This window comes from Williamsia sp. R60 (genome assembly GCF_054063855.1).
The window spans coordinates 509,372-736,438 of record NZ_JBSSGR010000002.1; the positions used below are offsets into that span (position 1 = coordinate 509,372).

General features: G+C 64.9%; 217 protein-coding genes, 4 tRNA genes, 1 pseudogene and 1 riboswitch (2 of these 223 only partly in view). Of the genes and pseudogenes, 129 read left to right on the top strand and 93 right to left on the bottom strand.

Going from position 1 to position 227,067, the window contains the following annotated elements; all coding sequences use genetic code 11:
• On the top strand, window positions 1-789 hold the 3' end of the coding sequence (locus ACVWY6_RS09265; RefSeq protein WP_457537562.1) for an AMP-binding protein. Its footprint begins 834 nt before the window's first position; only the last 789 of its 1,623 coding nucleotides appear in the window; the start codon falls outside the window, past its left edge; its stop codon occupies window positions 787-789.
• Window positions 790-828: 39 nt separating this feature from the next.
• Here ACVWY6_RS09265 and ACVWY6_RS09270 read toward each other — a convergent pair whose 3' ends face one another.
• Complete coding sequence (locus ACVWY6_RS09270; RefSeq protein WP_457537564.1) at window positions 829-2,523, bottom strand: MFS transporter; 1,695 nt, start codon at window positions 2,521-2,523, stop codon at window positions 829-831.
• A gap of 196 nt (window positions 2,524-2,719) precedes the next feature.
• Here ACVWY6_RS09270 and ACVWY6_RS09275 point away from each other — a divergent pair, with 196 nt between their 5' ends.
• Window positions 2,720-2,845: a hypothetical protein gene (locus tag ACVWY6_RS09275; protein ID WP_255283862.1), complete on the top strand. Its 126-nt coding sequence runs from the start codon at window positions 2,720-2,722 to the stop codon at window positions 2,843-2,845.
• A gap of 107 nt (window positions 2,846-2,952) precedes the next feature.
• On the opposite strand, the gene ACVWY6_RS09280 is transcribed toward ACVWY6_RS09275, so the two are convergent.
• Both ACVWY6_RS09280 and kstD read right to left on the bottom strand, forming a co-directional pair.
• Complete coding sequence (locus tag ACVWY6_RS09280) at window positions 2,953-3,813, bottom strand: MaoC/PaaZ C-terminal domain-containing protein (RefSeq protein ID WP_457537566.1); 861 nt, start codon at window positions 3,811-3,813, stop codon at window positions 2,953-2,955.
• Window positions 3,813-5,552, bottom strand: coding sequence for a 3-oxosteroid 1-dehydrogenase (gene kstD, locus ACVWY6_RS09285; protein ID WP_457537568.1), 1,740 nt, complete (start codon window positions 5,550-5,552; stop codon window positions 3,813-3,815). Before kstD ends, ACVWY6_RS09280 begins: the two co-directional genes overlap by 1 nt.
• Window positions 5,553-5,699: 147 nt before the next feature.
• On the opposite strand from kstD, the gene ACVWY6_RS09290 reads away from it, so the two are divergent.
• The 4 genes from ACVWY6_RS09290 to ACVWY6_RS09305 all read left to right on the top strand — a co-directional run bounded on the left by ACVWY6_RS09290 (window position 5,700) and on the right by ACVWY6_RS09305 (window position 9,612).
• On the top strand, window positions 5,700-6,488 hold the full coding sequence (locus ACVWY6_RS09290; protein WP_457537569.1) for a 2-keto-4-pentenoate hydratase: 789 nt from the start codon (window positions 5,700-5,702) through the stop codon (window positions 6,486-6,488).
• A gap of 54 nt (window positions 6,489-6,542) precedes the next feature.
• Entirely contained in the window at window positions 6,543-7,463 is a 921-nt protein-coding gene (locus ACVWY6_RS09295) for an acetaldehyde dehydrogenase (acetylating) (protein ID WP_457537571.1), read from the top strand.
• A 1-nt stretch (window position 7,464) separates the two neighbouring features.
• Complete coding sequence (gene dmpG / locus ACVWY6_RS09300; RefSeq protein ID WP_457537573.1) at window positions 7,465-8,541, top strand: 4-hydroxy-2-oxovalerate aldolase; 1,077 nt, start codon at window positions 7,465-7,467, stop codon at window positions 8,539-8,541.
• A 120-nt stretch (window positions 8,542-8,661) separates the two neighbouring features.
• Complete coding sequence (locus tag ACVWY6_RS09305) at window positions 8,662-9,612, top strand: hypothetical protein (RefSeq protein WP_457537574.1); 951 nt, start codon at window positions 8,662-8,664, stop codon at window positions 9,610-9,612.
• 70 nt (window positions 9,613-9,682) lie between these two features.
• Here the strand turns inward: ACVWY6_RS09305 and ACVWY6_RS09310 are convergent, their stop codons facing one another.
• Both ACVWY6_RS09310 and ACVWY6_RS09315 read right to left on the bottom strand, forming a co-directional pair.
• Window positions 9,683-10,042, bottom strand: coding sequence for a hypothetical protein (locus ACVWY6_RS09310; protein ID WP_023957360.1), 360 nt, complete (start codon window positions 10,040-10,042; stop codon window positions 9,683-9,685).
• A 13-nt stretch (window positions 10,043-10,055) separates the two neighbouring features.
• Complete coding sequence (locus ACVWY6_RS09315; RefSeq protein ID WP_457537575.1) at window positions 10,056-11,276, bottom strand: Rieske 2Fe-2S domain-containing protein; 1,221 nt, start codon at window positions 11,274-11,276, stop codon at window positions 10,056-10,058.
• Window positions 11,277-11,502: 226 nt separating this feature from the next.
• On the opposite strand from ACVWY6_RS09315, the gene hsaA reads away from it, so the two are divergent.
• The 8 genes from hsaA to ACVWY6_RS09355 all read left to right on the top strand — a co-directional run bounded on the left by hsaA (window position 11,503) and on the right by ACVWY6_RS09355 (window position 19,736).
• A complete protein-coding gene (hsaA, locus tag ACVWY6_RS09320) occupies window positions 11,503-12,684 on the top strand; it encodes a 3-hydroxy-9,10-secoandrosta-1,3,5(10)-triene-9,17-dione monooxygenase oxygenase subunit (RefSeq protein WP_023957358.1) in 1,182 nt (393 codons plus the stop codon).
• A gap of 134 nt (window positions 12,685-12,818) precedes the next feature.
• Window positions 12,819-13,739: an iron-dependent extradiol dioxygenase HsaC gene (gene hsaC, locus ACVWY6_RS09325; protein WP_023957356.1), complete on the top strand. Its 921-nt coding sequence runs from the start codon at window positions 12,819-12,821 to the stop codon at window positions 13,737-13,739.
• A gap of 1 nt (window position 13,740) precedes the next feature.
• Entirely contained in the window at window positions 13,741-14,313 is a 573-nt protein-coding gene (hsaB, locus tag ACVWY6_RS09330) for a 3-hydroxy-9,10-secoandrosta-1,3,5(10)-triene-9,17-dione monooxygenase reductase subunit (protein WP_023957354.1), read from the top strand.
• 24 nt (window positions 14,314-14,337) lie between these two features.
• Window positions 14,338-15,525 (top strand): hypothetical protein, encoded by a 1,188-nt coding sequence (locus ACVWY6_RS09335; protein ID WP_457537578.1) that lies wholly within the window; start codon window positions 14,338-14,340, stop codon window positions 15,523-15,525.
• Window positions 15,522-16,319: an SDR family oxidoreductase gene (locus ACVWY6_RS09340; RefSeq protein WP_457537579.1), complete on the top strand. Its 798-nt coding sequence runs from the start codon at window positions 15,522-15,524 to the stop codon at window positions 16,317-16,319. Before ACVWY6_RS09335 ends, ACVWY6_RS09340 begins: the two co-directional genes overlap by 4 nt.
• A gap of 8 nt (window positions 16,320-16,327) precedes the next feature.
• Window positions 16,328-17,464, top strand: coding sequence for a sulfotransferase family protein (locus tag ACVWY6_RS09345; protein ID WP_457537581.1), 1,137 nt, complete (start codon window positions 16,328-16,330; stop codon window positions 17,462-17,464).
• Between the two features lie 131 nt (window positions 17,465-17,595).
• A complete protein-coding gene (locus ACVWY6_RS09350; RefSeq protein ID WP_457537582.1) occupies window positions 17,596-19,068 on the top strand; it encodes an MFS transporter in 1,473 nt (490 codons plus the stop codon).
• Between the two features lie 8 nt (window positions 19,069-19,076).
• Window positions 19,077-19,736, top strand: a complete 660-nt coding sequence (locus ACVWY6_RS09355) for a TetR/AcrR family transcriptional regulator (RefSeq protein ID WP_120802829.1) — start codon at window positions 19,077-19,079, stop codon at window positions 19,734-19,736.
• Between the two features lie 25 nt (window positions 19,737-19,761).
• Here the strand turns inward: ACVWY6_RS09355 and ACVWY6_RS09360 are convergent, their stop codons facing one another.
• Window positions 19,762-20,640 carry an IclR family transcriptional regulator gene (locus ACVWY6_RS09360; protein ID WP_457537584.1) on the bottom strand — a complete coding sequence of 293 codons (879 nt, stop codon included), beginning with the start codon at window positions 20,638-20,640 and terminating at the stop codon, window positions 19,762-19,764.
• 74 nt (window positions 20,641-20,714) lie between these two features.
• On the opposite strand from ACVWY6_RS09360, the gene cysD reads away from it, so the two are divergent.
• From cysD to ACVWY6_RS09375, 3 genes are read left to right on the top strand one after another with little or no spacing between them, the layout of a single operon-like run.
• A complete protein-coding gene (gene cysD / locus ACVWY6_RS09365) occupies window positions 20,715-21,629 on the top strand; it encodes a sulfate adenylyltransferase subunit CysD (protein WP_457537586.1) in 915 nt (304 codons plus the stop codon).
• Entirely contained in the window at window positions 21,629-23,512 is a 1,884-nt protein-coding gene (cysC, locus tag ACVWY6_RS09370) for an adenylyl-sulfate kinase (protein ID WP_457537588.1), read from the top strand. Before cysD ends, cysC begins: the two co-directional genes overlap by 1 nt.
• Complete coding sequence (locus tag ACVWY6_RS09375; protein WP_084247992.1) at window positions 23,509-24,279, top strand: 3'(2'),5'-bisphosphate nucleotidase CysQ; 771 nt, start codon at window positions 23,509-23,511, stop codon at window positions 24,277-24,279. Before cysC ends, ACVWY6_RS09375 begins: the two co-directional genes overlap by 4 nt.
• A gap of 17 nt (window positions 24,280-24,296) precedes the next feature.
• On the opposite strand, the gene eccA is transcribed toward ACVWY6_RS09375, so the two are convergent.
• On the bottom strand, window positions 24,297-26,129 hold the full coding sequence (eccA, locus tag ACVWY6_RS09380) for a type VII secretion AAA-ATPase EccA (RefSeq protein ID WP_457537590.1): 1,833 nt from the start codon (window positions 26,127-26,129) through the stop codon (window positions 24,297-24,299).
• Window positions 26,130-26,280: 151 nt separating this feature from the next.
• On the opposite strand from eccA, the gene purL reads away from it, so the two are divergent.
• The 4 genes from purL to ACVWY6_RS09400 all read left to right on the top strand — a co-directional run bounded on the left by purL (window position 26,281) and on the right by ACVWY6_RS09400 (window position 31,653).
• Entirely contained in the window at window positions 26,281-28,560 is a 2,280-nt protein-coding gene (gene purL, locus ACVWY6_RS09385) for a phosphoribosylformylglycinamidine synthase subunit PurL (protein WP_457537591.1), read from the top strand.
• 121 nt (window positions 28,561-28,681) lie between these two features.
• Window positions 28,682-29,146, top strand: a complete 465-nt coding sequence (locus ACVWY6_RS09390) for a MarR family winged helix-turn-helix transcriptional regulator (RefSeq protein WP_245969115.1) — start codon at window positions 28,682-28,684, stop codon at window positions 29,144-29,146.
• A gap of 15 nt (window positions 29,147-29,161) precedes the next feature.
• Window positions 29,162-30,439: an MFS transporter gene (locus ACVWY6_RS09395; protein WP_457537593.1), complete on the top strand. Its 1,278-nt coding sequence runs from the start codon at window positions 29,162-29,164 to the stop codon at window positions 30,437-30,439.
• 134 nt (window positions 30,440-30,573) lie between these two features.
• The gene (locus ACVWY6_RS09400) at window positions 30,574-31,653 is read left to right on the top strand and encodes an NAD(P)H-dependent amine dehydrogenase family protein (RefSeq protein ID WP_457537595.1); all 1,080 of its coding nucleotides are present in this window, start codon (window positions 30,574-30,576) and stop codon (window positions 31,651-31,653) included.
• Window positions 31,654-31,671: 18 nt separating this feature from the next.
• On the opposite strand, the gene ACVWY6_RS09405 is transcribed toward ACVWY6_RS09400, so the two are convergent.
• Window positions 31,672-32,703, bottom strand: a complete 1,032-nt coding sequence (locus ACVWY6_RS09405; RefSeq protein ID WP_457537596.1) for an NAD-dependent epimerase/dehydratase family protein — start codon at window positions 32,701-32,703, stop codon at window positions 31,672-31,674.
• A 212-nt stretch (window positions 32,704-32,915) separates the two neighbouring features.
• On the opposite strand from ACVWY6_RS09405, the gene ACVWY6_RS09410 reads away from it, so the two are divergent.
• Complete coding sequence (locus tag ACVWY6_RS09410) at window positions 32,916-33,764, top strand: phytanoyl-CoA dioxygenase family protein (protein WP_457537597.1); 849 nt, start codon at window positions 32,916-32,918, stop codon at window positions 33,762-33,764.
• Window positions 33,765-33,789: 25 nt separating this feature from the next.
• Here the strand turns inward: ACVWY6_RS09410 and ACVWY6_RS09415 are convergent, their stop codons facing one another.
• From ACVWY6_RS09415 to helR, 3 genes are all read right to left on the bottom strand, one after another.
• Entirely contained in the window at window positions 33,790-35,298 is a 1,509-nt protein-coding gene (locus tag ACVWY6_RS09415; protein WP_023957324.1) for a glutamate-cysteine ligase family protein, read from the bottom strand.
• A 63-nt stretch (window positions 35,299-35,361) separates the two neighbouring features.
• Window positions 35,362-36,999 carry an ABC-F family ATP-binding cassette domain-containing protein gene (locus tag ACVWY6_RS09420; protein ID WP_400726918.1) on the bottom strand — a complete coding sequence of 546 codons (1,638 nt, stop codon included), beginning with the start codon at window positions 36,997-36,999 and terminating at the stop codon, window positions 35,362-35,364.
• A gap of 82 nt (window positions 37,000-37,081) precedes the next feature.
• A complete protein-coding gene (gene helR, locus ACVWY6_RS09425) occupies window positions 37,082-39,292 on the bottom strand; it encodes an RNA polymerase recycling motor ATPase HelR (protein WP_457537599.1) in 2,211 nt (736 codons plus the stop codon).
• A gap of 335 nt (window positions 39,293-39,627) precedes the next feature.
• Between helR and ACVWY6_RS09430 the strand changes: the two genes are divergently transcribed.
• The 3 genes from ACVWY6_RS09430 to purM all read left to right on the top strand — a co-directional run bounded on the left by ACVWY6_RS09430 (window position 39,628) and on the right by purM (window position 42,991).
• Window positions 39,628-40,008 carry a sterol carrier family protein gene (locus tag ACVWY6_RS09430; protein WP_031332026.1) on the top strand — a complete coding sequence of 127 codons (381 nt, stop codon included), beginning with the start codon at window positions 39,628-39,630 and terminating at the stop codon, window positions 40,006-40,008.
• Between the two features lie 118 nt (window positions 40,009-40,126).
• Window positions 40,127-41,680: an amidophosphoribosyltransferase gene (gene purF, locus ACVWY6_RS09435; protein ID WP_030173945.1), complete on the top strand. Its 1,554-nt coding sequence runs from the start codon at window positions 40,127-40,129 to the stop codon at window positions 41,678-41,680.
• 216 nt (window positions 41,681-41,896) lie between these two features.
• Entirely contained in the window at window positions 41,897-42,991 is a 1,095-nt protein-coding gene (purM, locus tag ACVWY6_RS09440) for a phosphoribosylformylglycinamidine cyclo-ligase (RefSeq protein ID WP_023957310.1), read from the top strand.
• 157 nt (window positions 42,992-43,148) lie between these two features.
• On the opposite strand, the gene ACVWY6_RS09445 is transcribed toward purM, so the two are convergent.
• The 3 genes from ACVWY6_RS09445 to ygfZ form a co-directional block, all read right to left on the bottom strand.
• Complete coding sequence (locus tag ACVWY6_RS09445; RefSeq protein WP_081729715.1) at window positions 43,149-43,328, bottom strand: DUF3073 domain-containing protein; 180 nt, start codon at window positions 43,326-43,328, stop codon at window positions 43,149-43,151.
• 136 nt (window positions 43,329-43,464) lie between these two features.
• Window positions 43,465-44,103 (bottom strand): MOSC domain-containing protein, encoded by a 639-nt coding sequence (locus tag ACVWY6_RS09450; RefSeq protein ID WP_457538563.1) that lies wholly within the window; start codon window positions 44,101-44,103, stop codon window positions 43,465-43,467.
• Window positions 44,104-44,105: 2 nt separating this feature from the next.
• A complete protein-coding gene (ygfZ, locus tag ACVWY6_RS09455) occupies window positions 44,106-45,230 on the bottom strand; it encodes a CAF17-like 4Fe-4S cluster assembly/insertion protein YgfZ (protein WP_457537601.1) in 1,125 nt (374 codons plus the stop codon).
• 38 nt (window positions 45,231-45,268) lie between these two features.
• Here ygfZ and ACVWY6_RS09460 point away from each other — a divergent pair, with 38 nt between their 5' ends.
• The 5 genes from ACVWY6_RS09460 (at window position 45,269) to cydC (ending at window position 52,283) form a co-directional block, all read left to right on the top strand.
• Window positions 45,269-46,180 (top strand): aminodeoxychorismate lyase, encoded by a 912-nt coding sequence (locus ACVWY6_RS09460; RefSeq protein ID WP_400724846.1) that lies wholly within the window; start codon window positions 45,269-45,271, stop codon window positions 46,178-46,180.
• 128 nt (window positions 46,181-46,308) lie between these two features.
• On the top strand, window positions 46,309-47,826 hold the full coding sequence (locus ACVWY6_RS09465; protein ID WP_457537603.1) for a cytochrome ubiquinol oxidase subunit I: 1,518 nt from the start codon (window positions 46,309-46,311) through the stop codon (window positions 47,824-47,826).
• A gap of 17 nt (window positions 47,827-47,843) precedes the next feature.
• Window positions 47,844-48,905 carry a cytochrome d ubiquinol oxidase subunit II gene (gene cydB / locus ACVWY6_RS09470; RefSeq protein ID WP_457537605.1) on the top strand — a complete coding sequence of 354 codons (1,062 nt, stop codon included), beginning with the start codon at window positions 47,844-47,846 and terminating at the stop codon, window positions 48,903-48,905.
• Window positions 48,902-50,593: a thiol reductant ABC exporter subunit CydD gene (gene cydD, locus ACVWY6_RS09475; RefSeq protein WP_457537606.1), complete on the top strand. Its 1,692-nt coding sequence runs from the start codon at window positions 48,902-48,904 to the stop codon at window positions 50,591-50,593. The genes cydB and cydD overlap by 4 nt, the downstream gene beginning before the upstream one ends.
• The gene (gene cydC / locus ACVWY6_RS09480) at window positions 50,580-52,283 is read left to right on the top strand and encodes a thiol reductant ABC exporter subunit CydC (RefSeq protein ID WP_457537607.1); all 1,704 of its coding nucleotides are present in this window, start codon (window positions 50,580-50,582) and stop codon (window positions 52,281-52,283) included. Before cydD ends, cydC begins: the two co-directional genes overlap by 14 nt.
• Before the next feature lie 252 nt (window positions 52,284-52,535).
• Here cydC and ACVWY6_RS09485 read toward each other — a convergent pair whose 3' ends face one another.
• Entirely contained in the window at window positions 52,536-52,853 is a 318-nt protein-coding gene (locus tag ACVWY6_RS09485; RefSeq protein WP_235189498.1) for a winged helix-turn-helix transcriptional regulator, read from the bottom strand.
• A 172-nt stretch (window positions 52,854-53,025) separates the two neighbouring features.
• Between ACVWY6_RS09485 and ACVWY6_RS09490 the strand changes: the two genes are divergently transcribed.
• Window positions 53,026-53,901 carry an NAD-dependent epimerase/dehydratase family protein gene (locus ACVWY6_RS09490; RefSeq protein ID WP_457537609.1) on the top strand — a complete coding sequence of 292 codons (876 nt, stop codon included), beginning with the start codon at window positions 53,026-53,028 and terminating at the stop codon, window positions 53,899-53,901.
• Here ACVWY6_RS09490 and ACVWY6_RS09495 read toward each other — a convergent pair.
• The 4 genes from ACVWY6_RS09495 to ACVWY6_RS09510 form a co-directional block, all read right to left on the bottom strand.
• A complete protein-coding gene (locus tag ACVWY6_RS09495; RefSeq protein ID WP_116917283.1) occupies window positions 53,898-54,512 on the bottom strand; it encodes an FABP family protein in 615 nt (204 codons plus the stop codon). The two genes, ACVWY6_RS09490 and ACVWY6_RS09495, sit on opposite strands and share 4 nt — an antisense overlap.
• Before the next feature lie 295 nt (window positions 54,513-54,807).
• On the bottom strand, window positions 54,808-55,113 hold the full coding sequence (locus ACVWY6_RS09500; protein WP_023957291.1) for a DUF1416 domain-containing protein: 306 nt from the start codon (window positions 55,111-55,113) through the stop codon (window positions 54,808-54,810).
• Window positions 55,114-55,115: 2 nt separating this feature from the next.
• Window positions 55,116-55,955 (bottom strand): sulfurtransferase, encoded by an 840-nt coding sequence (locus ACVWY6_RS09505; RefSeq protein ID WP_023957290.1) that lies wholly within the window; start codon window positions 55,953-55,955, stop codon window positions 55,116-55,118.
• A 280-nt stretch (window positions 55,956-56,235) separates the two neighbouring features.
• The gene (locus ACVWY6_RS09510) at window positions 56,236-57,072 is read right to left on the bottom strand and encodes an LmeA family phospholipid-binding protein (protein ID WP_457537612.1); all 837 of its coding nucleotides are present in this window, start codon (window positions 57,070-57,072) and stop codon (window positions 56,236-56,238) included.
• Window positions 57,073-57,249: 177 nt separating this feature from the next.
• Between ACVWY6_RS09510 and ACVWY6_RS09515 the strand changes: the two genes are divergently transcribed.
• The 8 genes from ACVWY6_RS09515 to ACVWY6_RS09550 all read left to right on the top strand — a co-directional run bounded on the left by ACVWY6_RS09515 (window position 57,250) and on the right by ACVWY6_RS09550 (window position 65,324).
• On the top strand, window positions 57,250-58,035 hold the full coding sequence (locus ACVWY6_RS09515) for a winged helix-turn-helix transcriptional regulator (protein WP_023957288.1): 786 nt from the start codon (window positions 57,250-57,252) through the stop codon (window positions 58,033-58,035).
• Entirely contained in the window at window positions 58,025-58,891 is an 867-nt protein-coding gene (gene mshD / locus ACVWY6_RS09520; RefSeq protein WP_457537614.1) for a mycothiol synthase, read from the top strand. Before ACVWY6_RS09515 ends, mshD begins: the two co-directional genes overlap by 11 nt.
• Window positions 58,892-59,103: 212 nt before the next feature.
• Complete coding sequence (gene pstS, locus ACVWY6_RS09525) at window positions 59,104-60,210, top strand: phosphate ABC transporter substrate-binding protein PstS (protein WP_457537615.1); 1,107 nt, start codon at window positions 59,104-59,106, stop codon at window positions 60,208-60,210.
• A gap of 33 nt (window positions 60,211-60,243) precedes the next feature.
• Window positions 60,244-61,275: a phosphate ABC transporter permease subunit PstC gene (gene pstC / locus ACVWY6_RS09530; protein WP_023957283.1), complete on the top strand. Its 1,032-nt coding sequence runs from the start codon at window positions 60,244-60,246 to the stop codon at window positions 61,273-61,275.
• Window positions 61,272-62,186 (top strand): phosphate ABC transporter permease PstA, encoded by a 915-nt coding sequence (gene pstA, locus ACVWY6_RS09535; protein WP_023957281.1) that lies wholly within the window; start codon window positions 61,272-61,274, stop codon window positions 62,184-62,186. Before pstC ends, pstA begins: the two co-directional genes overlap by 4 nt.
• Window positions 62,187-62,195: 9 nt before the next feature.
• On the top strand, window positions 62,196-62,972 hold the full coding sequence (gene pstB, locus ACVWY6_RS09540; RefSeq protein ID WP_023957280.1) for a phosphate ABC transporter ATP-binding protein PstB: 777 nt from the start codon (window positions 62,196-62,198) through the stop codon (window positions 62,970-62,972).
• A 71-nt stretch (window positions 62,973-63,043) separates the two neighbouring features.
• A complete protein-coding gene (locus tag ACVWY6_RS09545; RefSeq protein ID WP_457537617.1) occupies window positions 63,044-64,462 on the top strand; it encodes an FHA domain-containing protein in 1,419 nt (472 codons plus the stop codon).
• Entirely contained in the window at window positions 64,452-65,324 is an 873-nt protein-coding gene (locus tag ACVWY6_RS09550; protein WP_457537619.1) for a serine/threonine-protein kinase, read from the top strand. The genes ACVWY6_RS09545 and ACVWY6_RS09550 overlap by 11 nt, the downstream gene beginning before the upstream one ends.
• Window positions 65,325-65,330: 6 nt before the next feature.
• Here the strand turns inward: ACVWY6_RS09550 and phoU are convergent, their stop codons facing one another.
• The 6 genes from phoU to ACVWY6_RS09580 all read right to left on the bottom strand — a co-directional run bounded on the left by phoU (window position 65,331) and on the right by ACVWY6_RS09580 (window position 71,934).
• Window positions 65,331-65,990, bottom strand: coding sequence for a phosphate signaling complex protein PhoU (phoU, locus tag ACVWY6_RS09555; RefSeq protein ID WP_030173901.1), 660 nt, complete (start codon window positions 65,988-65,990; stop codon window positions 65,331-65,333).
• A 99-nt stretch (window positions 65,991-66,089) separates the two neighbouring features.
• Complete coding sequence (locus tag ACVWY6_RS09560; protein ID WP_457537621.1) at window positions 66,090-68,312, bottom strand: LCP family glycopolymer transferase; 2,223 nt, start codon at window positions 68,310-68,312, stop codon at window positions 66,090-66,092.
• A 200-nt stretch (window positions 68,313-68,512) separates the two neighbouring features.
• A complete protein-coding gene (gene dusB / locus ACVWY6_RS09565) occupies window positions 68,513-69,673 on the bottom strand; it encodes a tRNA dihydrouridine synthase DusB (RefSeq protein ID WP_255283870.1) in 1,161 nt (386 codons plus the stop codon).
• 38 nt (window positions 69,674-69,711) lie between these two features.
• On the bottom strand, window positions 69,712-70,704 hold the full coding sequence (locus tag ACVWY6_RS09570; RefSeq protein WP_023957269.1) for an acyl-ACP desaturase: 993 nt from the start codon (window positions 70,702-70,704) through the stop codon (window positions 69,712-69,714).
• 259 nt (window positions 70,705-70,963) lie between these two features.
• Window positions 70,964-71,464, bottom strand: coding sequence for a nuclear transport factor 2 family protein (locus tag ACVWY6_RS09575; RefSeq protein WP_400724887.1), 501 nt, complete (start codon window positions 71,462-71,464; stop codon window positions 70,964-70,966).
• Window positions 71,464-71,934: a hypothetical protein gene (locus tag ACVWY6_RS09580; protein WP_457537623.1), complete on the bottom strand. Its 471-nt coding sequence runs from the start codon at window positions 71,932-71,934 to the stop codon at window positions 71,464-71,466. The genes ACVWY6_RS09575 and ACVWY6_RS09580 overlap by 1 nt, the downstream gene beginning before the upstream one ends.
• Before the next feature lie 156 nt (window positions 71,935-72,090).
• On the opposite strand from ACVWY6_RS09580, the gene ACVWY6_RS09585 reads away from it, so the two are divergent.
• The 4 genes from ACVWY6_RS09585 to ACVWY6_RS09600 all read left to right on the top strand — a co-directional run bounded on the left by ACVWY6_RS09585 (window position 72,091) and on the right by ACVWY6_RS09600 (window position 77,194).
• Window positions 72,091-74,094: a protein kinase domain-containing protein gene (locus ACVWY6_RS09585; protein WP_457537624.1), complete on the top strand. Its 2,004-nt coding sequence runs from the start codon at window positions 72,091-72,093 to the stop codon at window positions 74,092-74,094.
• Window positions 74,091-74,906, top strand: coding sequence for a hypothetical protein (locus ACVWY6_RS09590; RefSeq protein WP_457537626.1), 816 nt, complete (start codon window positions 74,091-74,093; stop codon window positions 74,904-74,906). The genes ACVWY6_RS09585 and ACVWY6_RS09590 overlap by 4 nt, the downstream gene beginning before the upstream one ends.
• A 162-nt stretch (window positions 74,907-75,068) precedes the next feature.
• On the top strand, window positions 75,069-76,556 hold the full coding sequence (locus tag ACVWY6_RS09595; RefSeq protein ID WP_457538565.1) for an LVIVD repeat-containing protein: 1,488 nt from the start codon (window positions 75,069-75,071) through the stop codon (window positions 76,554-76,556).
• Window positions 76,553-77,194 carry a DUF305 domain-containing protein gene (locus ACVWY6_RS09600; RefSeq protein ID WP_457537627.1) on the top strand — a complete coding sequence of 214 codons (642 nt, stop codon included), beginning with the start codon at window positions 76,553-76,555 and terminating at the stop codon, window positions 77,192-77,194. Before ACVWY6_RS09595 ends, ACVWY6_RS09600 begins: the two co-directional genes overlap by 4 nt.
• A 17-nt stretch (window positions 77,195-77,211) precedes the next feature.
• On the opposite strand, the gene ACVWY6_RS09605 is transcribed toward ACVWY6_RS09600, so the two are convergent.
• The 5 genes from ACVWY6_RS09605 to ACVWY6_RS09625 form a co-directional block, all read right to left on the bottom strand.
• Entirely contained in the window at window positions 77,212-77,403 is a 192-nt protein-coding gene (locus ACVWY6_RS09605) for a hypothetical protein (RefSeq protein WP_023957255.1), read from the bottom strand.
• Between the two features lie 59 nt (window positions 77,404-77,462).
• A complete protein-coding gene (locus ACVWY6_RS09610) occupies window positions 77,463-78,383 on the bottom strand; it encodes an alpha/beta fold hydrolase (protein WP_030173866.1) in 921 nt (306 codons plus the stop codon).
• Between the two features lie 59 nt (window positions 78,384-78,442).
• Entirely contained in the window at window positions 78,443-79,681 is a 1,239-nt protein-coding gene (locus ACVWY6_RS09615) for an MFS transporter (RefSeq protein WP_051406473.1), read from the bottom strand.
• A 66-nt stretch (window positions 79,682-79,747) separates the two neighbouring features.
• The gene (locus ACVWY6_RS09620) at window positions 79,748-81,223 is read right to left on the bottom strand and encodes an NCS2 family permease (RefSeq protein WP_457537630.1); all 1,476 of its coding nucleotides are present in this window, start codon (window positions 81,221-81,223) and stop codon (window positions 79,748-79,750) included.
• A gap of 44 nt (window positions 81,224-81,267) precedes the next feature.
• Window positions 81,268-81,951 (bottom strand): phosphodiesterase, encoded by a 684-nt coding sequence (locus tag ACVWY6_RS09625; RefSeq protein ID WP_457537631.1) that lies wholly within the window; start codon window positions 81,949-81,951, stop codon window positions 81,268-81,270.
• A 280-nt stretch (window positions 81,952-82,231) separates the two neighbouring features.
• On the opposite strand from ACVWY6_RS09625, the gene ACVWY6_RS09630 reads away from it, so the two are divergent.
• Both ACVWY6_RS09630 and ACVWY6_RS09635 read left to right on the top strand, forming a co-directional pair.
• Complete coding sequence (locus ACVWY6_RS09630; protein WP_152538037.1) at window positions 82,232-82,948, top strand: HemK2/MTQ2 family protein methyltransferase; 717 nt, start codon at window positions 82,232-82,234, stop codon at window positions 82,946-82,948.
• Entirely contained in the window at window positions 82,945-83,196 is a 252-nt protein-coding gene (locus ACVWY6_RS09635; protein ID WP_457537632.1) for a CDGSH iron-sulfur domain-containing protein, read from the top strand. The genes ACVWY6_RS09630 and ACVWY6_RS09635 overlap by 4 nt, the downstream gene beginning before the upstream one ends.
• Here ACVWY6_RS09635 and ACVWY6_RS09640 read toward each other — a convergent pair whose 3' ends face one another.
• Together ACVWY6_RS09640 and ACVWY6_RS09645 are read right to left on the bottom strand one after the other, a co-directional pair.
• On the bottom strand, window positions 83,197-84,225 hold the full coding sequence (locus ACVWY6_RS09640) for an iron-containing redox enzyme family protein (RefSeq protein WP_400724918.1): 1,029 nt from the start codon (window positions 84,223-84,225) through the stop codon (window positions 83,197-83,199).
• A 76-nt stretch (window positions 84,226-84,301) separates the two neighbouring features.
• Window positions 84,302-84,949 carry an NUDIX hydrolase gene (locus tag ACVWY6_RS09645; protein WP_116917302.1) on the bottom strand — a complete coding sequence of 216 codons (648 nt, stop codon included), beginning with the start codon at window positions 84,947-84,949 and terminating at the stop codon, window positions 84,302-84,304.
• Window positions 84,950-85,039: 90 nt separating this feature from the next.
• On the opposite strand from ACVWY6_RS09645, the gene ACVWY6_RS09650 reads away from it, so the two are divergent.
• Window positions 85,040-85,921, top strand: coding sequence for an SDR family NAD(P)-dependent oxidoreductase (locus ACVWY6_RS09650; protein WP_457537633.1), 882 nt, complete (start codon window positions 85,040-85,042; stop codon window positions 85,919-85,921).
• A gap of 49 nt (window positions 85,922-85,970) precedes the next feature.
• Complete coding sequence (locus tag ACVWY6_RS09655) at window positions 85,971-86,438, top strand: SRPBCC family protein (RefSeq protein ID WP_457537635.1); 468 nt, start codon at window positions 85,971-85,973, stop codon at window positions 86,436-86,438.
• An 18-nt stretch (window positions 86,439-86,456) separates the two neighbouring features.
• Here the strand turns inward: ACVWY6_RS09655 and ACVWY6_RS09660 are convergent, their stop codons facing one another.
• Window positions 86,457-86,627, bottom strand: a complete 171-nt coding sequence (locus ACVWY6_RS09660; protein ID WP_457537637.1) for a hypothetical protein — start codon at window positions 86,625-86,627, stop codon at window positions 86,457-86,459.
• An 86-nt stretch (window positions 86,628-86,713) separates the two neighbouring features.
• Here ACVWY6_RS09660 and ACVWY6_RS09665 point away from each other — a divergent pair, with 86 nt between their 5' ends.
• The 7 genes from ACVWY6_RS09665 to ACVWY6_RS09695 all read left to right on the top strand — a co-directional run bounded on the left by ACVWY6_RS09665 (window position 86,714) and on the right by ACVWY6_RS09695 (window position 93,899).
• On the top strand, window positions 86,714-87,424 hold the full coding sequence (locus tag ACVWY6_RS09665) for a guanylate cyclase (RefSeq protein WP_457538567.1): 711 nt from the start codon (window positions 86,714-86,716) through the stop codon (window positions 87,422-87,424).
• Window positions 87,425-87,595: 171 nt separating this feature from the next.
• Window positions 87,596-88,585, top strand: a complete 990-nt coding sequence (locus tag ACVWY6_RS09670) for a glycoside hydrolase family 26 protein (protein WP_457537638.1) — start codon at window positions 87,596-87,598, stop codon at window positions 88,583-88,585.
• Window positions 88,582-89,826: a PP2C family protein-serine/threonine phosphatase gene (locus tag ACVWY6_RS09675; protein WP_457537640.1), complete on the top strand. Its 1,245-nt coding sequence runs from the start codon at window positions 88,582-88,584 to the stop codon at window positions 89,824-89,826. Before ACVWY6_RS09670 ends, ACVWY6_RS09675 begins: the two co-directional genes overlap by 4 nt.
• The gene (locus ACVWY6_RS09680) at window positions 89,823-91,802 is read left to right on the top strand and encodes a glycosyltransferase (protein ID WP_457537641.1); all 1,980 of its coding nucleotides are present in this window, start codon (window positions 89,823-89,825) and stop codon (window positions 91,800-91,802) included. The genes ACVWY6_RS09675 and ACVWY6_RS09680 overlap by 4 nt, the downstream gene beginning before the upstream one ends.
• A complete protein-coding gene (locus ACVWY6_RS09685; protein ID WP_023957227.1) occupies window positions 91,802-92,140 on the top strand; it encodes an STAS domain-containing protein in 339 nt (112 codons plus the stop codon). Before ACVWY6_RS09680 ends, ACVWY6_RS09685 begins: the two co-directional genes overlap by 1 nt.
• Window positions 92,130-92,555 carry an ATP-binding protein gene (locus tag ACVWY6_RS09690; protein ID WP_457537642.1) on the top strand — a complete coding sequence of 142 codons (426 nt, stop codon included), beginning with the start codon at window positions 92,130-92,132 and terminating at the stop codon, window positions 92,553-92,555. Before ACVWY6_RS09685 ends, ACVWY6_RS09690 begins: the two co-directional genes overlap by 11 nt.
• A 102-nt stretch (window positions 92,556-92,657) precedes the next feature.
• Window positions 92,658-93,899 carry an alpha/beta hydrolase family protein gene (locus ACVWY6_RS09695; protein ID WP_457537644.1) on the top strand — a complete coding sequence of 414 codons (1,242 nt, stop codon included), beginning with the start codon at window positions 92,658-92,660 and terminating at the stop codon, window positions 93,897-93,899.
• Between the two features lie 12 nt (window positions 93,900-93,911).
• On the opposite strand, the gene ACVWY6_RS09700 is transcribed toward ACVWY6_RS09695, so the two are convergent.
• The 3 genes from ACVWY6_RS09700 to ACVWY6_RS09710 all read right to left on the bottom strand — a co-directional run bounded on the left by ACVWY6_RS09700 (window position 93,912) and on the right by ACVWY6_RS09710 (window position 97,959).
• Window positions 93,912-94,967: a PHP domain-containing protein gene (locus ACVWY6_RS09700; protein ID WP_457537646.1), complete on the bottom strand. Its 1,056-nt coding sequence runs from the start codon at window positions 94,965-94,967 to the stop codon at window positions 93,912-93,914.
• On the bottom strand, window positions 94,964-97,219 hold the full coding sequence (locus ACVWY6_RS09705; protein WP_457537648.1) for an MMPL family transporter: 2,256 nt from the start codon (window positions 97,217-97,219) through the stop codon (window positions 94,964-94,966). The genes ACVWY6_RS09700 and ACVWY6_RS09705 overlap by 4 nt, the downstream gene beginning before the upstream one ends.
• 125 nt (window positions 97,220-97,344) lie before the next feature.
• Window positions 97,345-97,959 (bottom strand): TetR/AcrR family transcriptional regulator, encoded by a 615-nt coding sequence (locus ACVWY6_RS09710; RefSeq protein ID WP_457537650.1) that lies wholly within the window; start codon window positions 97,957-97,959, stop codon window positions 97,345-97,347.
• 109 nt (window positions 97,960-98,068) lie between these two features.
• On the opposite strand from ACVWY6_RS09710, the gene ACVWY6_RS09715 reads away from it, so the two are divergent.
• The gene (locus ACVWY6_RS09715; RefSeq protein WP_457537652.1) at window positions 98,069-99,067 is read left to right on the top strand and encodes an oxygenase MpaB family protein; all 999 of its coding nucleotides are present in this window, start codon (window positions 98,069-98,071) and stop codon (window positions 99,065-99,067) included.
• A gap of 92 nt (window positions 99,068-99,159) precedes the next feature.
• Here ACVWY6_RS09715 and ACVWY6_RS09720 read toward each other — a convergent pair whose 3' ends face one another.
• Both ACVWY6_RS09720 and ACVWY6_RS09725 read right to left on the bottom strand, forming a co-directional pair.
• Window positions 99,160-99,288 carry a hypothetical protein gene (locus ACVWY6_RS09720; protein ID WP_023957214.1) on the bottom strand — a complete coding sequence of 43 codons (129 nt, stop codon included), beginning with the start codon at window positions 99,286-99,288 and terminating at the stop codon, window positions 99,160-99,162.
• Window positions 99,289-99,384: 96 nt separating this feature from the next.
• A tRNA-Lys gene (locus tag ACVWY6_RS09725) sits at window positions 99,385-99,460 on the bottom strand.
• Between the two features lie 253 nt (window positions 99,461-99,713).
• On the opposite strand from ACVWY6_RS09725, the gene ACVWY6_RS09730 reads away from it, so the two are divergent.
• From ACVWY6_RS09730 to ACVWY6_RS09740, 3 genes are all read left to right on the top strand, one after another.
• A tRNA-Glu gene (locus ACVWY6_RS09730) sits at window positions 99,714-99,786 on the top strand.
• A 31-nt stretch (window positions 99,787-99,817) separates the two neighbouring features.
• Window positions 99,818-99,891: transfer RNA gene (locus ACVWY6_RS09735), tRNA-Asp, on the top strand.
• Between the two features lie 68 nt (window positions 99,892-99,959).
• Window positions 99,960-100,033 (top strand) — tRNA-Phe (locus ACVWY6_RS09740).
• Between the two features lie 95 nt (window positions 100,034-100,128).
• On the opposite strand, the gene ACVWY6_RS09745 is transcribed toward ACVWY6_RS09740, so the two are convergent.
• Both ACVWY6_RS09745 and ACVWY6_RS09750 read right to left on the bottom strand, forming a co-directional pair.
• The gene (locus ACVWY6_RS09745; RefSeq protein WP_457537654.1) at window positions 100,129-101,421 is read right to left on the bottom strand and encodes a sensor domain-containing phosphodiesterase; all 1,293 of its coding nucleotides are present in this window, start codon (window positions 101,419-101,421) and stop codon (window positions 100,129-100,131) included.
• A gap of 145 nt (window positions 101,422-101,566) precedes the next feature.
• Window positions 101,567-101,779, bottom strand: a complete 213-nt coding sequence (locus tag ACVWY6_RS09750; protein ID WP_457537656.1) for an ANTAR domain-containing protein — start codon at window positions 101,777-101,779, stop codon at window positions 101,567-101,569.
• 176 nt (window positions 101,780-101,955) lie between these two features.
• Here ACVWY6_RS09750 and ACVWY6_RS09755 point away from each other — a divergent pair, with 176 nt between their 5' ends.
• Both ACVWY6_RS09755 and ACVWY6_RS09760 read left to right on the top strand, forming a co-directional pair.
• On the top strand, window positions 101,956-102,123 hold the full coding sequence (locus tag ACVWY6_RS09755; RefSeq protein WP_023957208.1) for a hypothetical protein: 168 nt from the start codon (window positions 101,956-101,958) through the stop codon (window positions 102,121-102,123).
• A 93-nt stretch (window positions 102,124-102,216) separates the two neighbouring features.
• Window positions 102,217-103,110, top strand: a complete 894-nt coding sequence (locus tag ACVWY6_RS09760) for an ATP-grasp fold amidoligase family protein (RefSeq protein WP_457537658.1) — start codon at window positions 102,217-102,219, stop codon at window positions 103,108-103,110.
• A 27-nt stretch (window positions 103,111-103,137) separates the two neighbouring features.
• Here the strand turns inward: ACVWY6_RS09760 and ACVWY6_RS09765 are convergent, their stop codons facing one another.
• Window positions 103,138-104,412: a sensor domain-containing phosphodiesterase gene (locus tag ACVWY6_RS09765; protein ID WP_457537660.1), complete on the bottom strand. Its 1,275-nt coding sequence runs from the start codon at window positions 104,410-104,412 to the stop codon at window positions 103,138-103,140.
• Window positions 104,413-104,535: 123 nt separating this feature from the next.
• Complete coding sequence (gene dacB / locus ACVWY6_RS09770) at window positions 104,536-106,122, bottom strand: D-alanyl-D-alanine carboxypeptidase/D-alanyl-D-alanine endopeptidase (RefSeq protein WP_457537661.1); 1,587 nt, start codon at window positions 106,120-106,122, stop codon at window positions 104,536-104,538.
• 498 nt (window positions 106,123-106,620) lie between these two features.
• On the opposite strand from dacB, the gene ACVWY6_RS09775 reads away from it, so the two are divergent.
• From ACVWY6_RS09775 to ACVWY6_RS09785, 3 genes are all read left to right on the top strand, one after another.
• A complete protein-coding gene (locus tag ACVWY6_RS09775; RefSeq protein WP_457537663.1) occupies window positions 106,621-108,000 on the top strand; it encodes a serine hydrolase in 1,380 nt (459 codons plus the stop codon).
• A gap of 70 nt (window positions 108,001-108,070) precedes the next feature.
• A complete protein-coding gene (locus ACVWY6_RS09780) occupies window positions 108,071-109,408 on the top strand; it encodes a serine hydrolase domain-containing protein (protein WP_457537665.1) in 1,338 nt (445 codons plus the stop codon).
• Between the two features lie 92 nt (window positions 109,409-109,500).
• A complete protein-coding gene (locus ACVWY6_RS09785) occupies window positions 109,501-110,142 on the top strand; it encodes a PadR family transcriptional regulator (RefSeq protein WP_023957196.1) in 642 nt (213 codons plus the stop codon).
• A gap of 13 nt (window positions 110,143-110,155) precedes the next feature.
• Here ACVWY6_RS09785 and ACVWY6_RS09790 read toward each other — a convergent pair whose 3' ends face one another.
• From ACVWY6_RS09790 to ACVWY6_RS09800, 3 genes are all read right to left on the bottom strand, one after another.
• A complete protein-coding gene (locus ACVWY6_RS09790; protein WP_457537667.1) occupies window positions 110,156-111,664 on the bottom strand; it encodes a protein adenylyltransferase SelO in 1,509 nt (502 codons plus the stop codon).
• A gap of 60 nt (window positions 111,665-111,724) precedes the next feature.
• Complete coding sequence (locus ACVWY6_RS09795; RefSeq protein WP_457537669.1) at window positions 111,725-111,976, bottom strand: DUF6480 family protein; 252 nt, start codon at window positions 111,974-111,976, stop codon at window positions 111,725-111,727.
• A 66-nt stretch (window positions 111,977-112,042) separates the two neighbouring features.
• Entirely contained in the window at window positions 112,043-112,426 is a 384-nt protein-coding gene (locus ACVWY6_RS09800; RefSeq protein ID WP_457537671.1) for a DUF5313 domain-containing protein, read from the bottom strand.
• Window positions 112,427-112,718: 292 nt separating this feature from the next.
• On the opposite strand from ACVWY6_RS09800, the gene ACVWY6_RS09805 reads away from it, so the two are divergent.
• The 3 genes from ACVWY6_RS09805 to ACVWY6_RS09815 all read left to right on the top strand — a co-directional run bounded on the left by ACVWY6_RS09805 (window position 112,719) and on the right by ACVWY6_RS09815 (window position 113,815).
• The gene (locus tag ACVWY6_RS09805; protein WP_457537673.1) at window positions 112,719-113,177 is read left to right on the top strand and encodes a MarR family winged helix-turn-helix transcriptional regulator; all 459 of its coding nucleotides are present in this window, start codon (window positions 112,719-112,721) and stop codon (window positions 113,175-113,177) included.
• Window positions 113,178-113,348: 171 nt separating this feature from the next.
• On the top strand, window positions 113,349-113,579 hold the full coding sequence (locus ACVWY6_RS09810) for a hypothetical protein (RefSeq protein WP_023957186.1): 231 nt from the start codon (window positions 113,349-113,351) through the stop codon (window positions 113,577-113,579).
• A 20-nt stretch (window positions 113,580-113,599) separates the two neighbouring features.
• Window positions 113,600-113,815 carry a hypothetical protein gene (locus ACVWY6_RS09815; protein ID WP_023957184.1) on the top strand — a complete coding sequence of 72 codons (216 nt, stop codon included), beginning with the start codon at window positions 113,600-113,602 and terminating at the stop codon, window positions 113,813-113,815.
• On the opposite strand, the gene ACVWY6_RS09820 is transcribed toward ACVWY6_RS09815, so the two are convergent.
• From ACVWY6_RS09820 to ACVWY6_RS09835, 4 genes are all read right to left on the bottom strand, one after another.
• On the bottom strand, window positions 113,812-115,338 hold the full coding sequence (locus ACVWY6_RS09820) for an MFS transporter (protein WP_457537674.1): 1,527 nt from the start codon (window positions 115,336-115,338) through the stop codon (window positions 113,812-113,814). The genes ACVWY6_RS09815 and ACVWY6_RS09820 overlap by 4 nt on opposite strands.
• 121 nt (window positions 115,339-115,459) lie before the next feature.
• Window positions 115,460-116,149, bottom strand: a complete 690-nt coding sequence (locus ACVWY6_RS09825; RefSeq protein ID WP_023957180.1) for an enoyl-CoA hydratase/isomerase family protein — start codon at window positions 116,147-116,149, stop codon at window positions 115,460-115,462.
• A gap of 6 nt (window positions 116,150-116,155) precedes the next feature.
• Window positions 116,156-117,058 carry a cyclopropane mycolic acid synthase family methyltransferase gene (locus ACVWY6_RS09830; RefSeq protein WP_457537676.1) on the bottom strand — a complete coding sequence of 301 codons (903 nt, stop codon included), beginning with the start codon at window positions 117,056-117,058 and terminating at the stop codon, window positions 116,156-116,158.
• 314 nt (window positions 117,059-117,372) lie between these two features.
• Window positions 117,373-119,610: an NADP-dependent isocitrate dehydrogenase gene (locus ACVWY6_RS09835; protein WP_457537678.1), complete on the bottom strand. Its 2,238-nt coding sequence runs from the start codon at window positions 119,608-119,610 to the stop codon at window positions 117,373-117,375.
• Window positions 119,611-119,826: 216 nt separating this feature from the next.
• Between ACVWY6_RS09835 and ACVWY6_RS09840 the strand changes: the two genes are divergently transcribed.
• Window positions 119,827-120,396, top strand: a complete 570-nt coding sequence (locus ACVWY6_RS09840) for a DinB family protein (RefSeq protein ID WP_457537680.1) — start codon at window positions 119,827-119,829, stop codon at window positions 120,394-120,396.
• 66 nt (window positions 120,397-120,462) lie between these two features.
• A complete protein-coding gene (locus ACVWY6_RS09845; protein WP_457537682.1) occupies window positions 120,463-121,548 on the top strand; it encodes a spore photoproduct lyase family protein in 1,086 nt (361 codons plus the stop codon).
• Here ACVWY6_RS09845 and ACVWY6_RS09850 read toward each other — a convergent pair.
• Window positions 121,536-123,062, bottom strand: a complete 1,527-nt coding sequence (locus ACVWY6_RS09850; RefSeq protein ID WP_457537684.1) for a PAS domain S-box protein — start codon at window positions 123,060-123,062, stop codon at window positions 121,536-121,538. The two genes, ACVWY6_RS09845 and ACVWY6_RS09850, sit on opposite strands and share 13 nt — an antisense overlap.
• Window positions 123,063-123,217: 155 nt before the next feature.
• Between ACVWY6_RS09850 and ACVWY6_RS09855 the strand changes: the two genes are divergently transcribed.
• The 3 genes from ACVWY6_RS09855 to ACVWY6_RS09865 all read left to right on the top strand — a co-directional run bounded on the left by ACVWY6_RS09855 (window position 123,218) and on the right by ACVWY6_RS09865 (window position 125,614).
• Window positions 123,218-124,390, top strand: a complete 1,173-nt coding sequence (locus ACVWY6_RS09855) for an acyl-CoA dehydrogenase family protein (protein ID WP_062795409.1) — start codon at window positions 123,218-123,220, stop codon at window positions 124,388-124,390.
• A 62-nt stretch (window positions 124,391-124,452) separates the two neighbouring features.
• A complete protein-coding gene (locus tag ACVWY6_RS09860) occupies window positions 124,453-124,818 on the top strand; it encodes a hypothetical protein (RefSeq protein WP_023957167.1) in 366 nt (121 codons plus the stop codon).
• Window positions 124,819-124,849: 31 nt separating this feature from the next.
• Window positions 124,850-125,614 carry an SDR family NAD(P)-dependent oxidoreductase gene (locus tag ACVWY6_RS09865; protein WP_457537685.1) on the top strand — a complete coding sequence of 255 codons (765 nt, stop codon included), beginning with the start codon at window positions 124,850-124,852 and terminating at the stop codon, window positions 125,612-125,614.
• 32 nt (window positions 125,615-125,646) lie between these two features.
• On the opposite strand, the gene ACVWY6_RS09870 is transcribed toward ACVWY6_RS09865, so the two are convergent.
• Entirely contained in the window at window positions 125,647-126,297 is a 651-nt protein-coding gene (locus ACVWY6_RS09870) for a response regulator transcription factor (protein WP_457537687.1), read from the bottom strand.
• Window positions 126,298-126,366: 69 nt separating this feature from the next.
• Window positions 126,367-127,668 (bottom strand): amidase, encoded by a 1,302-nt coding sequence (locus ACVWY6_RS09875; protein ID WP_457537688.1) that lies wholly within the window; start codon window positions 127,666-127,668, stop codon window positions 126,367-126,369.
• A gap of 148 nt (window positions 127,669-127,816) precedes the next feature.
• On the opposite strand from ACVWY6_RS09875, the gene ACVWY6_RS09880 reads away from it, so the two are divergent.
• Window positions 127,817-128,992: a flavin reductase family protein gene (locus ACVWY6_RS09880; RefSeq protein ID WP_457537689.1), complete on the top strand. Its 1,176-nt coding sequence runs from the start codon at window positions 127,817-127,819 to the stop codon at window positions 128,990-128,992.
• A 13-nt stretch (window positions 128,993-129,005) separates the two neighbouring features.
• Window positions 129,006-129,584 (top strand): nuclear transport factor 2 family protein, encoded by a 579-nt coding sequence (locus ACVWY6_RS09885; RefSeq protein WP_457537691.1) that lies wholly within the window; start codon window positions 129,006-129,008, stop codon window positions 129,582-129,584.
• Window positions 129,585-129,689: 105 nt separating this feature from the next.
• On the opposite strand, the gene ACVWY6_RS09890 is transcribed toward ACVWY6_RS09885, so the two are convergent.
• Complete coding sequence (locus tag ACVWY6_RS09890; protein ID WP_457537692.1) at window positions 129,690-129,986, bottom strand: hypothetical protein; 297 nt, start codon at window positions 129,984-129,986, stop codon at window positions 129,690-129,692.
• A 310-nt stretch (window positions 129,987-130,296) separates the two neighbouring features.
• Here ACVWY6_RS09890 and ACVWY6_RS09895 point away from each other — a divergent pair, with 310 nt between their 5' ends.
• From ACVWY6_RS09895 to ACVWY6_RS09905, 3 genes are read left to right on the top strand one after another with little or no spacing between them, the layout of a single operon-like run.
• Window positions 130,297-131,595 (top strand): aromatic ring-hydroxylating oxygenase subunit alpha, encoded by a 1,299-nt coding sequence (locus ACVWY6_RS09895; RefSeq protein ID WP_457537693.1) that lies wholly within the window; start codon window positions 130,297-130,299, stop codon window positions 131,593-131,595.
• Window positions 131,588-132,184 (top strand): aromatic-ring-hydroxylating dioxygenase subunit beta, encoded by a 597-nt coding sequence (locus ACVWY6_RS09900; RefSeq protein WP_457537695.1) that lies wholly within the window; start codon window positions 131,588-131,590, stop codon window positions 132,182-132,184. Before ACVWY6_RS09895 ends, ACVWY6_RS09900 begins: the two co-directional genes overlap by 8 nt.
• A complete protein-coding gene (locus ACVWY6_RS09905) occupies window positions 132,181-133,134 on the top strand; it encodes a PDR/VanB family oxidoreductase (RefSeq protein WP_457537697.1) in 954 nt (317 codons plus the stop codon). The genes ACVWY6_RS09900 and ACVWY6_RS09905 overlap by 4 nt, the downstream gene beginning before the upstream one ends.
• Window positions 133,135-133,474: 340 nt before the next feature.
• Here ACVWY6_RS09905 and ACVWY6_RS09910 read toward each other — a convergent pair whose 3' ends face one another.
• Together ACVWY6_RS09910 and ACVWY6_RS09915 are read right to left on the bottom strand one after the other, a co-directional pair.
• Window positions 133,475-135,025 (bottom strand): solute symporter family protein, encoded by a 1,551-nt coding sequence (locus ACVWY6_RS09910; protein ID WP_457537698.1) that lies wholly within the window; start codon window positions 135,023-135,025, stop codon window positions 133,475-133,477.
• Window positions 135,022-135,321, bottom strand: coding sequence for a DUF485 domain-containing protein (locus ACVWY6_RS09915; RefSeq protein ID WP_400725034.1), 300 nt, complete (start codon window positions 135,319-135,321; stop codon window positions 135,022-135,024). Before ACVWY6_RS09915 ends, ACVWY6_RS09910 begins: the two co-directional genes overlap by 4 nt.
• Before the next feature lie 444 nt (window positions 135,322-135,765).
• On the opposite strand from ACVWY6_RS09915, the gene catA reads away from it, so the two are divergent.
• Genes catA through catC form a run of 3 tightly spaced genes read left to right on the top strand, consistent with a single transcriptional unit; the run spans window position 135,766 to window position 138,060 of the window.
• Window positions 135,766-136,620, top strand: a complete 855-nt coding sequence (gene catA, locus ACVWY6_RS09920; protein ID WP_457537700.1) for a catechol 1,2-dioxygenase — start codon at window positions 135,766-135,768, stop codon at window positions 136,618-136,620.
• A gap of 7 nt (window positions 136,621-136,627) precedes the next feature.
• Window positions 136,628-137,749 carry a muconate/chloromuconate family cycloisomerase gene (locus ACVWY6_RS09925; protein ID WP_457537702.1) on the top strand — a complete coding sequence of 374 codons (1,122 nt, stop codon included), beginning with the start codon at window positions 136,628-136,630 and terminating at the stop codon, window positions 137,747-137,749.
• 29 nt (window positions 137,750-137,778) lie between these two features.
• Entirely contained in the window at window positions 137,779-138,060 is a 282-nt protein-coding gene (catC, locus tag ACVWY6_RS09930) for a muconolactone Delta-isomerase (protein ID WP_023957138.1), read from the top strand.
• A gap of 114 nt (window positions 138,061-138,174) precedes the next feature.
• On the opposite strand, the gene ACVWY6_RS09935 is transcribed toward catC, so the two are convergent.
• Window positions 138,175-138,816 carry a CoA transferase subunit B gene (locus ACVWY6_RS09935; protein ID WP_457537704.1) on the bottom strand — a complete coding sequence of 214 codons (642 nt, stop codon included), beginning with the start codon at window positions 138,814-138,816 and terminating at the stop codon, window positions 138,175-138,177.
• A complete protein-coding gene (locus ACVWY6_RS09940; RefSeq protein WP_400725044.1) occupies window positions 138,813-139,562 on the bottom strand; it encodes a CoA transferase subunit A in 750 nt (249 codons plus the stop codon). Before ACVWY6_RS09940 ends, ACVWY6_RS09935 begins: the two co-directional genes overlap by 4 nt.
• Before the next feature lie 87 nt (window positions 139,563-139,649).
• Between ACVWY6_RS09940 and pcaD the strand changes: the two genes are divergently transcribed.
• Genes pcaD through ACVWY6_RS09960 form a run of 4 tightly spaced genes read left to right on the top strand, consistent with a single transcriptional unit; the run spans window position 139,650 to window position 143,305 of the window.
• Window positions 139,650-140,423 carry a 3-oxoadipate enol-lactonase gene (pcaD, locus tag ACVWY6_RS09945; RefSeq protein ID WP_457537706.1) on the top strand — a complete coding sequence of 258 codons (774 nt, stop codon included), beginning with the start codon at window positions 139,650-139,652 and terminating at the stop codon, window positions 140,421-140,423.
• On the top strand, window positions 140,420-141,199 hold the full coding sequence (locus tag ACVWY6_RS09950; protein ID WP_400725049.1) for an IclR family transcriptional regulator: 780 nt from the start codon (window positions 140,420-140,422) through the stop codon (window positions 141,197-141,199). Before pcaD ends, ACVWY6_RS09950 begins: the two co-directional genes overlap by 4 nt.
• 47 nt (window positions 141,200-141,246) lie before the next feature.
• On the top strand, window positions 141,247-142,458 hold the full coding sequence (locus ACVWY6_RS09955) for an acetyl-CoA C-acetyltransferase (RefSeq protein ID WP_400725052.1): 1,212 nt from the start codon (window positions 141,247-141,249) through the stop codon (window positions 142,456-142,458).
• A gap of 55 nt (window positions 142,459-142,513) precedes the next feature.
• The gene (locus tag ACVWY6_RS09960; protein WP_023957129.1) at window positions 142,514-143,305 is read left to right on the top strand and encodes an IclR family transcriptional regulator domain-containing protein; all 792 of its coding nucleotides are present in this window, start codon (window positions 142,514-142,516) and stop codon (window positions 143,303-143,305) included.
• Window positions 143,306-143,318: 13 nt separating this feature from the next.
• Here ACVWY6_RS09960 and ACVWY6_RS09965 read toward each other — a convergent pair whose 3' ends face one another.
• The 5 genes from ACVWY6_RS09965 to ACVWY6_RS09985 form a co-directional block, all read right to left on the bottom strand.
• Window positions 143,319-145,049 carry a DUF3556 domain-containing protein gene (locus ACVWY6_RS09965; protein ID WP_457537707.1) on the bottom strand — a complete coding sequence of 577 codons (1,731 nt, stop codon included), beginning with the start codon at window positions 145,047-145,049 and terminating at the stop codon, window positions 143,319-143,321.
• 126 nt (window positions 145,050-145,175) lie between these two features.
• Entirely contained in the window at window positions 145,176-145,871 is a 696-nt protein-coding gene (locus tag ACVWY6_RS09970) for an aspartate/glutamate racemase family protein (protein WP_457537709.1), read from the bottom strand.
• On the bottom strand, window positions 145,868-147,163 hold the full coding sequence (locus ACVWY6_RS09975) for a competence/damage-inducible protein A (protein ID WP_457537711.1): 1,296 nt from the start codon (window positions 147,161-147,163) through the stop codon (window positions 145,868-145,870). Before ACVWY6_RS09975 ends, ACVWY6_RS09970 begins: the two co-directional genes overlap by 4 nt.
• A 37-nt stretch (window positions 147,164-147,200) precedes the next feature.
• Window positions 147,201-147,503 (bottom strand): lipopolysaccharide assembly protein LapA domain-containing protein, encoded by a 303-nt coding sequence (locus tag ACVWY6_RS09980; protein WP_081907044.1) that lies wholly within the window; start codon window positions 147,501-147,503, stop codon window positions 147,201-147,203.
• Window positions 147,504-147,585: 82 nt separating this feature from the next.
• A complete protein-coding gene (locus ACVWY6_RS09985; RefSeq protein ID WP_457537713.1) occupies window positions 147,586-148,641 on the bottom strand; it encodes a serine hydrolase domain-containing protein in 1,056 nt (351 codons plus the stop codon).
• A gap of 377 nt (window positions 148,642-149,018) precedes the next feature.
• Between ACVWY6_RS09985 and ACVWY6_RS09990 the strand changes: the two genes are divergently transcribed.
• Window positions 149,019-150,308: a hypothetical protein gene (locus ACVWY6_RS09990; protein WP_457537715.1), complete on the top strand. Its 1,290-nt coding sequence runs from the start codon at window positions 149,019-149,021 to the stop codon at window positions 150,306-150,308.
• Between the two features lie 128 nt (window positions 150,309-150,436).
• Here the strand turns inward: ACVWY6_RS09990 and ACVWY6_RS09995 are convergent, their stop codons facing one another.
• Both ACVWY6_RS09995 and ACVWY6_RS10000 read right to left on the bottom strand, forming a co-directional pair.
• Complete coding sequence (locus tag ACVWY6_RS09995) at window positions 150,437-152,002, bottom strand: DUF222 domain-containing protein (protein WP_457537717.1); 1,566 nt, start codon at window positions 152,000-152,002, stop codon at window positions 150,437-150,439.
• A 302-nt stretch (window positions 152,003-152,304) separates the two neighbouring features.
• Complete coding sequence (locus tag ACVWY6_RS10000; RefSeq protein ID WP_457537719.1) at window positions 152,305-153,177, bottom strand: LLM class F420-dependent oxidoreductase; 873 nt, start codon at window positions 153,175-153,177, stop codon at window positions 152,305-152,307.
• A 126-nt stretch (window positions 153,178-153,303) separates the two neighbouring features.
• Between ACVWY6_RS10000 and ACVWY6_RS10005 the strand changes: the two genes are divergently transcribed.
• A complete protein-coding gene (locus tag ACVWY6_RS10005) occupies window positions 153,304-154,083 on the top strand; it encodes an SDR family oxidoreductase (protein WP_457537721.1) in 780 nt (259 codons plus the stop codon).
• Between the two features lie 21 nt (window positions 154,084-154,104).
• On the opposite strand, the gene ACVWY6_RS10010 is transcribed toward ACVWY6_RS10005, so the two are convergent.
• The 5 genes and pseudogenes from ACVWY6_RS10010 to ACVWY6_RS10030 form a co-directional block, all read right to left on the bottom strand.
• The gene (locus ACVWY6_RS10010) at window positions 154,105-154,884 is read right to left on the bottom strand and encodes an alpha/beta fold hydrolase (protein WP_457537723.1); all 780 of its coding nucleotides are present in this window, start codon (window positions 154,882-154,884) and stop codon (window positions 154,105-154,107) included.
• A 61-nt stretch (window positions 154,885-154,945) separates the two neighbouring features.
• Window positions 154,946-155,494 carry a molybdenum cofactor biosysynthesis protein gene (locus ACVWY6_RS10015; protein ID WP_457537724.1) on the bottom strand — a complete coding sequence of 183 codons (549 nt, stop codon included), beginning with the start codon at window positions 155,492-155,494 and terminating at the stop codon, window positions 154,946-154,948.
• Between the two features lie 134 nt (window positions 155,495-155,628).
• On the bottom strand, window positions 155,629-156,090 hold the full coding sequence (locus tag ACVWY6_RS10020) for an RrF2 family transcriptional regulator (RefSeq protein ID WP_457537726.1): 462 nt from the start codon (window positions 156,088-156,090) through the stop codon (window positions 155,629-155,631).
• A 76-nt stretch (window positions 156,091-156,166) separates the two neighbouring features.
• Window positions 156,167-156,915, bottom strand: a pseudogene (locus tag ACVWY6_RS10025) (SDR family oxidoreductase).
• Between the two features lie 124 nt (window positions 156,916-157,039).
• Window positions 157,040-157,657 (bottom strand): TetR family transcriptional regulator, encoded by a 618-nt coding sequence (locus ACVWY6_RS10030; protein WP_457537728.1) that lies wholly within the window; start codon window positions 157,655-157,657, stop codon window positions 157,040-157,042.
• A 103-nt stretch (window positions 157,658-157,760) separates the two neighbouring features.
• Here ACVWY6_RS10030 and ACVWY6_RS10035 point away from each other — a divergent pair, with 103 nt between their 5' ends.
• Window positions 157,761-159,263 (top strand): MDR family MFS transporter, encoded by a 1,503-nt coding sequence (locus tag ACVWY6_RS10035; protein WP_457537730.1) that lies wholly within the window; start codon window positions 157,761-157,763, stop codon window positions 159,261-159,263.
• A gap of 122 nt (window positions 159,264-159,385) precedes the next feature.
• On the opposite strand, the gene ACVWY6_RS10040 is transcribed toward ACVWY6_RS10035, so the two are convergent.
• Entirely contained in the window at window positions 159,386-160,579 is a 1,194-nt protein-coding gene (locus ACVWY6_RS10040) for an alpha/beta fold hydrolase (protein WP_457537731.1), read from the bottom strand.
• Between the two features lie 495 nt (window positions 160,580-161,074).
• On the opposite strand from ACVWY6_RS10040, the gene ACVWY6_RS10045 reads away from it, so the two are divergent.
• From ACVWY6_RS10045 to ACVWY6_RS10135, 19 genes are all read left to right on the top strand, one after another.
• On the top strand, window positions 161,075-161,815 hold the full coding sequence (locus ACVWY6_RS10045; RefSeq protein WP_457537733.1) for a class I SAM-dependent methyltransferase: 741 nt from the start codon (window positions 161,075-161,077) through the stop codon (window positions 161,813-161,815).
• Window positions 161,812-162,906, top strand: a complete 1,095-nt coding sequence (locus tag ACVWY6_RS10050) for a phosphotransferase (RefSeq protein WP_081729641.1) — start codon at window positions 161,812-161,814, stop codon at window positions 162,904-162,906. Before ACVWY6_RS10045 ends, ACVWY6_RS10050 begins: the two co-directional genes overlap by 4 nt.
• Complete coding sequence (locus tag ACVWY6_RS10055) at window positions 162,903-163,913, top strand: T3SS effector HopA1 family protein (RefSeq protein WP_457537735.1); 1,011 nt, start codon at window positions 162,903-162,905, stop codon at window positions 163,911-163,913. The genes ACVWY6_RS10050 and ACVWY6_RS10055 overlap by 4 nt, the downstream gene beginning before the upstream one ends.
• 97 nt (window positions 163,914-164,010) lie before the next feature.
• Window positions 164,011-164,214, top strand: a complete 204-nt coding sequence (locus ACVWY6_RS10060; RefSeq protein ID WP_133248684.1) for a hypothetical protein — start codon at window positions 164,011-164,013, stop codon at window positions 164,212-164,214.
• 80 nt (window positions 164,215-164,294) lie between these two features.
• On the top strand, window positions 164,295-164,501 hold the full coding sequence (locus tag ACVWY6_RS10065; RefSeq protein WP_023955406.1) for a hypothetical protein: 207 nt from the start codon (window positions 164,295-164,297) through the stop codon (window positions 164,499-164,501).
• 227 nt (window positions 164,502-164,728) lie between these two features.
• The gene (locus tag ACVWY6_RS10070) at window positions 164,729-165,868 is read left to right on the top strand and encodes an insulinase family protein (protein ID WP_457538569.1); all 1,140 of its coding nucleotides are present in this window, start codon (window positions 164,729-164,731) and stop codon (window positions 165,866-165,868) included.
• A complete protein-coding gene (locus tag ACVWY6_RS10075; RefSeq protein ID WP_457537736.1) occupies window positions 165,865-166,995 on the top strand; it encodes an insulinase family protein in 1,131 nt (376 codons plus the stop codon). The genes ACVWY6_RS10070 and ACVWY6_RS10075 overlap by 4 nt, the downstream gene beginning before the upstream one ends.
• Window positions 166,992-168,017 carry an LLM class flavin-dependent oxidoreductase gene (locus ACVWY6_RS10080; RefSeq protein ID WP_457537738.1) on the top strand — a complete coding sequence of 342 codons (1,026 nt, stop codon included), beginning with the start codon at window positions 166,992-166,994 and terminating at the stop codon, window positions 168,015-168,017. Before ACVWY6_RS10075 ends, ACVWY6_RS10080 begins: the two co-directional genes overlap by 4 nt.
• On the top strand, window positions 168,017-168,628 hold the full coding sequence (locus ACVWY6_RS10085; RefSeq protein ID WP_457537740.1) for a flavoprotein: 612 nt from the start codon (window positions 168,017-168,019) through the stop codon (window positions 168,626-168,628). Before ACVWY6_RS10080 ends, ACVWY6_RS10085 begins: the two co-directional genes overlap by 1 nt.
• A gap of 41 nt (window positions 168,629-168,669) precedes the next feature.
• Window positions 168,670-169,602, top strand: a complete 933-nt coding sequence (locus tag ACVWY6_RS10090; protein ID WP_457537741.1) for a phosphotransferase family protein — start codon at window positions 168,670-168,672, stop codon at window positions 169,600-169,602.
• Window positions 169,599-170,516: an ABC transporter ATP-binding protein gene (locus ACVWY6_RS10095; protein WP_457537743.1), complete on the top strand. Its 918-nt coding sequence runs from the start codon at window positions 169,599-169,601 to the stop codon at window positions 170,514-170,516. The genes ACVWY6_RS10090 and ACVWY6_RS10095 overlap by 4 nt, the downstream gene beginning before the upstream one ends.
• Window positions 170,513-171,367: an ABC transporter permease gene (locus ACVWY6_RS10100; protein ID WP_051721453.1), complete on the top strand. Its 855-nt coding sequence runs from the start codon at window positions 170,513-170,515 to the stop codon at window positions 171,365-171,367. The genes ACVWY6_RS10095 and ACVWY6_RS10100 overlap by 4 nt, the downstream gene beginning before the upstream one ends.
• A 66-nt stretch (window positions 171,368-171,433) precedes the next feature.
• A complete protein-coding gene (locus tag ACVWY6_RS10105) occupies window positions 171,434-171,685 on the top strand; it encodes a hypothetical protein (RefSeq protein ID WP_457537745.1) in 252 nt (83 codons plus the stop codon).
• A gap of 120 nt (window positions 171,686-171,805) precedes the next feature.
• Entirely contained in the window at window positions 171,806-172,168 is a 363-nt protein-coding gene (locus ACVWY6_RS10110; RefSeq protein ID WP_023955389.1) for a TraR/DksA family transcriptional regulator, read from the top strand.
• A 72-nt stretch (window positions 172,169-172,240) separates the two neighbouring features.
• Window positions 172,241-172,591: a nitroreductase/quinone reductase family protein gene (locus tag ACVWY6_RS10115; protein ID WP_400725157.1), complete on the top strand. Its 351-nt coding sequence runs from the start codon at window positions 172,241-172,243 to the stop codon at window positions 172,589-172,591.
• An 87-nt stretch (window positions 172,592-172,678) separates the two neighbouring features.
• Window positions 172,679-173,227 (top strand): DoxX family protein, encoded by a 549-nt coding sequence (locus ACVWY6_RS10120; protein WP_062795445.1) that lies wholly within the window; start codon window positions 172,679-172,681, stop codon window positions 173,225-173,227.
• Window positions 173,228-173,364: 137 nt separating this feature from the next.
• Window positions 173,365-174,180 carry an alpha/beta fold hydrolase gene (locus tag ACVWY6_RS10125; RefSeq protein WP_457538571.1) on the top strand — a complete coding sequence of 272 codons (816 nt, stop codon included), beginning with the start codon at window positions 173,365-173,367 and terminating at the stop codon, window positions 174,178-174,180.
• Window positions 174,180-175,409, top strand: a complete 1,230-nt coding sequence (locus tag ACVWY6_RS10130; RefSeq protein ID WP_457537747.1) for a PP2C family protein-serine/threonine phosphatase — start codon at window positions 174,180-174,182, stop codon at window positions 175,407-175,409. The genes ACVWY6_RS10125 and ACVWY6_RS10130 overlap by 1 nt, the downstream gene beginning before the upstream one ends.
• Before the next feature lie 42 nt (window positions 175,410-175,451).
• Window positions 175,452-176,570, top strand: coding sequence for an XdhC family protein (locus ACVWY6_RS10135; protein WP_457537749.1), 1,119 nt, complete (start codon window positions 175,452-175,454; stop codon window positions 176,568-176,570).
• Between the two features lies 1 nt (window position 176,571).
• Here ACVWY6_RS10135 and ACVWY6_RS10140 read toward each other — a convergent pair whose 3' ends face one another.
• Window positions 176,572-177,303, bottom strand: coding sequence for a pentapeptide repeat-containing protein (locus ACVWY6_RS10140; protein WP_457537751.1), 732 nt, complete (start codon window positions 177,301-177,303; stop codon window positions 176,572-176,574).
• Window positions 177,304-177,353: 50 nt separating this feature from the next.
• Entirely contained in the window at window positions 177,354-178,976 is a 1,623-nt protein-coding gene (locus ACVWY6_RS10145; protein ID WP_457537753.1) for an FAD-dependent monooxygenase, read from the bottom strand.
• A 207-nt stretch (window positions 178,977-179,183) separates the two neighbouring features.
• Between ACVWY6_RS10145 and ACVWY6_RS10150 the strand changes: the two genes are divergently transcribed.
• Window positions 179,184-179,735 carry a YceI family protein gene (locus ACVWY6_RS10150; RefSeq protein ID WP_023955375.1) on the top strand — a complete coding sequence of 184 codons (552 nt, stop codon included), beginning with the start codon at window positions 179,184-179,186 and terminating at the stop codon, window positions 179,733-179,735.
• A gap of 205 nt (window positions 179,736-179,940) precedes the next feature.
• On the opposite strand, the gene ACVWY6_RS10155 is transcribed toward ACVWY6_RS10150, so the two are convergent.
• On the bottom strand, window positions 179,941-180,498 hold the full coding sequence (locus ACVWY6_RS10155; protein ID WP_457537755.1) for a TetR/AcrR family transcriptional regulator: 558 nt from the start codon (window positions 180,496-180,498) through the stop codon (window positions 179,941-179,943).
• Window positions 180,499-180,668: 170 nt separating this feature from the next.
• Here ACVWY6_RS10155 and ACVWY6_RS10160 point away from each other — a divergent pair, with 170 nt between their 5' ends.
• Window positions 180,669-182,438: an adenylate/guanylate cyclase domain-containing protein gene (locus ACVWY6_RS10160; RefSeq protein ID WP_457537757.1), complete on the top strand. Its 1,770-nt coding sequence runs from the start codon at window positions 180,669-180,671 to the stop codon at window positions 182,436-182,438.
• A 49-nt stretch (window positions 182,439-182,487) separates the two neighbouring features.
• Window positions 182,488-183,375, top strand: coding sequence for an oxidoreductase (locus tag ACVWY6_RS10165; RefSeq protein WP_023955369.1), 888 nt, complete (start codon window positions 182,488-182,490; stop codon window positions 183,373-183,375).
• Window positions 183,376-183,381: 6 nt separating this feature from the next.
• Here the strand turns inward: ACVWY6_RS10165 and ACVWY6_RS10170 are convergent, their stop codons facing one another.
• Complete coding sequence (locus ACVWY6_RS10170; RefSeq protein ID WP_023955367.1) at window positions 183,382-184,011, bottom strand: alpha-ketoglutarate-dependent dioxygenase AlkB; 630 nt, start codon at window positions 184,009-184,011, stop codon at window positions 183,382-183,384.
• A gap of 202 nt (window positions 184,012-184,213) precedes the next feature.
• Between ACVWY6_RS10170 and ACVWY6_RS10175 the strand changes: the two genes are divergently transcribed.
• Both ACVWY6_RS10175 and ACVWY6_RS10180 read left to right on the top strand, forming a co-directional pair.
• Window positions 184,214-185,569, top strand: coding sequence for a hemolysin family protein (locus ACVWY6_RS10175; RefSeq protein ID WP_457537760.1), 1,356 nt, complete (start codon window positions 184,214-184,216; stop codon window positions 185,567-185,569).
• A complete protein-coding gene (locus ACVWY6_RS10180; RefSeq protein ID WP_457537762.1) occupies window positions 185,566-186,579 on the top strand; it encodes a hemolysin family protein in 1,014 nt (337 codons plus the stop codon). The genes ACVWY6_RS10175 and ACVWY6_RS10180 overlap by 4 nt, the downstream gene beginning before the upstream one ends.
• Window positions 186,580-186,612: 33 nt before the next feature.
• Here the strand turns inward: ACVWY6_RS10180 and ACVWY6_RS10185 are convergent, their stop codons facing one another.
• From ACVWY6_RS10185 to ACVWY6_RS10200, 4 genes are all read right to left on the bottom strand, one after another.
• Window positions 186,613-187,770: a pyridoxal phosphate-dependent aminotransferase gene (locus ACVWY6_RS10185; protein ID WP_457538573.1), complete on the bottom strand. Its 1,158-nt coding sequence runs from the start codon at window positions 187,768-187,770 to the stop codon at window positions 186,613-186,615.
• A 26-nt stretch (window positions 187,771-187,796) separates the two neighbouring features.
• Window positions 187,797-188,654, bottom strand: a complete 858-nt coding sequence (locus ACVWY6_RS10190; RefSeq protein WP_457537763.1) for an RNA polymerase sigma factor SigJ — start codon at window positions 188,652-188,654, stop codon at window positions 187,797-187,799.
• A gap of 120 nt (window positions 188,655-188,774) precedes the next feature.
• Entirely contained in the window at window positions 188,775-190,427 is a 1,653-nt protein-coding gene (locus ACVWY6_RS10195; RefSeq protein WP_062795455.1) for a DNA repair helicase XPB, read from the bottom strand.
• A gap of 150 nt (window positions 190,428-190,577) precedes the next feature.
• Window positions 190,578-192,908 carry a helicase-associated domain-containing protein gene (locus ACVWY6_RS10200; RefSeq protein ID WP_457537765.1) on the bottom strand — a complete coding sequence of 777 codons (2,331 nt, stop codon included), beginning with the start codon at window positions 192,906-192,908 and terminating at the stop codon, window positions 190,578-190,580.
• Window positions 192,909-192,941: 33 nt separating this feature from the next.
• Here ACVWY6_RS10200 and ACVWY6_RS10205 point away from each other — a divergent pair, with 33 nt between their 5' ends.
• The 4 genes from ACVWY6_RS10205 to ACVWY6_RS10220 are packed head-to-tail and all read left to right on the top strand — an operon-like array spanning window position 192,942 to window position 194,604.
• Complete coding sequence (locus tag ACVWY6_RS10205; RefSeq protein WP_023955355.1) at window positions 192,942-193,130, top strand: hypothetical protein; 189 nt, start codon at window positions 192,942-192,944, stop codon at window positions 193,128-193,130.
• Between the two features lie 3 nt (window positions 193,131-193,133).
• Window positions 193,134-193,673 carry a cyclic pyranopterin monophosphate synthase MoaC gene (gene moaC, locus ACVWY6_RS10210; RefSeq protein ID WP_062795457.1) on the top strand — a complete coding sequence of 180 codons (540 nt, stop codon included), beginning with the start codon at window positions 193,134-193,136 and terminating at the stop codon, window positions 193,671-193,673.
• Complete coding sequence (locus ACVWY6_RS10215; protein ID WP_457537768.1) at window positions 193,673-194,167, top strand: MogA/MoaB family molybdenum cofactor biosynthesis protein; 495 nt, start codon at window positions 193,673-193,675, stop codon at window positions 194,165-194,167. The genes moaC and ACVWY6_RS10215 overlap by 1 nt, the downstream gene beginning before the upstream one ends.
• Window positions 194,167-194,604 (top strand): molybdenum cofactor biosynthesis protein MoaE, encoded by a 438-nt coding sequence (locus tag ACVWY6_RS10220; protein ID WP_457537770.1) that lies wholly within the window; start codon window positions 194,167-194,169, stop codon window positions 194,602-194,604. Before ACVWY6_RS10215 ends, ACVWY6_RS10220 begins: the two co-directional genes overlap by 1 nt.
• 150 nt (window positions 194,605-194,754) lie before the next feature.
• On the opposite strand, the gene ACVWY6_RS10225 is transcribed toward ACVWY6_RS10220, so the two are convergent.
• The 5 genes from ACVWY6_RS10225 to ACVWY6_RS10245 all read right to left on the bottom strand — a co-directional run bounded on the left by ACVWY6_RS10225 (window position 194,755) and on the right by ACVWY6_RS10245 (window position 198,050).
• A complete protein-coding gene (locus ACVWY6_RS10225) occupies window positions 194,755-195,360 on the bottom strand; it encodes a transglycosylase family protein (protein WP_062795460.1) in 606 nt (201 codons plus the stop codon).
• A 7-nt stretch (window positions 195,361-195,367) separates the two neighbouring features.
• Window positions 195,368-195,540: riboswitch (cyclic di-AMP (ydaO/yuaA leader) on the bottom strand.
• A 301-nt stretch (window positions 195,541-195,841) separates the two neighbouring features.
• The gene (locus ACVWY6_RS10230) at window positions 195,842-196,090 is read right to left on the bottom strand and encodes a MoaD/ThiS family protein (protein ID WP_023955345.1); all 249 of its coding nucleotides are present in this window, start codon (window positions 196,088-196,090) and stop codon (window positions 195,842-195,844) included.
• Between the two features lie 2 nt (window positions 196,091-196,092).
• Window positions 196,093-197,184 carry a GTP 3',8-cyclase MoaA gene (moaA, locus tag ACVWY6_RS10235; protein WP_030169594.1) on the bottom strand — a complete coding sequence of 364 codons (1,092 nt, stop codon included), beginning with the start codon at window positions 197,182-197,184 and terminating at the stop codon, window positions 196,093-196,095.
• Window positions 197,185-197,277: 93 nt separating this feature from the next.
• Window positions 197,278-197,790 carry a flavin reductase family protein gene (locus tag ACVWY6_RS10240; RefSeq protein WP_457537773.1) on the bottom strand — a complete coding sequence of 171 codons (513 nt, stop codon included), beginning with the start codon at window positions 197,788-197,790 and terminating at the stop codon, window positions 197,278-197,280.
• Between the two features lie 8 nt (window positions 197,791-197,798).
• A complete protein-coding gene (locus ACVWY6_RS10245; RefSeq protein WP_062795462.1) occupies window positions 197,799-198,050 on the bottom strand; it encodes a hypothetical protein in 252 nt (83 codons plus the stop codon).
• Window positions 198,051-198,203: 153 nt separating this feature from the next.
• Here ACVWY6_RS10245 and ACVWY6_RS10250 point away from each other — a divergent pair, with 153 nt between their 5' ends.
• Complete coding sequence (locus ACVWY6_RS10250) at window positions 198,204-198,617, top strand: cold-shock protein (protein ID WP_023955337.1); 414 nt, start codon at window positions 198,204-198,206, stop codon at window positions 198,615-198,617.
• Window positions 198,618-198,683: 66 nt separating this feature from the next.
• Here ACVWY6_RS10250 and ACVWY6_RS10255 read toward each other — a convergent pair whose 3' ends face one another.
• Together ACVWY6_RS10255 and ACVWY6_RS10260 are read right to left on the bottom strand one after the other, a co-directional pair.
• Window positions 198,684-199,220 (bottom strand): DUF2771 family protein, encoded by a 537-nt coding sequence (locus ACVWY6_RS10255; protein ID WP_051721458.1) that lies wholly within the window; start codon window positions 199,218-199,220, stop codon window positions 198,684-198,686.
• Between the two features lie 10 nt (window positions 199,221-199,230).
• The gene (locus ACVWY6_RS10260; RefSeq protein ID WP_030169605.1) at window positions 199,231-201,003 is read right to left on the bottom strand and encodes an MFS transporter; all 1,773 of its coding nucleotides are present in this window, start codon (window positions 201,001-201,003) and stop codon (window positions 199,231-199,233) included.
• Window positions 201,004-201,313: 310 nt separating this feature from the next.
• Between ACVWY6_RS10260 and ACVWY6_RS10265 the strand changes: the two genes are divergently transcribed.
• The 3 genes from ACVWY6_RS10265 to ACVWY6_RS10275 all read left to right on the top strand — a co-directional run bounded on the left by ACVWY6_RS10265 (window position 201,314) and on the right by ACVWY6_RS10275 (window position 205,520).
• Window positions 201,314-202,138: a DUF3027 domain-containing protein gene (locus ACVWY6_RS10265; protein WP_457537776.1), complete on the top strand. Its 825-nt coding sequence runs from the start codon at window positions 201,314-201,316 to the stop codon at window positions 202,136-202,138.
• Between the two features lie 6 nt (window positions 202,139-202,144).
• Window positions 202,145-204,859, top strand: coding sequence for a sacsin N-terminal ATP-binding-like domain-containing protein (locus ACVWY6_RS10270; RefSeq protein ID WP_457537778.1), 2,715 nt, complete (start codon window positions 202,145-202,147; stop codon window positions 204,857-204,859).
• Between the two features lie 67 nt (window positions 204,860-204,926).
• The gene (locus ACVWY6_RS10275) at window positions 204,927-205,520 is read left to right on the top strand and encodes a phosphatase PAP2 family protein (protein ID WP_457537780.1); all 594 of its coding nucleotides are present in this window, start codon (window positions 204,927-204,929) and stop codon (window positions 205,518-205,520) included.
• On the opposite strand, the gene ACVWY6_RS10280 is transcribed toward ACVWY6_RS10275, so the two are convergent.
• Entirely contained in the window at window positions 205,408-205,650 is a 243-nt protein-coding gene (locus ACVWY6_RS10280; RefSeq protein ID WP_457537782.1) for a DUF2530 domain-containing protein, read from the bottom strand. The two genes, ACVWY6_RS10275 and ACVWY6_RS10280, sit on opposite strands and share 113 nt — an antisense overlap.
• A 226-nt stretch (window positions 205,651-205,876) precedes the next feature.
• On the opposite strand from ACVWY6_RS10280, the gene ACVWY6_RS10285 reads away from it, so the two are divergent.
• Window positions 205,877-206,308, top strand: a complete 432-nt coding sequence (locus ACVWY6_RS10285; RefSeq protein ID WP_030169615.1) for an Rv0880 family HTH-type transcriptional regulator — start codon at window positions 205,877-205,879, stop codon at window positions 206,306-206,308.
• Between the two features lie 21 nt (window positions 206,309-206,329).
• Here the strand turns inward: ACVWY6_RS10285 and ACVWY6_RS10290 are convergent, their stop codons facing one another.
• Complete coding sequence (locus tag ACVWY6_RS10290; RefSeq protein ID WP_030169618.1) at window positions 206,330-207,556, bottom strand: GNAT family N-acetyltransferase; 1,227 nt, start codon at window positions 207,554-207,556, stop codon at window positions 206,330-206,332.
• Window positions 207,557-207,630: 74 nt separating this feature from the next.
• Between ACVWY6_RS10290 and ACVWY6_RS10295 the strand changes: the two genes are divergently transcribed.
• Entirely contained in the window at window positions 207,631-208,467 is an 837-nt protein-coding gene (locus ACVWY6_RS10295; protein WP_457538575.1) for a TrmH family RNA methyltransferase, read from the top strand.
• A gap of 49 nt (window positions 208,468-208,516) precedes the next feature.
• Here ACVWY6_RS10295 and ACVWY6_RS10300 read toward each other — a convergent pair whose 3' ends face one another.
• The 4 genes from ACVWY6_RS10300 to ACVWY6_RS10315 form a co-directional block, all read right to left on the bottom strand.
• The gene (locus ACVWY6_RS10300) at window positions 208,517-209,296 is read right to left on the bottom strand and encodes a DUF6928 family protein (protein WP_457537785.1); all 780 of its coding nucleotides are present in this window, start codon (window positions 209,294-209,296) and stop codon (window positions 208,517-208,519) included.
• A 76-nt stretch (window positions 209,297-209,372) separates the two neighbouring features.
• Window positions 209,373-210,413 (bottom strand): septation protein SepH, encoded by a 1,041-nt coding sequence (gene sepH / locus ACVWY6_RS10305; RefSeq protein WP_457537787.1) that lies wholly within the window; start codon window positions 210,411-210,413, stop codon window positions 209,373-209,375.
• A 147-nt stretch (window positions 210,414-210,560) separates the two neighbouring features.
• Window positions 210,561-211,694 carry a phosphoserine transaminase gene (serC, locus tag ACVWY6_RS10310; protein ID WP_457537789.1) on the bottom strand — a complete coding sequence of 378 codons (1,134 nt, stop codon included), beginning with the start codon at window positions 211,692-211,694 and terminating at the stop codon, window positions 210,561-210,563.
• A gap of 94 nt (window positions 211,695-211,788) precedes the next feature.
• Entirely contained in the window at window positions 211,789-212,913 is a 1,125-nt protein-coding gene (locus ACVWY6_RS10315) for a citrate synthase 2 (RefSeq protein WP_062795471.1), read from the bottom strand.
• Window positions 212,914-213,081: 168 nt separating this feature from the next.
• Between ACVWY6_RS10315 and pdxH the strand changes: the two genes are divergently transcribed.
• On the top strand, window positions 213,082-213,759 hold the full coding sequence (gene pdxH / locus ACVWY6_RS10320) for a pyridoxamine 5'-phosphate oxidase (protein WP_457538577.1): 678 nt from the start codon (window positions 213,082-213,084) through the stop codon (window positions 213,757-213,759).
• Between the two features lie 58 nt (window positions 213,760-213,817).
• Window positions 213,818-215,083: an MFS transporter gene (locus ACVWY6_RS10325; protein ID WP_317713317.1), complete on the top strand. Its 1,266-nt coding sequence runs from the start codon at window positions 213,818-213,820 to the stop codon at window positions 215,081-215,083.
• Between the two features lie 17 nt (window positions 215,084-215,100).
• On the opposite strand, the gene ACVWY6_RS10330 is transcribed toward ACVWY6_RS10325, so the two are convergent.
• Complete coding sequence (locus tag ACVWY6_RS10330) at window positions 215,101-216,444, bottom strand: ABC1 kinase family protein (RefSeq protein ID WP_457537791.1); 1,344 nt, start codon at window positions 216,442-216,444, stop codon at window positions 215,101-215,103.
• Window positions 216,445-216,655: 211 nt separating this feature from the next.
• Window positions 216,656-217,681: an oxygenase MpaB family protein gene (locus ACVWY6_RS10335; RefSeq protein WP_457537793.1), complete on the bottom strand. Its 1,026-nt coding sequence runs from the start codon at window positions 217,679-217,681 to the stop codon at window positions 216,656-216,658.
• A gap of 154 nt (window positions 217,682-217,835) precedes the next feature.
• Here ACVWY6_RS10335 and ACVWY6_RS10340 point away from each other — a divergent pair, with 154 nt between their 5' ends.
• The 7 genes from ACVWY6_RS10340 to ACVWY6_RS10370 form a co-directional block, all read left to right on the top strand.
• Window positions 217,836-218,747, top strand: a complete 912-nt coding sequence (locus ACVWY6_RS10340; RefSeq protein ID WP_457537795.1) for an aldose 1-epimerase family protein — start codon at window positions 217,836-217,838, stop codon at window positions 218,745-218,747.
• 10 nt (window positions 218,748-218,757) lie between these two features.
• Complete coding sequence (locus ACVWY6_RS10345; RefSeq protein WP_457537797.1) at window positions 218,758-219,687, top strand: carbohydrate kinase family protein; 930 nt, start codon at window positions 218,758-218,760, stop codon at window positions 219,685-219,687.
• Between the two features lie 100 nt (window positions 219,688-219,787).
• Window positions 219,788-221,110 carry a citrate synthase gene (locus ACVWY6_RS10350; RefSeq protein WP_023960053.1) on the top strand — a complete coding sequence of 441 codons (1,323 nt, stop codon included), beginning with the start codon at window positions 219,788-219,790 and terminating at the stop codon, window positions 221,108-221,110.
• Between the two features lie 3 nt (window positions 221,111-221,113).
• Window positions 221,114-221,473, top strand: a complete 360-nt coding sequence (locus ACVWY6_RS10355; protein ID WP_023960055.1) for an FKBP-type peptidyl-prolyl cis-trans isomerase — start codon at window positions 221,114-221,116, stop codon at window positions 221,471-221,473.
• Window positions 221,474-221,628: 155 nt separating this feature from the next.
• A complete protein-coding gene (locus ACVWY6_RS10360) occupies window positions 221,629-223,137 on the top strand; it encodes an alpha-amylase family glycosyl hydrolase (protein WP_457537800.1) in 1,509 nt (502 codons plus the stop codon).
• On the top strand, window positions 223,138-225,810 hold the full coding sequence (locus tag ACVWY6_RS10365; protein ID WP_457537802.1) for an MGH1-like glycoside hydrolase domain-containing protein: 2,673 nt from the start codon (window positions 223,138-223,140) through the stop codon (window positions 225,808-225,810).
• A 39-nt stretch (window positions 225,811-225,849) separates the two neighbouring features.
• Window positions 225,850-227,067, top strand: the 5' portion of a protein-coding gene (locus ACVWY6_RS10370) for a cryptochrome/photolyase family protein (RefSeq protein WP_457537804.1). It continues 132 nt past the right edge of the window; the window shows 1,218 of its 1,350 coding nt (coding positions 1-1,218); its start codon is at window positions 225,850-225,852; the stop codon falls past the right edge of the window.

The following is a 227,067-nucleotide window of genomic DNA, read 5'->3' on the forward strand; positions in this document are numbered from 1 at the left end:
GGCGACGGCATGGGTTCCCCCTTGGCCGACGCGATGCAGAAGCTCAAGGACGAGGTCGACATGTCGACGCTGTTCTCCATCACCTCCGGCGGTGCGATCTGGTCGGTGGGTGTTCGGGAGAAAATGCTGGCCGCCAAGCCGGACCTGTTGCTGCGCGACAACTTCGGAGCGTCGGAAACCGGCAACGACGGTGCCTTCGAAGTCCGCGAGGACGGCACGCTGGCGATGCCACCCACCTCGAAGATGACCGTGGTCGACGAGAAGCTCAACGTGATCGAACCCGGTACCGGTGACGTGGGCATGATCGCCCGCATCGGCAGGGTCCCGCTCGGTTACTACCGGGACGAGGAGAAGTCGGCACGTACGTTCCCGACACTGCCCGACGGTACGCGTCTGGCGGTGCTCGGCGACATGGGACAGGTGGAGGCCGACGGGACGATCGTGTTCCTGGGCCGCGGGTCGCAGTGCATCAACACCGGAGGCGAGAAGGTCTTCGCCGAGGAGGTGGAGGCGTGCCTCCACGCACACCCCGCGGTTGCGGACGCGCTCGTTGTTCCCGCACCCGATGAGCGGATGGGTCAGAAGGTGTCTGCGGTCGTCGCGATTCGTCCCGACGCTCCAGAGCCCGATCTCGACGAGATCCAGGCCCACTGCCGAACGATGCTCGCCGGGTACAAGATCCCGCGGCTGCTGGTGGTGGTGGACGAGATCAAGCGCACGCCGGCCGGCAAGGCTGACTACCGATGGGCTAAGCAGGCTGCGCTGGACGCGACGGGCACGCCGGTCTAGTCCTCAGCGGCAACGAGTGGTCCGGTGACCCGGGCCCGGTCAGTCGGTCGACGACTTGGCCGTAGTCGCGGCAGCAGGGTGCCCGGTGGGCAATTCGCCCACCGTGGCGTCCTGCCCGCCCATCGCCTTCGGGGTGAAGATGGCCAACAGCACCGCACCGGCGATCCCGATCGAGCCGAGAACGATGCAGGCGGTGTTCATCGGTCCGACAAAGGCTTCTTTTGCACCCTCGGAGATCTGCGCGGCGAGTTCGGGTTGGCGCGGCGCGATGCCCTGAGCAACCTGCAGTGCTTCGGCGAGTGTGCGCGTGATGTGTTCGCCTATGGAACCGGCCGCGGAGGTGGCCTGTTGCGCCTGTTCGGGCTGGCCGGCCGCCTGCAATTGACTCGCGGCCTGGGTCAGCTGGTTCTGGGCCGAATCTGCGGTCGGCTGAACATCTCTCGTGTAGCCGGCGGCCAGTAGGCTGCCGGCGATGGCGATTCCGACCGCCGAGCCCAGCTCTCGAGCGGTGTCGTTGACCGCCGAACCGACTCCCTGATTGTCGGCAGGGGTGTTCACCATGATCCCGGTGGTGGACGGTGCGGTGGCGATGCCCAGACCCGCCGCCATGACGATCAGCGACACCGCGATCGTCCAGTACTCGGTGTGATCGATGACGCCCAGCATGACGACGCCCACGCCCATGAAAAAGGTGCCGACGGCCAGGATGGCACGCAGATTGATCTTCACCGCAACCCAGTTGCCCAGCAACGAGAAGATCATCACGACCACCACGAGGGGGAACATCGCGACGGCCGACTTCAACGGGGAGTAGCCGAACACCAGCTGCAACCGCTGCAGCAGGACAAAGAACACGCCGAAGGCGACCAAGAATTGGAGCATGATGCTGAAGGCGCCGGCTGAGAACGCCCGGTTGCGGAACAGCGTGACGTCGAGCAGGGGCTGGGCGCGCCTCGTCTGAAGCATCCAGAAGACCCCGATCAGGGCGACACCGCCGATCAGCGCGGCGATGACAAGCGGGTTGACCCAGCCGCGGTGTGGAGCCTCGATGAGACCGAACACGACAAGCGCGATGGCTGCCGCAGAGCTGATCGAGCCGATCAGATCGAAGCGTTTCGAGGTGGAGTCGCGAGATGTCGGGATGGTGCACGAGAGAACAGCGGTGGTTCCTGCTGCGACGGCGAACGCGATGAAGATGGAATGCCAGTCGAAGAACTCGAGCAATATCCCGGTGACGAAGAAGCCGCCGATTGCCCCGATCCCGGCCACGCCGGCCCAGATGCTCACAGCCAGTGGTCGTTTGGACTCCGGCACCCCTGAGGTGATCAGCGACAGGGTCGCCGGCATCGCGAAGGCGGCACCCACACCGGTGAAACAGCGCGAGGCGATGAACAGGTTCGGATCATTGATCCACACCGGCAGGAGGGAGCCGATGGCGAAGATGATGAGACCACCGACCAGAGCCAGGCGGCGGCCGTATCGGTCGCCCAGAGCGCCGGCAGGCAACAGCAGGGCGGCCAGGGTCAGCGTGTATCCGTCGATGAGCCAGGTCAGTTGGTTCGACGTCGCCTCGATGTCCGGAGCGATCTCGGGAATCGCGGTGTTCAACGCAGCCATCGCAGCCACGACCATCGAGACGGCGGTGCACACCACGAAGATGAGCCAGACGGTTCGGAGTCCGAACTTCTCGTCTGTTCCCGAATCGCTCGGCGACGCCCCCACAGATGTCTTCATCCACTCAAAGTAGTCGAGTGGAACGTGTTCTAAACACACCTTCGTGTTGTGTAATCGTTATCACGATCCCACGGTGTGGCACACACGCATCGACTGTCTCTTATGTCACATTAACAACACTGGTAACTCGACAGTGAGCTTGCTGGTACAGACCGACCCAGCCGGGTCCGGCCACACCCACATGAGAGGGAATCCGATGGCCTCAACTCAGGTCAACGACGTCTCGGCGGTCAAGCTGCGCGCATGGCGTGTGCTCACGATGCTGGCGTCACTCGTCGCCGTCATCGTCGGGCTCGTTGCCATCTTCATGAGCGCTGCCTGACAACGCTTTACAACTCTTCTCGCCGGTATCGCCGAGCTGCCGGTGCCGGCCACCGATCGCGATGCGGACCTGTCCGGCAGTCCCGCCCGCGATCAGCAGATGGGCCGTCAGCGCCTCGTCAGCACCACGTTCCCGAGGGCCGGTGCATCGTCGCGGTCGGCCACGGATGCGGAGATGAGAAGGCGAGATCCGTCTTCCCACACCTTGATTCGTAACGTCTCACCCGGAAAGACGATACCGGCGAACTTCGCCGCATATCGCTCGATCTGGTCCACGTCTCCGCCGAGCATCGTGTCCGTGACAGCGCGGCACACTGTTCCGTACGTGCAGAGCCCGTGGAGGATCGGCCGGGGGAAGCCCGCCATCTCGGCGAACTCCGGACTCGAGTGCAACGGGTTGCGGTCGCCGCAGAGACGGTAGAGAAGCGCTTGTTGAGGGAGCGTCTTCTCTTCGATCGTCCGGTCCGGTTCGCGGTCGGGATAGGCCACCTTGTCCGAGCTCCCACGCTCGCCGCCGAATCCGCCTTCGCCCTTGGCGAAGATGGCCGAACGCGCAGTCCACAGCGGCTCACCGGCGTCGTCGATCGTCCTCGACTCCTGAACGATGACCGCAGCCGAGCCCTTGTCCTGGAGTTCGGCGATGGTGGTACGTGTGGTGGCCGAACCCGAAGGCGGGATGGGGCGGTGCACGGTCACCTCCTGCGAACCGTGAACCACTGCGGCAAGGTCGATCTCGATGCCGGGCATCGAGACCTTCGGTGGCTCGGTCTCGTGGAAGCTCGCGGCGACGGTGGCGAATGTGGGCAGCACCTTCGGTTCGACGTCGTGCAGATACCGAAGGCTGTTCGCGTCCAGCGGGTCTGCTCCTGCGCCGACGCCCAGGTGATAGAGCGCGATGTCGGAAGCGTTCCAGCTGAATGTGGTCTGCCCGACCTCGGCACCGAGTGCGACCGACGGATCGATGGGCATCAGCTGGCCCTCTCTCCGGCGGCACGCGACCGCTGAGCGTTGTCGGCGATGTCCAGTGCGGCAAGGTATCCGAAGACCATCGCGGGCCCGATGGTGGCGCCTGGTCCGGCATAGGTGTGGCCCATGACCGGCGAACTCGTGTTGCCCGCGGCGTAGAGCCCCTCGATGATCGACCCGTCGGCGCGCAGAGCGCGGCCTGCCGCGTCGGTGTTGATCCCGCCCTTGGTACCGAGGTCGCCCGGCACCATCTTCACCGCGTAGAACGGCGCCTTCTTCAGGGGGCCCAGGCTGGGGTTGGGCTTGTTGGTGATGTCGCCGTAGTAGTGGTCGTACTGGCTCACCCCGCGCCCGAAGTCCTCGTCTTCGCCCTTCTTCGCGAACTCGTTGAACCGCTCGGTGGTTCGGGACAGACGGTCGGCGGGCACGCCGATCTTCTCCGCGAGTTCGGCCAGAGTCCCGGCCTTGGTGATCACGCCGGACTTGAACCACTTGCCGGGCAACGGCTGACGGCCCGACACCGATGCGAACATGTACCGGTTGCGGTAGGTCTGGTCGAACACCAGCCAGCACGGCAGGTTCTCTCCTGGCCCCTCGCCCTGGCCGAACTCGCCGCCGTACATCCGGTGCACTGCTTCCACGTAGGGCAGTGACTCGTTCATGAAGCGTTCGCCGCGGTCGTTGACCATGAAGCTGCCCGGGAGTGCGCGCTCGGAGAGAGCGAACCACGGCCCGCGGGGGAGCGGGATCGTCGGACCCCACCAGGCGTCTTCCATGAAGCTCACGCCCGCACCGATTTTCAGGCCGGCGTTGATACCGTCGCCGGTGTTGGACTCGGCGCCGGTGGTCCACTGCGATCCGATGGGTTCGCGCTGGTATTTGTGGCGCATCTCCTCGTTGTGCTCGAAGCCGCCACACGCGAGCACCACGCCGTGCCGGGCACGGATGGTTCTCTGCTTGCCGTCGGTCTCCACCACCACGCCGACGACGCGACCGTTCTCGGTGACCAGATCGACGAGTCCGGTGTTCAGGCGCAACGGGATACCGGCCTGACGGACTCCGAGAAGCAGTTCCGCGGTGAGGGCGGCGCCCATCGCGATCAGTCGTTTGCCGGTCAGCTTGGCTACGGCGAACCGCGTGGCGACCTTGATCGCGCGCAGGGGCCCGCGCCAGTGACGCAGTCCTGTGCTCAGCCAGCGGTAGTCCGACTGCATCACCACCACGTTCAAGGGGGATTTGCTGTACGGGGGGTGCAGGGTCTTGATGTCGTCACCCAGTTTGCGGGAGTCGAACGGCTTGGGCTCACAGGAGCGCCCGCCCACTCGGCCGCCAGGTGCCTCCGGGTAGTAGTCGGAGTAGTTCTTGACCCACTCCAGTTCGAGGGGCGCGTGCTCGCTCAGGAAGTCGAGCGCCTCGGGGCCGCGGTCGATGTAGGCATCGATGCGCTCCGGTGCCACACCGTCGCCCACGATGGCGCGGACATAGGTGCGTGCGGCCTCGGGATCGTCCTTGACGCCATCACGCTTGAGCACCTGGTTGTTCGGGATCCAGACACCTCCACCCGACCGGGAGGTGGATCCACCCCAGTACGGCGACTTCTCGATGATCACTGTGTCGAGGCCATGAGCGGCGGCCGTGATGGCCGAACTCATACCGGCGCCACCGGCGCCGACGACGATCACATCGAAGATCTCGTCCCCAGGAATCTCTTCCGAACGGCTCATCATTGCCCCTTCGCGCATTGCCGAGCTCTACCCTCTAGGTAGAACACGTTATAAACTCACGTCCATGGCAGGCTATACCAGCCTGGAAGGCATTGGCGAGTGCCTGACAGCCCCAAAACAGAAACACGTTCCAGTGCCCAGCTCGTACTGCAGGAGGAGCCACCAGTGACCGTTTCCGACCAGGAACGTCAGCGTATCGCCGACGATCTGGCCCGGGCCGAGGCGACCGCGGTCGCCATCGATCCACCGGTGGTGAGCCACCCGGATCTCGACGTCACAGACGCCTACGAGATCCAGCTGATCAACATCCGGAGGCGGCTCGAGGCGGGTGCGTCGGTCGCCGGCCACAAGGTGGGCCTGGCGTCTGAGGCGATGCAGAAGATGATGGGTGTCGACGAGCCGGACTACGGTCACCTGCTCGACGTGATGCAGTATCACGAGCACACCCCGATCGATGCCACCAAGTTCTGCTATCCCCGGGTCGAGGTCGAGGTCGGGTTCATCCTCGGCGCTGATCTGCCCGGTGCTGGCTGCACCAACGACGACGTGATCGCGGCGGTCGAGTGGGTGGTTCCCTCGATCGAACTGATCGACAGCCGGATCCGCGACTGGAAGATCTCTCTGCCCGACACCATTGCCGACAACGCGTCGTCGTGCGGCTGGGTGCTGGGCGAACAGCGCGTCCGCATCTCCGACATCGACACCGGCGACATCGACGCCACCTTGCACCGCAACGACGAGTTGATCGCCGAGGGAAACTCGAGCGCGGTGCTCGGTCATCCGCTCAACGCGGTGTCCTGGCTGGCACGCAAGGTCGAGAGCTTCGGTGTTCGCCTGCGAAAGGGTGACGTCATCCTTCCGGGCACCGCCACCCGGGCGATCGACATCCGGTCGGGCGACCACTTCGTCGCACAGTTCGCCGGACTCGGCAGCGTCACCCTGGATTTCACGTAGCACCGCACACATCACCACAAACTTTGGCAAGACCTGAGGTTAGGAGCACCACCCGTGGCACAGAAGGTCACTGCAGCAATCATCGGTTCGGGCAACATCGGGACCGACCTGATGTACAAGTTGGCGCGTTCGGAGGTGATCGAACCACGCTGGATGGTGGGTATCGACGCAGACTCCGAGGGCATGAAGCGTGCGGCCGACCACGGGCTCATCACGATGGCGGGCGGGGCTGACGAACTCCTGGCGTCAGAAGAGAAGCCCGACATCATCTTCGAGGCCACCTCGGCCTACGTACACCGTGAGTACGCCCCGAAGTACGAGGCGGCAGGCATCACCGCGGTGGACCTCACCCCGGCTGCCATCGGCCCTGCCGTGGTTCCCCCGGCGAACCTGCGGGAGCATCTCGACGCGCCGAACACCAACATGATCACCTGCGGCGGCCAGGCGACCATCCCGATGGTCCACGCCGTCACGTCCGTGGTGCCGGTGGTGTACGCCGAGATCGTGGCGTCTGTGTCGTCCGAGTCCGCCGGACCGGGAACGCGCGCGAACATCGATGAGTTCACGCGTGCCACATCGCGTGGAATCGAGACGATCGGCGGCGCCGACCGGGGTAAGGCGATCATCATCCTCAACCCGGCCGATCCGCCGATGATCATGCGCGACACGATCTTCTGCGCTATTCCCGAGGATGCGGACACCGATGCGATTGCTCAGGCAATTCTGAAGCGGGAGAAAGAGATCCAGGAGTACGTACCCGGGTATCGGTTGTTGCAGGAACCGCAGTTCGACCCGCCGAGTGTGGGCAACGGTGGGATGGCCCGAGTGTCGATCTTCGTGGAGGTCGAAGGCGCCGGTGACTTCCTGCCGCCGTACGCCGGCAACCTCGACATCATGACCGCCGCCGCCACGAAGGTCGGCGAAGAGATAGCGAGAAAGAAGCTTGCCGAGAAGGCAGAAAAGGTGGGTGTCTGACATGTTCGCGAACTCAGCAGATCTGATGGCCGATGCCCGAAAGTACAGCGATTCGTTGGACATCCGCATCACGGATTCGTCGTTGCGCGACGGCAGCCATCACAAGCGTCACCAGTTCACCGAGCAAGAGGTGCGTGACATCGTCGCCGCCCTCGATGGTGCGGGTGTTCCGGTGATCGAGGTGACCCATGGTGATGGTCTGGGTGGGTCGTCGTTCAATTATGGGTTCTCGAAGACTCCTGAGCAGCAGTTGATCCGGGCGGCGGTCGAGACGGCGACGACGGCGAAGATCGCGTTCTTGATGTTGCCTGGTCTGGGGATCAAGGACGATATCCGGGCGGCGCAGGACAATGGTGCGCAGATTTGTCGTATCGCGACGCATTGCACCGAGGCCGATGTGTCGATTCAGCATTTCGGGTTGGCGCGTGAGTTGGGGCTCGAGACCGTGGGGTTCCTGATGATGTCGCACAGTCAGCCTCCGGAGGTGCTCGCGAAGCAGGCGCGGATCATGGCCGATGCGGGTTGTCAGTGTGTGTACGTGGTGGATTCAGCTGGCGCCCTGGTGCTCGAGCAGGTGTCGGATCGCGTGTCGGCATTGCGTGCCGAGTTGGGGGATGACGCTCAGATCGGTTTCCACGGGCACGAGAACCTCGACATCGCGGTCGCCAATTCCATTGCGGCCGTTCGGGCGGGCGCTCAACAGATCGATGGGTCGGTCCGCCGCTTCGGTGCCGGCGCCGGCAACACGCCCGTGGAGGCGTTTGTCGGTGTCTGCGACAAGCTGGGCATCAGCACCGGCATCGACTTCATGAAGATCGCCGACGCCGCGCAGGACGTGGTGCGGCCGGTCATGCCCACCGAATGCCTGGTCGACCGGCCCGCGATGATGATGGGCTACGCCGGGTGTTACAGCTCGTTCCTCAAGCACGCCGAGGGCCACGCCGAGAAGTACGGTGTGTCCGCCGCAGCGATCTTGATCGAGGCGGGCAGTCGAAAGCTGGTCGGCGGCCAGGAAGACCAACTGATCGACATCGCCTTGGAACTCAAGAAGAAGCAGGACGCGAACGCCGGCGTGTGAGAGTTCGCCGCTGACGTTGCCGCCGACTCGCGGACCCCGGTCTCCACCGAACACCGGACGCTACGATCGGGGTCCGAGCGTGCGTCCGCGCGTCGGTGATGCACTGATCAGGGGGAGAACATGACCTACGGTCCGCCATCCGGAAACAGCGGTGGGTTCCCGCCGCCTGGGGGTACCGGTGGCCATCAGCCCGGTGGGTACCAGCCCGGGGGTTATCAACCTGGCCATCAACCGGGACCCGGCTATCCGCCGCAGCAATCCGGTTATCAGTCGGCCTTCGGTGCCGCCGGTCCGAGCCAGCCGTCCGCCAAGGGTCGACTGCTCGCTCCCAGGTCGTCCAGTTCCGCGGTGAGGTTCCCGGGCATCGCTCTCGCAGTCGGCGGCTTGCTGATCGTGCTGTTCAGCTTTTTCACCTGGGCGTCCCAGGACTTCGGTGTGGGAAGCGTGTCGATCAGCGGCCTCGGTTCGGTGACCATCGACGCAGGCGACGACACGGCCGACTCGAGCGAGGTGGCCGACGCCGAGAGCGAGGCAGAGGCCGAAACCAGTGCGCCGGGCATCGCCACCATCATCATCGGGCTCCTGCTGGCCGGTGCTGCTGTTCCGTTGATCATCAACAGGTATCCCGCGATCGCGGCCATCGCGGGGACGGTTCTGGGACTGGTCGCGGTGATCGTGTCCCTTGTGTTCATCGCCGACCCGGGCAGTGTTGTCATCGACGGCGATGCCGGCGACACCTCGGAGGTGGACGCGGGGTGGGCACTGTGGCTTGTGGTCCTCGGCGCGTTCATCACCTTGATCGCTGCCGGCGTCGCCACCTATTTGGCCTTGGCGGCAGGTAAGGGCAGTCGGCCCGGGCCCGGAGTATCCGGTCCGCACCAGCCACAGGGCGGCGGTCAGCCACAGGGCTACGGTCAGCCACCTGCTTACGGTCAGCCGCAAGGTTACGGTCCACCGCCGCAGCAGTTCGGTACTCCCGGCGGACAGGGCGGGGGCTACGGACAAGCGCCCGGGCCGTACTACGGCCCGCCCGGTTCGGGCAATCAGGGGCCCGGTCCGTACGGACAATGAGGGTTACGACAAAAGAACACCACTCGCGATCGATCGCGAGTGGTGTTCTTGTCTCTACGAGTTGCCCGGGTCAGTAGTAGCCGTCCGGGTCGACATCGGGTGATTCCTTGGGGATGATCCCTTCGCTCACACCGTGATCGATGCTGGCCGAGAGCCGGGGGCATGTCGGCAACATTGCGGGGTTTCCCCCTTCCGCCCGGATCCGGGTGAGTTCAGGACATTGCTCTCGTGCCTGTGCTGTCCACTGGACACTCGTGTGGTGGGGGCTGTACTTCTTCACCATCACGTGGGCGTGGCAGGTGCGGCACTCGATCTCCCGCAGCCCACCGCGTAGGTAGTGCTCTTTGTCTCTCGACGTCGCTTCCCGAACCGCTGGGCCGCGCTCCGGATCCTTGCTGAGATCCGGAGCCTTCGACCAACTGATGCTCATGACGGGGCGGCGATCACGTGGCCGAAGCCGTCTCGGGCGTCGAGGCATTCGCGGCTTCGCGCTCGGCCTTGAGTCGAATGTTCTCCTGGACCTCGATGTTCCAGTTCTCGACGGCCTTGGTGGTGTCGATCTCGTATTCGTAGCGCTGTGTCATCTCCTCGGTCACGTCGGCGACGTCGACATAGAACTGTTCGTACCAGCGGCGCAGCTGGTAGACCGGACCGTCCTCTTCCACCAGCAGCGGATTGTCGATGCGGCTCTTGTGCTTCCAGATCTCGACGTCTTGCAAGAACCCCACCTCGATACCGGCGGTGATCTTCGTCGCCATCTTGTCGGCCTGGTCGGCGGTGAGTCCCTCGGGGATCTTCGCGATGACGCCGTACATGAGGACAAACGAATTGTTGTCGATGGGGTAGTGGCAGTTGGTCAGGATCGTCTCGATCGCATAGCCGCCGTAGTACTGCACCATCGGGTTGAGCATGTAGGCAGGACCGTAGTAGGCGGCGATGGACTCGAGTTTGGTGTCGCCGTAGGCCGTCATGATGTCGACGTCCGGACGCCCATGCGAGTTCATGTACTGCGCAGCGGTCTCGCCTTCGAAAACGTTCTTGAAGTAGTCGGGCAACGAGTAGTGCACGTAGAAGAAGTGCGCCATGTCGACGACGTTGTCGATGATCTCGCGACAGTTCGAACCCTCGATGACGATCTTGTTCCACGTCCAGCCGGTCCACTGGTCGCTGCTCAATTCGTCGAGCTCGGGGATGATCACGTCGTCGGGGGGCGGGTTGCCCTCGGGGTCGTTGTAGACGAAGATCTGCGCGTTGCGGATCATGCCCGGCCACGAACGGGTCTTGGCCAGTTTGGGTGCCCGTTTGGCATAGGGGACGCCGGCGCAACGTCCATTGGCCTTCCATCGCCAGTCGTGGAACGGGCAGGCGACGTTGCCGTCCTTGATCGAGCCCTGTGACAGGTCGCCGCCCATGTGTCGGCAGTACGCGTCGAGGATCTTGAGTTCGCCGTCGGCGACCCAGACGACCAGTTTGGTGCCGAACACGGTGACCGGATGGGGCTTGCCGTCATCGAAATCGGCAAGAAGGCCGAGGCAATGCCAACCGCGTGCAAATCGGGTCGGCGGCGTGCCGGTGTCGATCTCGCGTACCGCGCCACCGTCTGCGCTGGTGTCAACCGCTGTAAGGCGGGCCCCCTGCTCCAACTCCGACTCCGTACTCGTCATGTCTGCTCCCTAGTTCATCGATGCCGGCTGTGGGTCGGCATGTGCCGGGCCGCGTGGTTTAAGCGTTCCCGCTTACTAGAACATGTTACAAAACTTGCCAGGCACTCGCCAGGGAAGTGATCAAAACGGCATGAATCGAGGTAAACCTGCAGTACTCGACATAAATGAGAACGTGTTCTAATCTTGCCGGAGAAGACTTTGTGGAACGAGAGTTAGGAATCGCGCGATGAGCGACCGCAGCCAAGAGGGCGCGCAGGTACTGGACAAGATCAGCGCACTGCTGCCCGAGATCGAACAGCGGGCACAGGAAGCAGAGGATCTGCGTCAGATTCCCGACGAGACGATCGCGTCGCTCGAGGACATCGGGTTCTTCAAGCTCATGCAGCCCGAGCAGTGGGGTGGCTACCAGGTCGACCCGGTGACGTTCTACGAGGCAGTGCGTCGGATCGGCTCGGCGTGTGGCTCCACCGGATGGGTCTCGGGCATCATCGGTATCCACAACTGGCACCTGGCTCTCTTCCCGCAGCAGGCGCAGGAGGACGTATGGGGCAAGGACACCTCAGTCCGTATCTCCTCGTCCTACGCCCCGATGGGTATGGGTGAAGTGGTCGAAGGCGGCTACAAGGTCAACGGTTCGTGGGCATGGTCCTCGGGTTCGGGCCACGCGAGCTGGGTTGTCCTCGGCGGACCGGTGATCAAGAACGGAAAGCCCGTCGACTTCGTGAGCTTCCTGATCCCGCGCGAGGACTACGCCATTCGCGACGTGTGGAACGTGGTCGGGCTCAAGGGCACCGGATCCAACACCATCGACGTCAAGGACGTGTTCGTACCGAGCCACCGGATGCTCAGCTTCCGGGCGATGAGCACCGGCGAGGCTCCGGGCCTGGAGAAGAACACCGCGCCGGTCTACAAGATGCCCTGGGGCACAATCCATCCGAGCACCATCTCGGCGCCGATCGTGGGAATGGCCTACGGTGCCTACGCGGCACACGTCGAGCACCAGGGCAAGCGCGTCCGCGCGGCCTACGCCGGCGAGAAGGCGAAGGACGACCCATTTGCCAAGGTTCGCATCGCCGAGGCCGCCAGTGACATCGACGCGGCGTGGACTCAGCTCTCGGGCAACCTGCAGGCCGAATACGACCTGCTGCTCGCGGGACAAGAAGTCCCGATGGAGCTCCGGTTGAAGGCCCGTCGCGATCAGGTCCGCGCAACCGGCCGGGCCATCGCGTCGATCGACCGGCTCTTCGAGAATTCCGGAGCTCATGCCCTCGACAACGACACACCCATTCAGCGGTTCTGGCGCGACGCACATGCCGGCCGCGTCCACGCGGCCAACGATGCCGAACGGGCCTACGTCGCCTACGGCAACGGCGAATTCGGGATCCCCATCGGTGACACCATGGTCTGACCCGCAAGCGGTCAGGCCACCGAAAGCCTGACCCGCAAACGGTCGGGACACCGAAAGCCTGACCCGCAAGCGATCAGACGCGGACACGATGGTCTGAGTTCACCACCGACATCTCGCAAAGGAGCAGATCGACGATGACCGAAACCCTTGGCCCGATCCGTTCACTCGGCTACATGCGTATCGAGGCCACCGACATGCCGGCCTGGCGTGACTACGGTCTCAAGGTGCTGGGTATGCCCGAGGGCAGTGGCCCCACGGAGGGTGCCCTGTACCTGCGCATGGACGACTTTCCCGCACGTCTGGTGATCACGCCAGGAGAGCACGACCGTCTGGTGTCCTCCGGCTGGGAATGTGCCAACGCCGCTGCACTGCAGGAAGTCCGAGATCGATTGTCGGCAGCCGGCGTGGTCTTCCGCGAAGGCAAGGACGAGGAACTGGCCGACCGTCAGGTCGTGGAGATGGTGGTCTTCGAGGACCCGAGCGGCAACGTTCTCGAGGCGTTCCATGGTGTGGCACTGCAACATCGCCGGGTGGTGAGCCCCTATGGCCACAAGTTCGTCACCGGCGAGCAGGGTTTGGGACACGTGGTGCTCACCACCGACGACGACGCAGCCTCGCTGCACTTCTACCGCGATGTGCTCGGTTTCCGTCTGCGCGACTCGATGCGGCTGCCGCCGGAGCTGGTCGGGCGGGAACAGGGCGACGAGCCGCCATGGCTTCGGTTCTTCGGCTGCAACCCACGCCACCACAGCCTGGCGTTCCTGCCGATCCCGAACGACACCGGCATCGTCCACCTGATGATCGAGGTGGAGAACACCGATGACGTGGGCCTGGCCCACGACCGGGCGTTGCGCAAGAAGGTCCCGATGTCGGCCACGCTGGGCCGCCACGTCAACGACCTGATGTACTCGTTCTACATGAAGACGCCCGGCGGATTCGACGTCGAATTCGGCTGCGAGGGCAGGCAAGTCGACGATACCGACTGGGTGGCTCGCGAGAGCACGGCGGTCAGTCTCTGGGGGCACGACTTCTCCATCGGATTCAAGAACGCCTGACATGTCCCCTCATCCACGCGGTTCAGATGATTTCGACCCGCGGCAGTTCCGGACGGCCATGGGTCAGTTCTGCACCGGGGTCACCGTGATCACCACGATGACCACCGATGACGTCCCAGTGGGGTTCGCCTGCCAGTCGTTTGCAGCCCTGTCGCTCGATCCACCACTGGTGCTGTTCTGCCCGATGAAGACCTCCCGCAGCTGGAAGGTCATCGAGCAGAGCGGAAAGTTCTGCGTCAACGTGTTGTCGACCAACCAACAGGACGTCAGTGCCGCATTCGGCGCACCGGGTGATGACAAGTTCGCCGGGATCGACTGGGATCCCTCGCCTCTCGGCCTGCCCGTCATCCGGCACTCGTTGTCATGGGTGGATTGCACGCTGGAGCGCGTCGATGACGGCGGCGACCATTTCATCGCGATAGGCCGGGTGCAGACTTTGGGAGAAGTGCTGCAAGACAAGCCTTTGCTGTTCTACCGTGGTGGTTATCTGTCCACCGAACATCCGCGGGTCACTCCGGCCCAGGCGGAGCTCGAGAACTTCCTCACCTGGACCGGCGGGGACACCTGGCTGTAGTTCCGGCCATCACAAGGGAGTGAGATGACAACAACCGTCACGAACGATGTGACCGCCCCTTTCGCCGCGGCCATCGCCGACGCCGAGAAGCTGATCACCTCAGCTGATTTCATCCGCAACGAGCAGGATCTGGCCGAGGGATACGACTACCTCGGCGGCAGCATCCGCGCGAGCCTGCAGATGGCATGGGCGTATGGCAAGACCCACCCGTTCTTCGTCACGTCCACGGGCCCCTACACGAAGATGGGGTTGGACAATCCCGATACGCTGTACTACCACGCCAACGTGCAGGCCGACGCGGAGTATCTGATCACCGGAAAACGCGGCAACACAGCAGATCTCAGCTTTCAGGTTCTCAAGGGTGACTACACCGCCACAGACGTTCCCGGTGGCGACGACGCCTTCGACGACCGTCGACTGACGATCGAAGCGGACGGGACCTACACGCTCCGCTTCGGACCGCCCAAGGCCGACCCGGGACCCAACTACTTCGTTCTCGGCGAGGGGTCGTCGATGCTCGCGGTGCGCGAGGTGTACAGCGACTGGATGCAGGAAAAGGGACAGATCCGGATCGAGCGGGTCGACACAGTGGGCAGCGCGCCGGTGGAGCCCGACCTCGCGCAGATCACCCGCCGCTATCAGGTGGCCGGCAAGATGTTGCTGTCGCGGATCAACACCTGGTTCAACTTTCCGAAGTGGTTCTACCTGGACCTGCCGGTGAACACCTTGACCGCGCCCCGTCTGACGCCGGGTGGGCTGAGCACCCAGTACTCATCGGTGGGTCACTACGACCTCGCCGACGACGAGGCGATGGTGATCACGGTGCCGAAATCCGATGCGCCGTACCAGGGTTTCCAGCTGGGCAGTATGTGGTACATCTCGCTGGACTACGTCAATCACCAGACCAGTCTCAATTCTGCTCAGGCGCAGGTGGATCCGGATGGGATGATCCGCTTGGTTGTCAGCAAGCAGAACCCGGGCATCGCCAACTGGATCGAGACAACCGGTAAACAGCGGGGTATCGCGCAGTTCCGATGGCAGCGGGTCGCCCGCGAGCTGACCGAGTCCGACGGGCCGACCGTCGCCATCGTCAACGTGGCCGACGTGCCCGACCACCTGCCGCACTTCGAGTCCAACACCATCGACGAGGCAGGCTGGCGTGAACGAATAGCCGCACGCCAGCGCGGATTCGCGCAGAGGATGCTGGGATGACCGCCACCGTGTCCACCGGCCTGCTCGAGGGCAAGGTCGTCGTGGTCGGGGGAGTGGGGCCGGGTCTCGGCCGTTCGATCAGCGTGCAAGCCGCTGCTGCCGGCGCCAAGGTGGTGCTCGCGGCCCGGACCGAGAGCCGGCTCGCCGAGGTGGCCAAGGAGATCGATGCCGCCGGCGGCGTCGCGTTGCAGGTCCCCACCGACATCACCGATGACGCGGCTGTCGATTCCCTCGTCGCGGCAACGGTTGCCGAGTACGGCCGTGTCGACGTACTGGTGAACAACGCCTTTTCGCTGCCTTCGATGAAGTCGTTGGCACGCACCGACTTCAACCACATCCGGTCGAGCCTGGACCTCACGGTCCTCGGCGGCCTGCGCATGACCAAGGCCTTCACCGACGAATTGGCCAAGGTGTCCGGTTCTGTGGTGATGATCAATTCCATGGTCCTGCGGCACTCGGAGCCGCGTTACGGCAGCTACAAGCTCGCCAAGGCGGCCCTGCTCGCCATGTCGCAGACACTCGCCACGGAGTTGGGCGACAAGGGCGTTCGTGTCAACAGCGTGCTGCCCGGTTACATCTGGGACGACCAGCTGAAGTGGTACTTCGGTGAGGTCGCCAAGAAGTACGACATCACGCCGGAGGCCGTCTACGAACAGACCGCCTCCAAGTCCGACCTCAAACGTCTGCCCGAACCCGATGAGATCGCTCGGGCGGTGGTGTTCCTCGCCTCGGATTGGGCCAGCGCCATCACCGGCCAGACGCTGGACGTCAATTGCGGCGAGTACCACACCTGAGGAGCGAGATGACCATTCCGAGAACGAATGTGGGCACGGTCGAGGATCTGCATGCGTCGGCGACAAAGGCGTGTGGACTCGACGACTTCGGTCAGGATGACTACACCGAGGCTCTTGGTGTCCTGCTGGAGTCGTACGAGCGCGATGCGGGACTCACCGAGCTGGGCAGCAAGATGAACCGCTTCTTCCTTCGGGGTGCGCTGGTCGCCCGATTGCTCAGCGAGGCATCGTGGAAAGCCAATCCCGAGTATGTCTCCGCGCCGGTGGAACGCCCCATCTTCGTCACCGGGTTGCCCCGTACCGGGACCACCGCCCTGCATCGGCTGCTCACCGCAGATCCGGGCCATCAGGGTCTGGAGATGTGGCTTGCCGAGTTCCCGCAGCCCCGGCCTCCGCGCGACACCTGGGAGGCGAATCCGGTCTTCCAGCAGATCCAGGCCGGACTCGAACAGCACCATGTGGAGAACCCGGAATTCATGGGGCTGCACTACATGAGTGCCTCCGACGTCGAAGAGTGCTGGCAGTTGCTGCGCCAGACCATGAAGTCGATTTCCTACGAATCCTTGTCGTACCTGCCGACCTACTCCCAGTGGCTGCAGAAGCAGGACTGGACCAACGCCTACACGCGGCACAAGAAGAACCTCCAGTTGATCGGGCTGAATCAGCCAGAGCGTCGGTGGGTGCTGAAGAACCCCAGTCACCTGTTCGCGCTCGATGAATTGATGGCCGTCTATCCCGACGCGTTGATCATCCAGACCCACCGGCCACCCGCGACGATCATCCCGTCGATGTGCAGTCTTGCCGAGCATGCGGGCGAGGGATGGTCGACCGTGTTCACGGGTGAACTGATCGGCAAGACGCAACTCGAGTTGTGGTCGCGAGGGCTGCACGCATTCAATGCGGCACGGTCCAAGTACAACCCGGATCAGTTCATCGACATCGACTTCCGGGACTTCCGCACCGATCCCATGGGCACGATCGAAACGATCTATCGCACGTTCGGACTCGACCTCACCGATGATGCGGCGTCGGCGATGCGAGCACTCGACGAGGAGAGCAAGTCGGGCGACCGCAAACCCGTCCACAAGTACTCCTTGGAGGACTACGGCCTCACCGAGGCCGAGGTGAACGCGGCCTTCGACTGACCGGGCAGCCGCCCGTCGTGGACGGGTGACGGTGTCTCGCTGAGTGGATATCCGGAGTCTTGGCTCCGCTTGTGGTGCTAGGTTCTGAGCAGCATGCGGAGTGGTCTCTCCGGTTCGAGCTCAGGAGCTGTATGGACATCACACCCAAGCGGACGCACTATCGGGTCACGTTCACCGTGATCACCGTGGGCGTGGCCGCGTTCGCGTTGCTGCAGTCCCTGGTGATACCCGTACTGCCGACTATCCAGGTGTCCCTCGGGACGACGCAGACCGACGTGACCTGGGTGCTCACCGCCTACCTCCTCTCCGCGTCGGTGTTCACGCCCATCATGGGTCGCCTCGGGGACATGTACGGCAAGAAGCTGCTGTTCGTGGTTGCGCTGGCCGCGCTGGGAATCGGCTCGTTGCTGGCTGCACTGGCGGCGTCGCTGTCGGTGATGGTGGTCGCGCGTGTGATCCAGGGTGTCGGTGGCGGCGTCCTGCCCTTGGCCTTCGGGATCATCCGTGACGAATTCCCTGAGAAGAAGGTGCCCGGCGCCGTCGGGATGGTCGCGGCCCTGACGTCGCTGGGCGCCGGCCTGGGTGTTGTGCTGGCCGGGCCGATCGTCGACGTACTCACGTACCACTGGCTGTTCTGGATTCCGCTGATCATGACCACCATCGCGGGTGTGGCGGCCTACGCCTTCATCCCGGAGTCGAAGGGCCGGGCCCCGGGCAGGGTCAACTGGGTCACCGCGTCGTTGCTGTCAGCGTGGCTGGTGGCTCTGCTGCTCGGTGTCAGTCAGGCACCCAAGTGGGGCTGGACCTCACCCGAGGTCGTCGGATTGCTTGTCACTGCTGCGATCTTCCTGGTGGTGTGGATCGTCGCCGAAGCACGATCGGCGAACCCGCTCATCGACATGAAGATGATGCGGATGCGCACCGTCTGGGCCGCGAACCTGGTTGCGCTGATGATGGGTATCGGAATGTATGCCGGGTTCGGATTCCTGCCGCAGTTCGTGCAGACACCGACATCGGCGGGGTACGGATTCGGGGCATCGGTCAGTGAGTCCGGCCTGATGATGTTGCCCAGCTCGGTCTTCATGTTCATCCTCGGGCTCGGCGCCGGGCGCCTGTCTGCTCGCTTCGGCTCGAAGAACCTGTTGACGGTGGGGACTCTCGTCAGCGCTGCCGGCTACTTCTTCGTCGCGTTCCGTCACTCCAGCGAAGCGGACATCTTCGCCGCGATGTGCCTGTCGGGTATCGGTATGGGACTTGCGTTCTCCGCCATGGCAAACGTTGTCGTCGCGGCGGTGCCACCCCATCAGACCGGAGTCGCCAGCGGCATGAACGCCAACATCAGAACCATCGGCGGTTCGCTGGGCGCAGCATTCATGGGGACTGTGGTCACCGCGGGCGCCACACCGTCGGGACTGCCCAAGGAATCGGGCTACACCCACGGCTTCATCATGCTTGGGGTCGCCGTGTGCCTGGGAGCTGTTGCGACACTTTTCATCCCGTCGGTCAAACGTGGAGGGGCGGCGTTGGACGCGACCGCGGACCTCGCACACGCCGAACTCGCGATGGTTGCCGGCGGTACCCTCTCCGGTGACAAATCGGAATGAGGTCGGCCATGGGTGTGCAGGCAACCGCAGACGGTGGGAAAGTGCTGCGGCGTGACGCTGCGGAGAACCGGCGACGACTACTGGACGCGGCGGCAAAGGTGTTCAGTGACCGCGGGCTCGATGCCGGGGTCGAGGAGATCGCCCGGGTGGCCGGCGTCGGCATGGGCACGCTGTACCGGAGATTCCCCACCAAGGACGCCTTGATCAGCGAACTCGTACGGCAGTTGCTCATCGATCTGGTGGCGATGGCCAGGGCCGCGCGTGACGTGACCGACGGTTCTGGTCTGGAACGATTGCTGTTCGACACCGGTGCCGTTCAGGCGTCGCATCGAGGCTGTGTGTCGCGGATGTGGAACGACGACGAGCACACGGTGTTGCTCAGGGACGAGTTCCGCACGATCCTGGCCGAGTTGCTGGCCGTTGCTCAAGATGCCGGACGGATTCGTCCCGACGTCACCGTCACCGACCTCGATCTTGTCTTCTGGGCGGTCAGGGGCGTCGTCGAGACCACGCGGGGTGTCAGTGACACGGCATGGCGGCGACATCTGGCAGTGGTGGTCGCCGGGCTGCGGCCAGGGGGTGAGGAACTGTCGGAGCCTACGGTCGGCGAGCGTGAGGTGGCGTTGGCGAAGAAGCGGATACTCGCCGGCCGAACGGGCCCGTCCTGAGCGTCGAGCGCCGCGGCACATGCATTCAGCGTGCGAGCGCGTGGGCGACGCGATCAGCGGCAGCGGCCACCGACGTGCCCAGGTGCGCCATCTCGTCCGCACTCATCTCGCGGTTGGGGCACACGACGATCGACGCGATCACAGTGCCCTCGGAGTCGATGATCGGGGCGCCGATCGTGACCACAGCGACAACTCCCACGGATTCCTCCGGCAGATAGTCGATGGTGGTCAGTTCGGCCAGCAGCCCCGCCACCCGTGAGCGCACCGTGTCCGAGACCGGTGAATCTCGCAGTGACGCAAGCGCGTCGATCATCTCGGCATGGTCACCGGTGAGGCGCTCCACCGCGTACCCGCGGTCGCAGATCACTTCCAGTACGTCGTGCAGTCGGTCGTGGGCACCCGGCGGTGCCGAGTCGATCCACCGCTGCCGTTCGGCTTCAGGCGCCCACGCGACGAACTCTCGGCACACGGGTGGGCGTAGCGCGATGCGCCGGCCGGGTCTGATCCACTGCATGTCCGGCACCCCGACGAGTTCTGTGACAGTGATCTGTTCGGCCACGCGTTCGGCGAGGAACGCCGGCATGTCGAGGTCCGCAGCGAGTTCGTGGATCATCGGAGCTGCCAAACGCCGCAACGGATAGCCACGTTCGGCCTGCCGCGCCAGGGCGACGAAGCCGGCACCGATCGCGAACTGGCCGTCTTCTCGCGATACCCAGCCGTCGATGGTGAGTTGCGTCAGCACCGCGTGGGCGGTGGCTCTGGAAAACCCTGTGCGACGGACTATCTCCGCCAGTGTCAGGCGGCCGCCGGTCTGTTCGGCCAGCAGTTCGATCACCCGGACCACACGCTGCGTGGGTGGCGAGGGTTGACCCACAGGCATGCTGTCGCTTACCGTCACTGTCATATTTTCAAACACTAGTGTCGGATACTCGACAGGTCAAGTCCTGACGAGGCGAACGACGCGAGAGGATTCTCACGGTGCTGACAACGGGGTACGAGCTCACCCATCTGGCCGCGCTCGAGGCGGAATCGGTCTACATCTTCCGAGAGGTCGCCGCGACGGCGCAGCGGCCCGTGCTGCTGTTCTCCGGCGGCAAGGACTCGGTGGTGATGTTCCACGTGGCGCGCAAGGCGTTCTGGCCTGCGCCCGTTCCCTTCCCGCTCATGCATGTGGACACCGGACACAATTTCGACGAGGTCATCGACTACCGGGATCGGGTTGTCGACAAAACCGGTGTCCGACTGGTGGTTTCGAGTGTGCAGGACGACATCGACGCCGGTCGGGTGGTGGAGCAGACCGGTCCCGGTGCCAGTCGTAACCGGCTGCAGACCACATCGCTGCTGCGCGGGATCCGGGAGAACAATTTCGACGCCGTCTTCGGTGGCGCGCGACGCGATGAGGAGAAGGCGCGCGCCAAGGAGCGTGTCTTCAGCTTCCGAGACGAGTTCGGCGCCTGGGATCCACGCGCGCAACGGCCCGAATTGTGGAACCTCTACAACGGCCGCCACAACAAAGGTGAGCATATCCGGGTGTTCCCCCTGAGCAACTGGACCGAACTCGACATCTGGCAGTACATCGCCGCCGAAGAGATAGAACTACCGAGCATCTACTACGCCCATCGGCGCGAAGTGGTGCCCAGGGACGGGATGCTGCTGGCCAAGACGCCGTACGTGGAACTCGCACCCGGCGAGGCGGTGCACACCGAGCAGGTGCGGTTCCGGACGGTCGGCGACGCGACGTGCACCGGATGTGTGCTCAGTGACGCCGTCACGGTTGAGCAGGTCATCGATGAAGTGGCCGCCACCAGACTCACCGAACGCGGTGCAACCCGAGCCGACGACCGAATCTCGGAGTCCGGCATGGAAGATCGCAAGAAAGAAGGATACTTCTGATGACCGTCGACCAGGAACTGATCATCGGCGAGCCCGTACGGCGCGGACGGAAAGAGTTGCTGCGGTTGGCAACTGCCGGAAGCGTCGACGACGGCAAGTCCACACTGATCGGCCGGCTGCTGTACGACTCGAAGAGCATCTTCACCGACCAGATGGAGTCGATCGAGCGCACCAGCTCCGAACGCGGCGACGAATACGCCAACCTCGCGCTGCTGACCGATGGCCTTCGTGCAGAGCGCGAGCAGGGCATCACCATCGACGTGGCGTACCGGTACTTCGCAACACCCAAGCGCAAGTTCATCATCGCCGACACCCCCGGGCATGTGCAGTACACCCGCAACATGGTGACCGGGGCATCCACCGCCGACGTGGCACTCGTTCTCATCGACGCCCGCAAGGGAGTGCTCGAGCAGACCCGCAGGCACGCCTTCCTGTCGTCGTTGCTCGGCATCGCGCACATCGTCTTGTGTGTGAACAAGATGGACCTGGTGGATTGGTCGGAAGAACGATTCACCGAGATCAAGGAGGAGTTCAGCGCATTCGCCAGCAAACTCAACGTGACCGACCTCAGCTTCATCCCGGTGTCGGCGCTGCTCGGGGACAACGTGGTCGATCCGTCGGTCCACATGCCCTGGTATCGGGGCACCTCGCTGCTCGGACACCTCGAGGACGTCCACATCGCCTCGGACCGCAACTTCATCGACGCCCGGCTGCCGGTGCAATACGTGATCCGTCCTCAGGTCAGCGACGGCTCGGACCATCGCAGCTACGCCGGAACCATCGCCAGCGGAACGTTCAAGCCCGGCGACGAAGTGGTGGTGCTGCCCAGCGGATTCAGCACCACCGTGGCCGAGATCTGGGGCCCCGGCGGCAGCAAGCTCGACGAGGCATTCGCGCCGATGGCCGTGTCCGTCTCGCTCGCCGACGAGATCGACATCACTCGCGGAGAGATGCTCGCCCGTCCCAACAATCGACCGTACGTAGGTCGCGACATCGATGCGATGGTGTGCTGGTTCTCCGAGGACACCGAGTTGAAGCCGGGTAACCGCTACACCATCCAGAGCTCGACCCGCGAGTCGAAGGCCGTGATCGGCGACCTCACCTATCGGCTCGACGTCAACTCCCTCCATCGTGAGGAGGGGCCACAGGAGTTGCGGCTCAACGAGATCGGGCGCGTCCGTCTGCGCACCCAGCAACCCATGATGTTCGACTCGTACCGCCAGCATCGCTTCACGGGTAGCTTCATCTTGATGGACGAGGCGACGAACAAGACCGTCGGCGCCGGGATGATCAACGGTCCGGTCAGCAACGACTCCCACGTGGTCTGGCACAGCTCGTCGGTGACCAGGGAGCAGCGCTCCCATCGTGGGGCGACCATCTGGTTGACCGGACTGTCCGGTTCCGGGAAGTCGTCGATCGCATCGGAACTGGAACGATCGATGGTGGCCGAAGGCCGCCCGGCCTACCTGATGGACGGGGACAACCTCCGCCATGGGCTGAATTCCGATCTCGGGTTCGGAGACGACGATCGCCGGGAGAACATCCGGCGCACCGCCGAGGTTGCGGCACTCTTCGCGGACTCGGGTGCGGTTGCGATCGTTTCGCTGATCAGCCCCTTCGCCGCCGAACGCGAGCGGGCGCGCGAGGTCCATGCCGAGCGCGGCCTGCCGTTCTTCGAGGTGTTCGTCGACACGCCGCTCGAGGTCTGCGAGGAACGCGACCCGAAGGGGCTGTACGCGAAGGCGCGTCGCGGTGAGGTCGCACACTTCACCGGCATCAGTTCGCCCTACGAGCGACCGGAAGCGGCGGACGTCGTCATCACCCCCGGTGACGGTGCGCCTGCCGACGTCGCGGAGGCCATCCGCCGTAACCTGGGCGTGTGACTGTGACCTCATCCGATGCAGAGCTCGCCGGTCGTCTTGCCACCGAGGCCGGGAATCTGCTGGTCGAACTCCGATCAGACCCATCGCTGAACGGCAAAGAACTGGGCAAGGCCGGGGATCTGCGCTCCAACGAGTTCCTGCTCGACGCGCTCGCGCGTGAACGGCCGGGCGACTCCGTGCTGTCCGAGGAATCGGCCGACGATCTGTCCCGACTGGACGCCGACCGCGTGTGGATCGTCGACCCTGTGGACGGCACAAAGGAATACGGTCTGGACGACCACACCGACTGGGCTGTGCACGTTGCACTGTGGGAAAAGGGGTTGGGGCTCACGGTCGGCGCGGTCTCGCTGCCGGGGCTCGGCGTCACCTACGTCAACGATGGGGCGCCGGTGCCACCCACCACCGGTCTGGCGAGAACACCGCGGGGCGACAAGCCGCGCGTGGTCATCAGCGGCTCGCGGCCTCCCGCTTTCGCCGAGTCGGTCGCCACGGCCATCGGTGGTGAGCTGCTCCCGATGGGATCGGCAGGCGCCAAGGCGATGGCAGTGGTTCGGGGTGAGGCCGACGCGTATGTGCACGCCGGTGGACAGTACGAGTGGGACTCGGCCGCGCCGGTGGCTGTGGCGAAGTCACATGGGTTGTGGTGCAGTCGGATCGACGGACTGTCGCTGGAGTACAACCAGCGCGACGTCTATCTACCCGATCTTGTGATCTGCAGGCCTGAACTCGCCGAGTCGATCTTGGAAGTGACCCGAGCTGCCGGCTGAGGATTCGCGGGGCCGGTCTACCGGACCGGACCTTGTCCGCTCCGCAATCCGCCGAGCACACCGGCCAATGCGGCCTGCATGTCGGAGGCCTCGATGCGCATGAGTGCGTCGTCGTCGAGGTCGGCGAGTTCGATGGTGCCGCTTGTCAGACGGTGTTCGCGTTCTTCCTCGGCGCTCTCGACCACGTTGCGGACGAAGCGCCCGTTGCCCGCGAGGTCGATCATGCGACGCTCCCGGCCGAACTCGTCGAGCTCGACCTGATGACACAGGGGAGCGCACGCCATCTCGAGTTCCCGGAGCGCTTCCGCCGACAGTAACGAATCACGTTTGCGGGCAAGAAGATCGGCGATCTGGGTGAGTTCGGTGGGACTGTAGGAGTCGAATCTGATGCGCTTGGAGAATCGTGACGACATTCCCTCGTTCGCGGCGAGCAGCCGGTCGATCTCTGCGTCATAGCCTGCGATGATCACCACCAGCCGGTCGCGGTCGTCCTCCATCCGCGCGAGCAAGGTGTCGACGGCTTCGCGACCGAACGCGTCGCCGCCGGAGAGGCCACTCTGCACCAGCGTGTAGGCCTCATCGATGAACAGCACGCCGTCCATCGCACGGTCGATCACCTCCGATGTCTTGATGGCCGTGCTACCGAGGTGTTCGCCCACCAGATCACGACGTGAGACCTGCACCACCGCATCGGTTTTGATGAGACCGAGCCCGCAATAGATCTTGGCGACGATGCGCGAGATGGTGGTTTTGCCGGTGCCGGGTGGACCGGTGAATGCCAGGTGCAGACTGCGTGGGCCGGTCGCGAGACCCTTGTCCGATCGGATCTTCGCCAGGGTGGCTGCCGACTGCAGCTTGGTCACCTGGCTCTTGACCGATTCGAGGCCGATCTGCTCGGCGAGTTCGGCCTGTGCCGCCGCGAGCAGACTTCCCTCGGAGTCGTCAGGAGCAGACGCCGAGGCCGCGACCGTCTCTGCTGCAGTGGCCGGGTCCCAGCGGTCGCTACGAGAGGCGATCGTCTCGGCGGTGGTGATCACCAACCGGAAACGCTGATCCGAGAGGGCCTTGGAGTTGGCCGAGAACGAGGGGTCACGGGAATACACGGCCTCGAACCGTTCACGAGCCGGCGCCTCCATGCCCTGTTCGCGCAAGGCCAGCCCGTGGGTGAACATCGCCGCCGTCGCCGCGGCGGGGATCGGCCCATTCGCCGCGGCTTCGAGTCGCCGTACACCTTCGGTGAACAGGCCCATCTGCACGCACGCCGATCCGGCCATCAGGTCGGCGCCGGCGTTCATGTACTCGTCCGTCCACGTGGTCGACGGAGCCAGTGCGGTGAGCACGTCTGTCCAGCGCTGGGTGCGGAAGTGCAGGCTGGCCCGTAGGTAGTCCACGATCGGTGGCAGGCCCCGGTCGGCACATTCGGCGGCCGCCTCGTCGAGGGCGTCCTCGGCTCCCTGATAGTCGGCGCCGGCGATCAGCGTGGCCGCGTACGCCACGATGGCCTCGGTCCGGTCGGCCAACGGATAGTCGATGTACAGGCCGGTGGAGAAGCGGCCGGACAACGTTCGCGGCGGAAGCCCCAGCCGACGCTGCTCGGCGCCGATCGTCGCACGGCAGCGGTACAGCTGGAGCACCACAGACGCAGAGTTGTCCCCGGACGCCACCCGCCCCAGCCACGCGTCGGCCATCATGGGCGCCCACTCGGTGGCCCGGGTGAAGGCGAGCGCGGCCTTGGCCGGATCGGCCGGATACTGCTCGCCGTCGATCGGTATCCCAGACGACCGGACCGCGAAGTCGAACAACTGGCGTGCCTTGGCGGCAGACGAGCGCGACTGCCCTGTGTCGATCATGGTCGTTTCCCCCTGTGTACCGACCAGCCGAACGACGAATCAGCTGGTCTGGCCCCCCGCGCACAGTTCCCACTCCCGCTGCGCTGCCCGAGACATTACCGCGAGGAGGACGAGATCACCCCGCCTGCCGGCCTCCGCCTAGACTGTCACCGTGAGTGCAGACGTAGATACCGTTTCCGTCGCCGCCGATACCCCCGACCAGCCCCAGCCGTTTCGCGAGCTGGGCCTCAAGGACGACGAGTATCAGCGGATCCGTGAGATCTTGGGCCGCAGGCCGACCGCCGCCGAACTGGCCATGTATTCGGTGATGTGGTCCGAGCATTGCTCGTACAAGTCATCCAAGGTGCATCTGAGGTATTTCGGCGAGACCACCACCGACGAGATGCGCTCCTCGATGCTCGCGGGCATCGGTGAGAACGCCGGTGTGGTCGACATCGGCGACGGCTGGGCTGTCACCTTCAAGGTCGAATCGCACAACCACCCGTCGTATGTCGAGCCCTACCAGGGCGCCGCGACCGGTGTGGGCGGCATCGTCCGCGACATCATGGCCATGGGTGCACGCCCGATCGCCGTGATGGACCAACTGCGTTTCGGTGCCGCGGACGCGCCGGACACCCGCCGGGTCGTCGACGGTGTGGTGCGCGGTGTCGGCGGGTACGGCAACTCCCTGGGTTTGCCGAACATCGGCGGTGAGACGGTGTTCGACGCGTCGTACGCAGGGAACCCGTTGGTGAATGCGCTCTGCGCCGGCGTCATGCGGGTCGAGGACCTGCACCTGGCGTTCGCGTCGGGGACCGGTAACCGGATCATCCTGTTCGGTGCCCGGACCGGTCTCGACGGGATCGGCGGTGTGTCGGTCCTCGCGTCGGAGACCTTCGACGACAGCGCCGGTGGCCGCCCGAAGAAGCTGCCCGCGGTGCAGGTCGGCGATCCGTTCACCGAGAAGGTGCTCATCGAGTGCTGCCTAGATCTGTACAAGGCGGGCATCGTCATCGGCATCCAGGATCTCGGCGGTGCCGGATTGTCGTGTGCCACCTCCGAATTGGCTGCTGCCGGTGATGGCGGGATGCGCATCGAACTGGAGAAGGTCCCGATGAGGGCCACCGGGATGACCCCGGCCGAGGTGCTCTCGAGCGAGTCGCAGGAACGCATGTGTGCCGTGGTGGCGCCGGAGAACGTCGAGGCGTTCATGGAGGTCTGCCGCAAGTGGGACGTGCTGGCCACCGACATCGGCGAGGTCACCGATGGTGAGCACCTCGAGATCACCTGGCACGGCGAAACCGTGGTCGATGTTCCGCCGCGGACCGTCGCCCACGAAGGGCCGGTCTACGAGCGTCCCGTCGCGCGTCCGGACTGGCAGGACGGCGTGATCGCCTCCACGACAAAGGATCTGAAGCGGCCGGCCTCCGGCGACGAGCTGCGTGACACGCTGCTGCAGATGATCTCCTCGCCCGCGCTGTGCAGTCGGCGGTTCATCACCGAGCAGTACGACCGCTACGTGCGGGGCAACACGGTGCTGGCCGAACATGCGGACTCGGGAATGATCCGGATCGACGAGTCGTCGGGCCGCGGTATCGCGCTGTCCACCGACGCGTCGGGTCGCTACACCTACCTCGATCCCTATCGTGGCGCGCAGCTCGCGTTGGCCGAGGCATACCGCAACGTCGCCGTCAGCGGCGCGACCCCGAAGGCTGTCACCAACTGCCTGAACTTCGGGTCGCCCGAGGATCCGGCCGTCATGTGGCAGTTCCAGCAGGCCGTGCGCGGATTGGCTGACGGCTGTGCGCAATTGGGCATCCCGGTCACCGGCGGAAACGTGAGTTTCTACAACCAGACCGGCGCCACGCCCATCCTGCCGACGCCGGTTGTCGGTGTTCTCGGTGTCATCGACGACGTGCGTCGTCGCATCCCGACCGGTTTCGGTACCGAGCCGGGGGAGACCCTGATCCTGCTCGGTGACACCCATGACGAGTTCGATGGGTCGATCTGGTCGCAGGTGGTGCACGATCACCTCGGTGGCACGCCGCCTGCTGTCGACCTCGAGCGTGAGCGTTTGCTGGCCGCCATCCTCACCGCAGCGTCGCGCGATGGCCTGGTGTCCGCTGCGCACGACCTGTCCGAGGGTGGCCTCGCGCAGGCCGTCGTCGAGGGCGCACTCGCGGGCGAGACCGGTTGCCGGATCTTGCTTCCCGAAGGCGCTGACCCGTTCGTGTGGCTGTTCTCCGAGTCGTCGGGCCGAGTTCTGGTCGCGGTGCCGCGTACCGAGGAGACCCGGTTCACCGGCATGCTCGACGCGCGGCAGATGCCGTGGACCCGCATCGGCGTGGTGGATCAGGGCAGCGATTCGGTCGAGATCCAGGATCAGTTCTCGATCCCGCTGACCGAATTGCGCGAGACCTTCGAAGCAACGCTCCCAGCCCTCTTCGGCTAGCCCGATTTTGGTGGGTTTCGGCGGCCGCGACCTGCGGTTTCGGTCGCCCTAACCCACCAAAATGGGCACTAGGGGCGCGGCTCTCTTGATAGTTCGAGGTCCTAAGTATTACCCTTGCTAAGTGTTTGACAACGAGCTGACCAACCTGGCCGACGCCATCCGCCCGACGATGGCTCGGGTGTATCTGACGATCCGCCGGCGGTCACCGTTCGGCGAATACACCGCGGCGCAAGGCTCCACCCTGGCGACCCTGGCAGAGCACGGACCGATGCGGATGGGAGAACTGGCCCGCCGCGAGGGCGTGCGGATGCCGACCGTGACAGCGGCCGTGGATGTGCTGGTCGGTCACGGGCTGCTGCGTCGCGACCCCGATCCCGATGACCGTCGGGCGGTGCAGGTGAGCATCACCGACGACGGGCGGCGCGAGATGGCGCAGCTGCAGTCGGCGCGCAACGAGGTACTCGCCCGAGCGATGGCGGGCATGACCGACGACGAGTTGCGAGCCCTCCGAGCCGCTGTCCCCGCATTGCGGTCGCTGCGCGCACAACTGGAGAGTCTCGATGAGTCGAGTGCCCTCACGATTTGAAGAAGAGGAGTGAACATGACAACAGGGCAAGGTGATTCGTCACAGGTTGCTGAACACCACGGATTTCTCGACGCAGTTCGCGGGCAGCCGGTTGCGGTGTGGGCCACGGCATTCGCGGCCGTCATCGCATTCATGGGTATCGGTCTCGTAGACCCGATCCTGCCGGAGATCGCCAAGCAACTCGATGCAGGCGCCGACCAGGTCACTTTGCTGTTCGCGGTGTACATGGGCGTGCAGGTGTTCGCGATGCTGATCACCGGATACAGCTCGTACCGCTTCGGGCCGAAACGCACACTCATCGCCGGGCTCGCCTTCATCGTTGTCGCAGCGGGTGTTTCGGCAACCGCCAACGGAATCGGCGAGCTGATCGCCCTGCGCGTGGCGTGGGGGTTGGGCAACGCCCTGTTCATGGCGACAGCACTTGCCTTCATCGTGGGATCGGCTCGCGGCGGTCAACACGGTGCGATCCTGCTCTACGAGGCAGCCCTCGGGGTCGGGCTTGCGGTCGGGCCGCTGCTCGGTGCGATTCTCGGCGAATGGACGTGGCGCGCCCCCTTTGCCGGTACGGCGGTCCTCATGGCGATCGGCGCCTTGCTCTGCGCGATGAAGCTGTCGAAGGATGGTCCGGCCACGGCGCGCCCCAAGGTGGGTATCGCAGACCCGTTGCGCGCGTTGCGAAATCGTAGGCTCCTGGTGACAGGTATCGGCTCGGCGTTCTATACGGCCGGGTTTTTCACCGTGATCGCTTGGGCGCCGATCGTTCTGGACATGCGACCGATCTTCCTGGGGCTGGTGTTTGTCGGATGGGGCCTCTGCGTCGCGCTCAGCGGCGTGACGCTCGCACCCCGGGTGGTCGAGGCCCTCGGCGAACGGCTCGGCGTGATCACTGCTGTAGGTGTCTTCGGCATCGTGATGGCTGTTGCGGCCATCGGCACGGCCGGTGACCTCAAGCCGTTGGTGATGGCCGCGATCATCGTCTCGGGGATCCCGTCCGGTGTGCTGAACACTGCGCTGACCGGCATGGCGATGGCGGCAGGAACCGGTCCGCGGTCGGTGTCGAGTGCCGGATACAACTTCTTGCGCTGGATGGGTGCGGCGGTGTCGGCGCTGTTGGTGGCCCATCTCGCGGAGTGGTTCGGCACCAACGCAGCCCCCTACTGGTTTGCCGTGGGCTACAGCGTGATCGCGGTCGCCGCCATCGCAGTGGTGGGGACGCAATCGGAGCCCGAGCCCGCTGCCGCCACCGAACGCCGTCTCGAAGAAGCCGCGCTGGTGGGCGCCGAAGAGATGTAGTCGTCTTCCGCCCTCCGAAAGTGGTGGGTTTCGGGGACGGCGACCAGCAGGTTTGCTCACCGAAACCCACCACTTTCGGGGTGGGCGGGGTCTAGGGTGAAACGTGTTCTAGTTTCTGTCCTGGAGGTCATGAAGTGGCGTTACGTGTAGTGGTCTGGTCAACCGGCACGATCGGGAAGCTGGCGATAGCGGGTGTGCTCGCCCGCCCCGAACTCGAACTCGTCGGGGTCTGGGTGTCGAATCCCGACAAGGTCGGCAAGGACGTCGGCGAGCTCGCCGGCCTGGGCCGCGAACTGGGAATCGCTGCCAGCGGAGACAAAGAAGAACTGCTGGCGCTGCGCCCCGACTGCATCGTTCACGGCGCCATGACCGACGACCGCATCATGGAATCGGTCGAGGACCTGATCAGCTTCCTCGAAGCAGGGGTCAACGTGGTCTCGTCCGGACCGGTTGCGCTGGTCTATCCGGACGGTGTGTTCCCCGACGACTTCAACGAGCGCATACGCGCGGCAGCACGAGCGGGCAACGCGAGTCTCCACGTCAACGGCATCGATCCGGGTTTCGCCAACGACGTCCTGCCGCTGGCGATGACGTCGTTGTCCAAGCGGATCGACGAACTGCGAGTGGCTGAGATCGCCGACTACTCCACGTACTACCAGCCCATGACGATGACCGAGCTGTTCGGTTTCGGCAAACCCATGGACCATCAGTCGATGCTCTGGATGCCGGGGGTGCTGTCGCTGGCGTGGGGTCCCGTCGTGCGGCAACTGGCTGCCGGTCTCGACCTCACCCTCGATGAGCCCCTCGTGGAGCGGATCGACCGCCGACCTGCCGAGGAGGACTACGACATCGCGTCGTGCCACATCGCCAAGGGGACGATGGCTGCGGTGCGGTTCGAGGTCATCGGCACCGTCAACGGATCTGAGCGCATCATTCTCGAACACGTCACCCGCACGAAGGCCGATGCCCAACCCGAGTGGCCGATCCCCAGTCGCGGCGACGGCTGCTACCGCATCGAGATCACCGGCGATCCGGTGATGACGGTCGACTTCGTGCACCACGGCGAGAACGGCGATCACAACGATTCCGGAATGCTGGTCACCGCAATGCGTTTGGTGAACGCTGTGCAGGCCGTGGTGGAGGCCCAGCCCGGTCTGTTGACCGCGTTGGACCTCCCACAGATCACCGGTCGGGGATTGGTCACCAAGGACTGAGGTGACCACCGGCGACCATCAGATGGCCGCCGGTGTGGCGCCGGTGTCGGCCGAAGCCTTGCTCCCGGCGACCTTGAGCTGTCCCTCGACCACCATGAAGGTCACGAAGTCACGCATCGTCTCGGCGACCGGCCTCGGCGAGTGGCCGAGCTCGGTGCGGGCCTTGGTGCCATCGACCACCGGGGAGGCCTCGAGGGACCCGAGCGCCGCCTTCGACATCAGATCGGATTTGAAGAGTCGGCAGATGGGCTCGGCGACCGGCAGGATGGCCTTCACCATGCTCATCGGGAACGCGAATGCCGGTCCGCGACGCCCTGCTTCTCGGGCGACCATCTGGAATGCCTCGAGCATGGTGACCATCTGCCCGGTGAGCAGGTAGTTCTCACCGGTCCGGCCGTGCTCGGCCGCGGCGATCAGGCCGGCCGCGACGTCACGCACGTCGATGAGATCGAATCCTCCGGTGACCAGTGCGGGTACGCGGCCGCGCGCCGAATCCAGCAGCATCCCGTTGATGCGTGAGAACGGGGTGTGGTCCACCGGGCCGATCACGGCGGTCGGGTTGCAGATCACCCCGTCCAATCCGCGGTCGATGACCTTGCGCAGCTCTTGTTCACCTGCCCATTTCGACCTGTCGTAGACCGGCAGCTCGGCGTTGTCCGATCGGCTGGATGTCTCGTCGATGACACCACCGCAGGTGTACTGGTCGTACGAGTGGATCGAACTGCAGTGCACCATGCGCCGGGCACCTACCGCCAAGGCTGCCTCTGCGACGTTGCGGACACCTTCGGTGTTGATCCGCCAGGCGTTCTCGTCGGTGTGGCGCAGCGTTATCACCGCGACCAGGTGGAACACCACGTCCACTCCGGTCAGTGCCTCGGTGATCGATTCGGGATCGAGGATGTCGGCGCTCACCCAGCTCACCGCACCGTGGTCGGCGACATCGACGGGGTGGTGCCTGTCGATGGCGACGACGGAATGACCGTCGGCGACCAGACGGTCGACAAGATTGCGACCCACAAATCCTGCGGCTCCGGTGACTGCTGCTTTCATGACGATCACTTTCGTTGTGGCGAGGCTCGGCTTCAGGCCACTCCCCGGCGGTTCGGCACCACACTAGAACATGTTCTAGTTTTGATGAACCGTCCAGTTACGTCGCCTGGGTGGGGGACTGGCCACGGGCTCGTATTAAGACCACGTGACAACTTCGACGACAGCACGCGCTCACCCTGAAAGAACTCCTGACCAGCGCTAACGTCTTGTGAATGACAATTGTGACCGCAGGCCCCGGCGTATACGGACCCGACGACATCGAGGGTCTCCTCTGGTTTTACGACATGCACGGCTACGTCGTGTTGCGGGGGATGCTTGCCGAAGCCGACACCGCGGCCATCGAAGCGGAATGCGTCGACGCCCAGCAGAAGGTGGTGTCCGGGGAACTCGACGACCGCTACGGCTCGACGGTGTTCCTCGATGAGGCGGCCAAGGCCGACAAGTTCGCCAACTACGTGGAGTACGTCAGCGAACTGTCGCCGGCGGTCGACGCCGCGATCACCCACCCCGTGCTGATCGACATCATGAAACAGCTTGTCGGCGAATCATGTTGGATCCGGGCCGACGAACAGAACGGCGTGGTGTACCAAGATGCCCGGCCGGGTAAGGAATCCGGCTACACGCGTATCGGCTGGCACTCCGACTGGCAGGCGAGCCCCAGCCTCGATGTCTGGCCGAGCACGGCTTTCACCGTGCACATCGACGGCACCAGCCCGGCGAACGGATTCCTGCGGGTGGTGCCGGGAAGTCACCTGTGGGCGACCCCTGCGCCGTATCGCAACGCCAACGGGGTGTCGGTGCCGTCGACGGCGCGACCCTCGGGCGGCCGCACCGACCGCACACCACCGTTCGAGATGCCGCTCGGATTCGAGAAGATCCGGGGTGAGGTGGGCGTCTACGCCGAACGCGGCGACATCATCTTGCACGACGCCTACCTGTGGCATTCCGCAGCCCGGGCCACCGACGATGCCGCGCTGCGCAGGCACGTGCGTGGCGGTTACTTCGGCGGCGTGAAACCTGCTGCGGGCGTGGAGGAATTCATCAAGAACGCGGCACGGTAGACAACGCGGCCGAGACTCGCGACCGCTACAGATCCCAGGTGTGCACGGGCGCGCCGTCATGCATGCGTTCTATGTACTCGCGCAGCATCCCGGCCAGCGCCTCCTCACGGCTGTCGCCAGCCTGCTCGCGTGCCTGCACCGAGGCACGTTGCCACACCGAGCCGGTCTGCCGGTTGAGGGCACGTCCCTCGATGACCGAGAGATAGCGGTCGCGGGCGTCGGCGCTCACGCCGAACGCCTGTAGCCCTTCGTCGGCCAGCGGCAACAATTTTCGCAGAACGAGCTCGTCGGGTCGTACCCAGCCGAGTGTCGGCCAATACAGCTGCGAGTCGATCCCGTCACGTGATGCCGCCTGCAGGTTCTCGGCCGCGGCATCGAACGACATCTGCGACCACAGTGGCCGTTCGGCATCGACCAGGCCACGCAGCACGCCGTAATAGAACGAGGCATTGGCCATGATGTCGACAACGGTAGGTCCTGCAGGCAACACCCGGTTCTCGATGCGCAGATGTGCGTGGCCGTCGACCACGTCGTACACCGGACGGTTCCAGCGGTAGACGGTGCCGTTGTGCATACGCAGCTCTGTGAGTTCCGGGATGGTCCCCGCCTCGAGCTGTTCGAGGGGATCCTCGTCGGAGACCACCGGCAGCAGCGACGGGAAGTATCGGGTGTTCTCCTCGAAGAGGTCGAAAATCGTTGTGATCCAACGCTCTCCGAACCACACGCGCGGACGGACGCCCTGATTGATGAGTTCTTGTGGCCTGGTGTCGGTGGCCTGCTGGAACACCGGGATGCGGCTTTCATGCCAGAGTGCCCGGCCCGCCAGGAAAGGCGAATTGCCTGCCAGGGCCACCTGGACACCTGCGATGGCCTGTGCCGCGTTCCAGTGATCTGCGAAATCCTCAGGTGCCACCCGCAGATGCAGCTGCAGTGACGTGCAGGCTGCCTCGGGCAAGATCGAGTCGATCGAGGTGTGCAGCCGTTCGGATTCGCCGCCCGGGGTCAGCGGGACTCCGGTGATGTCGAGTTCGATGTCTTCGCCGCGGGCGGCGAAGATCTGCTGGTTCAGCAGATCGTACCGGGGGTTGGCCGAAATCCATTGATGCGCAAAGTGTTCCTGGCGCAACGTGGGCAGCATGCCGATCATCACCAGGTGGTTGTCGGTGCCGGCTGCGCGTTCCTCGGCGCGGTTGAGTGAATCACGCAGAGCCTGCTCGAGCGACACGGTGTCGCCGCCGACGAATGGGCGGGGCGACACGTTGATCTCGATGTTGAACTGGCCCAGCTCGGTTTGGTAGTCGGGGTCGGCGATCGCCTCGAGCACAGTCGCATTCGACATCGCCGGGTTCATCGCCCGATCGACCAGATTGAGTTCGACCTCCATGCCGAGTAAGGGCTGGGGTGGATTGCCCTGATCGGTGAAGAGTCCGTTCGCCAGCATTCGGGCCACAGCCTCGGTGCATCGCCCGACTTGTTCGCGGAACAGTCGGCGGTCCTCGCGGCTGAACTCTTGGGTGTTCACATCCGTGCCCATTGATTCATGGTGTCACGGACTTCCCGTGATGTTCTCGCCGACGGGGCCTGTGCAGAACTGCCGTCAGGCCAGAGTCTCCGACAACCGGCCTGCGTCGAGGCGCCATTTGCGTGTCGAGCGCACCGTGGCCAGCATTCGTCTGTCGTGCGTGACCAACAGGACTGTCCCGGAGAACGACTCGACTGCCTGCTCCAACTGCTCGATGGCCGGCAGGTCCAGGTGGTTGGTCGGTTCGTCGAGTACCAGCAGGTTCACCCCGCGGGCCTGCAACAGCGCCAGGGCGGCGCGGGTGCGTTCACCGGGCGACAGCGAATCGGCCGGCCGCGTCACGTGGTGACCGCGCAGACCGAACTTGGCGAGCAGGGTGCGCACGTCGGCCTCGGTGAGGTCGGGAACCTGCACGGCGAAAGCGTCGGCCAGTGGGGTCTCGCCGGTGAACAATGCACGCGCCTGATCCACCTCACCCACGAGGACTCCCGCGCCCAATGCAGCCGTGCCCTGGTCAGGGGTGACGGTGCCCAGGAGTAGCCCGAGAAGCGTTGATTTGCCAGAACCGTTGGCTCCGGTGATCACGATGCGGTCGCCGACGTTGACCTGTGTGCTGATGGGTCCGAGGGTGAAGCCGTCCCGGATGACGGCCGCGTCGTTGAGGGTGGCCACCACGGTGCCCGACCGTGGAGCGGTGGCGATCTCCATCCGCAGCTCCCACTCTTTCCGGGGTTCGGCCACCTCGTCGAGGCGTTCGATGCGGCGCTGCGTCTGCCTTGCCTTGGCCGCCTGCTTCTCGGTCGACTCCAACCGGACCGCGCGACCCATCTTGTCGTTGTCCTTGGACTTACGGCGCGCGTTGCGCACACCGTGCTCCATCCAGCCGCGCTGCATCTGTGCACGTTCGGTCAACGCGTTCTTGGTGTCGGCGTATTGGTCGTACGCGTCGCGCGCATGCTGACGGGCCACCTCGCGTTCGACGAGGAACGCTTCGTAACCGCCGGAATACACCGATACCTGCTGCTGGGCGAGGTCCAGCTCGATGATGCCCGTGACGGTCCTGGCCAGGAACTCCCTGTCGTGGCTGACAATCACCAGCGGTGTGCGAGCACCGCGGACGAAGTTCTCGAGTTGATCGAGCCCGTCGAGGTCGAGGTCGTTGGTCGGTTCGTCGAGAAGGAGGATGTCGTAGCGGGACAACAACAACGCCGCCAGGCCGACCCTGGCCACCTGTCCACCCGACAGGGTGGTCATCGGTGCGTCCAGGTCGATCGTCAGGCCCAGTTCCGAGGTGACCTGTTCGGCGCGCTCGTCGAAGTCCGCCCCACCCAGGTGCAGCCAGCGTTCGAGTGCAGGCGAATACAGGTCGTCGCCGCCATCCGCCAGGGCGGCGGCGGCCTCGTCCATCGCCGATTGCGCCTGCGCCACCCCCACCCGGCGGCACAGGAACTGTCGGACCGACTCCCCGGAGACGAACTCGGCCTCCTGGGCCAGGTAGCCGACCTCGGCATCCGGAGGACTGAGCGTGATCGTGCCGTCGAAGTCGGCTGTGCCCTGGCCGGCGAGCAGCGTCAGCAGCGTCGACTTGCCGGCACCGTTGGCGCCGACCAGCCCGAACACGTCGCCTTCGGCAACGGTCAGGTCCAGATCGGAGAACAACGTCCGCTCGCCGTGACCTGCGGACAGTCCGGCGGCATGCAGGGTGGCGCTGATGGTGGTGACGCTCCTTCTCGGGTTCTGTGCTGTCCGCAGGATATCGCCTCGACGCGGCGGCCCGGTTCTGCCGGTCGTGCCGTCACGAACCGGTGAGCACCACCAGTCGCTGCGTCGCGCGGGTCATCGCGACGTAGCGATCCACCGCGCCCTCGACACCGACGCCGAACGACTCCGGGTCGATCAGGATGACCAGATCGAACTCGAGCCCCTTCGACAGCTGTGGGGTCAACCATCGGACGCGTGCAGGCTCCCCGAATCTGCTTGTGTCCACCTCGTCGTCATCGATGACACAGACCGTGCCGTCCGGGTTCTCCGCCAGCCAGGGCTCGATGATGGGGTCGAGGTCGGTGACGGATCGGTGTTCCACCGGGAAGCCGCTGCGACGGACCGACGTCGGCACGTTGGCATCGGGCACTGCGGCCCGGATCACAGGTGCGGCCTCGGTCATGACCTCCTCGGGCGTGCGGTAGTTGATACCGAGCGTCGCGACATCGATGCGGTCGAGTCCGACGCGTTCGAGTCTTTCCCGCCAGGACTCCATCCGAACCTCGGACGATTCAGGGTCGGTCACCGTGAAGCCGTGCCGTGCCTGCGCGCGGTCGCCGACGATGGTGAAACTACGAGAAGGGCACCGTAGCAACAATATCTGCCATTCGGCGTCGGTCAACTCCTGTGCTTCGTCGACGACGATGTGGGCAAACGGGCCCGCGTGGGGATCGCTCGAGTCGTCCTGCCGGTCGGTGTCGTCGACCAGAGCCCGGCTCAGGTCGTGGCCGCGCAACATCGACATCACGCGCAATTCGGAGTCGTCGGATGCGATGAGGTCGTCGACCACCCCGGATCGGCGTTCGTGTTCGGCCCGCAGGGCTGCACGTCGGCGGCGGATGCGTGAGGCGGCCTCCGGGTCGCCCAGTCGGTGTCGGGCGGCGTCGAGAAGAGGCAGGTCGGAGACAGTCCACGCCCGGGGATCGGGCCGTTGCAGTGCGGCGACCTCCTCGGCATCGAGCCAGGGCGCGCACATGCGGAGGTAGGCGGGAACAGACCACAGATCCCCGACGAGGTCGGCGGCGTCCACCATCGGCCAGGCCCGATTCAGCGCGGCGCGCAGATCGTCATTCTCCCGCAGCGACTTTCGAACCTGATCGGTTCCGACGTCACCCCGGTACCTGTCGATCAGGATCTCGATCAGTTCCTCCATGATCGCCTCACGTGCCTCGTTGTGGGGTGTGCCGCGGTCCGGTGACCGAAAAGCCGCCGCCCAGTCCTCGGCGCTCAGCCAGATCTCGCTCCAGTCGGTCTCGACGGTCATGCCCTTCGCCGGCGGTTTCTCATAGAATCGGACTGCCACCTCGACGGCGTTCACCAGGTCCGCCGATGCCTTGAGTCGCGCCACCGCGGGGTCGGCTTCGACCGTCGCCTTCGCACCCTCCGGCACAAGGTCTCTCAAGGTGCATGTCCACACTCCTTCTTCTCCGAGACTGGGCAGGACATCGGCGACGTAAGCCAGGTAGGGCTCGTGTGGGCCGACGAACAGCACGCCGCCCCGTTGATGGCCCAGGCGCGGGTCAGAGTAGAGAAGGTAGGCGGTTCGGTGCAGTGCGACAACGGTTTTGCCGGTGCCCGGTCCACCGTCGACGACGAGTGCGCCGCGCGATCCGCCGCGGATGATGGCGTCTTGATCCGCCGCGATCGTGCCCAGGACGTCGCGCATCTTGGCCGATCGGTTCTGTCCCAGACTTGCGATGAACGCCGACTGGTCATCGAGCGCTGCGCTGCGATCCGAGTCTGCGACCACCTGACCTTCCATGATGAAGACCTCATCCCAGTAGTCGGTGATCTTCTCGCCGGACCATCGGTAGCGACGGCGTCGGGTCAGGCCCATCGGATCGGCATGGGTGGCACCGAAAAACGGCTCGGCGACGGGGGAGCGCCAGTCGACCATCAGTTGCCGCCCAGAGCTGTCCGTCAGTCCCAGTCGCCCGACATACACCGGTTCGGAACCGTCCGCGCCCACCATGTGCCCGAGACACAGGTCGACGCCGAACCGCCGCAGTGTGCGCAGACGCGCAGTGAGCCGGTGGACCTCCATGTCCCGGTCCATGGCCGCCCGGCCCTCGCCTCCCGGCGCCTTCCGTTCAGCGTCGATGCGATCCCGCAGGTTCGATATCGACTCTTTCAAACTCCTCGCGACCTCGGTGAAATGGTGCTCATCGTGCGCGATCAGTGCGGGGTCGGCTTTGCGTGCCAGGTGGTGGGGCAGGTCGAAAACACTGGTGGACAACGGGTTCAAGCGCTCATCTCCTCTGACGGCTTCGCATCGCGACGGCTTGCTGCCACCGCACGGAAGGGCCGAATGTTGGCCGTGGACAGTGAGTTTGCGCCCTCAACCGGGTCTTGCCGCAAGCCCCTGGGTGCGCTATAAATTAGAAGGGGCAAGGACACGTGCCCTCTCAGCTCGCCCCAAAACCTTCACGCCGGGAACTTCGTTCTGGAACCGTCACGCCGGCGCCTCGCACACATCGACTCGCCCGAGTCAGATGACTCGGGAGTCTTGGAGCTGCCCGCAGCACAGGACCCGACGACCACGCGCCCATCGGTGCATCGGCGGGCGTGCCACGATTGGGTGTGCCTTCTCGTAAGCCGGTCGACCCGGCAGCCATGCGTGCCGCGGTGGCGCTGGTGGAACCGTGGCTGAACGATCCCGCCGCCGCCGAGCCGACACGAGCCGAACTGGCCGATGCCGTGCGAACCTCTGCCCGCACCCTCGCTCAGGTCGCACCTGGTTCGTCGGTCGAGGTGCGGGTTCCCCCGTTCGTCGCGGTGCAGTGCATCGAGGGACCTCGGCACACCCGGGGCACGCCGCCGAATGTGGTGGAAACAAATTCGCGCACGTGGCTGTTGTTGGTGACGGGACAGCTCGAACTCGTCGACGCAATCGACTCGGGGATGGTCACCGCATCGGGGAGTCGCGCCAGGGAGATCGATCACTGGCTACCGCTCGTCTAGATTCCGGTGCTGGTGAGACAGTTGTGACAGACACACACTCCGGCGATTCGCTAACGCGTTTCGGCTGCCCGTAGACTTGAGCCCACGCCCTCCACCAGCCCACCTCATGGGAGTGCCAGTGACCGAGCTGTCGATCAACAGCAAGAACCTGTTAGACGCCGACGAGCCTGAGAACGAGCCACGCGAAGAATGTGGCGTGTTCGGTGTCTGGGCACCCGGTGAGGATGTTGCAAAGCTCACCTATTACGGCCTGTATGCGTTGCAACACAGAGGCCAGGAGGCTGCGGGCATCGCCGTGGCGGACGGCTCGCAGGTCTTGGTGTTCAAAGACCTGGGGCTCGTCTCGCAGGTGTTCGACGAGCAGACCCTCGGCGCCATGCAGGGCCACGTGGCCATCGGCCACTGTCGCTACAGCACCACCGGATCCACCACCTGGGAGAACTCCCAGCCCATCTTCCGTACCACCGCTGCGGGCACAGGCGTGGCGCTCGGTCACAACGGAAACCTCGTCAACACCTCCGACTTGGCCAGCAAGGCCCGCGATTTCGGGTTGATGGATTCGCGGCGCGCCGGCGGCGCCACCTCGGATTCGGACGTCGTCGGGGCGCTGCTGGCCCATGGCGCGGCGGATTCGACCATTGAGCAGGCCGCGATGGAGTTGCTCCCGACCCTTCGGGGCGCGTTCTGCCTGACCTTCATGGACGAGCACACGCTGTACGCGGCGCGCGATCCGCACGGCGTCCGGCCACTGTGCCTCGGTCGTCTCGACCGCGGATGGGTGGTGGCGTCCGAGACCGCGGCCCTCGACATCGTCGGCGCGTCCTACGTCCGTGAGATCGAGCCGGGCGAACTGCTCGCCATCGACGCCGACGGCGTCCGTAGCTCGCGCTTCGCCGAGGCCACGCCCAAGGGTTGCGTCTTCGAATACGTCTACCTCGCCCGGCCCGACAGCGTCATCAACGGACGCTCGGTGCACACCACCCGGGTGGAGATCGGTCGCCGGCTGGCGCGCGAGTTCCCGGCCGAGGGCGACCTGGTCATCCCCGTACCCGAATCGGGCACACCTGCCGCGGTCGGATACGCCCAGGAATCAGGCATCCCCTACGGCCAGGGACTGATGAAGAACGCCTACGTGGGACGCACCTTCATCCAGCCGTCGCAGACCATCCGTCAGCTGGGCATCCGGCTCAAACTCAACCCTCTCAAAGAGGTCATCCGCGGGAAACGGCTTGTGGTCGTGGACGATTCGATCGTCCGCGGTAACACGCAGCGCGCGTTGATCCGAATGCTCCGCGAGGCAGGTGCGGCCGAGGTGCACGTGCGTATCGCATCGAGCCCCGTGCGCTGGCCGTGCTTCTACGGCATCGACTTCGCATCGCCCGCCGAACTGATCGCCAACGGCACGGACTCCGAAGAGCATCTGGTGGAAGGTGTCCGGCACGCCATCGGCGCAGACTCCCTCGGCTACATCAGTACCGACGAGATGATCGCCGCCACCGAGCAGCCCGCCGACAACCTCTGCGCCGCATGCTTCACCGGTGAGTACCCGATCGAGCTGCCCAAGGAGACATCCATGGGCAAGGCGGTTCTCGAGACGATGCTCAAGAATGCCGCGACGGGCTCCGACGTGCTCGCCGACAACGACAACGTGAGCGCGATCCGCCGGCCCTAGGCCGCCGTCACCGTTCCCGGTCGCGAGTCATCCCTGGCGTGGGGATGACTCGGTACCCCGTCGAGTGTCCGCCTTGCGCAGTTCCCCGTTGTCCGCCGATGTAGGCAATGCACGTCGCCAGAACTCATCGGGTGCACCTCGGGTAGCGTGAGACCGGATTATTCGCCACCACGGCAGCCCCGGCTGCCGGACTTCGAGAACGGGAACCACACGCCGATGACCGACAACGAGCCCAGCAACGCCTCATATGCTGCGGCGGGAGTGGACATCGATGCCGGTGAGCGAGCAGTGGAGCTGTTCGCCCCGCACGCAAAGCGCACGCTGCGTCCCGAGGTCATGGGTGGACTCGGAGGCTTTGCCGGCCTGTTCAAGCTCAAGGGCGGCTACCGCGAGCCGGTTCTCGCATCGTCCACCGACGGCGTGGGAACAAAGATCGCGGTGGCACAGGCCATGGGCAAGCACGACACCCTCGGTCGCGATCTCGTGGCGATGGTGGTCGACGACCTCGTCGTCTGCGGTGCCGAACCGCTGTTCCTCCAGGACTACATCGCCGTCGGCAAGGTTGTGCCCGAGGTCGTCGCAGAGTTGGTCAAGGGAATCGCCGATGGTTGCGTCGAGGCCGGGTGTGCGCTGCTCGGCGGCGAGACGGCCGAACACCCGGGTCTGATGGCAGAGGGCGACTACGACCTGTCTGCCACCGGCGTGGGCATCGTCGAGGCCGACGCAGTGCTCTCGCCGGACCGCGTGCGGCCCGGTGACGTCGTGATCGCGATGGGCAGCAGCGGCCTGCATTCGAACGGATACTCGTTGGCGCGCAAGGTGTTGCTCGAGTGGGGTCACATGGACCTCGGCGGGCACGTCGAAGAGTTCGAGCGCACCCTCGGCGAAGAGTTGCTGGAGCCCACCCGTATCTACGCCAAGGACTGCCTAGCCCTGGCTGCGGAGACCGACGTCCGGACGTTCTCACACGTCACCGGTGGCGGGTTGGCCGACAACCTGGCCCGCGTCATCCCCAGCGGCCTGGTCGCAGAACTCGACCGCGGCACCTGGTCGCCGGCGCCGATCTTCCAGATGATCGCCCAGCGCGGACGCGTGGAGCGTATCGAGATGGAGCGGACCTTCAACATGGGCGTCGGGATGGTCGCCGTGGTGGCGCCCGAAGACACCGACCGCGCACTGGCCGTCCTGACTGCTCGCCACCTGGATTGCTGGGTGCTGGGATCGATCAAGAAGTCCCACACGACAAGCCCGGGGGATCACAAGAAGAAGACCGGGGTTGCCGAGCTGATGGGCGAGCACCCGCGGTTCTAGACCCGGAAGGGAACTGCGGCCTGATCGGGGATGTGCCCGATCAGGATTGCGACCCGATCACGGATATGCCGAGTGGCCCGCCCTGACCGGGAGTCGCCTCAGGGGGTTGTCAAGAGTGGTGGTTCGAACCAGTTGGCCCGAACCCCCGGCTCGCCTGTCAGGCTCGCCGCCAACTCTCCTCATCGGACCACCGATCGTCCGTGAACCCATCGTTCGGTTCAGCGGAATCGCCACCCGACAGCTCTCGCTGCAAGCTGTCGAAGTCGGTGTTCGGTGAGCTGTACTTAAGTTCACGAGCAACTTTAGTTTGCTTCGCCTTCGCCCGGCCGCGGCCCATAGGGGACCCCCTCGCGCAATGAAGGGGCGGCCAAACACGTGGCGGCCCCATTCTGTGTTTACAAATATGGTCGTGAAACACAGTCTAGCGTGCTCGCAAGCGTGATGCGGACCGGCTCGTCGGGGGCCCGCTGAATTTACCTGCTCTTCTTGCGAAGCCACCGCTCTGCGTCCCGCACGACCTTCGGCGGAAGACTGTCGGCGGCCAGCAGTTCTACCAAAGCATCACGGTCGGGGCCGGTGATCAGATGCCGGACCAGAACCCCGTGATCCGGCCGGGAAATGACCCTGACCACATCACCCGCTGTCACGGCACCCGGCTGGACCACACGGAGATAACAGCCCACGTCGGCCTGGGCGTTGAAGCGCTTGATCCAGTTCTCCTCTTGCGCCCAGTCGGCGAAGGTGCGACATGGGGTACGCGCAATCGTGACCTCCAGTTCGAGAGTGTCACCGACCTTCCAGCGCTCTCCGATCACTGCATCGGTTGTGGCCACGCCTGCGATCCGGAGGTTCTCGCCGAACCATCCGTACGGCAGCTCTCGATCCAGTTCCGTTGCCCATCGCTGGGCCTCGTCTTCGCTGTAGGCGTAAATAGCCTGATCGAGTCCGCCGTGGTGTTTGACGTCGCAGACATGGTCGATGTCGAGGCCGTTCTCGTTCACGTCCACCGGACCGTCGATCGCCCGCTTGTCGATGGCGCTGATCCCGACACCACCCGCCAGGCGATGCTCCTCGTGCACCGCGCACACGGCCAGCACCGCGCCCTCGGCCAAGCTCACCTGCCCCTCAATTTCTCGATTGCAGCACGTCCGGCCTGCACCCGGTCATCAGCCGGCACCGAAGTGGGATCGATGGCGGCGGTGGTGCCGCCGGTCTCGAGGACTGTGTCGGCAGGCACACCCCGCTTGACCAAAGCGAGCGCGATCGGCCCGTACTCGAAGTGTTCGACAACGGTGCCGATCCGACCGACTGCACGTCCACCCGCGGTGACGGGATCACCGGTGACGGGACGGCTGTCGGCACTGCCGTCGAGGTGGAGCAGGAGCAGTTGCCGGGGAGGTTTGCCGAGATTGTGCACCCGGGCGACGGTCTCCTGACCCCGGTAACACCCTTTGTTCAGGTGCACTGCACCCATCTCATCCGGCGACCCGATCCAGTTCACCTCATGAGGGATAGCGCGCTCGTCGGTGTCGATGCCCAGCCGGGGTCGCAGAGCCGCGACCCGAAGAGCTTCATGAGCCCACGAACCTGCGGGGCGCACGCCGACCGCGGTCAGGCTCGACCACCACGTGATCAGCTGATCGACCGGGATGACCAGGTCGATGGCCTCGACGGAGGCATGCTCACCGAGAGCAGGCATCACCCGCCAGAACCCGCCGTCGGCCAACGGCCCGGCGTCGTAGACCGATGCCGTCGGGGGTACGCCGAGCAACTGTGCGACGGCACCTCCACGGGTTTGCGGCCCCAGCAGGCTCAGCACCGCCATGTCCGGGCGCCTGGCAACCTCGACCTTCGCCCAGAAGACCATCTTCGTCAGGAACGCGGCCAACGGCTCGCCGCGATGCGCCTCGGTGTCGATCCACGTGGTGCCGTCGATGTCGGTCTGGATGAAGTGATCCTCGATCCGGCCGTTCCCGTCGAGGCTGAGGTTCTCCGCGCTGCGTCCGTCCGCGAGGTCGGTGACGAACTGACTGGAGATGGTGTTGAGCCAACTGAGCCGCTCGTCGCCGGTGAGGGCGATGACGCTGCGATGCGAACGGTCGATCACCACCGCAGAGGTGGTCGCGGCACGTTGCTCACCGAACGGGTCACCGAAGTGCCACGCCACTGCTTCGTCTGGGGAATTTTCCGGGCCACCGACTGCGCCTGAGGCGCGTAATGAATCCAACAAAACAGTCACGTCATCATCGTACGAGCGTGCTCGCTACTCTTGCCGTCATGGCTCAACCGATCTTGGTGACTGTCGATGGCGCGGTACTCGACCCTGACGTGCCGATCCTGCATGCGGACGACCTTGCTGCGGTCCGAGGCGACGGGATCTTCGAAACCCTGCTCGTCCGCGATGGGCGGGCTCGCGTGGTCGATCTGCATCTGCAGCGGCTCTCGCGCAGCGCCAAGGCGCTCGATCTGCCTGCTCCCGACGAGGAGAAATGGGCCGACGCGATTGCGACTGGTGCCAGGGTCTGGGCGGAGGCCAACGGCAACGCCGAGGGGCTCATGCGGCTGGTCTACTCACGCGGACGGGAGTCGGCACCCGTCGACGCCGCGCCTCCGCGGGACCGCGACGAGACCGGGCTCACCCGTGAGGCGAACGCGGCCACCGAATATCTGACCGTCGGACCCGTTGCCGAACGGGCCGCCAAGGTCCGCGAGAACGGGGTGAAGGTCATCACCGCCCCCCGTGGATACTCGGTCGATCTCGCCGCGGTGGCCCCGTGGCAGTTGCTCGGTGCCAAAACCCTGAGCTATGCCACGAACATGGCTGCGCTGCGGTACGCCGCCGAGCAAGGCGCCGACGACGTCATCTACACCAGCAGTGAGGGCTATGTGCTCGAGAGCCCGCGGTCGACGGTCATCGTGGTCGAAGGAAAACGGTTGATCACACCGCCACCCGAGATCGGCATCCTCAGTGGCACCACCCAGCAGGCCCTGTTCGCCCAGGCCGACAAGGACGGCTGGGAGACCGAGGTTCACGCCCTGCGTCCGGCAGACCTCATCTGTGCCGAATCGGTGTGGTTGGTGTCCAGCATCACGTTGGCCACCCGCGTTATCGAGCTCAACGGTTATTCGATGACGACTCCGGCTCGCCCACAAGACTTTTCGGCTCTGGTAGACCGCGCAATCGGCTGATTCGACCCGCCGTTCGGCATCGGTGAAGGTGCCCGGCGCCACACCGATTTTGCTTGTTCGTCATCTGCGCCCGGGCGTACGCTGCATCTACTACCTCTCGTAGTAGCGACTCGGCGAATGAGGCAAAAATGGACGCTCTTGACGTCTCGCGGTGGCAGTTCGGGATCACCACCGTCTACCACTTCATCCTGGTACCCCTGACGATCGGACTCGCTCCGATGGTTGCGGTGATGCAGACGGTGTGGGTCGTCACCGGTCGTGAGCAGTGGTATCGCGCCACCAAATTCTTCGGGAAGTTATTGCTGATCAACTTCGCCCTCGGCGTCGCCACCGGCATCGTCCAGGAGTTCCAATTCGGGATGAACTGGAGCGAGTACAGCAGATTTGTCGGGGACGTGTTCGGCGGTCCGCTGGCGCTCGAAGGCCTCGTCGCGTTCTTCATGGAATCGACATTCTTGGGTCTCTGGATCTTCGGCTGGGATCGCCTGCCCAAGAAGATCCATCTGCTGACGATCTGGATGGTTGCCATCGGCGTCAACGCGTCCGCGTGGTTCATCGTCGCTGCGAACTCGTGGATGCAGCACCCCGTCGGGGCGCAGTGGAACGAGGAAAAGCAACGTCCAGAGCTCAAGAGCCTGTGGGACGTGATGACCAACAGCACCACGTTGGCGGCCTTCCCTCACACCATCGCCGGCGCGTTCCTCACCGCCGGCACCTTCGTCGCGGGGATCGGCTGCTGGTGGATGGTGCGAAACATGCGGCAGGCCAAGCGCTCCGAAGGTGCCGAGGCGGACCGATTGGAGGCCGATGCGCGGACGCTGTACCGCCCGGTGACCCGCTTGGCCCTGTGGGTGATGATCGTCAGCGGCGTGGCCCTCGCCATCACCGGTGACGCGCAGGCCAAGCTCATGTTCGAACAGCAGCCGATGAAGATGGCGTCGGCCGAGTCGTTGTGCGAGACCGAAAGCGGTGCAAGCTTTTCCATCCTTGCCATCGGCACCCAGAACAACTGCGAGTCCGTCACGCATCTGATCGAGGTGCCCAAGGCGTTGTCGTTCCTGGCCGACTACGACTTCAACTCCACCCTGCAAGGGGTCGAAGACCTGCAGGCGCAGCACGAGGCGAACTTCGGTCCCGGCAACTACAAGCCGAATCTCTTTGTCACGTACTGGGCGTTCCGTGCCATGATCGGATGGGCTCTCGGCTCGGCGGCACTGGCTCTTCTTGCACTCTGGTTCACGCGCGGTGGCCGTATCCCCGATTCGAAGCGCTTCGGGACATTTGCCATCTGGATGATCCCGACCCCGTTCTTGGCCAACAGTTCTGGCTGGATCTTCACCGAGATGGGGCGTCAGCCCTGGATGGTGGCACCCAATCCGACGGGTCTGTCGCAGGTGCACCTGACCGTGCAAGAGGGCGTCAGCCGGCACTCGGGCTACCTCGTCCTCACGTCGTTGATCATCTTCACCCTCCTCTATGGAGTGCTCGGCCTGATCTGGTTCACGTTGTTGCGCAAGTACACCCGCGAAGGTCCACAACCGTCCGACTCCGGGCCCCCGGTCGGTGGGTCGGGCAACGACGGCGACGGCAGTGGTCGCGATGACGACGACGCCGATGACGTCAAACAACTCTCGTTCGCTTACTGAAAGGCCGAGGTGACGTGATGAGCCTTGCTGAGTTCTGGTTCGCACTCGTCGGAGTGCTGTTCCTCGGCTACTTCGTACTCGAGGGTTTCGACTTCGGGGTCGGGATGCTCATGCCTTTTCTGGGCCGGGCGAAGGACGGGGTGTCCGGGGACACCAGGCGACGGGTCATGCTCAACACCATCGGCCCGGTGTGGGACGGCAACGAGGTGTGGTTGATCACCGGCGGTGGCGCCTTGTTCGCGGCCTTTCCTGCCTGGTACGCAACGATGTTCAGTACCTTCTATCTCCCGTTGCTGCTCATCCTCGTGGGGCTGATCACCCGGGTCGTCTCCATCGAGTGGCGTGGGAAGATCGACGACCCGCGGTGGCGTCGGTGGGCTGACGTCGGTATCGGGCTCGGCTCGTGGCTGCCGGCCATTCTGTGGGGCGTCGCGTTCGCCAATCTGGTGCGGGGACTTCCCATCGACGGTGAGGAGCAGTTCACCGGCAACATCCTCGACCTGCTGTCTCCGTACGCACTGCTCGGCGGCGCTGCCACCGCGTTGTTGTTCATCACCCACGGCGCGGTGTTCCTGGCACTCAAGACCGGTGGCGACATGCAGCGTGAATCGATGAGGACCGCAGCCTGGCTCGCCGTTCCGACCACCATCGTCGCCGCGGTGTGGGGTGTGTGGACCCAGCTGGCCTACGGCAAGGGATGGACGTGGGCGGCGCTGGCGGTTGCCGCGGTGGCCGTCGTCGCCGCCACGGCGCTGGCCTGGATGCGAAGGGAGGGATGGGCGTTCGTTGCCACGTGCTTCGCCATCTTCGGTGTGGTGGTCCTGATCCTCGGGTCGATGTTCCCCAACGTCATCCCGTCCACCACCGACCCGGCCTTCCACATGACCATCGAGGGGAGTGCGTCGAGTCATCACACATTGGTGGTGATCACCTGGGCGGCCGCGTTCATCACCCCCGTGGTGCTCGCCTACCAGGGGTGGACGTATTGGGTGTTCCGGCAGCGCATCTCGACATCCCAGATCCCCCCGTCCATCGGGTTGGCACTACGCGAAAGAAAAGCTGCCGAGGCGCCGAGATGACCGCGTCGGGGCGGCGACGGGCCAGACCGCCGATCGATCCGCGCCTGTGGAGATACTCACGGACCTCGCGCCGCTACCTGGTGATCACGGTGCTCATGGCCGTGGTGTCAGTCGTGACCGTCATCGTCACCGCGGCGATGGTGGCGTCGATATTGTCGGAACTGATCGTCTCTCCGGGGCTGCGCAGCCTCGATGCGCAAGCGTCCCATCTGGTCTGGCTAGCGGCGTCTGTTGTGGTGCGGGTGGTCGCGACCTACCTCCACGACCGCTACGCCCATCGCGCGGGGGCCCAGGTGATCGCCGAGTTGCGCCAGGCGGCCCTGGCCGTGGTGTCAGACCCAGCTCGTACCGCACCGCGTGATCTGCTCACCCGTCGCGAGCGTCTTGCCACCATCCTCACCCGCGGCATCGAGGCGCTGGGGCCGTACCTGACCGGTTATGTACCCGCCCTCGTGCTTTCGGTGGTGGTGATCCCGGTGCTGATCGTGGTGATGGCAATCGCCGATATGACGTCGGCGATCATCGTGGTCATCACACTGCCGCTGATACCGATCTTCATGATCCTCATCGGGGTGATGACCCGCGATCGCACAGCTGACCGGCTGGCGGCGATGAGTCGGCTCTCGTCGCAATTGCTCGACCTCATCGCCGGGATACCCACACTGCGCGCACTGGGGCGCGAGCTGGAGCCGGCGGGTCGTATCGGTGAGTTGGGGCAGGCTCATCGGCGCAGCACCATGAAGGCGCTTCGGATCGCCTTCCTGTCGGGTGCGGTGCTGGAATTCCTCGCCACCCTGTGCGTGGCATTGGTCGCCGTGAGCATCGGACTGCGCCTTGTCTTCGGTGACATGGGGCTGTACGGGGGTGTCCTGGCCCTGGTGCTCGCACCGGAGATCTACCTGCCGCTACGGGCTGCGGGGGCTCAGTTCCACAACTCGGAGGCCGGGACGGCCAGCGCTGATGAGATATTCGACATCATCGAGGCGGAATCTGCCGCGCCGACAACAGTCGACCGGTCGGTACCGGTCGCCGGAGCCGCCATCACCTTGTCCGGCGTCGGCGTCGAAGGTCGCGACGGCAGGGCCCCGGACGATGTGACGGCGACCATCCGGCCGGGCCGCCTGACCGTGGTCGTCGGGCCCAACGGCACAGGGAAATCGACTGTCCTCTCAGCGATCCTGGGTCTGCAAGACCTGGACGCCGGCTCCATCCTGATCGGTGACGTGCCGGTGGCCGACTTCGACCGGGAAGCGTTGTGGGAGCAGGTCTCTTGGCTACCACAGCACCCGGTGCTGGTGCCGGGCACCGTGAGGGACAACTTTCTCCTCGGTGGGCCGGTCTCCGATGCGGATCGCGAGTCGGCGTGCCGAGCAAGCGGTTTCGACGAAGTGGTCGCCGGCTTGCCGCAGGGGTGGGACACCCAGCTCGGGCACGGGGGAGTGGGGCTGTCGGCGGGGCAGCGGCAACGCCTGGCGCTTGCCCGTGTGCTGGTGTCACCCGCGCCGCTGCTGTTGCTCGATGAACCGACCACTCACCTCGATGCGGTGGCCGAGACCGAGGTGTGCCGGGTGCTGCAGGCCCGCGCCCACGCCGGTGACACCGTTGTTGTTGTCGCTCACCGTCCGGCGTTGCTCGCAGCAGCCGACGACGTGGTCGAGATCGGAGCGCATGTCCATGTCCATCGTTGAGAAGTGGTCGGCGGTGCGTGAGGATCCACTCTGGCGTGCGATGGGTCTACTCGGCCTGCGGAGACAGTTGGTGGCGAAGTCGCTGCTGCTGGGAATACTCGGTGCCGGTAGCGCACTGGCGCTTGCCGCGCTGTCGGCATGGTTGATCACCCGCGCTTGGCAGATGCCGCCGGTTCTCTATCTGTCGCTCGCCGTGACAGCTGTGCGAGCGCTCGGCATCTCGCGGGGGCTGTTCCGATACCTCGAGCGGCTGGCCACACACGATGTGGCCCTCGATGCGATGTCGACTGCGCGCCGCCGACTGTACGTCGCCCTCGCGGGTGGACCGTCTGGTTACTCGGTGGGATTGCGCCGCGGAGAGTTGTTGTCGCGCACGGGCGCCGATGTCGACGAGGTGGGCAATGCCTTGATCCGGGCCCTCATACCCATCGGGGTGTCGATGGTGGTGTCCGGCGCCGCGATCGTGATCATGGCGTGTGTCTCGTTGTGGGCGGCGGTCGCCTTGGCCGGTTGTCTGCTGATCAGCGGCGCAGTTGCGCCGTGGGGTGCCGCACGCGGTGCTCGCCGTGCCGCAGTGGATGCTGCCGTGGCGCAGGCGCGCAGCGCCGAGGCGATGATGAATCTGCTCGATCACGGACCCGAGCTGGCAGTGACACGTCGTCGCGCAGAGGTGTTGACCGACTTGGCATCTGCCGAGGCTGATGCCCGCAGCGCCACCGACCGTGGAGCCCGGCAGAGCGCATGGGCGACGGCTGCCACACCACTTGCCGTCGGGGTCTCGGTGATCGTGGCGGCGCTGATCGGCATCGGCATGGCTGATTCGGTGTCCCCGATGACGCTGGGCGTTCTGATCCTCCTGCCCCTGAGTGCTTTCGACTCCACCAGCACCATGACCGACGCTGCGATGACACTGTCGCGCAGCCGCCTTGCGGCGCGGCGGATCATGACCCTCGTCGACCGCGCGCACGACTACCGAAACGCGCGCCCGAACCGGTCGACTGCGCTGCCGGCCGGGCACCTGACGGTCCGTGGCTTGCGATGGGGGTGGCCCGGCGGGGCGGTGTTCGGCGGGTCTGCCGGCCTGGACCTGGACGTGAAACCGGGGTCCAGGATCGCCCTCGTGGGTCCGAGCGGCTGTGGGAAGTCCACACTCCTGCTGACGTTGGCCGGGTTGTTGGAACCGGTGTCGGGGACCGTCACCGTTTCCAGTGAGAGTGATTCGGACCCAAGATATTTCGCGGAGGACGGTCACGTGTTCACCACCAGTGTCCGCGAGAACCTGCTCGTCTCACGCGGTGACGCGACCGACGAGGTGCTGATGTCGGCGATGGCATCCGTCGGCCTCGACACCTGGGTCGGCGGATTGCCGGATGGGCTCGACACGATCCTAGAAGGGGGTGCGGACGCCATCAGCGGGGGACAGCGCAGACGGCTGCTCGTGGCGCGCGCCCTGATCAATCCCTCGCCGGTGCTGCTCATCGACGAACCCGGCGAAAATCTCGACCGTGCCGATGCGGACAGAGTGCAGGCCGGACTCCTCGATGTCGGTGGCGGGCTCGTCGACCGTGAACGCGCGGTCGTTGTTGTCTCGCACCGACTACCGGCCTCTCATGGTGCCGAGAGGGTCATCGATCTGGGAGCGAATTCGCTACGAGAAAAAGCGGTTGCCGACCTATCGAACCGGGGGTAACTTCGTCCGTACACGAGGAAGGAGGTGGTCTGAAGTTGAATTCTTGGACACGTGAGGTGACCATCAGCTAACGGCCGTTTCGGTGGATTGGCCCGATCGGGATCGCACATCGGTTGCGTCCCAGCGGTCGTCAGCTGAATCCACAATGGTCACCGGACCCCCGCACCTCGGCCTTGTCCAGGCCGAGAAAGCCCGCTGAGAAGTGGGTGGTGCGGGGGTCTATCCATTTCCCCGGCGCTTCTTGTCGGAGGTTCAGGCGGTTTGCTTCGAATCGGCAGCCGAGCGCGCCTCGATGATCCGATGGCAGTTGGTCTCGGACCACTCGCGGATCGCGTCGACGGGACCCATCAGAGACAGGCCGAGGTCGGTCAGCTGGTATTCCACCCGCGGCGGGATCTCCGCATAGACCGTGCGGGTCACGAGGCCGTCACGCTCGAGGGCGCGGAGCGTCTGGGTGAGCACCTTGGGTGTCACCACACCGATCATGTCCCGCAAAACCGTGAAGCGAACCGGCCCCGGTCGCAGCCCCATCAGCACGAGCAGAGTCCACCGGTCACCGAGTCGTTCCACGACGGTTCGGCTCGGGCAGTTCGGCTTGAGTACATCGGGCGGGGGTGAGGTGCGCGCGGTCTTGTCGCCCTCTTGCTGGATGCTTTCCACGGGGTAAGTTAAGCACGTTGAAGTCATAAGTTTCCAGCAGATACCGTCCTGCTCACAGTCATAAACTGATGAAAGGACGACCATGAACATCGCCTTGACCGGAGCGACCGGCTATATCGGGGGCGCTGTCCTCGACACGCTCATCGAGGGTGGCACGACGGTGACTTCTGTGGTGCGATCGGAGGCAGCCGCTGACACCGCGCGGGGCAAAGGTGCCGAGCCCGTCGTGATGGACCTGACCGACGGGGGAGCGTTGCGCCGTATGTTGGCCCAGGCGGATGGAGCCGTTCACGTGGCGAGCCCGGGTGATGCGACCAGTGCCGACGTCGACTCCGCTGTCGTCGACGCCGTGATCGAGGAGTTCTCGGGAACAGCCAAACCGTATGTCCACACCAGCGGTATCTGGCTGTGGGGGTCGCACCCCGACATCACCGAGGACTCACTGTTGGATCCGCCGGCGATCGTGGCCTGGCGGGTGGAGCGGGAAGACCGTCTTCTCGACTCGTCCGTCGCCGCGACGGTCATTGCCCCCGGCGTCGTCCATGGTGAGGGTGGTGGCATCGCCAACCTGCTCGTCGATGCGCCGGCCGCCGCTGGAACAGATGGTCTGAGCCTGATCGGTGATGGCACGCAACACTGGGGTCTGGTGCACGTGCGCGACCTTGCCGCGCTCTATGTGCTTGCGTTACAGACCAATCCGGGTGGCCGAGTGATCGGTGTGAGTCACACGGCCACAGTTGGTGACCTGGCTGCTGCGGCGCACCCACATGCTCGACTTGTCGCGGCAACGGTCGACGAGACCCGGGCACGGCTCGGTGGGGACTTCGCCGATGCCCTGTTGCTCGATCAGCGGGTGGGCTCGGGCCTGCGCGCGAGAGATCTCGGCTGGCGTCCTCAGCGTGCGTCGCTGTCGGATGAGCTGGCGAACGGCTATCGGGCGGCGAACGTCGGCATCTAGCCGGCGTAGCGGCGCAGTTTGGCCGATGCGCGGGGAACGAGGTCGCCGTCCGCGTCGACCCGTTCCTCGACGTAGGCGAGATCGCCGTCCTCGACGAGGCCGTACAGACGTTTGGCGCCTCCGGCACGAGGGCCCGACGCAGCTTTGATCACGACGTCGGTGGCCAATTCCCACGATGTCTGATTGAGCGGCTTGCCGTAGAACAGTTCCACCCAGCCCTCGGCATGGGTGAGGAGGAGTTCGATGACGTCGTCTTCGCCGATTCGCCAGAACCCGGCCTCGCGCTCGCCAGGCCCAACGTAGTTGGCGTCCGCGTCGATGACCCAGGTGCGGGATTGCCAGACGAGGTAGTTGCCGCCGTCGTGGCTGATGATGACCTGCTGGCCGAAGTGGTGGTCACCGTTCTCGGGGTCGTAGCCTTCCCCTTCGCCGCGCCACACACCGACCATGGGTAGCAGCGCCAGCAGCCCGGGATGCAGGTCAGGGCCCTGACGCAGGTTGGCCGTGTCGTCCGGCAGCGGCAGATCGGGCAGCGACGGGACGTTACGCGCTGCGGTTTCCTGCGCGCGGATCGCCGCCTGGTTGATCGCTTCGTCGCCCGAACGGGTCACGATTCGTCAGTGACCAGCCGGTAGAGGACATACAGGCCAAACCAGGAAATCAGGATGGTTGCCAGCACCAGCAACGCTTCGAAGAATATGACCACCAGAGCATTCTAGCTCGCGCTGATGGGCGGGTGCGTGTGGGGATTCCCTCAATCTGGCCGCGTGCGTGAGTGCACGCAGATCGGTCAGTACGGTCACATCCGGCCCCGGTCGCGCGAGTTGTGTGCACGGAGGCACACGGCAGTCAAAAACAAGCCCGGCCCGCCTCGAGAGGCGGGCCGGGCTCGTCGGATCCGACCTTCTACTTGCTGACGGTCACGTTCTGCTCGTGCACGCCGGGGCCCTCCGGGCTCACGGTGGCATCACCGTTGCCGATGGACGAGAGCGCACGCAACGACCACGTGCCGGGAGCGGCGAAGAACCGGAAGTCACCGGTACCGCTGGCGACCACCTCTGCGGTGAACTCGCCGGTGTTGTCGAGGAGGCGGACGAACGCGCCGGCAACGGGGTTGCCGTCGGTGTCGACGACCTGACCTGTCAACACTGTTTCTTTTTCGGTATCGACACCGGCGGGCATCTTCTGTCCCTGTTTAGGCGCAGCACACATGATTACTTGCTCTCTCCCAGTTCGATCGGGGCGCCGACGAGTGAGCCGTATTCGACCCAGCTGCCGTCGTAGTTCTTGACGTTCTTCTTGCCGAGGAGCTGATCGAGCACGAACCAGGTGTGGCTCGAGCGCTCACCGATGCGGCAGTAGGCGATGGTCTCTTTGCTGTCGTCGAAACCCTTTTCGGCGTACAGCTTTTCGAGGTCATCGTCCGCCTTGAAGGTGCCGTCCTCGTTGGCGGTGGTGCTCCACGGGATGTTGATCGCGCCCGGGACATGGCCACGCTGCTGGGCCTGCTCCTGCGGCAGGTGAGCGGGAGCGAGGATCTTGCCCGAGAACTCGTCGGGGCTGCGCACGTCGACCAGGTTCTTGCTGCCGATGGCGTTGATGACCTCGTCGCGGAATGCGCGGATGCTCGTGTCCGGCGCGGATGCGGTGTACGTGGTGGCCGGGCGGGTCACCTCGTCGGTCGACAGCGGACGGCCGTCGAGCTCCCACTTCTTGCGGCCGCCGTCGATGAGCTTGACGTCCTTGTGGCCGTAGAGCTTGAAGTACCAGTAGGCGTAGGCAGCGAACCAGTTGTTGTTGCCGCCGTAGAGAACAACGGTGTCGTCGTTGGAGACGCCCTTGGCCGACAACAACTCCGAGAACTGCTCCTGGTTCAGGAAGTCGCGGCGAACGCCGTCCTGCAGGTCTTTGCGCCAGTCGAGGCGGATGGCGCCTTCGATGTGTCCGCCTTCGTAAGCGGTGGTGTCTTCGTCGACCTCGATGAAGACGGTCTTGTCTGCTTTCAGGTTCTGCTCAGCCCAGTCGGCGCTGACCAGGACGTCGGAGCGAGCCATGGTTTTCCTTTCGTGGTGGATGCGGCATCGAGAAGCGATCCGCAGTAGATACAACTGTGGTGGTGCTCAGAGGATGAAGCTTGGGGGTGGTGCTGGGGGCGTGGTGAATCGCTGGAGCGAAGAACGCGAACCAGGGGCACGCCGGACGTGCGGGACGCGGAAGATCTCGGAACGGCCCGCCGGTTACCGGCTCAGACAGCAACAATTGGCGATACGACAGAAGTCGATCGCCCGACGGCGGGTGAGCATCAACTCACAGCCCAGTTGCATGGCCGACAGCTTACCGCAGCGTGCGACCACTCCGAGATGGCCCTTGCCAGAAGTCCCGGGCGGTTGCGACCAACGGCGCGGGCTCGGCCTCGAGCACCACATCGCTGCCCTGTGAGGCCGCCTTCACCGCCGGCATCGACCACGGAAGTGGCAGTACCGGAAGCGTCTTGGTGAACTGGGCGAGCACCATCGGCTCGGCCCCGGACGGAACGTCGGACTCCACGTGCTCGGCGGGACCGGAGTAGAGGTTGCGGGCCTCGATGTGAAGAGCACCTCCACGTACGGACAGATCAACCGCGACGCTCACCTTTTCGCGGCGTTGCGCGGAACTGTGACCGGAATTACGCGGATCGCTCACATTGACCGTCCCGGTCAAGATGACGCCGGTGCTGGTCGAGAGGATCCCGTCGCCCGGACCACCACCGCCGGCCTTGTCTTCGGGCGCCGGCGTGGTGACGGTGAGGTCGACGATGCCGAGGAACCGGCCGAGGTTGACCGAGTCGATCTTGAGGGACGCGGTGGCCTTGTCCGCAGTCAGTTCGGTGTTCTGTTCGATGACCCATTCGCCGTCCGCTCGGCGCACGTCGGACAGCTTCGACCGCAGGTCGCCCCGGCGCCCCTCGCCCAGGTCAGCGCCCCGCGCAGTGATACCGATCTGGTCGTACGAGTCGCCGGCGGCCTGGTCGACGAAGGGAAAACCGGAGATGGTGATCTCGGGGTCGAACTCGAGGACGGAAGCCTCCCGCAACGCGACGGAATAGCGGTACTCTGCGTAGGCCGCGGATGCGAAATCGGCGATCGTGGCGACCAAGAGGGTGATGAGCACACCGACTGCCAGCTTGCGCAACGATTCCCCTCTGTAATGGACTCAGTCCATCCGGCGACGCGGCCGGCGACCGCCGGTGGAGACTCCCGCTGGGGACTTGTTAACGGGTAACGACCGATATGACGCTATTCTGTCATCTATCTCGCACACGTTGGTAAGGCAGCGTACATATACGAATAATCGAGATCGGAGTGGTTTGTGGATCTCTTGTTACTGACAGCCGATCCCACCCCTGAGTCTGTATTGCCGTCGTTGTCACTGCTGGCTCATACCGTTCGAGTGGCGCCCACCGAGGTGTCCTCATTGATGGAAGCCGGAAACGCAGATGTAGCCATCGTTGATGCGCGTTCTGACCTTGCCGCCGCGCGCGGCCTGTGCCGACTGCTGGGGAGTACGGGTTCATCGGTCCCTGTCGTCGCGGTGCTGACCGAGGGCGGCCTGGTGGCCGTCAACTCCGAATGGGGCCTCGACGACTTCCTGCTGCCCGACACCGGTCCGGCCGAACTCGATGCGCGCCTGCGCCTTCTGGTCGTGCGCACCCGAGGCGTCACCGCCGAGGAGGCCAGTGGAAAGGTCACCCTCGGTGACCTGGTGATCGACGAGGGCACCTACACGGCACGGCTACGTGGGCGCCCGCTCGACCTGACCTACAAGGAGTTCGAACTCCTGAAGTACCTCGCGCAGAACGCCGGTCGCGTCTTCACCCGAGCTCAGCTGCTTCAAGAGGTGTGGGGATACGACTTCTTCGGCGGCACCCGCACGGTCGACGTGCACGTCCGGCGTCTGCGCGCCAAACTCGGCAGCGAGTACGAGTCGTTGATCGGTACCGTCCGAAACGTGGGCTACAAGGCGGTGCGTCCCAGCCGGGGCGGTCGCGGTGGCGGCGAGACCTCCACCGACAACGGAGATCTCGACGATCTGGGTGGATCGGACGAGGTCGAGTTCCCGGACCCGGAACTGAGTTCGAGCGCCAATGGTGGCTGACGTCGGGCCTGTCCGCGACCTCTTGACTGCCGCCTCCCGCGCTGACGGTGTCGCGCCGTTGGGCGAGCAGGCGGTGGCCGTCATCGGCCGCGAGGGTGTCAAGGAGTTCACCGTCTCATCCGGCGACACCGTCGTCGGGTATGCGAACGTCACCCCTGCCCGAGAGGGCGAACCGGCGATGATCGAGCTGGCGGTGCACCCCGAACACCGCCGCCGCGGTCACGGGAAACGGCTACTGACAACAACTCTCGAGCACGTGCCCGACAACCGTCGGGTGTGGGCGCATGGAAATCTGCCCGCCGCGCAGGCGCTCGCGGCTTCACTGGGACTCACTGCCCGGCGCGAGCTGCTGCAGTTGCGACGGCCTCTGGCCGGGGCCGAACTCCCGTCGCTCACCGTGCCCGACGACCTTGTTCTGCGAACGTACGCGGGGCCCTCGGACGACGCGGAGATCTTGAGGGTCAACAACGTGGCCTTCGAGTGGCATCCGGAGCAGGGCGGTTGGAGCACCGACGAGATCACCGCGCGTACGGGCGCCGACTGGTTTGACCCCGCGGGGTTGTTCCTCGTGTTCGATGCGTCCGATCCTCACACCCTGCTGGGCTTCCACTGGACAAAGGTGCACCCTGCCGAGGGTGACACCCCCGCACTGGGGGAGGTGTACATCGTCGGCGTCGACGCCACCGCCCAGGGACGAGGTCTGGGACGATTGCTCACCCTGGCCGGCCTGCACCATCTCCAGCAGCGTGGCCTCGCGGAGGTCGAACTCTACGTCGAGGGCGACAACAAGGCTGCGCTCAACACCTACGCCAAACTGGGGTTCACCCAGTTCGCGATCGACGTCGCATACGGCTGAGTGCCGACCTGGGCGTCGGCCCGGGGCAATGTCCGATTCGTCACCATGGCTGTTCACCTCTCGTTCACCTCTCCAGGGGTATCGCTTCATTCTCGCTCTGTAGCTTCCAAACCGCAGCAGGACGCGATGCGCTACGGCGTCGTGGCTGCCTGTGAATCATTGCGACCTGTGTCGAGCAGACTGCCGATGCACGAATCGAAGGACTTCTTCAGGTGAACTTGAAAAACAGTGGAGCAATCCTGGGCGTGTTTGCTGCCTCAACGCTGCTGATCTCGGCGTGTGGAAACTCCGCGTCAGACTCCGACACGGCCAAGAAGGTCGAAGGCGTCACATGTGAAGGCCAGGCGAATCTGAAGGCCAGTGGATCGAGTGCGCAGGCCAACGCCATGACCCTGTTCGCCAACTCCTACGCCACCACGTGCGAGGGCAAGACCATCGACTACAACTCCAACGGCTCCGGCGCCGGCGTCAAAGAGTTCACCGGCGGCCTCACCAACTTCGGTGGCAGCGACTCGCCGCTGAAGGAAGACGAAGTAACCGCCGCGGCGACCACCTGCGGGTCCGAGGCATGGAACCTTCCCCTGGTCTTCGGCCCCATCGCCGTCACCTACAACCTCGACGGCGTCGACGCGGTCAACCTGTCGGGCCCCACCCTCGGCAAGATCTTCAACGGCACCATCAAGAAGTGGAACGATCCGGCAATCGCCGCCGAGAACTCCGGCGTGTCCCTGCCCGGCCAGGACATCATCGTGATCTTCCGCTCGGATGAGTCCGGCACCACCGACAACTTCCAGAAGTACCTGGAAGCCGCATCGGATGGCACCTGGACCCAGGGTGCGGGCAAGTCGTTCGCCGGCGGTGTCGGTGAGGGCGCGAAGGGCAACGAGGGCACCTCGGCCGCCATCAAGAACTCGCCCGGATCGATCACCTACAACGAGTGGTCCTACGCCACCAACCAGGGCCTGAGCATCGCCAACATCATCACCTCGGCCGGTCCTGAGGCCGTGCCCCTCTCGGTCGAGACCGTGGGCAAGACCATCGACGGTGCAACGCTGAAGAACCCGGGCTCGAACAACCTGGTCCTCGACACCTCGAGCTTCTACAAGCCGTCCGTCGCAGGTGCCTACCCGATCGTGCTGGCCACCTACGAAATCGTCTGCAGCAACTACTCGGACGATGCCACCGGCCAGGCCGTGAAGTCGTTCCTCAAGGTCGCTGCGAGCACCGACGTGCAGAGCTCACTCGAGGCCGAGGGATACATCCCGATCCCCGAGGGCTTCAGCACTCAACTGAACACAGCCATCGATTCCATTCAGTGACTGATCTCTCTCATAAGTTAGGGCAGGAAAGCGATGACGGTGCATGACGCGGTCGGGCAATCTGACAAAGTAGGCGCGGTGAGCCCAAGTGCATCAGCTCCCGAGCCTTCGGACAGTCAATCGGATCTGAAGTCGAACTCCCGACAAAATCGGAGTCGGTTCTACGATCAGGCGTTCAAGGTGCTGGCTTTGACAGCCGGTGGCTTCGTCTGCCTGGTGATCCTGTTGATCGCACTGAACCTACTCTTCGAGGCCATCCCCTCATTGAGAGTGGACAACGTCAACTTCTTGACGAGTTCGGTGTGGGACACCACCAACGCCCTGAACCTCCGGTTCGGAATCCTCGACCTGCTCAAGGTCACGGTTCTGAGCTCGGTGTTCGCCCTGGCGTTGGCGGTGCCCATCGCCATCGGTATCGCGACATTCCTTGTGTCGTATGCACCGGCGCGGTTGTCCCGACCGCTCGGCGCCGTCGTCGACCTGCTTGCCGCAGTGCCGTCGATCATCTTCGGCCTGTGGGGCATGGCGGTTCTCGGACCCAAGCTCCAGCCGGTCGCCGACTTCCTCAACAGCAACCTCGGATGGTTCTTCCTCTTCGCCGACGGCAACGTCTCGAGTGGAACGATCTTCACCGCGGGAATCGTGCTGGCGATCATGATCCTTCCGATCATCACGTCGATCTCGCGTGAGGTGCTGCAGCAGACACCTGTCCTACACAAGGAAGCGGCCCTGGCACTGGGCGCGACGAAGTGGGAGATGCTGCGGATGACCTCATTCCCCTACGCACGTAGTGGAATGATCGCGGCGTCGATGCTCGCGCTCGGTCGCGCACTCGGTGAGACGGTTGCCGTCCTCATCATCCTGCGGGCCGCGACATCGACGTCCGGGTTCAGCCTCTTCGATGGTGGATACACATTCGCCTCCAAGATCGCCTCTGGCGCAGGCGAGTTCAACCAGCCCCTGCCGACCGGCGCGTACATCGCCGCAGGTTTGGTGCTGTTCTTGCTGACCTTCGTGGTCAATGCCATCGCCCGGGTTCTCTCCGGCGGAAAGGTAAACGGATGAGCACCTCAACCATCGATGGCAGCAGCCCGGTCAAGGCCGGCAGTCTGTACAAGCCGGTCTCGCCGGCCCGGCGCCTCAAGAACCAGTCGGCCACAATCGTTTTCACCCTGTGCTTCTTGATCGCGATGATTCCCCTGGTGATGGTGCTCTTCACCGTCATCAGCAAGGGTTTCGAAGCGATCATCAAGCCGGAGTGGTGGTCGGGCGACCAGTTCCTGATCGGGCCGACGAGCTTCTCCGGCGGTGTCGGACACGCGATCCTGGGCACGATCCTCACGGCATTGATCGCCGCCGTGATCGCCGTCCCGATCGGCATCATGGCCGCGATCATGTTGGTGGAGTATCCGAACAGCAAGCTGGTCAAGCCCACCTCGTTCATGGTGGACATCCTCGCCGGCGTCCCGTCGATCGTCGCGGCGCTGTTCATCTTCACCGTGTGGGTGACCACGTTCGGTCTGCCGCAGAGCGGCTTCGCGGTCAGCCTGGCACTTGTGCTGCTGATGCTCCCGGTGGTTGTTCGCTCCACCGAGGAGATGCTCAAGCTCGTCCCCGACGAGTTGCGTGAGGCCTCGTACGCGCTGGGCATCAGCAAGTCCAAGACCATCGTGAAAATTGTTGTCCCGACGGCGATGTCGGGAATCATCTCCGGAGTGTTCCTCGCCACCGCGCGAATCATGGGTGAGACTGCCCCGGTGCTGATCCTGGTGGGGTACACCGCTTCGGTGAACTACGACCCGTTCCAGAACAACATGACGTCGCTGCCGTTGTTCATCTACAACCAGTTGGCAAACCCCAATCCCGCCGGGGAATACCGCGTCTGGGGTGCAGCGCTGACCCTGGTCATCGTGATCGCGCTGGCGAATGCACTCGCGGCGCTGGCTTCTAAACTGCTCGCGCCGAAGACGAAATGAGATAAGGCAATGGCAAAAAGACTCGACCTCAAAGATCTGAACATCTACTACAGCGCCTTTCACGCCGTCAAGGACGTGAGCCTGGAAGTGCCGCCCCGCTGCGTCACGGCGTTCATCGGCCCTTCCGGCTGCGGTAAGTCCACCGTGCTGCGCACGCTCAACCGCATGCACGAGGTGACCCCCGGTGCTCGTGTCGAGGGCAAGGTCCTGCTCGACGGCGACGACATCTACGGCAAGGGCATCGACCCGGTGTCGGTCCGCTCCACGATCGGCATGGTGTTCCAGCGCCCCAACCCGTTCCCGACGATGTCGATCAAGGACAACGTGGTAGCCGGGCTGCGACTGCAGGGTGTGCGCGACAAGAAGGTGCTCGACGAGACCGCCGAGCGCAGCCTGCGCGGAGCGAACCTCTGGGAAGAGGTCAAGGACCGGCTGAACAAGCCCGGCGGTGGCCTCTCCGGTGGTCAGCAGCAGCGTCTGTGCATCGCGCGTGCGATCGCGGTGTCGCCTGACGTGCTCCTGATGGACGAGCCGTGTTCGGCACTCGACCCCATCTCGACGCTCGCGATCGAGGACCTGATCACCGAACTCAAGAAGGACTACACGGTGGTGATCGTGACGCACAACATGCAGCAGGCTGCCCGCGTCAGCGACCAGACCGCGTTCTTCAACCTGGCGGCCGTCGGCCAGCCCGGACAGCTGGTCGAGCTCAGTGACACCGAGACGATGTTCTCCAACCCGACGCAGAAGGCGACGGAAGACTACATCTCCGGCCGTTTCGGCTGATCCTCGCAGGTACCCGAAGAAAACGGCCCCATGTTTCCGCATGGGGCCGTTTCCTTGTCAGAATGGTCCCCGTGACGGCAAAACATCCGGTGAGTGTGCTGCCTGGCCGTGGCATCGTGCTCCGCCGCGGACCGTCGCTCCTGCTCATCGACGCCGACCCGATCCGGAGCAGCGCAACGCTGACAGATCTGGCGCATCTCGCCACCGAACCGCTTGAACAGGCCGGCCGCGTCGACGGGTCGCGGCTTCGGTCGCTGACCAAGTGGTTGCTGGCCAACGAGGACAGCAGCCCGGACTTCGCGGTGGTCTCCACCGACCGGCACGGGGGTCTGGAGGTCTTCGTCTACGGTGCCGCGAGTGCGAGGGTCTACGTCACCGAGTTCGCCACCCCGGAGGTCATCAGGGGAGCAGACGCCGGTTTCCTGGTACAGCGCAGCTATCCGAGCAGTGTGTTCGCGGTGGCCCTGACCATCGACGAGGACGATCCGCTGGGCGGTGGACCGATCGGGTCGGGCGGTCTGGCCCCGTCGGAGATCTTCTCTCTCGAAAAAGGTGCGGCACCTGGTGCCGGCGTGGTGTTGTGGCCATCGGCCTCGCCTTCCACCGACAGTTCGGTATATGCCGTACCGGCAGCGACGCCGATGCCGTCTACTGCCCACGAGCCCACGGGTGTCCCGGTGGTGGTGAGTCCCGAACTCGTCGACACCGCGATGGCGGTAACCGAAACGCCTTTGCTGCCACCGGCACTCTCGGTGAGGCTGGACGACTTCGACAACCACTCCGCCGCCGGGCGGGCACCGTTGCCGATCGTCGGTGGCCGGCGCAGAGCTGCCTCGGTTCGGCGGGGCATCGCCGAGCCGACACTGGTCCCGCCGCGTGACGTTGTCGGACCGGCCGATGCCGCACTGGCATCTGCGCCGACCGATGTCGCGAATCGTCCTGTGCGCCCATCTGATCCGAAGGTATCGGCGCGCGAACAGCAGGTGCAGATCCAGGGGCTGCTGTGCCAGAACGGTCACATCAACGATCCGCGGTCGCCGGTCTGTACCCGGTGCGGTATTCGGATCAACCGGATGACGGGGGCGATGGTGCAGGGTCCGCGACCGCCGCTGGGGCTACTCGTCATCGACGACGGCACCACCTATGTGGTGGCCGGCGATCTGATGATCGGACGTGACCCCGAGCCGATGGTCGCAGCCAGGGGTGGTGTCGCTAGTGCGGGCATCGGACCACTGGACCCCATTCGCATCAACGACACCTCGGGGTCGATGTCGCGCGCGCATTGTGAACTGCGACTGGTGGATTGGGATGTCCGGGTGGTGGATGCCGGCTCGGTGAACGGGACGCATGTCCGGTTGCCGCGCGCGCCTGGCTGGATCACGTTGCGCCGCGGCCAGGAAGCGGTGTTGTATCCGGGATCCGAACTGCGAGTGGGAAGTCGCTCGTTGCTGTTCGAGGCGCCGCACGGGAGGATCAGCGATGTTCGTTGACCCGATATCGGGAACCGACGCACGTCGGCTGCCCCCGGCGATCGCCGATTACCGGACAGTCCGGGCGCTCGGTGCGGGCAGCCACGGTACGTGTTATCTGGCGGTGCCCCCGGCCAGGCTGCAGCTGGATGTCGAACACGTTGCGCTGAAGGTCTTTTCGAACCCCTGCGGTGAGGACGCCTTCCATCGCGGTGTGCGCGAACTCCGCAGCTTCGCCGCCGTACGGTCCCCACACCTGGTGCATCTGTACGAAGCGGCACTGGGTGACCTGTTCATGTACGCGATGGACTACTTCCCGGGTGGGTCGATGGCTGCCCCATCGATGCCGCTGCAGCGTGACCAGGCGCTCGCCGTGCTCGAGTGCGCGGCCAGGGGGGCGCACGACATGCACGAGGCCGGGTTGGTCCACTCCGACATCAAACCGGCGAATGTGTTGATCGCTGGAGGTGATCGCGCTGGTACCACGGCGTCGCCGGCCGGGGTGTTGTCCGATCTCGGTCTGGCCCGGGTGATCACCGCGGCGACCGCGGTCAGCGGCACCGGGTCGTCCGCGTCCCTCGAGTACGCCGACCCCGACACTCTTGTCGGCCAAACACCTTCGCGGGCAACGGATATCTGGGCTCTGGGAGCGACGATCCACCGCACGCTGACCGGTGAAGGCCTCTACGGTGAACTGCCCGACATGCAGCCGCTGGTGGCGATCAGGACGGTCCAGTCCACCAAACCCAGGATCAGTCCGACACTTTCACCGGCTGAACGCGACCTGGTGTCGGAATGCCTTGCTCCGCACAGCGATCGGTTCAGGACGGCTGCAGAACTGGCCGACCGGATCTCCGAGGTGCGACGCACCGCACCCCGGTAGGAGCCGCTAGACCTCGGTGAACTGCTCCGGGGTCTGCCCCGTCGCCTGGAACACCACGCGACGTCCGATCAGCACAGCGTGGTCGGAGAAGCGCTCGTAGTACCGGCCGAGCAACGTGACGTCCACTGCGGCAGCGACGCCGTGACGCCACTCGCGGTCCATCAGCACCGTGAACAGGTGGCGGTGGAGGTCGTCCATCGCGTCGTCGTCGTCCTGCAGCTTCAGCGCGTCCTCGGGGTTCTGGCTGGTGAGGACCTCACGCGCGTTGGTCGCCATGGTGATGGCGAGCCGGCCCATTTCGGCGAAGTAGCCGTTGACCTCTTCGGGCAGCGCTTTGGCGGGGTGGCGACGGCGAGCGACCTTGGCGACGTGCAGCGCAAGCGCACCCATGCGGTCGATGTCGGCGACGATCTGGAATCCACTCACGATCGAACGCAGATCGCCGGCGACCGGCGCCTGCAACGCGAGGAGGGCGAACGCCCGTTCTTCGGCTTGCGTCGACAGCTGGGTCAATTGCTCGTGGTCACTGATCACCGACTCGGCGACCGCGAGATCGGCTTGGAGCAGGGCTTGGGTGGATCGCTCCATCGCAATCCCGGCCAACGCACACATTTGTCCCAGAACTCCGTTGAGTTCGGCCATCTGCTCAATGTAGGCACTACGCATGAGCCAACGGTACTGCCACGATCGGTGGGAATGGTGGTCAGGTGGTGAACTACGAATGAACGAGTGGCACAGGCTCGATGTCGGCGTCGCCGGCCCGACTTATGCGCAGGTCGTATCCGCAGCGTTCGTGACCGTGAGGTCGTTGGGCAACTCGTCTGTTCCCGACTCGCGAGGTAGTTCGGCGACGGTGATCTGGCCCCCGGCGAGAGCCGGCGACCCCAGGTTGCCGCTGTAGTCGCTGCCGACGATGACCTCGATGCCCGACTGCACGGTGTTGTCCGCCTGGATGCTCGCCCCGGGGAACAACTGTGCAACCGTGGCCGCCGCAGCCTGTTGCCCCTCGCCGTACCGGACGACGGTGTCGGTGCGGTTCTCGGAGGCATCGGCAACACCCTGGACGCTGAAGCCCTGATTGGCCAGACTCTCGGCGATGCCGGTGGCGACTCCGGCGGTACCGGTGCCGTTAAGCACCCGCATGCTCACCGAATACGGATCGAGCGCGCTGACGGTGACGTCTGCCGGCCGCGAGGGTGTCGGAGAAGTTGTTGTGCTGGTTGTTGTTCCGACCGGTTTCTCTTCTTTCTCCCCGGGCAGCGGTTCGTCGTTGATGATCGCGTCGAAGATCGCGCGGATGTCGGCATCGCGGGGGATCTCGTTGCCCGAGCCGTCTTCGGCCGTGCCCGAGGTGGGGACAGTGAGGAAGGTGACGCGGCCGGCGTCGAGCCCCTGCATCGACTGGGCCAATTGGAGCAGGTCGTCGGTGTTCACCTGATCGACGAAGCTGTTCTGGATGAAGGTGTCGACGATGCCGTTGAGCGTTGCTGGATTGGACAAGACCTTGCTGGAGAGCGCTCCGCGCAGCAGCGACGAGAGGAACAGCTGTTGGCGTTTGATGCGCCCGTAGTCACCGTTGCCCTCGGTGTCGATGGTGCGGGCGCGTACGTAGTTGAGGGCAGCTTTACCGCGGATCTTCTGCTTACCGGGCTTGGTGAGGATGGGGCCCAGCTCGAAGTCGTTGAGCGGCACCGGCGAGCAGACCTCGACACCGCCGATCTTGTTCACGACCTTCTCGAAACCCGAGAAGTCCATCGCGATGAAGTGGTTGATGTTCAGGCCGCTGATCGCGGTGAGTGTGTCGACGATGCACTTGGGGCCGCCGTCGCCATAGGCGGTGTTGAGCTTGGCGCCCGTCTCGGCGGGCACGATCTGGCCGGTGTATTCGCCCTTGTCGTTGTCCCAGGTTGTGCACTCGGGGCGGTTGATCTGCAGGTCCCGCGGGAAACTCACCGCGACCACGCGGCTGCGGTCGGCCGGGATGTTCACGAGGATCACCGTGTCCGACCTGGCACCGCCGGCGTCTTCGGTGGTACCGGCGCCGATCTGCCCGTTCTTTCCCGACCGGGTGTCGGTGCCGACGATCAGGTAGGTTTCGTCGCCGGTCTGCAGTTCTTTGCCGCGGATCTCGCTGTTGTCCGGGTTGACGGCATCGACGATGTTCCAGTTGCCGTCTTTGACCTTCTGGTAGCCCCACACCGCGCCCGTGCCCAGGAGTGTCATGACGCAGGCGAGGGCGAGGAGGACGCGCCCACCCATCTGGGCATTCCTGGTCAGCGCGGCTCGGTCGCGTCCTTTGGGCGCCGCGGCATGTCTGCGGCCGCGGGCCGTACCCGCACCGGATTCGGGAACCACCGCCGGCTGAACGCGGTCGGCCACGCTGTCGTGCGAGGGGTCCGGCTCCGGCTCGGGATCGGCGGACAGGAAGACGGGTGGGTCGTCCTTGGCGGCCGGGATGACCTCTGTCTGAGAGTCGTCGTCGCCCCGTTGCGGGGGGTCGGTGCGCGCGAAGGGATGGCCCGACGTGCCCGGCAGGTTCGCAGGCGGGGAGGGCGGCCCACCGGCCGGAGTGCGGCTACCGAGTGGGTTGGGATCGGACGGCGGGCCCGGATCCACCGCACGGCTGATGGTCTCGGTGGGGGCATCGGCAGGGCGGACGCGGCGTGGGCGCGGCGGCGGAACCGACGGTCCGTCGGACGGAGGTGACGAGGAACGGTCTGTCGAGGATCGGGGTTCGCCGGCTGGGGGCTGCGACGGCCCGTCGGATGCGGCTCGAGACGAAGGGGGTGGTGCGGCGCGTCCGGACGAGCCGGCGGCATTCATCCGGTTGAGGAGTTCCTGGACCGTCAATCGGCCCGCGGCGTCGCGGGGCAGTTCTCGAGCGGGGGGTTCACGGAGTACCTCATCCGACGGCGCGCCGAGCTGGCGGCGGATCAGATCGCGGCGTTCGGAGGGTGTGCGTCCCCGGAGCTCGTCGTCGCTGCTCACTCATGTTCCTTCGGACTTCTGGGCACCGGGCTGTATCTCAGGCCCGTCGAAAAACATGTCGGCCGGGCAGGCGCGTTCACGATGATACTGGCCGAACCTGTATGTGCCTTGTTGCCGAGCGTTCGTCGGCCGTTGTTCTTGTGTTCGAGTCCGACAGCGTGAAACCGAGGTTTCCGGATCCGGTATTTCTACTGGGCGTGCTATCCGCCGGAATGCATGACCTCGGCGCCGTCGGGAACGCAGTCGTCGTCCGGGTCGTCGAGCCAGCCGTGGGGGAGGGCCACGGCCGACGGCGACCCCTGCCGTCCGCGAGGACCGTGGCCGTCGCGAGGAAAGGGCACGTCAGCGGGTAATTGGCCCACCATGTCGGCAAGTTGATCGACGGTTTCGACCAAGGCCATGTCGCGGCGCAACTCCGAGCCGACGGGGAAACCGCGCAGATACCAGGCAACGTGCTTGCGGATTTCCCGCATGCCCTTGAACTCGCCGTGGTGGTCGGCGAGCAGCTGTCCGTGCCGGACGATGATCTGCGCCACTTCGCCGAGCGTGGGGGCCGCCGGGGTGGGTAGTCCGTTCAGTTCGGCGCTCAGTTCGGAGAACAGCCATGGCCGGCCGAGGCATCCGCGACCGATGACCACGCCGTCGCAGCCGGTCTGATTCATCATCCGGGTGGCGTCGGCGGGCTCGAAGATGTCGCCGTTGCCGAGGACGGGCACGTCGGTGACGTGCTCCTTGAGGCGTGCGATCTCGTCCCAGTCGGCGCTCCCGGAATAGCGTTGCGAGGCCGTGCGAGCATGCAGCGCAACAGCTTTCGCGCCCTCAGCGGCGGCGATCCGACCGGCGTCGAGGTGGGTGTGGTGTTCGTCGTCGATTCCGATGCGGAACTTGACGGTGACGGGGATGTCGGTGCCCTCGGTGGCGCGGACAGCAGCGGCGACGATGTTGGCGAACAGGCGGCGCTTGTAGGGGATGGCCGAGCCGCCGCCCTTGCGTGTCACCTTCGGCACCGGGCAGCCGAAGTTCATGTCGATGTGGTCGGCGAGGTTCTCGTCGACGATCATCTTGGCCGCGGCATAGGTGTACTCGGGATCGACCGTGTAGAGCTGCATCGACCGAGGGTTCTCTTCCGGGGCGAACGTGGTCATGTGCATGGTCACCGGGTGGCGCTCCACAAGAGCGCGTGCGGTGACCATCTCACAGACGTAGAGACCGGCAACGGTCCCGGTCCGGGCGAGCTCGAGTTCGCGGCACAGCGTGCGGAAGGCAACGTTGGTCACCCCGGCCATCGGAGCCAGGACCACCGGGCTGGAGAGCTCGATGGATCCGATGGACAGTGCCGGGGTGGTGCGAGTGTCTGGCAGCAGGGCGGTCAGGGTGTGGCCTTTCCGAGAAGTCGCCGCTAGGAGGCGGCGCGGGCCTTTTCGCGCTTGGCCGCTTCGCGAGCGAGCGCGCGGTCACGCATCTCTTCGAACTTGATGGTGTCTGCGGCCAGCTTGTCGAGGAACGCGGCCAGCTCTTCACGGGTCTTCTCGCCCTCGGCGCTGAAGTCCTCGCGCTCGAAGATGTTCCACTTGCGCAGAACGGGCTGGATGACCTCTTCGAGGTGCTGACGCAGGTCGTAGATGCCGTGCTTGGCCATGAGGACGCCGTTGCGACGGAAGTTCGGCATGCCGAGGCCGGGCATCTGGAAGTTGGAGACCACTTCGTAGATCGCTCGGATGGTCTGGTCGGGCGAGATGTCGAGGCCGGCGCCGCAGATGTTGCGGTAGAACACCATGTGCAGGTTCTCGTCGGCGGCGATGCGCTGGAGCATGCGGTCGGCGATCGGGTCGTTGCACGCCTTGCCGGTGTTGCGGTGCGACACACGTGTCGCGAGTTCCTGGAAGGTCACATACGCCACCGAGCGCAGCAGTCCTGCGCTGGTCTCTCCGAGCTCCTCGGCGCGTGCACCCGCGGTGGCGAGTGAGGAGAAGCCGTTGGTCATGTGGATCATGCGGGCTTCTTCGAGCGCGACGGGGTCGACGCCGCGGGTGACCACGAGGTAGTCGCGCATCGCGATGCCGTGGCGGTTCTCTTCGGCGGTCCAGCGTCCGACCCAATGGCCCCACGCGTCGTCCATCGAGAAATTCTCCGCGATCTCGCGGTGATAGGACGGCAGGTTGTCCTCGGTCAGGAGGTTGGTGACCATCGCGGCCTTGGCCACGTCGTCGAGCCTCGACTGCTCCGGATCCCAGTCGACACCACCGAGAGCCGCGAAGTTCTGACCTTCGTCCCAGGGGACGTAGTCATGCGGGTTCCAGTCCTTGGCAAGGCGCAGATGGCGATTGACGTTTTCCTCGGCCACCGGCTCCAGTTCTTTCAAGAGCTCCAGTTGAGTCAACTCGCGGGCCATTAGTTATTCCTCCAAGAACGGCTAGGCGTGATAAGGGTCCAGGCTACGGGAACGCACTACCGCCACCCAAGTTCTTCGCGCCGGCGCAAAGGTGTGTCGAAACCCTCGCGCCACTGAATCGATGCTGGTCAGTGGTGGCCTGGTTACTGCTCGAACTGGGTGCGCCGATCATCCCCGTGTGTGGTGCATCTTACTGACGTGATGCGGATCCGCCCAGAAAAACTGAACTACCAATCCATTATTGGTGGCGAGCGATCCTTCAGAAGTACTTGCCCACCGTGTCGAGCCATCGCCCGGCCTCGTCGGTCAGGTTCCCCAGCTCCTGCGCCTTATGACACCAGGCTTTGGCTGCCTGAGCAAACTCCAGGGGGTTGTAGACGTCTTCTTCCTTGGACCACAGCCCGTCGCCTGCGTACGTGAGGATCGTGATGTTGGTGGCCGTGAACAACGAACCGTCGCCGGGGTCGCGTAGGGGATTGTCGATCTCACAGATCACCCGGTCGGTCTCCTCGTCGATCACATGCCACAGTGCCGGGAAGGCGACCATGTGACTACCCGGGAATCGGCCCATGGTCTTGATCACCCAGGTGCGGATCTCTTCGCGCCCCTTGAAGGTGCCCATGGCGTGTTCGACGTAGTCGGCATCGTCGGTGAACTGCTCGGCCCAGGGGTTCCAGTCGTGGGTTTCGGCAACCTGCTCGACCATCTTCTCGAACCTGGCGAACTCGCTCTCGAGTTCGGCGCGACGAAAGCGCCCCATCAGAATCCGTCACCGGGGGCGATGGTGATGGTCGCGTCGATGCGCTGGATCAGGCAATCGGCGTTGAACCGGAAGGTCTCGTCCACGGTGGCATCGGCCAGATTGAGGTCGCCGACTCCGTATTCGAGGTCGTAGATCACCCGGACCGAGTCGCCGCTGCCCGACCACTGTTCGTTGTCCAGCGAGGTGATGCCGCTGTACTGCAGATGCAGAGCGAGTTCGGCCTTCATCACATCGCCGGAGAACCCGGTCTGCAGCCCGTTCTCGAATCGGACCACGTCGTCGGCAAGGGGGACGTCGTAGGCGTACGAGGGGTCGACGAGCGCATCGAGGTAGGTCTGGGCGCCGGCCACCCGATCGGCCGCAGTGCATGTCTCGGTGGGGGCGGCGGAAGCGGCACCCGCGCCCACAGACACCGCGGCGCCCACCGCCGCGACACAGACCAGTACCCGGACAACGTCAGATTTCATGGCGCTGAGCGTATTTGCCGAACCGTGTCACGCGGGCTGTTTTGGCGTGATCGGTCAGACGGTGTAATCGGGCTCCGAGATCTGGTCCGCCCCAGCCGGTGGTGGCTACTATCTGCTCAGCTCACCGACCGTGGGTGAGAGGTGGAAGGGCATGAGATGGGCGTGGCGATCGGTTCCTACATCGGTGGCTATCAAATTCTGGAGCTGCTCGGCCGCGGCGGGATGGGTGAGGTGTACAAGGCCCAGCACCCCCGGTTGCCCAGATCCGATGCCATCAAGTTGCTGAACAACACCTACGGCAGTGACCCCGACACCCGGGCTCGGTTCGAGCGGGAAGCGGACCTGGTCGCCCCACTCAGTCATCCGAACCTCGTGAACGTGCTGGACCGGGGTACTCACGAGGGTCAGCTGTGGATTGCGATGGAGTTCGTGTCGGGTACCGACGCGGCGCACATGTTGATCGACGGCCCGCTGCATCCGCGACTTGCGGTGCAGATCATCTCCGAGGTCGCCGACGGACTGGACTACGCGCACCGCAAGGGGCTGCTGCACCGCGACGTCAAGCCCGGGAACATCCTGATCACGCCAGGTTCCGATCCGATGAACCCGGATGCGGTGAAGCTCACCGACTTCGGCATCGCGCGGATGGCGCAGGAGACCGACAGCAGTCTCACGTCGGTGGGAATGACGGTGGGCACGCTGCGGTACAGCGCCCCTGAACAAATCGGCGGCGAGGAGATCGACCACCGTGCCGACGTGTACGCGCTGGGCTGCACGCTCTACGAGTTACTCACCGCGACAGCACCTTTCGATGCTCCCACCAGTCAAGGCCTGATGGCGGCGCACATGTTCAACGCCCCGCCGAACCCGGCCGCCGTCAATCCCGCGGTCCCGGCGGCGATGGCTTCGGTGATCGCGAGGGCGATGGCCAAGAAACCCGCTGACCGTTTCGACAGCGCCCGCGAGCTGGCCGATGCCGCACTGGAGGCGCTGCAAGGCGGTGGGGCGCCGCAGAGCACGCGCGCGCAGAGCGCTTTTGTGCCCATCCCGGTCAAACCGGGTACGCCGCAGACGAATGCCCCGCGGTCGGCAGCTGCGGTGACCTTCCCTCCGGCCGCGACGCCCGGGCCCGTGCCGTCGAATCCCTATCAACCGGGCCAGCATTCGTCACCGCAGCACTTCACTCCTCAGCATTCTTCGCCGGGGCAGTCCTCGCCCGGTCATCCGTCGCCGGGCCAGTCGTCACGCCCGAACTCGTCCCCGTATCAGTCGTCCCCGTATCAAGGGTCGGGCCAGGGATACCCGGGGATGGCGTCGAGTGGACAACGTCCGGCCTACGCGGGCGCCGGATCCGCGGCGACCCCGACGTCGAACGGTCCCTGGTTCACCCGCCCTGCGATGCTCGCCGGGCCGGTGGTGGTGCTCGCGCTGGTGCTCGGTGTGATCGCCGGCATGCTGGTCGCCGGCGGCGGGAGTGCGCTGGCCGCGCCGCAGAAGCCCGCCGTCGAACTGGCCGCAGAGTCCGTGGACATCAGTTGGTCCGCGGTGGACGGTGCGTCCGAGTACGTTCTGCGGCAGGGTGATTCGGTCATCTATGTCGGGGATAAGACCGAGTATGCACAACCCATGCCGTTGCCGGGTACGTACTCGTACACGGTGTCGGCGCGATCGGGTGACCGGGATGAATCGTCCTATAGCCCGGCGAGTGACGAGGTTGCGGTGGCGCAACGGTGGCACGGTCTGGAACAGATGGCGTCCACGTTCGGGGAGATCGTCGGCCCGAGCCCGTTGTCCACCGACACCTTCGGACAAGAAGCGTGCTGGGGCGGCACGGGCAGTGTCGACCCGGAGATCCCGAAGACGGGCGTCATCTTCTGCCGCGACGCCGCTGCCACCTACACAGTGCAGCTGCGGCAGTTCCCGTCGCGCCAGGTCCGCGACGAGTATCTGGACAGTCTCAACCTGAAGACGTCATCGGTGACCACCGATCAGGGCGCCGACGGCACCCTCTATCAGGGCAACGGCCCGACCAGTGACTGGGCGGGTACCGCGATCCTGGCCTTCGACGACACCGATCGTGAGGTGTACGACTTGAGCGTCACCATGGAGAGCGGCAAAGACGCCGACGCCGTGGCCCTGCTGGACAGGCTGCCGCTGTGAAGCGCTGGGGATGGCCGCTGCTGGTGGTCGCTGGGGTGGTGGCGCTGGTTCTCGCGTTCACCATCACCTACTTCGTGCGGGGTTCCGGCAACTCGGTGTCGAGTCCGGGGACGGTGACGGCCAGTGCCGAGGGGCCGGTGGTGAAAGTCAGCTGGAAGTCGGCGTCGGGAGCCGATTCCTATCTGCTCAGTCGCGGTGAGGCGGTGGTCTACTCGGGCCCGGCCACCGAGTTCACCGACATCTCGGCGGTGGCTCCTTCAGGCGGCGACCGGGTGGAGTACCGGGTGCGGTCCGTGGACGACAAGGGCCGCGTGTCCGAACCGAGCGCCTCGGCGTCGGTCGAGGTGGGCTCCGGGTGGGGGCTGTATGCGGAGTCGGCCCAGCGGTTACCCGAGCTGTTACCGGCGGGACCCGACGAGCAGGGCTACAACGGCATGCGATGCGAGACGCGCATGGATGCCGTGCCGCCGGAGGAAGGTGACGGGCCCGACGGATCGGGCGAGCAGTTCATCAAGGCGGGATTCCGCTGTGTCCTGGAATCCGGTGGTGAGCAGTACGACCTGTGGACCGACTTCTATGTCACACCCGAGGCACTCGAGAGCCGGATGGACGACATCCGCGGCTTCGACGGGGTGACCAGCACAACGTGGCAGAACGGGCGGGCGGTCAGCGGTGGCGGCGGGGACGAACCGCGATGGATGGCGCTGACGGTCGACGGTATGCCCGACGTGTACATCGAGCTCTCCGCCGTGGACAAGGCCACCACGTCCGACCAGCTCGTCGATGCGGTGAACAGCCTGCCCGTGGGCTGACCACCACCGCAGAAAAATCCCGAAAGCGCACCTCGTCGCAGCCGAGCGGCGTTACGCTCCCGCGAAGCACGGCAATGAAGCCGGAGGGGGCTTGTTGTGGGCGCATGGGCGGGAAACAAAGGCGCGGTCCGGATCGCGGTGATCTTCGGTGCGGTCCTGGCGATGGCCACGGTTACGGTCGGTCCGGCTTCGGCGGCCGCTCCGCCCGGGTACAACGACCTGATCGACGTCTGGCCGACCGCGGTGGACGTCGCGGACTGTCGACCGGGGGATCAGGTCGAGACCGGTATCCAGGGCGAGGTGCCCTTGGCGGACCGCAAGTCCGGGCGCAGCACCAAGGGATACAACTGCAACATCGATCTGATCGGTCAGTATCAGGGGCAGGGTGCCGGCATCGTCAGTGCCACCTACGGTCACTGTTCGTACACGGGTTCTTCTTTCCCCACCAACTTCTTGGGACCCAATCCCGGGGTGCAGGTGATCGACGTCAGCGACCCGGCCAATCCGCGGATGACGGATGTGCTGAGCGAACCGGCGATGGTGGGCGGCACCTGGGAGTCGTTGAAGGTCAACAAGGAACGTGGACTCCTGGTGGGCACGGGGGTGGGCATCCTCGAGGGTGCCGGCTACATCTCGGTGTACGACATCGCCACCGACTGCGCGCACCCGCGGTTGCTCAACACCGGCGCCGGGTCCCAGCTGTCGATGCCGATTCCGATCACCACCCACGAGGGCGACTTCTCGCCTGACGGGAACACCTACTGGGCCACCGGCATTGCCCCCGGCTACGTCAGCGCCATCGACATCACCGATCCGCGTGATCCGATGGTGGTCTGGTCCGGTGTGACGGGTGTCGAGGCCCACGGTCTCGGGTTCTCGCCGGACGGCAACACCATGTATCTGTCGAATCTTCTGGGACTGACGATGATCGACGTCTCGGCGGTGCAGAACCGCACGCCGAGAACGATTGTGCCCGAACTCATGCCGCACGTCGGGGAAAAGCTCTGGGCCGATGGTCAGATCACTCAACACAGCATCTACGTCACCTACGATGGGCAGCCGCACGTCTTCAGCGTCGACGAGGGCGGTTCGGGTGGCGTCAAGTTGTTCGATGCGGCGCGCTCGTCGAATCTGCAGCAGCGCAACGCCATCAAGTTGGCGATCAATCTGCCGGAGAACGCCAACAGGTGGGCCCAGAGCACCACGGCCAACGGCGCGTTCGGTTACGACGCCCACTACTGCTCGGTGGATCGTCCGGTCGATCCGACCGCGATGGCGTGCGGGTGGATCCAGTCGGGCGTCCGAGTGTTCGACATCAGCGACCCCGACAACATCGCCGAGATCGCGTACTTCAACCCGCCCGCGCAGACGGGCAAGAACTGGGAGTTGAGCAACTCTCTGCACGCCTTGCTCGGATCCATCGCGGCTCCGCCGATCATCGGCACGCTGGCGGTCGCCCGGGCAGTGCTGCAGGGTGACAGCCCCGTGGACGGGATCATCAACGATCAGAGTCGTCTCGTCGGAGGCGACCTCTCGGCCGACTGGTGTCTGTCACCACCGGAGTTCCACGGCGATCAGCTCTGGGTGACCTGCATGGACAACGGGTTCATGGCCCTGGCGCTCGATCCGGCGGTGTACCCGGTCCGATGAAAGCCAATGTCGGCCAACGGCTGTGGCTGATCACCGCGGTTGTCGTGGCCTTGGTCGTCGGGCTGGGCGTGGGATTGATGGTCGACCGCGGAGGTCCGGAGTCGAAGGCGGCCGGTCATTCGGCGACCGCCGTGGACGTGGGCTTTGCACAAGACATGTCCGCACATCACCAGCAGGCCCTCATGATGTGCGACCTACTGGCGCCGACAGCGCAGCCGGATGTCCGGGCGCTCGCGGCCCAGATCGAGCAGGCGCAGTGGCGCGAGATCGGGGAGATGCAGGGTTGGTTACAGATGCTCGACGCACCGCTGCAGGCGACGCGTCCGATGAGCTGGATGGAAGCGGGTGGCCATCAGCACGCCGCGGGTGTGCCGACGATGCCGGGGATGGCCAGTGGCGACGAACTGACCCGGTTGTCGTCGGCCGACGATGTGCAGAGCGAGATCTTGTTCCTGCAGTTGATGATTCGGCACCACCAGGGGGCGATCGACATGGCCGCAGAAGCGGCCGGGACCGCTGGGGAACCCGCCATCCGGCGCGCGGCGGTCGGGATGGTGAAGTCGCAGTCGGACGAGATATCGGTGATGACGGTGATGCTCGACCAGAGAGGAGGTGACACCCTGCCGTACCCGGTGTGAGCTCGGCGGGTGCCCGATCACTCCGCCTTCGGTGCGCCTTCGGGCTCGTCCGAGGGTGCCGCGTTTTCCGCTGCGTGGGCTTCGGGGTCACCGGCGCGACGATCCATCGGGTCCACTCCGTCAACGCCCTCGAGGACGGTGAACTCCTGCTCCGCGGACGCCACGAACTCCTTGGCTTCTTGTTTGATCTTGTGCACCCAGTCGGACATTCGGCACTCCTGTTCCGCTCGCGGACGCCCGGTCGGCGCCAGAGACCACCCTACGTCGTTCACCGTTTGTCGAGCGCGGTCTCCGAATCCCAGACCGCCATCAGCTCACCGAGGATGTCGACCGCCAGGCCCAGTCCGCCCAGATGGCTCTCACCGGGCATGGTGAACATCTTGGCGTCGGGCAGCAGATGCACCACGTGTTCGCCGTGCTTGTGCGGAATGATGTGGTCGTGGTCGCCGTGCCACCAACGCACCGGGACGGTCACGTCGCCGACCGAGAATCCCCAATCGCGGGCGAAGACAACAACATCGGCGAACGGGGCCTCCATCTGGCGGCGTCCGCCGTTGAGGAGATCGTCGAGGAACATCGCTTTGAACTCGGGGCGCTGAAGCAGTTCGCGGTCGGCAGCGGGGGACAGTCGTCCGTAGAGACCGATGGCCGGCCCGGCAACCGGTCGTGCCACTCGCACGACCGAACTGACAACCCGCCCGATCGGAGCCCCGGCAGTCTGCAACAGGGGTGCGAGGAACTTGCCCAGTTCCATGGCGCCCCCACCGATCGCGTCGGGCCCGACGGCGGGTGCCACGCCGCCGAGTACGCCGGCGACGACCACTCGGTCGGGCATCGCATGGGCCACGCCCAACGCGTAGGGGCCGCCGCCGGAGAGGCCGATGACCGCGAACTCGTCGACGCCGAGGGTGTCGGCGACGGTGGCGAGATCGTCGGCGAAGGCGAGCACGTTGGGGTAGCTGTACGGGGTCGAAGACCCGACGCCGGGCCGGTCGAGACCGATGATCCGGATGTTCTCCGCTTCGCCGAGATCGCGGACCTCGATCGGGATCTGCCGCCTGGCGCCTGGCGTGCCGTGGAGCCAGAACACAGCTCGGCCGGTCGCGGAACCGAACTCGGCGAACCCGATCCGGCGTCCCTCACCGACCGCCACGGAGCCTTCGATCTTGGGTCGTTCGATGTCGATCATCCATCCAGAATGGCACCGAACGCCGACCGTGTGTGCAATTTGCTGGTGGAACGCCTGCCTCACTCGTGGGAGGACAACACCACCCGGCCGTGGTCGAGCGAAGGCCGCATGTGACCGGCGCGCATCAGCAGCAGTCCGCATCCCGCCACGGCGATCGCGCTGATCGCACCACCGACGATCAGTGGTGCGCGCGGATCGGTGACCTGGGCGAGCCAGCCCAGCAAGGGGCTGCCGATCGGCGTGCCGCCGAGGAAACAGAGCATGTAGATGCCCATCACCCGGCCGCGCATCTGCGAATCGACCGACAGCTGCATGATGTTCATCGCCGAGGTGGTGAACATGATGTTGGCGACACCGACCGGGATGAGGACCACTGCCACCAGCCAGAAGGTCGGCATCACACCGACGACGACCTCGAAGACACCGAACGCGAGTGCGCCGGCCAGAAAGTGCCGTAGCCGTGCCGGTTTCGTCCGGCGGGCTGCCACCAGTGCTCCGCTGAGTGTGCCCACGGCCAGCATCGTGGACAGCAGACCGTATCCGCCTGCAGTTCCCTCGAAGGTGTTCGCGGTCAAGAGCGCAAGCGAGAGTGGGAAGTTCAGGCCGAAGGTGGAGACGACGAACACCGTCGCGAGGACCACGACGAGGTGGCGGTTGCGGCGCACGTAGCGCACCCCGCTGCGGATCGAGCGGTCCGTGGTGGCGCGTGCGGAGCGGATCAGCTCCGAGGTGCGCATCGCGAACAATCCGGCCAACACCGCCAGTGAGGTGACCGCATTGATGAGGAAGACCGGGCCGGTGTCCACCAAGGTGATCAGGAGCCCGGCCACGGCCGGTCCGATGATCCGGGCGAGATTGAACGTCAGCGAGTTGAGTGCCACGGCGTTGGGCAACTGCTCTGCGCCCACCATCTCGATGGTGAACGACTGCCGGATCGGCGCGTCGATCGCCGAGACGCACCCCAAGGCGAACGAGAGGATGTACACCCAGGCCAGTGTCGCCATCCCCGCCACATCGAGTACCCCGAGGATCAGGGCACACAACGCGATGGTGGTCTGGGTGGCGATGAGGAGTTTGCGTTTGTCGAACCGGTCGGCCAGTGCTCCGGCGGGTAGCGACACGATGGCCGTGGGACCGAATTGCAAGGCCATGACGATGCCGACCGCAACGCCGCTGCCACCGGACAGTTCCAGGACCAGCCAGTCCTGGGCAATGCGTTGCATCCAGGTCCCGACGAGCGAGACCACCTGGCCACCGGCCCAGAGACGGTAGTTCCGTACCCCGAGAGACGAGAACATCACCGGGAGTTGCATCGGAAATAGTTTACCGCTGCCAACTATGTCGGCCTCGCGGCCGACGGAGAGCTACCCGATGAGGGCCTCGATGGGTTCCTTGGCGAAGTACAGGGCGAACAGCGCGGCAACCAGCCAGAGCAAGGGGTGGATCGACCGGATCTTGCCCCGTGCGGACGCGAGCACCACCCAGGTGATGAAACCGACGCCGATGCCGTTGGCGATCGAGTAGGTGAACGGCATCACCACGATGGTGAGGAAGCAGGGCAGCGCGTAGTCGAACCGCGTGAGATCGACGGTGCGGATCTGCGCGATCATCAACGCGCCCACCACCACCAGGGCGGGTGCGGCGGCCTCGAGCGGCACCACCGAGTACAGCGGCGTGAAGAACATGGCAACCAGGAACAGGACCCCGGTCACGACGTTCGCCAAACCGGTTCTGGCGCCTTCGGCGATGCCCGACGCCGATTCGACGAACACGGTGTTCGACGATGCCGACCCGGCGCCACCGGCGATGGCCCCGGCGCCCTCGACCACAAGGGCCTTGCCGATGTTCGGCAGATTGCCGTCTTTGTCCGCGAGCTCGGCCTCCTTGCCGAGGCCGGTCATCGTCCCCATGGCGTCGAAGAAGTTCGAGAGCACCAGTGCGAACACGAGAACCGACGCCGAGAGCACGCCGATGCGGGTGAACGCGCCGAAGAGGTCGACGTCGCCCACGAGGTCGAGGTCGGGCATTCCTCCGACGGATGACGGCCAGTCGGGCACGTTGAGATTCCAGCCCTTGGTGTCGGTGACCGAGGGCCCCAGGTCGGCGAAGGTCTGCACGATCATGGCGACCGCAGTGGTGATCACGATGCCGATGAGCAGACCGCCCCGCACCTTGCGCACCACCAGGACACCCATGAGCAGCACACCGAAGACGAAGATCAGGGTCGGCCAGGTGGCCACGGAGTTGTCGATGCCCAGGCTCACCGGCACGGTTGTGCCCGCCGCATCGGGGATGCGTTTGACGAAGCCGGCATCCACCAGACCGATGAAGGCGATGAAGCACCCGATGCCGGCCGCGATCGCGGCCTTCAGTTCTGAAGGGACGGCCCGGAACACCGCTGTCCGGAAACCGGTGACGGCCAGCGCCACGATGATGAGGCCGTCGATGACAACGAGCCCCATCGCCTCGGCCCAGGTGACCTGAGGTGCGATCGACACCGCGAGCAGACTGTTGATGCCCAGACCGGCTGCGATCGCGAACGGGTAGTTCGCCACCAGGCCGAAGATGATGGACATGATGCCGGCGACCAACGCGGTGACCGCCGCAACCTGTGCCAGAGGGAGAACATCACCGAGGACGTCGGTGTTCTTGGAGTTGCCCGGCACCCCGCCGATGATGATCGGATTGAGCACCACGATGTAGGCCATCGTGAAGAAGGTGACCAGGCCACCGCGTATTTCTCGCGAGAGTGTCGAGTTGCGCTCGGTGATCTTGAAGAAGCGGTCGAGCGCAGGGAGGCGATGTTCCGAGGTGCCGGTCTTCTCCTGGTCCAACGACATGTTCTTCGGCCCCTTCGCGACTCGACCAGATTGCCGTGCTCACCTCACCCTTCGGCGGCACGCCCCTTGCGGCTGTAACGATAGGCGAGCTTACGGGTACCTGATAGCCAGTTGGGTTCGGGATCAACGTCTCTGGTGGTGTTCACCGTGGGATCGAAACCGATGTTCGGGTAGTCGGCCTCGTCGGCAGGTTCGGAGAGCGTCAACCGGGCGAGCGGCTCGAAAGACCCCGTGCCGTGGGCCTGCTCGATGTCGAAGACCAGACCGGCACCGGTGATCTGTTTGTGGAAGTTTTCCAGGGAGACGCTGGCCTGCGGTGTCTCCGGCGCGACCCTTGCCCGGAGCCACCAGCTCCCACCGTCGTGATGCAGCGGCTGCAGAGAGGAGAGGACGGCGCTTCCGAGGGCGCGAGCGGGGAAGGGGATGGTCCTGGCGACCGGATTGGTGCCGGCGGCGCTGGCGAGCAGCACGTCCCACGGCGCATGGTCGCCTGGATGGGGCGGCATCCGGATGGCAAGGCCCAGCACATCGGGAACCGTTCCGGGTATCCCGACACCTTTGGATACCCGGGCCACCACGTCGCAGTTGGCCATCGGCAACCCGACACCCTCAGCGGCCACCCTGGTCAGGGTGCCTGTTGCCAGTACGCCATTGGGATGGAAAAGGCGAGCGCCCCGGAGAGCGGCGCCCGCCTGTATCGGAAGGCCGGCTATGTCGGCGACTCTCATCGCGTTCCTTCATCACTTGGGGGAGGTGGCGCTGTCCCAGGGCAGGTACCCGACGGCCGATGTGGGCAAACGCCCGGATGACTCGGTGGCTGCCCGTCACCCCGGAACGGGAATGTCGAGCCGTTCGGGGCAATATGCTCGGACGGCAAAGCGCACGGTGTGTTTACCGCCCACAGGTAGGGGGCATAAGAGACCCATGGCGGCCACGGCGATCAGCGTCGGCGGCCTCGAGACCGCAAAGGCCCACAACATGACAATGCTGCCAGTTCGGGGTGTCCCGATGCTTGCGAACTACGTGTCGGACCCTGTCGACGAGGCCTTGGCGGCCTTGGAGGCCATCGAGGTGCCGAACGGCGTGTACAAGCCGCAGGAGGACTCGCGACTGCTGCTCGCGGCCATGGCCGGTCTCGGAATGGTGCAGGGGCGACGGGTGCTCGATCTGTGCACGGGCAGTGGTGTGCTCGCCGTCGCGGCCGCACGGATCGGTGCCGCCGAAGTCGTCGCGTACGACATCTCGCCCAAGGCAGTGCAGTGCACTCTCGACAACGCGGAGGCACAGGGACTTGTCGTGGACGCACGGCTCGGTTCGCTGGAGGAGGCGCTCGAAGCCGGCCCGTTCGATCTCGTGGTCTCGAACCCGCCCTACGTACCCGCAGACCGTCTCTCGACAGCGACTGTGGGACTGACACATTCATGGCACGGTGGCCGCGATGGCCGCACGTTGCTCGACCCGCTGTGCGTCGCGGCCCCGGATTTGCTTGCCGACGACGGCACGATCATGATCGTCCAGTCGGAGTTCGCCGACACCGAAAGTTCGCTGGTCGAACTGCGTGCAGGCGGCCTCAACGCCGACGTGGTTGCCCGCGAACGCATTCCGTTCGGGCCCGTCCTGATGCAGAATGCGCGCTGGCTCGAGTCCTTGGGCATGCTCGAACCCGGTTGCCGCGAAGAGGAACTCGTGGTCGTCCGGGCGCACAAGGCCGCCGGTGGGCGATGACAGTTCCTGACAAGGGAACCGGTCCTGACAGTGGAAGAGGCGGCGATCGCCGGGTGATCCGGGTGGTGCAGGGCGGCCCCATCATGGTTCAAGGACCGGTGAGTATCGAGATGCCCGACGGCAGCACCGTGAACTCTGATCGGTTCATGGTCGCGCTGTGCGCGTGCAAGCGCAGCAAGACATACCCGCTCTGCGACACCAGTCATCGTGGCCGCAAGAAGATCGTGCGCCGCGAGGACCGGATCTGATCAGCTGATCGGTTCGAGCAGCGAGCACTTTCCTTCGGTCCAGCTCTTCATCAGCAGCGCCGCGAGTTTCTCCTCGAGGAAGTCGAAGGCGCGGATCCCGAAGACCACGTCGGATTCGAGTTGGGGCTCCCGTGCCAGCAGGTCACCCACCACCTCGTGGCGCAGGACCTGCTCGTGCACGGCGTCGGCCTCTACGTGTTCGCGGTAGAACCGGATGCATTCGTCTGGGGCGTCGAGACGCTCGAGAGCCTGCGCCAGCCGGCGTGAACCAGGTGAGGACGTGATCTCGGTGGCCGCGAAATGCCCGACCACCGCGCCCCGCAACGATCGGTGTAGTCCGAGCATCGACATCAGGTTGACCAGCGCCAAGGATTCGCCGGGGACGATTTCCAGGTATGCGAGGTAGTCGGAGTCGAGGCCGGCGGCATCGAGGAGGTCGGCGTACAGCTGCTGGTGGACGTTCTCGCCGCGACCGCCACCGAACTCGTCGAATTCGACGGCCACAAACGACGCTTTGGCCTGGCCCGTGAGGCGGGGGATCGCCCATGCATGAGGATCGGCTTCTTTGAGGTGGTACACCGAGCGGTGCACGAAGTACTCCTGCAGCTGATGCCACGTCCCGACGTCGCACAGGTAGTACGAAGGTCCGCTGCCGTCCGGGGTCTCGATGGAGAGCGCCTCGATTTCTGCGGTGGCGTTGTCGCCCGGCTCCACGTCGGCGCGCAATGCGTTCATGAACTTCTTCTCCAGACGGCCGCGCAGCCGAAGGAGTTCAGGGTTCCATTCCCAGGCGTCGTCGACGCCGATGAACCCGCGGTAATGCAGTTCGTAACAGACGTACAACGCCAGCTGGAGATCTCGACCGTACGGTTCGGTGTCGTAGGCGGACTCGTCGAGTGTGAGCAACGACGTGGACGTCTCGGGATCGCGGGACAACGCCGAGACGACCGCCGCCGAGAGAGGACCGGCAGGCTTCGGCAGGTCCCGGATGATCGAACTGGACGATGAAGTCTTCAGCGGTGCGGTCACGGTGTTCGCCTACCCTTTCGGTGCTGTGCGGAAACCTCATGGTGACGAGGGGTACAGCCAGTTCTGGGCGCGCGGATCAACGCCATGCGAACACCGGCTGCTCGAACCCGTCGACCCGGGTGTGGCGTCCTGCCAACACGACTTCGGCGAATTGGTAGATCACTGCGGCCGTGGGTGCGTGCACCAGCGATCCCACCAGCGGGAGCTGGATGACCGGCTTGTCAGATTCCGGGATGCTGATGAACCGCGGCGTCACCATCAGGTCGGACATCGGGATGAAGAACAGTTGGGCCACTTCACCGGGGTTCGGATTGGTCTCGCGGTCGGGCCCTGCCCAGCACACGATGGGGGTCATCACGTACCCCGATCGGGTGGCGTAGTCGTCCAGGCGGCCCAGTACCTGTGTCTGATCGACGTGGACGCCGAGCTCTTCGTGCATCTCGCGTAACGCTGCATCGGCGTGGGTTTCGCCGGCCTCGAGGCGTCCGCCGGGGAGCGCGAACTGGCTGGGGTGTTCGCGCATCCGCGAGGGACGTTTGGTCAGCCAGATGCCGTATTCGCCGTCGCGACTGGTCACCGCGATCGCAACAGCGGCAGCCCGGACGCCTTCGGTGAGGTCGGCGGTGGCGTGGTCGAAACCGTCGAGACGGTCGACGATGGTCTGGCGGACCGTGTCCGGGCTTCGTCCGAGGTCGTCGGCGCCCCTCGTGTTGTTCACGCTCATGGATTCACTGTGCCGTATCGGTCGGCCCGGTGTGTCGGCGCAGGGATCAAACCAAGCCCGCCGGTGGTGTTGCGAGATACGGTCGACGTCATGGCAACACGGTGGCTACCCGATCGGCTCGGTGTCGTGAAGGGCAAACGGGTGGTGGTCACCGGGGCCACGAACGGGGTCGGATTCGCCACCGCCCGAGCACTCGCAGGCGCCGGGGCGCGTGTGGTGCTGGCGGTCCGGGATCCCGAACTCGGTGCTCGGCGCGCGGTGGAGATCGGCGGCGACACCGAGGTGGTGCGACTCGATCTCGCCGACCTCTCGTCGGTGCGCGGTGCCGCGGCGAACCTCGACGGGCCGATCGACGTCCTGATCAACAACGCCGGGATGGTGCCGACGACACGCGCTGACACCGGCGACGGATTCGAGACCGCCATCGGCACCAACTTCCTCGGGCCGTTCGCCCTGACCAACCTGCTGCTGCCGCAGATTCGTGAACGGATCGTCCTGGTGGCCTCCGATGCTCACCGATCGGCGACCATCGACCCCGACGACCTGCATCTGCGCAGGGCACGGTGGTCGCCGCCCCGCGCTTATGCCCGGTCCAAGCTGGCCGTGATGTTGTGGGGCCTCGAACTCGACAAGAGGTTGCGCCACAGTGGTTCTCCCACCACGGCGATGCTCAGTCAGCCTGGCTGGGTGGCGTCCAACATCTCGAACAAGCCCCGGCTGGGTCCGGTACACAAGGTGGTGAAGGCCGCAGCGACCCTCGTCGCCAATGACATCGATGCCGGCGCAGCGTCCACGCTCAACTGCCTGACCGAACCGATCCCACCAGGCAGCTATGTGGGGATGGACGGGCTCTGGGCGCTGAAAGGGTCGCCGGTGCTGTCCGGGCGATCGTCCACCGCCTGCGACTACGACCTGGCCGGCGAACTGTGGCGTGCCGCCGAACGTGAGACCGGGACGAAATACCTGCTCTGAGAATGCGTTCGACTCACATCGACCAGCGGTCGCGGCGTACGTTGGCGCCATGGCAGATACAACTGTGACAACAATCGATTCCGGCCCCCGCAAGATCGCCCGGCAGGTGGTGGTGAAGGCACCCGTATCCGAGGTCTTCGCCCTGGTCGCCAACCCTCACCGGCACCCCGAACTCGACGGATCGGGCACAGTCCGCGACATTCCGGTGAAAGGACCCGATCGGCTGAGCCGGGGCGCGAAGTTCAGCGTCGGCATGAAGCAGTACGGACTTCCGTACAAGATCACCTCGACCGTGACCGGCTTCGAGGACGACAAGCTGGTGGAGTGGCAGCATCCGCTGGGTCACAAGTGGCGGTGGGACTTCACGTCGCTCGGCCCGGACACCACGAAGGTCACCGAGACGTTCGACTACAGCAGTGCGAAGTCGCCCAAGATGATCGAGGTATTCGGGTTCGAGAAGAAGAACGGCTCCGGCATCACCGGCACACTCGAAGCTCTCGCCGCCCGTTTCGCCTGACCGTCACAGCAACTGACGTCACCGGTCCGGGGCGGTGCCCTCGGCTTCCTCGTACCGCTGGTGCAGGCGGGCCCGGATGTCGTCGGCCGTATAGGCGTTGCGCTGGCGGACGTCCCGCCGCACCAGGACTCCGCTTGCGGCGACACCTACGACACCGGCCAAACCGATCCACTTCCAGGCATTGCGCACCGGTAGAGCGTACCGGCGCCGTGATGCTGCGGGGGTCGACGTGGCGCGTTTAGGCTCTGCGTGTGCATTCCCAGCGGCCTGCGGCCATCTCGCTCGACGAGGCGCTCGACTCGACCCGGACCGGCGATGTGTGGCTGTTCCGGGGGCGGTCGGGTCCCGACCGCGCCATCCAGACCCTCACCAACAGTCCGGTGAACCATGTGGCGATGGCTGTCGCGCTCGACGACCTGCCGCCGTTGATGTGGCACGCCGAGTTGGGCAACAAACTCACCGACATGTGGACCGGCACCAACCATCGAGGCGTGCAACTCAACGACGCCCGTGAGGCCGCCGAGCAGTGGATGCAGAAGTACGGTCAGCGATGCTGGATCCGGCAGCTGACGCCGTATGCGGCCCGGGAACAAGAAGATCTGCTGCTCAAGGTGATCGCTCGAATGGACGGCACCGCGTTCCCGACGACTGCCCGGCTCGCCGGCCGATGGTTCAAGGGGCGCGTTCCGACGATGAGTGACGTCACCCGGGGGGTGCCGGTGCTCGACGACAAGGTGCGAAGTTCGGCGGACCGGCGACGTGCCGCGAGACGTGGGACAAAACAATCGAAGGTCGGTCTGGAGTCGGCGTACTGTGCCGAAGTGGTCGCGATGACCTATGAGGAAATGGGTTTGCTCGCCACCGAGAAAGAACCGAATTGGTTCGACCCCGGCCGGTTCTGGAGCGGCGACTCCCTGCCGCTGGCCCCCGGTCATGCACTCGGCGCCGAGATCGCCGTCGAGCTGCGCACGGCACCGCGCCGGTGATTCACGACGGTCGTTGACGTGCCCTTCGGTGGGTCGGGCCGGGACCGAGTTTCGTCATACGCAATCCTGGTAAATCAGGAACAATGGCTGTTACGTCTTTTTCGGGGAGGGACGCGGCTGTGGACCGGGTGGCCGCACTCGGCGAGTGGTGATCATCGACAGAGGTGGTAGATGCGTTCTTTGCCGGCGTGGCGGTTGACCGCGTTGCTGTGCAGTGTGTTGTTCGCTTCGTCGGGTCTTGCTGCCTGCTCTACCGAATCCCCATGCGTCGTCGACACGACGTCCATCGATGAATCCGAGGACTCCTGCCTGCGTTTCGGCGTAGGTACGCCCGGTGGTCTGGCCGCCACAGACGAGGTGGCCGCGGTCGCGACCCTCGTCGGCGAACAACCGAGCATCGTGCTGTCCTTCTCCGACTTCACCGCCATCCCGCCGATCTCAGGTCTCGACACGGTCCGCAGCAAGGGCGCAGATCCGATCGTGACATGGGAACCATGGAGGTATCTCGGCGGCGACAGCTACGACCGGTCGGCTTTCACGATGGATTCCATCATCTCGGGAGCACACGATGACTACCTGTATCGATGGGCCGACGAACTGGCGGCCTGGGGGCAGCCGGTCTACCTGCGTTTCGCCCACGAACCGAACGGCACCTGGTATCCGTGGAGCCCGGCCGGTGGCACCTCTCCGCAAACCTACGTACAGGCGTGGCGGCATGTGCGAGGCATTTTCGCGACCAAGAACGTGCAGAACGTGCGATGGATCTGGGCGCCCAATGTGGTCCTCGACGGCGAGGAACTCGCGGACTGGTACCCCGGCGCTGACGTCGTCGACGTCATCGGGGTGGACGGATACAACTGGGGCACCTCGATTCCCGGCGGTGAATGGACGCCACCGAAGGCTCTGTTCGGTGAGTCATTCGACCAGATCCGCCAGTTCGCTTCGGACAAGCCGATTCTCGTCACCGAGGTGGGCAGCGCGGAACAAGGTGGATCCAAGCCGACATGGATCAACGACCTCGTCGGTTTTCTGGACAAGTCGTCTGGCGTGGCCGGGTTCGTGTGGTTCGACTACGACAAGGAGGCCGACTGGCGCATCGAGAGTTCTGAGGGGTCAGCAGAAGCTATGTCCGAAGCACTGCAGAAAGCGATGAACCGATGAGTATCGACGCCGAGATCGCCGAGATCCAGCTCGAGCTGCCGCCTGAGGACGAAGCAAAGCGGTTACGTTCACTCGATCAGCTCCAGATTCTGGACTCACCACCGGAAGACCGATTTGAACAGGTCACCCGGATGGCGCGCCTGGTCTTCGGCGTACCCATGGCCTCTGTCGCTCTCCTGGATCGAGATCGGCTGTGGTTCAAGATGGTCGAAGGCCTTCCGGTGACCGAGGTGCCGCGGGCCGAGACGGTCTGCCAGACCACGGTGGCACGGACCTACACCAAGCCGGCCGACCCGGCCCTGATCGTTGATGACCTCGAGCGGGTACCCGAGTTCGCGTCACTTCCCGGCGTGGGAGGGGAAGGCGGCGTCCGGTTCTACGCGGGCTACCCGCTGTACGGTCCCGGTCATCATCCAGTTGGCACGTTCTGCGTCTATGACACCATCCCACGGACGTTCGACGACTCGCAGTTGGCTACATTTCGTGAGCTCGCCGCATGGGCTCAGCGCGAATTGGAACGCGCCGATGACCTCGATCGGGCCGCCGAGGTGCAACGTCAATTGCTTCCGCCGCCCCTCGAGGGTGTCGACGGCTATTCGGTCGTCTCGATGTGCAAGCCCGCGTATGCGGTCGGTGGCGACTTCTACGACCACTACCGGGTGGACGGCGGTGCCATGTTCACGGTCGCCGATGTGATGGGCAAGGGGCTCGGTGCGGCAATTCTGACCGCGAGTGTGCGCGCGGCCCTGCGTGGAGCATCCCAGGCCCTCGACGACGTCAACCCAGCGATCGGTCCCGACGAGGCGGTGACCATGGTTGCCGGCCATCTCGACCGCGACTTCAGCGAGACCGAGAGCTTCGTGACGTTGTTCCACGGCCGGTTGGCCGCATCGACCGGCCGGATCGACTACGTCGACGCAGGGCATGGCCTTGCGCTCGTCGCACGGGCCGACGGCAGTGTGGAGTCGTTGCCCGGATGTGGTCTGCCCCTCGGCGTGCTCCCACGGGGTTCGTGGAAGTCAGAGAGCACCACGCTGCAACCGGGCGACACCCTGGTCATCGTGTCCGACGGGCTGCTCGACCTGCTGTCCGACGACAGCGATGCCGAGACGGTGCAGAAGTTCGTCCAGCAGTATCCCGACTCCCGATCGCTGTGCGCCGCGGTGACGGCCCTGGCGAACGCCAGCCCTCCTCTCGATGACGTGACGGTGGTCGCGGTCCGCCGAGACGACGCCGCATGACCCATCGCCGCGTCGAGACCGAACCGGACGTCGGTACCACCCCTTCACCATGGCTGCGACTTCTGATCGTCGTCACCGCCATCCTCGGCATCAACTATGTGGTGTGGCGTTGGATGGCCTCGATCAACTGGGACGCCTGGTGGATCGCTGTGCCGCTTGTCATCGCCGAAACCTACAGCCTGATCGATTCGCTGCTCTTCGGTCTGACGATGTGGCGTTTGCGCCGTCGCCCCGACCCCGGTGACCCACCCGAAGGTGCCACGGTCGACATCTTCATCACCACCTACAACGAGCCCATCGAGATGGTCATGGAGACCGCCAACGCGGCTGTGCGGGTTCGATATCCGCACACCACCTGGATTCTCGACGACGGCGACCGTCCCGAGCTCGCGCAGGTGGCCAGGGAGAACGGCATCGGCTACCTGACCCGCACCGAGAGCTGGGTCGACAAACCACGGCACGCCAAGGCCGGCAACCTCAACAACGCGCTACTGCAGACCGACGGGGAGTTCATCCTCATCCTCGACGCGGACCAGATCCCCGAGCCGCAGATCCTCGACCGAACTCTCGGCTACTTCAAGGACGAGAAGATGGCGTTGGTGCAGACGCCGCAGTACTTCGTCAACGTACCGCCGAACGATCCGCTCGGCAGCCAGGCGCCCCTGTTCTACGGGCCGATCCAGCAAGGCAAGGACGGTTGGAACGCTGCGTTCTTTTGTGGCTCCAACGCTGTGCTGCGGCGTGAGGCCCTGATGCAACTCGGCATCACCGGATATGTGCGTGCCATCGAAGAGGGCATCGAGGAATCGCTGCGGGCAGCAAAGGCGGTTCTGAAAAAGACCCGCAAACAGGTCAAGAACGACAATCCCGAGGCGATCGTCGCCCTGGACGCGGTGGACGAGGCCGTTCGGCTCGCCCGCGCCGATCTCAAGGCGAAGAAGCCGCTGGCCGACGTCACGTACGACTTCCAACAGCGGGTGGACGCGGCGGCACGGGGGCTGGTCGAGTCCGACATGGACATGATGCGAGCCGACTTGGAGGCGATCGCCGCACTGAACGAACTGGCCGAACAGGAGTCGGGCGCAGCGCCTCTCGACGACGAGGCGTTCGCCGCCCTGGCCGGTCGTGAGTGGTCACCGCTTGGCGCCCTTGAATCCATTCGGGCGATGATCCGAGCGGTGGACGTCGGGCGCGACGACGAAGCGCAGCCGATGCTCCCGCTGGCGACGATCTCGGTCACCGAGGACATGGCGACCTGTATGCGACTGCACGGGATGGGCTGGCGGTCTGCCTATCACGACGAGGTGCTGGCACTGGGGCTGGCGCCTGAGGACGCCAAGACGATGATCACGCAGCGACTTCGTTGGGCGCAGGGCACGATACAGGTGATGCTGCGGGAAAACCCGCTGATACAAAAGGGTTTGAGCATCCCGCAGAGGCTCATGTACTGGGCCACGATGTGGAGTTACCTTGCCGGCTTCGCGGCCGTGGCCTACATCGCCGCCCCGGCGGTGTACCTGATCCTCGGCATACTTCCGGTGCAGGCACTCAGCTTCGACTTCTTCGTCCGGCTGATCCCGTTCCTGTTGTTCAACCAGCTGTTGTTCTTCATCATCGGACGCGGTAAGTCCACCTGGCGCGGCCAGCAGTACAGCCTGGCGTTGTTCCCTGTGTGGATAAAGTCGTGCACCACCGCATTTCGCAATGTCTACTTCCACCGCCCGCTCGGCTTCGCGGTGACGCCGAAAACCCGGCAGGACCAGGGTGCGGTGCCGTGGCACCTGATCCGGCCCCAGCTGGTGGCCATGACCGTGTTGGTGGTGGCGTCGCTCATCGGGATCGTGCAGCTCTACCGTGGTTCGATCTCGGTGCTCGGTGTCGGTGTGAATCTGTTCTGGGTGCTGTTCGACCTCGTTGTACTCAGTGTCGTGATCCAAGCGGTCCGCTATCGCGGGTCGACCACAGAAGGAGAATGATGACCAGCTACGAAACGCGCACCACCAGTGGGGGTGCCGTGGTTCTGAAGCCGGAGGGCAGGCTCAACATGGTTGCCGCCCCCGCGATGCGCGAACAGCTGCACAAGCTCGTGGAATCGGGGTCGACCAAGATCGTCATCGACTTGTCGGCGACGGACTTCATCGACTCATCCGGCCTCGGCGCGCTCATCTCCGGATTGAAGGTGGCTCGGCAGGCCGGCGGTGATCTCCGTATCGCAGCCCCGTCCACCCAGGTCGAGTCGGTGCTGTCGCTCACCAATCTCAACCGGGTGCTTCGATCACATCCGTCGGCGGACAGTGCGTTCGATGCCGACTGACAACTCGCCCGACGTTCGGGTACTCGAAGAGTTCGCCCAGCCCGACACCGTCGAGCGGATCCACCAGCTTCTTGGTGAACTGCTCGCCAGCCATCCGGTGGACGACATGGATGCCATGCATTTCGAGTTGGCCCTGGCCGAGATCGGCGCCAACATCATCGAACACGCTCACAAGAGCGACGGTGGACCAGTCACCGTCCGCTTGGAGTTGGAGGTCGAGCCCACGAGCATTCGGGCACGCTTCTCCGACGACGGGAAGCAAGCTCGGGTGGACCTGCAATCGGTGGCGTTGCCCGACGAGCTGTCCGAACGCGGCAGGGGACTGGCCATCGCACTCAACGTGCTCGACGAGCTCTCCTACCGTCGTGCCGGGGGGCACAACCATTGGACGCTGGTCCGCAACCGCACCGCCTAGGTGTCGGTCAAACGGACAGTCAATCTTTTTCTGCTGAACGCCATTTCGCCGGCAAAGGGGTTACCGTCGTAACGCCAGCTGTCGTCGAAAGGGCTGTTTGCCATGCCATCTCTGCCGTTTTCCGCTCATCCGCACGAGGCATTCAACGCTGGCTTCTATCGAAGTCCGGACCGCGATTTCGAGGTCCGGATCGTGTTGGGGCAATCCGTCTACGGTGCTGCTGACATCGGTGAGGTGCTCTCGGCGATCGCGACGGTAGGGGAGAGTGCCCATCAGGAGTGGTTCGATGCGTGGGTCGGGCTCGGCGACCGGATCACGGCGCTGGCCGAGGCCGGGCGTGCCGCCGGCCACGATCTGAGTGCCGCCCGCGCGTATCTGCGCGCCGCGACGTACTACGCCACGGCGGTCAACTCGGTTGATGAACTCGACTCCGAGGATGCGCTGCTGCCCACGTTCCGCAAGCACCGCGACTCCTGGGACGCTTTTGTCGACGCCACCCCGCACAAGACCGAACGGGTGGACATACCGTACGAAGACACCACTCTTCCCGGATACTTCTTCCAGCCACGGCATTCCGGCGACGGCCCCCGCCCGACCCTGATCCTGAACAACGGAAGCGATGGCCCGATCAGCAGTCTGTGGACTTGCGGCGGGGCAGGTGCCCTCGAGCGTGGATACAACGTGCTGTTCTTCGATGGGCCGGGCCAGCAGTCGATGTTGTTCGAACGGTCGGTGCCCTTTCGTCATGACTGGGAGGCGGTGATCACGCCGATCGTCGACTTCCTGGGCGCCCGTGCCGACGTCGACGAATCGAAGATCGCCCTCTACGGCATCAGTCAGGCGGGATACTGGGTTCCGCGTGCTCTCGCATTCGAGCACCGGCTGGCCGCGGCGATCGCCGACCCGGGAGTGGTGGACGTGTCGGCGTCGTGGTTGGCGCACATGCCCAAGAGCATGATCAAGCTCATCGAGCAGGGCAATCGCGAGAAGTTCGACCGCAACATGGCCACCGGGATGAAGTTCTCCAAGAAGAACTCTCGGATGTGGAACTTCCGGGCGCGTCCCTACCAGAAGGACACCTACTTCGACACGCTCGCAGAGGTGCTCAAGTACCGGATCTCCGATGACGAGGCGGCAGCCATCACCACGCCGCTGTTCATCACCGACCCCGACGACGAACAGTTCTGGCCAGGACAGTCAAAGGCCTTGGCCGACAAGCTGAACGGCAAGGCCGTGTTGTCCCACTTCACCGCGGACGAGGGAGCCAACTTCCATTGTCAGCCGCTCGCCCGCGCGTTGACCGATCAGCGCATGTTCGATTGGCTCGACGACATCATCTCGTGACGCGGCTCGGACTCAGCTGCGCGAGCCGGCGGCCCACTCCAGCACCTCGTCGGCCGGCCAGGTCGTGACGATGCGTTCGGGCGGGATGCCGTGGTGCTCTGCCCGTTCGCATCCGAGGGCCTTGAAGTCGAGTTGGCCTGGTGCGTGCGCGTCGGAGTCGATCGCGAACAGACAGCCGGCCTCCATCGCCATTTCGATGAGTTCGTCTGGGGGATCGACTCGTTCAGGGCGCGAGTTGATCTCCACCGCGGTGTTGGATTCGGCGCATGCCTCGAACACCGCCCGGGCGTCGAACACCGACCTGGCGCGTTTGCCCCGCCCCCCGGTGACGAGTTGCCCGGTGCAGTGGCCGAGCACGTTCACGTAGGGGTTGCGCACTGCGGCGACCATGCGCCGGGTCATCGGTCCGGCATCCATCTTCAACTTGGAATGCACCGACGCGGTGACGATGTCGAGTTCACCCAGCATCTCTTCGGTCTGGTCGAGCGACCCGTCGTCGAGGATGTCGACCTCGATGCCGCGGAACAGGCGAAATCGTTCTCCGAGTGTGTCGTTGATGCCGTCGACCACGTGCAGCTGCTTGCGTAAGCGTTCCACCGACAGGCCGTTGGCGACGGTGAGCCGTGGCGAATGATCGGTCAGGGCCATCCAGTCCTGACCCAGGTCGATCGCGGTGAGCACCATCTCGTCGATCGGGGATCCGCCGTCGCTCCAGTCCGAATGGCTGTGCAGGTCGCCCTTGGTCATCGCGTAGAGGTCGGCGCCGCCGGTGGCCAGTGGCGCGGATTGCTCGTCTTGCAACGCTTTCAAATAGTCCGGTATCTCACCGGAGACGGCCTGAGCGATGACGGCGGCGGTGGTCTTCCCGATGCCGGGCAGGTCGGTGAGTGTGCGTCGCCTGACCTTGTCGGCCAGCTCGTCGTCGCTGAGGCCTGCCACCACCTTGAGGGCTTTGCGAAACGCTTCTACGCGGTAGGTGCGTTCGCGGGCCCGTTCGAGGAGCAGCGCGATTCGGCGCAGGGCCTCCGCCGGCGACACCGGTGCGGTCAATGGATCTATGGATCTCACTTCACCAGTTTGCCCTCCGCGTCCACGGGGGCGCTCGGTGCGGTCTCGCGCGAGCCGTCATCGCTCGACCGGACATCGGGGATGTCGTCATCGTGCGAACCATCGACGCGGGGCAGCCAGCTCAACCAGGACGGGAACCACCAATTGGCCTTGCCGAGGATCTCCATGGTCGAGGGCACCAGCAGCAATCGGACGATGCTGGCGTCGATGAACACCGCGACAGCGAGTCCGACGCCGAGGATCTTCAGGCTCCGATCGGGCATCAAGGCCAGCGACAGGAACACGCAGACCATGATGAGAGCCGCGCAGGTGATCACGCGGGCCGTGCTGGCCAGCCCTTCGGCCACCGACGTGGTGGCGTCCCCGGTCCGCTCGAAGCGCTCTTTGATGCGCGAGACGAGGAACACCTCGTAGTCCATCGAGAGCCCGATTGCCGTGACGAACAACATGATCGGTACCCACGCATCGATGGGGCCCGCCCGGCCGACCCCGAACAGTGAACCCGCCCAACCCCATTGGAAGATCGCCACGATGACGCCGTAGGCGGCGCCGAGCGACAGCACGTTCACGATCACGGCCTTGACCGGGACCACGATCGACCGGAAGGCCAACACCAGCAGGATGAATGCGGCGGCCAGCACGGCAGCAATGGTCCAGGGCAGCAACTTCAAGGTGATGTCCGCGTAGTCGATTGCGCCGGCGGTGATGCCGGTGACACTGACCGAGATGTCGGAGTCGGGTCCCAGGCTGTCCGGGATCACCTCGCTGCGTAGGCGTTCGATGAGCTCAGTTGTGGCCTCGTCTTGCGGTCCGGTGGCCGGGTTCACCGACATCACGGCGATCTGGTTGCCGTCGACCTGGCCGACGGGGATGGGGGGCGTGACCCCACCTTGCGCGACATCGGGATCCGCCTGGATCCGCTGCTGCAACGTTCCGAGGGCTGCCTGCGGGTCGGTTCCGTCGGGGTATTCGGCAACCAGCACGAGCGGGCCGTTGGCGCCGACACCAAAGCCTTCGGTGACGTAGTCGTAGGCGACGCGGGTGGTCGCGTCGGTCGACCGGTTCCCCGCGTCGGAGAAACCGAGGCGCAGAGAGAACGCCGGGATCGACAGGATCACCAGGATGAGCACCGCGGTGGCCACGCCGACCCACGGTCGCTGCTGGATGCGTCGGCTCCACTTGCTTGCCCACACGCCTTCCAGCGCCTTGTCGGGGTCTTTGCCACGACGTTTGCGCAACCAGTGCAGGGACAGGCTGTTCACCCGGGTACCGATGACCGACAGCAGTGCGGGCAGTAGCGACACCGATGCGATCAATGTGCCGAGGATGCCTGCGATGGCCGCGAACGTCAGTGACGGTCCGAGGTCGCCGCCGGAGATCAGGATGCCGCACATGGCGATGATCACCGTGCAGCCTGCGAACAACACCGATCGTCCGGCTCGCAGCATCGCCGTCCGGACCGCCGCGTCGGTGTCGAGACCGTCGTGAAGCCCCGAGCGGAAGCGGGTGACGATGAGCAATGCGTAGTCGATGCCGACGCCGATGCCCAGGATCATCGTCACCGAGATCGCGAAGTTGGGGACATTCATGACGTTTTGGAAGAGGAACAGCACGGACGCGCCCACCCCCACGCCGAACAGTGCCGACAGGATCGGCAGGCCGGCGGCGATCACCGAGCCGAATGCGATCAGCAGGATGATGAGAGCCAGCAATACGCCGATGCCTTCGGATGTCCCACTCGGCGGGACCTCATCAAAGCGCGGATCACTGAATTCCACTGCCACGCCGGGAATGTCGGCGCTGCCGGCGATCTCCTTGATGGTGTCGACGCGGTCTTGCACCACCGAGTCGGTGCCGGTCCCCAGGTCGAGCGAGGTGATCGAGATGCGTCCGTCCGGCGATACCTGTGCACCCTGCCCATAGGGGTCGCCGACGGTCACGTCCGAGGAGCTCGAGCGGATCTCACCGACAAGGCCTTCCACGGCCTGGGTCACCTCCGCGTTGCGGACGCCGCCCGGTATGTCGTTCGACGCGGCGATGACGATCTGACCGGCGGTCGCCTGGTCACCTTGGCCTGCGCGTTCGAGGAGTTCACCGGCCTTACCCGACTCCGTCCGGGTGTCGTTGGTGAAGGCTGTGGTGGTGGGGCCGGCCCACATGGCCGCTGCGGCGATCGCGGCGATCAGCACCGCAATCCAGGTGCCGATCACAAGCCATCGGCGACGGATGATGAATGACGTGTAACGGTCCATGGCGGTCGGCCTCCGGGGCGAGATGGCGAGCGGGACGGATCCCATCCTTGCCCAGGGGCCGGGACGGATCCATCAGGAATGACCCTGAGATCTCCCCGAATTCATCGGTGTGACCGACGGGGGATCTACTTTTCTGCCGGCGCCGAGCGCATCACCAGACGAAACGCGTGTTTCACCACCGCGTCGAGGTCGTCTCCGAGATGTCCCGCGAGCCAGTCCTGGGCGAGTTCGGCCATCGCGCCGGTGTACATCGCCGCGCCGACCCTGGTGGCCACGGGATCTGAATCAGGGAACACCTGACCACTTTCGGTCAGCACCAGTTCACGCAGAACATCTTGTGCCACAGCACGTCTCGCCGACAGGATGGGATTCGCTCGGGCGTCGGTGAACAGCACCCGGCCGCGGCGTGGGTCTTCGGAGCTGAAGCCCAGGACCGCCCGGATGCCGGCACGCGTGCGGTCCGGGACCGAATCGCCGGCGTCGGCCATCGCCTGTTCGACCCTTGTCGCCAGCGCGGCGGCGACCCGGTCGTACACAGCGCCGAGCAATTCGTCGGTGTCGGCGAAACTCTCGTAGAAGTAGCGAGTGTTCAACTCGCACTCGCGGCAGACCGAACGAACCGAGAGTGCGGCCTCGCCGCCCGACCCGAAGAGTGCGAACCCGGCGTCGACGAGCAGAGTGCGGCGTTCGGCGCGACGATCGGTCAGCGGAACGCCGGCCCATCGGGTGGGGGTCGACATGGGCAAAGCGTACTTCCAGGCCCAGTCGAATCAAAGAGAAGTCTGGTCACGACCGTAACCAGACCCTATTGTGGAGACACACGTCGCCAAACCGAGAGTGAATCGATACATGCTTGCTCTACTGCCGCACCAAGTAGCCGGCCATTGGCTCAACCAGCGTTTCGACAAGGACATCCGCAGCAAGTACTTCCGGGGCATGGAGTTCGCCGGTCCAAAAGGTGATCCGGGCTGGTTCGGCCCGGACAGTGCCACCTGGCACGTGCACTCGCACACGCCGGTACTGATCTTCGGCCTGCAGTGCGCCTCGTACCTCGAACGGCTCGATCCCAGCATCTTCTGGATGGGCATGCACCATTCACGGCTGGTCCAGAAGGATGCTCGCGGTGAACCCACCGGACAGCTGGATCCGGCGGGGCTCGCGGTGCGACTCGGGCATTCGGTTGCATTCTTCATCGGCACCGCCTACGGGTCCACGGCGACCGCAGAGCGTCTGGCCAAGACGGTGCGGTCGATGCACCACACCATCAAAGGTGTTCGGCCGGACGGTCTCTCGTACGACGCCGACGACCCGGAGTGGTTGCGGTGGAACTATGCGACGGTGGTGTGGGGGATTGCCACCGCACACGAGATCTACCATCCGAAGCCGCTGCGCGGGGCAGACCTCGACGAGTACTACCGTGAGTTCGTCCGGGTGGGGCACGCCCTGGGCGGTACGGATCTGCCGACCACCAAGGCCGAGACGCTCGACTGCCTGAAGTCGTACCTGCCCCGATTGGCGATGACATACGGGAACGCGGTGGCCACCGGCGTCAACCTCGTCGACCCTGTCCCCGCGGCGGTCGATTGGGCCATCCGCGACACGATGCCGACCTGGGCGGCCCAGTTGGTGATGTACCGCCCGCCCAATTCCCTCGAGCGCGCTGCGCGCCGAACCGCGGTCTGGAGTTCGCTCAATGGTCTACATCTGGCGATGGGAACCGCACCCGAGTTCGAGGAAGCCAAGGCGAGGGTTGCAGGCGGCACCACGTCGGCACACACGCTCCCGACGTATCAGTTGGGGACTGATGAGGTCCGCGATCGCGAGGCCATCGAGGCGAGCTTCGTCTGACGACGCGTCGTGTCACCGGTCCGGGTGACGCATGCGTTGTCGGTGAGCCATGCCCGGGTGGCGCGTGGACACCCGGGGCACGCGTCTCGGTGTCAGCTGCCGTTGGCGTAGAGCGCCAAGATGGGGCCGATGAATGCCAGCAGTGCAGTGAGAGCGAGTTCAGAAGACGACATGAAGTTCCTTTCGGCGATGTTCGAACTGATCTGATCGCCGATGCGCACTTCTGCTCGGCGACCGCGATGACAGTCGCATCCAGGGCGCCGTTTTGTCTGCGAAACAAACTGTCTTTCGTGCAGCAAATGTCGGGTTCAAAAGGGTGGTGCCCCCTCTCGGGCTCGAACCGAGGACCTGCGGATTAAAAGTCCGTAGCTCTACCAACTGAGCTAAAGGGGCGTGCCCATTTCAGGGCGAAACGAAGTTTACAAGACGCCGGCGCAGGGTCGTGTAGTCGGGGCACGCGGCCGGTCGGTGTGCCGCCGCACGCGTTCGGTCGCCGCGCACGTGTTTGAACACGGGCGTGGTGATTGATGCGGTGCGCCGACGACCGGGGGTGGCAAACTGTTCAAATAATGCGGGCTGACCTGCTGATTTGGGATTTTCTGCGCCCGTGTCCTAAGCTGATTCAGCTCCCTTACGGAGAACACCGGCCCCCTTCGTCTAGCGGCCTAGGACGCCGCCCTTTCAAGGCGGTAGCGCGGGTTCGAATCCCGTAGGGGGTACGCGAGCCAGATGACACTGGCAAGCATGCAAGGCCCTGTGGCGCAGTTGGTTAGCGCGCCGCCCTGTCACGGCGGAGGTCGCGGGTTCGAGTCCCGTCAGGGTCGCTTTACATCTCCGGTTCGCCGGAGATCGCAACACCAAGTTCGATTGGCATTCGGTTCGGGTGCCGTCCGGCCAGGTAGCTCAGTTGGTACGAGCGTCCGCCTGAAAAGCGGAAGGTCGTCGGTTCGATCCCGACTCTGGCCACCGTTATCGCAGTCCACGAAGTCCGATCCTCTCCGAGGGTCGGACTTTTTGCATTCTGAGTCGAGCTGATTCCCTGACCTTGACTGGCCTGCCGCCTATGGCCGCGCACTCGAGAGCATCGGGAACGCAACGGCGGGTTGGGCGGGGGACCAGTGATAGCCCTGCCCGTAGCGGGCCCCGACGAGGCGTGCCTGGTGCGCCTGTTCAGCTGTCTCGATGCCTTCGATGACCAGGAATTGGCCGAGCTCGGCAGTGAGTGCGGTCAGGGCCCGGGCAATCGCACGTCCGGTCGGCGTGTGTAGCGACGACCCGACGGTGCGGTCGGCCTTGAGGCCGTTGACGCCGATCGCAAGCAGGTGTTCGGCAGGTAGCCACGGGCCGCCGATGTCGTCAAACACGACGATGTAGCCGCGCTCCCGGAGATCGTCGATGACGTGGGCATCGATGAGCGCCGTGGTGGGTACGGCAACGGATTCGGTGATCTCGAGGGTGACCGAAGCAGGGGCCACGCCGGCCGCTGTGGTCACCTTGTCGATCCGGTCGGCGCAGTCGGGACGATAGAAGTGGTGGGCGGAGAAGTTGACCGCGACCCCGATGTGGTCGGCATCGATGCGTTCGCTGCGCCACCGCTGCAGGTCGGCAACCGCCCGGGCCAGCATGGTCAGGTCGAATTCGATGATGAGATCGGTGTTCTCGACCAGCGGGATGAAGGAGTCGGCAGCCAGCACCCCGCGCTCGGGGTGTACCCATCGCGCGAGTGCTTCTACGGCCGTCAGCTCACCGGTCTGCAGGTCGACGATCGGCATGTACCACGGCACGATCTGGCCGTTGTCGATCGCAGCGGACACCTCGCCGATGCCGAGTTCGGCATCGCCGTGGCTGCGGGGCGACCTCGCGCCGATGGCTGTGCGACTGTTCTGCGAGCGTGCCGCGTCGAGGAGCTCACCTGCCAGGACCGCGCAATGTTGCAGTGCCATCAGATCGAAGTCCTGTGCCGTGTGCGGCTCGGTGTCGAGGACACACAGCGTGGCCACCGGCAGGTCTTCGCGACCGAGCAGGGGGATGCCTGCGTACGCACGAAATCCCGCTCGGCGCAACGGATCGGCGACATCTTCATCTGCGTCCGAACTGGCGGCGTCGAGAATGGTCACCGGCGCAGCCCGTGTTATCACCCCGGCGCACGCGGACATGCCCAGAGGTACAACGATTCCGGTGTCGAATCCGTGAGCAGCCACGGTGTACTGATGCGTTCCGTCGACCACGTTGATCAACGCGATCGGACAACCGGTCACCTGCGCGGCGAGAGCGAGCACCGAGGTCAGCCCGCGAGAAGGCGTTATCCGCGTGTAGTGCGACGCCGACTGCGCGCGCCGGTCGTCTTCGGCCATGACCACACTCCTCGGGTTGGAAGCCAACTCAACCACCCCCGCCGGATTCCTGCGCAGGCAACCTGCCCGGAGTCAGATGCCGGACAACTTGTCTCGCATCTGTAGGGCGATCGCCGCCGTGGTTTCGACAGTCGAAACTCTCGTGTCAGTTGTATTCGGGCCGCAGTGGTCTCGGGTGGGTGTCGATCAAAATCGATGCCGCATCGAACAATGACACCTTCGAAACGGTCGCGACCTGCTTCAGTCGCCGCGTGGCATCGATGCGTCTGAGCCTGCACCGTTGCATCAGCATCCCGACGGCGATTGCGATGACGTGTCGCTCGCTGAGTACGCCATTGAGCTCACTGCTGGTGCCCATGTGGGGTTCCCTTGTTCGCTGCGACACCGAAGGGGATGTCTTCGGTAGAACCCCATTGTGCGCTTCTGGCTGCGCAGAAGGCGAACCACGATGGTTTGACCGTCGCGTGCTGACCGTAAAGATCACTATGACCATTGTCTGTCAGGGCGAATTCTCGGTACGACATACTTTCCCGGGTGTGGTGGTGGATCGGCGTCGGAGCCGTCGTCTGGGTGGTCGTGTCGATCGGTGTCGCAATCGTTGTTGCGCGCGTGATCAGCCATGCCGACCTCGAAGACGAAGCCGAAACCCTGCGGCGCAACGAACACCATCGCGGGCTTCGCGATGTGTTCCGCCGCCGCTGACCCGGCAGGACGACGTGTGTAGCTTTTATCCCGATGAATATGTACGTGCACCCACTGGAGCGGCTGCGCTCCGTGGCCGGCTGAGGACCAGGTATGCGGCACGCGCGGTGGCGCGAACGCAGCAGGCTGGTGCGATGGTGGCGGCTCGCGCAGACACGGAACCCCGAAACGTTCACCGAGAAGGTTCGCTACAAGATGCTGCGGGACCATCGCGACCTCGTGGTGACGTTCGCTGACAAGGTCGCGGTACGAGAGCTCGTCGGGACCACCGTGGGCACGGGATATCTACCGGCGGTGTACGCAACCGTGGACGATCCGGAGCGGCTTCTCGCCGTCGCCTTGCCGCGACAGTATGTCGTCAAGCCGTCCCACGGGAGCGGGGCTGTCGTGGTGGTCTCCGACGCTGCCGATCCAGACATGCGTCTGCCCGATGTGGAGGCGTGCTGGTCCTACATTCATGTCCGCCCCGAGCACGCGGACCGTGGCCAATTGACGGCGATCGCACGCTACTGGCTACAGCAGTTGTACGGGCAGGGCCCGAACCGGGAGTGGGCATATGGCCATGTCCCTCGGAGGGTCCTCATCGAAGAACTCCTGATGAATGACCTCGGCAACGTACCCGACGACTACAAGTTCTTCGTCTTTCACGGCAGATGCGAGTTCATTCAGGTCGACACCGGCCGGTTCGGCAGGAGAACCCAGAACTTCTACCGAACGACCTGGACCCTCTTGCCGCTGAGTGGTGGTCCTCCGCCGGCCGAGCAGCCCCAAGCGGCACCGGCATGCTTGGACGAGATGATCATCGTGGCCGAGAAATTGGCCGCCTCCACCGATTTCGTCCGGGTCGACCTGTACGTCGTCGACGGGCGAGTGGTGTTCGGCGAGCTGACGAACTACCCCGCCGGTGGGGAGAGCCCTTTCCATCCGGAGTCGTTCGACCGGGAATTCGGCCGGACGTGGCAGGTGCCGAAGGAATACGTCGACTGACGGAGCATCGCCGCCGCACGATCGATGTCAAGAATCATGTTGTGGCGCAAAAGCATTCCGATGGTGTATCCGTCGCATGAGAGCGCGGGCAGCGGTGGTCACAATGGACCGGTCGTGGGTGAGCGTGTAGGCGTACCGGCGGTCCGGGTCGTCAGGAGGGTCGCCGAGGTCGCGGGCGATGAGCGCTCCGAAGTAGTGCGCGCCCGTGACCGTAATTGTCCACTCGCTGACCAGATTGTCGTCCGCGCTGAGGGGGACTCCGACCACCCCTGCTGCCGGGTGGGTTGGCATGTCGACGCCGAAAGCCGCCACAAAAGCATGGGGGTGTGTGGCTGCAAGGGCGGAAAATCGTTCTGCGACAACGGGTCCGAAACTCGCAGCGTCTTGGAAAGTGGCCAGGACCGTGACCGGGGCACGCAATGTAGAGGCCATGTCCTCCAGGTGGCGAGACAGCGTGATGAGCAGGCTCTTGCGGCCGATGCGCGGACTGATCGTTTCCAGCGCCTCCGACGGTCGGCTCAGCAGCGTGGTGGGCACGTCAGTATGGGGGAGCATCCTTTTCGACACAGCTGGAAAGACGTCGGGCAGGGGTGCTGGGTGTCCGAACAGCCAGCCTTGGCCATGTGTCGCGCCGAGCGCCAGAGCTTGCTCGAGGTCGGCCGCGGATTCGATCCCCTCCGCGATCAGCTCCGTGGCGGGGGTGGCTTCGATGTACGCGGCGATGGCGGCCAGGGTTGCAGTGTGGACTGGGGTCGGGCGACGAGTCCGGGTCAGTGGCCCGTCGATCTTGATGATCTCCGGTGCAACGAAGTCGAGCATGGTGAGGCAGTCCGGGTTGGAGCCGACGTCGTCGAGAGCCACGCCCCATCCCAGCGCCCTGGCTTCGTCGACGATTTCCAGAACACGACCGGGGTCGACAAGCAGCGCGCGCTCGGTGATCTCGATGACCACGCGGTCGGGCCCCGCGTCAACTTCCGGAGCGAACCCGTCGGCAGTCAACGACAGGCTCGAAGACGTATCGGCTTCGACGTTGATGAAAAGGGTGTACGAACCTGGTAGCCCCGCCTCGCACGCTCCGCGCCACGCGGCCTGCTGCGCGGCACGATCCAGGGTGGTGAGTGTGCCGTCGTCTCGTGCTGAACCGAACACCTCGCCCGGGCTCAGATCTGGTCGGCTCGGCCACCGTGCGAGTGCCTCGTACCCCGTTGTCTCCCGGGTGCGCAGGTCGACGATCGGCTGGTAGAGGCAGACGATGGGAACCGTGGCAATGCCTGACGGTGGATCTTCACTTCGGTCCATCATGGGGCACGTTTCTCCGCTGTCAGCAGGCCTGCCGAACTGTTGTGAGAAGCCTAGTTGACGATCTCGCGGGCAGTGGGGCGTGCGGGTGTCAGGACGGGGTGAGGTGGGGTGGGGTCCTGCGCATCACTTGCTCTGGGCCTGCTGGAACGCCGCCGCGACCATCCCCACGTCGTCACCCACCTGGAAGATCCCGCGTGGGAGATCAGGGAACACCGCGTTGCTGACCCCGACAACGAAGAGCAGCCGGCGGCCGTCACCGACCTCGAGGTAGCCGGACAATCCCTGGATCGTCATCACCAGTCGGCCGGTTCCAGGTTCGGCGTCGGCAGACGTTCCCGTCTTCCCGACCACCTTCCCCTTCGCAGGGCTGTCGGCACCCACCCCACTGAGGGAGCCGCGCTCGCCCAGGATCGGTTGTCCGGCCCAGAAGGTGTCGGCCCACGGTTGTTTGTCCACCCACTTGAACCACTTCGTGATCGCGGTGGGCGTGGCCGACGACGGGTCGCTGCCCTGACCGTCGACGATGACGAACTCGGACGGCGCGATACCTGCCTCGGTGGCGAGCTCCCGGATCGCGGGCAGACCGTCCGAACACTCCTGGGACCCGGCCTCGACCGCCAACAGGCAGAGGAAGTCGTTTGCACCCGTGTTGTAACTGGTGGCCAGGATCATCGAGCCCATCTCCTGGAGCGGTACGGATTCGAGTTTCGCGAGGCGTAGATCGTCTCGATAGCTGTTCTCGGCCGGAAGTGCGGCCTGCTCGTTCACCTTGGCAGTCGATGAGACCGTCACGCCCTTGCGCTGCAGGGCTTCGATGAACAGCTGACGCGCCCAGGTCGGAGCGTCGGTGATGCGGAAGACCGTCAATGTCGACTTGCCTGCGGGTACCGAACCGGTCGCCCGGATGACGGTGGGATCGAGCTCGTCCGCGCTGACCGTCATGGTGGAGTCGCTGTCGGCTGCGCCCGTGGTGACTTGCGAGTCGAGTCTGAAAAGCCCGTTGCCAGGCAGCATTTGGATGGTCGCGGGCTGTCCGGGTTGACCTGGTGTGGCTTGGATGTCGACCAGGTTGTCGTTGACGTATATCGACGGAACCACCCCTTCGACGGTTGTGTATCGCTCCCACAACCGTGGGTCGACGAGTACGTCTCCGTCGATGCGGGTGACCCCGGATGCGACAACCTGGGCGGCGAGGTCATCGAGTCCGGCGAGCGGATCGCCGGGTGCCAGAACCGCCCCCGGGATGGCATCGGCGTACACGTGGTCTATGCCGTCGGTGGCGAAGTCGAACCTGCCGTCGGGTGCATTGCGCCCGCCGAGCGCGAGGTCGCCCGATCCCACCAGGACGAGGTTTCCACTGAGCGTTCCGCCCACAGGTGCCGCCGTTGCATAGACAGGGGTCGTCAGTCGTCTGTCGACGCCGAGATCCTGGTAGACCGTCCCGACGGTGAAATGCTTTGTCTGCGAGGCCATGAACATGAACTCGTCGGCAAGATTGCTGTAGACGACCTCGTCGGTCTCCGGGTCCACCACCAGATACGACCACCGTGCGGCGTCGTACGGTTCGGTCTCCATGATTGTCGCTGCAGCTGCAGGAAGTGTCTGGCCTTGCCCACCGGGCGACTTCTCATCGGATCCCGACGAGTCGCCGGAGCATGCGGCGGCAAAGAGTAGACCGCCGACGGCGAATGCGGCCAGCGTTGTCCTCACTCGATACGTCCTTGTTCGCGGTTCGACTGCTGACATGGTGGCGCACCACTCCCTTGTCCGGCTCGACAATCACTTCCGTGGAAAGTATTTACTGCAAATTACACCGTGCAAGTTGCACTTGATGGAAGTATGGTCGACACATTGGCTCGAAGCGTCCACGGCGGGGTGGATCGGCGCGCGCCTCATCGGTTTCGACGGGTCGCCACGGGCGGACCGCCTTGTCATGGAGCGAAGAATGACCACTCGGCCGGCTCTTCCCACCCAACGTCCGCGGTCGAGACCTTCTGGTTTCACCTGTGCGCTGGTGCTGGGAGTTTCGGCCACACTCGTTCTCTCCGGGTGTGATTCGTCGTCCGAGGCGTCGTCTGGTTCACCCGCGAAGGCGCCGCCCAATGTCTCGGCCGCACAGATCGATCAGGCAGCGGTGGATGCGGCGACCGATCGGATCGACGGGTTCGTCGACGACATGATGTCCCGTACGGGGCCCCGGGTATCGCGGTGGCGGTCGTCTACAGGGACGAGGTGGTCTATGCCAAGGGCTTTGGCCTGCGCAAGGTGGGCGAACCGGAACCGGTGGACACCAGCACGATGTTTCAGCTCGCCTCGGTCTCGAAGCCGCTGGCATCGAGCGTGATCGCCAAGCTCGCGGGCGATGGCAAGATCTCCTGGGATGAGCCCGTGAAACGGTACGAGCCGAACTTTGTGGTCGCAGACCCGTACGTCACGGAGAACGCCACCTTCACCGACCTGCTCTCGCATCGAACGGGTCTACCCGACCACGGCGGCGACCTCCTCGAAGACCTCGGCTACAACTACGAGGAGATCGTGTCGCGTCTGAATCAGCTTCCCCTCGACCGTTTCCGAGACAATTACGCCTATTCGAATTATGGCTTCACCGTCGCCGGCGTTGCTGCGGCCAAGTCCCAGGGCACGACGTGGGCGGAGCTCTCGGAGCAGACGATCTACGAACCCCTGGGCATGACCGATACGACGTCGAGCACGGACGAATGGCGAAACGCCCCGAATCACGCGTACAACCACGTGCTCGTCGATCCCGCCACCAACACGTGGGAGGCGAAGTACGTCAGCAATCCCGAGGCCCAGTCGCCGGCGGGCGGTGCCAGCTCGTCGGTCGACGACATGGCCGCTTGGATCCGGATGGAACTCGCCGACGGCATGTTCGAAGGCCGCCAGATCGTGGATCCCGACGCGCTGCAGTACACCCATCAGGCCCACGCGTTCTCCCGCCCGGCAACCGAGCCCGGCGCACGAGAGAGCTTCTACGGCACCGGCTTCTCGATCAACACCGACGATCGGGGCAGGGTGCAGGTGGCTCACGCGGGCGCGTTTGCGTTGGGCGCCAGCACCGATGTCGAGCTCTTGCCGAGTGAAGACCTCGGGATAGTGGTGCTCGCCAACACAGCACCCATCGGCGTTTCTGAGACGATCGCCGCCCAGTTCATGGACTATGCGAAGAACGGCAAGCTGACCGTCGACTGGGCGCCGTATGTGTCGGGTCAGTTCAAACAGCTCGTCGAACATGGTCGCTCCGAGACCGATTACACCAGCCCGCCGACCGGTGCCACGCCGCCACAAGCGGCCTCGGTCTACGTGGGCAAGTTCGTCAGCCCGTTTTATGGCGCCGCCGAAGTGGTGAACGAGGGCGGTGATCTCGTGTTGAGGCTGGGTCGAGATCAACAGCTGAGCTATCCGCTCATTCACTACGACGGTGATACCTACTGGTTCGAGACGTCGGGGGAGAACGCAGTCGGGCTGACGAGTATCCAGTTCGCCACGGACAACGGCACGGCTACGTCGTTCACCATCGAGTATCTCGATGCCCAGGGCCTCGGTACCTTCACGAAGGTTCCGGCATGAACCACGAACACGCCACCGAAGATCTCTGCAGCCCTAGCGAAGTCGACCGCCACACAAGGAGAGAGAGCACATGTCATCACCTTCTACATTGATCCGCGTAGGCCGGCGGCACCGGAACCGAAAGGCCGGGGCCGTCGCCGTGATGGTCACAGCGGCTCTTGTCGCCACCGCATGCTCGTCCGATTCGAGTAGTTCGTCGACGTCGACGTCGTCGTCGCCGAGCAGCGCCGCGCCGGGTGGTGCGCTGGTGCCTCTCGACCCTGCCGCGATGGACAAGGTGGTCGACGAGATGGCGACCGAGTTCCGCGAGATCGGCATGATGGTGTTGGTCCGGACGCCCGAGGGCGACTACACGAAGTCGTGGGGCACCCTCGGAATCGGCTCCAGCGAAGCTCCGACCCCAGATACCAAGGTGCGTATCGGTTCGAACACCAAGACGTGGACAGGCACGGCCATCATGCAGATGGTCCAAGAGGGCAAGATCTCCGTGGACGACCCGGTTAGCAAATACCGACCTGACGTCCCGAACGGGCAGAACATCACAATCGGCCAGCTACTGGACATGCGCAGCGGACTCTACAACTACACGGCCACGCTGGAGCTCAACACAGCACTCGACACCGAGACCCAAAAGGTCTGGACGCCTGAGGAATTGCTCAAACTCGCGTTCGCCAATCCACCGTTGGCCCCTCCGGGTACGGAGTACAACTACTCCAACACCAACACGGTGTTGCTGGGCCTTATTGCCGAGGAACTCGACGGCAAGCCCCTTGCCCAGATCTTCCAGGATCGCTTCTTCTCCAAACTCGGAATGACCGGCACGTCGTTCCCGGCCAACACCGACACCTCCATTCCGGCGACCTACGTCAACGGTTACTCCTACAGCGGCAACGTCGAGACGTTGGGTGAAGGCAAGGAGTCGTTGTCGCCGGAGAGGCTGGCGGCGATCGAGGCGGGTACGGTCACACCGCGGACGACAACCAACGACAACCCGTCGTGGACATGGGCTGCAGGACAGGGTATTTCGACCGCCAACGACCTGGCCACCTGGGTCAAGGCGATTGGCAAGGGTGATCTGCTCGACGAGAAGACCCAGAAGCTGCGGATGGACAGCGTGCAACCGTCTGATCCCGAGGACCCATCGGGGAGTAGCTATGGCTACGGAATCGCCAAGATGGGACCGATGTACGGACACATCGGCGAGATGCCCGGCTACAACTCCTTCATGGGCTACGACCCGGTGAACGACGTCACCATAGTGGTATGGGGCAATCTTGCTCCGACCGCAGAAGGTATTCCGCCTGCGGCGATGGTTGCCAAGTCCCTGGTTCCCCTGATCTACGCGGGCCCGGCCACCGACACCGGCGAAGACATCGACGATGCGGCGGAGGACACAAGCGGCGGCTAGCGGCCGGCGGTCGCGGCGGCTCGCAACAGCGTCTCGGTAGGATTGGCTCTCGCGGCCGTATCGAAACACGACGCTCCGCGGGAAGGAGATAAGTGGCCCAGGGCGACCTCAACACGACGTCGTATGTGATCTTGGGTCTACTGACGGCCAAGGACAGATCGGCCTACGAAATCGCCGAGCAGGTCGGACGAGGGGTCTCCGCACTGTGGCCGCGAGCAGACAGGCAGCGCTACAACGCACCGAAGCGACTCCTCGAACGCGGCCTGGTCACTGCGCGTACCGAACCGGCGGGCAAGCGCCGCAATCGGACGATCTACTCGATCACGCCACAGGGACGTGCTGCGCTCACCGAGTGGCTGGCCACCCAGTCACAGCCGCCCGCGTTGGTGTTCGAGGGAATGATCCGCGTGTGCTTCGCAGAACAAGGGTCGATCGAGGATCTGCGGGCGAACCTGCGCAACATGCGTGATCAGGCCGAGGCGGCCCGAAACCTGTTCATCTCCAACGCCGAACGGATGTTGGAACCGGATCGGGGTTCACATCCCGAACGCCGCCATCTGCTGACCTTGGCCAACCGCTACATGGTCGGGCACTACGCCCACATCATCGAGTGGTCGGAGTGGGCATTGTCCGAGACCGATTCATGGCCCGACACCGTCAGTCCGGCCGATACATCTCGCGGCCGTACCGAGGAGATCCTCAAAGCCGTGGTGCGTGAGGGCAGGGAAGAGTGAATTCCACCTGTGCTCAAGTCCCGCAGAACGTCTGAAAGTTCTCGCTGAACACCAGCGGGGCTGGCCCGCTGTATTCGGACCACTCGTCGCGTCGCTGGAACGGATGCGTGACAACGTCGAGCAACGTCTGGAAGGGGCCGAGATCGCCCTCCGTGGCGGCGCGCAATGCGGCGTCGAGATGGTGATTACGCGGAATGTAGATCGGGTTCACGCGGTCCATCGCATCCGCGGCTTCCGGCAGCGCCACTCCCGCGTCCGCCAGAGCGCCGCGCCATCGTTGCAACCACGAGGCGGTGCGCTCACGAGACAATAGATCGTCCAGAGCAGTCGAGTCGCCGCGGAGTTCGTCGGCGAGGGCGCGGAAGGTGCTCGTCCAATCGACGCCGTGGTCGGCCAGCAGAGCGAGGAGTTCGTCGATCAATTCTGGCTCGACCACCGTCCCGGCCAAGCCGAGTTTCGCCGCCATGCCCGCCGAGTAGTGACTCGCGTAGCGCGCATCAAAAGTGTTCAGTACGTCGGTCACCGCGGCAATGGCGTCGTCGGGTTCAGAGGCGATCAGTGTCAGCAGGGCTTCTGCGAGGCGAGCCAGGTTCCATTTCAACACGGCGGGTTGGTTGCCGAACGCGTACCGGCCGCCGCGGTCGATGGAGCTGAAGACCGCGTTCGGATCGAATGCGTCGAGGAAGGCGCAGGGGCCGTAGTCGATGGTTTCGCCCGAGATCGTCGTGTTGTCCGTGTTCATCACGCCGTGCACAAAGCCGGCGAGCATCCACTGCGCAACCAGTGAGGCCTGCGCATCCACCACCGCATGGAAGAAGGCCAGGTATCGGCTGTCTGGACCGTGCGCGGGCAGATCGGCGACTGCCGGGTAATGGCGGGCGATCGCGTAGTCGGCGAGGGGCTGCAGGATCTCGCCCTGTCGAACCGCGAACTCGAAGGTGCCCACTCGCAGGTGGCTGGACGCAACCCGCGCGAGCACGGCTCCCGGCTCGAGACCGTTTCGGCGAACGGCTTGTCCGGTGGCAACCACCGACAGCGATCGGGTCGTGGGGATTCCGAGGGCGTGCATGGCCTCGCTGACGAGGTATTCGCGCAGCATCGGCCCGACGACCGCGAAGCCGTCGCCGCCGCGGGAGAACGGGGTACGTCCTGAACCCTTGAGGTGCAGGTCGATACGGCGGCCGTCATCGGTCTTCAGTTCGCCGAGGAGCAGAGCTCGACCGTCGCCGAGCAGCGGCGTGTATCCCCCGAATTGGTGGCCGGCGTACGCCATCGCCACGGGCTTTGCCCCGGGAGGCGGTGTTGTCCCGGACAGAACGGCGGCTCCCTCGGCGCTGCGCAGCGTTTCGACATCGAGGTGCAAGGACTCCACGAGTTGTTCGTTCAGCACGAGCAAGGTGGGGTCAGGGGAGGGAGCACCCTGCCATGGAACGGTGAGTGCGGTCAGCTCGTCGGCGAAAGTGCTCTCGAGGCCGGCTATCGCGGCCTTCGTGTCCACTGGTGGTTGCGGTGTTTCAACCATCAGTCGAGGGTAGCGATCGACAGTGGTGGGACGTTGTTTGCTTCTTGTTGGACGCCGACATCAGAACAGGCCTACGACGCGAGCGATGAGACCGATGGCGATGAGGAGCACGATGAACGAGATCACGCCGATGGCGATGATCGGCCCGGTGCGGCCACGCTGAGGCGGTTCATGATTCGGGCCACCAACACCCGTCTCGGCCGGCGGGGTGTCACCGGGGGTGACGCTGCCCCCGGCTTCGAGTCCCGCGGTGTTGTTCGGTTCGGGGTTCTGTGGTTCGTTCTTGGAGTTGTCAGGAGCGTCAGCAGGCATGTGAGCTGAGTACCCCAATTGACGATTGTGAACCAGCGGGGTGCACCACTACTGGCTTCGAGCGCTCTATTTGCCCCGGTATTTCTGTTCGTACGCTTCGTAGAGATGGGCGTCGCGCTTCCGGGCGATCGCGTTGACGAGATCGGGATCCAACCCGTGCTGGGCCAGACGATGACGTCGGTACACGCGGTTCAGGGCGATCGCAAACATGACATAGGGCAAGAAGATGGGGACCGTCATGTTCAGGCGGACGTAGATCGACGCGTGCACGAAGAACATCGGGGCGAGCAGGAGGATGCAGGGTATCGCCCAGCGAACGATCATCCGCCGGGTGGCGCCGGGGCCCGCTTGGTCGTTGGCGACCCACGCACTCATGCTGTCGGGCAATTTGGCTCCGTAGCAGTACTTCACGTACTGGAAGAAGGCCGGTCGGTCTGCCTCGGATGTCACGCTCGCTCCACTTCTACGGTCTCCGGTGTCCCCAGGTGGGACGGCGCCGGCCTGTGAGTTCGATCCGCTGAACCGGACTCGCCACTGGTGCGCACCGAAATACATCGTGCACTATCTAATAGGACGCTACGCCGGTGGTGGGGCGGGATCCAGTCATGATGACAGAGGTCACAACGCCGATGGCCAGTGAATAAGACGCGATTGAATCGCGTGCTATGCAGTAGATTGGGTGTCAATCCGGTCATCAGCGCCGCTGGAAGCGGTGCTGCCTGTTCGATCGAGGAAGAGTTTCGTGAGCACAATTTCGAGGCAAGAAGAAGGCCGTGTTGATCCCCTGGCTCTCGAACGGCAGGTCTGCTTTGCGCTGGCCGTCGCCAACCGCTCGGTGCTGGCTGTCTACCGGCCGTTGCTCGAACCGCTCAACCTGACCCACCCGCAATACCTCGTGATGCTCGCGCTGTGGGAGCAATCGCCGCGCTCGGTCAAAGAGATCGGCAATGCCCTGCAGCTCGACTCGGCGACGCTCTCGCCGCTCCTGAAAAGGCTGGAGACAACCGGGTACCTGACCCGCCGCCGCGATCCGGCAGACGAGCGATTGGCCGTCATCGACCTCACCGCACAAGGTCTCCGAGTCCGCGAGAAAGCACTTCTCATTCCCGATGCGGTCGTCGAGGCTCTCGGCGTCGACCTGGACACGCTCGAGCGGCTGCATTCGGTTCTGACGACAGTGAACGCCGCCGCACGGCGCTGAGTTGATCAGGGGCTTCACGGCGACCGCTCGTGGCTGCCGGCACTCAACGAATCAAGCGCTCGCGGTTGGCAGTTCACTGAACATTCACGCATTGTACGTCTGACGTTCGTCGCCACATCGGGATCTTCTGTCCATGTCACGAATTCGCCGCTCGCGGTACAGACTTGAGGTATGACACCGCGTATCGCGCCAGCCGATCATGCGCGTTTGCTCGAGTTCGCAGAGCGGTGGTACCCGTTCGGGGGAGGCTCGGCCGAGGACATCTTTGTCGAGTTCGGGCTCACCGTGGATGCTTACTTCGAACGGTTGTCCGATGCGCTCGACGCCGATGTCGGTGGTTTGTCCCCCGAGGTGCACGAGGCTCTTCAAAGGATTTGCAATCAGCGACTGCATAGCGCTTAGGATCTACGACCATGCCGTCAGTGTCCGATAGCGTCAGTCCCAGCGAAGAGCAAGCGCGGTACTTCGCAGACCAGCTCGAGCGGTGGGCTGATCAACTCGAGGCCGAGCTGTCGGGCCGGGCGGCGGTGCCGGTGGCCGTGCAGCACGCCAAGCGCCGCGAGTTGTACGACGTCCAGCGCCAGATCAAAGCTCTGCGAGATCGATTCCCGAATGCCTTCGAACCCAGGCGGCGCTAGCTGCGATTGCTGGTCAGCCGAGGGCTGGGCGACCCGGCAGGCGGCGAGGGGTCGTGCATCCGGTCGACCTGCTCCAGACTGATCCCTGTCGTCTCGACTCGGAACCTCCAGGTGATCAGGGCGCCGAGTAGCGATGTGCCCGCCAGGATCAGGACGATGGCGGCCGTGCCCCATTCTTCGAGAAGGATCGGGAAGAGGAAGGCTGTGAGGACGGCGCCCACCTTTGCCACCGAGGCCGCCATGCCTGCACCGGTACCCCGCAGGTGGGTGGGGAACACCTCGCCTGCCAACAGGTATGTCATCGAGTTCGGGCCGAGATTGGTCATCAGGTTGAACAACATGAAGCCGGCAAAGACCAGGACGATCTGCAGGGTTCCCGTCATGACCGTCGACAGGGCCGCGATGACGAGACCGACTGCGCAGCCGAGGAACCCGAAGACCTGCAGTCGGATTCGGCCGAACCTGTCCACGAGGACGACAGCGAGGACGATGCCGATCAGCAGGAAGGCGTCGATCATCACGGCGCCTTCGGTGCCCTGGAGGTCGTTGTCGACGACGGCGGTGACGGTCGACTCGTTCGCGGCGGCTGTGCCCACAGTCGCCGCGATGACGGTGGGTGTGAAGATGCCGATGCCGTAGGTGCCGAGGTCTTGGAGAAACCAGGGAACACTCGCGAGAATGGTCGACCGGCGCCATGGTGCGCGAAGCAACATTCCGACGCCGGAGCCGGAGGATGCCGCGGTGGCCGGATCGCTGCGGTTCAACGTCACCGTGGCGGGATACACCGGCTCCCGGGCAAGCAGGCGCTGGAGCTCGGCTTCGGCCTCGTCGACTCGACCGATGTGGAGCAGCCAGTGGGGGCTCTGCACGATGAACACGCGCCCGACCATCACCAGCAGCGATGGGATGACCACGACGGCGAACATCCACCGCCAGTCGGAGAGCTCGTCTCGATTGCCGAGGATGAGCACGCCGACCAGAGTGCCCGCCAGCGCTCCGACGGCTTGGAAACCGAACGCCGCCAACACCCCTCGGCCGCGCACGCTGGTCGGCATCGTCTCCGAGATCATGGTGTGGGCGGTGGGGTAGTCGCAGCCCAGTGCCAGCCCCATGCCGATCAGGCACACGACGAGGCTGCCGTACCCCGGGCTGACGGTGACGCCCACGAGGAAAACCGTGAACAGCGCCATCTCGGCGAGGAACATCTGGCGGCGGCCCCATCGGTCGGACAGACCGCCGAGGGCGCTCGCGCCGATCATGATGCCGAGCAGTGGTGCGGCCGTTGTCAATCCGGCCTGGGCGGAGGTGAGGTCGAACTCGGCGGTGATCAGCGGCAGCGCCACCCCGACCATGAAGACGATCATTCCCTCGAAGAACTTGCCTGCCGACGCCAACAGCCAGATGCGCTTCTGCATCGAGGTCATCGCCCCGGCGGTGGCCGGCGTGCCGTCGCGCCAGGCCGGCACCTCGTCGATGTACTGCTGCACCGTTGTCGGGCGGCCGTCCCGATCAGTCGCTGTCATCGGCTCTCGCCACCGCCCGCCCCTGTACTCGGCTACCCAGACGGGGGCACCCTACAACGTCACGGTGAACCCGGGTTGTCCTGCACAAGAACGTAATCGGCAGCGACCGCCGCTTGTCGCGCTACTGGTTGTATCCGCTGACCGGCTGCTTCAGTGCTTCGAACACCTCTGGATGCAGACCACGTTTGATGTCACCGAGTACCTCAGACCGGGTGTTGGCGTTGGAGCGGGCCCACTCGACCGCGGCGGTCAGCACGTCGGCCTCTTCCGCGACCTCGTCGACAAGCCCCAACCGAAGTGCCTCTTCTCCGCCGTATCGCCGGCCTGTCATCAGTGCTTCATGTCCGGCACGTGCAGGCAGACGCGCAGCGGTCAGCGCCAGCACCCCGGGTGCATAGGCTGCACCCAGGGTGATGCCGGGGAAGCAGAGATAACCGCGGTCGGCCCGCATCACCGAGTGGTCGTGGGCGATGGCGAGGAACGCACCTGCGCCGAAAGCGTGACCTTGCATCGCCGCCACCGTCGGCATCGGAAACGCCAGGAGGCGCGCGAGCAGAGCCTGGATTTCACTCAGGCACCAGTCGATCTGGCCCGGATTTTGCGCGCCCCAGCTCAAATCTGCGCCGGTGGAGTAGTACTTGCCGTGGCCGGTTGTGACCAGGGCGCGCGGCCCGACCTCGGCTTCCACCTCGTCGAGCAGAGCATGAGCGGTCTTGAGCCAGTCCGGATTGAAACGGTTCTGAGGATCGGGGGAGTCGTGCCCGCCGAGATGCAGAACCGACACCTCGCCGTCTTTGTCCAAGTAGGGCACTGTTCCTCAGCCCTGTGAGAACTTCGCCGGAAGTGGCCGGGCGGTCGGCTTGGCCAGACTGAACTGCATGATGTCGATGTACCCCTTACGGAAGTAATCGGCACAACCGGTCAGGTACTTCACGTAGGTGTTGTAGGTGTCCTCCGAGGCGACCTCGATCGCCTCGTCGCGCCGCTTCTGCAACGCCTCCGCCCAGCAATCGAGCGTGCGCGCGTAGTGCAACTGCAGCGGATGGACGCGCTCGACGGTGAAGCCGGCTCGATTCGCGCCGTCCACCACCCACTGTGGTTCGGGCAGTTGGCCACCGGGGAAAATCTCGTACTGGATGAACTTCCCGAACTCCATGATCTCCCGGTTGATCGGCAGGCCCTTGTCCCGGATCTGGTGACGGTTGAAGCCGACGATGGTGTGCAACAGCATCCTGCCGTCGTCGGGCAGGAGCGTGTTGCAACGGTCGAAGAATGCGTCATAGCGTTCACGCCGGAAGTGCTCGAATGCGCCGATCGACACGATCCGGTCGACCGGCTGGTCAAAATCCTCCCAGCCCTGCAATCGCACCTCTGCACTGCGATGGGTGGCAGACCGGTTCTCCAGCAATTCGCTGGCATAACGGTGCTGATTGCGGCTGAGGGTGAGTCCGATGACGTTCACGTCGTACTTCTCTACTGCGTGGAGCAGGGTCGATCCCCACCCGCAGCCGACGTCGAGCAGTGTCATACCCGGCTCCAGGTCGCATTTGCCCAGTGCCAGATCGATTTTGGCGATCTCTGCTTCCTCGAGTGTCATGTCGTCGCGCTCGAAATACGCGCAGCTGTATGTGCGGGTGGGGTCGAGGAACAACGCGAAGAACTCGTCGGACAAGTCGTAGTGGGACTGCACGTCATCGTAGAACGGCGTCAATTCGGTCATCGAAGGCATTCCTTCCATGCCTGCGGCCGATGCCGCCCACACGGGTTTGGTTTGGTCTCGATTCACCAGCGCGGGGCGCAAACATCGGCACAGACAGATTCCGGTGTCTGGCGGCGACCCGCGTTCTTGGAGCCGGTGTGACGGCAGTCACTTTGCCATAGAACGCAACGATTTTCCATTCGTGGAATGCGCGCGTCCGATACCACCTGGAAAGAGCAAAGGACGGATCGTGGGAGACCTCAGGTCTCCCACGATCCGTCCATGTCAAAAAGGTTGCTGTTCAGACGATTTGGTCCGTCAGCGCTGCGGGCACGTCACTTCTGGGCAGACTCCAGGGCCTCGTTGAAGGTCTTGCTCGGCCGCATGACGGCGGTCGCGAGTTCGGGGTCGGGCGCGTAGTACCCGCCGATGTCCGCGGGTTGCCCCTGGGCCTCGTTGAACTCCTTGACGATGGTGTCTTCGTTCTCGGCCAGCGACTTGGCCAGCGGTGCGAAGTACTTGCGCAGTTCCTCGTCCTCGGTCTGGTCGGCCAGCTCCTGCGCCCAGTACATCGCGAGATAGAACTGGCTGCCCCGGTTGTCGAGTTCGCCGGTGTTGCGCGAGGGCCCCTTGCTGTTCTCCAGCAGCTTTCCGGTTGCGGCATCGAGTGTTTTCGCCAAGATGGTCGCCCGCTTGTCGCCGGTCTTGGTGCCGAGGTCCTCCAGGCTGACGGCGAGCGCCAGGTACTCGCCGAGCGAATCCCACCGTAGATGGTTCTCTTCGAGCAGCTGCTTGACGTGCTTGGGTGCCGAGCCGCCGGCGCCCGTTTCGTACAGTCCGCCGCCTGCCATCAACGGCACGATCGAGAGCATCTTGGCGCTCGTACCCAGCTCGAGGATCGGGAACAGGTCGGTGAGGTAGTCGCGCAGGATGTTGCCGGTCGCGGAGATGGTGTCGAGACCGCGCACGAGTCGTTCCATCGTGTACCGGATGGCCCGCACCTGCGACATGATCTGGATGTCGAGTCCCTCGGTGTCGTGGTCGGCGAGGTACGTCTTCACCTTCGTGATCAGTTCGTTCTCGTGCGGACGGTAGGGATCGAGCCAGAACACCACGGGCATCCCCGACTCACGCGCACGCCGCACGGCCAGCGCCACCCAGTCGCGGATCGGCGCATCCTTGACGATGCAGAGGCGCCAGATGTCGCCTTCTTCCACGTTCTGGGTCAAGAGCACCTCGCCCGTGGCGAGGTCAGTGATATTGGCGACGCCGCCTTCGGGAACCTCGAAGGTCTTGTCGTGTGAACCGTATTCCTCGGCCTTCTGCGCCATCAGGCCGACATTGGGGACGGTGCCCATCGTCGCCGGGTCGAAGGCGCCGTTGGTCTTACAGAAGTTCACCATCTCCTGGTAGATGCGGGAGAAGGTGGACTCAGGGTTCACGGCCTTGGTGTCCTTGGGGCGGCCATCGGCGCCGTACATCTTGCCGCCGGCCCGGATCATCGCCGGCATGGAGGCATCGACGATCACGTCGCTCGGCGAATGGAAGTTCGAGATGCCGCGGGCGGAATCGACCATCGCTAGCTCGGGACGGTGCTCGTGGCACTTGTGGAGGTCGTCGATGATCTCTTCTTTTTTCGACGCCGGGAGTGACTCGATCTTGTCGTATAGATCGGACAAGCCGTTGTTGACATTGACACCCAGCTCATCGAACAGCTCGCCGTGCTTGGCGAACGCGTCCTTGTAGAAAACCCGCACCGCGTGCCCGAAGACGATGGGATGCGACACCCGCATCATGGTGGCCTTGACGTGGAGCGAGAACATGACGCCCGTCTTGTAGGCGTCTTCCATTTGCTCTTCGTAGAACTGGATCAGGGCCTTCTTGCTCATGAACATGCTGTCGATCACGTCGCCGGCATTGAGCGTCACCTTGGGCTTGAGCACAAGCGTCTGGCCGCTCTCGGTCAGCAGTTCCATCTTGACCTCGCGGTCGCTGTCCACGGTCATCGACTTCTCGCCGTGGTAGAAATCGCCCTCGCGCATGTGTGCCACGTGGGTGCGTGACGCCATCGACCACTCGCCCATGCTGTGGGGGTGTTTGCGCGCGTACTCTTTCACTGCCTTGGGTGCGCGCCGGTCCGAATTGCCTTCGCGCAGGACGGGATTGACCGCACTGCCGAGGCACTTGACGTAGCGGTCGTAGATCTCTTTTTCTTCGTCCGTCTTCGGGTTGCCCGGGTAGTCGGGGAGTTTGTACCCCTTGGACTTGAGCTCCTTGATCGCGGCGAGCAACTGCGGCACCGAGGCACTGATGTTGGGCAGCTTGATGATGTTGGTGTCGGGCAGTTGGGTGAGCCGGCCCAGCTCGCCCAGGTTGTCCGGGATGCGCTGATCTTCGGGCAGGTAATCGGGGAACTCGGCGAGGATGCGGCTCGCCACGGAGATGTCGGTTGATTCGACGTTGATGTCAGCCGCACCGGCGAAAGCACGGACCACCGGCAGGAATGCGTGGGTCGCAAGCATCGGCGCCTCGTCCGTCAGTGTGTAGATGATGGTGGGCTGCTTAGCGTTCATAATTTGCTTCGTCTCCGGTTTCCGTAGCGTTTTCAAGAGGGGTTTTGCCCCTAGTTACCAGTATCACGGCGAATGGGACATCGTGCGAGCAAAGGGGTGGGTGGGTGCTGACCGCCCGCAAACCGGTGTGTGAACATCGGACAATCGCGGACCGTTTCTGACCGCAATCGGTCATAACGTCATGGGCGTTCAGTTCCTCCCAGAAAGGACCACACCATGGCCGGCACATACACCTCCGTCACCCTCAGCGTCCCCGTCACCGACGAGAAAGCCGACATCCTGACGCTTCTCGCCGATCAGCGAGCGCTGCTGAAGGTCACCGCACGCGGCCTCACCGACGCTCAGTCCCGCACGCGGTCGACGGTCAGTGGACTCACCATCGGCGGCTTGATCAAGCACCTCGCCCGTGGCGAGCGAGAACATGCCGCGACCATCCGCGAGCGCGACGAGAACGCCGAGTTCGACATGGACGCGGCTGTGGACGCGTACGCCCTCAATGAGGGCGAGACACTCTCGGATTGGCTGGACGAGTACGACCGGGCCGCCGCGGACTACGACCGTGTGATCGCGGAGGTGGAGAGTCTTGACGACCTGATCCCTCAGCCGACCGCACCCTGGCAGCCCGAGCGGGAGTGGTGGTCGGTCCGCAAGATGGCGCTGCATCTGCTCCGTGAGACCGCGCATCACTGCGGCCATGCCGACATCATCCGCGAGGCGCTCGACGGTCAGAGCACCATGGCGGCCATCTCCGGGGACATGGATTGGAGTGACGGCCTCGGCGAGTGACCGCGACCGGCTTGCGGGTCTGTTGTCCGGCGGCCGGTTGTCAGAGGCCCGTGATAGATGTCGGCCGTGACCTCTTCGTCGTCTGCGCGCCCCCGTTCGCCGTTGCTGCAGGTGCGCCGGATCTGGGCCGAGCCGGAGGCTCAAGCCGATCTGCGCGGCCAGCAGGTGCTCGCGCGATTCCCCGACGCCGAGATCATCGACGTCGAGTCGCACTGGCAGATCCCGTCGTTGCATGGCAATGAGGGCAATGTCAATCGATGGGTGAGGGTCAAGACCGAAGATCTTGTCCTCGGTGTGAAGAAGTCGCTGACGGCGCGACCCAACGGGAGGTCTGCTGACTGGATCGCGCCGTCGGCGGCCAACGGGTGCGCCATGGCCTGCGCCTACTGCTATGTGCCGCGCCGGAAGGGTTACGCCAACCCGGTCACCGTGTTCACCAACATCGACGCCATCATCGGCTACCTCGGCAGGCACATCCGGCGGCAGGGCGCCAAGCCCGCGCCCAACCAGTGCGATCCGGATGATTGGGTCTACGACATCGGCGAGAACAGCGACTGCAGCGTGGATGCGACCATCAGCGACAACGTCGCCGACCTCATCGCGTTCTTCGCCAGACAGGCCGGCGCCAAGGCCAGCTTTGCCACCAAGTACGTGAACCGGGACCTGCTCGACCTCGACCCGCGGCGGGGCACCCGCATCCGGTTCTCGCTGATGCCGGAGGCGGACTCGAGGTTGCTCGACATCCGTACGTCGACCATCGACGACCGCCTCGCGGTGTTGAACGACTTCGTCGACGCCGGGTACGAGGTGCACCTGAACTTCTCGCCGGTGGTGCTCTCGGCCGGATGGCGGGAGCGCTGGACGGAGCTGCTCCGCCGTCTGGGCGATGCGACGGATGAACGTTTCAAACAGCAGGCGGCAGTCGAGATCATCACGCTCACCCACAACCGCGACCTGCACGAGGTGAACCTCGGCTGGCACCCCAAGGCCGAAGAGGTGTTGTGGACTCCGGGCATCCAGCAGACCAAGCGGTCGCAGTCGGGCGGAATTAACGTGCGGTATCGCAACACGGTCAAAGCCGACGCCGTGCACACGATGGTCGAGCTGATCGCGACGCACGCCCCGTGGCTGACTGTCCGCTATGCGTTCTGACCAGTCGGATCCGGATCGTCGCCGAGGGGGAGATGAAACTCGAACACGGCGCCGCGAGGGAAGTTCTCGCGAGCCGACAGGGTTCCACCCTGGCGGGTGATGATCCGGTGGCTCAGGGCCAGCCCGATGCCGTGGCCGGTCGACTTGTCGGTGAACGCGCCGTCGAAAATGCGGCCGGAAGGCATGTGTGACAAGCCTTTTCCTTGATCGGTGACGGTGAAAACGCCAAAGCCTCGCTCCCGCCGCACCGCCACCGACACCATTCGTTGCTCCGCCGGCCACTCCGCCATCTCCTCGATGGCGTTGAAACACAGGTTGAGCACCACCTGCCCGGTCAGCACCCGCTCGCACACCACTTCGACCGGGTCTTCGGCAGGTGCGTACTGCACAATGACCCCCCGCTCCCGGGCGCGCAGGTCGATGAAATAGGCACACTCCGCGACGATGTCGTTGAGGTCTGTGTGCTGCTGTGACTCCTCGAGAGTGGTGACGTACTCCCGCAGGCTCCGCACGATGTTGTTGGCCCGATCGAGTTGTCTGCGTGCATGTTCGAGCCCGCGGTGGATGTCTTCTTGCCCCGACTGGCTGTCGCCGAGGCGGCTCTGTGTACCCGCCAGGTAGTTGGTGGCGGCAGCGAGCGGCTGGGCGAGTTCATGAGCGATGGCCATGGCCATGTCGCCCATGGCGTTGTACCGGGCCAGATGATTGAGGTACTGGGCGTCACGGCGATGCGCTTGCTCGGTGAGGACGTGTTCGGTCACGTCGTGGCACAACAGCAGAGAACCGCTGAGGTCGTTCTCGATCTCGATGTGCTGACAACTACCCGAATGCCATCGCACACGTCCACTCGGCAGAGCCAGCTCATAGCGGATGCTCTCTGGCTCACCGTGGCGCGCTGTGCGCCCGAGCGCAGCCTGCACGCTCTGCCGGGATTCTCCTGGACGGCAGAAGTTGATGAACTGTGCGCCGACCAGGTCGTCGACCGACGAGTCGAGCAACGCAGCCGCTGCCTCACTGGCGTACGTGATCAGGCCGTCGTCGTCGAGGACAAGAATGCCTTCGCTCATACTCCGTAAAAAGGCCGCCAGACGTGCCTCGGTTCTGGTGAGGTCGGCCTCTGTGCGCACCAGGTTGCTACGCATCAGCGCTTCGTGTTCGATGTCGCGGAACTGGACCATCACCACCGGTCGGGCGGACAGCTCGACGCGAATGGCGATTGCCTCGGTGAGGATGACCCGGCCGCTCTTGGCCCGGTACGCCCATTCGGTGACCGCCACACCGTTGTCCGCGGCGTCCTGCAGCCACTGGCGGCCGACCGACCGCCGGTACCGGCGTTCGCGGGCACTCATGTCCGGTGCCTTCAGGGGACGCAGTTCTTCCACACTGAACTCGAGGAGTTCGGCGGCCGCCGGGTTGGCCCACAGGATGTCTTTCGTCACCGCGTCGTGTACGAGGACGCAGTACCGCAGTGACCTGACCAGGCGCTCGTAGTCGCTTGCCGTCAATTCGGGCACATCCGCCTCCTTTGCAGGCCTTCAGCATCGGGTGCCCGGGGCCGGGGTGCAAGTAAGGAATTGCTTAGTCGCCACGCGGGAAGTCCCGATACCGCGGAATCGGCCGCGTCCATAGCGTTTGCGGCAGAGCGATTTCGAACGAATGGGAGACAGCGATGACGACCGAGAGCGTGACGCAGAAGGTGTCCGCGGAACCGGCGGGTCCGGCACGAGACGCAGCTTTTGATCACGCACTCGAGGTGCTCCGAGCACGTCGCGACGAGTTCAACGAGCAGCGATTTGTGCCCAAGGACTACATCGAACTCCTCAAGCGCGCCGGGATCTACCGCGCCTCCACGCCAGCCGCGTTCGGCGGTGAGCCAGTGCCGCCCGCCGACTTCATGCGACTGATCGAGCGCATCTCCGCTGTCGATCCAGCCACGGGATGGGTCTCGAGCTTCGGTTCGGCGCTGGTCTACTTCGCGGCTCTGCCCGTCGAGACCCAGGAGAAGATCTATGCCGAAGGGCCCGATGTCGCCTATGCCGGTGGTCTTTTCCCGATGCAGAAGGCCGAAAAGGTTGACGGTGGCTTCGTCTGCTCGGGCGTATGGCAGTTCGCCAGCGGATGCCGCGGCGCGGACATCCTGGGCATCGGACTCGTCGGTGGGCCGGACACCGGAGGCAAACCACTGACCGCCCTCGTCCACCCCGACGATGTGGAGATCGTCGACAACTGGTCGGTGGCCGGGATGAAGGCCACCGGAAGCCACTCGATCCGCGCTGAGAGGCTGTTCGTCCCCGACGAGATGACCTTCGTCCGGGGCGGGGCTCCGCAGGTCGACGAACCCCTCACCCGGTATCCGTCGCTGGCCTACGCCGCGCAGGTGCTTGCGGTGGTGGCGCTGGGCGCGGCCAGGGGAGCTCTCGACCACGTCATCGAGGTGGGGGCGGCCAAGTCGTCCATCACCGGCGGTGAGGCCAAGGGCAATCGGCCCGCCTACAAGTCGGGAGTTGCCAAGGCAGAGGCGGAGTTGCGGTCGGCGCGCGCCTTCTTCTACGAGACCAGCGAGCAGGTATGGCGCAAAGCTGTTGCCGATGAGCCCATCTCGGACACGGACCGGGCGATGTTGCGGCTGTGTGCAACACACGCCGCGCATGTCGGGCGTGCTGTGGTGCTGCAGGCGTTCGACCTTGCGGGTACCGGCGCGATCTACGAGACCCACCCACTGCAGCGATATGTGCAGGACGCACTTGTCCCCGCACAGCACGCCATGCTGCAGACCCATACGTACGAGGCAGCCGGCGCGCTGATCCTCGGACTGGACGCCGGGATTCCCAGCTTCCCCTGAACGCTGCCTTCCCCAGGCATTGTGCAGCAGCAACATTCACCTCGACCAAGGAGTAGGACATCATGGCCACCGAGCCGCTACGCACACTCTTCTGCATCGGTAACAACCAGAATTTCTTCGACCTGCCGAAGTCCGAGATCGGCCCCGTCTGGGTTGCCATCTCGACGATGCTGTCGAACCTCAAGAACATGGACGGCGTCGACATCATCGGCACGTTCGACGACGATTCGCACATGGTGGGACCGTCGGACGGTTGGCCGTGGACGTGTTACGTGCTGGCCGATGTGCGTGATCAGCCGACGGTCAAGGAAGCCTGCAACCTGCTTCGCACCACCATGATCGGCGAGTACGCCCTGTGGAAGTACTTCAAGATCGAGGCCCGGATGGGCCGCGAGTTGACGATTCGCGACGACGTCGCACTTGACTGACCACACCGAGCGCCGACCACGAGGTGAACCGATGATGCGAGACGAGCACGCCACCCAGACCGGTATCGCGGTGGTGACCGGGGCGGCAGGGGGAATGGGCCGCCACATTGCCGGCCGACTGCACGCGGACGGTCATCGAGTTCTCCTCACCGACATCGCGGTCGATGCGGCCGAGTCGATTGCGGCCGAACTGTCACCCGATGGCACCACCGCACGCGCGGTGGCACTAGATGTGGCCCATCGAGCAGAGTTCGCCCGCGTGCTCGACGAGTGCCGCGAACTCTGGGGTGTACCAACCATTCTGGTGAACAACGCCGCAGTCACCCAGGCGGCCGACCTGATGACCCTCTGCGAGGAGGACTTCACGCGGGTGCTGACGACCAACGTCAACAGCATCTTCTTCGGTTGCCAGATACTCGGTGCGGCAATGGCCGAACAGAGGTACGGCCGAATCGTCAACATGGCCTCGCTTGCCGGTCAGAACGGTGGGACCGCGACAGGTGGGCACTATGCGTCGTCGAAAGGCGCGATTCTCACGGCCACCAAGATCTTTGCCCGAGAGCTCGCAGCGCAGGGGGTGACGGTGAATGCCATAGCGCCTGGCCCACATGATCTTCCGGTGGTCCGCGCAACCGTACCGCCCGAGAAACTGGATGCGGTGATCGCGGGTATCCCGGTCGGCAGGCTCGGCGACCCGGCGTTCATCGGTGACGTGGTGAGTTTGCTGACCTCTGCCGGCGCGAGTTTTGTCACGGGCGCATGCTGGGACGTCAACGGGGGTCTCTACCTTCGCTGACCTGCCGTGGGAACGACAGCGACGAGGTAGCTCTAGTCGTGGTCGACGGCGATGTCGACGTCGAAGCGCAGGACGTCACGCACCAGCGTGCTGATACTGTCCGCGTCGGTCTTGCTCTTGATCCGCGCGCGGTGCACGTCGACCGTCTTGACACTCATCCCGAGGCGGCGGGCGATGTTCTGGCTGGGTAGCCCCTCGACAACCAGGGCGAGGATCTGGCGTTCGCGAGGTGTCAGCGACGCCACCTTGACCTGCACCGCCTGCTGCAGACGGAACTGCCGGAACCTGCTGTCGGCCTTCTCGACGCCGGCCTGAACCGCGTCGAGCAGGCGCTGCGGTTCGTATGGTTTCTCGAGGAAGTCGAGTGCCCCGGCCTGAAGGGTCTTCACCGACATCCGGATGTCACCGTGGGCGGAGACGAAGATGATCGCCACGTGGGGCGCAAACGCAGTCAGCTTCTCCTGCAAACGGGTTCCGCTGATCTGGGGCATCCGGACATCGAGCACGATGCACGCCGCGTGGTCGCCGTTGTACGCCGAGAGGAACTCGTCGGCGCTGTGGAAGATCCGCGGCGTGATGCCGATGCTGTCGAGTAACCAAGCGACCGACTCGCAGAGTTCGGGATCGTCATCGACAACGTAGACCGTTGCCGGTCGTGGGTCATCGGTTGGCTGATCGGACATTTCTCCTCGGATCTCCGCATCTGGAACCTGGCAATGGAGACGAGTCGACTCTACCCTCTCTGGTGCGCGTCAGTCCTGAACCGGGGGCAGAGCCCGCAGTGCGGCTTCGAGGGCGATCGCGACGTCGAAGAGCTCGCCCTCATGGCCAGGATGGCCGATGAGCTGCAGTCCGAGCGGAAGCCCGGCGACAGTACGTGCACCGGGCACGGTCACCACCGGGGCCCCGAGTAACTGCCAAGGCCGACTCAAGACAGGCGATCCGGTGGCAGCGAGGCCGGCGGGTGCCGGCCCGAGTGCTGCCGGGCCGACGATGATCGATCGTCCGATGCGGTCCACGAGTTGCGCTCGTAAACGCTCACGTCGGAGGAGGGCCGCATCACGGTCACCCTCTGATGTGTTCCGGCCGTCGTCGATCAGCTGTCGAAGGGGATCGCTCAGAGTTCGGGAGTGCTGGTTGTACACGGCGTCGAGCGTGATGGCCGCTTCATGGGCCATCACGGTGAGGTGATCTCGGGCGAGCTCACGCACCTGGTCGTCCCACTCCAAACGTGCAGTCGCACGGCCTGCCGCACGCAAGAGCGTGGGCGCCTGCTCGATCAATCGCGCCATCGGAGGCTCGATGTCCCCGAGTGCCGTTCCATCCCAGACGAATACGGTGCCTATGCTGTCTGTGCTGCTCGGCTGCAGTTCCCGGCCGGTGAACGACGAGTACACGTACGCCAGGTCGGACACCGTGCGGGTGAGCATCCCCAGCGAATCGAGCGATTCGCTCAATCCGCACACACCTGCCAGGTCGGTTGTGCCGTGCGCGAAAACCATTCCTGCCGCGCCGCAGAACGACGCCGGCCGGGTGAGTGACCCTGCGGTTTGGGTACCCAAGGCAAGGGGCAGGGTGCCGGCTCCCAGAGCGGCTGCGGAACCGCTCGAAGAACCGCCGGGCGTGTGATCGATCGCGAAGGGATTTCGTGTCGGGCCGGGTGCGAAGTACCCGAATTCGGTTGTGACGGTTTTGCCCTGGACCACGGCGCCGAGTTCGCGCAGCCGGGCGACGCAGGGCGCGTCGGCGAGGGCAGGGTCGGCCGATGTGGTCGACGATCCGGCGCGCGTAGGGATTCCGGCGACGTCGATGAGGTCTTTGACCCCCACGGAGATCCCGCGCAGCGGCAGGGCGCCGTTGTCCCGGTCCCGGTCTCGTTCGCGTGCTTCGTTCATCGTCTCGGTCGACAGGTGAACCCAAGCCGCGATACGTGATTCGGCGCCTTCGATCTCGCCGCGGACTGCCGAGGCGAGTTCCTCGGCGGTCACGTCACCGTTGCCGACGGCGGCCGCCTGATCCTCGATCGACCGTGTCAGGTGCTCAGCGATCACCATTGTCTCCTTCATATCCGGTGCCGCCAGTGTGCCCGCCCGCGGCGACGGGGAACAGTAAAGATTTCTCTCCTACCGGTGTAGGGGAGGTGAGCAATACGTTGCTGCCAGCACAGTATCGAGCTCGCATCCTGCCCACAGGAAGGCAATCATGTCCCATCCCGCTACGGCTCCGGTGGACCCGCACGTGTTCCGAGAAGTGATGGGGCACTACCCGACCGGCGTCGTGGTGGTGACCGGCCGCGACAGTGAAGGCGACATCCTCGCGATGGTCGTCGGCACGTTCAACTCGGTGTCTCTCGATCCGCCTCTGGTGTCGTTCATGCCGATGATGACCTCGCGCACGTTTGCGAAGATGCGTGAGTGCTCGTCGCTGTGCATCAACATCCTGGGTGGGGAGCAGGAAGACATCGTGCTGACCATCGCGCAGCGTTGGGAGAACAAGCTCGATGGCATCGAATGGTTCCCCTCGCCGTCGGGCGATCCCGTGCTGTCGGAATCGATCGCATGGATCGACACGACGATCTGGAACACCGTTGAGGCTGGCGATCATTGGATCGTCCTGTGTCGGGTCAACGACATGGCGGTGGCAAACCCGGTGTCGCCTCTGATCTTCTTTCAGGGCGGCTACGGCAGTTTCGTCTCCACGTCGTTGATGGCACGCATGGATCACGAGATCCTGCCTGCCATCCACGCCGCTCACGGTGCTCGTGCCGAGGTCGAGGCGTTGGCCAACTCGATCGGATGCGAGGTGTCGGTGTTCACCGCGGTCAGCTGCGACGAGATGGCCACCGTGTTGTCTGCCACCGGGGTAGGAGTCGACCGAGAAGAAGGGCTTGCCCACCGGGTGCCGATGGTCCCGCCGATCGGGGACAGCTACGTCTTCTCCCGGCCCATCGAAGAGCAGGAGCGCTGGGTCGACAAACTGCGCGAAGCAAGTGCAGAGGTCAAGGACATGCACCGGATGCGGCTCGAGTTCGTGCGTGAGCGTGGCTACCTGCTGTCGTTCCTGCCCGTGGAGGGGAGCGCGGCGTACGACGAGATGCGAGACGCGACAAAACGTTACGAGAAGGGCCGGTTGACCCCATCGCAGGAGCGAAACATTCGCGAATCGATCGGACGGGCGTCGGTCGACTATCGGGTACGCGAGGTCGACGAGCAGCAGGTCTACGACGTCGGCTCGATCGTGTTACCGGTGCGAGATCCTGCGGGCGAGTATTCATTGACGCTGCGCCTGGGCCAGCTGCCGCCCCAGAGCACGGGGTCCACGATCAACGCCTGGCTGGACGAGGCGCGGGCAGTCGTCCGCGTGCTGGAAGCCGGATGAGGAGGAGCAGAAGATGACGACGAACACGACCGACGCCGGTCGAGACGAAGCGCTGGCGACCCTCGCCGCACGCGTCGAGGTACTCGAAGCAGAGGCCGAGATACGAAGACTGCAGGCACGTTACATGCTCTTGTGCGACACACCCTGCCCTGACCCCGGCATAGTCGATGACGCCCAGCGCATCGACGCGATCGTCGATCTCTACACCGCCGACGCCGTGTGGGAAGGAGTTGGCGAGTACTACAACGGTCAGTTCGGTCGCGCGGTGGGCCGCGATGCACTACGGGCCCACTTCCAGAACTTCTGGGGTGAGAAGCAAGATCCCGCCCTGCTGTTGAACGCGCACTACCTCACCTCGGAGCAAATCCACGTCGACGGTGACACGGCAGAGGGTCACTGGATCCACATGCAGCCGTGGTTGTTCTCCGACGGCAGGAGTCTGCTGCGGTCGAGTCGGTTGAACAACGCGTTCCGGAAAGAGTCCGGGGCCTGGAAGATATCGAGGACCCGCACAGAGAACGTCTTCATCGCGCCGCTTCCCGAGGAGTTCGCCGAGAGCTACCCATCCACCTCCGTGGTCATGAAGCCCTGAGGGCCGTTCTCACGCAGAACCTTCGGTCCGAAGAACAAACGCCCCCAAAGAACAAACGCCCCCGAGATCTCGAACGGATCCGGGGGCGTTGTTCGTGGGGTGCGCCTATACGTCGTCGTCCGCCCAGACTGCATCGGCTTCCCAGTAGTCCATTCCGCCGGCGCTGACCTTGTGACGCCAGTCAGAAGTGCGCCGCAGCGTCGGCTCGACACGGGCGGTCACCGCGTCGGCGGCGTCAGGCCCGTCGGCCGGCACCGTCCAGTGGACCCAGTTCAGCTCCCGGCCGGAAGCGTCGCGGGTGAAGAGATCGACGTGCCGCCATCCGTACCCGAAAGTGTCGTTGTAACAGGTGAGGGTCATCCGGTGCTCGCCGGCTGTGGCGGTGCGGGCTGTTGAGGTCATTTCGATTCCGTGGATCTTTCCTCGCATGGGTTGTGGCATCTACGAGTTCGGCTCTGACTGGCTGAGCATGCGGCCGGCCACTGCCCGAGTCTACGGCGGAGGAGGCTCGTCCGGGCCCACTGCGGGGGTAAGGAAATCACCTACCCGAGGTTGTGTCTTTTCTGATTTCGCACCCGGCCGTGCCCCCGTACCGTGGGCGGGGAAGGTGCGAGAAGTCGCAAGATCGCGGTAGGTGTGCGCATCCGGTGCCGCAGTGCCACAACCTGTTTCGTCTTGCGATGCACATAGTCTATCCACTGGAGCGATCACGATGACCATCGACTTCTCCGCGGAGAAGGTCTTTGACCTCCCTCCCGCCGACCTGGTGCGCGAAGATCGCGTAGCGGGCCGCATGTACACCGACCCCGAGATCTTCGAGCTCGAGATGACAAAGATCTTCGAGAAGACATGGGTGTGGGTTGCACACGAGAGTGAGCTCGCCAAAGCCGGCAGCTTCAAGTCGACGCACGTCGGACGCCAGCCTGTCATCGTCAGCCGTGACCGCAAGGGCAACATCCACACGCTGCTCAACAGGTGCCGCCACCGCGGGGCCAGCGTGTGCGAAAAGCGTTCGGGCACCACCAATGGCTTCACCTGTCCCTACCACGCATGGTCATACGGACTGGACGGAACGCTACGCGGCATTCCCTACCCCGACGGTTACGAAGACGTCATGGGCAAGGAAGGCATGGGCCTGAAGAAACTGCGGACCGAGTCGTACGCGGGCATGGTGTTCGCCACGCTCGACCATGATGCTGCGCCTCTCGAGGACTTCCTTGGCGATGCCAAACTCTGGATGGACAGATTCTTCAAGCAGGGTGGCGGTTACCCCGTCAAGGTTCTCGGCACGCACCGGTTCAAGTTCCGGGGTAACTGGAAGATCCAACTCGAGAACACCACCGACGGTTATCACTTCCCGATCGTCCACCGCTCGTGGATGGCCTCGGTCGACTCCGAGACGTCGGACATGATGAGCTTCATGACCGACCCGGCGGCCATCACCCACGACCTCGGCAACGGTCACTCGGTCATGCAGATGGTTCCCGAGCACTCCGATCTCGACATCGACGACGGCAGCGAGCCCCTGCAGGCGCGTTTCGACGGCCTGGTCTCAGAACTGAAGTCGGCCGGTCTCGACGACTCAGCGGTCCGAAAGCTGGTGCGGGCCATGCACGGAACCGGGTTCAACCTCAACCTGTTCCCGAATGTGTCGATGTCGATCTCGTTCTTCCGGGTCATCCGGCCGATCTCGGTGGACGAGACGTGGATCGAACACGTCGCGCTCGGATCGGACGGCCCGGCTGACATCGTCGGCCCGGTCAACCGTGAGCGGCTCAGGGTGCACGAGCACTTCCAGGGCCCCTTCGGCTTCGGAACCCCTGACGACGCGGAGGGCTGGGACCGCGTGCAGCGGGGCGCGATCGGCGGACCCGAACTGCCGATCATGGTCAACCGTGGTCTCGGCCGGGAACAACTTTCACCCGAGGGTTGGCCCACCTCACACGTCACAGACGAAACCGGTATGCGCGCTGCATACGGCAAATGGAAGGAGATGATGAGCGATGACTGACACGGTCACCACCCCGAAGCCCAAGTCGAAACCGAAGCCGGGGGCGTGGGCCGCCGCCACCGAGGGGCGCGATCTTCCTGTCTCCTTCGTGCCCACAACGGATCCCCGCATCGTGCGGGCCACCGACCTCATCGCGCGCGAGGCCGAACTACTGGACCAAAAGGCCTACGAGCCCTGGCAGCAGCTCTACTCCGATGATGCCCTCTACGTCATCCCGATCGACCCGGACGAAGAAGACTTCGCCAACAGCCTGAACATGGTCTACGACGACGCCCGAATGCGTCAGTTGCGCGTGACGCGGATGACCGAGGGCTACGCGATCGCGGCGGTCGACTCGGCGACGACAGCGCGCACCGTCTCGCGCTTCGTCCCGGCCGGCGTTGTCGACAGCGAGGACGGCTCCACCGTCGAGGTTCGCGCCGCGCAGGTCCTGATCGCGTACAAGCGTGGCAGGCATGACATCTGGGCAGCGAACGTCGATTACACGATTCGGGTGGCGGCGACTGCGCAGGAGGACAAGATCGTCCGTAAGGTGATTCGCCTCATCGACGGCAGGGACGAGGTCCCGGCGGCCGGATTCCTGCTATGAGCGTGCTCGTGCGGGTGGCGGAGGTCGTCGAGGAGACGCCGGACATCCGCACTCTTCGGTTGACTCGCGAAGACGGCGCCCCGTTCGTCCGATATGAGGCAGGCGCCCACATCGACGTGGTGGGCCCAACCGGTGTGCTGCGCCAGTACTCGCTGTGCAGCCCACCGAGCGACCCGTCGTCGTTGCTGATCGCCGTGAAGCGGGAGGTGAAGTCCCGTGGTGGTTCGGTGGCGTTGCACGAGGTGAGCACCGGCGACCACATCAAGATCAGCGAGCCGCGAAATCTGCTCACGATCGCGAAGGGCGCCGACCGGCACATCTTGATTGCCGGAGGCATCGGTGTGACGCCGCTGCTGAGTATGGCCTACGAGATCTATTCGTGGGGAGAAGAATTCGAGCTCCACTACTTCGCCCGATCGCGTGATCAGGCGGCATTCGTGGACCTGCTGGAGAACCGGGTCGACTTCTCGGAGCGCGTGCACCTGCATTTCGGGACACCGCGGTCGGAACAGCCCGGTGTGCTCGCCGCCGTGGCGTCAACCGCGACAAGCGCGACCCACGTCTACACCTGTGGTCCGGACGGATTCATGGAGCAGGCCGCAGCAGTGTTCGCACCGGTGGTCGGACAGGATCACGTTCACACCGAGCACTTCGTCGCGACGGTGATCGACTCGAGTGACGACAAGGCTTTTGCCGTCGAGCTGGACACCGGTGAGGAGTTCGAGATCCCGGCCGACCGGTCCATCCTCGAGGTCCTCGAGGACAACGGCATCGAGGTGTTCAAGTCCTGTGAGGAAGGCATCTGCGGTTCGTGTGTATCCGGTGTGCTCGAAGGGACGCCGGACCACCGCGACAACTGCCTGTCTGCGGCAGACAAGGCCGCGGGGAATCAGATGGCGCTCTGCGTGTCACGCGCGTTGTCGGAGAAACTGGTGATCGAGCTCTACTGAGCGAACAACCACCGATACGGGCACCACATCGTAGCGACGATGTGGTGCCCGTTTTTGTTGTGGGACTGTGTGCGGTGGCCAAACCCTCCGACTGTGGCCACTTCCTCCGGTTGCAAGGGGAGGAACTGCGTGGAGTCGGAGGCACTGTGCGTCAGCGGGTGTGGGGCTCGCGGTGTGTCGGCCTAGGTCCTCCGACTGTGGCCACTTCCTCCGGTTGCAACCAGAGGATCTGCACAAAGTCGGAGGGTCTGGGCGGCCTACAAACACAAGACACCTCCCGCGGGCTTTATGCCCGGCCGGGAGGTGCCTGGTGTCGAGAGGTCGGCGGATGCCGCCCGGATCAGCTGACCTGGGCGGAATCCGGTGTCCGCACCACGGGCGGTTTGCCGGTGAGCGCGGTGATCCGCATGTCGTCGAACGTCTCGGTGGCGTCTTTCGCACGGTCTCCGCGTGGTGCCGTCATCAACGCGACCACGATGGACACGATGAGCGCGATCGGCGCGACGACGAGAGCCGGGTTGGAGAAGCCGAGAGGAGCATCGGGGCCGTGGATTGCCGGGCTCGCGAGAATGATCGCGATCGACAACGTCAGTCCCACAACGATTCCGCTGATCACCGCAGATGCGGTCATCCGGCGCCAGTACATCGTCAACAGCAGCGCCGGCAGGTTGGCGCATGCCGCGATCGACATTCCGAGGGAGGCCAGGAACGCCACGTTCTGCTTCTCTGCCGCGAGTGCGATGAGAACACCGATGGCGCACGTGGCCACAGTGGCGATGCGGGCGGCGCGATGCTGACCCACCTCGGACACCTTGCCGCGCCGGAACACCTGCGCATAGAGATCGTGGGCGATCGCGCCCGACGTGGCGATGACCAGACCGGAGAGTGCGGCGAGGATGGTGACGAAGGCGACTGCGGCCACAAAGGCGAGAAGCAGTGAGCCACCCAATGATTCGGCCAGCTGGGCCACGGCCAGGTTTCCGCCCTTGTTCTCCTTGGCGATGTCCTCACGTCCGACGATGTTGGCGGCTCCGTAACCGAGGATCGGAATCATGAGATAGAAGGCGAAGAAGACCCAGATCGCCGTGTAGGCCGATGATCTGGCCTGCTTCGAATCCGGGACGGTGAGGAAGCGGATCATCACGTGAGGCAGGCCGAGCACACCCAAGACCAGTCCGACGATCTGCGACAGCTGATCGAACGATGCCACGTCCGACGACCGGGCCGGGCCGACAAACGACTTGCCGAACTCGCTGAGCGCCGACGAGAACGGGCCCAGGGGGTTGAAGTCGAACCGAAAGAGCACCAGCAGGAACATCGCGACCGCGCAGCAGATCAGAAGTCCCGTCTTGATGATCTGGATCCAGCTGGTCGCCAGCATGCCACCGATCATGGTGTACGCCGTGGTCAGCACGCCGATGATGAGTACTGCCACGTAGTACTTGATGTCGAACAGCAACGACACGATGAGCGCGGCTCCGACGAGCTGCGCAACCAGGTAGACGACGCTGATCACAACGGTGCTGGTGGCCATGGCCGAGCGGACGGCCGACCCCTGAAACCGCGTCGCGAGTACGTCGGCGAGGGTGAAGCGTCCGAGGTTTCGCAGGGGTTCGGCGACGATCAACATCGCGAGCAGGAAAGCGATCGGGACGAAGACAGCCAGATAGAACCCGTTGAATCCGGTGAGCGCAATGGCTCCGGTCACACCGAGAAACGATGCGGCCGAAATGAAGTCACCTGCGATCGCGACGCCGTTCTGTCTACCGGAGAGTCGGCCGCCGGCGACATAGTGGTCGGCCGCTGTCTTGTTCCGCTTGGACGCCCACCACGTGATGATCAGGGTGACCACCACAAGGGCGCCGAAGAGCAGTGCTGAAGAAAGTGTCATGAGCTGGTCTCTCCGGTGGTCAGGGCCGCGAGTCGCTGGTCGAACCGAGCCGACCAATGCGAATACCAGCGGGCGACGACGATTGCGACGACGAACTGGGCGAACGCATAGACCCACGCGACGGTGAGTCCCTGGAAGAGCACCCCGTCGAGCACCGAGGTGAATCCACCGAGAATGGGCAGCGGCAGGAAGAAAGCCAACACGGCTGCGCTCAGGGTGAGTGTGAGTCGAGTGCGCTCTCTACTGAGCGCGTAGTAGTCCGCGCGATCGGCGCGGGGGTGTTCATGCACGGTCATGGGGTACCTCTGCCGTCGGCCGCGGACAGGCCGCGACTCCGGTGATCCAGGGGGCTGACATGCCCTTTGAGATAGTTCATCGAAACTCCAAGGTGGGGTACGCGATGCGTACATGGCTGACCTTCTGCGTACGTGATCGTGACTGCTGTCACAAATGCGCGGCAATTGGGAATTCCCTTAGCGAGACGCAGGGAGTATCGGGTCTACCGATGGGCATGAGGGCGGGGCGATGCCGATTGAGGTCGAATAGCATTGTGTTGCAGCACCACTCATCACGACGCAATCGGCGAACGATGTCCCCGCCCGTTGGCTCCACCGTGATGGGCGAGCGTGCAGGTGCTTGACATCACGTGTGACTGGACGCACAGTGTACGTACGCACTGCGACAGCCCTGTACGCATAGCGGACACGCCTTTTAACTATCTGCTGAGCAGGAGACACGACATGACGACCACCGAACACGAGAGCCCCACCGCGGTGGGATCTGGCACTGCCGCCACCGACAAGTTCAAGAACGAGCGGGTCAGTGCCGACACCTCGCCGGAACGAGTTGCCGCCATCGCGAAAGACGCGTTGAGCGCGCTGCACAAGGTGATCCTCGATCACAACGTCACGTATCCGGAATATCGTGTGCTCAAGCAGTGGCTCATCGATGTGGGCGAGGGCGGCGAGTGGCCGCTGTTCCTCGATGTGTTCATCGAGCACGCAGTGGAAGAAGTCCTTGCGCGCAGCCGTAAGGGCACCAAGGGCAGCATCGAGGGGCCGTACTACGTGGCCGATGCTCCCGAGTTGCCGTCGGTGTGCACGCTGCCGATGCGTGAGGTCGACTCGAAGGAGACCCCTCTCGTCTTTTCCGGTCAGGTCACCGATCTGGACGGCAAAGGCATCGGCGGGGCGATCGTCGAGTTGTGGCACGCCGATGCCGATGGCTACTACTCGCAGTTCGCCGATCATCTGCCGGAGTGGAACCTGCGCGGAAAGATCATCACCGACGGTGAGGGCCGTTACCAGGTGACGACCATTCAGCCTGCGCCGTACCAGATCCCGACCGACGGCCCGACCGGCGCGTTCATCGCGGCCCAGAATGGTCACCCCTGGCGGCCGGCGCATCTGCACTTGATCGTGTCCGCACCGGAGCACGAATCGGTGACCACGCAGCTGTACTTCGACGGTGGGGAGTGGCTCGACAGTGATGTCGCCTCGGCCACCAAGCCCGAACTCGTCTTGCGGCCGACCTCAGGTGATGACGGGGTCAACCGGGTCACCTACGACTTCGTACTCGACCCGGCAGCCGGGTAAGCGGGCTGTGCCGGATCTGAAGATCGTCGGCGTCGACACCCGCATCATCGACGTCCCGCTTGTTCGCCCGCACAAGTTCGCCACCACATCGATGGACGCCCAGCCGATCCTGCTGGTGTTGGTTCGTGTCGACGGTGGGGTAACCGGCGTGGGCGAGGGTGTTGTCCCAGGTGGGCCGTGGTGGGGCGGTGAGTCGGTCGAGACGATGAAAGTCCTCGTCGACCGCTACATCGCCCCGGTGCTGGTGGGCCGCACCGTAGACGACATCACCGGGATCATGCTCGACATCGAGCGTGTGGTCGCAGGTGCTCGTTTCGCGAAGGCCGCTGTCGAGATAGCGCTGCACGATGCGTGGGCGCGCTGTCTGGATGTGCCGGTACACACGTTGCTGGGTGGTGCGTTTCGAAGCAGCATCGATGTCACGTGGGCGCTGGGGGCTGCGCCGGTCGAGGAGATCCTCGCCGAGGCTGCCGAGAAGCTCGACCGCAGAGAGCACTTCAGCTTCAAGCTGAAGATGGGCGCCATCGAGCCGGCCGACGACACGGCGCGAGTCCTTGCCATCGCAGAAGGTCTCAAAGGCAGGGCCGGGGTACGGGTGGACATCAATGCCCGGTGGGACCGGTTCACCGCGCTGCGGTATCTACCGGCTCTGGCCGACGGTGGTGTCGAGCTGATCGAACAACCCACGCCAGGTGAACAGATCGAGGTGCTGGCCGAGTTGAATCACCTGCTGCCGATCCCTGTGATGGCCGACGAGAGTGTGCAGACCCCACACGACGCACTCGATGTGGTGCGCCAGGGTGCGGCCGACGTGATCGCAGTCAAGACCACCAAATGTGGAGGTCTGCAACGCAGCAAGGAGATCGCCGCGATCGCCAAGGCGGCCGGTGTTGCGTGCCATGGTGCCACCTCCATCGAAGGCCCGATCGGTACCGCCGCGTCGATCCACTTCGCGTGTTCGGAGCCTGCGATCAACTACGGAAGCGAACTGTTCGGTCCGCTGCTGTTCTCGGTCGAGTTGCTACAAGAGCCATTGCGGTATTCGAACGGTGCGGTCGCGCTGCCCGAAGGTCCCGGGCTGGGCGTCGAGCTCGACATGGACGTCGTCAACTCGCTGATCCGCGAGTGACAACACCCGAACTCGAAAGGACAAACCCTTTGGCACTCTTCCATGTTCGTATGGATGTGAACATCCCGCGTGACCTCGACCCCGATGAGCGGGGCGAGACCATCGCGCGAGAGAAGGCCTACTCGCAGGACCTGCAGCGGCAGGGCAAGTGGGTTCACCTGTGGCGCATCGCCGGTCAGTACAGCAACATCAGTATCTTCGACGTTGCCGATCCCGACGAGCTCAACGACCTGCTCTGGGGTCTGCCGTTGTTCCCGTACATGGACATCGTGGTCACCCCGTTGGCCAAACACGGTTCTTCGATCAAGTAGTCAGCACAAAGACATGCAGCCACATCGGCCGGTTCACCGCCGGCTGATGTGGCTGGATGCGTTTGTGACTGAATTACGTTGTGCTGGGCGTGGTCTGCAACCACACCCACATGCTCACACGACGCTGTCGACTAGGATTGTTGCCCCGGTCTTGTCGTGGAGTTCGTCGATACCCACGCCGGGTGCCAGTTGCACGAAACGGAGTCCGTTGTCGGTGATGTCGAGGACGGCGAGGTCGGTGATGATGCGCTGCACACACGCCTTCCCGGTGAGGGGCAACGTGCATTGCTCGAGGATTTTGGGCGCGCCTTTGCGGGTGACGTGCTCCATCATGACGATGACCTTGCGGGCGCCGTGGACCAAGTCCATGGCGCCTCCCATTCCCTTGACCATCTGGCCCGGGACCATCCAGTTGGCCAGATCGCCGGTGGCGCTGACCTGCATTGCGCCGAGTACCGCGACGTCGACATGGCCGCCGCGGATCATGCCGAACGAGGCGGCGGAGTCGAAGTACGAGGCGCCGGGGTTGACGGTGATCGTCTCTTTGCCGGCGTTGATGAGTTCGGGGTCGAGTTCGTGCTCGGTGGGGTAGGGCCCGACTCCGAGAACTCCGTTCTCCGAATGTAATTCGACCGAGATGCCGGGTGAGATGAAGTTGGGGACCAACGTGGGCATGCCGATACCGAGGTTGACGTATTGCCCGTTCTCGAGTTCGTCTGCGACGCGTGCGGCCATCTCTTCGCGTGTCCAGCTCATGGGCGTACCGTCCTCTTCTCGATGCCTACCTCGACCTTGCCGACGTGCACCACGCGTTGCACGTGGATGCCGGGGGTGTGTACCGCATCGGGGTCGATCTCGCCTGGTTCGACGAGTTCCTCGACCTGGGCGATGGTGATCCGTCCTGCGGTTGCGGCGGGGGGATTGAAGTTGCGGGCACTCCGGCGGTAGACCAGGTTGCCGTGGCGGTCGCCCTTCCATGCGTGCACGAGGGCGAAGTCGGTGACGATGCCGTGTTCGAGAACGTATGTGGTGCCGTCGAACTCGCGGGTTTCTTTCGGCGGGCTGGCTGTGAGGACGCCGCCGGATCCGTCGTATCGCAAGGGCAGACCACCCTCGGCGACGGGTGTCCCGACTCCCGCAGGGGTGAAGAACGCAGGTATCCCTGCGCCACCGGCGCGCATCCGCTCGGCCAGGGTGCCCTGTGGGGTCAATTCGACCTCCAGTTCACCGGACAGATATTGCCGGGCGAACTCTTCGTTCGACCCGACGTACGAGGAGATGGTCCTGCGGATCCGGTGTTCCGCGAGCAGCATCCCCAAGCCGAATCCGTTTGTGCCGCAATTGTTGCTGACCGTTTCCAGGTTGGTCGCGCCTTGATCGAGGACGGCGCGGATGAGTACCTCGGGTACGCCGACCAGGCCGAACCCGCCTACGGCGATGGATGCGCCGTCGGGTATGTCGGCGACCGCGGCCGCTGCTGTGCTGATGACTTTGTCGAGCATGGCGCAAGAATAGCGTCGTGTACGCTACAAGTACAGTTGTACGCACTACGTACAGTTATGCGTACACATCAACGAGGAGTGTTGTGCATGTCAGTTGATCTCGCGCGCACGGTGGCCGGGGCGCAGGACGGTCGGGACACGGTTGTGCTCCTGGGGTCGCTGGGCTCGAACCGCTCCATGTGGAACCCGCAGATCGAAGCGCTTGCCGATGGCGGGCTGCACGTGATCGCCTTTGATCTTCGTGGACACGGGGATTCACCGACTCCGCCGGGGCCCTATTCGTTGGACGACCTCGCCGCCGACGTGCTGTCGAACCTCGACACCCTCGGTGTCGAGCGGTTTCACCTGGTCGGGTTGTCGCTCGGTGGCGCAGTGGCGCAGCACATCTCGATAACGGCCGCAGATCGGGTTGCCGGATTGTCGCTGCTGTGTACCGCTGCAAAATTCGGGGAACCAGCGGGTTGGGTCGAACGGGCGGCAACCGTGCGGGCACAGGGGACAGGTGCGATCACCGATGCTGTTGTCGGTCGGTGGTTCACGGCCGACTTTGCCGAGTGGAATCCAGGCGTTGTCGACGAGGCGGTCGCCATGGTGCGAGGTACCGACGACGAGGGGTACGCCGCATGCTGCGAGGCTCTTGCGGAGTGGGATTCGCGTGCCGATCTGACGGCGATCTCGGCGCGCACCCTGGCCATCGCGGGAGCGCAAGACCCTTCCACCCCACCGGACACGGTGCAGATCCTGGCCGATGGCATCACCGGGGCCCGGTTCGAGGTGCTCGACCCCGGCGCCCACCTGGTGAACCTGGAACGGGCAACAGAGGTCTCGGCTCTGCTCCGTGCTCATATCGTGGACGCATGACACCCGCTCCTGGCGATCATGTGCAGTCACTGGCCCGAGGGCTGGCGGTGATTCGGGCATTCGATGCCGACCACCCGAGGCAGACGGTCAGCGAGGTCGCAACAGCAACTGGACTGTCCCGGCCGGCGGCCCGGAGGTTTCTCCTCACCCTCGTCGACCTCGGCTATGTGCGCTCGGACGGTAACGCCTTCTGGCTCACACCACGCGTTCTCGACCTGGGGTACAGCTACCTGTCGAGTCTGTCCCTTCCGGAACTGGCGGGCCCGCACCTGGAGGCGCTCACCGCGAAAGTGCATGAGTCGGCGTCGGTGTCGATTCTCGACGGCGACGACATCGTCTACGTCGCACGTGTTCCGGTGAGTCGCATCATGGCGGTCTCCATCACCATCGGCACCCGGTTTCCGGCATACGCGACATCGATGGGGCGCGTGCTGCTGGCGGGTCTGAGCGACCACGAGCTGGACGATCACCTCGCCAGGGTCTCGCCCGTTGCACTCACCGAACACACCAAAACCACTGTGCGCGACCTCCGAGAGGAGATCGACCGGGTCCGCCGCGACGGTTATTGCATCGTCGACGAGGAACTCGAACTGGGACTGCGCTCGCTCGCCGCGCCCGTGCACGGACGTGACGGGGCGGTGATCGCAGCGATCAACATATCGACCCAGTCGGCTCGATACAGCGTCGACGCCGTCCACGCTGATCTGCTCCCGCGGTTACAGACGACGGCCGCGGAGATCACGGCCGACCTCGCCCGAACCCCGAACTCCCGCTGATCGAATTCCCGCTGACCGAACTCACACAGACCGATTCAGGAGCACCCATGCCAGACGCCGTCATCTGTGAACCGTTGCGCACACCTGTCGGACGTTTCGGTGGTTCGCTGAAAGATGTTCCACCGCAAACGTTGGCGGCGACTCTCATCCGGGAGTTGCTGCAGCGTACCGGCATATCCGGCGATCAGATCGACGACGTGATCTTGGGTCAGGCGACGCCGGGTGGTGAGGCTCCGGCGATCGGCCGGGTCGCGGCCCTCGACGCGGGCCTGGGAATCTCGGTGCCCGGCATGCAGGTCGATCGCCGATGCGGATCAGGCCTGCAGGCAGTTCTTTTGGCGTGCATGCAGGTGATGACCGGGGCCGGTGACGTGGTGATCGCCGGTGGTACCGAATCGATGAGCCAGGCGGAGTTCTACACCGATTCGATTCGATGGGGTGTCAAGGGCGCCGGGGTGGAACTCGCCGATCGCCTCGCACGGGCCCGCGTCACCGCCGGTGGCGCCAACTTCCCTGTCCCGGGCGGGATGATCGAGACCGCGGAAAACCTGCGGGCCGAGTTCGGCATCAGCCGCGCAGACCAGGATGCGTTGGCTGTCCAATCGCACCGTCGGGCCGTTGCCGCGCAGGACAACGGTGTGTTCGCAGAAGAGATCGTCGGCGTCGAGGTGCCGCAACGGCGGGGCGCGGCGGTGATGGTCGATCGAGATGAGCATCCACGTGCAGACACCACAGTCGAGTCGCTGGCGACTTTGCGGCCGATCCGGAGTGCAGTCGATGCCGACTCGACGGTGACTGCGGGAAACGCCAGTGGTCAGAACGACGGTGCCGCAGCGTGTGTGGTGACGACCCCGGCGAAGGCAGCGGAGCTCGGACTGCGTCCGCTCGCCCGGTTGGCCGGGTGGGCGACAACCGGGGTGGAGCCGGGGCGGATGGGTTTCGGACCGGTGGGCGCCGTCGAGAAGGTGCTGGGTCGAATAGATCTCACGCTCGGGGACATGGACGTGATCGAGCTGAACGAGGCCTTTGCGGCGCAGGTGCTGGCCGTTCTGCAGGCATGGGGGATCGACGCCGACGATGAGCGACTCAATCCGCACGGGTCAGGCATCTCGCTGGGTCATCCGGTCGGGGCCACGGGTGCGCGGATCCTGGCGACCCTGCTGCGCGAACTGGACCGTCGAGAGGGCCGGTACGCCCTGGAGACCATGTGTATCGGCGGTGGGCAGGGTCTTGCCGCGGTCTTCGAACGCACAACCTGATCGGCCACCAACTGTCCGCATTGCGTACGGTTGAACCGCGACTATCGAGGGGGCAATGGTGACCGAAGTCGGGGCCGAGCGGGATCGGGACCACATCCAGAGCATCGAACGCGGCTTTGCGGTCCTTTTGGCCTTCAACGCTGATCGTCCCAACCCGACGTTGGCGGAATTGGCCGCAGCCACATCGCTTTCTCGGCCCGCGGTGCGTCGCATACTGCTGACCCTGCAGCGGCTCGGTTACGTATCCGGTGGCGATGGCCGCTGGTCGCTCACCCCGCGCGTCCTGAGCATCGGCCAGCACTACACCGCGTCGCATTCGCTTGCCGATACCGCGATGCCGCATCTGCTCAAGATCGTCGAGACCGTTCACGAGTCGGCCTCGCTCGGCGTGCTCGACGGAGCCGAAGTGGTGTACGCAGCGCGCGTTCCGGTGCGCCGGATCATGAGCATCAACGTGTCGGTGGGTACCCGGATCCCTGCATACGCCACATCGATGGGTCGGGTTTTGCTTGCTTGGGCTCCGGCCGGTGTGGTCCGGTCGGTGATCGAGAACTCGGACTTTGCGCATGCCCTGACGCCGGCGACGGTGACGTCAGGTGATGAGCTCCAACGCGAGCTGGCCAAGGTGCGAGAGCAGGGCTACGCACTGACCGAGCAGGAGCTGGAGGTGGGCCTGATCTCACTGGCCGCACCGGTTCGCGACGCCGGCGGATCGGTGGTCGGAGCACTGGCCTGCTCGACCTCGTCGGCGCGTGCCACGGCGGAGTCGTTTGCTGCCGACACCGCCGGCTTCCTGGTATCGGTGGCGCAGGAGTTCAGTGCCGATCTGGGCAACGGATACCGCTGAGCGCGAACGGCATTCAGGGTTCGACTGCCGAGTGCACGTGCACCGGTACGTCGTCGTCCCACGGCTGACGGGTCACCATGTCGGCCACCCGCACCTCACCGCGCTCGAACTCTCCTGTGGCTGCGTCGACGAGCCGGTACTGCTGGGTTCCGCGGTGGATCGGCTGGGCTTCGAGCAGCACGATCCGTACCTCGCCGGGTTCGAAATGACACCTCTCCTGTAGCGCTGCGATGAGCTGTTCGCTGTGGAGGTGGCCGTCACCGAAGTTCCATCCGAGCGCCGTGCTGCAGATGCGTTCCCCGTCAGTGAGCAGGTAGTCCGACTCGTTGCGTCCGGTCATCGCTCGATGCGCCAGGGTGAACAGGGCCCGGCCGTGCGTGTTCATCGCCTGGAAGGCGTAGCCGAGATACAACGGGATCTCCAGGCGTTCCTTGCCGTAGACGCGCTCGAGTTGGGCGGCAGGCATGCTGGCGATCGAGACGATGCCTGCCTCGATCTTGGCCGAGCCGGAGGGCGTGATGCACCACAGTGTGGTGTCCCAATTACCTGCGTAGTAGCGCATTCCCGGCAGGAACGAGATCTTGCCGGGAAACAGGTTGCCCGCCACCACGACCGCCGCGCTCACACCGGTGAGTGCGAGAACAAGCCAGAGATGGTCGGCGTCGGATGGCGCGACGTCCGCGTGGCCGACAAAGAGGAACAGCAGCCCGAAGATCATGAAGACGTTCCACTCCAGCGGCACGCCCATCGGGATGGCACTGAGAATGCCCAGATGGAAGACCACCATCACGGTGGCCGCGATGGCGGTGGGCCAGCCACCGTGCGAGAAGAAGAGGATCAGGGGCACACCCATCTCGATCACCGTGGCACCGTGCGCCACCACACGTGAGAGGCGGCCTGGGCGCAGGTCATCGGGGAAGTGCTCGAAGAACTTTCGCTTGATCCGCTGTGGTCGCACGATCGGGTTGTTCGACATCATCGTGGACACCACAAACGGGAAGTGCTTGTTCAGTTTGGAGGTGGCCGCACCCATCCAGATGATGACAAAGACGATCTTCGCGGCAAGGATCATGTCGGCGCCTGCGAGCAAGAAAGTCACCACGAGTGCGCCGTAGACCTCACCGCGAGCTGCCAGGAAAACCGTCTTGTCCCTCAGCCCGATCAGCGCGAGCGCGATCAGCACGGCAATCGGGATCCAGATGGGAAGCGGGCCGACATCGCTGCCGAGATCGGGCGCCGATTCATCACCGCCCGAGAACAAAGCGAGCACGCACGTCACGAGGAGCGCAGCGTAGAGCAGTACATCGACGGGAGTTCGGTTGCTGCCGGCGGTGAATGGGACCACCCGAGGCCACGGCGGCAGTCGAATGGTGTTCGGTCGCAGCCAATACAGAGCCGACCCCATCGGGGGCGAGTACCGGTTGTTGAGTGGACCGAATCCGCAGCCGAGCCCGAGTACCTCGAAGAGCAGGGTGTAGATCACTATTTTCTGGAAGACGATGGGCTCGTCCCACCAACTGCTGATCTGCGTGACGCCGCCGAGACCGGACGTCGACCCGGCGATCAGCCCACCCACCACGATGTACAAGAGGATCTTCACCACGTAGAAGAGGTGCAGCACAACGGGTGTACCGAAGCCGACCTCTGCCCAATGCCGGGCCAACGGGCGGATCTTCTCCGCACGGGTCCCGCGGCTCCACTCGTTCATCTCGAGACTGGGCAGTGTCGGCGTGGTGAATCCCATTGCACAATCACCTTCTTGACGTATCGCGGCCATCTTCTGTCGCGACCGTAAACGAAGTGGTTGTGTGCAGGCAGCAAAATGCGATGTTCGCTGCGGATGGTGGGTGGTTCTCGGTGTTCTACTGGCCTACCGGTCGGACAGGGCGAAGTCGACGGCGGCCTGCGCGTGCAGGAGCGTCGTCGGGAACACCGGGACGGTGACGTCCTCCGGGCCGATCAGCAATTCGACCTCGGTGCACCCGAGAATGATCCCTTCGACGCCCTCGGCCAGCAATCGGCCGACCACCTCCAGATAGAGAGCGCGCGACTCAGGACGTATCACGTTGTGGCAGAGCTCGTCGTAGATGATCGAACTGACCTGGTCGCGGTCTGCCGCATCGGGTGTCAGCACCTCGATACCGTGCGAGGCGACGCGGTCACGGTAAAACGACGATTCCATCGTGAATGCGGTGGCGAGTAACCCCACGCGTGATGAACCCGCCGCGGTGATGGCCCTGGCTGTTGTATCGGCGATGTGGATGAACGGGATGGACACCGCATCCTCGATGGTCTCGGCCACGTAGTGCATCGTGTTGGTGCACAGCACGATCGCCTCTGCGCCGTGCGACTCGAGCCGGGCGGCCGCCGCGGCGAGGTGGGCGCCGATATCCGTCCACCGCCCTGCGAGCTTCAGGTTCTCGATCTCACCGAAGTCGACGGACTCGAGAATGATCCGCGCCGAATGCAGCCCGCCGAGTCGTTCCGCGACGAGTTCGTTGATCATGCGGTAGTACTCAGCGGTGCTGACCCAGCTCATCCCACCGATCAACCCAAGTGTTCTCATCCCCGCACGCCCAGCACTTCCGCGAGCAGGTGCATGGCTACGGTCGTGGACAGTGCCCGCACACTCGCCCGGTCGCCGGGCAGGCGTCGCGTCCTCGTCACGGTCGGCTGACCCGTCACCGCGACCCCGAAGCAGACCGTGCCCACCGGTTTGAGGTCGGATCCACCGCCGGGCCCGGCGATACCGGTAGTGGACACGGCCACGTCAGCGCCGACCCGGCTCAACGCGCCCTCGGCCATCCGTGCGGCGACCTGTTCACTGACGGCGCCGTGCTCGGCGATCATCTCCGCGGGGACGTCGAGAAGGCCGGACTTCACCTCGTTCGCGTACGAGACGACGCCGCCCATCACATATGCCGATGATCCGGCCCGTTCGGTGAGTCGTGCCGCGACGAGGCCGCCAGTGCATGATTCTGCGGTCGCGATACGACGGCCGGCGAGTGCTGCCGCCACCAGGTCGTCGATGGTCGACCCGTCGGTGGAGAAGATCCGGTCGCCGTGACGGGCGGTGATCTGCTCCGTCAATTGGGCGTATGCCCCCGCAGCCGACTCTGGGTAGCGAGTCACCATCTCGAGCTCGCCGAGCCGCAGGCAGGTGGTGATCTCCAGATCATCGAAGCCGCTGACCTCGTGCTCGATGGTCCGCAGCGTTGCTGCCAGGTCTGCTTCGGACAAGCCATACGCGAAGATCGTCGACTGTTCGAACTCGGACCGGCCCGCCAAGGCTTCCACCACCGGGGCGGTCTGGAGCGCCGTCGGCCACATCGTCTGTAATTCTCGGGGTGGTCCCGGCAACACCAGGATGGCGGGCCGAACCGGAACGGAATCGACCACCTCGGCGGCGATGGCCACTCCTGGGGCGGTACCGGTAGGCGGAATAGATTCTGCGCCTTCGGGAACCATCGCCTGCTTGCGGATGCCCTCACGCAGTGGCGCAGCGTCGGGCGCAGAAGTCATCCGTCCGCGCCACCGTTGCACGATGGAATCGATGTGCTCTTCGAGCTCGACGTCGAGGTGCAGTTCGCGTCCGCAGAACGCGGCGACCGTTGCAACGGTGAGGTCGTCAGCGGTCGGGCCGAGACCCCCGGTGGTGACGATGAGGTCCACGCGCTGGTCGGCCAGGAACTGGAGCTGGGCCGTGAGGTCATCCGGACGGTCACCGCACACGGTGATGTGCGCGACGTCGACACCGAGGTCGAGGAGATGCTGAGCGACCCAAGGGCCGTTCTGGTCGGTGACCCGGCCGGTGAGGACTTCGGTACCGGTCACCACGATTCCTGCCCGCACTGTCATCTTGCCGAGCTTAGTGGTGAGTGAAGGCTGTCGGACGTCAGTGATGTCGATTTCGCACCTTGCGCCGCAGCCGCAGGAAGCCGCTGCCGAGCAGCGCGATCAGGAATCCGACCACGGCGGCGAGTAGCAGGGCGACACCTTGCGCCATGTCGAGGTTGAGTCCGAAGAACTCGATATGTACTTGCTCGGTGTTCTGGACCACGAAGACAATCAGTGCGATCACCAGGAGCGCAGCGAGGATGAGCCCAAGAATCGTGGAGATCTTTCGGCCGCTGCCGGACGCGGGGGCAGTGGTGGTGGTTGTCGCGGGTGGGGCTGCATCGTAATCGGGGTTGCTCATGGCGTCCTTTCGGTGCTGTCAGAGGCGAAGAGCCTTTACCCACCCGCGACGGGTCACAAACGGACCGTTTTGCGGGGGGACCTCAGCTCACCGCCTGTTGTAGTCCCGCCGACACTGCCGGGGCCGGAAAGGCCTCTTTGCCGTTGACGGTGAAAGTGTTGTCGCTGTTGGTCAGCACGATGATCGTCGTGTCGGAGTCGTAGTTGTGGAACAGCACGCTGTTGTATCCGGGGATGTCGCCGTCGTGGCCCCACCAGCCGCCCCGATCGCCGAATCCGATTCCGTACCCCGCGGTCGCGGTGTTCGGTGGGATGTCGCGGATGATCGAGTCCCTCCGGTACTGCTGAGTTGAACTGTTCAGGACACCTTCACCGGTGAACAGCGCGTGCCCCCACTTCTTCAGGTCGTCGAGAGTCGAGATGACCGCGCCCGCGGTGAACGCGAACGACGGATTCCAATGGGTGGAGTCGACGTTCTGCCCGGGCGGCTGGTTCTGGTCGGTCAACCCGTCCATGTGTGGATTGGCGATCTCGATGGAGCCTCCGGGGAACGAGGTGTCGTCCATCCCCAGTGGCCCGAACAGTCGCTGCTCGAACACCTCGGCAATTGGCTGACCCAGCACCTTCTCGATCACCATGCCCAAGAGTACGTAATTGGTGTTCGAGTATTCCCAGCCCTGACCGGGAGCGAAATCGGCCGGCAGTACTTTGACGCCGTCCACCAGTTCCTGTGGAGGCCAGGCATATTCGGGATTCGCGAAGAACTTGTTGACGATCGCGTCGGACTTCGTGTAGCTCGGGATACCGCTGGTCATGTCGGACAGCTGCAGCAGGGTTGCGACGTCGCCGTTGGGCATTCCCGGCACGTACTTGCCGATCGTCTCATCGAGGGAGAGCTTGCCTTCTTGTACCAACTGCAGCAGGACCGTCGCGGTCATCGTCTTGGTCAGCGATCCGATGCGGGTCTTGTCGGTGGGCGTGGGCGCCTGGGTCTTTCCCTGACCGATGGTTCCTGATGTGCCGGTCCAGGTTCCATCGGGTGAAGCGACCTGCGCGATGACACCGGGAAAGCCGGCTTGGGCGCGCGTGTCATCGAGGACCTTCTGGAACTCGGCGGCGTCGGCCGAGGACACTGTCATTGTGGGCGCCGTCGTAGACGATGCCGCGGGCTCGTCTGACGAGGACGAGCAGCCGCTGAGTACCAGCGAGACCAAAGCAGTCACGGTGACGGCTGAAACGAGTTGTCTGTAGATTTTCATGTTGCCCTTGAGTTCGTGTGAGCGCATCAGAACCGTCTCATAATGCCGTCCGCGCGTATGACATTCGTCAAGTTAGGACAAACACGCAGTAAAAAGCTGTCGACGAGCATGCGTGGACTCGCCGCGAGCGGAGATCGACCGGCTGGGTGGGTGCGGGTAGTGCCATTGCGCCTACGAGCTGAGGCTTTCTGACACACTGCGGCATATGAGCTGCAGGCGCGAGACCAACACTGCTGCGCACGCATCGAGGATTCAGCATGGTGAATAGGGCGGTGGTCTCGGCCGCGGTCGCAATGGGTGCGTTCATCTCTGTTGTGGTGCTCCTGACCCGTCTCGGTGGCGGACAGTCGGTGTTCGAGTCAGATCCATGGCGTGTGCTGTATCAAGGTGACGTCGCGTGTGTTGCGTTGTGCGCAGTGGTCGCGGTTGTCGGCAGTGTATTGATGGGTCGCTCTCTTGTCTTCTTCGTCGGCGGCGCCGGCTTGGTGGCCCTTGGTGCTGTGGCTGCTGTTGGCACCACAGCGAATTGGGCAAGCAACGTCAGCGCTGTGGCCGCAGGATTGCTGATCGCTGCGATCGGATCCTTGGCAGTGCAAGAAGACAGTCGAGAGTCGTTGCAGAGTTGGCTCTCTGCTGGTGCCCTGGTCGGCGCTTGGTTGGCCCGGCCACTCGAGCAGTACCGTTCATCGGTCCCGTACTCCGGCGCCTACACCTCAACCGGCACGCCCCCCGACTGGCCGCTGGTTGTCGGTGTGGTTGCAGCGCTTGTGCTGTTCGCTGCCGCCAGGTTCACCGGACCTCCACACGCCCGATTCCCCGACGAGAACGGCCGATCAGCTACGCAGTGTTCTGCTCGGGGGGCCACTTTGACGCTCGGGATCGCCGTGCCAGTCGTCGCGTTGTTGTCATGGTGGTGGTTCATCGCCACCCTGGCTTCCGGCGACGGCATCGAAGGCGGTACGTGGGCATACGGCATAGTTTTGCTGCCGGTGATCATCGTCGGCGTGTGTTGGTTGCCCCACCGCAACGGGCTGGTGTTACTGGCGATGCTCGCGACGTTGACCGCTGCAGCTGGCCTACCCAAATGGCAAGGATCATGGCCGATGCTCCTTGTCTTCGTCCTGTTGATCGCTGGTGGTCTGGTGTCCGGACGCCGCTGGACGCACCCCACGATCGCCATGGGCGTGCTTCTCGCCTGCACACTCATGACCGCAATAGATGAATCGCCCTGGAGTACCGCGGGAATTGTCGCCGCATTTGTCGTTCCCGTAGCGGGCGCGCACGTGGTCGCAGCTTGCTTACCCACGACCGCACCTGTCAGCACTATCGCGGTCGCCGGACCAGCCACACTGTTCCCCGTCGTCGGCATCACGGTCGTCTACAGCTTCTCGAGCTCATCGAGCTCATCGGGCTTCGACAGCCACCAGCCCACCACCACTGAAGTGATCCTGGCCGCGGTCACCGTTGCTGCGTGCGGAATAGCCGTTGCTTTCCTGACTCGCCGCAGGCCGCCGAGTGACATCGACGAGAACGCTCTGCTCCCATAATGGAGAAACCACGCGGTTGATCGCGGTCGCAGTGGCGGGTGAGTTCTGAGTCTGTGCACGACAGCCGTGTACAAGATCCCAGCGCGAAGCGCCCGAGATCACAGGAGAGCCGGGGTTATCGGTGGCCGCTATTCCTCGACCTGTTCTGCCGAGTCTTCGGCGGCGTCGTCTGAGTCCGCGATCGCCTCGGCCCGGTTGTGTTGCTGGAGCTGCATCCGTTGTTGGCGTTCGTTGAGTGACGCTTGGCGTTCGGTGATGATTTTCTGCCAGGCCGTTTCGATGGTGTGGTCGGTGTGGTGGGCCCGGTTGATGCGTGGTTGTTGGTCGGGGTCGATGTACTTCGGTGGGATCCACGCCACCCGGCCCGTATCGGGGCCGTCGGTGACCATCACCGTCTGCCACTGATCCTCGCCGGGCCCGATCATCGCGTGATGCGGAATGCACGCCGGGGCCAGCACGTCGATGTCAGTCAAGCCGCCGTCGGCCCAGGCAGTGGTGTGATGAATTTCGGTCCAGGAGATCGGGTTACGGCAGCCCGGGCTGGTGCAGCCTCGGTCTTTGGCGAACAACGCCATCCGCTGGCCTTGTTGGGCGGTGCGTTTGGCGCGTGCGAAGTAGAGGACGTCGGCGGAGTGGTTGGCGAACACCGCGAGTGATTTGTCCGACCGCGCCGCCAATTCCAGCGCATCCTTGACCGGCAGATCAACACCGGAAGCGGTGCGGGCGATTCCCGCGGCCTCATCAAGTTGCTGCTTGGTCATCGTGATGATCACCTGCACTGGCAGGCCGCGGTGGGAGCTACCGAGCAGTTTGTACTCGAGGATGGTCTTCAGGATTGCTTTGAATGCATCGTGCTGACGTTGGGCACGCGAACGGGTGTCCCGCTCGGCCGCGGCTTCGAGGATTGCTGGGTCCATGGCCGGGTCGTCTGCGGCGCCGATGGGTGAGTTCGGATCATCAGGATTGTTCATCCCGGGTGCGGCCCATACATCCATCACCGTTCGAAACAGCGCCAACGTCGCCGGGTCCAGGTTGCCGGTGATCTTGCTCATCATGTCCAACCCTTGAGGACCGTCAGATAGGCCCCGGTTGCGTTTGCGGTCGGCGTCGTCGGTGAGTGATCCGTCCGGATCAACCCGCGCCAACACTTCCCGTCCACACACTTCAAGTTCGTTGGGGCCCAGGGTGCGGGCGTTGTCGGTCAGCCAGGCATCGACCACGTCATAGACTTCAGGTGCAGATTTGTGCGGGATTTTGTCGCGGACTTTGAGCAACACATCCATGTGCGCCAAACCAATCGCACCCTCGGCCAACGCTTCCGCGGCGGCCGGGCATTTCGGGGGCAGCGGCTCGCCCTGCATCGACAACAACACACCGGCAGCATCGAGTGCTTTCAACCGCGACGAGGCATCACCACGAGACACCCGCAACTCACTCATCACAAACCGATGCAACGTCGAATGACCAGCCTTGCGAAACAAGCCTCGATCATTCACCTCCTGCAACCGCTTGAGGCCCTGAAAGGTCAGTGTCCGGACAACTCTCTCGTTCACCCGCACCAACTCAGCAACCTGCACATCATCAACATCAGCTGCTGACGCACCAGCAATCCGCTGCAGCACCGCATCGAGATCGCGATACAACCCCACCAACACCGGCTTTGGCGGTGGATCCACCGTCACCGAATCACTCATCGACAAGCCCCCCAGCCCTCGAACCCGATACCTCAGTCTAGCAATAGAATCCGAATTTGTCGAATGTATGTTCGAACCCGGTGGTGACCGTAAATCACTGCACGCTGCCCCTGAAACTGCGCTAGCCCGCCCTTCTAGTGCTCGAGAATTACTGCGCTACAACAGAAGCTGCGTTGATCAATTGAACGCAGAATGGTACCGGCTGAGAGCAAACTCGGCGAGTGGGTCACTGCGGGTGGTCTAGAAAAGCCCTTGTCTGCGTTGAGTGTCTGTATGCCCGCGACCCGGATCGGGTTCTCGCCCTACCAGTCTGCGATCACGGGAATGACGCGGTCGCCGAGGATCTCCAGTGGGGTGATCTCGGCAACTCCGGGTACCCAGCCGTGGACATGGCTGACACCCAGATCTGCCAGTGGTTTGAGTTGGCCGAGCAGCTCGTCGACGTTCGCGCCATCTGACCCCGGGTCGAGAGGCAACATGACGGTTTTCTCGATCGCGTCATAGTCGGTGCCCAGTGACTCACAGTGCGAGCGAAGCACATTGAGCTTGTGTTCCACATCGGGTCCGCCGAACAGGTTGCACGCCTGTGCATACTGGGCGACCATCCGCAGGGTCTTCTTCTCTCCGCTGCCGCCGATCAGGATCGGCGGGTGAGGCCGGCGCAACGCCTGTGGCACATTGAGTGTGCTTCCGAGATGGTAGTGCTTGCCGTCGTAGGTCCCGTTGTCATCGCTCCACATCTGAAGGCAGATCTGCAAGGTCTCTTCGAGGCGCTCGAACCGCTCGGCCGTGCTCGGGAACGGCAGGCCCAGACCCACGCACTCCTCCTCGTTCCAGGCCGCGCCGATGCCCAGATAGGCCCGACCTTTGGACAGCACATCAAGAGTCGTGACCGCTTTTGCGAGCAGTCCGGGCTCGCGATAGACGGTGGCCGTCACCCAGGCGAGGAGGTCGACCTTCTCGGTCACCGCGGCCAGGTAGCCGAGCGCCGTGTAGGCCTCGAGCATGTCGGTGTCGACAGGGCCGACGGGGCCGATCTGCCAGAGGTGGTCCATCACGCTGAGCTTGGCGAATCCCTGCGCCTCAGCTGTTTGCGCGATGGTGACCAGATCGTCCGCCAGTCCGGACGGCCCGGCAGGGTAGGTGAAGTCCGCGATGTGCAATCCGAGTTCCATGGTCGCCACGGTATCCGCGATCGTGGGACCTAGTCAGGGACTGACAGTCCTACCCTGAGCCGTTGCTGACACCGCGGCTCTCGAAGCGGCACGCGAAGCCCCGCCCGGATGATAGAACCTGAAGATATGACTGAAGTGACTGAGGGTATGAGCCGCAACCTGTTTGACGTCGCCGGCAAGACTGCGCTGGTCACCGGCGGTACCAGCGGTATAGGGGCGATGATCGCCCACGGACTGCATCAACACGGCGCACGCGTTGTCATCGCAGGACGAAAGCAGCCGGCTCTCGAAGCGGCCGAGGCCGGCGGCTTGATGGCGATCCAGGCCGATCTCTCGACGACAGAAGGCTGTCGTGAACTGGCCGAGAAGGTTGCCGACCGGGTGGACGGTCTGGACATCCTGGTCAACAACGCCGGCGCCACGTGGGGTGCCCCGTTGGACGAGTTCCCCGACTCGGCATGGTCCCGCGTCCTGGATCTGAATGTTCGGGCACCGTTTGTGCTGACGCAGGCCCTGCTTCCGATGCTGGAGCGAACGGCCACCGCAGACGATCCTTCGCGGGTCGTCATGATCGGCAGCATCGACGGAATTCGCGTGCCGCGCACGGCTTCCTACTCCTATTCGGCGAGCAAGGCCGCCGTACATCAGCTCACGCGCCACCTGGCCCGCGATCTCAGCGAGCGTCACGTGACCGTCAACGCCATAGCGCCCGGACCATTCGAGTCGAGGATGATGGCGCCCATCCTCAAAGACCTCCGCGCCGAGATCGAGGCCGCGTCGCCATTGGGGCGGATCGGCCGTCCGGACGACATGGTCGGCGCCGTCGTCTACCTGACGAGCCGGGCGGGCTCCTATCTCACCGGCACAGTGATACCGGTGGACGGCGGAATGGCGACAACGCTGTAGCGCCTGTGCGGGCCGGATCCTTCAATTCGAACGGGCTGCACCGATGGTGCCGATGATGGTGTCGGCCACCAGAGCCGGGTCGTCGATCATCGGAACGTGGCCGACGCCGGTCAGCACCGTGAACGTGGCCTGCGGAATGCGATCCCGCGCGATGGCGCCGTTGACGTCGACAGGGAAGATCCGATCGTGCTGCCCCCACGCGAGAGTGATCGGGCACGGCAGGGGGTCGAGCGGCTCGAGGTGCTCGCGGGTACCGAGAAGGTCGACGGTCACCGCGCACCCCAGAAGGTCATCTGCCGCAGTGAGAGCCGCGGCAGGTGTGAGTCGATCCGCACGCCAGGCGATGTCGCGCATGGCAATTCGCCGCACGGCTGCGAGTTTCAGTGCCAGTGGGGCGATGGGCCTGCTGACCCTTGTCAGAGCTACCTCGCGACGTAGCCGCGCAACCGCGTGATCCTGGCTTGCGCTCCCGATCGACCACATTCCTGCCGGAGACAGCGCACAAACGCTTGCAGCGCGACCGCGGCGTGCCAATTCGATGGACATCCAGCCGCCCATCGAGTTGCCTGCCAGATGCGGTCGGTCGAGTCCGAGATCATCGAGGATGCGCTCGGCATCGTCGACCATGTCGCCGAGGGTGACCGGTCGGCGGGCCGGTGCGGGCGCACCGCCGCGATGGCCGAGCGCGGTGGGCGCATGTACCCGGTGAGCCTGCGACAACAGTGGGATCACGTCGGACCACGCCGATCCGGACATCGTCACGCCGTGGAGTAGGACCAGGTCGGGTTTGCTCTCCGTCATGCGCGAAGTCTGGCACGTCTCCGGTGGTGTTCGGGACGGCATCGTCCGGATGGCAGCGCACTCAGGTCGGTTGCGCCCGGCGCACCTGATCGGCGGCCCGGGAAGGATCCAGTTCCGTGTTGCATCGGATGATCGCGGGACCCGTGGTGAGGATCCCGGAGGTCAGTGGCTGCGCACGCAACCCACCCCGGCCGATGAGCGCTTTTCTGGTGCCGTCGCCGGCCATCGAATCCATCCAGCTACACGGATGTGCGGGCCGGCCGCCACGGAACCGAACCGGGCCGTCACCGGAGTCGATCTCGAACTCCTCAGCGCGCAGCGGATCGAGTTCGAGGCCGCGCACCATGACGTTGCGCCGGGCCACGGCGGGGTCGACACCACCAGCCGCGGCCTCCCACGCTTCGAGCGCCAGAAAGGTCACCGCTGCCTCGGTATGGGCACGGACGCCGAAGAAGCGGTCACCGCGAATTCCCTTGTCTGCCACGATCTCGATGGCATCGGGTGTCTGGGTGGCAACGTGCGCCGCAGGTCCGTCTTTCGCTCGACCGAAGTACGCGTGGGCTGGCGAGACGAGAAACGACACCACCTCGAAGCGGTATTCGTAGAGCATGTGACCACCGTGGCATATGCGGCGCCCCGCTGTTCGAGGGGCGCCACATCAGCCTGCAGTCATCAGCTCAGGACCGACACGGCGACGACTCCGAGACCCATCACAGCGGTGCGAGATCGTGAATTGGTTGTGCGTCAGCTGGCCGGCATTGCGAGCACTTTCTTGAGTGCATCGACATCGAGCGTCGTCGCGAGATCGGCAATACTGACAGTGGAAAGTGTTGACCGCCAAGCCTGTTCGGCCTGTGCCATGACCTTCGCGATCCCGCAAGCCGACAGACACTCCTCCGGCGGAGCTGCCAGAATGCCCTGCTGCCGGATCTCGGTACATCGGAAAGCCGGTTCTTTGCCGTCGATCGCCTGCACCACATCGAGAACGGTGGTGTGCTGAGGTCCGCGGGTCAGGACGTACCCTCCATCGCGTCCTTCGGATGGGTGAACGATTCCGGCGCGGGCCAGTGACTGCAGGTGTTTTGCAAGGTAGGTCTTGGAGATACCGTGAAGCTCGGCCAAGCGAGCAGCGGGTACGGGACCATTTGCCTGTCCCAGCACCACGCAGCAGTGAAGGGACCACTCCACGCCGGCGGATAGCTTCATGTCACCGACTCTAGCCACGCCCAGGCACCTTGAGCCCGTGCGGCGGGGGGATCAGTGGATCGTCCCCGTCCTCGCCTCAGAGCTTTGTCTTGAGCCATTCGTCCAGGGTGGTCGGCGCTATCCCGCGTCCGCGCCGGGAGTCGGGGTGATGGACGAATTGTCGAGCTTGGCGCCGAAGTAGCCGGCATCGGGGTCGGATAGGACGGTTCGGGTATCCCCGGTGGCGGCGAACAGTCGTCGAACCAATTCATCGATGCCCAGTGGCTGCGGTCCCGCGATCTCAACAGTGGCGCACAGCGCAGCGCCGGTGGCGACCTGCGCAACTCGGTTCACCACGTCGTGCGAGGCGATGGGCTGCAGATGTGCAGGAGTGGCATGCACGGTTCCGCCTTCTGCGCCGGCGTCGGCGATACCGGCGATGAATTCGAAGAACTGGGTGGATCGGACGATCGAGTATGGAACTCGACCGGCCTTGACCAGCTCTTCTTGAGCAACTTTCGCCCGCATGTAGCCGGAGTCGGGTACGCGGTCAGCGCCCACGATCGACAGGATCACGTGGTGTCCGACGCCGGCCGCCTCTTCGGCGGCGAGCAGATGCGCCGTGGAGTCGCGGAAGAATGCCATCACGTCGTCGTCGGCCCATGACGGCGAGTTCGTGAGATCGATGACCACATCGGCGCCCTTCATGGCTTGGCGTAGTCCGGTGCCGGTTGTGGTGTCGATGCCGGATTCACGTCCCAGCGCGACGACGTCGTGTCCGGATTCCTCCAGCTTCGTCGCGACCTGGCTTCCGATGAGTCCCTTACCGAAAATGACGATCTTCATGGCGCTCTCCTTTACTCGGATACTTACTGTCCGAGTATACTCAGATATAGTCTGTCCGAGTCAAGGGTCGGTGTGCTCACCCGATCGAGGGGCAAAAGTTGAGGAGGGTGAGGCCGCCAGGTCCTCAGAGCCGACGTAGGCGATCGCACACCTGGCGATAGATGGTCAGCAAGTCGGCGTCGGGCAGGCTCGGAGCGCACGAGTTGACCCACTCGTCAAAGGCGCATTGCAAGGCCAACTGCGCTATCTCGAGGATCATCCGGATATGTGAGCGCCGCCCGGGCGTCCCGTCGTCGTCGATCAGAGCGAGTAGGTGATGCGACGAGTCCGCGCAACGGCCCATTGCCGCCTTGCTCAACGACGGATTGGCCGACACCAGTTTCTGGATTCGCAGGATTGTGGCTGCCAGTTCGCCCTGCTCTTCGCGGATGCTCTCGATGACGCCCTCGAAGGCCCGTTCGACATCTGCGAGTTCAAATCGGCTGGGTTCGGCGCCTGCGACGCAGGCTCGCAAGGCCTCGTCGAAGCCGTACATGTCGAACAGGACTGAGTCCTCTTTGGTGGCGAAGTACCGGAAGAAGGTCCGCGCCGACACACCCGCGGAAGCCGCGATCTCGTCGACCGTGGTCACCTCGAAGCCTTGCTGCTCGAACAGGTCCAGCGCGGCCTGCTGAATCTGCAAGCGAGTCTCGGTGCGACGTCGCGTGCGCAGATCGGGCGCGGCGAGCGGCTGGGCTGTCATGGTGCGGAGCTTAGCTGTCAAATGGTTTTTCGTCACCCTCTGCCAATGTGGCAGTCACTGACAGTTGGTATATGCTGCACGAGTTGTGAAGGACTAGTGGGGGATGAAACCTGTGACCGAAAACGTGACCGTGGGCGCCGAGTCGCCACGGAAGGATGGCGGAAGTCCCGCGGGCAGTGTGCTGTTGATCAGCCTCCTGCTCGTGGCGACCTTCGTGGTGATCCTCAATGAAACAATCCTGAGCGTCGCACTCCCGACGCTGATGGTGGACCTCGACATCAGTGCGCCCACGGCGCAGTGGTTGACCAGCGGCTTCTTGTTGACCATGGCGATCCTGATCCCGACCACCGGGTTCATCCTGCAGCGCTTCGCGCTCAGGTCCGTCTACATAGCGGCGATGGCCGCGTTCACCGTGGGAACGCTGGTCGCCGCGTTGGCGCCCGGGTTCGAGCTGTTGATGGTCGCGCGCGTTATCCAGGCCTCGGGCACGGCGCTCATGATCCCGCTGCTGATGACCACGATCCTGACCGTTGTACCCGAGCACTCCCGCGGGCGGGTGATGGGCTTGGTGACCATCGTGATCTCGGTGGCACCGGCGATCGGACCCACCGTGTCCGGTTTGATCCTCCAGTCACTGAGCTGGCGGGCGATGTTCTGGATCGTCCTGCCGATCGCCGTGGCGGTCACCATCATGGGCGGGATCTTCGTCCGCAATGTCACCGAACCGCGGGCCGCTCACCTCGACGTGATCTCTGTTCCGTTGTCCGCCCTCGGATTCGGTGGAATCGTCTACGGGCTGAGCAGCATCGGTGAGTCTGCGTCCGGGCACGCACCAGTGCCACCGTGGCTGCCGCTGACCATCGGCGTGGTGTCGCTGGCACTGTTCGTCGCCCGCCAGCTCAAGCTCGTCCAGAAGGGCCGCGCGCTGCTCGATCTGCGCACCTTCGCGGTCGGGTCGTTCCGTCTGGCCGTGGGCCTGATGGGCGGATTCATGTTGACGTTGTTCGGCGCCCTCATCCTGTTGCCGCTGTACCTGCAGAACGTGCTCGACAAAGACGTCCTGACAACCGGTTTGGTGCTGTTGCCCGGTGGTCTGGTGATGGGGCTGCTCGGACCTCTGGTGGGTGGTCTCTACGACAAGTGGGGTGCCCGGCCACTGGTGCTCCCGGGCGCGATCGCGATGAGTGCGGGCACGTGGCTGCTGGCCACCCTCGACTCCGAATCGGAGCTGTACACCGTCATCATCGCGCATGTGATCCTGAGCGCGGGAATCGCCTTCGGTCTCACCCCGTTGATGACATCGGCGCTGGGATCGCTTCCGCCGGAGCTGTATTCGCACGGCAGTGCAACCGTGAGCACCGTTCAACAGGTCGCCGGCGCCGCGGGTACAGCCCTGTTCATCACCTTGATGACGCGGGGCACGCAGTCGTCCTTCGACGACGGCAGCAATGCGGTCGTCGCGAACGCCGACGGTATCCACCTCGCGTTCCTCGTCGGTGGAATCATGTCGGTGGTCCTCGTCCTCGCCGCGACGATGGTCCGATCGGCGAAACGACCGGCGGCAGCCGAGGCCGACGTCAAGCCGGAGCATGCTGCCGCCGAGTAGATCCGCCGGCACCACCCGCAAAGAACCTCCGACATCTGTCTCATCCTCCGGTTGCAACCGGAGGATGAAGCAGGAGCCGGAGGTTTTTTGCGTCGGTGGGTTCTAGCGTCAAAGGGCCACCGTCACGGTGAGCTGACTGCCCCTGCGATGTCGGTGTCCCGCACCATCGTCACCGAGGCGTCCGCCCTCTCGTCCATCCGGTCGAGGAACGGCGCCACCTTGGTGTCGATGGCAGCGTTGTAGATCCCCGGCTGCTGCTTGGGATTCGCGTGTCCGGTCCCGGCCATCCGCACCACGAGAAGCCGCGCGTCGGTGCCGGCGATGTCGTCGAGCAGAACCTGTTGGCTGTAGTCGACGTCGACCACCGGGTCGTCTGCGCCGAATGCCGGTCGCATGAAGATGATCGCCGGGGGAGTACGGTCGTCCGACTCCGTGGTGAGGGTCTGTAAATCATTCTGTGCACCCGAGGCGACAATTGCCTTGAATTGCGATTCGATCAACCCGTTGCTGGCCGTATCGTCGGACAACAATTTCTTGCGGAGCACTTCTTTCACCACGCCGGTGAGCTCCCCGGTATCCACCAGCGGATGCCCGTCGGACGGGCGGAAGAGGTATCGATCTCTGCGCGCGGCGGTCTCCACCACCAGGCGCAGAGCTCGGCTCTCGCGGGCACCCGGAACCCACCCCATCCAGCGCAGCATGTCTTCGCCTGCGTCTCGGCTCTCCGCACGCACGGCGTGGAGGTCGATCGGTGTGCAGTCGAGTACCACCGCCCGGACTTCGAGGTCCCCGTCCTCGTACAGGTGCTCGGCGACTTCCAGAGCGATGATGCCGCCCATGCTGTGGCCCGCGACGACGATCCTGCTGACGCCGGCCCGACGGGCGTGCTGGGTGACCAGCCGGCTGATGACGGCTGTGTCCAGACCGGCGTTGTCGTACTGCACTGCCCACACCTGACCGATGCCCATGAATGCCGGGAGGGCCCGCGCCGTGTCACTGGCGTCGACATTTCCCAGTCCGACCAGGTCGACCACCGCTGTACCGCTTTCGAGCGGATCCTGAGCGTCGTGGATGTGATGGAGGCGAGGATGGGTCATCGCCAGACGTTGGCGCTCGGGCTGCACATCCAGCGCGTAGTAGTGGGCACACAGGATCGACAGCGCGATGAGCAAGAGCCCCACACGCAGAGCCCCGCGCCGCAGACGGCCGAACCGTCGCCAATTGCTGCCGAGCCGGGTCGATCGAAGGTGTGCCACGCGTCGAGCATCGCTCCAGTCGGTGACTGGATTAATGGAATGACGCTCGACATTAATCATTTGCAACCAGTCTACGTGGCCACGGCCAGCGTCCGGCCCGAGTGACGAGCCGTCGGCCCGGCTGGAGCCTCTTCCCGGCCCGCGGTTGTGGATCTCGTCGAGCCGCGGCCACGCGTCCAGCAGGCGCCGATGGAACCGGGATTCAAACGCCGATCAGCCCAGCAATTTGGATTAGCAAGAAAGTAATTCGATAAAGCAATTTGAGATGAACCAGCTCCACGCAATTGTAAAGAATACTTCGCATTTACTCGAAGTCATAAAGAATATGTGAGACGCCGGTCCGGTTGCCGCCGCCCGCGGTAAAGCCCTCGTGGATGCAATGTGAACAACTCCTGAATTGGCCCGTGTGGGCGTTATCTACGTTGAAGCCCGGGTAGTTCATCAATAACGTGGATCGCGGCGAGAACGAAGCAAGGCCTAGGTTGAACCGGCACTTCCGTCACGAGTCACCGCAGGTGCAGACGCCAACAATCGGTGTGAGAGAGGGTTTTTCGCATGTCTGGAGAAGATCTCTATCCCGCCCGGATCGCACAGATCTACGATCTGCTGTACCCGGACTTTTTCAATGACACCGCAACATTTTGTGAGTTCGTCAGCTCGCGGGCCAAGGGCAATCGAGTTCTCGAATTCGGAGTGGGGACGGGCCGGATCGCAATGCCATTGGCAGAAAAAGGATTTGAGGTTACCGGCCTCGATGTCTCCAGCGAAATGCTGGCGAAGTTGAAGGAGAAAGACGTCGATGGGCGGGTCAAGGTGGTGGAGCAAGACTTCATCACCGAGAGGGTCGAAGGAACATTCGATGCCGTCTTGCTCATGATAAACACCCTGTTCGTCGCGAAGACCCTGGACGAGCAGGTCGCGGTATTCGCCAATGCCGCAGCCAATCTCGCTGACGACGGGTTCTTCCTGGTGGAGACATTCAATCCCAACCATTACCACGGTCTTCGCCAACCGGACGTGCAGATGCGCCAGCTCGACGCCTCCACCACCCAGCTGGAGCAGTACGTGGCCGAGCCGAGCCGGCAGTTGCTCATCGCCCAGAACCTCGTCTTTCGAGATGGCGAACAGTTCAATTACACGCACGTCCTCAGATACCTGTTCCCCTACGAGATGGACGCCGTCGCCCGCAACGCGGGTCTGACATTGGCCGAGCGCTGGGCTGATTGGGGCAGTACACCTTTCGGCCCCGACAGCCCTCGCTGCCTGTCGCTGTACCGCAAAGACGTGCCGTCATGACAAAACCCGTGTTCCGGCGGCAAGAGAAGCAACTCCTCTCCTCGATCGCGCACGTGATCCCGCAGTTGGGTCGAGATGTCGATGAGATCACTGAGGTCAAACCCCTGCTCGGCCGCAACATCAGCGGCCAGATCACCTTTGAGGGCTCGCACACCGTGTTCATCAAACGGATGACCGGACTGGGCGCGGTGGACCGGTACACCCGGAGTGTGTCGTTCCACGATGCGATCGACGTGTCCGACGCACCCGCTCACACTGCGACGCCCGCACTTCTCGCTCGCGACAACGACAGTCACACGGTGGTGTACGAGTTCATCGACAACGGGGTCAGTGCGGGTCAACTGCTCCGAGACGACGACATCGATTTCGCAACCCTCGAGCGTGTCGGCCGATGCGTCGCGGGACTGCATTGTCTGCCGGTGCGCGATGCCTCGGTGACCGACCACACCACACCGTTCTTCCCACCACACGGACCGAACGCCATCTCCATCCAGATGTACTACGGGTCCACCATGGGCCAGCTCGACATGTGGCGAATCATCCAGTCCGATCCAGGTTTACGAGCAGCGCTCAACCAGCTCGCGACCACACCGACGCCGACGGTACCCATCCACGGAGATCTGCGCGGAGACCAGATCCTGCTGGCCGGCGAGACCAACTGGATCCTCGACTGGGAGGATTTCCGGCTCCAGGACGGCGCCCGCGACGTCGGCGCTCTGATGGGCGAGGTGTTCTACCATCGGATGCGAAAGAGCCTGGCCTCGTTTGCCGGTGGCGACGAAGAATCGGTCACCGACACCGAGATCATCGAGCGGGGTACGGCTGCATTGGCCGAGGCGACGCCGGGTGCCCGTGCGGTATGGGACGCGTACCGCGCGGTGCGGGCCGACGCGGCCGACCCGGAGTTCGTTGCGCGAAGTGTTCAGTACTTCGGCTGGCAACTGTTCGATCGGGCGCTCGCGGCCGGAACCTACTTCGGTCGGTTGTCTGCACTCGATCGCGCGCTGGCAGGCATCGGTCGCGAGGCCATTCTCGGCGGCGGCGACTACGCCGAGGCGCTCGGCATGACCGAGGGGAGGGTCGCGGCGTGACCACAGTGCAACGTCATGAACAACTACGACATGAACAACCGGCCGGCGGCACCTCACACGTCGAACTCGATCAGGCGGTCCGGTGGTTGATCGCGCGGACAAGTGCGCTGACGGCTACCGAATCCGGTTCTTGCGAGGTGACTTTCGACGGAACCGAACTCAGCGCCGAGTCCCCGGCCGAGCTGCAGCGCGATCTCGGCGGGCATCTCTACCGCAACCTGCATGCCGGCATGTCCGCCGGCGCCGGCGACAGTGAGTTCATCCCTGCGCTTCTCGAAGATCCCGAACTCGAGTCGCGGTTGTACGAGGCAACGCCGGTCAAACATCGAGCTTCCACGATGACCCTCGTCGAACGTGCTCCCGGTGACTCCGGAGTTGTGTTGTTGATCAACGGCGTTCGGGTGTTCTTCGAATCGAACACCATCCTGTCAGAGGGCGAGCACACCGTTCTGGCCGCGGTGCCCTCGGTGGAGAGTCGACTGTCGTTGGGGTTCATGTTCTACACCTCCACGGCGGGTGCCGGGCACACGTCCCGTCTGCTCCGCCTGTACCGCCACCTCGGGGACGCCGAAGAAGCCATCGAGGTGTGGGGATCGTTCACCAGATGGATCGAAGAGCGACGCCTGCCGTTGCGTGTCAAGATCGTGTCGCGGCGCTCGGGGTTCCCGCGCAACGACGGCATGGTGGTGTACCTGCCGTCCGAGAGCTGGCACGCGGTCGACGACATCGCGGACCATCTCCGCAGCGACCGGCCGCACGCCCCGGGCTCACTGTTCTGCCGTCAGTTGACCAACGGCGTATCGATGGCGTGGGAGCCTGCCGACATCTCGACTCCACGTGGAGGGACGAGCTTCGGAGAACACCGCAGCAACACCATTGCCAAAGCGATCGTGGCCGAGGGGCTGACCGCCGCACCCGATCTCGCGAAAGCTGTTCGACGGCAGCTCATCACGGCCAACATCGACCCTGCTGCGGTCTACCGCAACCTCGACTCGCCGGCGCACTAGAGGCGTCGCCAACCCCAAGACTTGGCCACACGGCCAGGCGAGGGGCATCTGCCCCTCGACATCAGGAAATGACCGAACGAACGAAAGGAAGGACATCATGTCAGAGGCAGTTACGAAGTCCCTGGTGGCTGGATACCGCAGCTACGCGGCAGCACCGGAATTGACCGAGATGAGTGAAGCAGCTCCGTCCGCGACGCCCGGCATTCTGAGCTTCATCGGCACCTCGTCGACCGCGTGTGGAACCGCAGTGAGCGTCATCAGCTCCGGCGGTGTCGGAGCAACCATCACCTGGGGTTGCTGACCGCTCCACCACGCTCGACACGCCTGACCCTCTCGATCCGAGAATCCAAAGATCAGACCATCCACTCTCGAAGGAGCATCATGACCAATTCCCAGTCACTCATCTCCGGATACGCCAACTACGTCCGCAGCGAAGAGCTCGCACACGTCAATGCGGAATCGGCACCCGGCATCAGCCCGGTCTCGGCGTTCGTGTCGGCCTCCAGCCCCGAATGCGCTGCCTTCTCGGTCGGTGCCAGCGCCGGTGTTGTCACCAGCACCAGCATCACCGTCGGCGCAGGTTGCTGACGTAGCACTCCAGGCCTGCCACGGAGACGCGCTTTGCCGTCTCCGTGGCGGCGCCGGGTGATCGGGCGGCGCCGAACACAGTCCGGTAGAGCATTGCGAAGGGACGGGCAGAAGCGTTGAACAGCAGTGGAGTTCGGACCATGCCGAGGCATGGCGTGTTCACGATGACTTGCCGGCGTCGGGGTCGGTGTCACATCACTGCGAGCCGGGTGCAGTCCGCGCGCACGATGGGACTGAGTGTGGTGATCCCGGTAGGGACTACCCACGAGCGGCCCGGGGAGGCCGGCTTCGCCCATTTGAGTGAGCATCTGATGCATCAGTACGCTCGAGATCAATTGGGAGAGAAAGTCGAAGACCAGATAGTCCGTGTCGGCGGCATCTCGAACGCGCAGACCTACCCGTTTCACACCGAATACAGCTTTGTCATCCCGGCGCCCGCCGAAGCCGAAATCCCGGACTGGATCGACCGGGCGATCGCACGGGTTGCACCACCGCGCATCACGTCGGTCGACATCGAATGCGAGGGCCGAATCATCCGGCAGGAGGTGGCACGCCGTATTTCGACCTCGCCGACGGCGGGATTTCCCTGGATCGACGCACTGGGCGTGTTGTCGACGGACTTCGGACTGCGCCACAACGGATTCTCGGATCTCGCCGATATGGAAGCGGCCACGCCGGAGGCAATCGAGAACTTCCTGGGTCGCACGTATTCGCCAGCACCGGTGGCCGTGGGTGTTGCCGGGCCGTGGAGTCCCGACCTGGTGCTGGATCTCCTCGGCTGTGAAGAGGGTGAACCGGAAACAGCCGCGACGGACGCCTACACCGCGGCTTTCGGCGACCTGCTCGATGGTCCGCACCATCGGCACAGTTCTGTTGCGACCCAGATTCCCATGTACTCGTCGATTCGATACGTACCCGACGCACACGGGGCCGCCCCGGAATCGGCACAAGCGCACTCCATGATCGCGGTCGAATGGGCCAACGCCGTTTCGCCCGGAACACACTGGCAAGCAGGACTGTTCGGCGCAGCGATGGGGCCGGACCACCGTGTTCTCATCGGAAGTCGGCCTCACGGCGCCGACATCGCGGTTCCGCAGTGGGCCGATACACCCTCGGATCGACGCTCCGAGCTTTTTGTGCACGCACAGCAGCGCGCGCTGGACAACATCGACAAGGAACTGTCGAGCACGGCGACGCACGCCGCGATGCTGGCTCGAGACAGCGCATTCGGCATACAGACGTGGGCACGCCGCTGCGCTGTCGCACAGACAACACCTGAAGAGATCGATCAGTACCTCGGGCTTGCGCGCACGTGTGCGGCCGGGACACTGAGTTCGGCAGCGCCAATAGGGGTGGGTCGATCATGACGAGCCTGCTGACCGAGGACGTACTGGTGCGGGGTAACACCGACCTGATGTACGTCTCGCTCGTGACAACACCGGCGGTGGGATGGGGTGCGCGGTCGCGTCTGGCACGTACCCTCACCGAGGGGCTTCACCGGGCCGGCATCGTTTCGGCTCGCGCCCACGCCGGCTCCGAAGGGATCTTTGTCACCGCGACGTGGCGATCGGATCCCCGCGCTGTCGATGAGCTGGTGGCCAGACTCCACAGCTGGCGAAAGGCGTTTGCAGACAACATGATCGCGCCGGCATCTCCGCCGACCTCGCCGGCCGAACTGATCACCGCCCTGACCTTCGACGCCCACGACGAGACCGACCCCACCGAAGGTGAATTGACGTCCATCCTGACCACGCTGTCCTTCGACGTGGTTGTCGGGGGCGGTGACTGCGAATCCGCGCTCCACTCAGCCCGTGACCGAATCTGCGACGTGGTCGACACCGCAGTGGAGAACGGCGTGAAGCCGAAGCGGGAAACCGCGCGCCGAACACCTCGGCGGCCGGACGTGACGACACGGCGCTGGGCCCAGGTCCCGGTCAGGTCATCGTGGGTGCGGTGGTATCGGTTCATCGACCCACCGACAGACCCCGGCGAGCGACTCGCGCGGAGCCTGGTGAATGTGGCCTTCGGGGGCGTGTACGGCTCACACCTCGTCGACTGTGTTCGGGGCCAGCGCGGTTTGAGCTACAGCCCTCAGTCCACGTTGTTGCAGCGCGACGGACGGCATCTGCTGGTCGTCGATGTACAGACCACGCCGGGCGATGAAGATGCCTGCGACGACGCCATCCGGACCGCTCTCGACCAGTTCGCGCATCGAAAGCTCACGCGGCCCAGCATGGTGGACGCGGCGCGTTATCTGATCGGTCGCACCATCGTCGACCGTGATTCCTTGCAGTCGGCGGTGGACGAACGCGCGGCGATATACGAGGGTTCTCTGGATTCGGCGCTGGACACAACCGGGTCGCCAGAGGATCTGGTCGCTCGCGCCGGCGTCGACACACTGACCCGCACGGTCGAAACCATGTACGAGCCAGACGGGTTCGGTGCTGTGGTGCTCTCACCTGATTGCTCCAACGGAAAGTGGGTTGAATTGTGAACTCGAACATCGGAATCATGTATCCGGAGATGCCCGTTGCCATCGGTCCGGTGGTGCCTTATGCGGAGGCGGCCCGCAGAGGCGGCCATCGTCTGTGGTTCGGTCACTCGTCCACAGTCGATTCCCATCTCACGATGGCTGCGCTGGCCGGCCGGGGATATCCGCTCCAATTCGGCAGTGCCGTGGCGCTTTATCCCCTGTTCCAGCCTCACGGATTTGCTGTCCAATCCCAATCGGTGGGGCGGCTGACCGGCCACACCTACGTGGCCGGGATCGGTCCCGGAAGTGCGCAGTTGCAGCAGAGCCTCTATGGCGCGCCGATGAAGGCGCCGGTCAGTTCGGCGCGGAAGTTCCTCGATCAGGTGAAAGAGATCATTCCCGGACCTCTGCAGACGGGTCCGGCCGACGGCCCGGAGCGAGTCGACAAGATGTTCGGCTCGGTCGAAACCGGGTTAGGGGTTCTTCGTCCGAGCATGGCCCGGTGTGCCGGGCGGGCCGCGGAATGGGCGATCACCTGGCTCACCCCAGCCGGGTACCTCGAGGATGTCCTGATCCCCGAGATGAGGGAGAGCGCAGCACAACACGACCGACCCGCACCTCGAGTTGCCGCTGTGGTCCACATGGCCATCCGCCGTCCGGGACGAGATCCGCAGAAGCTCGCGCATGCCGCGGTCGGAGCTCATCTGAGCGCGCCGCACTACACCGACATGCTCCGACAGGGCGGTGTCGCCGTCGATCAATCCGATTCGTGGGCGGGCGCCGGTGAACTGGTCTCGTCCGGGACCTACCTGTACGGGTCTGCGGACGAACTCGTCGACTCGGTCGCCGACCTGCACCGGCGTGGCGTGCACGAGGTTGTCCTGAACGTCTTCGGTGTCGCCAAACTCCATGGAGCAGGCCAGGCGGTCGAGGATCTCGAGGAGATCCTGGCCGCGCTCCACGCCAAATCATCTGCGCGCCTGACGATCCCCGAGCACGCGATCCCGCGGATGTCTGCCCGATCCACCGGGGTGGTTGCCTGATGGATGGCGCGAACCCACAGTCGTACCGCATCGACGGGCTCGCCGAACGCCGGATCGTGGTGATGGCTACGGGAGCCCTCGGCTCGGCTTTCCTTCACTCGTGGTTGGGATGGTTGCGCTCGACTTCCCCGTCCACGCAGGTCCGAGTGGTCCTCACCCCAGCCTCCCTGCAGTTCGTCGGGTTGGGCACCATCCGAGGGTTTGGGTACGAACCGGTGATCGACAGCTGGGAGGACAACGAGCACCGGCCGATTCACGTGGATCTCACACAGTGGGCGCAGGGGTATCTCGTTCACCCGGCCACCATGAACTTCGTGTCCAGACTCTCTGCCGGACTCTGTGATTCGCCGGCGATGCTGGCCATTCAGGGCAGTACCGCCCCGGTGGTGGTGGCCGCCTCGGCGCCACCGGGTTTCACCCAGACACCGGTATGGCATCGGCACCGCCAAGCCCTGGAGGACCGTCCCAACGTCGAGTTGCTGGCGCCGATGAAGGGCTTCAGCGTGAGCGATCCGGATCTGGAAGGCCTGCCGCCGGTTCTGTTTCCGATTGCGGCGCAGGCGTTGTCGTCCGCACTGGCCGATCAATCCCAGCTGGAGAGCTCGGAATGAACGGCACAGGGACGGACAGTGCTGAATTGAACGCTGCTGAATTGAACACTGCCACCACGGTCTGGGAGTTCGACACCGCGGCCTGGTACCAGCGGCTCATGCACACCGGCTCGTCGTTCGCACTGACCCGCCGCTATCGGCAACAGTGTGAGGCCGAGCACCAATGGGGCCAGACCGTGGCCCCGTCTGTCGGACGTGCCGCGTTCGTTCGCGGGGTACGGGTGGATGACAGCGAGTTCCGGTTCGACCTGGCAGTCGGCGATCAACTCGCCGGCCAATTGTGGCCTGTGGTGAGCCCGGCGTTCCTGACCGACAACGGATTGCAGAGCATGGCCGACCTCGGGCGACTCGTGGCTCGCCTGCACGGCGTCGGTCCGCATCCGCCCGGGGATTCCGAGAGCCCCCACGTGCGACGACTGCGTTCCTACCTGTCGGCCACCGATGCTCGGGCGGACGTGTCGGCAGTGCACACAGCGTTACCAGAGCAGACGCTGGGCGCGCTCCGATCGATCGCGCGGACGATCACCGACGGGCCGCACCTGACCTGCCATGGCGGTTTCAGCCTGGGGTCGGTGTTCACCGACGACGATCACAAGACCGTGCAGGTCGCGATCGGGCCGGAGATGTGCAGTGGGCCTCCTGAACTCGATCTGGGCTGGATGATCGGTGAACTGACGGAGTTCGAATACACCGCCGCGAACTCGGGTAGGTCCCTCGGTGCCGCGCACTCGGCGCCGTTCGGTCGAGCAGCGCAGGCCCTGCTCGACGGCTACTCGGCGCAATCCGGTCGAGAGGTCGATCGACGACGCCTCGACGATGTGGTGGCTGCTCGCATCGCACTCCACATGTTCGACTTCGTGCGGACCACCGGCCGTACGGACCACCTTGCGGGCCTTGCCCCGTTTGTGACGTGGTTGACCGGACGACAACACATGCGCGACAACACCGAACCCGACGATGGGACACGATCATGACAAGCCAGACGTCCATGAACGTCCTCGATTCGAGTCGAACCGGATCGACGAGCGTTCGCGTAGACGGACTCACCATGCGTTATGACACAACCGATGTGCTGAAAGACGTGGGATTCGAGATCCCTTCCGGCCAGAAGGTCGCCGTACTGGGCCCCAACGGTGCCGGCAAGAGCACGCTGATCGAGATCCTCGAGGGTCTGCGAAAGCCGTCCGGGGGCAACGTATCAGTGCTGGGCCACCGCCCCGACGATGCGCCCGAGCAGTGGCGGTCGCGCCTCGGCGTGGTGCTGCAGGCGTGGCGGGACCACGGGACGTGGAAGATCGGTGACTTCCTGCGGTACATCAGTGCGGCCCATCGGGCAGCGGGTGTGGCGAATCTCTGGCCGGTGGACGAGTTGCTCGAAGCAGTCGAACTGGGCGACCGCACGAATCAGCAGATTCGATCCCTCTCGGGAGGTCAACGCCGTCGGGTGGACGTTGCCGCCGCACTGATCAGCCGGCCGGAACTACTCTTTCTCGACGAGCCGACAACAGGTTTCGATCCGGAGATCCGGCAGTCTTTCTACGATCTCGTCCGAAGCCTGGCGCACTCCACGACGATCATCTGGGCGACACACAATCTGTACGAAGCCGAAGAGATGTGCGAGCGCATCATCATCCTGAATCACGGTCGGGTGGTGGCCGACGGGAGTCCGACCGAACTGCGCGCCACGCTGGCCTCGACCAGCACCGTGTCGTGGATGACGGAGCAGGGTCCACGGCGTCGTGTGGTCGCGGACTCCGATTTGCTGGTGCGCGAGCTGGTCACGGGCCCCGAGCGCGCCTGGAATCTGGAGGTTCAGCGCGGCACCCTCGAGCAGGTGTACCTGTCGATCGTGCGCGAGAACAACACAGCCGAGGAGGTCCGACCATGACAACAATCGCTTCGCGAGCCGGCGCCGGCAGTCTCGGTGTGGTGAAGTTCGGGGCGTTGCAGGCCAAGGTGGAACTGGTCATCCGCTTCACCCGGCCGAGCGCGCTGGGTCACCTGATCGTTCCGATCGCCCTGGTCCTGATCTTCACCAACGTGGACGTCAGCGATGTCCTGGGTGGGCAAGGTGCCGTCGGGATGCTCGCCGGGATCGCTGCCGCGTCGCTGTTCGTCGGTGGATTCGTCGGGATCTGCGGGGAGCTGGTCTCCGAACAGGACGACGGAACGATGCTCAGGGTCCGGACGCTGCCCTACGGGCTCGCAGGGCATCTGATCGGAAAGACGTTGAGTCTGTTGGTGACCGGTGTGGTGACCGCGTTGCTGATCCTCATCCCAGCTCACATCTTCGTCGCTCCGATCCTGCCCGGGACGTTCGCGGGATGGGTCGCGTTGGCCGGTGTCGCGGCGTTGACGTTGTTCGCGACCGTGCCCATCGGTGCCGTCGCCGGAAGCCTGGTGAAGTCGCCGCTGGCGATCTTCCCGATCTCGTTGGTGGCGTACGCCCTGATGTCGGTGTCGGGCATCTTCTTCTCCATCGGGGACCTCCCGGATTGGCTGACGGTTCCCATCAAGTTCTTCCCGGTCTACTGGCTGGGATTGTTGTCACGGGTGACGCTGGTCCCCGGTACCACATTCGACGGTGTCGGACAGGTGGTGCTGGCGATCGGGGTACCCGTGGCGTGGGCGGTGCTGGGGCTTGTCCTGGCGCCGCGGGCGTTGCGGGTGATGACCCGCCGCCAGTCAGGTGCTCGCCTGGAAGCCCTCGCGCAGCGTCGTGCCGCGCGGGGCTACTGACCTCCGAGCACCCGTTGTAGTTCTGGCGTGCAAATCGCATGTCGGGGAACCGAAAGGAGAAACACGATGTCGTTCAAGGACTTGATCGTCGGTGACCATCGCAACCCCCGAGAAGAGATTGTCGCGATCTTCGGCGAACATCAAAACGCCGACGACCCACAAGCGATCGCTCGCGCGACCACATGGGCGCAGGGCGTGCTGAACACCGCTGGGATCCCGGCGGACAAGCAGGTCGAGGCGATCGCTGAAATCCGTAGGGCGGAGCCACGTCTGGGTCTCAAGTCGGCGACCCACCTGGCGTCGTTGCTCAAGAAGTAGGGTTCGCCAGGCGAGACGTCCGGCCCTGTACCGACGGTGCAGGGCCGGACGTTTGTGTGGGTGCTCGTCGCGACCGGGCAATATGCACCCGATGTCAGTGGAGATCCGTACCATCGCAGCATGAATCACGACCTCGATCGCAAGGCCCTGGTCGACGAACGGGCGGCGACGCTGGCGCTGATCGAGACCATGTCGGCACGGCTGCGGTCTGTGGTGGAGGCCGGCGCCGACGCGAGTTCCGACGACGAACACGATCCGGAAGGTTCCACCCTCGCATTCGAACGCGGACAACTGGTTGCGCAGGTGGCCCGCTCGAAGGCGCGCCTGACGGAGATCGATGCCGCGATGGCGCGGCTCGGGCTCGGAACCTACGGCATCTGCGAACAGTGCGGGAACGAGATCGGCGAAGCCCGGCTCGAAGCCCTCCCCGCAGCCCGGCTGTGCATCACCTGCGCATCGCGGTCCCAATCGAGGCAGTGGTGAATCAGGGCCGTCGCGGGTCAGGGTGATTACGGTGAGATCGGACACCATGACCGATCGAGAAGAGGTACGGACGTGAACACATTTCAGAAGGTTGCCGGTGCGGTCAACAAAGTTGTCGTCGCGGCGATGAAGGCGCCCGGGGTCGACAAAGTCGCCGGCGGATCGATGCTGATGCTCACCTACACGGGCCGCAAGTCGGGAAAGACCTTCAGTCTGCCGGTGAGCTACAAGCAGCGGGGTGACGAGCTGCTCATCGGCGTTGCGCTCCCCGACAAGAAGAATTGGTGGCGGAACTTCGCCGGCGAGGGCGGGCCTGTGACGGTGACGCTTCACGGCGCGGAACGAACCGGACACGCGGTCAGTCGGCGTAACGATCGCGGCCAGGTGTCGGTGAAGGTGACGCTCGACGCTCAGATCGCCTGACGCCGGCGCCCCCGGATGTCAGGGGGTGGTCGCGCCTCGACCTAAACGGACCGGAGTATCGTTTCGGTGTCGTTAGGAGACAAAACCATGGCATCTGCACAAAAACGGTCCACCTTGGACATCGGTCTGTTGGCACTGCGAGTCGGCGTGGGCGGCACCTTGTTCGCCCATGGCACCCAGAAACTCTTCGGCTGGTTCGGCGGTCACGGCCTCGACGCCACCGCCGGCGCGTTCGACGGGATGGGGTTCAAGCCGGCCAAGCCCTCTGCGGCCGTCGCGGGTATCAGCGAAGCCGGGGGAGCGCTCATCGCAATCGGAGCTGCCACCCCGGTGGCCGCCGCCGGTGCTGTCGGCGCGATGATCGGCGCGGCCTCGGTGCACAAACCGGCCGGCTTCTTCGCAACCGCAGGCGGCTACGAATACCCGGCCACGCTGGGCCTTGCCGCCGCAGCGCTGGCTCTGACCGGACCCGGCAAGTACTCCGTCGACGCCGCTCTCGGGCATCGCCTCAACACCAGCCGAGTGGCCATCGGTGCCTTGGCGGCTGCGGGCGCCGGAGCGGGATATGTGGTGGCACGACGTCAGAAGGCGCTTGCGCAGGCGTCCGCGGCAGCGGACTCCACCGAGACCGCTTAGTCGCGTCCAGCTCGTCTCCGGGTCGCGTCGGTGTCGTCGGCGTCGGGTCTCGACGTCGGCGACACGACCGGCGCGCAGGTGTGGGTGGGCACGTTTCCGGCACTTGCGACACCACGATCGGTGTGCCGGATGAGAAGATGTGGGACGTGGATGTGCGTGCCAAGAACAATGTGAAGATCGTCGGGCGGGACGGTGGCCCGACGATCGTGTTGGCCCACGGTTTCGGATGTGACCAGAATTTGTGGAGGTTGGTCACCGAACGACTGATCGCGGACTACCGCGTTGTGCTCTTCGACCATGTCGGGGCCGGGGCCTCGGACCCCTCGGCGTGGGACGCCAAGCGCTATTCCACGCTCGATGCCTACGCCGAAGACGTCCTCGCCCTGGTCGAGGGTCTCGACCTGCACGACGTCGTGTTCGTCGGCCACTCGGTCGCTTCGATGATCGGTGTCCTCGCCGTCGCGGCCGATCCGAGCAGGTTCGCCAAACTCGTGCTGCTCACTCCTTCGCCGCGGTATGTCGACGACGACTCCGACGGCTACCGGGGCGGTTTCACGCGGGCCGACATCGATGAACTGCTCGAGTCGCTGGAAGCCAACTACCTGGGTTGGTCGCAGGCCATGGCCCCCAACATCATGGGCAATCCCGATCGGCCCCAGCTCGGCGGCGAACTGACCGAGAGCTTCTGCCGCACCGATCCGGCCAAGGCGCTTGTCTTCGCGCGCACCACGTTCCTCTCCGACAACCGTGAGGACCTCGCGCGGGTGACCATCCCAACCCTCGTCATCGAGTGCGCCAGGGACTCTCTGGCACCGCGCCACGTCGGCGCCTATGTTCACGAACGCATCGACGGGAGTGAGTTGGTGACACTTGACGCGAGCGGTCATTGTCCTCAACTCAGTGCGCCCGAGGCCACCACGGAGGCAATCACCGCGTTTGCCGGCAACCGCTGATGCAGCGGGGTCCAGGCGAGTTCCGGCAACCAAGCAGCCGTTCCATCACGCACGCGGACATCCTCGAAGAGAACCTCGAGGATCTCTACGAGAACGCGCCATGCGGTTACCTGTCGACATGGCCCGACGGCCGCATCGCTCGGGCCAACGCCACTCTCGCGTCGTGGCTCGGATTCGAACGGGACGCGCTGCTGGATCAGCCCTTCACCGATCTGCTGACCGCCGGTGGTCGAATCCACTACGAAACCCACTTCGCGCCCTTGTTGCAGCTTGAAGGCGAGCTCAGCGGGATCACTGTGGATCTCGTTGCGGCACAGGGTGAACGCCTTCCCGTCTTCGTCACCGCCAACGTCAAGACCGACGCCTCGGGGTCGGTGGTGCTGGTACGCATCACCCTGCAGGATGCCCGCGACCGCAGGACGTACGAGAAGCAGCTGCTCGAAGAACGGCGTATGGCAGAGCACGAACGGGCCCGTGTCCAGGTACTCGCCTCGACCCTGCAACGTTCGCTTCTGCCGCCGTCGCTCACCCCGCCCGCCGGCATGGATGCGGCGGCCTACTACCACCCTGCGTCCACCGACGATGTCGGCGGCGACTTCTACGATCTGTTCGCCCTCTCTGACCACAAGTGGGGTTTCTTCCTCGGAGATGTGTGCGGCAAAGGAGCAACCGCCGCGGCGGTCACATCGTTGACCCGGTACACGCTGCGGTCCGCTGCGGTGTTCGACGATGACCCCGTTGCCGTGCTGCACAACCTCGACGCGGTACTGCACTCGAACTACCACGGTGATGAACCACGTTTCTGCACAGTTGTTTTCGGTGTTCTGACCCGTCGCGACGACGGGTTCGACGTCCACCTCGCCAGCGGCGGACATCCTCCGGCGTTGTTGCTCACCGCGGACGGGGAGGCGGAGTACATCAGCACCGCGGGAGGCCAATTCGTCGGCATCCTCCGCGACCCCAAATTCGTCTCCAAACGGGTGCACCTGTCGGCCGGCGACACCCTCGTGCTCTACACGGACGGGCTGACCGAGGCCCGAATCGGGCCTGGCACAGAGCGGTACGACGACGACGGTGCGCTGATCGAGTTCGCGGCAGCGCACACACCGACCACCGCCGAACAGATCGTCGATGATTTGCGTGAACTGCTGGCGAGCTTCGGAACCGGTCTGGAAGACGACACCGCGGTCATGGCGCTGGGCGTGCCACGGGAGAACACATCGACCTGATGGTTGGAATTGTCCACGACCTCGGCGGTGATGAAGGTGAACATGCAAGATGTGCTGACTGACCTGATGAAGATCTGGCGTTCGGGCGGGACGGCCGGTGTGGGAACCGTTGTGCGAACCTTCCGTTCGGCGCCGCGACCGCCAGGCGCCTCGATGGTGGTCGCATCGGACGGAACGGTGAGCGGTTCGGTGTCAGGTGGATGTGTGGAAGGCGCCGTGTACGAACTCGCAATCGACTCGACGCGCACGGGGATCCCTGTACTGCAGCGCTACGGGATCTCCGACGACGACGCGTTTGCGGTGGGCCTGACGTGCGGCGGCGTGATCGACATCTTCGCCGAAGCCATCTCACAGCACACGTTTCCCGAACTCGGCGACGTCGCCGACCACATCGAACATCATCGGCCCGTGGCTGTTGCGACCGTGATCGACCACACCGACACCGAGGAAGTGGGCCGCCGGCTGATCATCACGCCGGGGAAGGTCAGCGGCACACTGGGATCGGACCGGATGGACAGCGCTGTTGTCGACGACGCACGCGGACTGCTTGCTGCTGGACGCAGTGAGGTCTTGACCTACGGCCCCGACGGTCAGCGCCGCGGCGAAGGTATGTCGGTGTTCGTCTCCAGCCACGCACCGCGGCCGAGGATGCTGGTGTTCGGCGCCATCGACTTCGCTGCGGCTGTCGCGGAGCAGGGTTCGTTTCTCGGGTATCGCGTCACCGTCTGTGACGCGCGGTCGGTGTTCGCCACGTCCGCACGATTCCCGACCGCTGACGAGGTGATCGTCGAATGGCCGCATCGGTATCTCGCCGCGCAGGTGGAAGCCGATGCACTCGATGCGCGCAGTGTCATCTGCGTTCTCACCCACGACCCGAAGTTCGACGTGCCGCTACTCGAGGTTGCCTTGCGCATACCGGATGTCGGGTACATCGGTGCCATGGGGTCGCGCCGCACCCACGACGACCGGGTCGAGCGTCTGCGGGCCGCCGGACTCACCGAAGACGAACTGAGTCGGCTCGCCAGCCCCATCGGGCTCGATCTGGGAGCCCGTACCCCGGAAGAGACGGCGGTGTCGATCGCCGCCGAGATCATCGCCCGCCGCTGGGGCGGGGCGGGCCGGCCGCTGTCGCAGACCGACGGCCGTATCCACCACGAGTGAGTCAGTCGGTGCTCGGTGGCGGGGTGAAACCTTCGGGCCACACGGTGGCGCCGTTGTACTTCACCTCGTCGAAGTCGACATCGGTGAGGTTGGCGCCGCTGAAGTCCACCCCGAAAAGTGTTGCGCCGGTGAACTTGGCGCGGCTGAGATCGTGGCCGGCAAAGCTGACATCCCACAGAACGGCCCCGCTGAAGTCGACCGCTTGAAGTGCCGCGCCGTCGAAACTGGTCAGCCGGCCTGCCTGCCCGGGCGCCGGATTGGCGGCCACCTCGTTGTCGATGGTGACGTCGGTGAACTCCGCGCCGACCAGATTGGCATCACGGAGATCGACGCCCAGCAAGATGGTGTCGCCGAGCTTCGCGTAGGAGAGATTGGCTCCCTGCAGATTGGTCGAGAGCAGGTCGCATCCGTGCAGGTCGGCCTCGCTGAAGTTCGCGCCGGGTAGATCCAGACCGGACAGGCTCAATCCGGCGAGGTCAAGTCCGTAGAACGGCCGCTCCACAGTGGGATCGGCATTGGACCGACCCCGGATAAAGCGGAGATTCTCGAGGCGCTCGGCACGCTGACTCTGGCGGTCCGAGATCTCATGGTCACGGTCCGCGCGCACGTCGTCGATGATCTTCTGGCCGATCATCGTGGCGACACTGACGAATACCGCGACCACCCCGGCCACGACCACGTCTCTGACCCACCACCGGGGTCCTGATCCGTCAGCAGGAGTTTGCGCGATCACCGATTCATCATCGCGTACGCAGCCCGTCTCGGCGGGACAACACGAACGAGTCAGCTGAAGGTCTTCTTCAGGTGGTCCACCACTGCACCGGCGTCGATGCCGCGCTCGGCGTATCCGAGGTACCCGTCGGGGCGGATGACGTACAGGGACCGCTCGCCCGGGCCGTACGCCGCGGCGAACATTCCATCGGAATCGGTGATGACGGGCAGCAGGCTCGGCCCGGGATCGACTCCTGGGGCAACCACCAGGTACGTGTCGAGCAGGTCGTGGGCTGCACCGGCCGCAGTTGCCGCGACATCTTCCAGCGCTGTGAGGTCGTCGATGCCGGAGATGTTGTCCACGTACAGGATTGCGGTGTGCCGGAGGCGATCGAGAAGCGAGAACAGTCGGAAGGAACCGCTGACGGCCGGTCGGGTGAGGCCCGTGGAGTCGGGCGCCCGCAGACCTGCAGCGACGAGTGCCCGCCCGGCCGGGGCGTCTCCGAGGATCGGGCTGCCGGCGTAGTCGATGAGGAGCTGGGCCTCACGTTTGATGATGTGGGTCAGGTCGTCGGAGTCGGCGCCGATGCCCTCGCGGGCGCTGCGCACGGTTCTCCCGACCACCTCCTCGCCGATCGGACGACGCTCGGCGTCGTAACTGGCGAGCAGGTCGGGCGACGCATGCCCGGCGACGGCCAAGGCGATCTTCCAGGCCAGATTGTGGGCATCCTGGATGCCGGTGTTCATGCCCTGCGCGCCGGTCGGAGGATGGATGTGGGCGGCGTCGCCCGCGACGAAAACCCGCTGTGTGCCATACGAATCGACGATGCGATGACTGATGCGGAACACCGACGACCACCGAAGGTTCGTGGCGCGGGTGGGCTCGGGCGCAAGCCGGTCCAGGACCTCCTGGATGTGGTGCAGTTCGGGCGGTCGACCGGCTTCGAAACCGTGCGCGATTGCGCCGGGCTCGGGGGTCGTGTTCTTCGCCGTGAGTTCGTCGGGCACCAGCATCGACATGCGATAGCGGCCGCGGCCGGGCAGCGGGATGCACACGAGGAGGTCGTCGGTGACACCGTCGGTCTGATGCATGGACCGGATGCCGAATCCGGCCGGCTGATCCCAATCGACCTCGACATCACCGAGCATGTACTGCTCATCAAACGCCGCGCCCTCGAACGTCAGACCCAGGGTCTTGCGGGTGATGCTGTGCGCGCCGTCGCAGCCGATGAGATAACGCGCGTGCACCGTCTGCTCGCCGTCATCGCCGGCCAATGTCGCCCGGACACCGTCGGCGTCCTGCTCGAAACCGGTCAGACGAAGGCCTCGCTCGATCGGGAGGTCGAGGGCCGCCAGCCGGTCGCGCAGGATGCGCTCGGTGTCGTACTGGGGAATAGCGGTGAATCCAAAAGGGATGTCGTCGGGCAGTGTCAGTTCCAGTTGGCTGACGCGTTCGCCGTTGACGTACACGATCTGGCCACGCATCTGGGTGGCCGTGTCCAGGACCTGGCGCAGCACACCCATCCCTTCGAAGACCTCCAGGGTGCGCGGCTGGACGCCCACCGCTTTCGCGTACTGCGGGGGTTGGAGCAGCGGATCGACGATGCGGCACCGCACGCCGCGCCGTCTCAGTTCGATCGCGGCGGTGAGGCCGATCGGTCCTGCGCCCGCGATGAGGACGTCCGTCTCGGCCATGGGTAACCACCTGTTCTCGAGCCGCCTGAATGCACCGAATTATGCGGCAATTCCGTCTGACGCAGTGTGGTTCCGGTCACATCTGCGGTGGATAACCGCAGTTCAGTAAACCTCGGTATGGCCCGAGTGTGGACTCGGGAATTATTCGGACCGAGGTCCGTTTACACTTCACGTAGGCGAAACCACAGCTCGACAAGGGAGACCACAATGAGCACTGCAGTAAACAACGCACTCGAGACCGGCACCTGGACCATCGACCCGGTTCACTCGGCCGTCAACTTCTCCGTACGTCACCTCATGGTGAGCAAGGTTCGCGGCAAGTTCGAGAACTTCTCCGGCGCCATCACGGTCGACGAGAACGGCAACCCTGCCGTCACCGCCGAGATCGACGTCAACTCGATCAACACCGGCAACGAACAGCGCGACGGACACATCAAGTCTGCTGACTTCTTCGAGGTCGAGAAGTACCCGACCGCCACCTTCGCCTCCACCTCGGTGAAGCCCGACGGCGGCGACTACCTGCTCGAGGGCGACTTCACCCTCCACGGTGTGACCAAGCCCGTCACCCTCAAGCTCGAGTTCAACGGCGTGAACCCCGGCATGGGCAACGGCCCTGTCGCAGGCTTCGAGGCCTCGGTTGTGCTCAATCGCAAGGACTTCGGCATCGACATCGACATGCCCCTGGAAACCGGCGGCACCGTCGTCGGCGACAAGATCACCATCACCCTCGAGATCGAGGCCGGCAAAGCCGCAGCCTGACCTCACCTCGCCTGCCTGATCCCGCTGATCAGGCATCCGCCACGGCGGCCGCGACCGGATGAACCCGGTGACGCGGCCGCCGTTCGGCGTTGTGTGGGCCGTTGTAGGCCCCCGCCCTCGTCAAATTCGCGCCGCGCGCCGACGTAGCGCCCGTTACAACAGGAGCGATCGCAGGCAGGCGGCGCGAATTCCATGTGGGCGAACTTCATGTGGGGGAGCGGGTCCCGCCGAGTCCGGTCAGCAGCATGTCGACCAGTGAGGCCACGAAGTCAGCGGTCACCGGCTCGCGGTTGAGCAGCACCCGCGCATAAATCGGCGCATGGATCACCTCGACAGCGATGGAGTAGTCGGGCTGATTGTCCGCACTGAGCTCGCCGCGGTCGACGGCTCGCGCGAAGACCGTCTTGAGTGCCTCGGTCCTGGCGTCGATGATGCGCCGCCGGGCGTCGCCGAGTGGATCTATCTCCACGGGCATCGCAGACAATCTCAGCAATGCCTTCATCTGTGGGCTGGTGAGCGACACGTTGAGGTCGGCACACATCGCGATCAGGTCGCCCCGGAGCGTACCGGTGTCGGGCGCCGGTATCGATGGGTCGAGGTGGTTGATCAGCGCGTCGGTGACCAATTGCTCCTTGGTCTTCCACCGTCGGTACACCGATGTGACGTGCACGCCTGCGCGGTCGGCCACCTGCGCGATGGTGAGCCCGTCGAACCCGACGTTGAGCAACTCGTGCACCGCCGCCGACATGACCCCGTCGCGCACCGCCGCACCCCGACGATGGGAGCGCACTGGCCGCTTCGGCGAACTGGACTGGGTCACTGATCGACTCTAACGCAACTCGAGTTGCGCTATGTATACTCAGCCAAGACTTCGATCGCGATCTGGCCACGTCCGGGGGCATGATCAGCGGCGAGAGAAGGCGGAATCCGACAATGGCGCACCCGATCGGCTGGCGATCGCTGCTCAGTGGTGTCTCCGGCAAGCGTGCCGCAGTGGCCAAGTTGTCGCGTCGCAGCCGCATCGCCCGAGCTCACGCCACCACTTCACCGCTCGTCGGCGCGTCACGTGCGGTTCGACGGATCGACGAGTTCCTGATCGGGGTACCCGACCCTAGTCAAGACGGCCCGGCCAGCCGGCGGCACGTTGCGAACCGATTCCTGATCCTGGCCGGTCTCGGCCTGGTGGCCAGCAACACCTTCGCGGCCATCGAGATGATCGTGATGGTGCGGCTGGTGATGACCGGCGGTGAGTTGAGTGTGTGGGGGATGGTCGACACGTCGAATGTTCCGGTCATCATCGCCTCCGTGGTCGGCGCCCTTCTCATCGGTGGGAGCCTGAGCGCCTACCTGGTGTATCCGCAGTTGATGTGGTTCACCAAGGCCGTCGCGGCCTCGCCCGCCCGGCGACGATCGATCCAGATGATGCCGTTGCAACAGGCAAGTGCGGCAATGGTCACCTGGACAACCGGGGCGGCGATCTACATACCCTTCGGGCTGGGCGGTACCGCAGTCGAGTTCGTGGTGTTCGGCTCTGCGTTCCTGATGGCGGGAACATCTGCCGGTTGTCTCACCTACCTTCTCGTCGAACGTGTTTCGCGACCGATCGTCGCCATCGCGATGCGTGATGGAGTCCTCGCCGGGTCGCTGCTGGGCGTCCGCGAACGGCTTCTCGCCGTGTGGATCGTGTTCTCCGCGGTGCCGTTGCTGGGCATCATCGCCATCAACGTGGGCCGCGCGACGGGTTGGTTGCCCGAGAATCGCTATGTACTGGACGCCCCCACCGTCGTGCTGGCGACGTTCTGTCTCCTCGGCGGCATCCGCGCCACGTTCTTGGTGTCGCGGTCCATCACCGACCCACTGCGTGAGATCCGCGTGGGTATGGAGGAGGTGCAGGTGGCGCACACGTATCCCGTCCTCGACGTCTACGACTCCTCCGAACTCGGCATCCTGCAGCAGGGATTCAACGACATGGTCAGTGGACTCGCCGAGCGCGAGCAGATCCGCGAACTCTTCGAGCGACATGTGGGCGACGGTGTCGCCAAGCTCGCGATGGAACGCGGCGACGGCTTCCACGGCGAGAACACCTTTGTCGGAGTCCTTTTCGTCGACATCCAGGGCTCCACCCGGCTCGCTGAACGCGAAGCCCCGGACACCGTGGCGGCCATCTTGAACAGTTTCTTCGCGATCGTCGCCGATGTGGTCGATCGGCACAGCGGCTTCATCAACAAGTTCGAGGGTGATGCGGCGCTGGCGATCTTCGGGGCGCCCAGCACCGTGGACGACCCGGCAGGAGCCGCGCTCGCCGCGGCGCGCGATCTGCATTCCGAGCTCGAAGTACTGCGGCCACTGCGGTTTTCGATCGGTGTCTCGGCAGGTGTGGTGTTCGCCGGCAACATCGGCGCGACCACGCGGTACGAGTACACCGTGGTGGGGGACGCCGTCAACGAGTCGGCACGACTGTCCGAGGCCGCCAAATCAGTGCGTTCACACGTGCTGGCGAGTGGTTCGGCGCTTGCGGCGTCCGAGGTCGAGGAGGGAGAGTGGCACTCGATCGGGTCGCTGGTGCTGCGTGGGCGCGCGGAGCCCACCAAGCTGTACACCGTTGCCCTGGCGAAGGATTCGGAAGAGTGGAACCTCCGGACACTGGTCGAGGGTGCACTGAAGATACCGGCGACGGTGCTGGGGCTGCGTCCCCGACGATGAGATGTTTCGAACTAACCGAGCGGGACCCGAACGAAGGTAGGTTGTGAGAATGAGCTGGAACACATCGGATATTCCTGACCAAACCGGACGAACATTCTTCATCACCGGAGCGAACAGCGGGCTCGGTGAGCAGAGCGCACTCGCGTTGGGCGCAGCGGGTGCGCAGGTGATCCTCGCCTGCCGCAACGTCGCCAAGGCGGAGCCGGTCGCCGCGCGGATCGGCGACAACGCGACGATCACCGAACTCGACCTGGCGAGCCTGGACTCGGTTCGCGCATGCGCCGAGCGGACGGGCCCGGTCGACGTGCTGATCAACAACGCCGGCGTGATGGCAGTCCCGCAGGGGCGCACCGCGGATGGTTTCGAAATGCAGTTCGGCACAAATCATCTCGGGCACTTCGCGCTCACCGGTCTGCTCTTGCCCAAGGTGTCCGATCGGGTGGTGACGTTGTCGTCGTCCATGCACCAGATCGGCAAGATGAATCTCGAAGACCCCAACTACCGCCAGCGTCGGTACTCGCGGTGGCCGGCCTACGGTCAGTCCAAACTGGCCAACCTGCTGTTCGGGTATGAGTTGGCCAAGCGTCTCACGGCGGTGGGCTCGCACGTGAAATCAATTGTGGCGCACCCCGGTTACGCGTCGACGGAGTTGCAGTCTCACACCGAGTCGATCTGGGATCGCGTGATGGCGCTGGGTGGCTCGTACGTCGCCCAGTCCGCTGCCGACGGCGCACTTCCGCAGCTGTATGCGGCAACGTCACCGCAGGCGCGTTCGGGTGCGTTCTATGGCCCGACCCAGTTGGGCGGGATGCGCGGCGCACCCGGCCCCGCCAAGTCGAACAAGCGATCACACGATGAGTTGATGGCAGCCGGACTGTGGGACCTGTCCGAATCACTCACCGGGGTCGAGTACTCGTTCGAGCAGGTATCGCGCTAGTTCTTCTCACAGCACACCACGCGGCCGGAACTGCACGCTGACACGAGGCCCCACACCGGTGGTCTTGGGCACCGCGTGCTCCCACGTGCGCTGACAGCTGCCGCCCATGACGAGCAGGTCGCCGTGGCCGACGGTGAACTTCAACGACGCGCCGCCGCCGACCGGACGTAACAGGAGTGGCCGGGGTGAGCCGAGGGACACGATGGCGACCATCGTGTCCTCGGTCTTGCCCCGGCCGATCTTGTCTCCATGCCAGGCCACACTGTCATTTCCGTTGCGGTACAGGCAGAGTCCGGCAGTGGCGAACCCCTCGGGTAGCTCGCGGCGGTAATGATGGCCGAGGGCGTCGCGACATCTGTCCAAGAGGGGATGCGGCAGTGGCGCATGTTCCCCGTAGTGGCACAGCAGACGGGGCACATCGAGTACTCGGTCGTACATCGTGCGCCGCTCGTCGCGCCAGGGCACGTCGGCAGACAGGCGGTTGAACAGTTCGTCCGCGCCGACTATCCAGCCGGGCCGTAGGTCCACCCAGGCGCCGTGGGTGAGCGGGCGCCTGACCACTGCGCTTCCCAGCTCCGACAGCGCCGGGTCCGTGGATACTTCCTCGAACAGCGAGGCCTGGCGACCGGCATTCATGGTTTCAGGATAACTCGTATCGAACACGCGTGCGAATAAAATGATTGGCGAGACTGTCAGACCTTAGGTAAAGTAACTCTTTACCAACGACGGTTCGTCGCCGACGAACGCGCCATCTGCCAGAAAGAGTCATGTCGAGCGCATCGCGCCCATCTTTGTCCAGCATCACCAGCGAACAACCGCGAGCGGGGCTGACCCGGCGTTGATTGTCCTGACCATCGCTCTCGGTGTCGGCGTCGTCCTGCTCATCACCGCGTTGACCGGCTATTTTGTTGCCCAAGAGTTCGCTTTCATGTCGGTTGACCGATCCCGTCTCAAGGCCCGGGCCGAGGCAGGTGATGCGGGCGCCGCCCGCGCGCTCGAGGTCACCCGGCGCACATCATTCATGTTGTCCGGGGCGCAGCTCGGGATCACCGTGACCGGCCTGCTGGTCGGCTATGTCGCCGAACCGCTCATCGGCCGGGGATTGGGTGAATTGCTCGGCGGAGTCGGCATCCCCGCCGGCGTAGGTATCGCCGTCGGCGCGGTCGTCGCGGTGGTGTTCTCGACCTTCGTGCAGATGCTCTTCGGTGAGCTGTTCCCGAAGAACCTCGCGATCGCGCGCCCCGAACCCGTCGCGCGCCGGCTTGCCCTGTCGACCACCATCTACCTCTCGCTCTTCGGTTGGCTGATCTGGTTGTTCGATCAGTCATCGAACCTGTTGCTGCGAGCCTTGCGCATCGAGCCGGTGCACGACGTGGAGCACTCGGCGACCGCTCGCGACCTCGAGCACATCGTCGCCAGGTCTCGCGATGCCGGCGAGTTGCCCGCGGAACTCTCCGCGCTGCTCGACCGGATCCTCGACTTCCCCGATCGCACCGCCGAACACGCGATGGTGCCGCGCGCCCGGGTGGACACCGTGCGTGCCGACACCCCGGTGACGCAGGTGCTGACAACGATGGGGACCGGCCACACGCGTTACCCCGTGGTCGGTACGACTTCCGATGATCTGCTGGGTGTGATCGATCTACATGACCTGCTGTCGGCGCAGCCGGACGGTGCCGACGCTGCGTCCTGCATGCGCGAAGCGGTGATCGTACCCACCAGTCTTCCTCTGCCGCAGGTGGTCTCGCGATTGGTGGGCGCATCGGCGGAGATGGCACTCGTGGTGGATGAGTACGGCGGATTCGCCGGAGTGATCACCCTCGAGGACATCGCCGAAGAACTGGTGGGTGACATCGCCGACGAACACGACGACGGTCACGTCGCAGTCAGCGGGTCGCGCGAGGACGGCTGGACGATCGCCGGGGATGTGCACCTCGACGAGCTGGAACGCCTGGTGGGACATCGAATACCGGAAGGCGATGTCGAAACGCTCTCGGGTTTGGTGGTTTCCCACTTCGCCGACTTTCCCGCCGTGAACGACGTTGTTGCCATCCCACTTTCGCCCGACCCGGCCGACCTGGTCGATGAGTCGACTCCGGCCCCGCGACTTTTGAAGGCGCAGGTGCTGGCCATCGACAACCGGGTTCCGTCATCGCTTCTGGTGACGATCAGCGGTTCGGAGATCCACTCATGAGTAGTCCATGGATTGTCCTGGCCATCACGGTGGCGTTGATCGCTGCCAGTGCCTTCTTCGTCGCCGTCGAGTTCGCACTGATTGCTGCGCGCCGGCACCGACTGGAAGACGCCGCACCCGACAGCCGCTCGGCCCGCGCTGCCCTGCGCAGCGCTTCCGAACTGTCGGTGTTGCTGGCGGGCTCGCAGTTGGGCATCACCGTCTGCACCCTGGCCCTCGGTGCGGTGACCAAACCCGCTGTGCACCACTGGCTCACCCCGCTGTTCGATGACTGGGGCGCCCCGCGGTGGCTGGCCGACGTGGCCGGGTTCGTTCTGGCTCTCATCATCGTCACGTTCCTGCACCTGGTTGTGGGTGAGATGGCACCGAAGTCATGGGCCATTGCTCACCCCGAACGATCGGCCACGCTGCTCGCCTTGCCGATGAGGGGTTTCATGGTGCTGACCCGGCCGATCTTGTTGGCGCTCAACCACATGGCGAACTGGTTCTTGGCCAAGGTGGGAGTCGAACCGGTCGACGAGCTCGAGTCCGGGCAGGACTCGGCAACGCTACGGCACCTCGTCGAGCACTCGGCGACGGTCGGCACGCTCGACGAGCGCTACCACGGCCAGTTGATGGCCGCCCTGGAGTTGGAGAGCGTGACGATCGGGGAACTGCTGACGCCGGGCAACGAGCCGGTGAGTGTGCGAGCCGATGCCACCGTGGCGCGGGTTCGTGAAGCCGCCACCGGCAGTGGACATCTGCGGATCCTGGTCAGGGGCCGTCAGACGGTGGAGGGAATGGTCCACGTGCGCGACACCATCGGGGTGCCGCAGAGCAGTCCTGCTCTGGAGCTGATGCGCCCGGTGCTGACCCTGCCCGGGACAACCCCGGTCTACGAGGCGCTGCAGCGGGCCAAGGCCGAGAGCAACCACGTGATGGTGGTCGTCGACGACAACAACCGTGAGCCGGGAATCCTCACGGTGAACGATGTGCTGCTGCGGTTGCTGCCGGTGGGCGCCGACGTCTGATCGCGAATCGGCGCCTGATCAGGTATTCGACCGTCAGGACAGGGCGCGAAGGCGCTCGGCTGCCTGTTCGATCACGGCGTCCTCCTTGGCGAACGCGAACCGCACCAGATGGGTCCACTGTTCGGGGTGGTCGACGAACGCGCTGACCGGGACCGCGGCGACCCCGATGCGAGCGGGCAGATCGCGGCAGAACTCGGCGCCGTCGTGGTAACCGAGTGGCCGGGGGTCGGCGCAGACGAAATAAGTGCCCTCGCTGCGGTGGACGCCGAAGCCCACGTCCGTCAGCGCGGCGGAGATGAGGTCGCGCTTACGCTGCAACCCGGCCGACGATCGCCGGACCCATTCCATCTCCGTGCCCAGGGCGACGGCGATTGCCGGCTGGAACGGACCGCTGCCGACAAAACTCATGAACTGCTTGGCGGCTCGGGCAGCTGCGATCAACTCGGCCGGACCGCTGATCCACCCGACCTTCCAGCCGGTGACGTTGAAGGTCTTGCCTGCCGATGACACCCGCAACGTGCGCTCGCGCATCCCGGGCAGCGTGGCCAGAGGAGTGTGTACCCGCCCGTCGAACACCAGGTGCTCGTAGACCTCGTCGGTCAGTACCAGCACGTCGTTGTCGATGCATACCCGGGCGACGGCCCTCAGATCCTCATCGGAAAGCACTGTGCCGGTGGGGTTGTGCGGACTGTTGATCACCACCATGGCCGTCTCGGGGGTGACGGCCGCATGAAGGGCATCGTGGTCGAGTGCAAAACCGTCGCCATCAGTGATCAGAGGGATGGTCACCCGCTCGGCACCGGCCATCGCTGTCGCGGCGGCGTAGGCGTCGTAATACGGCTCGATCATCACCACCCGTTCGCCGGGCTCGACCAGCCCGATGATGGCTCCGGCGATCGCCTCGGTGGCGCCGACCGTGATCAGTACCTCGGTGGCCGGATCGTACTGCAGGCCATAGTGATCGAGTTGGTGCTGGGCCACCGCATCCCGCAGGGCCGGGATGCCTGGACCGGGCGGGTACTGGTTCTGGCCGGTCGCGATGGCCTCTTGTGCCGCGGCGAGCATCGCCGCCGGGCCGTCGGTGTCCGGGAATCCCTGACCGAGATTGATGGCATCGTGCTCGGCCGCCAGCTGCGACATCTCGGCGAAGATGGTGGACGAGAACGGCTGTAGGCGCTTGACCGTCCGCATGCGGGCTCCCGGCTTTGTTTCGCTGGTCATCGGAAGAGTGGTGTCCCGGTGAGCTTGTCCGGATTCGACAGGTCGTACACCGCGACGATCTTGCCGCCGCTGACGGCCAGCGCCGTCACCCGCCGATGCAGGGGGCTCTGTTCACGGATCCCGGCGTCGGTGAGCAGGCCCATTTCGCCGTTGATCAACACGGGACGCGTGTGGCGGGTCATCTCGCTGCCGTATCGGGTCATCACGGTGGAGAGAAGTCGCAGGACGGTGGCCGAGCCGACGATCGGGCCGGTTGCCGACCTCGTGACCCCGTTGCTGTCGGCAAAGTACGTCAGATCCGGGTGAGCAAGTGCGGCAAGCGATTCCATGTCGCCCAGCGTCAACGCGAGCACGCCTTGCGCGACCACCTCGTTGTGGTCTTCGATGCTGTCGGGCTGCAGCGTGTCGGCCATCAGCTCGGCACCCTTGTCGGCGAGCCGGTTGACCTTGTCGGCCGAGATGGCCAGTGCACCGGCGATCTGTCCGGCGTCTGTTCCGAAACAATCCCGCAGCACATACGAGATGCGGGTGGTGGGGGACAGTGCTTCCAGGGCCACCATCGTGGCCAGGCGTGCGCCGTGGCCTGCCACGGCCGACGCCAGCGGGTCCTCGAACGAATCAGGTTCGAGGACAATGGGTTCGGGAAGCCACGGCCCGGTGTAGCTCTGTTTGCGTACTGCAACCGCCTGCAGTGCCGCGAGGGCGGCCCGCACTGTGCGGACCAAGCGGTCTGCCGGGTCTGAGGTGGAACCGCCGTCGGCCGCTATGCCGAGGGCAGCGACAACACTGCCGGTGAGCCGATAGCCGACCGACAACAGCTGCGGGTCACTCCGCTCGAACGTCGCAGTGGACACCTCGACAGCTTACAGTTTGCCGATCGTCAGATGCCCATTGCCGGTGGTTCCACCCCCGCGTCGTCGGCCGATGCACGCCCCCCCCAGATCGCCGGCCAAACAACGTCAGCCCAAAGATCGTCAGCCGACGGCGGGTCCGAGCAGATCGTCGGCATCGGTGATCCGGTACGCGTACCCCTGCTCGGCGAGGAACCGCTGGCGGTGTGCCGCGTAGTCGGCGTCGACCGTGTCGCGGGAGACCACCGAATAGAAGTGCGCCTGACCACCGTCGGCCTTCGGGCGCAGCAATCGCCCGAGCCGCTGAGCCTCTTCCTGGCGAGAACCGAATGTGCCCGACACCTGGACCGCGACCGACGCCTCGGGGAGATCGATCGAGAAGTTCGCGACCTTCGAGACCACCAGCGTCTGGATCTCGCCGGTGCGGAACTTCGCGAACAACTCCTCGCGCTCCTTGTTCTTCGTCGACCCCTTGATCACGGGCGCGTCGAGGGCAGCGCCGAGTTCGTCGAGCTGGTCCAGATAGGCGCCGATGATCAGTGTCTGAGAGTTCTTGTGCTGCTCGAGGATCGACTTCACCACATTGATCTTGGTGTGCGCCGTCGAACAGAGTTTGTACTTCTCCTCCGGCTCGGCGACCGCGTATTCGAGGCGCTCGTTGTCGGTGAGTGTCACCCGAACCTCGATGCACTCGGCGGGAGCGATCCAGCCCTGCGCCTCGATGTCCTTCCACGGCGCGTCGTAGCGCTTGGGCCCGATCAAACTGAAGACGTCGCCTTCCCGGCCGTCCTCACGCACCAAGGTGGCGGTGAGACCGAGGCGGCGCCGCGACTGCAGGTCCGCCGTCATCCGGAACACGGGCGCGGGCAGCAGGTGGACCTCGTCATAGATGATCAGCCCCCAGTCGCGGGAGTCGAACAGATCAAGATTCCGGTACTCGCCCTTGGATTTGCGGGTCATCACCTGATAGGTGGCGATGGTGACAGGGCGGATCTCCTTGCGCTCACCCGAGTACTCACCGATCTCTTCTTCGGTCAGCGACGTCCGTGCGATGAGCTCGCGCTTCCACTGCCTGCCGGCGACCGTGTTGGTGACGAGGATCAGCGTGGTCGCCTGCGCCGTGGCCATCGCGGCCGCACCGACCATGGTCTTCCCTGCACCACAGGGCAGCACAACCACACCGGAACCACCCGCCCAGAACGACTCGGCAGCCAGCTGCTGGTAGTCACGCAGCTCCCAGCCGTTCTCGTCCAGCTTGATCTCGTGGGCTTCGCCGTCGACGTACCCGGCGAGGTCCTCGGCAGGCCAGCCCACCTTCAGCAGGATCTGCTTGAGACGGCCGCGCTCGGAGGGATGAACGATGACCGTGTCGTCGTCCACCCGGGCGCCCAGCATCGGCGCCACCTTCTTGTTGCGCATGATCTCGACCAGCACCGCGCGGTCGAAGCTGACCAGGGTCAATCCGTGCACCGGACTCTTCACCAGCTGTAGCCGGCCGAAGCGGCCCATGGTGTCGACGACATCCATCAGCAGAGGCTGCGGCACCGCGTAACGGGAGAACGTGACCAGCGCATCGACCACCTGCTCGGCGTCGTGCCCGGCGGCACGAGCGTTCCACAAGGCGAGTGGTGTCACCCGGTAGGTGTGCACGTGCTCGGGAGCCCTCTCGAGCTCGGCGAACGGCGCAATCGCGGCCCTCGCCTCGGCAGCCTGGGGGTGGTCGACCTCCAGTAGAAGGGTCTTGTCCGATTGCACGATCAACGGTCCGTCAGTCACAAGGAACCATTCTCCTCAGAAGCAGCAGTTTGTGCCACGAGCGGTGGCCGGGGGATCGAGAGCTGCTACATGTGGCAACTCGCTTCGTGATCAACAGTCAACAGGCCACCGAACTTCCCGGAGGCCTCGGCCCGTGGTGGCCGCGCGGAATCAGTCGACGATCTCCACGCTGGTGATCCGGTGAAGTGAGAACCGGTGTTCGTCGTTGCTGCCCGGGTCCAGGGCGATCACCTGGCCGGCGCCGATCATCCGGGGCACGACCACGTGCTTGGACGCGAAGCCCTCGGCGTTGACGTACCCCAGGCGTACCGACTGCTTGTTCGCCAGCGCGGTCTGCAGCAATGCGGTCGCTGGCAGGCCGCCACCGGTCACCGATGACCCTCCGGCTCCGGCCGCGGTGAGCGTGGCTGCGTTCGCCGCGTCCTGTGATCGCATGTGGCTTACCACCGCAGCCAATCGATCGCGAGCGGGTGAGCTGAGCGACGGCTTGCGTGCCGACGCGCGTCGTTCCCGTGGGGTCGGCAGCCGAGCCCCTCGCGTACGCAGGTCCACCAGTTCACCGGCCGAATCCTCGCCCGCCGGGGCGAATCCGCCCGCCCGCAGGATGTCGAGGACGTCGATGATGGGGTCGTCGCACACTGCGACGGTCGGGGCCAGTGCGCGCAGCGACAACTGTTCGGCCACCGGTGAATTGAGCACCGCCGCGAGCGTGGTCGGGTCCTCGCAACGGATGAACGTACTGGCCACGCCGACGCGCAGCTGTCCGTGCTTACGCGCGACATCGTCGATGAGATACGAGAGTGATTGCGGCACAGGGGTCTTCGAGTGGGACGTGAACAGTGTCATCAGCTCGGTGCCGGTACGGCCCGCATCGAGCGCGCGGCGAACCGACGACTCCGACACCCGGTACACCGAGGCCGCGCCACCGGACTCCAGGTCCGCGACCAGAGCCAAATCGGCGGCGAGTTCCGGGGTCAGCGGTCCCGGGGCGGTCACGGTCAGATCCGCCTGAGCCAAGAAGAAGTCGATGGGAGCGGGGATGGACTTGGCCATCGCCGCGACCGTCGCGGCCTCGACCTCGTCGGGTGTACCGGTTGCGATGAGTTCGCGGCCCGCCGACGTCAGGGCACCGTGAGCCACCAGGCCCAGCGACTGGGCCTCGGCGAGTGTCTCGATGATCGTCGACTGCGGCATGCGGCGAAGCCACCGGGGATGGCGCCACGCGATGTGCCTGCCCAGGGCGACCGGCGTGACGTCGGCCCCGGGTTTGGCCTCGGCCAGCGCCTGGAGCACGAGTAGCCGCTCGGCCCGGGCAGCACCTTCGGGCATCGCACCGACCAGCGCGCCGATCAACGTGCCGTCCGGGGTGCGTCCGCCGATCTGCCACGGCCTGCGGTGCAGATCCAGCCACCCAGAGGCGATGGAGAACCATCGGCGCTCGGGTGCCTGATGCGACCAGCTGTCGATGGACGTGGTCGGGGCCCACGACGGTTCGAGACCGTCCGACGGGTCGGGCACGGGGAATCCGGAATCGATGAGGCGGAGCCCGGCGAGTACCTCGATGACCAGGCCGACCCGTTTCTCGTCCACGGACAGGGCCTTGGCGAGTCGACGGATCTCCCGGACGCCCATGCCACCGGCGCGCAGAACCGCCGCCGGGTGGGCGCCGAGGGTCTCGATGGCGTCGGCGCTGTGCCGCAGGAACTCGAGCGCTTCGCCCCCGGCCGCGGCATCGACCTCGGCCAGCCCGACCTTGCGTCCACCGCCACCGGAGAGCTCCGGCGGCCGCAGCTCGAATGGCTCGGCTGGATCCTCGCCGCGGATGAGCTGGCCGATCACCACCGGCAATTCGACGGTCTGCTCATCGACCACCAGCAGCAGTCCCTGATGGACCAACCTTGGGACCGGCCGATCCGACTCGGGTCCGAGCCCGGCGTCGCGGGTTCGACCCAGGCCGGGTCCCGACGCCAGCGTGGACAACAGGTCACGCTCCCGTTCGCCGAGGGCGTCGATCTTCGCTCGGATCTCGGTGAGCGACAACGCGTTGACAGGGGCGGTCGCAAGACGTGAACGCCACGGCCACGCCGCAGCCATGTGCGGTCCGGTGACCAGCGCAGCGGGCGATCCCCACAGCAGCGCGAGGTCGACGAGGTTGTCGATGCGCGCCCGGATCGCGTCGGGTGCGGCGCGCTCCGACAGCGCCTCGACGATGGCGTCGGTGGACACAGGCGACAGCCCACGGGTCTGTTCGGATCGTGAACCCAGTTCCGCGATGGTCTCGAGCACCGCCACCGCCAGCAGGTCCAGGTCTTCGCCACATCGGTTGATCGAGGCCGCCGACATCGCGCGCTGCGCAAGCACCTCGACCCCGGGTGGGGGAGGGCTGGCCAGATCCGGCCTGGACTGCAGGAGATCGAGCAGTTGGTCGTCGTCGCGGCGGGCGAGGTCGTCGGCCAGACTGATTGGCTGGTCGGGGCTCATCCAGTAGATGATATGCGGGCCACTCATGGCAGAATGACGCCCGTGGCTGAAAAGAAGAAGTACGTCGATAATGGTTGGCCCGAGGTTCCCGAGGGTGAGCACGCCGTCAGTGAGTTCGCCGCGCACGTCTCCGGCGCTCTGTCACCGTTCGGTGAGGTCACCTTCCCGCTCCCGGTCGACGACCTGCCTTACCTTCACCCGCGAACCACCGTCAATCGCTGATCGGTGAGCGCGCCGACCGACCGGCCCGGCCCTGGACGTCTCAGCCATCTCGACGAGGCGGGGGCGGCGCAGATGGTCGATGTCGGCGGCAAGGCCGCCACCACGCGTAAAGCGCTGGCCACCGGGGTTTTTCGCACCACCGCCGACGTGATCTCGCTGTTGTCGACGGGCGGGTTGCCCAAAGGGGATGCGCTGGCAACGGCCCGCATCGCCGGCATCATGGCCGCCAAGAAGACCCCCGAGCTGATCCCGCTGTGCCATCAGGTCGCGCTCAGCACCGTGAGCGTCGATTTCGAGCTCGGCACCGACTTCATCGAGGTGCGCGCGACCGCGGTCACCACCGACCGCACCGGCGTCGAGATGGAAGCCCTCACTGCGGTGGCGGTGACCGGACTCACCCTGCACGACATGGTCAAGGCGGTCGATCCGCGCGCGCAGATGACCGATATCTGCCTCCAGGAGAAGACCGGCGGCAAGAAGGGTCACTGGACCCGGGACAACCGGCCGGTTGACGAGACCGGTTCTGCGGACGGAGGGGTCTGATGTCTGATCCCCACGCCGCCGACCCCCGCACTGCAGTGGTGGTCGTGGCCTCGACGCGCGCCGCAGGTGGTGTGTACGCCGACCGCTCGGGGCCGATCATCGTCGAATGGTTGCGCGACCGCGGGTTCGTGGTGAACGACCCGGTGGTGGTTCCCGACGGTGACCAGGTCGGCGCAGCACTCCGAACAGCAGTCGGAGATGAGACGGCTCTGGTCCTCACCACCGGTGGCACCGGTCTGAACCCGACCGATCAGACCCCCGAACAGACCGCCGCGGTCATCGAACGCGAAATACCCGGTCTGGCCGACGACATCCGCAACAGCGGGTTGCCCAAAGTCCCCACGGCCGTCCTGTCGCGGGGCACGGCCGGTGTCGCGGGCCGTACCCTCATCGTCAATCTGCCCGGTTCCACGGGTGGTGTCCGTGACGGCCTCGAAGTTCTCGCACCTGTGCTCACCCACGCCCTGGACCAGATCAACGGAGGCGACCACTGATGGCTGCCATCGTCGCCCGTGCCGTGGTCACCGAAGAGGCTCTGTCCACCGCCGACCATGAGGCCCTCGCCTCCGAGGCGGCAGGCGGAAAAGCTGGGGCCATCGTGAGTTTTGTCGGCGCGGTGCGCAATCACGACGGCGGCCGCGACGTCACCGCACTGAACTACAGCGCGCACCCGACGGCCGGCGAGGTCGTCGAGAAGGTCGTGGCAGAGATCGCGGCCGGGGCCGACGGCGTACGTGCGGTCGCTGTGTCGCACCGGGTGGGGCCACTGGCCATCGGTGATGCGGCGCTGGTGGTGGCCGTGGCAGCCGATCATCGCCAGGCAGCCTTCGCGACCTGTGCGCTGCTGGTCGACGAGGTCAAGGCCCAACTCCCGGTGTGGAAACACCAGATCTTCGCCGACGGCACCGACGAATGGGTTGGCTGCGCCTGACCAGAGTGCCCCACCCGCCCGGAATTGGTGGGTTCGGGCGGGGTCGACCTGGGCAAATGCTTGCCCGAACCCACCATCATCGGAACATGGAAAAGGGCCCCGCACGGACTCATGGTCGCGTGCGAGGCCCTTCGTCTGGGCTCCCCGAGATCAGGGGAGGGGCAGGATGTCCCGGTACTGGTTGTAGAACGCGATGGATCCGGCGTCGAGGTCACCGGCCGCGTTGGCCTGGTCGATCAGCGCATGAACGGTGGGATCGTTGAACACGGACTTCAGGTCGTTCGCGATCTCGTCGGTCTGAGCCGAGAGGTCCGAAGCCTGGGGCGCAGCCGGTGCTGCGGGGATCTCGAGGCTGGGCGCTGCAGCGGGAGCGTTGCGCGGGGTGGCGCCACTCAGGCCGGTGCCGCAGGTCGGCCATGCGCCGGGTCCCTGGCTGGCGAGGACACGCTCGGCGACAGCGATCTGCTGCTCACGGGTTGCCTGGTCGGCGGAGGGGGCGAACTCGCCGCCGCCGTGGCCGGTCCAGGTGCTGGGGCTGAACTGCAGTCCACCCTGGTAGCCGTTGCCGGTGTTGATGGCCCAGTTGTTACCCGACTCGCACGAGGCGACCTGGTCCCACTCGGCGTCGGTGGCTGCACCGGCGTTGCCGCCGCCTGCGAAGGCGAGGGTGGCGCCGCCGCCGATGACGGCAGAGGTGAGGGCGAACTTGGCGATGGTGCGACCAGTGGTGGTCGGCTGACGATGACGTCCGGACATGAGTTGTACTTCCTCTCTCCACGCGCCTACGAAGTCAGCTGTCGGGTTCGAGCGAGAGGTTGCTCGGTCCGCTTGCGCGGGCTTCACCCCAAGGGCTCCGATTTCTCGGAACCCGGTGATCTCCAGGAGATGTTGGGTCCCCCGTCCTCGTCCCTGAAATGCGTTTGGAGTTTCTCGGTTCGCGGGACGAGGTTGGGCGCGGCGAGCCGGGAATATTCACTTGCGGTCTGGCCGATCAGGTCGACCGAGACAGACGGTACGGGTTAATCAGTGGTTACACATAACTTCTTCGACGGCCTTTTCGACGTGTCGGCGGGCCCGTTTTCGGCGGTTTCGGCATTACTGCTGCTCATCGGTATGACAGTCGTCCTGTGTCCGTACCGTAACCCAACCGTTATGTGAGCAACGTCACAGCCTCATCCGAAGGAATGAGACGCGGATGTGGGTCGAATGACCCGTTGCTGCGCACGGTCAGATGCGCTCAACCGCCCGCGAACGGCGGCAGGACGTCGACGGTGTCGCCACTCGAGAGCACCCGTGAGCGGTCCCGAACGGCGACGGACTCATGCAGATATGAGCATCTCTCGAGCACTTCAGCCAACTGTGGATTGCTTTGACCCAATTGGATTTCCAGATCCGCAAGAGTGGCTTTGTCAGTGAGTTCGACCACACTTTGCTCGACACCCGCGGCTGCTTGGGCGGCGGCAAAGAACCGGACGCAGATACGCATAGTCAGCCCCCGATCGCCGACATCGACCGTGCGGGCTGGAGGAAGCCTGGCTCGTTGACGCCATGGCCCGGGAGCTTGCCCCACGTGGACTGTCGCCACCGCAGCGCGATTTCCTGATCTGTAGCGTGAGTTGACTTCAGCAAACCGCGTAGGTCCGTCTCCGAGGTGGCGAACAGGCAATTGCGAAGCTGTCCGTCCGCGGTGAGCCGGGTCCGGTCGCAATCGCCGCAGAACGGGCGGGTCACGGAGGCGATGACCCCGACTCGGGCAGGCCTCCCGTCGAGCCCGGTATGACCCTCCACGATCCAGCGTTCCGCCGGGGCCGACCCACGTGCCACGTCGTCGGGCCGCAGGTCGAAGTCCTGCTGCAGGCGGGCGAGGATCTGGTCGGCGGTGATCATCGAGGTGCGTGACCAGTGGTGTTCGGCGTCCAGCGGCATCTGCTCGATGATCCGCAGTTGGTAGCCCTTGTCCAGGCACATCTTCAGGAGCGCAGCGGCGTCGTCTAGGCCGCCGGCGGTGTCGAGCACGGCATTGACCTTCACCGGGGTCAACCCGGCGTCGGCGGCGGCCTCGAGGCCTGCCAACACGTCGGGAAGGCGGTCGCGACGGGTGATGGCAGCGAACTTGGCGGCGTCGACGGTGTCCAGGGATACGTTCACCCTGTCCAGGCCGGCAGCTGCCAATCGTTTCGCCTGCCGGGCCAGGCCCAGTCCATTGGTGGTCAGCGCGATCTCGGGTCGGGGGTCAAGGGCGGCAACCGCTTCGATGATCTCCGGGAGGTCCTTGCGCAGCAGTGGCTCGCCGCCGGTGAACCGGACGGCTCGTACTCCGAGTTCGCGCACGCCCACCGAGACCGCCCGCACGATCTCGGCAGCTGTCAGTACGTCGTCGCGATCGAGCCAGTCGAGGCCTTCGGCGGGCATGCAGTACGTGCAGCGCAGATTGCAGCGGTCGGTCACCGAGACGCGGAGGTCGCGAACAGCGCGCCCGAAGGTGTCCACCATGGGACCGCTGGTGGGCATGACGGCGTCTGTCCCGACGGGCGGGCGGACGGATAAGCCGGCTGGCATACCCAGAGCGATGGCGGTCACCTGTACAAGCCTACGGTGATCGCCCGATCGAGGTCGGATCCCCGGGGAAAACTGACTACGGTCGTTTTCTGATGGGCGCCGAAGTCGTGGTTGCTACGCCCGTCTTTCCAGCGCCCGGAACGCACTGGCGTGGAACACGAGCGGCTCCTGCGACGGGTCGGCGCGCAACGCCTCGACCTTGAGCAGGACCAGGCTGTGATCGCCGGCCGGTATCTCGTTGTAGATGGTGCACGAGAGCTGGGCCACCGCTCCGCCGACGAAGAGTGCGCCGTCGTCGGTCGTTTCCACCCGCAGCCCGGTGAATCGCGCATCGGCCCGGCCCGCGAGCTGCTTGCACTCGGCGTCCTGATCATGGGCGAACACCGACAGCCCGATGACGGGAGCGCTGCGCAACTTGGGCCACGTCGTCGATTCGTTCTGAACGCAGAGCGACACCAGTGGCGGGTTGAGCGATACCGTGGCGAACGAGCTGGCGGCCATGCCGATGGGGTCGCCGTCGCCCTGGTGGCATACCGCGACCACACCGGTCGGAAAGCAGCTGTATGCAGCGCGGAGTGCCGTGCCGTCACTGGTGGGAGTCAATGCTCCGTCGATTGAGAGCGTCATGTCGTCAGTCACTGTAGTGGCGACCTCGAGCCGCGGCCTTGGTGCGCAGCCGCGTTCCGATGGCGTCGCCCTGATCGCAACGCAAAAATCAGCCCGAGCAAAAAGCCGAGCGGGGCACACATGGTGAGCAGATAGACGAACAGGGGAGCGGTCTCACCGGTGATCGGCGTACTCAGAAACAGCCAGAGCAGTGCGATGACTCCGATGGCGAACAGTCCCACAGCGGCCCGCAGCAAGAGGCTGCCTTCGGCTTTGCGCATGTAGACAACGGTAGTGCAGGTCCGAGGCGGCCGAAAACCCGTGTGCTCGGGGGTTGGCCGAGGCGCTAGACTGACCGAACGCGTCCGGCTGGGCCAGTTGCCCGCAGCGGGCGCTTTCGTTTTGGGCAATGCGAGTAGATGAGGGTGAGCACAGTGCCTACCGGCAAGGTGAAATGGTACGACGCGGAGAAGGGCTTCGGCTTTCTCTCGCAAGATGAGGGCGAAGACGTCTATGTGCGCTCGTCCGCGCTCCCCGATGGGACCGAGGCGCTCAAACCCGGCCAGCGGGTCGAGTTCGGCATGGCAGCGGGCCGTCGCGGCCCACAGGCGTTGACGGTCAAGGTTCTCGATCCGGCTCCCAGCGTTGCCAAGAACACGCGGGAAGCGCGCAAGGAACAGCCCAAGCGGCACAGTCCTGATGAGCTGCACGGCATGGTGGCCGACCTGATCACGTTGCTGGAAGGCAAGATTCAGCCGGATCTGCGCAAGGGCCGATACCCCGACCGCAAGACCGCCGCCCGGATCTCCGAGGTGGTGCGGGCAGTTGCCCGGGAGCTCGAGACCTAGCAGTACTCGTGTGACACCGCTGCCGGTTCTCCAACCGGCCGGATCTTCAACCAGCCGGATTTCGAACTAGTCGGACGCTGGGACATCGACACCGTCGGGAAGGGTGTCGATGCCCCAGATCCCGCGTGGGATGAAGCCGCCCGCGTCTTCTTTCTGAGACGGCTGCTTGATCTCGATCGTCGCCAGGATCCGGTCGCGGGTCGAGGCGAGGGTGAATGTGCGTTTGCTGTCGCTGCGGTAGAAGACCTCGGCGGTGTTGTCGAACCCGTCTTTGGTGAGGTACTGCACCACGAGCGTCCAGGGCCCGACGGACAGGTCACTCGACAGCGACACCATCACCGCGTCGCCGACCTGCACGGGGATCCGCGCCGGCTTGTTGGTCGGCGATCCTTCGCAGTTCGTCACCTCGATGGAGCAATAGATCAGCGGCTCAACGGTGATCAGTGTGTTGCCGTTCGCGACATGCAGATACGGAACGTCGTTGTCCTCGTGTCCGGAGGCCAACGCGGCCACCGAGCCGCCGATGACGGCGACGAGCAACAGAACGGTGATGACGGCGATCGCGAAGAACTTCTTCTCGCCTGTGGTCAAGCGTGCGCTCATGTATCCCAACTCATCGGTCTCCGCCGCCCTTGTTCCAGGCCTCGCGGATGTGCGGATCGACATGGATTGCGCCGGTGGGCATGGTCATGTCTGGCCGCTTGCCGCCGAATCCGGGGACCAGCGTAGAGCCCCGGTTGGTGACGAAGGTCTGCACCAGGCCCAGGGCCAGCAATCCTGCGACGACTCCGAAGCCGATGGTGAGGTTCGGCGGGAGCAGCACACCAAGGGATGCGCCGAACACCCAGCTCATCTGCAGGACGGTCTCAGAGCGACCGAAAGCCGAGGCCCGGGATTCGTCCGGAAGGTCGTTCTGGATGGACGAGTCCAGGCAGACCTTGCCGATGGCGCTGGTTCCCGAGGCGACGAGCGCCGCGATGGCCACGAACAGCAGGCTGCCGAACGCTGCGGCCAATGCCGCGACCGCGACGCAGGCACCGGTCACCATCACGATGATGCGCTCGGGGTTCTTCAGCTCCAGTCGTGTGCCGGTGGCGTTCCCGATGAAGTTTCCGATGCCGGCGGCCGCGCCGACCGCGCCGAGCATGGCGACCTGGGCCCAGCCGCTGCCGCCACCCTGCTGCGACTTCGCGTAGAAGGCGATGAACAGGGTCAGGAAGCCGGTCAGGATGCGGATGGTGCCGTTGCCCCAGAGACCGACGAGTACGTTGCGGCCCAGGGGCTGACGCATCGTGGCCGCCAGGGCCTTGACCGGAGAGGCCTTCTCGCCGGATTGTTTTGCGCTCGGTGGCTGTGCGCCACCAGGCGGGGGGTACTGGGCAGGATCGGGGCGTCGCAAGGGATCGCGTGCCGGTTCACCGTGGTAGGTCAGTGTGGTGGGGACCTCGCCCGCGGTGACCTCCACCCACGACGGGATGCGCATGCACAGCACGGCGCCGGCGACGGTGATGATCGCCAGCCACACCATGGCCCCGGGCAGGTGCAGGGGAAGGACCTTGGCCAGCAACACTTCACACAGTGCTGCCACACCACCGCCGAGGATCGTTCCGCCCACCAACCCGAATGTGGTCAGTCGGGAGTTGACCCGGACCAGGTCGATGGTCGGCGGCAGGACACGCGGTGTGACGGCCGACTTGAGCACGCCGAATGACTTGGACAGCACCAACATTCCGAGTGCGCATGGGTAGAGCACCCAGGGGTCGTAGGTCAGCTGGTTCGCGGCGTCGTCCCAACCGCAGTTCGCCATCACGAGCAGGGCCAGCACGGTGCGCCCGGCGAAGGTGCCGGCCATCGCGATCCGACGGCCCCGCTGGAGTTTGTCGAGCATCGGCCCGATCAGTGGGGCGATGATCGCGAACGGCGCGATGGTCAGCAACAGGTAGAGGCCGACCTTGCCTTTGGATTCCGCGCTTGCGGCGGCGAAGAACAAGGTGTTGGCCAACGCGATCGTCATCGCGGCGTCGACCGCGAAGTTGACCACCGTCGGATAGGTCAACGCGGTCAGACCGGAACGGTCGGCACCGTCGGCGGTGGCGGCCTGATGAATCTTGCCCAGGCCCTTCGATGTCAGCTCCCGGCCTCGAAGCGCGGCAACGCGGGTGACGGTGAGTTTGCGGGGCATTGCCCGGCCGCCGGATTCCTCGCGGTGGTAGTCGGTCTCGTCCAGTGGCGGCAGATGCGGGTTGCGCGATGTCTGCTGGCGGGTGTCGTTCCGGCGGCTGTCGTCGTGAGGGGGGAACGCAGCCGTGGACGCGGGCGGCGGACCGCCTTGAGCAGGACCACCGTTGGGAGGGCCACTGGGCGGTCGCGGGCCACGCGGTGGCATGGGGGGCTGGCCGCCGCGCGGATAGGAAGGCTGACCCCCAGGACGTGGCTGGCGGGTTCCCGGCGTCGAGCCGTCCACCGGATAATTGGCCGAACCCGGATGCGCTGCGGGCCCCGGTCGTGGCGGCTGGCGGGGGTCTTGCCCGGCGGGGTCGGCGGGGCGCTGAGTGCCTCTGCCCCTGCCCGAGGAGGTCGTACGAGGATCGTGTGGTTGATTTCCTCGGTTCACTTTCCCGATTGTTCCCTATCCGACGCAGGCCTACCAACCCTCGGGCACTTGCGGCGCGCCCCGATACGGCACACTGGAGGACGTGAACGCGGTTACCGAGCAGACAGACGCAGTGACTGATCACGACGGGCCCGGCAGTCATGTCGACCAGGAGAGGGATGACGCCGAGCAGAAACGCGTGGAAGCGCTGCTGACTGCGGCCGTCTCGCAGGCGAGGGCCGCGATCGACGCCGACGACAAAGAGGTCGGTGACCACCTCGAAGCGGTCACCGAGGCCGCCTTCACGGTCACCCACTACTTTGCCGCCCAGGTGCCCGGCTACCGCGGATGGCAGTGGTGTGTGGTCCTGGCCGGATGCCCTGGCTGCGACGACGTCACGGTCAACGAGGTGGCCTTGCTGCCGGGTTCCACCGCACTGACCGCGCCGGAATGGGTTCCGTGGGCCGAGCGGGTTCGGCCGGGAGACCTGAACCCCGGAGATCTGCTGGCGACGCCCGCCGACGACCCACGCCTTGTCCCGGGGTACGTCGACAACGACGACAACGACCCCTTCGGCGAAGAGTCCGCTGTGGCGACCGAACTGGGTCTGGGCCGCAAACGACTGCTGAGCCGCGAGGGTCGGCTCGAGGCGGCTTCGCGGTGGGTCGAGGGTGAGCACGGTCCCGCTTCCGAGATGGCCAGGAGCGCCCGGCACAACTGCGGCACCTGCGGTTTCTACCTCCCCGTGGTCGGTTCGCTGCGCGCCGCGTTCGGTGTGTGCGCCAACGAATACGCCGCGGACGGCCGTGTGGTGCACGCCGAGTACGGATGCGGCGCCCACTCGGACGTCGAGGCGCCCACCGGCGGCAGAAGCCCCGCCTACGATGCCTACGACGACGGCGCGGTTGAGATCCACGCCAACTCCTGACCTGTCGTGCAGCCGTCCGACCCGTTCGGCCTCGGCCGTCTGCGCGACTCGATTCTCGGGTCGTGGCTCACCTCGCCCACCCGCCTGCGTGAAGACACTGCTGCCGAAACAGATCTGGTCGGCGTCGGGTATCGCGATCGCCTGCTGACCGAGCTGGTCGCCAACGCCGCCGATGCCGCGACGGCTGCCGGGATCATCGGTTCGGTTCGTGTGTGGCACGACGGTCGGTGGCTGCACATCGCGAACACCGGCGCACCTGTCGACTCCGACGGTGCCGCTGCCCTGACGGCGCTGCGTTCCTCGAGCAAACACGGCGACGGCTTGATCGGACGGTTCGGGGTGGGGTTCACCGCTGTTGCCGCGGTGACGCGTCATGTCGAGATCCGTTCGAGAAGCGGATCATTCGAGTTCTCAGCCGAACGCACGCGTGCCGAACTCGCCGCGAACGGGGCGGTGGTGGAGCAGGTGCCGACGCTGCGCCTTGCGTGGCCGATCGACACCGCGCCGATCGACGGCTTCGACACCGAGGTGGTGATGGAGATCGACAACTCGATCGACATGGCCGCGATGTTCGACGGTTTTGCCGCCGAAAGTGTGCAATTGCTGCTCGAGCTCGAATCGATCGACACGATAACCCTGCCCGACAACACCTTTCGAACCGTCCGCGAGGGCGACATCATCTCCGTCGGCGGTGCGAGCTGGCGTGAGCTCGTGGCGCCGCGCGCCCGCTGGTTGCTCCCGCTGCGCGACGGCAGACCGGTTCGCGTGCGTCGCGATGTGCTGCGTGCACCCACCCGCACCGACGTCGAGCTCACCGTGCCGGCCATCTGTGTCGGCGATGTGCAGCTGACGGCTGATCGTCGTGGGCTGCACCCCGACGCCGACATAGCCGTGTTGGCAGAGGGATACGCACAGATCGTGGCCGAGCTGCCCATCGATCAGCGAATGGGGCTCGTCCCGGCGCCGGGGTTCGCGGCCGGACGCGACGACGAACGACTGCGTGAAGCGCTGATCGCCGAGTTGGCCGGGCACGCCTGGGTTCCGGGTGCCGAGGGCGACGACCTGATCGCCTCCCGGGCCGAGGTGCTGCCCGACCTCACCGCCGGGCTCGCCGGCCTCTTGGGCGAGGTCATCACGACGCTGGTGCACCCGGACCTGTCCGGCCGGGGCTCGCTCAGCACGCTGAGGTCGGTGGGTGTGACGGAGATCGGTCTGGCCGAGGTGGCCGAACGGCTCACCGGTCTGGAACGCGAACCACGGTGGTGGGGCGACCTCTACGCCGAGTTGTCGGTGGTGGCGCAGGGCCAGGTCGACGAACTCGGGGCGCTCCCGGTGCCCTTGACCGACGGACGGACACTTCCCGGTGCCCGCGGAACCGTGCTGCCGCCGTACCGCGGCGACGAGGATGCCGCCGTTGTCGCCCCCAGCTGGCTCCCTACCGTCCATCCTGCGGCGAACCACGATCTGCTCGAACGGCTCGGAGCTCAGCGGATCACGGTGGGGGAGATGTTGTCCGACCCTGCCCTACGCAGTGAGATCGACGAGGACCCGGCCGATGAACGTCTGGTGCGGAGTGTGCTCGGTCTGCTCCGCGCGGCTCCGGACGTGGTGGTCCCGACCTGGCTGGGCCAGTTGCAGCTCCCCACCGATGACGACGACGTGCGACCGGCGGACGAGCTGCTGTTGCCGGGCAGTCCGCTTTCGGCTGTGCTGATCGATGATTCGCCGTTCGGGATCGTCTCGGCCGATCTGGTGGAGGAGTTCGGCCAGGCGGCGTTCCGCGCTCTGGGCGTGGGTTGGGACTTCACGGTGCTGCGTGAGGAGTATCCGACCGGCCCCGACCACGACCTGCCCGACGAAGAGCAGTGGTGGAACACACTCGACGATCCGCCCCAGACGCTGTCGGCCGTCCGCGATCTCGACCTGGTCGACCCCGACCGCTGGCCGGAGGCGCTGAGTTTGCTGGTCGAATCTGCCGACGCGGCAACGTTGTTGGCCGATCGCTCCGAGTACACCTGCTGGTGGCTGCGACACTATGCGGTGGTCGACGGTGTACCGCTCGGGGGCTGGCGCGCACCGAGCGACCTGACCGTCGCAGGCCTGCTCGACCCCATCGATCACCCGCATGGTGACGAGATCTCCGGCGCGCTCGGCAATGCCGATGTCGAGGACATCGACGCGGCTCGGCTCATCCTGAACCGGCTGTCCGCGGCCGACCGCGCGGTCTCACCGCTGGTGGCGGCCACAGCACACACTGCCCTCGCCGAGGCGCTGCGGGCCGGCCGCATCGAGCTGGACGACATCGAACCACCAACGGCTGCAAGAACTCTCGCCGGAGACGTGGCGCAGGACGCGGTCGTCCTCGACGCTCCCTGGCTCGCCGCCGCCATCGACCCCGGTCGACTCATCACCGTGGTGCCGTCGCAGATCGGGCTGGCATCGGCGCTCGCCGACCTGCTCGACATGCCGCTGGCGACCGAGGAGTTCACTGCGGTACCGGTGCAGGAGGGCAGGCCGTCCACATGGGAGGCCGAGCCCGGCGCGTTGCGTTCGGCGTTGATGCAGAGCAGGCCGCTGCCCACCGGTCCCATCCGGGTCCACGATGAATTGCTAGTCGAGGTGCACCACGACGGCACCACGAGTCGACGCCGGGTTCCGTTCTGGCGCGATCAGAAAGGGGCGCTCCACATCGATGCCGAGTTCCACGTCATCCCTGACTGACCCGACGGGCATTCTCCGAACCGAGTCCCTCGCCTTCGGGCCGGACCGTTCTGTCTGGGAATGGTCGGTGACGAACCGGACCGACGCGTGGACCCGGACGATGAAGGTCGTCACCACCCTCGGCGACACCGTCACCTTGACTCTGGTGGCGGTGCTGGCGACCATCGCGTTGCTCGTGCTGCGACAAGCGCGGTCGGCGGTGCTGGTCGGGGCCGGGTCGCTGATCGGGTACGGCCTGATGGTCGGGCTCAAGCACCTGATCGGGCGGGAACGGCCTCCTGCGGAGGCCCGGCTGCTGGACATCGACACGTTTTCCATGCCGTCCGGACACGCGATGATGGCGACGGTCGTCTACGGCCTGATCGCGGTCGCCGGCTATCACAGCAGTTCGTGGGTGCGAGCGCACCGCCTGGTGCTCGTGGCGGCTCCTGTGCTCGCCGTGGCGATCGGCTGGAGTCGCGTGTACCTCGGCGTGCACTGGATGACCGATGTCGTCGCAGGCTGGCTCCTGGGCGTGGTCTTCGTGGCGTCGGCGACCTATGTCGGGTTCAGGACAGACCGTCTTGGGCGGCGCGGCTCCCTCGCCGGATCGCCCACCGTTGCAGGGACACCACAAAGCAGCCGAACAGACCGACGCCCAGGCCCACCAGGCAAATGGTGAGCGTGTTGTCGGTTCCCAGGTCCCAGACGGCAACCAGCACGGTCGCGACGAGGAAACCGATCATGCCCACCGCGATCACCGGCTCCGGTGCCGTCAGTGCTCGCGGCAGCGATGGAATGGGTCCGGGCATGCAGTCGACACTAGTGGCGGAAACGTGGCAGGCCAACTCGTACGCAGTCGAAAGTTCACTCGTTTAGCCACTCGTCCAGGCGTAATCTCAGACGTGGGGATGGCTTGTGCAGCACTACGAGACGAACTGTCTTTTAAAAAGTTAACGAGCATTCACTCGTGAACCGAACACATGAACATCGCCGGTTCATGGTGCATTCAGCGCGGGCTCACCTATCCTTGATCGCGTGGATCACAATGACGAAAAGCTCGCGAGCGATCTGGCGATCGCCGTTGTCCGGTTGACCAGGCATCTGCGCGGTCGCCGGTCGGCTTCGCCGGTGTCGCTGACACAGCTTTCGGCGTTGGCAACCCTCAACAGGGAAGGCCCGATGACGCCGGGCGCCATCGCGGCGAGGGAACGTGTGCAACCTCCGTCGATGACCAGGGTCATCGCATCCCTGGCCGATCTCGGCCTGGTCAAGCGCGAACCGCACCCCACCGATGGACGCCAGGTGATCGTGACGCTGTCGCCGTCGGGAACCGACGTTGTGGTTGATGAGGCGAATGCTCGTGAGGAATGGCTGCGTGCCCAGCTCAAACGCCTCGACGACGACCAGATGGCGACGCTGCGTGACGCCGTCGGCATCATCGAATCGATCGTCGCAGAGAGCGACTGAACGCCGCGCCCCAGAGCGGGACTAGAAGAACGTGCCCGCCACCGGCTTGCGATCGGTGCTCAGCGCCTGATCCAGCGCATGGAGTGTGGGCCCGTCGACGGCCCAGAGTCGCTCTGCCGATGCGAAGTCCACCGCGCGGTACGCCCCGAGGTAGAGGCTGCCCAGCACGGAGATGTCCATCGTGACCGTCGGTTCGGCATCCGTCTCGGTGACCTCGGCCCGGCCGTCGGTGATGGCGAGCTTGAAGCGACCCCCCGACTGGCGGAACTTGTCCGACACCTCGATCACGAACTCGGCGTCGAGACCGTACTCGCGCATCGTCAGAGCCGCCGGCACGTCGAGGATCCGCAACCACATGCTGTCGCGGATACCGGTCACGGACGGAGCACGCAGATCGGTCAGCTTCAGCGGCAGCGGGTCGTCGACCGGCGTTGTCGCGGTGATGGCGGGCAGCAGATCCAGGCCGACCAGCACCCTCCAGAGATCGGAATGCGCTTCGTCGGTGACGGCGAACAACTCCGAGACCTCCGCCACCGACACGCTTTCCGACTCGTGGTGGATCCGGTAGCTCGCATAGCCGTCGGGATGCAGCAGGTAGTGCAGACCGCTTCGTCCGTCACGCAGGATCGGACGGTCGGCGAAGATCATGTTCCACCACACCGGCGCCCGGACGATAGCGCCGGGCCTGGTGGAGACCCAGCGGTCATGTAGTTCGGGAACGCGGTCGCGGATCTGGTCCGGGTCGGCGTAGCGAACCCGCGAATCCTCGGGGGCCGGTGCGCGCAGTTGTGCGCGGCGCAGGTCGATCCGAACCTGCTGCTCGAAAGCGGCAGGGCCGTAACCGAATCGCTCGTAGATGGTGCCCTCTGATGCGGTGAGGATCGAGAACACGGACTGCTCGCGCTCCCATTGCTCGAACAACTCGGTGATCATCATCCGCAGGATGCCGCGGCGGCGGTGCGTCGAGGCCACCGACACCCAGGACAACCCGGGCAGCGATACCCGATGTCCGCCGGGAACCGACATCGTCATCCGGAAGAACATCGACACACCGACCAGCGTCGGCCGCTCTGGATCGGACATGTCGTGCACCACGATGACGTCGTCATCGCGAACTTTCGAGCGGATGTCGGCCAGCGCCTCTTCGTCGAGCGGGTTGACGAACGCGAAGGCCCGGGCGTCTGCGGTCGCGATGGCCGGCCAGTCGGATTCATTTGCGCGACGAAGCGTCAGATTACCTTTGCTCACCCGTTCAACCTGCCATATCGGCCGTCGGGCAAACTAGTCGGATGGTCGGATCGCACGCTCACCAGGCAGGACCTATCTCTGACCTCGCGGTGACGGTCATCGACATCGACGACCCCGACGACCCACGCGTGGACGACTTCCGCGACCTCAACTCGGTCGACCGGCGGCCGGATCTCCCGGTCCTCGCCGGAGGACGCCCCGGCAGGGGGCTCGTCATCGCGGAGGGTGTGCTCGTGGCGCAGCGGATGGTCGCTTCCCGGTTCGCGCCGCACGCATTCTTCGGCGTGGACAAGAGGTTGCGCGAACTCGGTGGGACCCTCACCGATCCTGCGGTCAGCGGGGTGCCGTTCTTTCGCGCTGACGCAGACGTGATGGCCCAGGTGGTGGGCTTCCACCTCAATCGTGGTGTGCTCGCCGTGGCGCGCCGCCCCGAACCCCTTGCGCTGCCTGACATCCTGGCCGACGCCCGCACCGTCGCCGTGCTCGAAGGCGTGAACGACCACGAGAACATCGGCAGCATCTTCCGTAATGCGGCAGGTTTGGGCGTGGATGCCGTGATCTTCGGTGGGGCATGCGCCGATCCGCTCTACCGGCGATCGGTTCGGGTGTCGATGGGCCACGTACTGCTGGTTCCGTTCGCGCATGCCACGAGCTGGCCGGCAGACCTGGACGTATTGCGCAGCAACGACTTTCGCATCATCTCACTCACCCCCGACCCGGAGGTGGCCACCCTGTCGCAGGTGGTGGATGCCCCGCGCGTGGCCTTCATGGTGGGGGCCGAAGGGCCGGGACTGACGGAGACGGCGATGCGTGCGGGCGATGTGCGCGCCCGCATCCCGATGGCACGCGGAACGGATTCGCTCAATGTCGCGACTGCCGCCGCCCTCGCGTTCTACGAGCGGGCTCGCTGAACGGGCTCATCGAACGGGCTTGCAGACCAGTTCGCGCGGCAGGCCTGCATCAAACCTTGGGTCCGAATCCGAACCACCGGGCCACGCGCTTGACCGCAGGTGCGGGCGCCGACTCCTCGGCGGGTCGCTGCGGATGCTCGGTCGGATACTGGCCGTCGGAATGGTGCTGTTCGGCGAGGTTCCGTTCATCCGAACGCTGGTCGGGCTGATAACCCTTCGGCCGAATCGCAAAGCCCGACAACTGGATCGAGTGCGGATCGGAGTCCGACGGGTCGCGTGGGGTGGTGATGCGGAAGCCCAGCCAGCTCCGCATGGCCTCCTCGGCGAACTCCTGCGGATGGAAGGGGAGGGCCTGGGGGTCCGGGATGGCGCCCTCGGCGTAGACGAGCGGGCGTTCACCGGCCCAGAACGGGCCCTCGAAGATGAACGGGAGGCCGATGTTCTCGTAGATGTCGACAGGGTTGGCCGCGAACGACCGGCGCAGTATCCCGTCCTCCCAGCGCGCGAATGCACCGACCGAGTACTCAGGATCGGTGTTGAGGAACACCGTTGCCTGCGCCGGCAGTGCGGCGGTCCACTGCTCGGGCAGGGTGGACGGGCTGCTGGTCCGCAGGATCGGTCCGGTCACCACGGCCAAGGAGCGGTAGACGCCGACGAAGAGCTGGTCGGCTGCCGGGGTTGCGGCCTCCACCAGATCGCAGTGTCCGATCGGCAGCAGGGTCATGTCGGGGAACAGATCCGTGGCCAGTGCCTGCGCCGCATTCTCGTGGTTGGTCACGCCCTCGCGGATCTCGGCCGCCGGATCGCTCGAATTGACGAACCAGAGCATGGACGCCTTCGCTGCCAATTCAAGCCTTTCCGTGATTGCTGTCCGACATTAGGTGCATCAAACAACTTAGCCTGCGTCAGGTGTTGCCACTGCTCCGGACACCGAGCAGAACGTCTTCCCAGGTCGGCACGGCGGGTTTGCGGCTGTTGCGAGCACGCTTACGCGGCGCGGGTGGCTGCTGTTCGGCCGCGGGGGCTTCCGGGGCGTCGTCGTGGTCGTGGTGGTCGTCATGATCGTCGGTGGTGGTCGGCGCCGGCTCCGTGACCGCCGGCTCCCTGTCGACCTGCGGCGCGGGCACGGGTTCGGCCCGCCTCGCCGGTATGCGTCGGGCCGTCTGGGCGCCGGTCAGGGAGTCGGCGTCCACGGTCACGGCTTCGGTTCCGTCGGATTTCACGGTCAGACGTGCGGGCCGCGAGACGGGTGTCACCTGTGCCGCTGGGGGAGGTGTGTAGTCGAACGCGAGCTCGGGGTGGTCGTAGTCGTAGGTGTTGTCCTCCGAGACCGGCGCGACGGCGATCACACTCCGCAGCGGCCGGCTCATGTCCGGATCGGTCAGCTCGTCGGCCACTTCGTCGATGGCCTCGACGGTGCCCGAGTTGGACCCCGGAACGTAACGCCAATGCGCACGGTTCACCGACCGGCCGACGCGCCAGCTCACCTGGACAACCCAGCGGTTGTCGTCGCCCTTCCAGGCGTCCCACTCGGTGTCGTCCGGGTTGTGCCCGCGGGCTCCGAGTGCGGCCGCGACCACCTCTGCCAACGTGGACAGTGCCGGGCCGTCGTAGCGGAGCGGGTGCGCCTGCGCGGCGAGTTCGGTGGCACGTGCACGCTCGAGCAGAACCGGATGTGCAAAACGCTCGACGCGGTCGATCGGCACGCCGGCAGCGGCGGCGACCTGGGCGACCGACGCCCCGGAGCGGATGCGCGACTGGATCTCTCGCGGTCGCAGCGTGCTCTCCATCTCGATCTCGATCTGACCCATTCGGGTCAGATCGCCGCGAGCGGCGGCGCGCAAGGTGTCGTCGGCGGGGATGCGGAACTTCTCGCTCGACTCGGTGTCCTGCAGGATCACCTTTTTGCCGTCGGGCTCCAGGCCGATGACTCGAAGCTCACGCATCTGCTCCTCCTTCACGTCAGGGAGCCAGCCTTACACTTGCGTCGGTCTGCATTAGCGACAGCGTAATGCAGATTCAACAGATCGCATGCTGTGACACGCCCGAAAAATCCCAGCTCAGCGGGGGTGTGTTGAGTGGTGGTTCAGCCTTTACAGAGCGCCGACCACGTAGTCGATGCACGCCGTGAGCTTGCTGACGTCATCGGGCTCGACGGCCGGGAACATGCCGACGCGCAGTTGATTTCGGCCGAGCTTGCGGTATGGCTCGGTGTCCACGACGCCGTTGGCGCGCAGGATCTTCGCGACTGCGGCGGCGTCGACGTCATCGTTGAAGTCGATGGTGCCGACCACCTGACTCCGGTAGGTCTTGTCGGCGACGAACGGGCTGGCGAACTCGCTGGCCTCGGCCCAGTCGTAGAGCCGGCTGGAGCTGTCGGCGGTCCGGGCGGTGCACCAGTCGAGGCCGCCCTGGTTGTTCATCCACTCGATCTGGTTCGCCAGCAGGAGCAGAGACCCGACAGCAGGGGTGTTGTACGTCTGGTTCTTGCTGCTGTTGTCCACCGCGGTCGGCAGCGACAGGAACTCGGGGCACCAGCGATCAGAGGCGCCGATGGTGGCGATCCGGTCGAGGGCGGCCGGGCTCATCAGGGCGATCCAGAGGCCACCGTCGGAGGCGAACGACTTCTGCGGGGCGAAGTAGTAGACGTCTGCGTCGGCGACGTTCACCGGCAGGCCGCCGGCGCCGGAGGTGGCGTCGATGGCGATCAGGGCGTCACCGGCGAGGTCGGGGCGCGTCACCGGGACGGCGACACCGGTGGAGGTCTCGTTGTGGGCCCAGCCGACCAGGTCGACGCCCTCGTACTGCTCGGCGCCGATGGTCGCGATGCTCGGCGCGGTGCCCGGCTCGGTGGAGACGACAATCGGGTCGTCGAGGAACGGTGCCTTCTTCGCGACGGTGGCGAACTTGCTGGAGAACTCGCCGTAGGTGAGGTTCAGCGACCGCTGGGAGATGAGACCGAACGCCGCGGCATCCCAGAAGGCGGTGGTACCACCGTTGGACAGCACCACCTCGTAACCGTCGGGCAGGTTGAACAGGTCGGCGAGACCGCTACGGATGGAGCCGACAACGTTCTTGACCGGGGCCTGCCGGTGGCTGGTGCCGAAGACGGATGCACCGGTGTCGACGAGCGATTGCAGCTGTTCGGGGCGGACTTTGGAAGGGCCGCAACCGAATCGGCCGTCAGCGGGCAGGAGGTCGGCCGGAATGGTGATCGTTTCGCTCATGCGACCAGTCTAGAGACCGCCCCCGACCCCGATGATGGTGGGTTTTGGCGAACGCGACCTGGGGGTTTGTTCGCCCGAACCCACCATTTCCGGGTCAGCCGGCGATGGTGGCCCAGCCTTCGACGTCTTCTGGCCGGCGAGGTGCGGCGCCCACATACAGCGCGGCAGGACGGACGAGCTTGCCGAGGCGCTTCTGTTCGAGGATGTGTGCGCACCAACCGGCGGTGCGCCCGCAGGTGAACATGGCGGGCATCATGTGCGGCGGCACCTCGGCGAAGTCGAGGATGACCGCGGCCCAGAACTCCACGTTGGTCTCGATGGCGCGGTCGGGGCGCCGTTCGCGTAGTTCGGTCAGGGCAGCCTGCTCGAGGGCGGCAGCAACCTCATAGCGCGGGGCATTGAGCTCCTGGGCCGTGCGGCGCAAGACCCGGGCCCGGGGATCTTCGGCGCGGTAGACGCGGTGACCGAAACCCATCAGCTTCTCTTTGCGGTCGAGGATGCCCTTGACCAGGCCGCGCGGGTCGTCGGTGCGCTCGACCTCTTCGATCATCGGCAGAACGCGGGCCGGTGCGCCGCCGTGCAGCGGACCGGACATGGCGCCGATGGCACCCGACAGTGAAGCCGCGACGTCGGCGCCCGTGGAGGCGATGACGCGGGCGGTGAACGTGGAGGCGTTCATGCCGTGCTCGGCGGCGCTGACCCAGTAGGCATCGATGGCGCGGATGTGCGCGGGGTCCGGCTCACCCTTCCATCGGGTCATGAAACGTGCTGTGACGGTGTCGCATTCGTCGATCACGTCCTGCGGCACGGCGGGACGATGGATGCCGCGTGCCGACTGGGCGACGTACGACAGCGCCATCACCGAGGCGCGGGCGAGGTTGTTGCGTGCGGTGGACTCATCGATGTCGAGCAGCGGCTTGTAGCCCCAGATCGGAGCAAGCATGGCCAGCCCGGCCTGCACGTCGACGCGGACGTCGCCGGTGTGGATGGGCAGCGGGAAGGGTTCGGCCGGGGGGAGGCCGTCGCCGAACTTCCCGTCGACCAGCAGCGCCCAGACATCGGAGAATGTCACGTTGTTCTCGACCAGGTCTTCGATGTCGACCCCGCGGTATCGGAGGTTTCCGCCGTTCTTGTCCGGCTCGGCGATCTCGGTGGTGAAGGCGGTGACGCCCTCGAGACCTTCGACGAATCCCTCCGGTACCTGCACATTGACTGCCATCGATCGCACTCCTCGCGGTTCGAGCTGCACACTGCGGCCGCGCTGTCACCCGCGGTCTCGGGGCACCGACTGCCGTACTTGCCTAGGACTGTAGTAGCCCGTTCCAGCCGCGGTTACCCGGGAGTAGCGTTATTCGTCGTGACGAACGAACCGGTGGATCTGTCGAGCATGCGGGTGGCCTATTCGGCATCGGGCGGTGACGACGCGGCGGGTGCGGACGGGGTTCGCGGCAACCTCGACCCGAGCTGGCTCGCAGGGGATCCGCCGTGGCTGGCCCTGTTCGGCCAATGGCTACGCGAAGCCATCGATGCCGCGATCGCCGAACCCAATGCGATGGTCCTCGGCACGGTTGATGCCGACGGCCATCCGTCCACACGGACGGTGCTGTGCAAGGGTGCCGATGCCGACGGCGTGGTGTTCTTCACCGGCTACGACTCCGACAAGGCGAACCATCTGGCGTCCACTCCGTATGCCTCGGTCACCTTCCCGTGGATCGGGATGGAGCGGCAGGTGCACTTTCGGGGGCCCGTCAGCAAGGTGCCCGCCGAGGCCACCGAGAACTACTGGGTCAGGCGACCACGTGGTTCGCAGCTCAGTGCCTACGCGTCCGAACAGTCGGCGCCCATCGAGTCACGCCAGGCGCTCGAGGAGCGTGCGGCGGCGATCGCGGACCAATTCGGTGGCGTGGACGGGGATCAACCGGTTCCGGTGCCGCCGCGCTGGGGTGGCTATCGCCTGACGCCCACCGAGGTCGAGTTCTGGCAGGGCCGGGCCAACAGGCTGCACAACCGGGTTCGGTGCACGCTCGTCGACGGCCGTTGGCGCAGTGAGAGATTGCAGCCGTGACACCGACCACGCCCACCCGGCAGGTCCTGCCGGATTCGGGTTCCGGGGCACGGACGAGGTGACGCGCCGGTTCCTCGCCGACACCACCCCGCTGCAACACCCTGATTTCCGACGCCTGTGGTGGGCGAACATCGTCACGGTCATCGGTGCGCAACTGACGGTGGTGGCGGTTCCCGCACAGATCTATCAACTCACCGGCAGCTCGGCCTACGTCGGGCTGACCGGACTGTTCGGCCTTGTCCCGCTGGTGATCTTCGGCCTCTGGGGCGGGGCGGTCGCCGACGTGATGGACCGGCGAATCCTGTTGATCATCACGACATTCGGGCTGATCGCGACCAGCGCCCTGTTCTTTGTGCAGTCGGCGCTGGGCTTCGGCAACGTGTGGTTCATCCTCGTGGTGTTCGCGGTACAACAGGCCTTCTTTGCGGTCAATCAGCCGACGCGGTCGGCGATCCTGCCCAAGTTGATGTCGAAAACCGAACTGCCCGCTGCCAATTCGCTGAACATGACGGTGATGCAGGCCGGCGGGATCGCCGGCCCGCTGGTGGGTGGGGCGCTCATCCCGATCCTGGGTTATTCCGTGCTGTACCTGGTGGACACGTTGTTCCTGTTCGCCACGATCTGGGCGGTGATCCGGTTGCCGTCGCTGCGACCGGAGGGACCGGACAAACGGGGCACGCCAGGCCTGAAGTCGGTGATCGAGGGATTCCGTTATCTCGGCGGTCACAAGGTCTTGATGATGTCGTTCCTGGTGGACCTGATTGCGATGATCTTCGGCATGCCCAGGGCGCTGTTCCCGCAGATGGCGCACGAGAGTTTCGGCGGACCGGACGGTGGCGGTGTGGCCTTTGCGCTCTTGTTCTCGGCCATCGCCGCGGGTGCGGTGATCGGGGGAGTGTTCTCCGGCTGGGTCTCGCGAGTGCAGCGTCAGGGGTACGCGGTGATCATCTGCATCCTCATCTGGGGTGTGGCGATCACCGGGGTGGGGATCTGCGTCGGCTTCGCCTCGGGGTCCGCGCTGCCGATGCTCCCGATCGCGGTGGCGTTGCTCATGATCGGCGGCGCTGCCGACATGGCGTCGGCAGCGTTCCGGATGTCGATGCTGCAGGCGGCCGCGAATGACGATGTGCGAGGGCGCCTTCAGGGTGTCTTCATCGTTGTCGTCGCGGGCGGGCCGCGCATTGCCGACGTCGCACATGGCGCCGCGGCCGCATCGGTCGGCACCGCGGTCGCCACCGCCGGCGGCGGCATCCTGGTCGTGATCGGAACAGTCCTCGCTGCCCTCGCCGTCCCCGCGTTTGTCCGCTACCGCATCACGCGCTGACGATCACCCGTTGACGATCACCGGGCAGCGGCGCGGGTGCGGCTGGGGGCCGAATCCTTGAGCAGGCCTGCGGTGTACCCGACAACCTGGGGGTCGGCCATCGCCTTCCACCGGGGCGCGAGCAGTTTCATGTAGCGCTCGACGTAGAGCAACTGCTTGCCGACGAGTACCAGTTCACGGGGGAGACGGGCGTCGTAGTTCTTGGCGAGGTTCGCGAGTTGGCGGCCCAGGTCGGCATACGCCATGTTCCCCAGTTCGGTTCCGCCGATGGGGGCGGCGACACGTCGCAGGTCCTTGGCGGTCTCGCGGACCGAACCGGGTTTCCCGAAGGTGCCCAGCGCAGCCAGGGCCTGGCCGGCGGCCTCGTAGTTGCTGCGCATCAGATTGCCGAGCAATTCGCGGACGATCATGCGGGTGTTGTCGTCGAAGCGACCGACGATGCCCCAGTCCAAGAACACGATGCGCCCGTCGGCGTCGACGAGAACGTTCCCGGCATGCAGATCGCCGTGGAAGATCCCGTCGGTGAAGGCCGACTCGAGCAACGACATCAGCAGCGTCTTGACGATCTCGGTGCCGTCGTGACCCGCGCGGCGGATGGCCTTGACGTCGTCGATACGAATGGCGTCCACCCGCTCGAGGGTGAGTACCCGCTCGGTGGTGTGGTCCCAGTACACCTTCGGAACACGCACCTTGTCTGCGTACTTCGACCCCGAGATCGCAGCGGTCCATTCCTCCATGGCGGCGGCTTCGGTGCGGAAGTCCAGCTCGGAGTTGAGATTGGCGGTGAAGTCCTCGATCACCGCTTTGGCGCTGAGCATGCGTCCGTACGACGACAGTTCCACAAGCGCGGCGGTGCGCTGCAGGATCTGCAGGTCGGCGGCCAGCCGGCCCTTGATTCCCGGGCGCTGGATCTTGACGACCACCGACTCGCCGGTTTTCAGCGTCGCGGTGTGGACCTGCGAGATGGACGCGGAGGCGATCGGCTCGGCGTCGAAGTCGTCGAACACCTCGTCGGGGTCGCGGCCGAGCTGGCTGCTCAGCACCGCACGAACCTGCTCGGGGTCGGCAGGGGGCACCCTGTCGAGCAGCGACCGGAACTCATCGGAGAGCACCTTGGGGAACACGCCTGGACTCGAGGCGATGAGCTGCCCGAGCTTGACGTAGGTCGGGCCGAGGGCGGCGAACGTGTTGCGTGTCTCGCCGGCTCCGATTGCGGCCGCGTCCTGCTTGTGGCGTACCCGGGTGGCGAAGCGTGCGCCTCCGCAGACGGCGTGCCAGGCGGTGGCGCCGATGCGCGCCGCCTCGGTGGTCAGCGGCACCTTCTGCAGTGTCGGGCGTGGCTCGGCTGTGGTGATGGTCATGGTCCTCCGCATGCGACTTGTCGCCGGGGCAGGCCATCCCGGTTTTGGGGACGGCCGATGGTCGATGCTCCGCCGGACATGGTAGGGCATCTGGCCGTGAGCGCCAGTCGGCTTGTCTTGGTGCTGCAGGACTAGTCGAATCCCCAGGTGGCCGCGTTACAGTGGACCGGTGTGGTCTTGATGACACCGGGCCCGAAGCCTGGTTGAGCTCTCAGAGTGCGGTCTCGTTGGACTGCCAGGGCAGGTTCGCCCTTCGCGCCGCCGTCACCGGGCAGTAGTGCATCGGCTCGCCACGGACGGCTTCGGGAGGCAGATTGCGTACCGGGGTGTCCAGTAGTGGTGCGTCGGCGGGCACCGCTCCGTCCAGCCGATCCCAGGCGTCGCGGCAACGAGGATGTTTGCGGTAGCGCTCGGGCAACAGGTGCATGAAGGTGTTGACGGCCTTGCCGAACCGGCGGAAACGGCGCTCGTCACGTTCTGACCACGTGAAGCCCATCAGATCGCGAACGGGCTGGTCGTACAGGCCCACCGTCAGCCAGGTGAAGAATCGTTCGGTGGGGCGGACCAGTTGTTTCCAGACCGGCCGGGGCATCCACGACATCCACGGGGGCGGCGGCAGTTCGGAGATGTCCAGTACCGTGCGGACGGCGGGATGGTCTTGAAGGACGTTGCGGCACATGTGATCCCAGTACTCGAGGAACTCCTCGTAGGTATCGGGGCATGGCCGGGTGCTCACGCCGTACATCGCGTACCAGGTGCGTGACTCCTCGAACAGCTGACGTTTCTCCGCTTCGGTTATCGGTGGTCCGAAGACCTCCGCGCACCGGATGTTGCCGTACCAGAAGGTGGCGTGCGCCCAGTAGAAGACGTCCGGATCGAGCGCGTGATAGCGGCTGCCGTCGGGCATCGCACCCTTGATCTCGCGGTGGTAGTCACGAACCTCGCGGCCGGTGTCCTCCGTGCCGTCGAACACCACCCCGATGATCGGATAGAGCGACCGCATCAACCGCTCCCAGCGTTCGCCGAAGAAGTCGGAGTGCTCCCACACTGCCGCACCGAGCTTGGGGTGCATGTTCTGCATCGAGCCCGACCACAGGCCGATGAGCATCCCGTGCCAGCCGCCGAAGAACTTCCACGTCACCGAATCCGGGCCGAGCAGTTGTGGCACGGGCTCTGATGCGGGCGGGACGGGCGTGGTGATCGGTCGGGTATCGCGCAGGTCGGTCACGGGAGACATCCTTCGTCGACGGCCGGTGTCGTGGGACACCAATGAGACGAAACTGTAGATCCGTCTCACGGGGAGTGTCAACCGCCACAGCCGAATGGATGAAAGCTTTTGCCGGGGCGACAACTTCGCATTGCCACCACAAGTGGCGGCTAAGCTGACCGATGTGGCCGGGCACAGCATCGAAGCGGATGGATACAGCGCACAGATCGCCGCGACCGGCGCCGGTCTGCGGGCCGTCAGATGGCGCGGCCGGCTCCTCACCGAGACCTGGGAGATCGAACCCGGGGTCAAGCCTCCGCTCTCGTGCGGATTGGTGCTCTCGCCGTGGCCGAACCGCACCGGCGATGGCCGATACACCTTCGACGGCACGTCGTACGAGCTCCCCATCACCGAAGCCGGGCGGAACAACGCCAACCATGGCTTCGTGCGGATGGTGGACTGGAATGTCCTAGACCAGACCCCGACGTCGGTCACCCTCGGCGTTGCCGTGGGGCAGCATCCCGGTTGGCCGTTCGACCTCCAGCTGACCGCCACCTACGCGGTGGGGCCCGATGGCCTCACGATCACCCACACCACCACCAACACCGGGACCATCCGCGCGCCGTACGCATTGGGGCAGCACACCTTCGTCCGCGTGGGCGACGTCCCTGCCGACGACTGCTCACTGCAGCTGGCAGCGAAGAAGTACCAGCCGCTCGACCCCGAACGCCAACTCCCCGACGGCGACCCCGTCGACGTCGCCGGCACCGAGTTCGACTTCCGGACACCACGACCGGTCGAGGGAGTGTGGCTCGACACCCCGTTCACCGCGATGGCGGATGACGACGGCATCATCACCCATCGCCTGATCGGCTCGGACGGGACCACCGAACTGTGGACCGACCTCAACTTCTCGTGGGTCCAGGCCTTCACCGCCGACCCGGGCCACGACCAGCCGTACCCCGGTCGCGGCAGGGCCGTGGCCATCGAACCGATGACCGCGCCGCCCAACGCCCTTGCCACCGGGACCGATCTGATCGTGCTCGAACCGGGCCAGATCTGGACCGGCCGCTGGGGCCTGCGATTCCGGGAATGAGGGTGGCGCCGTGAGAGAAATCGTCGTGTGTGGAGAAGCGCTGGTGGACCTGGTGCCGTCTGCACCCGGTGCGCTCAGTCCGCTCATACCGGCCTTGGGCGGCGGCCCGTTCAACGTCGCGATCACCTTGGGCCGGCTCGGGTCAGCGGTGTCGTTGTGCTCGCGGGTGTCCACCGACGCGTTCGGCGATGCCCTCGCTGATGCACTTCGTTCCGCCGGCGTGAATCTCTCGCTGCTGCAACGTGGTTCGGAACCGACCACGCTTGCTCTCACCAGCATCGGCGACGACGGATCGGCGCAGTACAACTTCTATCTGCAGGGCACCGCCGACCGGTTGGTCACCGATCCGGGTGAGTTGCCGCGAACGGTCGCCGCTCTCGCTTTCGGAACCTTGTCGATGGTGCTCGAGCCCGGCGCGAGCGCCTACGAGAAGCTCCTGCACCGCAGTCATGGCGAGGGCCGCCTCACGCTGCTCGACCCCAACATCCGCGCCGGAGTGATCGATGACCCCGACGCCTATCGCAAGCGCTTTGCCTCGTGGTTGCCGTCGCTCGACATCGTCAAGGTGTCCGACGACGACGCCGAATGGCTGGCCGAGGGCGCCGCCGGAACAGATCCGGACCGCTGGATCGAAGCCGGCGTGGGCGCGGTAGTCATCACGCACGGCGGCGATGGACTCACTGTTCGCACGCCCGACCTCACCGCGCATGTGCCCGGCCGGACAGTCGATGTGATCGACACCATAGGGGCAGGTGACACGATTTGTGGCGCCCTGTTGCACTGGCTGGGAACGCACCGCTTCCTCGACCCCGCGCTGCTCCGCACGATGACCGAAAACGACTGGTCAGAGGCCCTGCAGTTCGCTGCCCGGGCCGCCGCGATCACCGTGTCGCGGCCCGGCGCGGACCCTCCGTGGGCGGGCGAGCTTGAAACCGACTAGGTTGTTAACCGGGTCGCACGATCGTTACGACGGCCCCGGAGGTAAAACACCTGCACCGGTTCACGAGACCGGTGCAGCCCGTCGAAAAGGGGAGGACCAAGTGTCCGCCGAAACAGTGTCTGCCAACGGATCGGCAGCGGAGGCCAAGGCCACGTTCAGCTATCCCGGCGGCGAGATCAAGCTTCCCATCGTCGAAGCGACAGAAGGTGCCAACGGCGTCGGACTCGGGAAGTTCCTCGCCGAGACCGGACTCACTACGTTCGACGGAGGTTTCGTCAACACGGCGTCCACCAAGTCGGCGATCACCTACATCGACGGCGACGCCGGAATCCTGCGCTACCGCGGATACCCCATCGAGCAGTTGGCGAAGGGATCGAGCTTCCTCGAGGTCAGCTACCTCCTGATCAACGGCGAGCTCCCGACCCCGTCCGAACTCGACGAGTTCACCAACAAGATCAGTCGCCACACGCTGCTGCACGAAGACCTCAAGCGATTCTTCGACGGCTTCCCGCGCAACGCGCACCCCATGCCGGTGCTGTCCAGCGCAGTGAATGCCCTGAGCGCGTACTACCAGGATTCCCTGGACCCGAAAGATCCCGAGCAGGTCGAGCTTTCGACCATCCGACTGTTGGCGAAGCTGCCCACCATCGCGGCGTACGCCTACAAGAAGTCCACCGGTCAGCCGTTCCTGTACCCGGACAACTCACTGAACCTGGTCGAGAACTTCCTGCGGATGACGTTCGGTTTCCCCGCGGAGCCCTACGAGGTCAACCCGGACGTGGTCAAGGCCCTCGACATGCTGTTCATCCTGCACGCCGACCACGAGCAGAACTGCTCCACCTCCACGGTTCGCCTGGTGGGGTCGTCGCAGGCCAACTTGTTCACCTCGATCTCCGGTGGCATCAACGCACTCTGGGGCCCGCTGCACGGCGGTGCCAACCAGGCCGTGCTCGAGATGCTCGACGACATCAAGGCCTCCGGTGGCGACACCAAGGAGTTCATGAACAAGGTCAAGAACAAAGAAGACGGCGTCAAGCTCATGGGCTTCGGGCACCGGGTCTACAAGAACTACGACCCGCGGGCCGCGATCGTCAAGGAGACCGCCGACCAGATCTTGGAGCTCCTCGGCGTCAACGACGATCTTCTCGACATCGCCAAGGGGCTCGAAGAAGTGGCCCTGAGCGACGACTACTTCATCTCGCGCAAGCTGTACCCGAACGTGGATTTCTACACCGGTTTGATCTACCGCGCGATGGGGTTCCCCACCCGGATGTTCACCGTGTTGTTCGCACTCGGCCGGCTGCCCGGCTGGATCGCGCACTGGCGTGAGATGAACGCCGACCCGACCGGGAAGATCGGCCGTCCCCGGCAGATCTACACCGGATACACCGAACGTGACTACCTGAATATGGATCAGCGCTGAACCATGACAAAACCTGAGATCGAGTTCCCCCAAGGCCCCGCACCCACCGAACTGGTGAGCACCGACCTGGTGATCGGTGACGGCGACGTCGCTGTTGCCGGTGGAGTGGTCGACGTCCACTACGTCGGCGTCGAGTACGAGACAGGCGAGGAGTTCGACTCCTCGTGGAACCGCGGCCAGTCCGCCAACTTCCCGCTCGACCGGCTGATCCCGGGCTGGCAGGAGGGTATCCCCGGCATGAAGGTCGGCGGCCGCCGCCAGCTCACCGTGCCGCCCGAGCTCGCTTACGGGCCCGAGGGTGCCGGACACCGGCTGTCGGGTAAGACACTGATCTTCGTGATCGATCTGCTCGGCGTTTCCTAAGTCCCCGGTACGTATCTTTCGCAGCAGCCCCGCACGGTTACCATGCGGGGCTGTTTGCTGTCGCCAGCACCTACCCTGGTCGCCCCCGGTGAACGGGCGGTGATCTCCTGGGCGTTCACGGCCACTGACGGCTTTGTGCGCGATAGGTTTACGGGGTGATCGCGCACCCGTTCATCTACGAGATCAACACGTGGCCGTGGCTCGACGAGCTCAGCAGGAGGTGCGGCCGGCGCGTCGAATTGGGTGATGTCCCCGGCGAGGTGTGGGACGCGATCGCGGCGTCCGGTGCTGATGTGGTGTGGCTGATGGGGGTGTGGCAGCGCAGCCCGGCCGGTGTCGCGATCGCCAGAGCGGACGAACCCCTGGTCCAGCATTGCCGGGACATCCTGCCCGACTTCACCATCGACGACATCGTCGGTTCGCCGTACTGCATCCGCGGATACGAGGTGGACCCGATGCTCGGCGGCCCCGACGGGCTGGCGTCGGCACGGCAGGCGCTTGCCGACCGCGGGATTCGCCTGATTTTGGACTTCGTGCCCAACCACGTTGGCCCCGACCACTCGTGGACCATCGCGCACCCGGAGTTCTTCGTCGGCGGCACCGCCGATGACCTGCGCGAGGAACCGGCGTCCTTCATCGAGGTCGGCGGCGAGGTACTCGCGAACGGCCGCGACCCCTACTTCCCGGCGTGGCCCGACGTCGTGCAACTCAACGTCTTCTCCACCGAGTTGCGTGCGGCCGTCATCACCACCCTCACGCGAATCGCCGAACAGTGCGATGGTGTGCGGTGCGACATGGCGATGCTGATGATGAACGACGTGTTCGGCAGAACCTGGGGTGAACGTGCGGGAGCTGTTCCGTCACAGGAGTATTGGCCACTCGTGATCGGATCCGTGCGGTCGGTGCACCCCGACTTCACATTCATCGCGGAGGCGTACTGGGACCTCGAGGCCGCCCTGCAGGAGCAGGGATTCGACTATTGCTACGACAAGGGTCTGTACGACCGCTTCGTCGAGGGCGGCGACGCTGCCGCGGTCAGAAGCCAACTCGATGCCGAGCCGGACCATCTCAGCCGGCTCGTCCGATTCCTCGAAAATCACGACGAGCCCAGGGCTGCTTCGGTGTTCTCGCTCGAGGGGCACAAGATTGCGGCAGTCACGTCGTTCACCCAGCCCGGCGCGAGGTTGGTCTACGACGGCCAGTTCGAGGGCCGGCGCGTGCATCTCCCTGTGCAACTGGGCCGCAGCCCGGCCGAGGAGGTCGACAACGAGTTGCTCGACTTCTACGGACGGCTGACGAACATCCTGCGCGACAACACGTTCCGTACCGGATCGTGGGCCGCGGCCGAGATCACCGGATGGGACGACAACTCCACAACAGCGGATCTGCTGGCGTGGACCTGGCACGGGGATAGCCGCTGGCTCGTCGTGGTGAACCTCGGCGACCAGGTCGCCAGTGGCATGGTTCGAGCACGATGGGACGACCTCGCAGCGGCCGAAGTCGACCTCGTCGACGACACCCGTGACCTCCGATATCGCCGTGGCGCCGCCGATCTGACCGACGGCCTGTTCGTCGAGCTGGGCCCCAGGCTGTGGCACCTGTTTCGGGTGGAGCCGGTCCCTGCGGAGAGCACTTCCGATAGTGCTGAACGCGAGGCGATCTGAGTGAACGGGCACCACCGCCGGCCAGGTGGTACGGCCGAGCATCAGCGTCTCGCCGAAGCCACCGGTCGTCTCGAAGACGGGTTGCACGATGCGAACCCGTGGTACCTGTGGGGGCCGTACCTGTCCGAGAGGGCATGGGGGACAGTGCGCGAGGATTACAGCGACGACGGAAACGCATGGGACCACTTCCCGCACGACCATGCGCGTTCCCGTGCCTACCGCTGGAACGAAGACGGTATGGCCGGGATCTCCGACATCGGGCACGAGTTCTGCCTGTCATTGGCCCTGTGGAACGGCGTCGATCCCATCCTCAAAGAGCGCATGTTCGGACTCACCGGCCCGCAGGGCAATCACGGTGAAGACGTCAAAGAATACTGGTGGTATCTGCAGGGGCTGCCGAGTCATGCTCTGCTGCAATGGCGTTACCACTACCCGCAGGCGGCGTTCCCCTACGAGCAACTGGTGGCGGAGAACGCCCGGCGTGGACGCGACGACTTCGAGTACGAGCTGCTCGACACCGGGGTCTTCGACGACGGCCGCTACTGGATCGTCGACGTCACCTATGCCAAGGCCGGTCCAACCGACATCCTGATGACCATCAGCGTCACCAACAACGGCGCGGACGACGCGTCGATCGACATGCTGCCCACCGGCTGGTTCCGGAACACCTGGCGCGCTGCGGGCGAGCAGAACATCCCCGGCCTGGTCGTCGATGGCGATGCGGTGGTCCTCGAGCACGCCCGGCTGGACGGCTACCGACTGCGGGCGGCGCCGGCAAGCGATGGGACCGAGCCGCGGGTTCTGTTCTGCGACAACGAAACCAACATTCCCAAGATCTTCGGCGGTGACCCGATCACGCCGTACCCGAAAGACGGGATCAACGACCACGTGGTCGCGGGCGCCGCGACGGTCAATCCGGCGGGGCACGGAAGCAAGGCAGCCTGGTGGTACCACCTGGACGTGCCTGCGGGAAAAACGGTGCATGCGCGTGTGCGGTTGTCCGGGCGGGACGATGCCGGCTGCAGTGATAGTGACTGGGCAGGAGACGACTTCGGCAGAATCGCCGCACTGAGGCAAAGTGAGGCGGACGAGTTCTATGCCGCCATCGGACCCGATCTCGACACCGAGCAGATGCGGATCCTCACCCAGGCCGCCGCGGGTTTGATCTGGAGCAAGCAGATGTACTCCTATCAGGTCGCGCGATGGCTCGACGGTGATCCCGCGGAGCCGCCACCCCCACCGGGACATCAACACGGGCGCAACACTGATTGGCGACACCTCGATGCCTTCGACATCCTGGCGATGCCAGACCCGTGGGAGTACCCGTGGTTTGCTGCCTGGGACCTGGCTTTTCACTCCATCTCGTGGGCGCATCTGGATCCGGCATTCGCGAAGTATCAGTTGATCGTGCTCCTGCGGGAGTGGTTCTTGCACCCCAATGGTGCTCTGCCCGCCTATGAGTGGAGTTTCGACGACGTCAACCCGCCGGTGCATGCCCTCGCGGCGCTGCGGGTGTTCAACATCGACGGCGGCACCGACGTCGAGTTCCTCGAACGGGTCTTCCAGAAGCTGCTGCTCAACTTCACCTGGTGGGTGAATCGACAGGATCCGCACGGCAACAATGTTTTCGGTGGCGGGTTTCTCGGCCTCGACAACATCAGTCCGGTCGACCGTTCACACCTGCCGCCGGGCACCACACTCGAGCAGTCCGACGGCACGGGGTGGATGGCGTTTTATGCCGAGGCCATGCTGGGCATAGCGCTGGCACTTGCCGACCATGACCCCGTCTACGAAGACATGGTGATCAAGTTCCTCGAGCACTTCACCCTGATCGCGCAGTCGCTCAAGGAATCCGGTCTGTACGACGTGGAAGACGGCTTCTACTACGACCGGCTGACCGACCCTGACGGCACCTGCGAGTCCATCAAGGTGCAAAGTCTTGTCGGGCTGATCCCCGCTCTGGCTGCCGCAGAGATCCCCGCGCGCAATGCCCAGCGGATGAGCAGGTTGCGGAAACGATTCACCCGGCGGTTCGCGGCGCTCGGCATCGGGGGCGCGCAGTCGTGGCGGATCCGCTCCGACGGCGACAAACCGCGCATCCTGCTGTCGGTGTTGTCTGCCGACCAGTTGCGGTCGTTGATGCGTACGGTGTTCGACGAGGACGCAATGCTCTCCGATCACGGTCTCCGCTCTTTGTCGAAAAAGTACCGCGAGCCGTACACGTTGCCCGGTGCCACCGGGGCGGTCATCGATTACGAGCCCGCGGAGTCGCGGACCGCCATGTACGGCGGCAACTCTAATTGGCGGGGGCCGGTGTGGTTCCCGATCAACTACCTGGCGATCCGGGCGCTGGTGCAATATGGGCGCTTCTTCGGCACCGAGGCGACGATGGCTTACCCCACCGGCGCGGACGCCGACTCCGACTTCTTCGAGATCGCCCAAGACCTGGCGGACCGACTGGTGTCGATCTGGTTGCCCGACGCGGACGGCCGCCGTCCCGTGTACGGGGGAACGGAGATCTTCCAGACCGATCCCGCGTGGAAAGACAACCTGTTGTTCAACGAGTACTTCCACGGAGACAACGGGGCCGGTCTCGGTGCGAGTCACCAAACGGGATGGACTGCGCTGGTCATCGACCTGCTGCTGCATCCGCCGAAGCATTCGCGACATTGATGTACCACCCTTCGCCCCTGTTTTCGGCAGGATGGGTGAATGGACCAACAACCGATCCTGCTCTGGCTTCGTCGAGACTTGCGGCTGGGTGATCTGCCACCGCTGCTGGCCGCGGAGGGCAGGCGCGTCCTGGCCTGCTTTGTCCTCGATCCCAGGCTCGAGGCATCGTCGGGTGATCGACGACTGGCGTTCTTGTTCGAGTCGCTCCGTGACTTGCACAAGCAGCTCGACGGCAGACTCCTGGTCGTCCGTGGTGCGCCCGAGCAACAGATTCCCGCCATCGCGAAAGCCATCGACGCCGAGGCGGTGCACATCACCGCCGATTTCGCCCCATACGGCCGGCGCCGAGACCGCAAGGTGGCCGAAGCGCTCGGCGACGTGCCGTTGCGCGCCGAAGGATCGCCCTACGCGGTGACGCCCGGTCGCGTTCGCAAAGACGACGGCGAGCCCTACCGGGTGTTCACCCCCTACTTCCGTACGTGGAAGGCACACGGGTGGCGGGAGCCGGCCGACACCGGAGTGGAGTCCGCGGACTGGATCGACCCCGGTGACGTCGCAGGTGTTGAGTCCATCGACCTTCCCGACCCGCCGACCACACTCGACATCCCTGCCGGCGAGCACGCCGCGCACGAGCGTTTTGCCGAGTTCATCGCCGACGGCGTGCTCGGTTACGAGCAGGACCGCAACCGGCCCGATCTCGAGGCGTCGAGCCGGATGTCGGCGTATCTGAAGTACGGCAACATCCATCCGCGGGCGATGCTTGTCGAACTCGACAAGTCCGAGGGGGCCGGACAGGCCGCCTACGTCAGGGAATTGGCGTTCCGGGACTTCTATGCCGATGTGCTGTACCAGCGACCGGACTCGGTGTGGTGGAACCTGAACAAGAAGTTCGATGCGATGGAGCACGACTCGGGATCGGACGCGGATGCGGACTTCGATGCCTGGCGCGAAGGGAAGACCGGTTTTCCGATCGTCGACGCGGGTATGCGTCAGCTCTCGGGAAGCGGATTCATGCACAATCGGTTGCGCATGATCGTCGCCTCATTCCTGGTGAAGGACCTCCATCTGCCGTGGCAGCGCGGCGCGGCATGGTTCCTCGATCAACTCATCGACGGTGACATGGCGAGCAATCAGCACGGTTGGCAGTGGGTCGCGGGGTCGGGAACCGATGCGGCACCGTACTTTCGGGTGTTCAACCCCACCACCCAGGGCAAGAAGTTTGATCCCTCCGGGGATTACGTACGCCGTTGGGTTCCC

What these genes read in the sequence shown, in the direction of transcription:
- ACVWY6_RS09900 (WP_457537695.1), top strand. Translation starts at nt 131,588, where the DNA reads ATGACTGACACGGTCACCACCCCGAAGCCCAAGTCGAAACCGAAGCCG.
- ACVWY6_RS09685 (WP_023957227.1), top strand. Translation starts at nt 91,802, where the DNA reads ATGACCAGCTACGAAACGCGCACCACCAGTGGGGGTGCCGTGGTTCTG.
- ACVWY6_RS10145 (WP_457537753.1), bottom strand. Translation starts at nt 178,976, where the DNA reads ATGGCCGAGACGGACGTCCTCATCGCGGGCGCAGGACCGATCGGCCTC.
- ACVWY6_RS09935 (WP_457537704.1), bottom strand. Translation starts at nt 138,816, where the DNA reads ATGAGCTGGACACGCGAAGAGATGGCCGCACGCGTCGCAGACGAACTC.
- ACVWY6_RS09830 (WP_457537676.1), bottom strand. Translation starts at nt 117,058, where the DNA reads ATGACCGAATTGACGCCGTTCTACGATGACGTGCAGTCCCACTACGAC.
- pdxH (WP_457538577.1), top strand. Translation starts at nt 213,082, where the DNA reads ATGCGGGTGGCCTATTCGGCATCGGGCGGTGACGACGCGGCGGGTGCG.
- ACVWY6_RS09625 (WP_457537631.1), bottom strand. Translation starts at nt 81,951, where the DNA reads ATGAGAGTCGCCGACATAGCCGGCCTTCCGATACAGGCGGGCGCCGCT.
- catA (WP_457537700.1), top strand. Translation starts at nt 135,766, where the DNA reads ATGACGACCACCGAACACGAGAGCCCCACCGCGGTGGGATCTGGCACT.
- ACVWY6_RS10200 (WP_457537765.1), bottom strand. Translation starts at nt 192,908, where the DNA reads ATGAGCCCCGACCAGCCAATCAGTCTGGCCGACGACCTCGCCCGCCGC.
- ACVWY6_RS09550 (WP_457537619.1), top strand. Translation starts at nt 64,452, where the DNA reads ATGTTCGTTGACCCGATATCGGGAACCGACGCACGTCGGCTGCCCCCG.
- ACVWY6_RS10070 (WP_457538569.1), top strand. Translation starts at nt 164,729, where the DNA reads ATGGGACTGAGTGTGGTGATCCCGGTAGGGACTACCCACGAGCGGCCC.
- ACVWY6_RS10335 (WP_457537793.1), bottom strand. Translation starts at nt 217,681, where the DNA reads ATGTCTCCCGTGACCGACCTGCGCGATACCCGACCGATCACCACGCCC.
- ACVWY6_RS10130 (WP_457537747.1), top strand. Translation starts at nt 174,180, where the DNA reads ATGCAGCGGGGTCCAGGCGAGTTCCGGCAACCAAGCAGCCGTTCCATC.
- ACVWY6_RS09975 (WP_457537711.1), bottom strand. Translation starts at nt 147,163, where the DNA reads ATGACAGTGCGGGCAGGAATCGTGGTGACCGGTACCGAAGTCCTCACC.
- ACVWY6_RS09810 (WP_023957186.1), top strand. Translation starts at nt 113,349, where the DNA reads ATGACACCGCGTATCGCGCCAGCCGATCATGCGCGTTTGCTCGAGTTC.
- ACVWY6_RS09605 (WP_023957255.1), bottom strand. Translation starts at nt 77,403, where the DNA reads ATGTCCGACTGGGTGCACAAGATCAAACAAGAAGCCAAGGAGTTCGTG.
- purM (WP_023957310.1), top strand. Translation starts at nt 41,897, where the DNA reads ATGACCGACAACGAGCCCAGCAACGCCTCATATGCTGCGGCGGGAGTG.
- ACVWY6_RS10260 (WP_030169605.1), bottom strand. Translation starts at nt 201,003, where the DNA reads ATGCCACCGCGTGGCCCGCGACCGCCCAGTGGCCCTCCCAACGGTGGT.
- ACVWY6_RS09985 (WP_457537713.1), bottom strand. Translation starts at nt 148,641, where the DNA reads ATGACAGTGTCCTCGGCCGACGCCGCCGAGTTCCAGAAGGTCCTCGAT.
- cydC (WP_457537607.1), top strand. Translation starts at nt 50,580, where the DNA reads ATGTCCATCGTTGAGAAGTGGTCGGCGGTGCGTGAGGATCCACTCTGG.
- kstD (WP_457537568.1), bottom strand. Translation starts at nt 5,552, where the DNA reads ATGCGCGAAGGGGCAATGATGAGCCGTTCGGAAGAGATTCCTGGGGAC.
- ACVWY6_RS10105 (WP_457537745.1), top strand. Translation starts at nt 171,434, where the DNA reads ATGTCGTTCAAGGACTTGATCGTCGGTGACCATCGCAACCCCCGAGAA.
- ACVWY6_RS09855 (WP_062795409.1), top strand. Translation starts at nt 123,218, where the DNA reads ATGACGACCGAGAGCGTGACGCAGAAGGTGTCCGCGGAACCGGCGGGT.
- ACVWY6_RS09705 (WP_457537648.1), bottom strand. Translation starts at nt 97,219, where the DNA reads ATGGACCGTTACACGTCATTCATCATCCGTCGCCGATGGCTTGTGATC.
- ACVWY6_RS09970 (WP_457537709.1), bottom strand. Translation starts at nt 145,871, where the DNA reads ATGAGAACACTTGGGTTGATCGGTGGGATGAGCTGGGTCAGCACCGCT.
- ACVWY6_RS09415 (WP_023957324.1), bottom strand. Translation starts at nt 35,298, where the DNA reads ATGGGCACGGATGTGAACACCCAAGAGTTCAGCCGCGAGGACCGCCGA.
- cysC (WP_457537588.1), top strand. Translation starts at nt 21,629, where the DNA reads ATGACCGTCGACCAGGAACTGATCATCGGCGAGCCCGTACGGCGCGGA.
- ACVWY6_RS09745 (WP_457537654.1), bottom strand. Translation starts at nt 101,421, where the DNA reads ATGGCCGAAGACGACCGGCGCGCGCAGTCGGCGTCGCACTACACGCGG.
- ACVWY6_RS10180 (WP_457537762.1), top strand. Translation starts at nt 185,566, where the DNA reads ATGAGTAGTCCATGGATTGTCCTGGCCATCACGGTGGCGTTGATCGCT.
- ACVWY6_RS10205 (WP_023955355.1), top strand. Translation starts at nt 192,942, where the DNA reads ATGACGCCCGTGGCTGAAAAGAAGAAGTACGTCGATAATGGTTGGCCC.
- ACVWY6_RS10060 (WP_133248684.1), top strand. Translation starts at nt 164,011, where the DNA reads ATGTCAGAGGCAGTTACGAAGTCCCTGGTGGCTGGATACCGCAGCTAC.
- ACVWY6_RS10095 (WP_457537743.1), top strand. Translation starts at nt 169,599, where the DNA reads ATGACAAGCCAGACGTCCATGAACGTCCTCGATTCGAGTCGAACCGGA.
- sepH (WP_457537787.1), bottom strand. Translation starts at nt 210,413, where the DNA reads ATGCGTGAGCTTCGAGTCATCGGCCTGGAGCCCGACGGCAAAAAGGTG.
- ACVWY6_RS09910 (WP_457537698.1), bottom strand. Translation starts at nt 135,025, where the DNA reads ATGACACTTTCTTCAGCACTGCTCTTCGGCGCCCTTGTGGTGGTCACC.
- ACVWY6_RS10315 (WP_062795471.1), bottom strand. Translation starts at nt 212,913, where the DNA reads ATGGCAGTCAATGTGCAGGTACCGGAGGGATTCGTCGAAGGTCTCGAG.
- ACVWY6_RS09610 (WP_030173866.1), bottom strand. Translation starts at nt 78,383, where the DNA reads ATGATCGACATCGAACGACCCAAGATCGAAGGCTCCGTGGCGGTCGGT.
- ACVWY6_RS09980 (WP_081907044.1), bottom strand. Translation starts at nt 147,503, where the DNA reads ATGAGCAACCCCGATTACGATGCAGCCCCACCCGCGACAACCACCACC.
- ACVWY6_RS10125 (WP_457538571.1), top strand. Translation starts at nt 173,365, where the DNA reads ATGTGGGACGTGGATGTGCGTGCCAAGAACAATGTGAAGATCGTCGGG.
- ACVWY6_RS10010 (WP_457537723.1), bottom strand. Translation starts at nt 154,884, where the DNA reads ATGACGGAGAGCAAACCCGACCTGGTCCTACTCCACGGCGTGACGATG.
- ACVWY6_RS09615 (WP_051406473.1), bottom strand. Translation starts at nt 79,681, where the DNA reads ATGTTCTCGTCTCTCGGGGTACGGAACTACCGTCTCTGGGCCGGTGGC.
- ACVWY6_RS09880 (WP_457537689.1), top strand. Translation starts at nt 127,817, where the DNA reads ATGTCCCATCCCGCTACGGCTCCGGTGGACCCGCACGTGTTCCGAGAA.
- ACVWY6_RS09500 (WP_023957291.1), bottom strand. Translation starts at nt 55,113, where the DNA reads ATGTGTGCTGCGCCTAAACAGGGACAGAAGATGCCCGCCGGTGTCGAT.
- ACVWY6_RS10170 (WP_023955367.1), bottom strand. Translation starts at nt 184,011, where the DNA reads ATGAATGCCGGTCGCCAGGCCTCGCTGTTCGAGGAAGTATCCACGGAC.
- eccA (WP_457537590.1), bottom strand. Translation starts at nt 26,129, where the DNA reads ATGATCGACACAGGGCAGTCGCGCTCGTCTGCCGCCAAGGCACGCCAG.
- ACVWY6_RS09990 (WP_457537715.1), top strand. Translation starts at nt 149,019, where the DNA reads ATGGTGAATAGGGCGGTGGTCTCGGCCGCGGTCGCAATGGGTGCGTTC.
- ACVWY6_RS09655 (WP_457537635.1), top strand. Translation starts at nt 85,971, where the DNA reads ATGGCAGATACAACTGTGACAACAATCGATTCCGGCCCCCGCAAGATC.
- ACVWY6_RS09680 (WP_457537641.1), top strand. Translation starts at nt 89,823, where the DNA reads ATGACCCATCGCCGCGTCGAGACCGAACCGGACGTCGGTACCACCCCT.
- ACVWY6_RS10330 (WP_457537791.1), bottom strand. Translation starts at nt 216,444, where the DNA reads ATGACCATCACCACAGCCGAGCCACGCCCGACACTGCAGAAGGTGCCG.
- ACVWY6_RS10045 (WP_457537733.1), top strand. Translation starts at nt 161,075, where the DNA reads ATGTCTGGAGAAGATCTCTATCCCGCCCGGATCGCACAGATCTACGAT.
- ACVWY6_RS09465 (WP_457537603.1), top strand. Translation starts at nt 46,309, where the DNA reads ATGGACGCTCTTGACGTCTCGCGGTGGCAGTTCGGGATCACCACCGTC.
- ACVWY6_RS09690 (WP_457537642.1), top strand. Translation starts at nt 92,130, where the DNA reads ATGCCGACTGACAACTCGCCCGACGTTCGGGTACTCGAAGAGTTCGCC.
- ACVWY6_RS10030 (WP_457537728.1), bottom strand. Translation starts at nt 157,657, where the DNA reads ATGACAGCCCAGCCGCTCGCCGCGCCCGATCTGCGCACGCGACGTCGC.
- ACVWY6_RS09310 (WP_023957360.1), bottom strand. Translation starts at nt 10,042, where the DNA reads ATGAGCATCAGTTGGTCGAAGGCTCCGGATCTCAGCAAGGATCCGGAG.
- ACVWY6_RS09765 (WP_457537660.1), bottom strand. Translation starts at nt 104,412, where the DNA reads ATGATGGACCGAAGTGAAGATCCACCGTCAGGCATTGCCACGGTTCCC.
- ACVWY6_RS09710 (WP_457537650.1), bottom strand. Translation starts at nt 97,959, where the DNA reads ATGTCGACCCCCACCCGATGGGCCGGCGTTCCGCTGACCGATCGTCGC.
- ACVWY6_RS09650 (WP_457537633.1), top strand. Translation starts at nt 85,040, where the DNA reads ATGGCAACACGGTGGCTACCCGATCGGCTCGGTGTCGTGAAGGGCAAA.
- ACVWY6_RS09280 (WP_457537566.1), bottom strand. Translation starts at nt 3,813, where the DNA reads ATGCCCATCGATCCGTCGGTCGCACTCGGTGCCGAGGTCGGGCAGACC.
- ACVWY6_RS09315 (WP_457537575.1), bottom strand. Translation starts at nt 11,276, where the DNA reads ATGACGAGTACGGAGTCGGAGTTGGAGCAGGGGGCCCGCCTTACAGCG.
- ACVWY6_RS09960 (WP_023957129.1), top strand. Translation starts at nt 142,514, where the DNA reads ATGGTGACCGAAGTCGGGGCCGAGCGGGATCGGGACCACATCCAGAGC.
- ACVWY6_RS09875 (WP_457537688.1), bottom strand. Translation starts at nt 127,668, where the DNA reads ATGGTGATCGCTGAGCACCTGACACGGTCGATCGAGGATCAGGCGGCC.
- cydD (WP_457537606.1), top strand. Translation starts at nt 48,902, where the DNA reads ATGACCGCGTCGGGGCGGCGACGGGCCAGACCGCCGATCGATCCGCGC.
- pstB (WP_023957280.1), top strand. Translation starts at nt 62,196, where the DNA reads ATGGCAAAAAGACTCGACCTCAAAGATCTGAACATCTACTACAGCGCC.
- ACVWY6_RS09405 (WP_457537596.1), bottom strand. Translation starts at nt 32,703, where the DNA reads ATGAAAGCAGCAGTCACCGGAGCCGCAGGATTTGTGGGTCGCAATCTT.
- ACVWY6_RS10100 (WP_051721453.1), top strand. Translation starts at nt 170,513, where the DNA reads ATGACAACAATCGCTTCGCGAGCCGGCGCCGGCAGTCTCGGTGTGGTG.
- ACVWY6_RS09345 (WP_457537581.1), top strand. Translation starts at nt 16,328, where the DNA reads ATGACCATTCCGAGAACGAATGTGGGCACGGTCGAGGATCTGCATGCG.
- ACVWY6_RS09350 (WP_457537582.1), top strand. Translation starts at nt 17,596, where the DNA reads ATGGACATCACACCCAAGCGGACGCACTATCGGGTCACGTTCACCGTG.
- ACVWY6_RS09595 (WP_457538565.1), top strand. Translation starts at nt 75,069, where the DNA reads ATGGCCACGGTTACGGTCGGTCCGGCTTCGGCGGCCGCTCCGCCCGGG.
- ACVWY6_RS09905 (WP_457537697.1), top strand. Translation starts at nt 132,181, where the DNA reads ATGAGCGTGCTCGTGCGGGTGGCGGAGGTCGTCGAGGAGACGCCGGAC.
- ACVWY6_RS09750 (WP_457537656.1), bottom strand. Translation starts at nt 101,779, where the DNA reads ATGGGCACCAGCAGTGAGCTCAATGGCGTACTCAGCGAGCGACACGTC.
- ACVWY6_RS09795 (WP_457537669.1), bottom strand. Translation starts at nt 111,976, where the DNA reads ATGCCTGCTGACGCTCCTGACAACTCCAAGAACGAACCACAGAACCCC.
- ACVWY6_RS09275 (WP_255283862.1), top strand. Translation starts at nt 2,720, where the DNA reads ATGGCCTCAACTCAGGTCAACGACGTCTCGGCGGTCAAGCTGCGCGCA.
- ACVWY6_RS10040 (WP_457537731.1), bottom strand. Translation starts at nt 160,579, where the DNA reads ATGATTAATGTCGAGCGTCATTCCATTAATCCAGTCACCGACTGGAGC.
- ACVWY6_RS10035 (WP_457537730.1), top strand. Translation starts at nt 157,761, where the DNA reads ATGAAACCTGTGACCGAAAACGTGACCGTGGGCGCCGAGTCGCCACGG.
- ACVWY6_RS09360 (WP_457537584.1), bottom strand. Translation starts at nt 20,640, where the DNA reads ATGACAGTGACGGTAAGCGACAGCATGCCTGTGGGTCAACCCTCGCCA.
- ACVWY6_RS09840 (WP_457537680.1), top strand. Translation starts at nt 119,827, where the DNA reads ATGGCCGGCACATACACCTCCGTCACCCTCAGCGTCCCCGTCACCGAC.
- ACVWY6_RS10225 (WP_062795460.1), bottom strand. Translation starts at nt 195,360, where the DNA reads ATGTCCGGACGTCATCGTCAGCCGACCACCACTGGTCGCACCATCGCC.
- serC (WP_457537789.1), bottom strand. Translation starts at nt 211,694, where the DNA reads ATGAGCGAAACGATCACCATTCCGGCCGACCTCCTGCCCGCTGACGGC.
- ACVWY6_RS09570 (WP_023957269.1), bottom strand. Translation starts at nt 70,704, where the DNA reads ATGGCCCGCGAGTTGACTCAACTGGAGCTCTTGAAAGAACTGGAGCCG.
- ACVWY6_RS09670 (WP_457537638.1), top strand. Translation starts at nt 87,596, where the DNA reads ATGCGTTCTTTGCCGGCGTGGCGGTTGACCGCGTTGCTGTGCAGTGTG.
- ACVWY6_RS09620 (WP_457537630.1), bottom strand. Translation starts at nt 81,223, where the DNA reads ATGTCGTTGGACCAGGAGAAGACCGGCACCTCGGAACATCGCCTCCCT.
- ACVWY6_RS09950 (WP_400725049.1), top strand. Translation starts at nt 140,420, where the DNA reads ATGACACCCGCTCCTGGCGATCATGTGCAGTCACTGGCCCGAGGGCTG.
- ACVWY6_RS09860 (WP_023957167.1), top strand. Translation starts at nt 124,453, where the DNA reads ATGGCCACCGAGCCGCTACGCACACTCTTCTGCATCGGTAACAACCAG.
- ACVWY6_RS09835 (WP_457537678.1), bottom strand. Translation starts at nt 119,610, where the DNA reads ATGAACGCTAAGCAGCCCACCATCATCTACACACTGACGGACGAGGCG.
- ACVWY6_RS09410 (WP_457537597.1), top strand. Translation starts at nt 32,916, where the DNA reads ATGACAATTGTGACCGCAGGCCCCGGCGTATACGGACCCGACGACATC.
- ACVWY6_RS09270 (WP_457537564.1), bottom strand. Translation starts at nt 2,523, where the DNA reads ATGAAGACATCTGTGGGGGCGTCGCCGAGCGATTCGGGAACAGACGAG.
- ACVWY6_RS09885 (WP_457537691.1), top strand. Translation starts at nt 129,006, where the DNA reads ATGACGACGAACACGACCGACGCCGGTCGAGACGAAGCGCTGGCGACC.
- ACVWY6_RS10215 (WP_457537768.1), top strand. Translation starts at nt 193,673, where the DNA reads ATGTCTGATCCCCACGCCGCCGACCCCCGCACTGCAGTGGTGGTCGTG.
- ACVWY6_RS10085 (WP_457537740.1), top strand. Translation starts at nt 168,017, where the DNA reads ATGGATGGCGCGAACCCACAGTCGTACCGCATCGACGGGCTCGCCGAA.
- pstA (WP_023957281.1), top strand. Translation starts at nt 61,272, where the DNA reads ATGAGCACCTCAACCATCGATGGCAGCAGCCCGGTCAAGGCCGGCAGT.
- ACVWY6_RS09490 (WP_457537609.1), top strand. Translation starts at nt 53,026, where the DNA reads ATGAACATCGCCTTGACCGGAGCGACCGGCTATATCGGGGGCGCTGTC.
- ACVWY6_RS09505 (WP_023957290.1), bottom strand. Translation starts at nt 55,955, where the DNA reads ATGGCTCGCTCCGACGTCCTGGTCAGCGCCGACTGGGCTGAGCAGAAC.
- ACVWY6_RS09635 (WP_457537632.1), top strand. Translation starts at nt 82,945, where the DNA reads ATGACAGTTCCTGACAAGGGAACCGGTCCTGACAGTGGAAGAGGCGGC.
- ACVWY6_RS10150 (WP_023955375.1), top strand. Translation starts at nt 179,184, where the DNA reads ATGAGCACTGCAGTAAACAACGCACTCGAGACCGGCACCTGGACCATC.
- ACVWY6_RS09870 (WP_457537687.1), bottom strand. Translation starts at nt 126,297, where the DNA reads ATGTCCGATCAGCCAACCGATGACCCACGACCGGCAACGGTCTACGTT.
- ACVWY6_RS10000 (WP_457537719.1), bottom strand. Translation starts at nt 153,177, where the DNA reads ATGGAACTCGGATTGCACATCGCGGACTTCACCTACCCTGCCGGGCCG.
- cydB (WP_457537605.1), top strand. Translation starts at nt 47,844, where the DNA reads ATGAGCCTTGCTGAGTTCTGGTTCGCACTCGTCGGAGTGCTGTTCCTC.
- ACVWY6_RS09955 (WP_400725052.1), top strand. Translation starts at nt 141,247, where the DNA reads ATGCCAGACGCCGTCATCTGTGAACCGTTGCGCACACCTGTCGGACGT.
- ACVWY6_RS10015 (WP_457537724.1), bottom strand. Translation starts at nt 155,494, where the DNA reads ATGCTCTACGAATACCGCTTCGAGGTGGTGTCGTTTCTCGTCTCGCCA.
- ACVWY6_RS09580 (WP_457537623.1), bottom strand. Translation starts at nt 71,934, where the DNA reads ATGAAATCTGACGTTGTCCGGGTACTGGTCTGTGTCGCGGCGGTGGGC.
- ACVWY6_RS09965 (WP_457537707.1), bottom strand. Translation starts at nt 145,049, where the DNA reads ATGGGATTCACCACGCCGACACTGCCCAGTCTCGAGATGAACGAGTGG.
- ACVWY6_RS09645 (WP_116917302.1), bottom strand. Translation starts at nt 84,949, where the DNA reads ATGAGCGTGAACAACACGAGGGGCGCCGACGACCTCGGACGAAGCCCG.
- ACVWY6_RS10005 (WP_457537721.1), top strand. Translation starts at nt 153,304, where the DNA reads ATGACTGAAGTGACTGAGGGTATGAGCCGCAACCTGTTTGACGTCGCC.
- ACVWY6_RS09865 (WP_457537685.1), top strand. Translation starts at nt 124,850, where the DNA reads ATGATGCGAGACGAGCACGCCACCCAGACCGGTATCGCGGTGGTGACC.
- ACVWY6_RS09445 (WP_081729715.1), bottom strand. Translation starts at nt 43,328, where the DNA reads ATGGGCCGCGGCCGGGCGAAGGCGAAGCAAACTAAAGTTGCTCGTGAA.
- ACVWY6_RS10245 (WP_062795462.1), bottom strand. Translation starts at nt 198,050, where the DNA reads ATGCGCAAAGCCGAAGGCAGCCTCTTGCTGCGGGCCGCTGTGGGACTG.
- pstC (WP_023957283.1), top strand. Translation starts at nt 60,244, where the DNA reads ATGACGGTGCATGACGCGGTCGGGCAATCTGACAAAGTAGGCGCGGTG.
- hsaC (WP_023957356.1), top strand. Translation starts at nt 12,819, where the DNA reads ATGACCGAAACCCTTGGCCCGATCCGTTCACTCGGCTACATGCGTATC.
- ACVWY6_RS10355 (WP_023960055.1), top strand. Translation starts at nt 221,114, where the DNA reads ATGACAAAACCTGAGATCGAGTTCCCCCAAGGCCCCGCACCCACCGAA.
- ACVWY6_RS10185 (WP_457538573.1), bottom strand. Translation starts at nt 187,770, where the DNA reads ATGCGGACGGTCAAGCGCCTACAGCCGTTCTCGTCCACCATCTTCGCC.
- ACVWY6_RS09895 (WP_457537693.1), top strand. Translation starts at nt 130,297, where the DNA reads ATGACCATCGACTTCTCCGCGGAGAAGGTCTTTGACCTCCCTCCCGCC.
- ACVWY6_RS09995 (WP_457537717.1), bottom strand. Translation starts at nt 152,002, where the DNA reads ATGAGTGATTCGGTGACGGTGGATCCACCGCCAAAGCCGGTGTTGGTG.
- ACVWY6_RS09760 (WP_457537658.1), top strand. Translation starts at nt 102,217, where the DNA reads ATGCGGCACGCGCGGTGGCGCGAACGCAGCAGGCTGGTGCGATGGTGG.
- ACVWY6_RS09575 (WP_400724887.1), bottom strand. Translation starts at nt 71,464, where the DNA reads ATGGGGCGCTTTCGTCGCGCCGAACTCGAGAGCGAGTTCGCCAGGTTC.
- ACVWY6_RS10065 (WP_023955406.1), top strand. Translation starts at nt 164,295, where the DNA reads ATGACCAATTCCCAGTCACTCATCTCCGGATACGCCAACTACGTCCGC.
- ACVWY6_RS10160 (WP_457537757.1), top strand. Translation starts at nt 180,669, where the DNA reads ATGGCGCACCCGATCGGCTGGCGATCGCTGCTCAGTGGTGTCTCCGGC.
- ACVWY6_RS10120 (WP_062795445.1), top strand. Translation starts at nt 172,679, where the DNA reads ATGGCATCTGCACAAAAACGGTCCACCTTGGACATCGGTCTGTTGGCA.
- ACVWY6_RS10075 (WP_457537736.1), top strand. Translation starts at nt 165,865, where the DNA reads ATGACGAGCCTGCTGACCGAGGACGTACTGGTGCGGGGTAACACCGAC.
- ACVWY6_RS09915 (WP_400725034.1), bottom strand. Translation starts at nt 135,321, where the DNA reads ATGACCGTGCATGAACACCCCCGCGCCGATCGCGCGGACTACTACGCG.
- phoU (WP_030173901.1), bottom strand. Translation starts at nt 65,990, where the DNA reads ATGCGTAGTGCCTACATTGAGCAGATGGCCGAACTCAACGGAGTTCTG.
- ACVWY6_RS09395 (WP_457537593.1), top strand. Translation starts at nt 29,162, where the DNA reads ATGACAACAGGGCAAGGTGATTCGTCACAGGTTGCTGAACACCACGGA.
- ACVWY6_RS09630 (WP_152538037.1), top strand. Translation starts at nt 82,232, where the DNA reads ATGCTTGCGAACTACGTGTCGGACCCTGTCGACGAGGCCTTGGCGGCC.
- dmpG (WP_457537573.1), top strand. Translation starts at nt 7,465, where the DNA reads ATGTTCGCGAACTCAGCAGATCTGATGGCCGATGCCCGAAAGTACAGC.
- ACVWY6_RS10280 (WP_457537782.1), bottom strand. Translation starts at nt 205,650, where the DNA reads ATGCCCGGACCCATTCCATCGCTGCCGCGAGCACTGACGGCACCGGAG.
- ACVWY6_RS10220 (WP_457537770.1), top strand. Translation starts at nt 194,167, where the DNA reads ATGGCTGCCATCGTCGCCCGTGCCGTGGTCACCGAAGAGGCTCTGTCC.
- ACVWY6_RS09460 (WP_400724846.1), top strand. Translation starts at nt 45,269, where the DNA reads ATGGCTCAACCGATCTTGGTGACTGTCGATGGCGCGGTACTCGACCCT.
- ACVWY6_RS09940 (WP_400725044.1), bottom strand. Translation starts at nt 139,562, where the DNA reads ATGCTCGACAAAGTCATCAGCACAGCAGCGGCCGCGGTCGCCGACATA.
- ACVWY6_RS09340 (WP_457537579.1), top strand. Translation starts at nt 15,522, where the DNA reads ATGACCGCCACCGTGTCCACCGGCCTGCTCGAGGGCAAGGTCGTCGTG.
- ACVWY6_RS10020 (WP_457537726.1), bottom strand. Translation starts at nt 156,090, where the DNA reads ATGAAGCTATCCGCCGGCGTGGAGTGGTCCCTTCACTGCTGCGTGGTG.
- ACVWY6_RS10050 (WP_081729641.1), top strand. Translation starts at nt 161,812, where the DNA reads ATGACAAAACCCGTGTTCCGGCGGCAAGAGAAGCAACTCCTCTCCTCG.
- ACVWY6_RS09695 (WP_457537644.1), top strand. Translation starts at nt 92,658, where the DNA reads ATGCCATCTCTGCCGTTTTCCGCTCATCCGCACGAGGCATTCAACGCT.
- ACVWY6_RS09335 (WP_457537578.1), top strand. Translation starts at nt 14,338, where the DNA reads ATGACAACAACCGTCACGAACGATGTGACCGCCCCTTTCGCCGCGGCC.
- ACVWY6_RS09790 (WP_457537667.1), bottom strand. Translation starts at nt 111,664, where the DNA reads ATGGTTGAAACACCGCAACCACCAGTGGACACGAAGGCCGCGATAGCC.
- hsaA (WP_023957358.1), top strand. Translation starts at nt 11,503, where the DNA reads ATGAGCGACCGCAGCCAAGAGGGCGCGCAGGTACTGGACAAGATCAGC.
- ACVWY6_RS09715 (WP_457537652.1), top strand. Translation starts at nt 98,069, where the DNA reads ATGCTTGCTCTACTGCCGCACCAAGTAGCCGGCCATTGGCTCAACCAG.
- ACVWY6_RS09890 (WP_457537692.1), bottom strand. Translation starts at nt 129,986, where the DNA reads ATGACCTCAACAGCCCGCACCGCCACAGCCGGCGAGCACCGGATGACC.
- ACVWY6_RS09675 (WP_457537640.1), top strand. Translation starts at nt 88,582, where the DNA reads ATGAGTATCGACGCCGAGATCGCCGAGATCCAGCTCGAGCTGCCGCCT.
- ACVWY6_RS10110 (WP_023955389.1), top strand. Translation starts at nt 171,806, where the DNA reads ATGAATCACGACCTCGATCGCAAGGCCCTGGTCGACGAACGGGCGGCG.
- ACVWY6_RS10165 (WP_023955369.1), top strand. Translation starts at nt 182,488, where the DNA reads ATGAGCTGGAACACATCGGATATTCCTGACCAAACCGGACGAACATTC.
- ACVWY6_RS10230 (WP_023955345.1), bottom strand. Translation starts at nt 196,090, where the DNA reads ATGCGTATCTGCGTCCGGTTCTTTGCCGCCGCCCAAGCAGCCGCGGGT.
- ACVWY6_RS10255 (WP_051721458.1), bottom strand. Translation starts at nt 199,220, where the DNA reads ATGAGCGCACGCTTGACCACAGGCGAGAAGAAGTTCTTCGCGATCGCC.
- ACVWY6_RS09780 (WP_457537665.1), top strand. Translation starts at nt 108,071, where the DNA reads ATGTCATCACCTTCTACATTGATCCGCGTAGGCCGGCGGCACCGGAAC.
- pcaD (WP_457537706.1), top strand. Translation starts at nt 139,650, where the DNA reads ATGTCAGTTGATCTCGCGCGCACGGTGGCCGGGGCGCAGGACGGTCGG.
- ACVWY6_RS10300 (WP_457537785.1), bottom strand. Translation starts at nt 209,296, where the DNA reads ATGCTCTGGTTCGTCAATTCGAGCGATCCGGCGGCCGAGATCCGCGAG.
- ACVWY6_RS09600 (WP_457537627.1), top strand. Translation starts at nt 76,553, where the DNA reads ATGAAAGCCAATGTCGGCCAACGGCTGTGGCTGATCACCGCGGTTGTC.
- mshD (WP_457537614.1), top strand. Translation starts at nt 58,025, where the DNA reads ATGGTGGCTGACGTCGGGCCTGTCCGCGACCTCTTGACTGCCGCCTCC.
- ACVWY6_RS10240 (WP_457537773.1), bottom strand. Translation starts at nt 197,790, where the DNA reads ATGACGCTCTCAATCGACGGAGCATTGACTCCCACCAGTGACGGCACG.
- ACVWY6_RS09305 (WP_457537574.1), top strand. Translation starts at nt 8,662, where the DNA reads ATGACCTACGGTCCGCCATCCGGAAACAGCGGTGGGTTCCCGCCGCCT.
- hsaB (WP_023957354.1), top strand. Translation starts at nt 13,741, where the DNA reads ATGTCCCCTCATCCACGCGGTTCAGATGATTTCGACCCGCGGCAGTTC.
- ACVWY6_RS09820 (WP_457537674.1), bottom strand. Translation starts at nt 115,338, where the DNA reads ATGACAGCGACTGATCGGGACGGCCGCCCGACAACGGTGCAGCAGTAC.
- ACVWY6_RS09585 (WP_457537624.1), top strand. Translation starts at nt 72,091, where the DNA reads ATGGGCGTGGCGATCGGTTCCTACATCGGTGGCTATCAAATTCTGGAG.
- ACVWY6_RS09355 (WP_120802829.1), top strand. Translation starts at nt 19,077, where the DNA reads ATGGGTGTGCAGGCAACCGCAGACGGTGGGAAAGTGCTGCGGCGTGAC.
- ACVWY6_RS10135 (WP_457537749.1), top strand. Translation starts at nt 175,452, where the DNA reads ATGCAAGATGTGCTGACTGACCTGATGAAGATCTGGCGTTCGGGCGGG.